The sequence below is a fragment of the Isoptericola sp. NPDC019693 genome, from assembly GCF_044389085.1.
GTDB lineage: Bacteria > Actinomycetota > Actinomycetes > Actinomycetales > Cellulomonadaceae > Isoptericola.
In genome coordinates this window covers 111,126-330,618 of sequence record NZ_JBIRXP010000001.1, presented here as the reverse complement: position 1 = coordinate 330,618, position 219,493 = coordinate 111,126, and the positions used below count along the sequence as shown (strand labels likewise).

The following is a 219,493-nucleotide window of genomic DNA, read 5'->3' as shown; positions in this document are numbered from 1 at the left end:
GTGCTCGCGTGTGTTGTGGGTTTTGGGTGGGGGTGGGGGGGTGGGGGGGTGGCGGTTCCTCCCCCCCCCCCCCCCGCCCCCCCCACGTCAGGGGGTCAGCTCGCGGACGACGGAGTCCGCGAGCAGCCGGCCCTGCCGCGTGAGAACGACCCGCCCGCGCACCGCGGCGACGCCGTCGAGCAGGCCGCGGGCCACGAGCCGCGCGACCGCCGAGCGCCGGGACGGGTCGAGCGCCGAGACCGCCAGCCCCTCGCGGACGCGGACGCCGAGCAGCACGCGTTCCAGCTGCGCCTCGCCCGGGGTGAGCAGCTCGCGCCCGGCGCCCGGGGACGCGCCGGACTCCAGGAGGGCGGCGTAGCGCCGCGGGTGCTTGACGTTCCACCAGCGCACGCCGGCGTGCTCAACGTGCTCGACGCCCTCGACGCCCTGGCTGCCCTGGATGCCCTCGGTGCCGCCGAGGTCGTCGGCACCGCCCGACGGTCCCGCGACGTACGAGTGCGCGCCCGGGCCGACGCCCCACCAGTCGTCGCCGCGCCAGTACGCGAGGTTGTGCCGGCAGGCGTGCTCGGGGCCGCGCGCCCAGTTGCTCACCTCGTACCAGCCGAGACCGGCCGCGGTAAACAGGTCGTCGGCGAGCTCGTACTTGGCGGCCTGGTCGTCCTCGTCGGGCAGCGCGAGCTCGCCGCGGCGCACCTGGGCGTGCATCTTGGTGCCCGGCTCGACGACGAGCGCGTACGCCGACACGTGGTCCACGCCCGTGGCGAGCACCGCCTCGAGGGATGCCCGCCAGTCGTCCAGCGACTCCCCCGGCGTGCCGTAGATGAGGTCGAGCGACACGTCGAGGCCGGCGTCGCGCGCCCAGGTCACGGCGTCGGGCACGCGGCGGGGGTCGTGGGTGCGCTCCAGCGTGGCCAGCACGTGCGGCACCGCCGACTGCATCCCGAACGAGACGCGGGTGAACCCCGCGTCCGCGAGCACCCGCAGCGACTCGGGCGTCACCGAGTCGGGGTTCGCCTCCGTGGTGACCTCGGCCCCGTCGGCCAGCCCCCAGGTGTCGTCGATCCCCCGCAGGACCCGCGCGAGGTCCGCGGCGGGCAGCATCGTGGGCGTGCCGCCGCCGAAGAACACCGTGGACACGGGCCGCGACCCCAGGCCGGCGTCGTCGAGCACCCGGGCGGCCAGGCTCACCTCCCGCAGGGCGGTCGTCGCGTACGCCGCCTGGTTCGCACCCCCGCCCAGCTCGGACGCCGTGTACGTGTTGAAGTCGCAGTAGCCGCACCGCACCGAGCAGAACGGCACGTGCACGTACACGCCGAACGGTCGCCCGCCGTCCGACGCCCCCGTCGGGCGCACCCACCCCGGCAGCGCGCCGTCGGCGGGGACACCCTCGCCGTCAGGCAGCGCGGGCACTACTTCTTCTTGTCCTTGGCGTCCTTGCCGCCGGAGCCGTCGGAGGACAGCGCAGCGATGAAGGCGTCCTTCGGGACCTCGACGGACCCGATGTTCTTCATGCGCTTCTTGCCCTCCTTCTGCTTCTCGAGCAGCTTGCGCTTACGGCTGATGTCGCCGCCGTAGCACTTGGCGAGCACGTCCTTGCGCATGGCGCGCACCGTCTCGCGGGCGATGACGCGGGCGCCGACGGCCGCCTGGATCGGCACCTCGAACTGCTGGCGCGGGATGATCTCCTTGAGCTTCGCCGTCATCATGACGCCGTAGTCGTACGCCTTGTCCTTGTGCACGATGGCGCTGAACGCGTCCACCTGGTCGCCCTGGAGCAGGATGTCGACCTTCACCAGGTCGGCCGACTGGTCGCCCGAGGGCTCGTAGTCCAGGGAGGCGTACCCGCGGGTGCGCGACTTGAGCTGGTCGAAGAAGTCGAACACGATCTCCGCGAGCGGCAGCGTGAAGCGCAGCTCGACCCGGTCCTCCGACAGGTAGTCCATGCCGAGCATCTGGCCGCGGCGGTCGTTGCACAGGCCCATGACCGTGCCGACGAACTCGCTCGGCGCCAGGATGGTCGCGCGCACGACGGGCTCGCGGACCTCCTTGATCTTGCCGCCCGGGAACTCCGACGGGTTGGTCACCTTCACCTCGGTGCCGTCGTCGAGCGTGACGTCGTAGACCACGTTCGGCGCGGTGGAGATGAGGTCGAGGTCGAACTCGCGCTCGAGCCGCTCGCGCACGATCTCCAGGTGCAGCAGGCCGAGGAACCCGACGCGGAAGCCGAACCCGAGGGCCACCGACGTCTCCGGCTCGTAGTTGAGCGCGGCGTCGTTGAGCTTGAGCTTGTCGAGCGCGTCGCGCAGCGCCGGGTAGTCCGTGCCGTCCACCGGGTACAGGCCGGAGAACACCATCGGCTTCGGGTCGCTGTAGCCCCCGAGCGCCTCGTCGGCCGGCTTGGCCATGTTCGTGACCGTGTCGCCCACCTTCGACTGGCGCACGTCCTTCACACCCGTGATGAGATAGCCGACCTCGCCGACGCCGAGGCCCTTGGTGGGGATGGCCTCGGGCGAGATGACGCCGATCTCGAGCAGCTCGTGCGTGGCGCGCGTCGACATCATCGCGATGCGCTCGCGCGGGTTGAGGTTGCCGTCCACGACCCGCACGTAGGTCACGACGCCGCGGTACGTGTCGTAGACGGAGTCGAAGATCATCGCGCGCGCCGGGGCGTCCGCGTCGCCGACGGGCGCCGGGACGCGCTCGACGATGCGGTCCAGCAGCACCTCGACGCCCTCGCCCGTCTTGCCGCTGACCTTGAGGACGTCGGCCGGGTCGCCGCCCACGAGACCCGCGATCTCCTCGGCGTACTTCTCCGGCTGCGCCGCCGGCAGGTCGATCTTGTTGAGGACCGGGATGATCTCGAGGTCGTTCTCCATCGCCAGGTACAGGTTGGCGAGCGTCTGGGCCTCGATGCCCTGCGCGGCGTCGACCAGCAGGACGGCGCCCTCGCACGCGGCGAGGGACCGCGAGACCTCGTAGGTGAAGTCGACGTGCCCCGGGGTGTCGATCATGTTGAGCGCGTGCGCCTGGTCGCCCACCTGCCACGGCATGCGCACGGCCTGCGACTTGATGGTGATGCCGCGCTCGCGCTCGATGTCCATCCGGTCGAGGTACTGCGCCCGCATCGCCCGCGGCTCGACCACGCCGGTGAGCTGCAGCATGCGGTCGGCGAGGGTCGACTTGCCGTGGTCGATGTGCGCGATGATGCAGAAGTTGCGGATGAGCTCGGGCGCCGTGGCGTTCGGCTCGATGCGCGCACGCAGCGCGGTTCCGGGGATGGGCAACGCGATTCGCTCCGTCAGGGTCGCTGGTGGGTGTCGTCGGTGGTGACGAGGCCCCGCCATTGTCCCATGAGGTTGTCCCACCGGGGGGCCGCGGGCAGCCCGCGTGCGGGCACCGCGCACCGCTGCGTACGGTCGAGGTTCCACCGACCCACGACAGGAGGGACCCGAGATGACCGACACCGCCGACCTGACCGGCAAGCGCGTCCTGGCGATCGTGACCAGCTACGGCGTCGAGCAGGACGAGCTGGTGGTGCCGCTGGAGCACCTGCGCGCCGCGGGCGCCGAGGTGGTCGTCGCCTCGAACGAACCCGGCGACGTCCGCACCCTCGTCGGCGACAAGGACCCGGGGCGCACCGTGCCCGCCGACACCACCTACGACGCCGTCGACCCGGCCGGCATGGACCTGCTGCTGGTGCCCGGCGGCACGATCAACGCCGACACGCTGCGCCTGCAGGACGCCGCGATCGGCCTCGTCACCGCGTTCGCGCACTCCGGCAGGCCGGTCGCCGCCATCTGCCACGGCCCGTGGGCGGTGGTCGAGGCCGGCTGCGTCGGCGGGGCCACCCTGACCTCCTACCCGTCGCTGGCCACCGACGTGCGCAACGCCGGCGGGCGCTGGGTGGACCGCTCCGTGGTGCGCGACGAGGGCGCCGGGTTCCCGCTCGTGACGTCCCGGACCCCGGACGACCTGGACGACTTCCTCGGCGAGGTCGACGCCGCGCTGAGCTCCTGAGACACCCCTGCCGCCCGGGCCGCCGCGGGCGCTAGCCTCGCCGTCATGCCGACGTCGAGCGCGACCGCGCAGCCCCGCCCCGTCGTCGACCCGGGCACGGGCCGGCGCACCGACGGCGGCCCGGAGCCGGAGCGTCTCCCCCTGCTCGCCCGCCTCCAGGACGAGTTCGCGGCCACCGTGCCCGACGTCGCCCCGGACACACTCGTCCCGGCCTGCGGCGACTGGCGCGCGTCCGAGCTGGTGCTGCACCTCGCGGGCGTGCACCACTGGGCGGCCGGGATGGCGACCGGCGACCCGTCGCGCGACGAGGAGCTCCCCGCACCCGAGCCGTCCGGGTCCCACGACGACGCGGGCCTGCGCGCCCGCTACGCGGAGGTCTACGCGCGGCACGCGGCCGACCTGCGCACGACGCTCGCCGCCGCAGGGCCTGACGGCGCCGCGCACACCCTGCTCGGGGACGGGCCGTCGTCGTTCTGGTGGCGGCGGCAGGTGCACGAGACCCTCGTGCACCTGCACGACCTGCAGGGCGCCCGGCTCGGGTCGGGCCCCGCGGCCCTGGGCGCGGTCGCCGCCTCCGCCGAGGTGTGGGGCGACGGCGTCGACGAGGTCGTGACGATGTTCCAGCCTCGCCAGGTCCGCCTCGGCCGGATGGCGCCGCTCACCGACCGGCTGCGCGTCGTCGCGTCCGACCTGGGCTGGTCGTGGACGCTCGGCCCGCCCGCGCCCGGCACCGACGACGGGGACGGCGACCGGGGCGTGGACGCGACCCTCACCACCACGGCGCAGCGCCTGGACCTGCTGCTGTGGGGCCGGCTGACCCCCGCCGAGGCCGGCGCCGTCGTCGAGGGTGATCCCGAGGCGGCACGACGCGTCCTCGGCCAGCCGCTGGTGCCCTGAGCGGCCGCGCGCCGATGAGTCGGGGCGCACCCGGCGGTCCACCGGCCATGAGCGACCACACCAGGGACGACACCCGGACCGAGCACGCCGCCGCGCAGGCCACCACGGCGACCGTGACCACCGCGCGCGGCGACCGCGTGACCTACGACCTGCGCGGCACCGGGCCCGCGGTCGTCTTCGTCGCGGGGGCCGGCCCGTACCGTGCCGTCGACCCGGTGACGACCCGCACGGCCGAGCTCCTGGCGGACGCGGGCGTCACGACCGTGGTCTTCGACCGGCTCGGCCGCGGCGACTCCCCCGCGACCGGACGCCTGGACCTCGACCGCGAGCTCGACGCGGTCGCCGCCGCGCTCGACGTCGCGGGTGGGCCGGGGGTGCTCTGCGGGCACTCGTCGGGCTGTGCGATCTCGCTGCGGGCCGCGGACCGCGGGCTGCCCGTCCTCGGGCTCGCGCTGTGGGAGGCGCCGCTCGAGACCGGCGCCGACGAGACGGCGGCCTGGGCGGCGGAGATCGAGCGGCGGATCGACCGCGGCGACCCGGCGGGCGCCACCGAGCACTTCATGAAGGACATGCCGCCGCAGTGGCTCGCCGGCGCCAAGGCGTCCCCGGACTGGTCCGCGATCGCGGCGTCCGTCGTCTCGCAGCGCGCCGACGCGCAGGCGCTGGCCTGGGCGACGCGGTCGCTGCGGGACGGCGGGCTGACCGGTCTCGACGTTCCACTGCTCGCGATGACCGGCACGCAGACCTTCCCCGGCATGGCGGAGGCCGCGCACGCCCTCGCCGCGGCCGTGCCCGACGGGACCGCCGAGACCGTCGCGGGCGCCGACCACTCGTGGGAGCCCGAGGCGATGGCCGACCGCCTGGCCCGGTTCGTGCTCGAGTGACCCGCACGTAGGCTGTCGGCCGTGGCGAACCGATGGCTGAACCTGCTGGTGGACGTGCTGCGCTCGGCGACGAGGCCGTCGTCGCGCGGCTCCGCACGCCCCACCTCGACCACCCGCCCCACGGCGCACCGCCCCTCGACGAGCCGGCGCGGCGCGACGACGCCCACCCGGGCCGGCGGCTATCCCGGTGACTACACGGGTACGGTCCGCCCCGTCTACTCCCCGAGCCTGGACGGCGAGCCCGACCCCGGCGAGGTCGTGTGGACGTGGGTGCCCTACGAGGAGGACCACGCCCAGGGCAAGGACCGGCCGGTGCTGCTCGTGGGTCGCGACGGCCCGTGGCTGCTGGCCCTCCAGCTCACCAGCAAGGACCACGACCGGGACGCCGCGCAGGAGGCGCGCCACGGCCGGCTGTGGATGGACGTCGGCACCGGCGCGTGGGACTCGCGCCGCCGCCCGAGCGAGGTGCGGCTCAACCGCGTGGTCCGCGTCGACCCGCAGGCAGTGCGCCGGGAGGGGGCGGTCATGGACCGCAAGACGTTCGACCGGGTCGCCAGGGCGATGGCGGACGCCCGGCGCTGACACCGGGGTCCTGCCCGGAAATCCGTTGCCCCGGTCGTTAGGTTGGCGACATGCACGTCGACGACCTGCCGCTCGCCGGCCGTACCGCGCTCGTCACCGGCGTCTCGCGCCGCAAGGGCATCGGTTACGCCGTCGCCCGCGAGCTCGCCGGCCTGGGCGCGAGCGTCTTCACCCACCACTTCACGCCGCACGACGCCGAACAGCCCTGGGGGCAGGACGATCTCGAGGCGGTCCATCAGGGCGTCATGAACGCACTGGTGGGCACCGCCGTCGCAGGCTGGTCGAGCGCCGACCTTCGGGACCCGGCGCAGGTCGACGGGCTCGTCGGTTCCGCCCGCGCCCTCACGGGTTCCCTCGACATCCTCGTGTGCAACCACGCCCGCAGCGGTGGAGACGGGTCGATCCTCGACATGACACCGGAGGCGCTCGACGCGTTCTGGCAGACGAACACCCGGTCCACGCTTCTCCTCACGCGCCGCTTCGCCGAGCAGCACCGCACGGGCGGAACCGGTGCGCGGCCCGGCGAACGCCTGACGAGAACGGCACCGGCAGACCCGAGCACCGCCCCGAAGGTCGTCTGGATGACCTCGGGCCAGCAGGCCGGTCCCATGCGCGGGGAGGTGGCCTACGCGACCTCGAAGGCGGCGCTGGCCGGTGTCACCGCCACCGTTGCCGCCGATCTGCTCGACCTCGGCATCGTGCTCAACACCGTCAACCCCGGACCGGTCAACACCGGCTACCTCGACCCCGGGACGACCGACCGGCCCCTCGCCGAGCTCGAGGCACTGCGCGCCGCGACGCCGTTCGGACGCTGGGGGGAGCCGGCGGACCCTGCACGACTCATCGGCTGGCTCGTCAGCCCGGCCGGCTCGTGGGTCGTCGGGCAGGTGCTGACCAGCGACGGCGGCTTCGGGCTGCAGTGATGGACGCTCCGCCCGGGCTCTCCCCAGAGACTGCACACACGCGGTTCTGTACGTGGGGACGCCTCTGCTATCGTTGATGTTTGCGTGTCCGCCCAGGTCGGCGGGCACAGCCGCAGTTCCTCTCCACGGGTTCCCCACCCCAGTCCCGGAGCTGTGGCCGCCCTCTACGACCTATCCGCTCGCCGGCAGGCGAACACACCAGGAAGTCCACACGTGGCAAACATCAAGTCCCAGATCAAGCGCATCAAGACGAACGAGAAGGCGCGCCTGCGCAACAAGGCCGTCAAGTCTGAGCTGAAGACCTACGTGCGCAAGGTGCGCGAGGCCGTCGCCGCGGGCGACAAGGAGGCCGCGAACACCGCGCTGCAGGCCGCGTCCCGCAAGCTCGACAAGGCCGTCTCGAAGGGCGTCATCCACGCCAACCAGGCCGCGAACCGCAAGTCGGCCATCGCGAAGCAGGTCGAGGCTCTCTGAGTCGCCTGTAGTCGTCGCGCTCGGTCCACCTGACGCCTCTCACGTCGGGCCGGACCCGCAAGGCTCCGAAGGGCGCCGCACCCGCCGGGTGCGGCGCCCTTCGCGCGTCCCCGACCTCGCTGTGAGCGGGTCAGCCGCGCCGGGATCGGGCGATGGTCAGGACCGCCTTCTCCACCGCGAACACGGGGTCGCGGCCGCCGCCCTTGACGTCGGCGTCGGCCTGGGCGACGGCGCCGATCGCGGTCGCGAGGCCCTCGGGGGTCCAGCGGGAGAGGTCGCGCTGGGCGTTGCGCACCTGCCAGTCCTGCAACCCGAGCTGCCGGGCGGTGGCGGCGCCCCCGCGGATCGCCGCGACCCGCGCCAGGGTGCGCAGCCGCAGCGCGAGCGCGGCGACGATCGGCACCGGGTCGGCGCCCGTGGCGAGGGCGTGGCGCAGGAGCGCGACCGCTCCACCGACGTCTCCCGCGACAGCGGCGTCCGCGACCTTGAACCCGGTTGCCTCGACCCGGCCGCCGTAATACCGGTCGACGACGGCCTCGCTGATGGTGCCCGTGGTGTCCGCGACGAGCTGGGAGCAGGCAGACGCGAGCTCGCGCAGGTCGGTGCCCAGGGCGTCGACGAGCGCGCGGACGGCCGCGGCGTCCGCCCGGCGCCGCGCGGCACGGAACTCAGCGGTCACGAACTGCACCTTGTCGGCGTCCTTGGAGATCGGCTCGCACTCGAGCACGGGTGCGCCGCTGGCCACGATCGCGTCGAGCATCTTCTTGCCGCGCTGACCGCCGCCGTGCACCACCACGACGACGGTCTCCGGGTCGGGGGCGGCGACGTAGGCGACCACGTCCGCCACGAGATCCTCGGTGGCGCCCTCGGCCCCTCGCACGACGACGACGCTCGGCTCGCCGAACAGCGAGGGGCTGGCCGCGACGGCGAGCTGGCCGGCGGCGTACGTGCCGCCGTCGAGCTCGGCCTTCTCGGTGGTCGCGTCGCGCTCACGCGCCAGGCCGACGATGCCGTCCACCGCGCGCTCGGCGAGCAGCCCCTCCGGCCCGCGCACCAGGAGCACCGGTGCCAGGGTGGGGTCGTCCCACGACCGGCTGTTCGCCGCGGACCTCCCCTTGCGGGCGGGACGGGACTGTCGGGACGTGGAAGCGGCGGGCACGCCCCCAGCCTGCCACGAGCCGCCGACCCTCCGAGCCGCTCGCGCTCCGCCTGCCCCCTCGCTCCCGACCCTCCACCGCGCTCGCTACCTGCAGGCAAGACCGATCCCGTCACCTCGGGTGACGAGGGCCGCGGTGCCGCACTCGTCGGTCCGCACCAGCGCGGACCCCGCCGACGCGTAGAGGGAGAGCGCGTCGTCGGTCGGGTGCCCGTAGGAGTTGTCGGCGCCGACGCTCACCAGCGTGACGCGCGGCGACAGGTGCCGCGCCAGTTCCCCGGACTGCGAGCGCGACCCGTGGTGGGCCATCTTCACGACGTCCACGTCGGACGCGCGACCCGTCGCGGCGAGGCTGGCCGCGAGGGCGTCCTGCCCCGCCTCCTCCAGGTCGCCGAGCGCCACCACGTCGAGCCCGCCGGCGGTGCGCAGCTCGAGCGCGACGCTCGCGTCGTTCGCCCCGTCTCCCTCGCCTCCCCCGCCCGCCGCCGCGTCGGCCGGCCCGCCCGACGCGGAGAGCACCGCCCAGGTCGCCGCGCCCGCCGACCCGCCGTCCCCCGCGACCGCCGCACGGACCGGCACCCCCGCGGCCGCAAGCTGTGACCGCGCGCGCTCCGCCTGGCCCGCGGGCTCGTCGAGCGGCGAGACGAGCGCCTCCGTGACCGTGCGGCCCCGCAGCACCGCCGCCAGCCCGCCCACGTGGTCGGCGTGGAAGTGGCTGAGCACGAGCAGGTCCACGGTCGCGACACCGAGCCGGTCGAGGCACCGGCCGGCCGCCTCGCCGTCGGGGCCGACGTCCACCACCACCGCCGACGACGGGCCGGTGCGCACGGCGAGCGCATCGCCCTGCCCGACGTCGCAGGCGGCCACCGTCCAGTCGTCCGGCGGGCCGTGTCCCGCGCCGACGAGCCGGGGCACGGCGACCGCGAGGACGGCGAGCAGCGCGGCTCCTGCCAGCCCGGCGACCGCGGCCGTCCGCGCGCGACCACGCCGGACGGTCGCGCGGCGCACCCGGCGGCGCACCCGCCGTGCGGCGCGCGGCACGGCGTCGCGCCACTCGCGCCGCCAGCCCTCGCCGGGCGGCCGGCGCAGGACGAGCGCGAGGGCGGCGACGGTGAGCAGCGCCAGCGCGACCACCCCGAGCGGCCCCGCGGGCCAGGGCAGCCGCGCCCCCGGCACGGAGGCGAAGGCCTGGGCCACGGTGGCGATCCAGCCCGTCGCCAGGCCGGACAGCCACGCCGCGTGGAGAGCGAGCGCCGGTGCCCACGGGGCGAGCACCGTGGCGACGAGCCCGAGCACCGTCGCCGGGACCAGGGCGGGGGTGGCGAGCAGGTTCGCCGGCACCGACATCAGCGGGACGTGCGGGTCGAGCAGCAGCAGCACCGGTCCGCACGCGGCCTGCGCGGCCCACGGCACCGCGAGCGCGAAGCCGAGCGGACGGCCGGTCCACGGCGCCAGGCGGCGGGCGAGCGGGCCCGCAAGGAGCACGAGGCCCGCCGTCGCGGCGCACGACAGGACGAATCCGTAGGACCGGGCCAGCCACGGGTCGACGACGAGCAGCACGGTGGCCGCCGCGGCGAGGGCGGGGGGACCGGCCGACGGCCGCCCCAGCGCGAGCGCGAGCAGCGCGACGGCGCACGTCCACGCGGCCCGGAGCACGCTGGGCTCCGGCCGCACGAGCAGGACGAACGCCGCCGCCACGACCGCGACGACACCGACGCGCAGCGCCCGCGGGGCCCGCACCAGCGCGCACAGGCCGGTCAGCGTGGCCACGACGATCGCGAAGTGCCCCCCGGAGACGGCGGTCACGTGCGTGAGGCTCGTGACCCGCATCGACTCGTCGACGGCGTCGGGCACGCGGCTCGTGTCACCGACGGCCACGCCGGGCACGAGCCCGCGGGCCTGCGCGGACAACGGATCGGTGACGTCCAGCAGCGCGGACCGCATCGTGTGGGTCACGCGCAGCGGGCCCGACGGCGGGGCGCGCTCGGCCACGGGCCCCGCCACCTGGGTCCGCGCGAGCGGCCCGTCTCCCCCGTCCACGGGTCGCAGGACGCCGAGGACCCCGACCGTCGCCCCGTACCGCGGCGCCGGGCCGGCGGCCGTGACCTCGACGAGCCCGGCGGCGGACGACGCCACTCCTCGCGCCGTCACGTGGCCCACGGCCAGCTGCCACCGCAGCCCGTCCCCGAAGACGGCGGGCCGCGGCTCCGACACGACGCGCCCGACGAGCTCGGCGTGCGCGCCCTGCCCGGCCAGGGCGCGCAGCGGCGCCTGCCGAGCCGTCTGCGCGTGCACCCCGAGCGCCACGGCCGCCAGGCACGCCAGCGCCACGACGACGTGTCCCGACGCGGGCCGTCCCTCGCCCGGCCGGCCACGGCGTCGCGCCCGCCCCCACGCACCACGTCGCGGCCGGGGAGCGCCCGGACGGCGCGCCAGGACCGTCGCCGCCCCCGCGACGGCACCGCCCAGCACCGCCCCGGCGGCGACCGTGCCGGCCCAGCCCTGGGCGGGCCCGGTGAGCGCCCAGGCCACCGCCCACGCCACCAGGGCAGCGGGCACCAGCCGCAGGTCGACGCGGCGGCCCGGAGGTCCGGGAAGCGGCCGTGGCCCGTCCGCGGGGACCACGCCGCCGGGGCCGGGGTCCCGCGACCGCCTCACAGCGTGACCATGTCCCGGACCTGCCCGAGGACGGACGGGCCGATCCCGGATACCTCGTCGAGCTCGTCGACGCTGGTGAACGGGCCGTTCTCGTCGCGCCAGGCGATGATCCGCTCGGCCAGGGCCGGCCCGATGCCGGGCAGCTCCTCGAGCTCGGCCGCTGGCGCGGCGTTGAGGTTCACGGCACCGCCGGGCGACGCCTCCTCCGTGCCTTCGGCACCGCCCTCGAGGGCGCCGGCCGACCCGCCGCCCGTGGCAGGGACCGGCTCGCCGGGCCTCGGCACACGGATCTGCTCTCCGTCCACGACCGCCCGCGCCAGGTTCAGGGCCGCCGCGTCGGCCCGCCGGGTCGTCCCGCCGGCCGCGGCCACGGCGTCGGCCACCCGCGCGCCCGACGGGACGGTGACCAGGCCCGGCTCACGCACCTCGCCCACCACGTGCACCACCACCGTGCCCGGCGCCGGCACCGCCTCGGGAGCTTCGCCGGTCTCCCCTTCCGCGCCGAGGCCGACCGGGCCCGCGGCGGACGGTGCGGCCGCCGACGGCCCGGCGGACGGCGACGACGGGCCCGACGAGGCGGCGGAGGACGGCGCACCCCCGCCGGCGAGGGTGATGACGTCGTCCGGGCGGGCGGTCGCGACCACCGCGACGACGACGGCCACGAGCAGGACGACGACGGAGGCCACGACGGCCGCCCGCAGCGCCAGCGACCAGCGCCGTGCGCCCGTCCCGTCGTCGTGCCTGTCGGCGAGGTGGCCGTGCGCCGCCGTGTAGGCGGCGGCGACGTGGCGGGCCGACCGGCGGGCGCGCAGGCGGGCGGCGACCTCGTCCTCGTCCCCGTCCTCGTTCTCGCCGGCCGCGTCGGCCCACGGCGCCCCGACCTCGTCCCCCCGCTCGACCGCGAGCCACGACTCCGCGCCGGCCGCGCGCCCGCCGTACGTGGCGCGGTCGGGGTCGCGGACGCCCGCGGGGCCTCCCCCGGAGGACCCACCGGCACCCTCCCGCAGGGCGCGCCAGGCGTGGAGCCGTGCCGCCGCCTCTCCGAGCGCCGGGTCGGGCGTCGCCACGGGCGCGCCGCGCCCGTCGCCCTCGGACGGCGCGACGGCCTCGGCGTGCGAGGTGGGGTCCGGCGGTGCGTCGTCGGCTCCGCCCTGGTCGTGAGGCAGCGTGGTGGTCACGCCGCGACGCTAGGTCTGCCGCCCTCCCCGGGGGCGGCGCGCGCGGCATCCTGTGGACGGCGACCCCCTGGGGGCAGGCTCCTCAGCGCAGGGACTCGCCGGGACGTCCGCCCAGCTCGGCGACGACCACGGCGAGGGCACCCGGCCCGACGTGCGCGCCGAGCACCGCGCTCACGGGCGTCACGACCGGCTCGGCGCCGGTGTCCGCGGCGAGCCGCGCCGCGAGCTCCGCAGCACGCTCGGGCACGCCGAGGTGATGCACGGCCACACCGGGCCGGGCACAGGTCTCGGCCCGCCGCACCGCGAGCTCGACGAGCCGGTCGGTCGCCGCCCGGCGGGTGCGGACACGCTGCGTCATCTCGATCACGCCGTCGCGCATGCCGAGGATCGGACGCACGCCGAGGGCCGTGCCGAACGCCGCCGCCGGCGCGGACAGCCGCCCGCCCCGGCGCAGGTGGTCGAGGGAGTCCACGAGGAACACCGTCGTGCTCGACCCCGCGACCTGCCGCGCGCGGGCGGCGACGGTCGCGGCGTCGTGCCCCTCGGCGGCGCAGCGCGCCGCCTCCAGCGCCGCGAAGCCGAGGGCCATCGCCACCGTCCGGGAGTCGACGGCCTGCACCGGGATCATGGCTCGCTGCCCGGCGCCCGCGGCGACCTCGACCGTGCCGGACAACGCCCCCGACAGGTGCACGCCCACGACGGCCCGCGCGCCGTCGGCGGCCAGGTCTCGGTAGGCGGCGGCGAACTCGGCCGGCGTGGGCTGCGACGTGCTCAGCCGCTCGCCCCCGGCGATCCGCGCGGCCACCTCCGCCGGCGTGATGTCGACGCCCTCGCGCCACGACTCCTCCCCGGCCACGACGCGGAGCGGGACGACGACGGGCGCCACGGCACCGTCTCCGGGGGCAGGCAGGCAGGCGGTCGAGTCGGTGACGACGCGGACCGCACCGGGCTGGACGGGCAGATCGGAGGGCATCGGCGGGAGTCTACCGACGACGCCCGGCCGGACGGGCGTCCCGGCCCGGCCGGGGCGACGCGCAGCGGACCTCGTGCCGCGCACGGGTGCCGCGCCGACCGCCCCGCTCGACGCGCACCGCCCCCGGCGCCGCGCTAGCGTGCGGCCCATGGCCGAGGGGACACCGCCGACCGACGACGCCGAGCTCGCCGCCCTGCGCGCGGCCGCTGCGCAGGCCGCGGCCGAGGCCGCCGAGGCGAGGGCCGCCGCCGCGCAGGCCGCGCTCGACGCGGCGCAGGCCGCCAGGGGCGCCGGCACCGAGTCGCCCACGGCCACCACATCGACCACGGACGCCACGGCCACCCCCGCCACCACCGAGAGTGCCGGCACCGAGAGTGCCGGCACCGCGCCCGCCCCCGACGACGAGCCCGCCGCTCCCCCGTCCTACGCCGACGAGGTCCGCGCCGGCTACGCCTCGGACGCCCCGACCCTGCCGCTCGGGGCGTTGCTGGCGGGCCCGCTCGGTGGCGACCCTGTCCCCGACGCGACGGTCCAGGTCGGCTTCCCCCTGGCGACCCTCAACCGTCACGGCCTCGTCGCGGGGGCCACGGGAACCGGCAAGACCAAGACCCTGCAGGGCATGGCCGAGGGGCTGTCCGCCCAGGGGGTGTCCGTGTTCCTCGCGGACGTCAAGGGTGACCTGTCCGGCCTGGCCGTCGCGGGCCCGGACGACCCGAAGGTCGCGGCGCGGGCGGCAAGCGTCGGGCAGGAGTGGACGCCGACGTCGTACCCCGTCGAGTTCTACTCGCTCGGCGGACTGGGCACGGGCGTGCCGATCCGCACGACCGTCACCGACTTCGGCCCGCTGCTGCTGAGCAAGGTGCTCGGCCTCAACGCCACGCAGTCCTCCAGCCTGGAGCTGATCTTCCACTGGGCGGACACGCAGCAGCTCGCACTGCTCGACCTCAAGGACCTCCAGGCCACCATCACCTACCTCACCTCCGACGACGGCAAGCAGGAGCTCAAGGGCATCGGCGGGGTCTCGGCCGCCACCGCGGGCGTCATCCTGCGCGAGATCGTCGGGCTCCAGGCGCAGGGGGGCGACGTGTTCTTCGGCGAGCCCGCGTTCGAGACCGCCGACCTGCTGCGCACCTCCGCGGACGGCCGTGGCCTCATCTCGGCTCTCGAGCTGCCGGCCGTGCAGGACCGGCCGGCCCTGTTCTCCACGTTCCTCATGTGGTTGCTCGCCGAGCTGTTCCAGGAGCTGCCGGAGGTGGGCGACCCCGACAAGCCCCGGCTCGTCTTCTTCTTCGACGAGGCGCACCTGCTGTTCACCGGCGCGTCGAAAGACTTCCTGCAGCAGGTGGTCCAGACCGTGCGCCTCATCCGCAGCAAGGGGGTGGGCGTCTTCTTCGTCACCCAGTCCCCCAAGGACGTGCCGGCCGACGTGCTCGCCCAGCTCGGCAACCGCGTGCAGCACGCGCTGCGCGCGTTCACGCCCGACGACGCGAAGGCGCTGCGCGCGGCCGCCCGCACGTTCCCCACCTCGCCCTACGACCTCGAGCGGCTGCTGCAGTCCCTCGGCACCGGCGAGGCCGTCGTCACCCTGCTCGACGAGAAGGGCGCGCCGACGCCGGTCGCGTGGACCCGGGTACGCGCCCCGCAGGCCTCGATGGACCCGGCTCCGCAGCAGGCGCTCGACGCCGCCGTCGCAGCCTCGCCCGGACAGGCGCGCTACGGGGCCGCCGTCGACCGCGAGTCGGCGTACGAGCTGCTGCAGGCGCGCGCCGCGCAGGACGCCGCCACCCGGGAGGCCGCCGAGCGCGCCGCCGAGCTGGAGAAGGAGGCGGCGCAGGCGCGCAAGCAGGCCGAGGCCGACGCCCGCAGGGCGCAGAAGTCCCCCCGGGCGCCGGGCTCCGCCTCGCGCGGCAGCGCCCGCAGCCCGATGGACGCGATCCTCACCACCGTCGGCACGACCCTCGCCCGGGAGATCACCCGCACCGTGCTCGGGACGCGCCGACGGCGCTGACCTGCGCGCCGCGGCACCCGGGAGCGGTCAGTCCGTGCTCAGGGGCGCGGCGTGCCAGATGCGGTCGAGGTAGTCGCGCACGGACCGGTCGGACGAGAAGAAGCCCGACCGCGCCACGTTGAGCACGGCGGCTCGGCTCCAGGCGTCGGGGTCCGCGTAGGCGCGCTCGACGCGCTCCTGCGCGTCGAGGTACGCCTGGTAGTCGGCGAGGACCATGAACCGGTCCTCGCTCAGCAGGTTGGACACGATCGGCTCGAACACGGACGCGTCCCCGCCGGAGAACGTGCCCCGCGCCACCAGGTCCAGCGCCCGCCGCAGCGACGGGTTCTCCTCGTAGTACGTCGCCGGACGGTAGCCCGCCTCCGCCACCGCGCTGGCCTCCGGCTCCGTCAGCCCGAACAGGAAGAAGTTCTCGTCGCCCACGAGCCGCCGGATCTCGACGTTCGCGCCGTCGTCGGTGCCGATGGTGAGCGCGCCGTTGAGCGCGAACTTCATGTTGCCCGTGCCCGACGCCTCCTTGCCCGCCAGGGAGATCTGCTCCGACAGGTCGGCCGCCGGGATCAGCGTCTCCGCCACCGTGACGTTGTAGTTCGCCGGGAAGGCGACCCGCAGCACCCGGGACACGTCGGGGTGCGCCGCGACCACCGCACCCACGTGGTTGATCAGCGCGATGATCTCCTTCGCCATCACGTAGCCGGGGGCGGCCTTCGCGCCGAAGACGACGGTGCGGGGTGTGACGTCGCCGAGGTCGAGCTCGCCCGAGGTGATGCGGTCGTAGAGCGTCACGACGTGCAGCAGCTTGAGGAGCTGGCGCTTGTACTCGTGCAGCCGCTTGACCATGACGTCGAGCATGGTGCCCGGGTCGATCGTGATGCCGTCGCGGGCCGCGAGGAAGGAGACGAGCCGGTCCTTGTTCGCGGCCTTGACCTCGCGGAACCGGCGCCGGAACTCGGCGTCGTCCGCGAACGGCTCGAGCTCGCGCAGCCGGTCGAGGTCGGTGACCCAGCCGTCGCCGATCGCCTCCGTGACGAGGCCCGACAACCCCGGGTTCGCGAGCTTCACGAACCGGCGCGGGGTCACGCCGTTGGTGACGTTGGTGAACTTCTCCGGCCAGAAGTCGGCGAAGTCGGCGAGCACCTTGTCGCGCAGCAGCTGCGAGTGCAGCTCCGCGACCCCGTTCACCTTCGAGCCGCCCACCGTCGCGAGGAACGCCATCCGCACCGACCGCTCGGGGTGCTCGGCGATGATCGACATGCGCCGCACCAGCAGCTCGTTGCCGCCCGAGCGCTCGCGCACCTGGGCGAGGAACTCCTCGTTGATGCGGTAGATGATCTCCAGGTGCCGGGGCAGCAGCCGGCCCACCAGCTCGACCGGCCACACCTCCAGGGCCTCCGGCAGCAGCGTGTGGCACGTGTAGGCGAAGCACCGCTGGGTCACCTGCCACGCGTCGTCCCACTCGAAGCCGCGCTCGTCCACCAGGATCCGCATCAGCTCGGGGATCGCGATGACAGGGTGGGTGTCGTTGAGCTGGAAGACGATGCGGTCGGGCAGGTCGTGCAGGTCGAAGCCCGGTGGCAGGAGCTGGTCGATGAAGTCGCGGATCGAGCAGGCGACGAAGAAGTACTGCTGCTGCAGCCGCAGCTCCTTGCCCTGCGGCGTGGAGTCCTCCGGGTAGAGCACCTTCGAGATGTTCTCCGCGAACGTCTGGGACCGCACGGCCTCGGCGTAGTCGCCGTAGTTGAAGATCTTGAGGTCGAACGCGTGGGTGGCCCGCGCGCTCCACAGCCGGAGCGTGTTCACCCGCCCGTTCCGGTAGCCGGGCACCATCGAGTTGTACGGGACGCCCAGCACGTGCCACCCCGGCACCCAGCGCGAGCGCTCGCGGCCGTCGTCGTCCGTGTACTTCTCCGTGTGCCCGCCGAAGCCGACGGTGACCTCGTGCTCGGGGTGGGCGAACTCCCACGGGTCGCCGTTGTCCAGCCAGGTGTCCGGCTCCTCCACCTGGCGCCCGTCGACGAACGTCTGGCGGAAGATGCCGTACTCGTACCGGATGCCGTACCCGATCGCGGGCACGCTCATCGTCGCGAGCGAGTCGACGAAGCAGGCCGCCAGGCGCCCGAGCCCGCCGTTGCCCAGGCCCGGCTCCACCTCCACCTCGCGCAGCTCGTCGAGGTCGAGACCCAGGCTGGCCAGCGCCTCGGCGGCCACCTCCTCCAGCCCGGTCGCGATCAGCGCGTTGTCGAGCTGGCGGCCCAGCAGGTACTCCGCCGACAGGTAGGCCACCGCCTTCCCCTGCGTGCGGTACTGGCTCACGGTGGTCTGCATCCACCGGGACATCAGGTAGTGCCGCACCGTGCGCGCGAGCGCGAGGTACCGGTCGTTGGCCGTCGCCCGCTCCAGGATCGTGCCCTGGGTGAAGTTGAGCTCGTGCAGGTACTCCCGCACGAACCCCTCGACGGTCGGCTCCGGGCTGGCGATCAGAGGCGTGGTCTCGGTCACGTCATGACAGTACACAGCGTCGCCGGGCGCAGCGCGGGCTCCCGGTCTCGGTCACCCGACGGCGACCTCCGCCCGTGCGCCCTACTCCCCCACGAGCGTCACGAGCCGCGACCGGCCGGACGCGTCCTTGATGGCCTGCAGCACGACGTCGGCGTGCGGCTCCAGCGCGCTGACCTTGTCCAGCGGCGCGCCCACGACGAGCTGGAAGCCCAGCCCCCGCCAGGCTCCCACGGCGCGGCCGGCGAACCGGGCGTCGGCCTTGATGAACGCCTCGTCGAGGAAGACCGGCGCGTAGCGCGGGCGCTCCGCCCCGGCGTCGCCGAGCTGGTAGCGCAAGGCCGCGCCGACGATGAACGCGACGAGCTCCTGCGACTCGCCACCGGACTTGCCGGCGATGTGGTCGTAGACGCTCACGTGGTTGCCGTCGAGGTCCACGCACTCGGCGCTGACCCGCACGTGCTCGCGCACGTCCACCAGGCGGCGGCGCTCCGGGCTGTCCGGGCGGATGCGGTCGATCAGCTTGCGCATCCGCTCGTACCGGCGCTCGTGCTCGGCGAGCGGGACGTCGCCCGCGGGGGCCGCGGCCAGCTCGCGCAGCCGCCGCCGGAACGACACGACGTCGGACGCCTCGACCGGGGTGGCGGTGATGCGCAGCCGGTGCGCGTCGTCGCGGAACGGGAGCGTCGCGAGGATCGCGTTGACCGGCTCCATGCGGTCGCGGATCTCCGCGACCGCCTGCGCGATGCCGTTGTTGAGCCGGGTCAGCTGGTCGCCGGACATCTGCCGCAGGTGCGCCGACCACCGGTCGCGCAGCCGGTACAGCTGCTGATACTCCAGCTCCTCGAAGATCCGCAGGAAGTCGGCGTACGCCCCGTCCGGGTCGGCGCTGCGGTTCGGGTCGGGCCACGTGTCGTTGAACCGCTCGAACAGGGCTGCGATGGCCGCGCGCGCGGCGCGCTCGGCCTCCTGCGCCGCCTCCCGCTGGTGGTGCAGCTCGCGCACGACGGCGGCCACGGCGGTGGTGAGGTCGGCCAGCCCGCTGCCCGACGCGCCCGCCACCCCGGACCAGCCGACCTGCGCCATGAGCTCGCCGAGGCGCCGCTCCTGCTCGGGGGTCGGCTCGACGCCCTCGGCGTCCGCGCGCTCGACGGCGTCCGCGACCTGGTCGACCTGGTCGCTGAGCTGCTCCCACGCCGCACCCAGCTCGGTCACCCGCTGCTGCGCCGCCGCCCGCTCCCGGTACAGCTCGTCGACGCGGGCCCGCAGGGCGTCCTCGTCCGCCTTGAGCGCGCGCAGCACGTCCGAGCCCGCGACCAGGGCCTCGAGCCGCTCCTGCCGCTCGGCGAGCCTGGCCTCGGCCCCGCGCACGTCGATGTCGTCCCAGGCGGCCCGCAGCGCGTGGCTGTACGCGACGAAGTGGTCGGCCTCGCCCTTCTGCCGCAGCCGCGCGCCCGCCAGCGCCTCCGAGGCCTGCCGCAGCTCGTGGTGCGCCGCGGCGATCTGCTCGGCGAGCTGTTCGAGCCGCCGGTGGTTGCTGAAGCCCAGCACGGACGACCGGCCCTGGCCGCCGTGCGCGCCCCGGCGCCCCTCCGACGTCTGCCCGAACCGGGTGAGCGCCAGGTCGTGCCTGGCCAGCTCCGCCGGGTCGTCGACGCACACGTACGCGAACCGGTCCGCGAGGCGGCCTGCCAGCCAGCCGCCGAAGGGGCCGGCCTTCACCTCGAGCCGGCCGGGCAGCAGGGAGCGGTCGGCCTCCTCGTGCAGCGCCAGCCCCGTGGGGACGCCCTCGAAGCGCACGCGCACCGGCGAGCGGACCGTGTCGATCGCGGACCGGAACGCGTCCAGCCGGGCCTCGTCGACGAGCAGCGTCACCGCGAAGCCCCCGAGGGCGAGGCCGATCGCGTCGCGCCACGGCTCGTACTCGCCGCGCACCTCGAGCAGCTCGCCGACGAACGGCACGTCGTCGGGGCGCAGGCCGGCGGCCCGTGCCAGCGCCTCGCGCGCCTCGTGCAGCTCGCGCGGGACGTTGCCGCGTCGCGCCCGGAGGGACGCCTCCTCGCGCTCCAGCTCGGCGAGGTCGCGCAGCGCGTCCTTCTCCCGCGCGGCGGCGTCGACCACCGCCTCGGACAGCGCGTCCGTGTGCGTGTCGCGCTCGTCGAGGTAGCGGCGGGCGTCGGCGTGCAGCGCGTCGAGCTCCCGGCGGGAGGACGCCTGCCGCTCGAGCGGAGCGAGGTGGCCCTCCAGCTCGGCGCGGGCCCGCCGCACCTCGGCCAGCCGCTGCTCGGCCGTGCGCACGTCGCGCTCCGCCGCCTCGATCGCGTCACCGCCGTTGCGGCGCTGGTCGGCCCGCACCTGCTCGAGCTCGCCCTGCGCGGCCGTGAGCCGCTCCTCGGCGACGGCGACCCGCTCGGCGGCGGCCTTGTGCTGGGCCCGGTTCTCCGCCTCGCCCGCGCGCAGCAGGTCGAGCTGGGTGCGGTCGCGCCAGGCGGTGAACGGCGTGATCCGGGCAGAATCGGTGCCGGGGTCCGTCCTACCGGTGCCGCCGTCGGGGCCGAGCGCGTCCACCAGCGCCCGCTGCGCGACGGCGTCGTCGATCGCCGCGCGGTGCTCCAGCATCGGGCGCAGCACATCTACCTGCCGCTGCGCCGTGTCCATCTCGGCGCGCACCTCGCTGAGCTCGTCGAAGTGCTCGACGGCGCGCTCGGCCACGCGGATCGTCTCGGGCTCCTCGAGCACCATCGCCTTGTAGAGCGAGTCCACCGTGGTGATCTGCTGCCCCGCCTGGATGCGGCCCAGCAGCTGCACGGCCTTCTCGCCGTCGCCGGCCGCGCCGATGCCGAGCGCCGCGTGCAGGCGGGTCGCGAACGCCTTGTCCGTGTCGAACGCCGTCAGCCCTGCCGCCGTCAGGCCCGCCTTGCCGAAGCGCTGGGCCGCGAGGGGCTCCAGGTCGCGCAGGCTGAAGTCGGCGTCGACGACGGCGCGCACGGCGACCGTCTCGTCCGTGCGCTGCGCGCCGCGCGGCACGTACCAGGCGCGCAGCGCCGTGAACCGCTCGCCCGCCTGGGAGGACCACGTCATCGCGATCGCCGACCACGTGTCCGACGCCTCGCCGCGCAGCACGCGGTCCTTGGAGCGCGCCGCCCCGGCGGTGCGCTCCTCGTCGAGCTTGCCGCGCGCGTAGGAGACGACGTTGCGCTGCTCCTGCCCGCGGGCCCGGCCGCTGGTGGCGGTGTTCGACGCCCCGTTGAACGGGGTCGTGTGGCTCATCATCAGCGCGATGTACGCGTCGAGCAGGGTCGACTTCCCGGAGCCGGACGCGCCCGTGAGCAGCGTCGTGGTGCCCGCGAACCGCACCTCGTGGTAGCCGTGGTACCCGCCCCAGCTGACGAGCTGCATCGAGCGCGCCGTCCACTGGCGTCCGTCCGACGCCGTCGGGATGAGCCCGAACAGCGACTGCTGCATGCGCGGGGCGGCGACCTGCTCCGCCGGGTCGCTCGTGATCGTCACGCGCGGGCCTCCTCGTCCTCGTCGACCGTGTCCGGGTCGTCGTCCTGGTCGGGCCCGTCGGCGGCCTCGGCGGGGTCGGTCGACGACGGCGAGCGCAGCCACGCGGTCAGCTCCCGCAGCCGCTCCACGGGCAGCAGGATCTCGACGACCGGCTGGACGCGGTAGCGCCCCTCCGCGACCTCGTCGAGCACGTGCTCGCGCACGAGCGTCGCGATCGCGTTGTCGACCTCGCGCCGGCGAGCCGCCAGGTTCGTCTCGTCCGCGGCGAGGAAGCCGAGCGCGTAGTCGACCAGCTCCTCGGCGTCCACGTGCGCAGCGCGCTCCCCCGCGCCCTGCTCCTGCCGGAAGCGGTTGCGCGCGAACAGCATGAGGAGGGTCTCGACCCGCTTGTACGGCTCGTCCTTGAGGAGCACCGGGATGCTGAGCCCCGCCTCGCGCACCTGCCGCTTGTACGCGATCTCGTAGTCGCGGTCCACGACGAGCTCGACGAACAGGTCGTGGCAGCGCGACGCGAGGACGTTCTGGTGCGCCAGCAGCGCCCTCCACTCCGCCGGGTGCGCCGCCGCCGACAGGTAGCGGCGCTGCAGCACCAGCGCGAGCGCCCGGCGCGCCTCGTAGGGCAGGACCCCCGTGTCGCCGGCGAACAGCGCCGCGTCGTCGTCCGCCATGGCGGGCACCTCGACGAACGGCGCCCCGTCGGCCCCACCCCGGGCGACGCTCTCGGCGGTCCCGTCGGGCCCGATGTCGGCGCGCAGCTCCACCGCCGGCTCGGTCGTGGTGTCCGTCATGCGTCCTCCTCGTCGTCGGGCACCCGCTCGGGCAAGCGGTCGGGCTCACCGTCGGGCGTCGTCAGGCCCACCCGCGGCACCACCAGGTGGCGCGTGGTGCCGTCGGCACGCACGGCGGTCACGCGCCGCAGGCGCGCCGCCGGCACGTCGCCGATCCCGTCCCCGTCGCCGAGCGCGGCGTCGAGGGCCTCCGGCCCGGCCAGCTCGAGGTAGCCCAGCAGCTCCACGGGCCGGCGCAGCTCGGCGGGCCCGGCGGCGAACACCTCGTCCGCCGTGGCGCTGCCGCGCTCGCGCAGCACGCGCGCGGCGTGCGTGGTCGTCTCGTCGTAGCGCGGGCCGCCCATGCCGAGCAGGCCGCCCAGGACCTCCCCCGGCTCGCCGGCCGGGTCGCGCCACGGGTCGTCGAGGTCGGCGAGCGCGTCCGGCGGCGTGTCGGGGCGCAGGTCGTGCAGCTGGGCGCGGAACCGGCCGAGCCGCGCGCGCTCGAGCCAGCGCAGCGGCTCGACGCGCGCGGCCCGCCCGGACGTCGGGAACCACTCGGCCATCGCCGCGGTCGCCTCCCGCAGCGCGGCGTCCAGCTCCCGGTCGCGCAGCGGGTTGTGCACCGTGAGCTGCTGCGTGATGGTCCGCGAGGCGCGCGCCTGGGCGTCCAGCACCCCGTCGACGGCGGCCAGGAGCTGGGAGTACAGGGCCCGCACGGACTCCCGGCGCTCGGCCGGCAGCTCGGCGGCGAACGGGTGCGCCAGCACGGCGCGCACCCGCTCGTCGACCTTGCCGAGCAGCTGCGGGTCGCGCAGCAGCTCCATCGCGCCGGCGAACGCGCGCCCCTCGGGCGTCCGCTCCATGAGCGAGTCGGAGGCCTCCAGGTAGGCCCCCAGCACCTCGCCCGTGGGGCGCTCGTCCTGGCGCAGGCTGGTGACGATGCTGCGCTGCAGCTCCGCGATCGACTCGGCCACCCGGGCGAAGTCGGCGGGCAGCTCGCGCACCAGCGCGGCCACGTTGTCGAACTGCTCGACGAGCCGGTCCGTGGGCGCCTGCACCACGGGGCCGCCGGCCTCGAGCCGCGCCAGCTCGGCCTCCGCCTCGGCGATCTCGGCCCGGGATCGCGCGATCTGCTCCCGCAGCGCGCGCTGCTGCGACTCCCGGTCGGGCCGGGCGTCGCGCGCGAGCCCGTCCAGCGCGACGAGCAGCGTGCGGATGCGCGACTCGCTCACCAGGGCGCGCGCGCCCTGCGTCCGGTCGACGAACGCGAGCGCCTCCGCCGCGTGCGAGCTCACCTGGTACTGCTCGACGCCGTCGTCGTCGAGCGCGCGCACCAGCCAGCGGCCCGCCACCCAGCGCGAGCACAGCGCACGGGCGGCGTCGTCGGGCACGTCGCGGCCGGCGGCGCGCGCCTCGGCGAGCAGGTCCTCGACCTCCACGTGCATCTGCTCGGTCGGCACCGTGGCGCGGCCCGGCGTGAAGATCAGGGACAGCAGGGCCACGACGAGCGGCCCCTCCTTGCGGTGCAGGAGGGCGAGCGAGGGCGTGCCGAAGGCGCCCTGGCTGCGTGCCAGGGCGCCTTCGAGGCGGACGGTCGCCAACTCAGACGACGATGTTGACGAGCTTGGGCGCGCGCACGATCACCTTGCGCACCGGCGCCCCGTCGATGGCGCGGACCACGTTCGGCTCGGCCAGGGCGGCGGCCTCCAGGTCGGCGTCCGAGATGGACGGCGCCACCTCCAGGCGGCCGCGCACCTTGCCCTTGACCTGCACGACGCACGTCACGGTGTCCTCGACGAGGTACTGCTCGTCGGCGGTCGGGAACGGCTCCCGCGCCAGCGAGCCGTCGTGCCCGAGCCGCTGCCACAGCTCCTCGGCGATGTGCGGGGCGATGGGCGCGACCATGAGCACGAGCGGCTCGACCGCCGCGCGCGGCACCCGGTCCAGCGCGGTGAGGTGGTTGTTGTACGTGATGAGCTTCGCGATCGCCGTGTTGGGCCGCATGTGCTCCATCTCGACGCGCACGTCCGCGATCGCGCGGTGCAGCGCGCGCAGCGTGGCCGTGTCGGGCTCGTCGTCGGTGACCACGAGTGCGCCCGTCTCCTCGTCCACGACGTTGCGCCACAGCCGCTGCAGGAAGCGCTGGGACCCCACGACGGCGCGCGTCTCCCACGGCCGCGACAGGTCCAGCGGGCCCATCGACATCTCGTACACACGGAACGTGTCGGCGCCGTACTGCTCGTACATCTCGTCCGGCGTGACGACGTTCTTCAGGGACTTGCCCATCTTCCCGTACTCGCGGTTCACGGGCTCGCCGCGGTACGTGAAGCCGGTCTGCTCGTCGCCCTCGACCTCGGCGGCGGGCACGTAGGCGCCGCGGGCGTCGGTGAAGGCGTACGCCTGGATGTAGCCCTGGTTGAACAGCTTGCCGAACGGCTCCAGCGAGGTCACGTAGCCCAGGTCCAGCAGCACCTTGTGCCAGAACCGCGCGTACAGCAGGTGCAGCACGGCGTGCTCCACGCCGCCGACGTACAGGTCGACGCCGCCGGCCGGGCCGGACGTCCCATTGTGCTTCGGGCCCATCCAGTACGACTCGAGCTGCGGGTCCACCACGGCGGTGCCCTTCGCGGGTCCGTCCGTCGAGTCGGTCGGGTCCAGGTAGCGCAGGTAGTACCAGCACGACCCGGCCCAGTTGGGCATCGTGTTGGTGTCGCGGCGGTAGGTCTTCGGCCCGTCGCCCAGGTCCAGGGTGACGTGCACCCACTCGTCGTTGCGGCCTAGCGGGGCCTCGGGCGAGGAGTCCGCGTCGTCGGGCTCGAACGTGCGCGGCGCGTAGTCCGGCACGTCGGGCAGGTCGACGGGCAGCATGTCGGCCGGGATCGCGACCGGGCGGTCGTCTTCGTCCCACAGGATCGGGAACGGCTCGCCCCAGTAGCGCTGCCGGCTGAACAGCCAGTCGCGCAGGCGGTACGTGGTCGTCCCCTCGCCGGCGCCACGGGCGCTCAGCCACGCGACGATCTTCTCCTTGGCCTCGGCCACGCCCAGCCCGTCCAGGCTGATCTCGTCGTTGGAGGAGTTCACGGCCACGCCGTCGCCGGTGTACGCGCCGGCGAAGTCCTCCGGGAGGCCGCCCGCGGGCTCGACGGTGCGGATCACGGGCAGCTCGAACGCCTCGGCGAAGTCGAAGTCGCGCTGGTCGCCTCCGGGCACGGCCATGATCGCGCCGGTGCCGTAGCCCATCAGCACGTAGTCGGCCGTGAACACGGGGACCGTCGCGCCGTTGACCGGGTTGATCGCCAGGTGGCCGGTGAAGACGCCGGTCTTCTTGCCGGCGTCGGCCTGCCGCTCGACGGCGGTCTTGGCGGCGGCCTCGCGCCGGTACGCGGCGACGGCCTCGATCGGGGAGGCGTGCCCGCCGGTCCAGACGTCGCGGGTGCCGTCCGGCCAGGCCGCCGGGACCTCGTCCAGCAGCGGGTGCTCGGGCGCCACGACCATGAAGGTGGCGCCGAACAGCGTGTCCGGCCGGGTGGTGAAGACCTCGACCTGCGCGCCCGCCCCGGCCGCGTCGTGGTCGGCGGTGCCGACGACGTCGAAGCGGACGTTCGCGCCGGTGGACCGGCCGATCCAGTTGCGCTGCATCGACTTGACCTTCTCCGGCCAGTCGATCAGGTCCAGGTCGTCGGTCAGGCGGTCCGCGTAGGCGGTGATCCGCATCTTCCACTGCCGCAGCGACTTCTGGAAGACGGGCATGTTGCCGCGCTCGGACCGGCCGTCGGCCGTGACCTCCTCGTTGGCCAGCACCGTGCCCAGCCCGGGCGCCCAGTTCACGGGCGACTCGTCGACGTAGGCCAGCCGCTGCGCGTCCAGCACGTCGCGCCGCTCCTCGGCGGACAGCGCGGACCAGACGGCGCCGCCCGCGTTGTCGCCGTCGTGACCGGGGACGGGGCGCGCCCCGGACTCCAGCTCGCCGCGCAGCTCGCCGATGCGGCGGGCGCGGCCCTTGCCGCCGTCGGCCTCCGTGTCGTACCAGGAGTCGAAGATCTGCAGGAAGATCCACTGCGTCCACCGCACGTACTCGGGGTCGATCGTGGCGAACGTGCGACGCGAGTCGTGCGCCAGTCCCATGCGGCGCAGCTGGCGCTTCATGGTGACGATGTTCTGCTCGGTGGTGGTGCGCGGGTGCTGGCCCGTCTGCACGGCGTACTGCTCGGCGGGCAGGCCGAACGCGTCGTAGCCCAGCGCATGCAGCACGTTGTCGCCGCACATCATGCGGAACCGGCCCACGACGTCGGTGGCGATGTAGCCCAGCGGGTGCCCGACGTGCAGCCCCGCCCCCGAGGGGTACGGGAACATGTCCATGATGAAGAACGGCTGACCCGAGCCGTGCCCGCCGTCGCCGTCCGTGAGCGCCCCGTCCGGGTTGGCCGCCCAGAACGTGCCGCGCTCCTCCCAGAGGTCCTGCCAGCGCTCCTCGATCTGCTGTGCGAGGGCGGGCGTGTAGCGGTGCGCGGGCTCGTGGGAAGAGGCTGCCGGAGCCTCGGGTCGGGCGGGTGCGGTGTCGGGCGTGCTCACCCGGCGAGTCTACCGGCCGGGGCCGCAGGCCCCGGCCCGGTTTTCACACCCCGAACGACTCGACGAGCGGCCCGCCGACGGCCAGGAGCAGCCAGCCCACGGCGACGACGTAGCCGATCAGCAGGACCAGGCCGCGGTTGCGCACGACGGCGCGACGCAGCCCGTCCCCCGCGGGCAGGTGGCCCTCCTGCACGGCGTGCACGACCTGGAACCACAGCAGCGGCCACACGATCGTCCAGACGACCATGCACGCGGGGCACAGGCGCACCAGCGCGTAGAAGCTCGACCACATGAGGAAGAAGATGAGGAGCTGCGCGAGCACGGTCACCGCGAGCAGGCTCCGGTGGTACCAGCGCGGCAGCCGCGCCCCGGCGAGCAGCACCACGCCGGTGGTGATCACCACGGGGAAGGCCGCGACCCCGAGGTAGGGGTTCGGGAAGCCGAGCAGCGTGCCCTGCCACGACGCCATCGCGACGCCGCAGTCGAGGAAGACGTTGAAGCTGCAGCTCGTCACCCGGTTCGGGTCGAGCAGCTTGAGGTACTCCTCGATCGCCAGCCACGACGCCGCGCCGAAGCCGATCCCGCCCAGCACGGTGAGCAGCACCCCGTACGTGCGGGCGGTGAGGCCCCGGGGGCCGGTCATGGGCGGAGCCGTCCCCGTGGCGTCGTCGGGGAGGTCGTCCTGGGTCGCGTCGCGCACGCTCGGGCTCACGGGCGCGACCGTACCGCACGTTCCTGGGGTCGATCCCCAGGGGGCGGGTCAGTCCGCCTGCGGCACCCGCTGGCGGCCGAACGCCAGCACCATCGCCAGGCCGACCAGCGTCAGGACCAGGCCCACCCAGGCCGGCGCGAGGTAGCCGTACCCGCCGGCGATGACGAGCCCGCCGAAGAACGCGCCGCTCGCGTTGCCCATGTTGAGGGCGGAGTGGCACAGGGCGGCGCCGAGCGACTGCGCCCGCGGCGAGAGGTCCATGAGGCGCGTCTGCATGGCGAGGCCGAGGGTCTGCGACGTGACGGCGAGCAGGAACAGCCCGACGACGGCGGGCACGGGCGACGTGGCGACCAGCGCGAACAGCACCAGCGACAGCGCGGTCGCGACGAACCCGCCGACGACCGTGCGCAGCACGTTGCGGTCCACCAGCTTGCCGCCGAGCAGGGTGCCGACGGTCATGCCGACGCCGAAGACGGCGAGCACCCAGGGCACGGCGCTCTCGGACATGCCCGCCACCTTGGTGACCGTCGGCGCGACGTACGTGTAGACGGCGAACAGGCCGCCGAAGCCGATGGCCCCGGCCGCGAACGAGATCCACAGCGGCCCGTTGCGCAGGGTTCCGAGCTCCTGCCGGACGCTGGAGTCCACCGGCCCGCGCTCGGGCACGAAGCGCCAGATGCCGAGCAGGGTGACGGCGCCGAGCACCCCGATGACGACGAACGCGGCACGCCAGCCGAGGCTCTGCCCGACGGCGGTGGACAGCGGCACCCCGACGACGTTGGCGATCGTCAGGCCCGTCATCATCATGGAGACGGCGTGCCCGCGCTTCCCGGGCCCCGCGACGGCAGCACCCACGGCCGCCCCGACGCCGAAGAACGCGCCGTGCGGCAGCCCGGCGAGGAAGCGCCCCACGATCAGGCTCTCGACGCCGGGGGCGGCGGCCGACAGCACGTTGGCCACCGTGTAGAAGCCCATGAGGCACAGCAGCAGCCGCTTGCGGGACATCCGCGCGGCGGCCACCGTCAGCAGCGGGGCGCCGACCACGACGCCGACGGCGTACGCGGTGATGGCGTGGCCCACGACCGGGTCGCTCACGCCGAGGTCCGCGCCGATCTGCGGCAGCAGCCCCATGGTGGCGAACTCGGTGGTGCCGATCGTGAACCCGCCGACGGCGAGCGCGAACAGCGCGGCCCCGACGTGCTCGGGGCGGGGGGCACGGCCGGTGCGTGCCGTGGCGTCGCTCGCGGGCGTGGTCGTCGAGGTCACTCGCCTCTCCTCGGGATCGGTCGGCACCCCGCCGGGCGGCGCGGATGCTCGAATCGTTTCGAGACGAGGCGTCGACGGCGGTGCGCCGTCAGGCGCTCACGTCGTCGGGGAACCGGGACAGCCTACGCGCGGACCACCCAGATGCGCGACGCCGCCAGCAGGCCGAGGTCCACCGTGACCTCGCGCCCGTCCGCCTCCCACGCGACGCCGACCGTCCCGGCGAACTCCCGCCGCGACGTCAGCCGGACCGCGAGGTCCAGGTCGACACCGAGGTCCGCGAGGTAGCGCAGGGCCTCCGGGTCGGCGTCGGAGATGCGGGCCACCACTCCCCCGGCCCCCGCCTCGAGGTCGACCAGCGGCACGGCCTCCGGGCGCACCACCCGGCCGTCGGAAAACGGGATCGGGTCACCGTGCGGGTCGCGCTCCGGGTGCCCGAGCCGCGCCGAGATGCGCTCCACGAGCCGGTCGGACACCGCGTGCTCCAGCACCTCGGCCTCGTCGTGCACCTCGTCCCACGCGTACCCGAGGTCGCGCACCAGCCACGTCTCCAGCAGCCGGTGGCGCCGCACCATCACCAGCGCGTACCGCCGACCCAGCTCGGTGAGCCAGACCCCGCCGTACGGCTCGTGCCCCAGCAGCCCCTGCGCCGTCAGGCGGCGCACCGTCTCGGAGACGGTGGACGGGCCCACGCCCAGCCGGTCCGCGAGCAGCCCCGTCGTGACCTTCTCGTCCGACCACTCCTGCGCCGACCAGACCGCCTTGAGGTAGTCCTGGGCGACGGGGGTGAGCTCGTCCGGGTCGACGGTCTGCTCCGGTGCGGCGGGCACGGGTGAGGTGGGTTCGGGCACGGTCCGAGCCTATCCGGGCGCCCGCCGCTACGACCCGAGCGCCTCGTCCGTCGGCGGGACGACCTCGGGCACCGGCTCGCGGTCGCCCACCGTCGCCGCGCCGTCCGGCGTCACGGTGACGACCTGCACGTCGAGCATGCGGCGCGTCGTGGGGTCGAAGCGCAGCACCGTCATCTCGGCGGTGCCGTGCAGCGGCCCCACGGTGGGCTGGTTGGGCGCGGCGCCCGCGGTGGACCCGTTGACGTACCGGATGCCCTGGCCCACCTGCTCCGGCCCGGACCGGCTGTGCGTGTGCCCGGAGACCTGGAACGGCACGCACCCGCTGTCCAGCGCGTCGAGGCCCACCGCCGGGGTGTGGATCAGCAGCAGGTCCACGCCGTCACGGTCCTCGCAGGCGGTCGCGGCGAGATCCGCCGCCTGCTGCTCCGGGGTGCGTTCGCGCGCGACGTTCGTCCCGACCCCGACCCGCGTCTCGAGCGCGTCGCGGTCACCGAGGATGCGCACGCCGTCGACCTCGATCACCTGGCCGTCGAGGATCTTCTGGCCGTGGGCCGCCTCCTGGTCCGACGTGACCTGCGAGTCGTGGTTGCCGTCCGCCACCACCATCGGGACGCCGCGGGGCACGGCCGACGCGAACGAGTCGACGCACACCTTCTCCACCGACGTGCCGTTCATGGTGGTGTCGCCCGCGTTGAGCACGACGTCGGCACCGGAGCGTTCGATCGTCGTGCGGATGAGCGGCGTCATGCCGGTGTTGCAGTGCAGGTCGGAGATGACGACGAGCGTCACCGGCTCGTCCTCGGCGCTCCCGTCGGGCGCCGCGCGCGGCGGCGCGACGGGTGCGGTCGCCTCGGCCGGGGCCGGCGACGCGAACTGGGTCCCCGCGTCGGCGGCGGCCGTCACGGTCTCGACGGCGAGCCGGGCGCCCCACGCGGACGACAGGTCGTCGTTCGCCGCCGCGTAGAAGTCCTCGTTGTCCTCGTACAGCTTCACGAGCTGTCCGCCGTAGGTGTCGATCACGCCGGCCAGGCGCCCGGTGATCCGTGCGCCCTCGAGCGCCGTGCCCGCGAAGACCGGCGACGCGGGCTGCCCCTGGGCGGTGCTGCCGACGGCTCCCGAGGTCACGGTCGTCACGACGAGGGCCACGACGGCCACCCCGGCGGTGATCTCCCCGGTCCGGGGCGCCATCGCGTCGGCCAGCTCCCGCCGGCGACCCGCCCCCAGCAACCACCGCACGGCGAACCCCACGGCGACCAGCAGCGCGGCGGCGCCCAACGAGCGCCACAGGGCGTTCTCCACCAGCGCGAGGGCCACGCTGCGCGCGGCGACGTCCGGGCTGGAGAAGAACTGCAGGTAGCTCTCGAGGTCCTGGCTCAGCGCCGTGAGGGTGTTGGCCGCCCCCACCGTCGTCAGGTCGGCCGGGATCTCCTTGACCACGACGTCCACGCCCAGCCCGAGCGGGAGCGGGGAGTCGACCTCCAGCGTGCCCAGGGGGCCCAGGTCGACGACGACGAGGCTGTCGTTCGTCACCGAGTAGACGGCCTCGTGCGGGCCGAAGCCGAGCTCGGCGGTGGCGGTGCTCACGCCGAAGACCAGGCACGCCACCGCCGCCGCCACCCCCGCGAGGGTCCAGCGCGCCCAGCGCGGCGGGGTGCGGCGGGCGCGCGGCGTCCGCGCGCCGGCCGGAATCTCGTCCGTGGCCTCCGGGGCACCTGCCGAGGCGTCCGCCGGGGAGGGCTCGTGATGCTCGTCGCTCATCGCGTCCACCCTTGCCGAACAGCGACGGCGGCGCCACCGTCCTCGCCGGTGGCGCCGCCGTCGCGCGGTGTGACCCTGCCCTCAGGAACCTCAGGGACGGTGTCGGCTCAGGAGCGCACGGCGCGCAGCGTCGTCAGGGCGATCCCGGCGGCGACCAGCACGGCGACGAAGCCGATCGCGGAGGTCACGACGACGCCGCTGCCGAACGCCGCGTGCGCGGAGTCGAGCAGGGCCTGCGCCTGCCCGGCGGGCAGGTCGGCCGCGACGCTCGTCGCGCCGCCGAGCGTCTCCGCCGCGGAGGCCGCGTCCGCGGCGGGCACGCCGGACGGCACCACGACGTTCGCGTGGTACGACCCGGTGAGGATCCCGCCGAGGACGGCGGTGCCCAGCACGGCCCCGACCTCGTACGCGGTCTCGGAGATCGCCGAGGCCGCGCCCGCCTTGGCCGCGGGCACCGTGGAGACGATGAGGTCGTTCGACACGGTCTCGGCGGACCCGACGCCGATCGCCAGGACGACGAACGCGAGCCCGAGCCAGCCTGCCTCGCCGCGCCCGGCGACGAGCGCCGTGACGAGGTAGCCGACGGCGGAGAGGGCCAGCCCGGCGGCGACGACGTGCGACGGCCGCACGTGCCGGACGACCTTCACCACGGCCAGGCCCGCGACGACCATCGCCACGGTGCCCGGCAGCAGCACCATGCCCGCCCGGACCGGCGACAGCCCGATGACGAGCTGCAGGTCCTGCGAGACGAAGAACAGGAAGCCGACCAGCGAGAACACGGACAGCAGGTTCACCAGCACCGACCCGGTGAACGCGGGCACGGTGAACAGGCGCACGTCGAGCATCGGGTTGCGACGCCGCAGCTGCCGTCGCACGAACAGCACGCCCATGAGCAGCCCCGCCGCGATCGAGGCCAGGCCGAGGGAGGGCAGCGCGCCCTTGGCGAGCGTCTTGATGCCGAAGACGACAGGCGTCATCGCGGCCATGACCAGCACGATCGAGACGGGGTCGATCGGGCCCGGCGCCGGGTCGCGGGACTCGGGCACGAAGACCGGCGCGAGCAGGAGCAGCACCGCCAGCACCGGCACCGCAAGGAGGAACACCGAGCCCCACCAGAAGTGCTCGAGCAGCAGCCCGCCGACGATCGGCCCCACGGCGGAGCCCGCGGCGAAGCCGGCGGCCCAGATCGCGATGGCGAGACGGCGCTCGTCGCGGTCCGTGAACACGTTGCGCAGCAGCGACAGCGTGGACGGCATGAGCATCGCGCCGAAGAAGCCGAGGCCGGCGCGGGCGGCGATCAGCGCGCCCGCGGTCGGCGCGAAGGCCGCGACCGCGGACACGGCGGCGAAGCCGACGGCCCCGATCAGGAGCAGCCGGCGGCGGCCGACGCGGTCGGCGACCGACCCCATCGGCACGAGGAGCCCCGCGAGGACGAGCGGGTAGACGTCGACGATCCACAGCAGCTGCGTGCCGCCCGGGGCCAGCGCCTCCGAGATCTGCGGCAGGGCGAAGCTGAGGACCGTGTTGTCGATCGAGACGAGCAGCACCGGGAGCATCAGCACGGCGAGGGCCGCCCAGCGACGCCCGGCGCCGGCGGGGCGCGCGGGGGCGAGGCGGCTCGTGGTCCGGGCCGTGGCTGAGGGAGCGGTGTGCGTCGTCACCTGGGTCTGAGCCATGTCTGAACCTGAGGTGCCTTTCACATGCTGCGGACGGCCGGGGCGACATGGTGATGTCGAACTTCCGCACCGTCCAGCCGGTACAGTAACACTCCGCCACTAGGCTGTCGACATGCCCCCCGCCCCCGCCGCCCGCGCCAAGGTCCTGCACGCGTTCGCCGAACTCCTCGTCGAGTCCGGGGAGCGCGCCGCGACGATCGAGGCCGTGGCCGACCGCGCCGGCGTGTCCAAGGGCGGCCTGCTCTACCACTTCCCCTCGAAGGACGCCCTCGTCGACGGGCTGCTCGACCGCCTGGGCGAGCTCACCGCGACCGACGTCGACACGATGCGCGACGCCCCCGAGGGCGCCGCCGACTATCTCCTGCGCACGTCCACGGTCATCGACGGCGACTTCGGCGTGCTCTACCTCGCGGCCTCACGGCTCGCGCAGGGCGCGTACCCCCGCGCCCGCGACGTGCTCGACGCGGCGCAGACCGCCTGGACGGAGACCGTCCGCGAGGAGGTCGGCGACCCGGTGCTCGCCCGGGCGGTCTCCCTCATGGGCGAGGGCCTCTACGCCCTCGCGTCGTTCGGCGCGAGCAGCCTCGGCGACCGCGACATCGACGACCTCCTCGCCCTCGTCCGCGAGGCGGCCGCGGCGCGCTCCTCGGGACGCACGCCCGCCTGACGGCACGGTGGCAGGGCGGCTCAGCCCGTCTTGCGCTCCGCCGCCTTCTTCGCAGGCGCCTTCTTCGCGGGCGCCTTCTTGGCCGAGGCCTTCTTGGCCGGGGCCTTCGTCGCGGGAGCCCTCTTCGCCGGAGCCTTCTTCTTCGCGGGAGCCTTCTCCTCGGACTCGCCCGTCGAGCCGGACCTCGACCCGCCCTTCGACCCCGACACGCTGCGCCGCAGGGCCTCCATCAGGTCGATGACGTCGGCGTCCTCCTTCTCCGGCTGCTCGCCGAAGGTCTCCGACGTGTCGAGCGCGTCACCCTGCTCGATCTTGGCGTCGATGAGCTGGCGCAGCTGCACCTGGTACTCGTCCTCGTACTCCTCGGGCGCGAAGTCGGCCTCGTAGCTCGCGACGAGCTGCCCCGACATGGCCAGCTCCTTGTCCGAGACGGTGACCGACCCGTCGAGCGACGGGAAGGCCGCCTCGCGCACCTCGTCCGCCCACAGCAGGGTCTGCATCACCAGCACCTCGTCACGCACCCGCATCGCCGCCAGCCGGGTCCGCTGGCGCAGCGCGAACTTCACGATCGCGGTGCGGTCCGTCTCCTCCAGGGTGCGGCGCAGCAGCACGTACGCCTTCGGGCTCTTGGAGTCCGGCTCCAGGTAGTAGGTGCGGTCGAGCATGATCGGGTCGATCTGGTCGCTCGGCACGAACTCGACGACCTCGATCTCCCGGTTCGCCTCCGCCGGGAGCGCCGCGAGGTCGTCCTTGGTGAGCACCACGGTGCGCTCGCCGTCGTCGTACGCGCGGTCGATGTGCTGGTACGGCACCTCCTCGCCGTCCAGCTCGCACACGCGCCGGTAGCGGATGCGCCCGCCGTCGGTGTCGTGCACCTGGTGCAGCGGCACGTCGTGGTCCTCGGTCGCGCTGTACAGCTTGACCGGCACGTTGACGAGGCCGAACGTCACGGCGCCCTTCCAGATCGCCCTCATGTGCCCATCGTCACGCGACCTGCGGATACGCGCCAGTGCCCGTGGATCAGCCGACGAGACCGAGCACGCCCACGACGCCGACGAGCAGGGCGAGCAGCAGGGAGACACCCACCAGCACCGCGTGCACGGTGAAGAAGCGGGTGGGGCGCCCCGCGTCGTCCCGGGCGCGCGGGTCCTTGGTCACGCGGCGCCAGAACGACGGCCACACCGCCAGGTTCCACAGGGCGGCGACGAGCAGGACGACGGACCAGACGACAGAGATCTCCACGCCGTCGAGTATCGGCCACGACCCGCCCGGCGACGCAACCTCTCAGGCGAGCAGGCCGCCCTGCAGCGCGAGCAGCACCGCCCGCGTGCGGTCCTTGACGCCGAGCTTGAGCAGCACGTTCGACACGTGGTTCTTGACCGTGCCCTCCGCGAGGTACAGGGCGTCCGCGATCTCCCGGTTCGACCACCCCTGCGCCATGAGGCGCAGCACCTCCCGCTCCCGCCCGGTGAGCTCCGCCGGGGCGGCGTCGTCCGGGACGGGCGCCGAGCGGACCGCTCGCAGCAGGCGCGCCGTCACCGCGGGCTGCACCAGGGTGTCGCCCGCGGCCAGGGTCCGCACCGCCTCCGCGAGCTGCTCCAGCGTCACGTCCTTGAGCAGGTAGCCCCGCGCGCCCGCCTGCAGCGCCCGCAGCACCAGCGCGTCGTCGTCGAAGGTCGTCAGGACGAGGACGGCGACCTCCAGCCCCTCGTCGCGCAGCGTCTCCAGCGCCCAGATCCCGTCGCGGCCGGGCATCCGCAGGTCGAGCAGCAGCACGTCGGGCGCGTGCTCACGCACCGCGTCGACCGCCGCCGCGCCGTCCTCCGCCTCCGCGACCACGTCGATGTCGCCCGCGATCTCCAGGAGGCTGCGGATGCCGTGCCGCACGAGGGTCTGGTCGTCGGCGAGCACGATCCGCACCCGTCCGCCTCCCGCGCTCACGAGGCCACCCTCCCCGGCAGCCACGCCTCGACCGCGAACCCCGACGTCCCGTCGAACGTCGCGGCACCGCCCAGGGCCTCGGCACGCTCGACGATGCCGGACAGGCCGTTCCCGAGCCGCACCGGACCGGAGGAGAGCCCGTCGTCGCGCGCGACGAGCGTGAGCGCGCCGTCGGCGTCCGCGGTGACGGTGAGGCGCAGCTCGGTGGCCATCTCCGCGTGCCGCACCGCGTTGGTCACGACCTCCTGGGTGACGCGCACCAGCGCCGCCGTCTGCTCCTCGTCCGCGACGACGTCCTCGGCCACGTCGACCTCGACCCGCAGGGAGGGGACGGCGGAGGCGACAGCGGCGAGGGCCTCGCGCAGGTCCGGCGCGCGACGGCGCAGCTCGCCCACCGTGGCGCGCACGTCGCCGAGCAGCTCGCGCGCCACGGTGCGCGCACGCTGCACGTGCTCCGCCCCGCGCTCGCCCGGCAGGTGCGCGGCGGACTCCAGCTCCAGGGTGAGCACGGTGAGCTGGTGCCCGATGAGGTCGTGCAGCTCGCGGGAGATGCGCAACCGCTCCGACGCGCGGGTGGCCTCCTCGCCCAGCACCGCCGCGGCGGCGAGCTCGGCGTGGGCGACGGTCAGCTCGGTGCGCATGCGCTGCTCGCGCTGCAGCGTCGCGCTCACCCCCGCGCTGCCCACCTGGAGCAGCAGGTAGAGCCCGAGCGACAGCACGATCTCGAAGGGGTGCACGTCCCCCGGCGCGAGCAGGAACGCCACGCACAGGGCGAGGGTGTTCGCGACGACGACGACGGCCGTGACCCGGGTCGGCCCGACGTACGTGCTCAGCGCGGCGCCGAAGACCAGCAGGATGGGCAGCCACCCGATCCCGGGCACCGTGATCACCAGGGCCGCGGCCAGCAGCGTCTGGGCCGCGAGACCCACGTAGGCGGCGCGGGTGCGCGGCGGTCGCAGGACGGCGACACCCGTCGCCACGAGCCAGGCGAGCGCCAGCAGCACCCAGACGACGAGCGGCACGAGCATCCGGCCAGGCTCCGCCACGAACGGGACGGGCACGACGACCGCCAGGCAGACGACGAGGGTCGTCAGCCCGGACGTCTCCTCGGGTCCCAGCCGGCGCACGGCACCACGCTAACGGGCCGTGCGCCGTGACGAGGAGTGCCGGAAGTCATGGGTGCAGGTCGTGACCCGCGGCACGCGCGTCGGCGACGGCGCCCCTCCTAGCGTCGTCGGCATGACCGCACTCGTGGCGCAGCACCTGCGCAAGACGTACCGCACCAAGCGTCGCGGCCGCCCACCGGTGGTCGCCCTGGACGACGTGAGCCTCTCGGTGGGGCCCGGCGAGGTGGCGGGCGTGCTCGGCCGCAACGGCGCCGGCAAGTCCACCACCGTGGAGCTCCTGGCCGGCGCCCGGGCACCGGACGGCGGAAAGGTGCGGGTGCTCGGGCTCGACCCGCGGGCGGACCGCGGACGGGTGCGCGGCGTCCTCGGCGTCCAGCTCCAGGGCGCCTACCTGCACGGCGCGCTGACCGTGCGGGAGCTCGTGCGCCTGTACCGCTCGTTCTACCCGCACGGCGTGGACCCCGACCGGCTGGTCGAGCGGGTCGGTCTGGGGCCCTCGCGCGACGTCCGCTTCGAGAAGCTGTCGGGCGGGCAGCAGCAGCGGGTCTCGGTCGCGCTGGCCCTCGTGGGCGCTCCGCGGGCCGTCATCCTCGACGAGCTCACCACCGGCCTCGACCCCGAGGCGCGACGCAGCATGTGGTCGCTGGTCGAGGACCTGCGGGCCGACGGCGTCACCGTGCTGCTCGTCAGCCACCTCATGGAGGAGGTGGAGCGGCTGTGCGACCACGTGACGATCCTCGACGCCGGCCGCGTGGTCGCCCGCGGCACCGCGGCCGAGCTCGTCGACCGCGCGGGGTTGCGCCCCACCGTCACCCTGCGCACCGACGACCCGACGGCCGTCGGCCTCCTGTCCGGGCTGCCCGCCGTCGAGCACGTCGACGCGACCGGCCCCCGGCTCGTCGTCACCGGCGCGGCGCCCGGACGCGACGACGACCCGTCGCGCGGCGACCTGCTGCACGCGGTGGGCGCGGCGCTCGCCGCCGCGGGTGTCGTCGCGACCGAGACGCAGCTGCGCCGTCCCACCCTCGACGACGCATTCCTCACCCTCACCGGAAGCCCCCTGGAGGAGGCAGCATGACCACCCACCGCACCGTCCGGGACGACGCGCCCCGCGACGACCCGCCCCGCGTCCTGGAGCTGCCCGAGCCGGGCGTGCCGCCGAGCACGGTGCGGCCGGGCGCGGGCGCGTGGCTCGCGCTGACGCTCGCCGAGGCGCGGATGGTGGCCCGCGACACCGCCGGGCTCGTGATCCCGCTCGGCATGCCGCTGCTCATCCTCGTGATGAACGGGCTGGCGCCGGGCCTGGACCAGGTGGTGCCCGGGACCGGCGGGCGCACCGCCCTGGACGTGTACGTGATCCCTCTGACCCTGACGATGGTCGTCGCGACGGTCGGGGTGATCAACATGCCGAGCTTCCTCGCCTACTACCGCCGCACGGGGATCCTCAAGCGGCTCGGCGTCACCCCGGCGTCACCGGCGATGGTGCTCGGCGCGCAGGCGTTCGTCGGGGTGGCCCAGATCCTGCTGGGCATCGCCCTCGCGCTCGGCGTCGCGGTCGTGTGGCTGGGCGCGTCGACACCGGCCGCCCCGGGGGTGGCCGCGGGCGTGCTGGCGCTGACGATCACCGCGATGTACGCCGTCGGGATGCTCGTGGCAGCCGTCGCGCGGACCCCGGGGTCCGGGGTGGCGATCGGCCTCGTGGCCTTCTTCGGGCTCGCCGCGCTCGGCGGGATGTTCGGGCCCCGCGAGAACCTGCCCGACGTGCTCGCCACCCTGGGCGGCTGGCTCCCGTTCGGCGCCGCCGTCGACGCGCTCGGCGCGGCGTGGGCCGGCGTCGCGGTCCCCGCGTCCGCGCTGGTCGGGCTCGGCGCGACGACGGTCGTCGCGGGCGGCGCGGCCGCCGTCTGGTTCCGCTGGGAGTGAGCAGACCCGTCAGAGCCCGACGGCGTCCAGCTTCGCGGTGAGCTCGGCGTCCGTGGGCTCGACGAAAAACTCGCCGTCGGGGAAGACCACGACGGGGATGTTCTTGCGACCGCTGATCGCCTCGGCGTCGTCGGCCCGCGTCGGGTCGGCGACGAGGTCCACGTTCACGTACTCCACGCCGCGGGAGTCGAGCACGCGCTTCGCGCGGCGGCAGTCGCCGCACCACGTGGCCCCGTACATGGTGAGGGTCCCGGGGCGGCGCAGGTCGTCGGTCGTGACGGTGTCGGTCATGGCCAGCACCATACCCCCAAGGGGTTAGTGCACCGAGAACCCGCCGTCGACGTGCAGCGCCTGCCCGGTGACGTACGCCGACGCCGCGCTCGCGAGGAACACCGCGGCGCCGGCGAAGTCCTCCGCCAGGCCGTTGCGGCCGGTCAGGGTGCGGGCCGCGAGCGCCGCCACGCGCTCCGGGTCGGACGACAAGCGCTGGTTGAGCGGTGTCAGGACGAACCCCGGCACCAGGGTGTTCGCGGTGACACCGTGCGGCGACCACGCCTCCGCCTGGGACCGGGCCAGCGACTCCAGCCCACCCTTGGACACCCCGTAGACGCCGGACTGCACGAACGCGCGGTGCGCCTGCTGGGACGACACGTGGATGAGGCGGCCGTAGCCGCGCTCGGCCATCCCCGGCCCGAAGCGCTGCCCGAGCAGGTACGGCGCCTCGAGGTTGACGGCCATCGTCGCGTCCCAGGTGGCGTCGTCGGTCTCGCCCAGCGGCGGGCGCAGGTTGATGCCCGCGGAGCTCACCACGACGTCGGGCTCGCCGAAGATCGCGGCCGCCTCCTCGGCCGCGGCGCGCACGCCGTCGCGGGTCGACAGGTCGGCGCTCACGCGGTCGGCCGTGCAGCCGTCCGCGCGCAGCTCCGCGACCGTGGCGTCCAGCTCCGCCTCCCGCCGGGCGAGGACGACGACGCTCGCCCCGGACCGGGCGAGCGCGCCGGCGATCGCGCGGCCGATGCCGGAGCTGCCGCCGGTCACCAGGGCGACCCGGCCGTCGAGGGAGAACAGGGAGGAGAGGAAGTCGTGGACCACGCCCGTCACCCTACGGCCGGGCGTCGCCGGGCGACCCCGCGGCCTGCGCCAGCCCCGCCTCGACCCGGGCGAGCACCTCCCGCTGCCGCGGGCCCAGGATGCCCGCCGAGTGCTCTGAGAGCAGCGGCGCGGCGCGGTCGAGTCCGGGCAACGGCTCGCTCGTCGTGAGCTCCGCGACGAGCGGCCCGAACGTCTCGACGAAGCCGTCGACGACCGCGTCCACCTCCGCGTCGTCGGTGTCCGGGCCGAGCCGGCCGAGACGCTCGGAGAGGGAGGCCACGACGGCGACGACGTCGCCCGCGCTGAGCCGGCGGTAGACCTCGGCCAGGAGCCGCGCGCCGTCCTCCCCCGCGAGGTGCGAGACGAGCACGGCCTGGTCCCGGTCCGCCCGGACGACGTCGGCCGGGATCCCCGCCGCGGCGAAGGCCGCCGCGGCCGGCGCGAGCTCGGGAGGCAGGTCGGGGGCGGCCCGGTGGGCACGGAGGTGCGCGACCACCTCCCGCTGCCGGACGAGCCGGTCGATCTGCTCGGACAGCTCGCGGTCGAGCTCGTCGAGCAGCTGCGCCGAGGACCGGCGCCCGTCGCCCTGCCCATCGCCCTGCCCATCATCCTGTCCGCCGGCACCGTCCTGCCCGTCGTCGAGGAGGGCGGCCATCCGGTCGAGGGGGATGCCCAGGGCGGCGAGACGCCGGATGCGCAGCACGCGGACGAGGTCGTGCACGTCGTAGCGCCGGTACCCGTTGCCGGACCGCGGCGGCTCCGCGAGCACTCCGACCTGGTGGTAGTGCCGCAGCGCACGGACCGAGGTCCCCGCCAGGCGGGCGAGGTCGGCGCTACGCACCGCGGACCAGCCGCTCGTGCCCCGCGTCGTCCCGCACGCGCCCTCCCCCGTCGTCGGTGCCGTCGTCGGTGCTGCCCTGGGTGCCGGGCTCGGAGCCCTCCCCCGCGTCGTCGGGCTCGAGCCGTCGCAGCGAGCGGGCCGACACCCCCACGACGAGGGCCACGAGCCACACGGCACCCAGCCCGATCGCGGCGACCTCGACGCCCCAGCCCTCGACCAGCAGTGCCGCCACGACGATACCGAGGGGCGCGGCGGCCGTCAGGACGGCGTTCTGCGTGCCCATGATCCGCCCGCGCATCCGGTCGGGGACCCGCTCGACCATGAGCACCCCGAGCAGCGCCCCGAACAGCCCGTTCGAGACCCCGACCACGAATGCGCCGACGAGCACCGCACCGACCGACGCGAGGGACACGACGACCGCGAACCCCGCCGTGGAGCCCGCGAGGCCGACGAGGAACCACACGCGCCGCCGACCCCGCGTCCCCACGGCCGCGTAGACGCCCCCGCCCAGCAGCATCCCCGCCGCCAGGGCGCTGAGCACGAACCCGAGCATCCCCGGCCGGTCGACGAGCGTGAACCAGACGGGCAGGACGAGTCCCTGCAGCGCGGCGAGCACCAGGCCCGCCACGACACTGAGCGTCGTGACCGCCAGCAGGAACCGGCTGCGCCCGAGCGCGCGCCAGCCCTCGCGGAGCTGTGCCCAGCCGCCCGCGGCGGCCTCCGCCCCGGGGTCGCCCGCCGCGGTGCGGACCGCCCCCACCTCCCGGGGGATCAGCAGGGTGAGCAGCGCCGCGGCGGCCGAGGTCGCGGCCGTGACCCACAGGACGGCCGACCCGTCGAGCAGCACCATGAGCGTGCCCGCGGCCGCCGGACCCAGCAGCAGGGCGAGCGCGCTGAGCGACTCCCGCAGGCCGAGCAGCCGTTCGGCCTCGAGGCGACCGTGGCGCACGACCGCCGGCAGCAGGGCGTCGCGCGCCGTCATGCCCGGGACGTCCCCGAGCGAGCCGACGACGCCGCACAGCACGAACCAGCCGATGTCGAGGCCGGCGACCATGTCGATCACGGGCAGCGCCGCCACCGAGGCCGCGGACACGAGGTCCGTCACCACCGACGCGGTGCGCCGGTTGACGCGGTCGATCACGACTCCCATGAGGAGCCCGGCGGCCACGGCGGGCAGCGCCGTCGCGGCGGCGACCGTGCCGGCGCCCAGGGCGCTGCCGGTGACCTGGAGCACGACGAGCGGGAGCGCGACGCCGGCGATCGAGTTGCCGAGCAGGGACAGGAGCGTGGACGCGAGGTACGCGACGGGCACGACGTTCATGCGACCAGTCAGAACTATGACGCTACGGCGGGGTCAAGCCCTCGTGCGTCCGCGCGGCGCGGAGGCGACGATGACCGCATGGCACGCACGTCGTCGAGCAAGCCGCAGACGGTCACGGTCGACGACCGGCGCCTGCAGCTGACCAACCTGGACAAGGTCTACTACCCCGCGACGGGCACCACGAAGGGCGAGGTGCTGCAGTACCTGGCACAGGTGGCGCCCGCGCTGCTGCGGCACGCGTCGTACCGGCCGGCGACGCGCAAGCGCTGGCCCGACGGCGTCGCGGGGCAGATGTTCTTCCAGAAGAACCTGGACGCGTCGACGCCGTCGTGGGTGCCGCGGCGCTCGATCCGGCACCGCACGTCGACGAACGACTACGTGCTGGTCAACGACCTGGCCACCCTCACGTGGCTGGGGCAGACGGCGACCCTGGAGATCCACGTGCCGCAGTGGCGGTTCGGCCGCACGGGCACACCGCTCCCCCCGGACCGGCTGGTGCTCGACCTCGACCCCGGGCCGGGGGCGGGCCTCGCGGAGTGCGCCGAGGTGGCCCGCCTGGCGCGCGACATCCTGCGCGGCATGGACCTCGACCCGCTGCCCGTGACCAGCGGCTCCAAGGGCATCCACCTGTACGCCGCACTGGTCGGCCACGACGAGTCCCGCACCGCGGACGCCGTCTCCGCGGTGGCGCACGAGCTGGCGCGGCACCTGGAGTCGGAGCACCCCGACCTGGTCGTCAGCGACATGAAGAAGTCGCTGCGCGCGGGCAAGGTGCTCGTGGACTGGTCGCAGAACAACGGGGCCAAGACCACCATCGCGCCGTACTCCCTCCGGGGCCGCGACGAGCCCACCGTCGCCGCACCCCGCACCTGGGACGAGCTCGAGGACCCGGACCTGCGCCACCTCACCTTCACGGAGGTCGTCGAGCGCCTGGAGCGGGACGGCGACCTGCTCGAGCCGCTCGCGGCGGGCCACCTCGCCCAGCTCGAGCCCACGCCGGAGCGCCTGGCGACCTTCGAGCGCACGCCGGCCGAGAAGCTCGAGACGTACCGGGCCAAGCGCGACCCCGACAGGACCCCCGAGCCGTTCGGCCCCGAGGAGCCGGACGCCCCCGACGGCGCGCCGACCTTCGTCATCCAGGAGCACCACGCGCGCCGCCTGCACTGGGACTTCCGGCTGGAGCACGAGGGCGTCCTGGTGAGCTGGGCCCTGCCGAAGGGCGAGCCCACCGACCCGAAGCAGAACCACCTGGCCGTGCAGACGGAGGACCACCCGCTGGAGTACGGCTCGTTCGAGGGCACCATCCCCGCCGGCGAGTACGGGGGCGGGGAGGTGACGATCTGGGACGCCGGCACCTACGACCTGGAGAAGTGGCGCGAGGACGAGGTGATCGCCGTCCTGCACAGCGAGCGACGCGGCTCGCGGCGGCTCGCCCTCATCCGCACCGGCGGGCGCGGCGGCGACGACCAGAACTCCTGGCTCATCCACCGCACCAAGACTCAACCGGGCGACGACGAGGAGCCGGCCGACCCGTCCGCCACGCAGGCGCCGACGCGGCCTGTGAAGCGGCCGTCGGCACCGGCCGAAGCCCCTCGCCCGATGCTCGCCACCACGGCGCCGCCCGGCGAGCTCGCGCGGCTGGCCCCGGACGACTGGGCGTTCGAGGTGAAGTGGGACGGATTCCGCGCGGTGGTGGAGGTGCTGCCGGCCGCTGACGGCGACGAGCGCACGGTGCGCCTCACGTCCCGCTCCGGACAGGACCTCACCGTGACGTTCCCGGAGCTGCAGCAGCTCGCGGAGATGGTGTCCGACGACGACCTGCCGCTGGCGCTGGACGGCGAGATCGTCGCGCTCGACGCGGACGGGCGCCCGTCGTTCCGCCGCCTGCAGCAGCGCGCGGGCCTCACCCGGCCGCGCGACGTCGAGAAGGCGCGCCGCGCGGTCGGGGTCGACCTGGTGCTGTTCGACGTGCTGGTGGTGGGCGGGCGCACCGTGACCGACCGGTCGTACACCGAGCGGCGCGCGGAGCTCGCCCGTGCGGTGGACCCCCGCCGGCCGGTGCACGTGCCGGACGCGCTGGAGGGCACGCTCGACGAGGCGCTCGAGACCAGCCGTCTCATGCGGCTCGAGGGCGTCGTGGCCAAGCGGCGCCGCGCGCCGTACACGCCGGGCCGCCGGTCGCGCGACTGGCTGAAGGTCAAGCACGCCCGCACCCAGGAGGTCGTGGTCGTGGGCTGGCGCCCCTTGCACGCGGGCACGGGTCGCGAGGACCGCCGGGTGGCGGGGTCGCTGCTGCTGGCAGTGCCGGACGACGACGGCGTGCTGCGCTACGTGGGCAAGGTCGGCACCGGGTTCAAGGAGGCGGAGCGGCGCGAGGTGGTCCGGCACCTGCGGTCCGTGGAGCAGGCGCCGCTCGACGGCGTGCCGCGCGCGGAGGCGGTGCACGCCCGCTGGGCCGCGCCCGAGCGCGTCGCCGAGGTGACGTACGGCGACTGGACGAGCGACCCCGCCGACCTGGGCGCGCCGGACGACGGCACCCACCGCGCCGACGACGAGGGCCCACGGCTGCGGCACTCGGTGTGGCGCGGGTGGCGCGACGACAAGCGCCCCGCGGACGTGCGGGTCGAGCAGTGACCCGGCACGCGCGGCCTCAGCGCACCGTCTGACCCCGCAGCGCGTGCGCGACGGCGGCCGCCCGCGAGTCCACGCCGAGCTTGGCGTAGACGTGCGCGAGGTGGGTCTTCACGGTCGCCTCGGAGATGAAGAGCCGGCGCCCGAGCTCACGGTTGCTGAGCCCCTGGGCGAGCAGCGTGAGCAGCTCGGCCTCGCGCGGGGTCAGCGCGCTGCCGGGGTTCTGCGCCTGCTGCATGAGGCGGGACGCGACCGGCGGCGAGAGCACGCTCCGCCCGACGACGGCGCCGCGCACGGCCGCGAAGATCTCCGCGGGCGGGGCGTCCTTGAGCACGTAGCCGATGGCGCCGGCGTCGACGACGCGCACGACGTCCGCGTCCGTGTCGTAGGCGCTGAAGACGAGCACGGGCACGTCGGGGTGGGCCGCCCGGATCCGGCGGGTGGCGGCGACCCCGTCCTCGTCGTCGCCCAGCTCGAGGTCCATGACGACGAGTGCGGGCGCGAGGCGCGCGACCGCGTCGAGGGCCTCGGCCGCCGAGCCGGCCTCGCCCACCACGCTGACGTCCGGCTGCGAGTCGAGGAGGGCGCGCAGCCCGGCGCGCACCACGTGGTGGTCGTCCACGAGCAGCACGGTGATCGGGTCGCTCATGCGTCCTCCAGCTCTGCGGGCACGGTCTGCCCCGGGTCGGCGGTGACGGGCAGCTGCACCCCGACGACGGTCCCCTCGCCGGGCGAGCTCTCCACCGTGATGGTGCCACCGAGCTGCTCCACGCGCTGCCGCATGGCCCGCAGCCCGAAGCCGCCGTCGGGGCCCACGGCACGGGCCGTCACCTCCGCGACGTCGAACCCGCGGCCGTCGTCGAACACGTCGAGGGCGACGGCGTCGGGCAGGTAGGTGAGGGTGAGGCCCAGCCGCGCGGGCCCGGCGTGGCGGTGCACGTTCGCCACGGCGCTCTGCGCGATGCGCGCGAGGGCGTGGGCGGTGTCGGCGCCGACGCGCGCGGGCTCGCCCACCACGGTGAGCCGGGCGTCGGGGACGTGGCGGCGCGCCGCCGTCCGGATGGCAGCCTCGACGTCCGCCGGGGCGACCCCGCCCGCCGCCGGGGACGGGTCCACGAGGTCGTGCACGAGGTCGCGGGTCTGCCCGAGGCTCGCGCGGACGGCGACGGCGGCCTGCCGGGCGTCGTCGCGCGCCGCGTCCGGCTCGGCGTCCCACCGCTGGTCGGCGGCCTCCAGCCGCAGCACCGCGGACGACAGCGACTGGGCCACCGTGTCGTGGATCTCCCGGGCCACCCGCTCGCGCTCGGCGAGCACGGCGACCTCGCGCTGGAGCCGCACGCGCTCGCCCACCTGCCGCACGATCGCGTCGTACGCGATGCTGAGCAGCACCGCCACCACGAGCGGCGCGACGGCGGCCGCCCAGTCGCTGCGCCCGGACAGGCCGAACAGCGCGACCCCCGTCACGACGGCGACGGCGCCCACGAGGACGTGCGCCGCGGGCACGGGTACCAGCGTGCGGCAGACGAAGAACAGCGGGATGGCGGACCAGGCGAAGCTCGGCGCCACCAGCACGAGGGTGCCCCACGCCGCGAGCAGCACGGCGAGCGCGACGACCGCCCCCGGCCGGCGCTTCTCGCCCGCGGGGCGGCGGGTCAGCACGACGATCCCGGCGTACGCCGCGGCCACGGCCAGCAGCAGGGCGACCACCAGCCACCACCGGCCGTCGAGGCCGTGGTTGGTGAGGTAGCGCGCCGCCGACGTCGCGACGAGCGCGGCGAAGGCGAGGTGCACCCCGCGGGTGAGAGATCCGGGCACGGACAGCAACGCTAGCCGCGCCGCGCCCGGTCGCGCCTCATCCGTTCGGACGACCCTCGCCGACCCGGCGGTCCGATGCGCCCGCGGGGCGCGCACCGCGAGCCTGGGCACATGTCCCCGACCTGGCCCGCCACCCGGCCTGCCACGGCGCCGTCCTCAGTCCCGCAGCCCCTGGGCCGCCGACCGGCTGGTGCGCAGGTGCTCGCGCGCCAGGCGCGCGGCGCTCTCGCCGTCCCCCGCCCGGACGGCGTCGAGGAGCTCGCGGTGCTCGTCCGCGATGGCCTGGAGGTCCCGGTGCTGCCCGAGCAGCCAGCGCACGCGGCTGGCGACGACGCGGTGCAGCTCGAGCAGCACCGGGTTCCCGGCGGCCTCGACCACGAGCTCGTGGAAGTCGGCCCCCGCACGTCGGGCCGTCGGCCCGTCGCCCGCCCGGGCGGCGGCGTCCTCCCGCCGCCACGCCTCCGTGAGGCCGTCGAGCTGTGCCTGCGTGCGCCGCGTGGCGGCGAGGCGGAAGTGCAGCGGGTCGGTCGCCTCGCGCACCTCGTGCAGGTGGTCGACGTCCGCGTCGCTGAACTCGCGGACCACCGCCCACGTGCGCGGGCGCGGCGTGACGAGCCCCTCCGCGACGAGCGTGCGCAGCGCGTCCCGCACGGGGATGCGGCTCACGCCCAGCTCCGCGGCCAGGTCGCGCTCGACCAGCCGGCTGCCCGGCTCCCGGGCGCCGTCCACGATCTGCTCGCGGACGGCGCGCGCCACCCGGGCGGACTCGGGCTCGAAGGCGGCCGGGACCTCGGAGGACATGCGCTCATCCTGCCAGCCAACCAGAGGAAGATATGGCATACCATCTGCCCGTGACCCCGACCCACCGCACCCGCCGTCGGGGCGGCGCGGTCGGCGTCGTCGTCGCCCTGCTCGCCCTCGGCGCCTGCGCCGCACCCGAGCCCCCCGCCCCGGCGGGCCGGGCCCCCGCGTCGCCCACCGGGACGACGAGCCCGGCCCCGCCGACCACCCCCGCACCGGCCCCGAGCGCGAGCCCGACCCCGGCGCCGCCGTCGGCGGAGCCCGCCGGCGCGCAGCTGCTGCTCGCCACGCAGGCCGAGCGCGACACCCTGGCCGTCGTCGACCCGTCCGCCCGGCGCGGTTCGGCCGTCGTCGACGAGATCACCGTGGGCACCGCGCCGTGGGACGTCGCCGTGGACGAGGCCTCCCGCCGCGCGTTCGTCTCCACCGCCGAGGGGGTCGCCGTCGTGGACCTCGACGCCCGGGAGCGCACCGACCTCTTCGCGTACGAGCACGGCACGGACCGCATCGCGTTCGGCGAGTACCGCCACGGCGGTCTGGGCCTCGCCGTCTCCCCCGACGGCGAGCGCGTGCACGTGGCGGTGAGCACCGGCGACGCCGCGTTCCTCGAGACGCTCGACGCCGACAGCGGCGAGGTCGTCTCGGCGGTGCCCGTGGGCCTGCGGCCGTTCGACGTGCTCGTCAGCGACGACGGCGAGGAGGTGTACACGGTCGACCACGACGGCTTCACCGTCACGGTGGTCGACCCGCAGCGGGAGCGCGCCCGCGCGATCGAGGTGGCGCCGTTCGGCCGGGAGGGCGGCCTCGCGTCGTTCGAGAAGCCGCACTACGCCGTCCTCGACGACGACGGCGACCTGCTGCTGCCCTATCAGGGCCGCGCCCTCGCCCGCGTCGACCCCGCGACGGGGGACGTCACGACCACCGACCTGAGCGCCGACTCCCACCAGCACGGCGTGGCCCGCGCCGCCGACGGCACGCTCGTGATCGCCGGCAACGGCCCGTTCGGCAACGCCGCGTCCGGCCCGAGCATCGAGGTGGTCGGCCCCGACGGCGCCGGCGCCGTGCTGCCCACCGACCGCCGGCACGAGACCGTCGCGGTCTGGCGCGACGCGGACGGGCGGGAGCACGGCGTGCTCGCCGGCGGGTACACCCAGGCCGAGGCGTGGGACGGCGTCACCGTCGTCCCCCTCGACGCGGCGCTCGAGGGCGCCGACGAGAGCTACGAGATCACCGTCCCCGGACGGCCGCAGGCGGTCGTCCCGTTCGAGGAGGAAGCCCGATGACCGACCCGACGACCGGCACCGCGACCGACGTCTCCGTGATCCGCAACGTGCGCCCGTGGGGCGGCGACGCCGCCGACCTGCACGTCGCGGACGGCGCGATCACCGCCGTCGTGCCGCACGACGCGACTGTCGGGCCGGCCGCCGGCGGCGTCGCGGACGGGGAGGTCGACGGGCGCGGCCTGCTCGCCCTGCCCGGGCTGGTCAACGCGCACGCGCACGTGGACAAGTCGTGGTGGGGCAAGCCGTGGGTGAGCTACGGCGGCGAGCCGGGGGTCCAGGCACGCATCGCGCACGAGCGGGCGCACCGCGACGAGCTCGGCATCCCGGGCGTGGACGTCACCCTCGCGGTGCTGCGCGAGTCCGTCCGCACGGGCACGACGGCGGTGCGCACCCACGTGGACGTCGACCTCGGCGTCGGGCTGCGCGGCATCGAGGTCGTGCGCGAGGCGGTCGCCGAGCTCGGCGGCGCCGTGCACGCCGAGATCGTCGCGTTCCCGCAGGACGGCGTCCTGCGCCGCCCCGGCGTCCTGGAGCTCCTCGACCGGGCGGCCGCCGCGGGCGCCGAGCACGTCGGCGGCCTGGACCCGGCGACGATCGACCGTGACCCGGTGGGCCAGCTCGACGGGCTGTTCGAGATCGCCGAGCGGCGGGGCGTCGGCATCGACGTGCACCTGCACGACGGCGGAGAGCTCGGCGCGTTCCAGATCGAGCTCATGGTCGACCGCACGCTGCGGGCCGGGCTCCAGGGCCGGGTCAACGTGGCGCACGGCTTCGCGGTGGGCCAGCTCGACGGGTCGCGCCAGGCCGACCTGGTCGCCGCGATGGGCGAGGCGGGCATCACGATGACCACGGTGGCGCCGATCGGCGCCGCGTCGCTGCCGCTGCTCGCGCTGCGCGGCGCCGGGGTGGCGGTCGGCCTCGGCACCGACGGCATCCGCGACCTGTGGTCGCCGTACGGGACGGGCGACCTGCTCGCCCTCACCACCCAGCTCGCCCGCCTCTCGGGCCTGCGGTACGACGAGGAGCTCGTCACCGCGGCCCGCGTCGCGTCCGCGGACGCCGCCCGGTTCGTGGGTCGCGAGGTCCACGACCTCGTGCCCGGCGCCCCTGCCGACGTGGTGCTCCTCGACGCCGAGAACGTGCCCGACGCGGTCGTGCGCGCACCGCGCCGCGCGCTCGTCGTGGCGGCCGGGCGCGTGGTCGCCCGCGACGGCGAGGTGCTGGTCTGACGCCTCGCGTCAGCGCCAGCGGTCGAGCAGGCGGGCCACCGTCTGCGCCGCGCGGTCCAGCACGCCGTCGGCCCCGGACGACGCCGCGGTGAGCAGCGCCGCGTCGACCAGGTGCGCCACGAGGTCGACGTCGCGCGGGTCCGCGGACGCGGCCTCGAACCCGGAGGCCCGCAGCACCGTGCGGGCGGCGTCGAGCAGCCGCGGGCGCGAGCGACGCATGATCGGCTGCAGCCGCGGGTCACGCATCGCGGTCGTCATCGGGTCGAGCCGGCGGGTCACGACCGCGTCGTCGACGTGCGGCGCGTACAGGACCTCGATCAGGAGCCGCGCCGTCGTGGCCGCGGACCGCCGACGGCGGGGCAGCGCGTCCGCGGCGGCCTGCGCCGCGGCACCCCGGACGTCCTCGGCGGCCTCCACCGCGGCCGCGACGAGCGCCGCGCTGGACGGGAAGTAGTACGACGCCGAGCCGGGCGGCAGGCGGGCGGCCTCGGCGACGCGGCGGTGCGTGACGGCGTCGAACCCCTCGTCGATGAGCAGCGTCGCCGCGGCCTCGACCATCCGGCGCTGCTTGTCGGCGCCGCGCCCCTGGACCATGCGGCGCCGCCGCGGCCGGTCGTCCTCCGTCACGCCGCCCATCGTAGGCACGGGACGGCGACGGCACCGGAATAACCTATACGCGCGTATGGTTTAGCCGAGCGACAGTCCGCCGTCGGGCGGCGAGAACCAAGGAGATGAACGAGCTGTGAACCTCATGGCCGCGGATGGCCTCGTGATCGACTGGGCGCAGATGCCCACGTACAACACCGTGATGTCGGTCGCCGTCGGCGCCGGCCTCATCCTCCTCGTGTGGCTCGGCCGCGAGCTGCTGCGCGCCCCGGAGAAGGTCGTGACGGAGGGCTGGTCGCTCGCGTTCGGCGTGCTCGGGCTGATCCTCACCGCCACCGGGCTGCACATGACGCTCACCTGGCCCCTGGCGGCCGGCGGCTTCCCGTTCGACAACATCATCTTCGGCGAGACGAGCCTCGCCTTCGGCGTGCTCATGCTCGCCGCCGCGTTCTACCTGTGGACGCGGGGCAAGGCGGCGCTGGCACGCGAGGACGCCACCGACCACCTGCGCGCCGTCGCCCGCCCGGTCTCCGTGTTCGTGCTCGGCATGGGCCTCGGCCTGATCGCCATCGCGATCGCCGGCGTCACCTACCAGCTCTTCGCGGCGCCGCCGCAGGAGCCGATCTCGGGCGCGTTCGCGGCCTACCCGCTCGTCGAGGCGATCTTCATGTCCGGGCTCATCGCGCTCGTCGGCGTCGGGGCGATCCTCTTCCCGCTGGCCCTGCGCGACGGCGCCGGTCGCGGCCTGCGCGTCGTCATCGGCTGGGCCTGGGGCCTCGCCGGCCTCGCGTTCCTGCTGTTCGGCGCCATGAACTTCTTCACCCACATCGGGCTGATCGTCAACACGATGGGCTGACCTCCGCCTCACACCGGTCGGGCCGGGTCGCGGGAATTCCTCGCGGCCCGGCCCCTGTTGTGCCCGGCATGCGAGCCATCACCTACTCCCGCTTCGGCGGATCCGACGTCCTCGAGCTCACGGAGCAGCCCGACCCGCAGGCCGGGCCCGACTCCGTCGTCGTCCGCGTCCGCGCCGCGTCCGTCAACCCCGTCGACTGGAAGGTCCGCGAGGGCTACCTCGCCGGGCTCCTCGACACCCAGTTCCCCGTGGTCCCGGGGTGGGACGTGGCCGGGGTCGTGGAGCAGGTCGGCCTGGACACCCCCGAGTACGAGGTCGGCGACGAGGTCTACGGGTACGTCCGCAAGGACTGGGTGCACGGCGGGACGTTCGCCGAGCTCGTCGCGGCCCCGGTGCGCACGCTGGCGCGCAAGCCGGCGTCGCTGAGCTTCGAGGAGGCGGCGGGCGTGCCGCTCGCGGGGCTCACGGCGTACCAGACGATCCTGCGCTCGGGCGTGCGCGAGGGCCAGACCGTGCTGGTGCACGCGGCGGCAGGCGGCGTCGGCTCCTTCGCCGTGCAGATCGCGCGCAGCCTCGGGGCCCGGGTGATCGGCACCGCGAGCGAGGCGAACCACGACTTCCTGCGCGGCCTCGGCGCCGAGCCCGTCACCTACGGCGACGGCCTCGCCGACCGCGTCCGCGCCCTCGCCCCGGACGGCGTCGACGTCGCGCTCGACTACGTGGGCGGCGACGCCGTCGCGACGAGCGCCGCCGTGCTCGCGCCCGGCGGCGTCGTCACGTCCATCACGGACGCCGCGGCGCGCACCGAGCACGGCGGGCACTACGTGTGGGTGCGCCCGTCCAGCGCCGACCTCGAGGCGCTCGGTGCGCTGATCGACTCCGGGAAGGTGACGGTGGAGGTGGGCCAGGTCTTCGACCTCGCCGACGCCGCCGACGCCCACCGGGCCTCCGAGTCGGGCCACGGCCGCGGCAAGATCGTGGTCCGCGTCTGACCGTGGTGCAGGTCGGGGCCGCGCGCGGCACGCTGGGCACATGACGCCCTTCTCCCCCGCCGTGCACGCCGACCGTCGCCGTCGCGCGGCCGCCCAGGCGGCCGCCGCGGGCCTCGCCGGGGTGCTGGTGACGCCCGGCCCCGACCTGCGCTACTTCCTCGGCTACACCCCCGCCGCCGAGCTCGAACGCCTCACCATGCTCGTGCTGCCGGTCGACGGCGACCCCGTGGCCGTCGTGCCCCAGCTCGAGGCGCACGACCTCGAGGTCGGCGCCGTCGGCGGCATCGAGTCGGTCGCCTGGACGGACGGCGAGGACCAGCACGCCGTCGTCGGGCGCCTGCTGCGTCCCGACGGGCGGTACGCCATCAGCGACACGGCGTGGGCCCTGCACGTGCTGGGCCTGCAGCGCACGCTGCCCGCGTCGTCGTACACCGCCGTCACCGACGCCCTGCCGATGCTGCGGGCCGCCAAGTCGGCCGACGAGGTGGCCCGCCTCGCCGCCGCGTGCGCCGGCGCGGACGCCGTGTTCGCCGAGATCGTCACGCGCCGGTTCGCGGGCCGCGCGGAGCGGGAGGTGTCCGACGACCTGGACGCCCTGCTGCGCGCGCACGGGCACGAGCAGGTCGACTTCACGCTCGTGTGCGCGGGCGAGAACGGCGCGGACCCGCACCACGAGGCCGGCGACCGGATCATCCGCGAGGGCGACATGGTGGTGATGGACTTCGGCGGGCTCGCCGACGGCTACGGCTCCGACACCACGCGCACCGTGCACGTCGGCGCGCTCACCGACCGCGAGCAGGAGGTGCACGACGTCGTGCGGGCAGCGCAGCAGGCCGGCGTCGACGCCGTGCGGCCCGGGGCGTCGTGCCAGGACGTCGACCGCGCGTCGCGCGCCGTCATCACGGACGCCGGGTACGGCGAGCACTTCGTGCACCGCACCGGCCACGGCATCGGCCTGACGACGCACGAGCCGCCCTACATGGTGGAGGGCGAGGAGGCGCCGGTCGAGCCGGGCATGTGCTTCTCCGTCGAGCCGGGGATCTACCTGCCGGGCGAGCTCGGCGTGCGCATCGAGGACATCGTCGTCGCGTTCCCTGCCGGGGTGCCCGGCCTGGCGGACACCCCGGACGCGGCCGTCCGGCTGAACACCTCGCCGCACGAGGTGGTCGTCGTCGAGTAGCCGGCGGGCCGCCTTCCGGCGCGCGGCGGACCGGTCAGCTGGGCGAGGCCTTGCCGTGCCGCCAGTAGCCGACGAAGTCGATCGCCGTCTTCGGCCACCGCCGGTCGTCCACCAGGTGGCGCCGCACGCCCGCCGCGAGCGCCTGCTCGCCCGCGACGAGCGCGTACCCCGCGCCCCCGGGGAGCTCTGCGCCGCGCACGACGGCGAGCGCGGCCCGGCCGGGCACCTCGCCGAGGGCCGGGTCGTCCACGGCGGCGCGGTCGCGCTCGACCCAGCGCAGGTCGACCCCGTCCGGCACGCGGAAGTCCTGACGGTCGTCGGCGGTGGGCACCTCGACGACGGCGACGCCGCGCGCGTCGTCGGGCAGCGACTCGCAGATGCCGGCGACGGCGGGCAGGCCGCTCTCGTCGGCGACCAGCAGCCGCCAGTCGCACGCGGCCTGCCGGTGATGGTACGTGCCCTGGTCGAGGAGGCCGACGTGGTCGCCCGGGCGGGCGCCCATCGCGAACCCGGCGCCGGGGCCGAGGGGCTCGTGGGCGGTGCCGGGCGCCGGGTCGTGGCCGTGCAGCACGAAGTCGACGTCGATCTCCCGCAGCTCGGGGCGCGCGGCGCGGATCGTGTAGTTGCGGACGATCGGGCGCCGGGCGCGCGGGGTCGCCAGGTACTGGGCGTACCAGCCGAGGTTCGACGTGCGGGTCGGGAGCTTGAGCGCGTCCTGGCCGGGGCGCGGCAGGAACAGCCGGAACCACTGGTCGTCCCCCACCAGCGTGAGGCGGTCGATCGCGTCGATGCCGAGCGTCACCCGTTGCAGGTGCGGGCTCAGGCGCTTCGTCGTGACGACCTCGGCGACGAGGACGTGCGGGTCGACCGGCTTCGACAGCGTTCGCGTGCTCACGCAGTAAGGTTAGGCGAACCTCACTCAGATCTCCAGACCCCGACAGCGCCGGACCGCGCGGGACCAGACCCTCGGTGGAGGAGCCACGCCGGAGTCGCCCCCGTGACGGACACTGGGCGCGTGCCTCCCCGCCGCCGCACCCGCGCGCCCCTCGCGAGCGCCGTGGCCGCCGCGCTCCTGACGCTCGCCGCCTGCACGCCGTCCCCGCCCGCGTCGTCCGGCCCACCCACCGCGACGCCGGGCGCGACGACGCCTGGCCCGACGGCTCCTGCCCCCGACAGTCCCGTGCGGGTCGAGGTGGCGTCGCGGGGCGTGACGCTGGAGGTGTCGGTCCCCGGAGCGACGCCCGACGCGCCCCGGGTGCACGTCTCGTCCGACGGCGGCAGCACGGCCACCGTCGCGCTGGAGCCCGCCGACGACGCGGGCCCGCCGACGATCACGCTGACCTCGGACGGCTCGCTCGAGCCGCACCCCGACGGCAGCGTCACGGTGCGCGCCGCCGGGGTGGCGGTCGGCGGGCTGTCCGCCCCGCGAGGCGCGCGCCTCCTGGCCGTCGACGGCACGCACCTGGAGGTCCGGACCTCGTCGGGCGGCACGGCGGACGGCACGGACGGTACGGAGAGCAATGACGAGGTCGTCACGACGACCCTCGGCACCGCTGCGGTCGAGAGCACCGACTGGGGCGAGCGCGAGGGCGGCCGGTCGCTCGCCGTCGTGCCGACCGCATGGACGCGGGCGGCGGGCCAGGCGGGCGTCGACGTCGTCTGGGCCGAGCTCGTGGCGACAGACCCCGAGGTGGACACGCCCACGATGCGCGACCAGCTGGAGTGCCACGCCCTCGGGGCGCGCGACAAGGACTCGTGGAACCTCGAGCCGTGGCGCCCCGACGTCGGGCTGGTCGCGACGATGGCCGCGCGCTGCAACCCGACGTCCTGACCCGGCCTGCACAGGTTCACGGAGACCGACGCGCCAGCGTGTTCCCGCTCCTCGCGCGATCCTGGGCGCTCCCGAGCGCTCAGCGGCGGGCGAGGCGCGCCGTCACGGCACGGCGATGTGCGTCAGGACGGTGGCCTCCTCGGCCGCGGTCAGGCCGGTGACCTCCGCGTCGGGCGTCGCACGCAGCCAGGCCAGCGTGTCGCGCGCGGTGTCCTCGACCGGCCGTGGCGCCAGCCCGGCGGCGAGCGCGGGTCCGGCGTCGTGCGCGGGCATGCCGGAGTACTCGGGCCGCGGCAGCCACAGCGGCAGCGACCGCTCCCCCGACCAGGGCCGGACGTCCGCCGCCGCCAAGGCGTCGTCGTCCGCCCACACCCAGCGCGGCTCGGCGCCGACCCCGCGGGCCGCCGCGGCGAGGTGCTCGCCGATCGGTGCGACCGGGCCGACCCCGTCGAACGTCCCCTCCGTCCGCCGCTCAGCCAGGTCCACGAGCCAGGTCGCGAGGTCCCGCACGTCGATCACCTGCATCGGGTCCGCCGGGTCGCCCGGCGCCAGCACGTCGGTGCCCGCGCCGGTGTCGCGCGCACGGCCCAGCCGCGCCGGCCAGTAGGTGAACCGTCCGCTCGGGTCCCCCGGCCCCACGATGAGGCCCGGGCGCACGACCGCCGACGTCACCGCCCCCGCGCGCACGAGCTCCTCACACGCCACCTTCATCGCGCCGTACGCCTCCGGGTCCTCCGCTCCGTCGACGTCGTCCGCCTGCGGCGCGCGCAGCCGCCCGACGCCGGGTCCGCCCGGGTCGGCGTCGTCCGCGTAGACGTTGATCGTCGACACGAACACCCAGTGCGCGTCGGGCAGCGCCGACACCGCCCGCCGCACGTGCGACGGCGTCCGCGACACGTCGACGACGGCGTCGAAGCCCTCGGCCGCCAGCGCTTCCGGGAACGGGTCGGCGCGGTCCAGCCGCACGTGCCGCACGCCATCCGGCACCGGCCCGGAGCGGCCCCGGTTCGCGGCCACCACCTCGTGCCCGCGCGTCGCGGCGTCGGCCGCGACCGCCCTCGACAGGAACGCCGACCCACCCAGCACCAGCAGCCTCATGCCCCCAGCCTGGCGCAGCCGGACGCCCGCGTCCCCGCCTTCTGCCCGGGGCAGAAGACGGGGACGCGGGACTAGAGTGCGCGCCATGACCTCCCCTGTGCCGGGCGGGCTCCCCCGCACCGCCGCCGTCGCCGCCGCGTTCGAGGTGCTCGAACGCTTCTCGCCCGCGGCGCTCGTGCACCACGCCGTGCGGTCCACCCTGCTCGCAGCCGACCTCAGACGACGGCTGGCCCTCCCTGTCGACGACGAGGTCCTGGCCGTCGCGGGCCTGCTGCACGACACCGGCCTCACGACCGCGTTCGACGTGCACACCGAGCCCTTCGAGGTCGCCGGCGGCCACGTCGCCTGGGTCGTCACCGCGGGTGCCGGCTGGGCGCCCGAGCGCCGGGAGCGGACCGCCAGGGCGGTGGTCGACCACATGCTCGACGACGACGACGTCCCGCGGCAGGAGCGTCCCGAGGGATACCTGCTCGCTCGGTCGACCGGCGCCGACGTCACGGGCCGCGGCCTCGAGCACTGGCCGGCACCCGTCCTCGCCGGCGTCGAAGCCGGATGGCCCCGGCTCGACTTCCGCGACCTGTTCAGCGCCTGCCTCCGCGACCAGGCCGCGCGCAAGCCCGCGTCGGTCGCGGCCGCCTACGTCGCGTCGGGCGGCGCCGACCGGGTCCGCTGAGCGGCGCCGACGGTACCGGCGGCGCGAGGCGCCCTGCGCCATGCCTCGATCGTCCACAGATATTGGCCAGGGACTAGTACAGGTGTTCGAACGTCGCTAGGCTGGGGGCATGACGACGACGCTCCCCGACCCCGTGACCGGCACCGACGCCGGTGCGGCGGGTGGCGTCAGCGACCGGGTGAGCTCGTCGACGGACCTGCGGGCGGCGGCGGCCCGGCTCGCCGCGATGCCCCGGTCGTGGGCCCCGTCGATCAGCGAGCTGCTCGAGGAAGAGTCACGACGCGAGGACCGTCCGCCAGCGACCGACACCGCACCACCCGTACCCGCGTCAGCACCCGTTCCCGCAGCCGCAGCCGCACCCGCACCCGTACCTGTGCCCGCACCCGCACCCGTGCCGGCGGGTCGCCCCTCCTTGGCCGACCTGGACCGGGTGCTGGACCAGCTCACCGCCAACGATGCCCAGATCGCGGCCCTGCACGCCGAACGCGCCGTCCTCCTCTCCCGCACGCTCGGCCTGGCCGAGGCACTCGAGACGGACCTGCTCGACCCCGACGACCCCACCACCCGGCGCGCGCCGTCGGCCCGCCGCCTCGAGCTCGCCCACCGCGCCGTCACCGCCGAGGTCGCCACCACCCTCCGCATCGGGGAACACGCCGCCGGCACCCTGACCGACCACGCCCACACCCTCACCACCAAGGCCCCCGCGACCCTCGCCGCACTGCACGAAGGCCGCCTGTCCTGGGGGCACGCCACCGCGATCACCACCCACCTGGCAGACCTGACGCCCCAGGAAGCCGCCACCGTCGAACGATCCGTCCTGACCACCATCCTCGACACGCAGACCACCACGGTCACCTGCACCCCCGCACAGGTCGCCAGACGAGCACGCCGAGCCCGCGAGACCGCCCACCCCACCCCCGCCGACGTCCGCCACACCGACGCCACCCGGCACCGAGCCGTCTGGCTCGACGACGGACACGACGGCATGGCCTGGCTGTCCGCCCACCTGCCCGCACCCCTCGCCCACGCCGCCTACGACCGCCTCACCCGCACCGCCCACCACCTCACCAGCACCACCGGGAACCTGAGCAACGCCACCAGCCGGAGCGGCACCGGTGAGCACCGCACCCTCGCCCAGGCCCGCGCCGACACCCTCGCCGCCCTCCTCCTGGACGACGGCACCCTCGACCACAGCGAGCCCCCGAGCGCGAGAATCGGCCAGGGCACCGACGCCGTGCACGGTCGACTCACCACCGGCCGCTCCGACGTGGCGCTGCACGACCAGCCCACGATCGCGACCCTGGCCCGCTCCATCCGGCCGCAGGTCACCGTCACCGTCCCGGTCCTGACCCTGCTCGGCATCACCGACGCCCCCGCCACCATGAACGGCCACGTCCCCATCGACCCGGACACCGCCCGACAGCTCACCGCCCTCGCACCCTCACTACGACGGATCCTCACCGACCCCGAGACCGGCACCGTCCTGTCCGTCGGACGCACCACCTACACCGTCCCCGCCGACCTCAAAGCCCTCATCCGCGCACGCGACACCACCTGCCGCTTCCCCGGCTGCACCCACCCCGCCACCCGCGCCGACCTCGACCACACCCAGGCATGGGCCAACGGCGGCACCACCAGCGCCACCAACCTCGCCGCACTCTGCCGCCGCCACCACGTGATCAAGCACCAGTCGACCTGGCACGTCAGACAGGTCGACACCACCGGGGCCAACACCCAGCCCACCGGCTGGGGCGGCACCCTCGAATGGACCTCCCCCACCGGACGCCGACACGTCACCCGAGCCGAACCCGTCGAGACCACCCGACATCGCGTCACGCCCACAGGCCATGGTCCCGGGCACGGCGACGAGGCGGCCGGGATCGACGACGCGCAGCCGCCCTTCTGACCCTGCCGGCGGCGGCGCCGTTCACCAGCGCCGCGCAACTCACCCAGCGCGCGCAACTCACCAGCGCTGCGCGACGTCCTCCGCCCAGCCGTCGAGGCCGTCGACGTCGAGGCGCGTGCCGTCGTGGGTCGTCACCCAGCCCGACCACGCGCCGAAGCACTGGTGGGTGGACGATGCGACGAGACCGAGCTGGGTCCGGCTCACCCGGTCGCGCGCGGGCACGAACGTCAGGTCCAGCCGCGCGCCGCGCACCCGCCACGGCTGGATGTACGCGCCGCGGTCGAACGTCCAGTCGAGCTCGTCGTGGAGCTTGTGCAGACGACCGTCCACGAAGACGCCGTTCTCCGTCGTCGGCCCCTGCCGGGTCCACGTGCCACCGAGCTGCACCGCTACCTCGTGCCGCGCGCCGTCCTGCGCGACGCCCTGCCCGAACCCCACGCCCCACTGCCACGCGGCGCGGTAGGGCCACCGCCCGCGCCCGTGGTCGAGCGCGGCCCATGAGCCGGCGGGCACCGGCACCTCGGCCCCGTCGATGCGGAGCGTGCCGGCCGCCGGGAGCCCGACGTCCTTCACCGTGTACTGGAACCGCCGCGCCGACCAGGGCACCACGACCCCGAGCAGGTCGCGCCCGGCGGGCCGGGGCACGGTCACGTCGAGGTCGACGCGGGCCGTGCGGGCCCGCAGGCGCGTCCCCGCGGGCCCCTCGTCCACCGCGATCGCCACCGCGCGCGTGCGCGACCGGACCGGGCCGGCGCCGAGACGCCCGGGCAGCGTGGCCGTGCCGTTCAGCGGGGCGATCGCGACGGCGTCGACCTCCTCGCCGGACGCCCGGTCCCACGCCCACACCTGGTGCAGCGCGGCGTAGTCCAGCGCGGAGGTGGTGAGCGCGACGACGTGGTCCGGCGTCACGACCGCCCAGTACTCCCACCGCTTGTTCCGCCCGAGCCCCCGCAGCCCCCGCAGCCCCCGCAGCCCCCGCCCGACGCCGGACGTGTCGTGCCGCGGGGCGCGCGACCAGCCGACCGCGTCGGGGTTCAGCCGCCCGCCGGGGAGGCACAGGGGAACGTCGGCGGTGATCTCGCGCTCGGTCACGTCGTCGGTCGCACGCTCTGTCACGGGGCGAGGCTAGCGCCACCTGCTACCGTCCGGGCGTGCCGCACTCCCCCGCCCCCGCCGCCGTGACCTTCCGCCTCGCCACCCGCGACGACCTGCCGAGGATCGTCGAGCTCATCGCGGACGACGCCGTCGCCGCCGCGCGCACCGGGGAGTTCGGCCCGGCGCACGTCGCGGGCTTCGAGGCCGTCGAGGCGAGCCCGGACAACGAGCTCGTCGTCGCGGAGCTCGACGGGGCCGTGGTGGGCTGCATGCAGCTGACGTTCGTGCCCGGCATCTCCCGCAACGGCGCCACGCGCCTGCTCGTCGAGGCCGTGCGCGTCGACGCCGCGCTGCGCGGCCAGGGTCTCGGACGGACCATGATGGAGCACGCGCACGCTCGCGGCCGCGAGCGCCGCTGCATCCTCGCCCAGCTCACGTCGGACAAGCAGCGGCCGGACGCGCACCGCTTCTACCGGTCGCTCGGCTACGCGCAGTCGCACGAGGGGTTCAAGCTGCCCCTGTGACCCCGGCGTCCTCCTCGGCTGCAGGACGCCGCACGTCGCGGATGCCGACCATGCTCACCAGCCCGCCCAGCACGAGCAGCCCCGCCGTGACGAGCAGCGCCCGATGGAACGACGCGACGTCGAGCACCCCGCCGAGGATCACGCCGGCGAACGCGACGGTCAGGAGCCCGGCCACGCGCGAGACGGCGTTGTTGACCGCGGACGCGATGCCGGCGTCCGCGGGCGGCGCGGCACCGAGGATGGCGGACGTCAGGGGCGCGACGGTGATGGACAGCCCCAGGCCGAACACGAGCAGACCCGGCAGCACCTGCGTGAGGTAGGCCGCGCTCTCGTCCATCGAGAGGAGCAGCAGGTACCCGGCGCCCGCGACGACAGGCCCCACCGTCATGAACCACCTCGCCCCGTACCGGGCGGCCAGGGTGCCGAACCGCGTCGACAGCGCCAGCATCGCGAGGGTCGTCGGCAGCTGCGCCACCCCGGCGGCGGTGGCCGACCAGCCCGCCACCTGCTGCAGGAACAGGCCCAGCACGAACCCGCCCAGCGACAGGGCGCCGTACACGGCGAACGTCGCGAGGTTGCCCCAGGCAAAGTTGCGCGCGGCGAACAGGCGCGGCGGCATCATGGGGTCCCGGGCCTGCCGCTCGTACACGACGAACGCGGCGAGGAGCACCGCGCCCACGCCGGCCGCGAGCCACGTCCGCTCGATCAGGCCGTACACGCCCGCCGCGAGGCCGGTCGCCGCGAGCACGGCGCCCGGCACGTCGAGCCGGCGCCCCGTCGTCTCGTGCGCCTCCGGCACGGGCCGCAGCAGCACGAGCGTCACGGCGACGACCGGCAGGTTGATCCAGAACACCCACCGCCACGACAGCAGGTCCACGAGGCCGCCGCCGACGAAGGGGCCGACGATCATCGCGGTGCCCGTCCACGCCGTCCACCGCCCGATGGCGCGCCCCTGCGCCTCGCCGTCGAACGTCGAGATGATGAGCGCCAGGGAGCTCGGCACGAGCAGCGCCCCGGCCACCCCCTGCAGCAGCCGGGCGCCCACCAGCACGGGCCCGGTGGGCGCGAGCGCGCACAGCACGGACGCCACGGCGAACCCCACGAGCCCGGCGACCAGCACGCGGCGGCGTCCGTGCAGGTCCGAGAGCGAGCCCGCGAGCAGGATCAGCGAGCCGAGCGTCACCAGGTAGCCGTCCACCACCCACTGCTGCAGGCTGAGCCGCGCCTCGCCCGTGCCACCGAGCTCGTCGCCGATGGCGGGCAGGGCGACGTTGACGACCGTGCCGTCGAGGAACGACACGAACGACGCCAGGATCGCGACCACCAGGACGCGGTTGCGCATCCGGGCCTGCGTCGCGTCGGGCGTGGGCGGTGTGCTCACCGGATCACGGTACGGCGCAATGCCGGTGACGCGCCGCCCGCAGGGCGCTAGCGTCGCCGTCGTGAGCCTCGCCACCAGCATCGAGTTCCGCCGCGCCGCCTTCGCCGACGTCCCCGCCAGCCGACGCCTCGGCGCCGAGGCCTTCGGTGTCTCGCCCCACCCGGCCCCCGACCCGGACCCCGACAGCTGGCCCTCGCCGAACGTCAGGCCGTGGGTCGCGACGGACGACGGCGAGGTCGTCGCCGGGCTCGGCGTGCGGTCGTTCACGTCGTGGTTCCACGGCGCGCGGGTCCCGACGGCGGGCTTCGCGGGCGTCACCGTCGCCGCCGAGCACCGCGGTTCCGGCCTGCTGCGGCCGCTGATGGAGGCGGCCCTCGCGGAGGCCCGCGACCGGGGCGACGTCGTCTCGACGCTCTACCCGTCGTCCGCGGGCATCTACCGCGGCCTGGGCTACGAGGTGGTCGGCGCGTTCGAGGACGTGCGGGTCCCGATGGCGGCGCTCGCCGCGGTGGCCCGGCCGGCGGCCGGCGTGCGGGCCCGGCGCGCCACCGCGGCGGACGTCCCCGCCGTCCGTCAGGTGTACGAGGCGTGGGCGTCCGCCCAGAACGGGCCGCTGTCGCGCGGCGAGACGCCGTTCACCATGGAGGCGGACGGGATGACCGGTCCGGACTCCGACTACACGGGCGTCAGCCTCGCGGTGCGGGGCGAGGGTGCGGACGAGGAGACGCTCGGCTTCGCGAGCTGGTCGCGCGGCCCGGGCTACGACCGAACCAACACCATCGAGGTCGACGACCTCGTCGCGCTCACGCCGGACGCCGCACGCGTCCTGTTCCGCCTGCTCGGTTCGTTCGGGTCGGTCGCGGGCTGGGTGCAGGTCTGCACGTCCGGCGGCTGGGCGGGGGTCGACGTGTCACGGCTGGTGCTCCCCGACCACGCCGCCACCTCCGTGCCGCGCCCCTACATGCTGCGCCTGCTCGACGTGCCCGGCGCGCTCGGCGCCTCCCGGGTGCCGCCCGTGACGGCCCGCGTGCCGTTCGCCGTCGCCGACCCCCGCACGCCGGACCTCGAGGGCGCGTGGACGCTCGAGGCGGCCGACGGCGCGGTGCGCGTCACCCCCGACGACCGGGCGACGCCGGGCGACCGCCTGACGTTCACGTCGGCCGGGCTGGCCGTCACGTGGGCGGGCGCGCAGTCGACGGCGAACGCCCGGCTCGCGGGCGGCGCCGACGGACCGACCGGGCACGACGCGCTCTGGGACGCCCTGTGGGGCGGTCGCCAGGTGCACGTGCGCGACTACTTCTGAGGCGTCCGGCGTGCCCGGCCGCGTTCCCACCTCCGACGCACTCGCCCGCACCCTGGCCCGCGCGTTCGCGCCCCGGTTCGCGCTGCTCCTGCTCGCGGTCGTCGTCGCTCGCGTGGGGCGGCTGGCGGAGCGCCGGCTCCCCGAGCCGTGGGGCGACGCGGTCGGAGACGTGCTCGCGGCGGCTCTTGTCGCGGTCCTCGTCCTGGTCGTCCGGCCGCGGACGCGGGCGCTCACGGCCGGGCTGGTCGGGTTCGCGCTCTGCGCGGCGTTCGAGGTGTCACGCCTGACGCCGCTGCCGCAGGACCTCGCCGAGCGATGGCCCGCGCTCGACCCGCTGCTCGGCGCCGCCTTCTCCCCGGCGGGCCTGCTCTGGGCCGCGGTCGGTGCCGTGGTCGGCGTCGCGGCGGGCGTCGCCGTCGTGCGCGCCGTCTCCCGCGGGCGGCCTCGGGGTGGTCACCATACCTAGAGGTAGGTATGGTTACGGCATGAGCACGCCGACCGATGCGCGCGACCGCCTCGTCGCCGCCGCGCAGGAGATGTTCGCCGCACAGGGCGTGGGTGCCACGAGCCCCCGCCAGGTCCTCGCGGCCAGCGGGGTCGGGCAGGGCAGCCTGTACCACCACTTCCCCACCAAGCACGACCTCGCGGCGGCCGCCGTCGGGGCCACGGTCGAGAGCGCGCTGGCCGCCGCGCGCCGCGACCTCGAGGGCACGACGCCGGCGCTCGACCGCGTCGTCGCCTACGTCGAGCGCCCGCGCGACGCGCTCGCCGGCTGCAAGGTCGGCCGCCTCACCAGCGACCAGGCCGTGATGGACGACGCGGGCCTGCACGACGTCGTGACCGCCTACTTCGTCCGCCTGCTCGACGCCGTGGCCGCGGCCCTGCGCGAGTCCGGCCTGCCCGACGACGCCGCCCGCGACCGCGCGCACGCCGCGGTCGCGATCGTGCAGGGCGGCTACGTGCTCGCCCGCGCCACCGGCGACCCCGACGCGATGCGGGCCGCCGTGCGCGGCTTCGTGTCCCTCCTGGGCGACCGCCCCGGACCCGACCACCCCGAGGAGACCGCGTGACCTTCCGCGAGCGCCTGCGCGCACTGCCGACCTTCCCGCCCGGGCTGCCGCCGTTCGGCGTCGACCTCGACGACCTCGACACCGCCCCGGCCACCCCGCAGGAGCTCTTCGCGCAGTGGTTCGACGACGCGCTCGCCACCGGGGTCGGCGCCCCGCACGCCGCGACCCTGTCCACGGCGGACGCCGCGGGCCGGGTGCACGCGCGCACCCTGGTGATCAAGGACGTCACCGCCGACGGGTGGTGGTTCGCGGGGCACGCGACGAGCCCGAAGGGCCGGGACCTCGCCGAGAACGCGCACGCCGCGCTCACCGTGTTCTGGCGGGACCTCGGCCGGCAGGTCCGCGTCACCGGGCGGGCCACCACGGCGGGCCCGGGGGCGGGCGCGGCCGACTTCCGCGCCCGCCCCGACGGCTCGCGCGCCGCGGGACTGGTCGGCCACCAGAGCGAACCCCTGGACTCTCCCGGCCAGTACCGGGACGCCTTCGCCGCCCGCCTCGACGAGGTGCGCGAGCACCCCGACGCCGTCGCGCCCGCCTGGACCGCCTGGGTCCTCGCCCCCGCGAGCGTCGAGTTCTGGGCGGCGAGCGACGACCGGGGCCAGTCCCGCCTCCGCTACCGGACCGGCCCGAGCACCCCCGAGAACTCCCCCGCCTGGACCAAGGAGCTGTTGTGGCCGTGACCCCCGTGACCCCCGTGACCGGCGCGAGCACCCCCGACCTCGTCGCGCACGCCCTCGCCGACGCGGACGACGCCCTCGCCGCGCTGATCGAGGTGGTGCGCGCCCTGCCCGACGGCGCGGCGGCCGACCCGTCGCCCCTGGACGGGTGGACCCGGGGCCACGTGCTGTCGCACGTCGCGAACGTGGGCGCGGCGCTCGCGCGCCAGGCGGAGTACGCCGCCCGCGCGGAGACGATCGCGCCGTACGACGGCGGGCGGCCGGGCCGCGACGCCGCCATCGAGGCGGGCGCGGGCCGGACCGCGGCCGAGCACGCGGCGGCCCTCGTGGCCGCACGCACCCGGCTCGCCGCGGTCTGGCCCGCTCCGGGCGACGCCCTCTGGGCGGCGCCCGTCGCCTACCGCGACGGCGTCCTCGCGGACGCCCTGCTCGCCTGGTGGCGCGAGGCGCGCATCCACGCCGTCGACGCGACGGCCGGCCTCGGCGACAGCGCCCTCGGGTACGGCACCTGGGACGTCGCGTTCTGCGCGCACCTGCGCGACTTCCTCGCGGTGCGGCTCCCGGCCGGCGACGACACGGCCGGCGACGCGCCGGAGCTCGTCGGCGACCCGCGCGACGTCGCCGCCTGGCTCGCCGGGCGCGCACCGTCGGGGCCGGTCTCGGCGCTCCGGGAGGGCGTCGAGGTGCCGCTGCCCGACCTCGGCCCGTGGCCGTCCTCGTCGACCCCGAGGCCGTGACCAGCGGCGGCGCCATCGATCGGTGTGACCCACGTCACTGCAGGTCACGGCCCTGTGTGAGGTTGCTCTCATTCTTTGTGACAGTTTTCACGCGCGGCGTATGGTGACCCGGTGACTTCGAGTGCTACGACTGCTGGGGCCCCCACAGGGGCCGACGTCGACGTCGTCCTCATCGGCGGCGGAATCATGAGCGCCACGCTCGGCACGCTGCTCCAGCAGCTCGAGCCGTCGTGGTCCATCCGCATCTACGAGCGGCTGGAGGACGTCGCGCAGGAGTCCTCGAACCCGTGGAACAACGCGGGTACCGGGCACGCCGCGCTCTGCGAGCTCAACTACACGCCCGAGCGCAAGGACGGCTCGATCGACATCACCAAGGCGGTGGCGATCAACGAGCAGTTCGAGATCTCGCGCGAGCTCTGGCAGCACCTGCTCGCCACGGGCCGCCTCAAGGACGACTCGTTCCTCAGCAGCACGCCGCACATGACGTTCGTGCGGGGCGAGAAGAACGTCGACTACCTGCGCCGCCGGTACGAGACGCTGCGGGTGCACCCGCTGTTCCGCGACCTGGAGTACAGCACCGACCGCGCGACGATCGGCCGCTGGGCGCCGCTGCTGACCACCGAGCGTGACGCCGACGAGCCGATCGCCGCCACCCGCGCGACCTCGGGCACCGACGTCGACTTCGGCAACCTCACGCGTCAGCTCATCGACGGTCTCGTCGCGAACGGCGCCGAGCTCCGGCTGCAGCACGAGGTGAAGAGCCTCAAGCGCACCAAGGACGGCCGCTGGCGCCTGCGCGTCAAGGACCGCTCCTGGAACGCACGGAACCGCGCCAGCACCGTCACCGCGAAGTTCGTCTTCGTCGGCGCGGGCGGCGGCGCGCTCCCCCTGCTGCAGTCGGCCGGCATCCCCGAGATCAAGGGCTTCGGCGGCTTCCCGATCTCCGGCGAGTTCCTGCGCACCGACAACCCGGAGCTCGTCGCCCAGCACCAGGCCAAGGTGTACGGCAAGGCCGACGTCGGCGCCCCGCCGATGTCCGTGCCGCACCTCGACACCCGCGTGGTCGACGGCAGGACCTACCTCATGTTCGGCCCGTACGCCGGCTTCAGCCCCAAGTACCTCAAGAAGGGGAAGTACCTGGGCCTGATCACGTCGCTGCGCGCCAACAACGTCACCTCGATGCTCGGCGCGGGCCTCAAGAACCTCGACCTCACGCAGTACCTCGTCGGCCAGCTCATGGCCGCGCCCGAGACGAAGTTCCAGGCGCTGCAGCAGTTCATGCCGACCGCCCACCCCAAGGACTGGGAGAAGCTGACGGCCGGCCAGCGCGTGCAGGTCATCAAGCGCGACGCCGACGGCAAGGGCGTGCTCCAGTTCGGCACCGAGATCGTCACGGGTGCCGAGGGCTCCATCGCCGGCCTGCTGGGCGCCTCCCCGGGCGCCTCGACCGCGGCCTCCGCGATGGTGGACCTGCTCGAGCAGTGCTTCCCGTTCCGGTTCACCAAGTGGCGCCCCGAGCTGGCCTCGGTCATGCCCAGCCTCGACGGCGTGCCCGCCGACGCCAGCACGATCGACGCGACGCCGGTCCCCGACTCGCCGTCGTACCTGCACGCCGACGGCGTCCTGGACGCCGCGGTCTACGAGTCGCAGGCGGACTCCCGCTTCTGAGCTCGGCCTCCTCGGCGGCGTCAGAGAGCCTGGACGATCTTGTCCACCTGCTCCCTGGCGTCGCCGAAGAGCATCCGGGTGTTCTCCCGGAAGAACAACGGGTTCTGCACGCCCGCGTAGCCCGTGGCGAGCGACCGCTTGAACACCACGACGTCGCGCGCCTTCCACGCCTCGATGACGGGCATGCCCGCGATCGGCGACGTCGGGTCGTCCTGCGCCGCCGGGTTGACGGTGTCGTTCGCGCCGATGACGAGCACGACGTCCGTCCCGGGCAGGTCGGGGTTGACCTCGTCCATCTCGAGCACGACGTCGTAGGGCACGCGCGCCTCGGCCAGCAGCACGTTCATGTGGCCGGGCAGGCGCCCCGCCACGGGGTGCACCCCGAACCGGACCGTCACGCCTCGGGCCCGCAGCCGCTCGGCGAGGTCCGCCACCGGGTGCTGCGCCTTCGCCACGGCCATGCCGTACCCGGGCACGACGACGACGGACCGCGCCGCGGTGAGCAGCGCGGCCACCTCGTCCGGGGACGTCTCGTGCACCTCGCCCGCCTCGGCCGTGCCTCCGCCGGACGGCCCGCCCGCCGCGCCCGCGCCGAAGCCGCCGAGGACCACGGACCAGAACGAGCGGTTCATCGCCTTGCACATGAGGTAGCTGAGGATCGCGCCGGAGGCGCCCACGAGGGCGCCGGTGATGATGAGCAGGTCGTTGCCCAGGGTGAAGCCGGCCGCCGCCGCGGCCCAGCCGGAGTACGAGTTGAGCATCGACACCACGACCGGCATGTCCCCGCCGCCGATCGCCGCGACGAGGTGCCAGCCCAGCGCGAGCGCGACGACGGTCATGAGCACCAGCGGCAGGACCGCCGTCCCCGTGTCGTCGGCGGCGACGAACCAGACGAGCAGGCCCGCGGACGCGACCAGCGCCAGCAGGTTGAGCGCGTGCCGGCCGGGCAGCGTCAGGGGTGCCGACGGCAGCCGCCCCGACAGCTTGCCGAACGCCACGACCGAGCCCGTGAACGTCACCGCGCCGATCAGCACGCCGAGGAAGACCTCGACGCGGTGCACGGTGTCCGCGCCCGCGGGCCCGACGGGCTCGGCGAGGAACGAGGCGTAGCCGACCAGCACCGCGGAGAGCCCGACGAAGGAGTGCAGCAGCGCGATGAGCTCCGGCATCTGCGTCATCTCGACGCGCCGCGCCCGCCACGACCCCACGGCGGCGCCCACGACGAGCACCAGCAGGATCAGCCCCGCCGTCACCGGCCAGGGGCGTTCCGACCGGTCGAGGGCCAGCGCGATCGTCGCGACGACCGCCAGCCCCATGCCGAGCATGCCGAGCACCGTGCCGCGACGGGCGGACTCCTGCGCGGACAGCCCCGCCAGGGACAGCACGAACAGCAGCCCCGCGATCACGTAGGCGGCCAGCGCGACCGACGTCACCGTCATGGTGCCTCCGCGTTCGGGCTGTCGCGCCGGAACATGCCCAGCATCCTGCGGGTCACGAGGAACCCGCCGAACACGTTGACGCTCGCGAGCGCCGCGGCGACGACGGCGAGCGTCGTGACCAGGGGCGAGGAGTCGCCGATCTGGAGCAGCGCGCCGACCATGATGATCCCGCTGATGGCGTTGGTCTGGGCCATGAGCGGCGTGTGCAGGGCGTGCGTGACGTTCGAGATCACGTAGAAGCCCACCACGACGGCCAGCGCGAACACCGTGTAGTGCCCGACGGCGTCGGGTGGCGAGAGCGCGATCAGCAGGCCCGCGACGACGGCGCCGAGCGCCCCCAGGACCGTCCGTCGCGTCGCGCGACGGCGACGCTCGGCCCCGGGGTCGGTGACGGTGGCAGTGGTCGGCACAGGTTCCGGGACCGGTGGGGGCGGCGCGGCGGAGACCGCGACCGGGGGCGGCGGCCAGGTCACGGCACCCTCATGGGCCACGGTCATGCCGCGGACCACGGGGTCGTCGAGGTCGAGCACCACCTGCCCGTCCTTGCCCGGCGTGAGCAGGGTGAGCAGGTTGACCACCACCGTGCCGAGCAGCCTCGAGCTGTGCTGCGGCAGCCGCGCCGCCAGGTCCGTGTACCCGAGCACGACGACGCCGCGGTCGGTGACCACCCGCTCGCCCGGCACCGTGGCCTCGCAGTTGCCGCCGCCCGGAGCGGCGAGGTCGACGACCACCGACCCGGGACGCATCGCGTCGAGCATCGCGCGGGTGATCGTCGTGGGCGCCGCGCCGCGCACGAGGGCGGTCGTGACGACGACGTCCGCCTGCGCGGACTGCTCCGCGTACGCGCGCAGGGCGGCCGCCTCCTGGTCGGCGCTCTGCGCGCTCGCGTACCCGTCGGCGCTGACCTGCTGGACGGCGTCGTCCGCCCGCACCACCCGGGCACCGAGCGACTCGATCTGCTCGGCGGCCTCGGGCCGCACGTCGAACGCGTGCACCTCGGCGCCGAGGCTCACCGCCGTGCCGATCGCGGCCAGGCCGGCCACACCGGCGCCGATGACGAAGACGCGCGCGGGCGGGGTGCTGCCCGCGGCGGTCACCTGGCCGGTGAACATGCCGCCGAACTCCTCGGCCGCCTCGACGACGGCGCGGTAGCCGGCGACGTTCGACAGCGCCGACAGCACGTCGAGGGCCTGCGCGCGGGAGATGCGCGGCACGGCGTCGAGGGCCAGCGCCGTCACGCCGCGCGCAGCGAGGTCCGCCAGCAGCGCGGGGCTCGTCGCCGGCGAGAGCTGCGCGACGAGCGTCGCGCCCGGCCGCATCAGGTCGACCTCCTGCGGGGCCGGCGGGTGCAGGGTCACGACGACGTCGGCCGCCCAGACGTCCGCCCGATCGGCGACCCGGGCGCCCGCCGCCACGTAGTCGTGGGCGGGCAGGCGGGCGCCGTCGCCCACCCCGGGCTCGACGACGACGTCGTGGCCGAGGTCGACGAGGCGGCGCGCCGCGTCGGGGGTGACGGCGACGAGCCGGGGGTCCGCGCCCGTCGCGCGGGGGGCACCGATGCGCATCGCGCCTCCCTCAGCGGGCGGTGTCGTCCGAGGCGGCGAGCGAGCCGCGCAGGCTGCCCCACGCCGTCCAGCGGTCGACCTCGACCACCGCGGTGATCCGGGCGCGGTCGCGCACCCCGTACGGGTCGCCGGTGTAGTGCCGCGCGATGCGGTCGGTGTCGGCGAGGTCGACGTCGTCGCGCCACGCCGTGACGCGGCCGAGCAGGGTCGCGTGCGTGTACCAGTCGTCGTCGAGCACCGTCAGGCTCACGTGCGGGTTCGCGTGCAGGTGCTGCACCCGCTTGCGGGTGGCGTCGAGGTTCACGAGCACGTGCCACCCGCCCGTGCCGTCCTCCTCGAGCAGGTACCACGTCGCCGCCGTGACGGGGCTGCCGTCGGGGCGGACGACGCCGATCACGGCGGGCTGGGGACGGCGCAGCAGGTCGAGCACGGGGGCCGGGAACGGCGGGCGGGGCATCGCTGACTCCTCCGGGTGCGGGGGCACGTTCGGTCGCTCGGCGCCGACGCTACGCCCTGGACGTGCGCGGACGCACGCGATCTCGTCGTGTCGCGCCCCCGCTAGGGTGACCGGCAAGCGCTTGCCGACATGATCCTCGCCCAGCTGACCCCGGAGGACCGCATGACCCGCACCGTCCATCTCGCCGGCGACTCCACCGCCGGGCCGAAGAGCCGCGCCGCCGCGCCCGAGACCGGCTGGGGCATGGCGCTGCCGTACTACCTCGCCGAGTCCGTCGCGGTCGCCAACCACGCGCGCAACGGCCGCAGCACGCGCAGCTTCGTCACCCAGGGCCGGCTGGACGCCGTGGCCCGCGACCTGCGCCCCGGCGACGTGCTCGTGATCCAGTTCGGGCACAACGACGCGAAGGTCACCGACCCGGAGCGGCACACCGAGCCGTGGACCTCGTACACCGAGCACCTCGCCCGGTTCGTGAAGGTCGCGCGCGACGCGGGCGCCCGGCCGGTGCTCGCGACGTCGGTGGAGCGACGCCGGTTCGACGACACGGGCCGGGCCGTGCCCGCCCACGGCGAGTACCCCGACGCGATGCGGGCCCTCGCCGCACGGGAGGACGTGCCGCTCGTGGACGTCCAGCGCGACTCGCTCGCGCTGTGGCACGACCTCGGCCCCGAGCGCACGCTGCACTACTTCTTCCACGCCGACGACGGCCGCCGCGACGACACGCACTTCAACCCGCCGGGCGCGGGGGCCGTCGCGCGGCTCGTCGCCACCGGGCTGCTCACCGCGGGGGTGCTGAGCGAGCACGAGGTGCGGCGCCTGGACGAGGACGTACCCGACGCCTGGTTCCGCTGGCTCGACGAGGAGCCGGCCTGATCGGGTAGGCTGAAACACGTTGGAACCGGTTCCAGGCTGGCCGGTCGACCGTCGACACCCGGGGAGGTCCGTGTGGCCACGCTCCGCGACGTCGCGCGTGCGGCCGGAGTCTCGCTCGCCACGGCGTCGCGCGCGCTGAGCGACGCCCCGCACGTCTCGGCGGCCAACCGGGCCCAGGTGGCCCGGGCCGCGGAGTCGCTCGGGTACCGGCCCCACCCCGCGGCCCGCGCGCTGACCACCGGCAGCACCGGCACGGTGGGGCTGGTCGTGCCGGACCTCGCCAACCCGTTCTTCGCCGCGGTCGCCAAGGGCGTGCAGGCGCGGGCCCGCGAGACGGGCCGCGAGGTCCTCGTGGCCGACACCGACGAGGACGTCGGCGTCGAGCCCGACGTCATCGAACGGCTCGGCGACCGGGTGGACGGCCTCGTGCTCTGCTCCCCGCGCCTGCCCGGCGACCGCCTCGCCCCGCTCCTCACGGGCGCCGGACGCCCGGTCGCGCTGGTCAACCGCGAGGCGCCCGACGCGCCGTCGGTCTCCTTCGACATCGCGGACGGCGTCCGGCAGGCCCTCGACCACCTGCGGGCCCTCGGGCACGACGTCGTCGCCTACGCCGGCGGCCCGCGCACCTCGTGGTCGGACGCCGAGCGCCGCGCGGCGCTGTCCGCGCTGTCGGCGGGCGGGGGCGCCGACACCGTGCTCGACCTCGGCAGCTTCCGGCCGACGCACGGCGGCGGCGTCCAGGCCGCCGACCTCGCGCTCGCCGCCGGCGCGACCGCGGTGCTCTGCTTCAACGACCTCGTCGCGCTCGGCGTCCTGGCCCGGCTGCACGCGCGCGGGGTGGCCACGCCGGGCGATGTCTCGGTCGTCGGGTTCGACGACGTCGCGGCCGCGTCGCTCGTCACGCCGGCCCTGACCACCGTCGCCGTGCCGCTGGCCCGGGCCGGGCGCGTCGCCGTCGACCTGCTGACGGACGACTCCCCCGCGCCCGAGCACCGCCGGCTGCCCGTCGAGCTCGTGGTGCGCGCGTCCACCGCACCGGCGACCCAGACCCACGACGCCGCCCCCGCCCCCACTCCCCGTCCCCTCACCACAGATCCCGAGGTCGCGATCCGATGAGCACCGCCCCGCACCACCCGCTGCTGCCGCTCGCGGCGACCCCCGCACCGGGCGCCCCGACCGAGCCGCCGCTGCCGGACGTCGTCGACCTCGCCGACGTCGCGCTGCTGCTGCGGCCGGCCGACGACGTCGCCGTCACGACGCGCCAGGTGCCTGCCGGCACCACCGTGCGTCTGCCCGGCGGCGCCGAGGCGACGACCCGCTCGACGCTGCCCCGCGGCCACAAGCTCGCCGTCCGACCCGTGGCGGCCGGCACGGAGGTGCGCAAGTACGGGCAGTCGATCGGGCGCGCGAAGAAGGACCTCGCGCCCGGCGACCACGTGCACACGCACAACCTCGGCATGGACGACGGCGCCCGCGAGTACGAGTTCGGCACCGCACGCACCACGCTCCCCGAGCCCACGACGCGCCGCACGTTCCAGGGCTACCGCCGCTCGGACGGCCGCTGGGGCACCCGCAACTACGTCGGCATCCTCACGTCGGTGAACTGCTCGGCGTCGACCGCCCGGATGATCGCGGACCAGTTCCGCGGCCCGGTGCTCGACGCCTACCCGCACGTGGACGGCGTCGTCGCGCTGACGCACGACACCGGCTGCGGCCTGGTGCCGACGTCGGAGGGCGCGCAGGTCACGCTCCGCACGCTGCGCGGGTACGCGTCGCACGCGAACATGGCCGGCCTGCTCGTCGTCGGGCTGGGCTGCGAGATGCTGCCCGTCGCCTCCGTGCTCGACGGGCTCCAGCTGCGCGAGGACCTGCCCGTGCGCACGCTCACCATCCAGGACACCGGCGGCATCAGGGCCACCGTCCGTGCCGGCGTCGCCGCCGTCACGGAGATGCTGCCCGCGATCGACGCGCTGCGCCGGGAGGAGGCCCCGGCGTCCGAGCTCGTGCTGGGGCTGAACTGCGGCGGCTCCGACGGGTTCTCGGGCATCACCGCCAACCCCGCGCTCGGGCACGCGTCCGACCTGCTGGTCGCGCAGGGCGGCACGTCGATCCTCGCCGAGACGCCCGAGGTGTTCGGCGCGGAGCACCTGCTGCTGCGCCGCGCCGTGTCCCGCGAGGTGGGCCAGCGGCTGCTCGACCGGCTCGACTGGTGGCAGGGCTACGCGGCAGCCGGCGGCGGCACGCTCGACAACAACCCGTCGCCCGGCAACAAGGCCGGCGGCCTGACGACCATCCTCGAAAAGTCGCTCGGCGCCGTGGCCAAGGCGGGCACCGCGGACCTCGTCGCGGTGCACGAGTACGCGGAGCCCGTCACCGAGCGCGGCATGACCTTCATGGACACCCCCGGCTACGACCCCGTGTCCGTCACGGGGATCGTCGCGGGCGGCGCGAACGTCGTCGTCTTCACCACCGGCCGGGGCTCGGTGCTGGGCTGCAAGCCGTCACCGTCGATCAAGGTCGCGACCAACTCCGACACCTACCGGCGCATGAGCGAGGACATGGACCTCGACGCCGGCCGGATCGTCGAGACCGGGCTGAGCGTCGAGGAGGTCGGCGAGGAGCTCTTCGAGAAGATCCTCGCCGTCGCGTCCGGGGAGCAGACCGTGTCCGAGGAGCTCGACCTGGGCGCCGACGAGTTCGTGCCCTGGCAGCTCGGCGCCGTCACGTGACGCAGCACCGAGGCCGGGCCTGAGCGCCGGGACCCCGGGTTCCTAGACCCGCTCGCGCATCCGGACCACGCCCTCGCCCGACAGGTCGTCGCAGAACGCCGGTCTGCCCGACAGGGCCATGACGAGCGCGAGGGTGCTGCCGCGGACCACGGGCCCGTCGCCGTGGGCGAACGGGCCGTCGGTCGCCTCGAGTCGCAGCCCGCGCGCCACGGACCGGCCCGGCACCGTGAAGTCCCGGGCCACGAAGAACCGCGCCACCGCGGTGGTCGCGGCGACCGGCGGCACTCGAGGGATGGCGAGCGGCGTGCGGACGTCCTGCCCGTGCACGACGACCTCGCCCAGCCACGCGGCGGTGTGGCCGCTGGGGGCGACGGTGCTGGTCGCGACGGCGCGGAAGCGCGCGAGGGTCTCGGACGGCGTCGCGCCGCGGTGCTCGGCGAGCCGCCGCGCGTTGTGCAGGTCGGCGTCGAACCCCGGCGATGCTGCGCAGCCACGCCCAGCGGCCGGTGCTCGCCCCGGCCGTCAGGTCTCGGCGCGCGGGGTGCTCGTCGTCACGTGGGCAGCCAACCACGGGACACTGACGGCGCGGTTAGGCTCGACGGTGCCCACGACGCCGAAGAGCTGGAGGACTGCGCCCGTGTCGGGTTCGAAGAATGACGGGGCGCGCGTGGCGTTCCTGGACGTGGACGGCACCTACGCGGACCACGGCACCGTGCCGCCCGCGCACGAGGAGGCCGTCCGCGCGGCCCGGCGCGCCGGGCACCGGGTGCTGCTGTGCACGGGCCGCCCGGAGTCGATGCTGCCGCCGTCGCTGCTGGCGGCGGGCTTCGACGGCGTGGTGGCGACGGCTGGCGCGTTCGTCCGGCTCGACGGCACCGTGGTCGCCGACCTGCGCTTCCCCGACGACCTCGCGACGAAGGTGCGCCACGTGCTCGACGCCCACGACGTCGCCTACCTGCTGGAGACGCCCGACGCCGTGTACGGGCCGGTCGGCCTGGACGCCCGCCTCGAGCGCCGGGGCGACGCCGCGCCGCACGAGATCCTCGACGTGCTGCGCATGCCCGGCGACCTCGCGGACGTCCGCTACGCGAAGATCAGCTACTTCGACTCCCCCGTCCCCATCGCGGCGCTGCGCACCGAGCTCGGCCCCGAGGTGGGCATCCTCCCGTCGTCCTACGCGGACACCGGGGACAACGCCGGCGAGATCCACCTGGCCGGGATGCACAAGGCCGTCGGGATGGCGGCCGTGATGGAGCACCTGGGGCTCCCCGCCGCGCAGGCGGTCGGCATCGGCGACGGGTACAACGACGTCGAGATGCTCCAGTACGCCGGTACGGCCGTCGCCGTCCAGGGCGCCCCGCCGGCGGTCCTCGCCGAGGCCGACCTCGTCGTCCCCGGCCCCGCGCGCGGCGGCGTGGCGGAGGCGTTCGCCCGGCTGGGGATGATCGACGGCACGGTCTGACGACACACGCCCCGCGCGACGACCGCGGGTAGCGTGAGTGCGGCAGGCCGCGACGACGCGGTCCCGCGCGCCGACGACGGATGGAGCCCCGATGGCCGACCTGGACGCCCTCACCACGACGCACCTCGACAAGGCGCGTGCCGCCGAGAACGGCCGGAGCGCGGAGATCGTCGTGCACGACGGCCCGCTGCGGCAGACGATCCTGGCGCTGGTCGAGGGGATCGAGCTCGGCGAGCACAACTCGCCGCCCGCCGCCTCCGTCCTGGTGCTGCACGGACGCGTCCGCGTGACCGCCCTCGAGGGGGACGAGGAGGTGCGCGCCGGGCAGCTGCGGGTGCTCACCCACGAGCGGCACGCCGTCCTCGCCCTCGAGGACTCGGTCTTCCTGCTCACCACGGTGACGAGCATCCCCAAGCCCTGAGCTCCACGGCACACTTCCGCTCCGTCCCACGTGGTGAGACCTGGGGATGACGCGAGCAACCGGTTTCTGGCAGCCTCGGTCGCGCACGGTGTGAATCGTCTCAACCGGAACGGAGCAATGATGCTGCCGACACTCCGCACGACCGCAGTCACCGCCACGCTCACCACCACCGTGGGCGCGCTCTGCGCGCTCGCGCTCGCCGCCCCCGCCCTCGCGGCCGGCGACCCACCCGCCGAGACCGGCGCGCCGGTCGCCGCCGACGCCTCCCCCGGCGGGCGCGCGGTGATCAGCACGCCCACCGCCGACGGCAACCGCGTGAGCTGGCGCCTCCTCGCCGCCGACGGCGACGACGCGGCCTTCCACGTCTACCGCGACGGCGTCCGGGTCCCCGGACCACCCGTCACGGGCGCGACCTCGTTCCTCGACCGCGGCGCAGCGGCCGACGCCCGCTACGCCGTCGTCGCCGTCGGCGACGGGACCGCGCGTGCCGCGGCCGCACGCTCCGGCGGCGCCGGCGTGGGCACGGGGCAGGTCGCCGGCGAGTCCTTGACGCTGGAGCCCGTGGCGGGCGCCCGGGCGAGCACGCTCGACGTCCCGCTCGACGTCCCGCCCCCCGGCGACGGCTACACCTACTCCGCCAACGACGCGTCCGTGGGCGACCTCGACGGCGACGGCGAGTACGAGATCGTCCTCAAGTGGGACCCGAGCAACGCCAAGGACAACGCCCATTCCGGCGTCACCGGCAACGTCTACCTCGACGCCTACGAGCTGGACGGGGAGCGCCTGTGGCGCGTCGACCTCGGCCGCAACATCCGCGCCGGGGCGCACTACACGCAGTTCCAGGTCTACGACTACGACGGCGACGGCGCCGCGGAGCTCGCCGTGAAGACCGGCGACGGCACCGTCTCCGGGACCGGCCAGGTGATCGGCGACGCCTCCGCCGACCACCGCAACTCCAGCGGCTACGTGCTCACCGGGCCCGAGTACCTGTCCGTGTTCCGGGGCACCGACGGCGCCGAGCTCGACACGGTCGACTTCCGGCCCGCCCGCGGCAACGTCGGCGACTGGGGCGACACGTACGGCAACCGCGTGGACCGCTTCCTCGCGGGCACGGCCTACCTCGACGGGTCACGACCGAGCATCGTCATGGGGCGCGGCTACTACGCCAAGACCGCCGTCTCGGCGTGGGACTTCCGCGACGGCGCGCTCACCCGCCGCTGGACGTTCGACTCGAGCTCGTCGACCAACGGCCCCGACTGGACGGGCCGCGGCAACCACCAGCTGTCGATCGCGGACGTGGACGACGACGGCCGCGACGAGATCCTCTACGGCTCGATGGCGATCGACGACAACGGGCACGGGCTGTGGCAGAACGGCACCCACCACGGCGACGCGTACCATGTGAGCGACCTCGTGCCGTCGAACCCCGGGCTCGAGGTCTTCAAGCCGTCCGAGTCGGGCACCGACCCGGCGCACTGGGTCGCCGACGCGGCCACCGGCCGGATCCTCTCCAGCGCCCCGGCGGCCGGCGCCGACAACGGGCGCGGCGTGGCCGCGGACATCACCGCCGACAACCCGGGCGCCGAGGTGTGGTCGTCGAGGGTCTCCGGCCTGCGCAGCGCCACCGACGGCTCCGAGGTGGGGCGCAAGCCCGGCTCCACCAACTTCGTCATCTGGTGGGACGGCGACGGGCAGCGTGAGCTGCTCGACGGCACGCACATCGACAAGTACGGCGCGAGCGGCGACACCCGCCTCCTCACGGGCGAGGGCGTCGAGTCGAACAACGGCACCAAGGCGACCCCGGCGCTCCAGGCCGACATCCTCGGCGACTGGCGCGAAGAGGTGATCTGGCGCACGACCGACTCCAGCGCCCTGCGGATCTACTCCACGGACATCCCGACCGACATCGCGCACCCGTCGCTCATGGAGGACCGGCAGTACCGCCTGGCCGTCGCGTGGCAGAACACCGCGTACAACCAGCCGCCGCACCCCAGCTTCGCCACGGTGGACTGAGCCCGGGCTCACCACCGCGACGGACCACCGGTCGGCCCGCGCCAGGCGTCAGCCCCGGCGCGGGCCGACCCACACCTGCTGCACGTTGACGAACTCCTTGATGCCGTGCGGACCGAGCTCGCGGCCGTACCCGGAACGCTTCACCCCGCCGCTGGGCAGGCGCGGGTCGGTCTTGACGATGCCGTTCACCGACACCTGCCCGGCGTCGATGCGCCCGGCCATCGCCTCGCCGCGCCCCGGCTCCGTCCAGACGCTCGCGGCGAGGCCGTACTCGGTGTCGTTGGCGGCCGCGAGCGCCGCGTCGGCGTCGGCCGCCCGCATGACCGCCATCACGGGGCCGAACGTCTCCTCGCAGGCGGCGGTCATGTCCGCGGTGACGTCGTCCAGCAGGGTCGGCGGGTAGTAGTACCCCGGACCGTCGGGCAGCTCGCCGCCGAGCAGCACCCGGGCGCCGGCGGCGGCCGTCTCGGTGACCTGCCGGTGCAGGTTCTCCCGCAGGTCGGCACGCGCGATCGGCCCCACCTGGGTGGCCGGGTCGCGAGGGTCGCCGACCTTCAGCGCGGCCAGCCGGTCCCGCAGGCGTCCGACCAGGGCGTCGTGCACCGGCTCCTCCACGATGATCCGTTTCGCGGCGATGCACGACTGGCCCGCGTTGATGATCCGCGACAGGGCGATCGTGTCGGCGGCGGCGTCCAGGTCGGCGTCCGCCAGGACCACGCAGGGGTCGGAGCCGCCCAGCTCCAGCACGGCGGGCTTGATCGCGGCCGCGGCGACGCTCGCCACCGCCGCCCCGCCCCGCGACGACCCCGTGAAGGACACCGCCTGCACGCGCCGGTCGCGGATGACGGCGGCGACGTCCTCGGTCGCGAGCGGCAGGTGGGAGAACACCCCCGGGGGCGCCCCCGACGCCGAGAGCGCCCGGGCGAACACGTCCGCGATCGCCTCCGCACAACCGGGCACGTGCGGGTCGTGCTTGAGCACGCCGGTGTTGCCCGCCATGAGGGCCGGTGCCGCGAAGCGCAGGGCGAGCCAGAAGGGGGCGTTCCACGGCAGGACGCCGAGCACCGTGCCGAGCGGGAGGTGCTGCACGTAGCTGCGCGTCGCGTCGGAGGCGATCTCCTCGGGCGCCAGGTAGGCGGCCGCGTGCTCCGCGTAGTGCTCGGCGCACCAGGCAGCCTTCTCGACCTCGCCGAGCGCCTCGGTGATCGGCTTGCCCATCTCCTGGGTCATCAGCGGCGCCAGCTCCTCGGCGCGGGCGCGCAGGTCGGCGGCGACGGCGTGCAGCACCTGCGCCCGCCCGTCGGTCCCGCGGTCCCGCCACTGTGCCCGCGCATCCTCGGCGGCCGCGAGGACGGTGTCCACGTCGCCCGGCGTCGCCGTCGGCACCTGGCGGACCACCTCGCCGGTGCTCGGGTCGGTCGCGATCAGCATCGTCATGCCGTCTCCTCCTCGGTGACGTCCGTGGTCGTGTCGGGCACGAGCGCGAGCGGCTCGCCGTCCGCCCGCCCGCCGTCCACCCGCTCGGCGCCGTGCTCGGGCTTGCAGGTGAAGTCCTCGTCCAGGGTGAAGAACGACTCGCAGCCGTCGGCCGTCACCCGCACCGTGTCGGAGATGCCGACGGTCTTGTCCCCGTCGACCCCCCACATCCACGGGATGATGTGGAACGTCATGCCCTCGCGCAGCACCCGCGGGTCACCCTGGTTGAGGCTGACGATGTAGCCCTCGTCCCAGCTGGGCGGGAACGCGATCCCGATCGAGTAGCCGGAGCGGGTCACCAGCCGCGCCCCGACGCCGTTGTCGGAGATGATGTTCCGCACGATGTTGTCGGCGTCCGACACCGTGAGCCCGGGGCGGATGGCGGCCTTGACCTCCGCGAGCGCCAGCTTCATCCGGTCCTGCGCCACGAGCATGCTGCGCGACAGGTCGTCGAGCACCACGGTGCGCATCATCGCCGTGTGGTAGCGCCGGAAGCACCCGCCCACCTCGAGGAACACGTGCTCGCCCGGACGCACGGTGCGGCCCTCCCACGTCGCGTGACCGATCATGCTCCGCGGCCCGGAGGTGACGTAGGGCATCACCGCGGGGAACTCCCCGCCGGAGCGGAACATCGCCGACGCGATCTCGGCCGCGACGTCGTTCTCGGTGACGCCCGCCGCGACCGCCTCGATGCCCGCCGCCATCCCGACCTCCGTGGCGTGCGCGGCCCGCCGCATGATCGCGATCTCCGCCTCCGACTTGACCACCCGGCCCTCCTCGACGATGCCGAAGCAGTCCAGCAGGCGGCCGTCGGTGAACGAGTTGTGGATGTAGTCCTGGTGGTAGGCCGGGAAGTAGTAGCTGTTGCGCTCGTACCCGACGTCCTTCGTGTCGAGGCCGAACTCGCGCAGGGACTGCACCAGGCTCTGGATGGCGTCGCCGGTGTCCGGGTACGGCCGGGTGAGCTCCACCCAGGTGCGCGCGTGGACGTTCGACTCCTCCATCGCGCGGGTGATCATGAACGGCTCGTCCTCGAGCGGCACGACCAGCGCCTGGAAGAAGGAGTACCCCGTGGTCTGGTAGTCCGTGAGGTACATGAGGTTCTCGGGGTCGGTGATGACCACCGCGTCCAGCATCCGCTCCGCCATGCGGCGGCGCAGGTCTCCGAGTCGTCTCGCGTACTCGTCGAACGGGAACGTCATGTCGTCGCGCTGCCGCATGCCGGCCTCCTTCTGCTGTCTCGCTCCCCCGGGGCGGGGGCGCTAGTGGGTGTCGCGCACCGCCCCCGCGAGGATCTCGAGCCCCTCGGCCAGGTCGTCGTCGGGGATCGTGAGGGGCGGGATGAGCTTGAGCACGCGGCCGCCGCTGCCGCACGGGCCGATGAGCAGCCCGCGGGCGAAGCACTCCGCGGCGACCGCCTTGGCGAACGCGCCGTCGACCACGTCGAGGCCCTGGATCATGCCGCGGCCGCGCACCGCGAACCCGCGGTCGGGGACCTCGGCGGCCAGGCCGTCCAGCACGGACACCATGCGCTCGGCCTTGGCGCGCACCTCGGTCATGAGTGCGTCGTCCTCGAAGTAGGTCAGCGCCTCCTTGCCGGCGACGAACGACAGGCCCTGCCCGCGGAACGTGCCGGTGTGCTCCCCCGGCAGCCACCGCGCGTCGTGCTCGGGCTTCACGAGGTTCATCGCGAGCGGGGTCCCGTACCCGCCGATGCCCTTGGCGAGGCAGACGATGTCCGGGTCCAGTCCCATGCCGTCGAAGCTGAAGTAGCTGCCCGTCCGCCCGCACCCGACCTGGATCTCGTCGATGACGAACAGCGCGCCGACGTCGTGGGCCAGCTCCTGCACCGCCCGCAGCCACTCGGCGCTCGCGACGTTGACGCCGCCCTCGGCCTGGATGGTCTCGACGACGAACGCGGCCGGCGCGCCGAGCCCGCTGGACACGTCGGCGAGCTGCGCGCGGTAGGCGTCGAGCGCGTCCGTCCCCCCGCCCGGGGCGGTCTCGAACGGCAGCCGGACGACGTTCTCGAGCGGCACGCCGGCGGCCGCGCGGAAGAACTCGTTGCCGGTGAGCGCGAGCGACCCCAGCGTCATCCCGTGGAACCCGTGGGTGAACGCGACCACCTCGCGCCGGCCGGTGACCTTGCGGGCCAGCTTGAGGGCCGCCTCGACGGCGTTGCTGCCGGTGGGCCCCATGAACTGCAGCTTCATCGTCAGGCCGCGCGGCTCGAGCACGGTGCGCACGAACGCCTCGATGAAGTCGCGCTTGGTCGTGGTCGCCATGTCGAGGCTGTGCGCGACGCCGTCGGCCTCGAGGAACTCGATCATGGCGCGTTTCATGCGCGGGTTGTTGTGCCCGAAGTTCAGCACCCCCGCGCCGGCGAAGAAGTCGACGTAGCTACGACCGGCCTCGTCCACCTGCCGCGCGTTCGACGCCGAGGCGAACACCGTGGGGTACGTGCGGCTGTACCCACGGATCTCGGATTCCCACTTCTCGAAGACCTCCATCAACCAGATGTAGGTGCCCGAGGCCCACCCCGTCAAGGAACTCGCTGGACGACCTGCGTAACGTTCTGATGTCGCGGGCCGGGGCCGAAGGTCGCGCGGTAGGCGCCGGGCGAGACCCCCAGCGCCCGCGCGAAGTGCTGCCGCAGCGACGCCCCGGTGCCGAACCCGGCGCGGCGGGCGACGGCGTCCACGGGCAGGTCGCTGCGTTCCAGCAGGTCACGCGCCCGCAGCAGGCGCTGCTGCAGCAGCCAGGCACCGGGCGAGACGCCGACCTCCTGCCGGAACCGCCGGGTGAAGGTCCGGGTGCTCATCGCCGCGTGCCGGGCGAGGTCGTCCAGCGAGAGCGTCTCGTCGAGGTGCTCGAGCGCCCACGCGCGGGCGCCGCCGGTGTGGTCGCCGACCGGCTCGGGGACCGGGGCGTCGACGTACTGCGCCTGGCCGCCGTCGCGGAACGGCGGCACGACGGTCCGCCGCGCGACGTCGTTCGCGACCGCCGCGCCGTGGTCGGAGCGGATCAGGTGCAGGCACAGGTCGATGCCCGCCGCCTCGCCGGCCGACGTGAAGACCCGACCGTCCTCGGTGAACAGCACGTCCGGGTCCAGGTCGACCGCGGGGAACGCGCGTCGGAACCGGTCTGCCGACAGCCAGTGCGTCGTCGCGCGGCGGCCGTCGAGCAGCCCGGCTCCGGCGAGCGCGAACGCGCCGGTGCAGATGGACGCGAGCCGCGCGTCCGGGCGGACGGTCGCGAGCAGGCCCGCGACGTCGTGGTCGGGCGGCGCGACCTCGACGTCGTCCAGCGCGTGCGACGCCGGCACCACGACGGTGTCGGCGCGCGCGAGGACCTCGGGGCCGTGCGGGACGTCGATCGTGAAGTCGGCGTCGGTCCGCACGGGCCCCGGTGCCGCCGCGCAGGTGCGCACGTCGTAGAGCCGCTCGCCGTCGGCCCCGCGCGCGACGCCGAACAGCTGGTGCACCGCGCCGAGCTCGAGCGGCATGACGCCGTCGCGCACGAGCACCGCGACGAGGTGCCGGCCAGGTGTCGAGGCGTCGAGGGGCATGGCTCGATCCTTGCACGACGTGGCCCTCCGGCCACTGGTCCGACGGCGCGCCCCTGGGGCACCGTGAAGGGACCGAGCACGAGGGAAGGACGGTCCGATGCGGGTGCTGTGGGTGCTGGCCCATCCGGAGCCGCGGTCGCTCACGGCGCGGCTGCGGGACGAGGGGGTCCGCGCTTTGCGCGGGGCCGGGCACGAGGTGCTCGAGTCCGACCTGTACGCGATGTGCTGGAACCCCGTGGTCACGGCCGCCGACTTCGGCGGCGCCGTCGGCGACGGCGACCGGCTCGAGGTCGCGGCGGCCTCGGAGCGCGCGCTGCGGGGCGGCACGCTCGCCCCCGACATCCGGGCCGAGCACGAGAAGCTCGCGCGGGCCGACACCGTCGTCGTGCAGTTCCCCCTGTGGTGGCACGGCGTGCCCGCGATCCTCAAGGGCTGGCTCGACCGGGTGCTGGTGCAGGGCTACGCGTACGGCGTGCGCGACGCCACAGGGCGCACGCGCCGGTACGGCGACGGCGGGCTGGCCGGCCGTCGCGCGCTCGCCGTGGTCACGGTCGGCGCGGGCACCGGGCTCGGACCGCGCGGGCTGCACGGCGACCTCTCCGAGGTGCTGTTCCCGCTGCTGCACGGCACGTTCTGGTACACGGGCATGCAGGTGGCCGAGCCGGTCCTCGTGCCCGGCGCGAACCGCCTGGACGACGCCGGCTTCGCCGCCGCAGCAGCGGGCCTGCGGCGCCGGGTGCTCACGCTCCCGGACGGTCCCTTCGTGCCGTACCGCCCTCAGGACGGCGGGGACTACGACTCCCGCGGGGAGCTGTGCGAGGCGCTCGCGCCCGGCCGCGGCGGGCTCGGCGTGCACCGGCGCGCCTGAGGGGCGGTCAGCGTCTTCGGCGCACCAGGTTCGCGAGCGAGGAGTACCGCGGCACCCAGCGGGCGAGCGCGGCCGCCGAGCCCGCGCCGAGGGTCGCGGTGGCCCACACCCCCGCCGCGAGCGACCCGAGGGCCGCGCCCGCCGACAGGATCAGCGGCCCGAGCGCGTCGCCCGTGTCCTGGAAGAGCCGCCACACGCTGAGGAAGGTGGGCCGCACCGCGGCGGGCGCGACATCGGCGCCCAGCGTCATGACGATGCCGGAGCCCATGCCGTTGCCGACGCCGAGCAGCGCGGCGACCACCGCGAGCGCACCCGCGGTGTGCGCGAACGGCAGCACGGCCAGCCCGACCGCCATCGTGAGCATGGACGGCACGGCCACCCACAGCCGGCCGAACCGGTCCATCACCTTGCCGGCCGGGTAGAACAGCAGCATGTCCAGGGCGCCCGAGACGCCGAAGACGAGCGAGGTCACCTCGGCGTCCAGGCCCAGGTGCTCGCCCCACAGCGGGATCACCGTCTGCCTGGCGCCGCGCACGGCGCTCACCAGGAGGATGGCGACGCCGAGGCTCGCGAACAGCCGGCGGTGCTCACGCGCGACCGCCGCGATCGACACGCGCGGTCCGCCGGCCGGACGGGGCAACGGGGCGTCGGCCTGCGCCTCCGGGCGGACCAGGGCGATGACCAGCACCGCGACGAGTGCCGAGCCCGCGCCCAGCCAGAACGCGCCGTGCAACGACGTCGCCGCGATCGTCGCGGCGCCCGCGAACGGCCCCAGGAAGAGCCCGATCCGGTGCACGCCGGCGAGCGTCGACATGACCCGTGCGCGCCGCAGCGGCGGGGTGATCTCGGTGAGGTACGCCTGCCGGGCGAGGTTGAAGACGGCGTTCGCCGCGCCGAGCGCGAACACGCCCGCCGCCAGGCCCCACAGGGCCGAGGACACGGCGATCGTCGTGAAGGCGACGACGGCGACGCTGCCCGCCACCAGCATCGCCACCCGGTCGCCGAGGCGCTGCGAGAGCGCGCCGGCCGGCAGGTCGAACGCGATCTTGCCGAGCGGCAGCAGGGCTGCGACGAGCCCCGCGACCGTGAGGGACGCTCCCCGGCCCGTCGCGGTGACCGCCACGACGGGCAGCATCGCGCCGATGCCGATCTCCAGCACGAGGGTGGGGAGGAACGCCCCCAGGACGACGCTGCGGAGCGGGAAGAGGGGCGGTGCCGGCACCCACCCTTCCTATCGCACGGGGCCGCGCCGGGTCCGCGGTGTTCACGCCCGACGCGTCGTCAGGAGCAGGGCGGCAAGGCGCAGCTCGTCGCCTGCGGTGCGCGCGGCGATCGCGGCGTCCGACACCACCGTGGACGTCCAGGCGGGTCCGTCGAACGCCGCACGCAGCCGGTCCGCGGTCGTGCCCCAGCCGAGCCCCGCGTCCACGGACATCGCGAGCACCGCGACAAGCGCGCCGGACGGGCAGATCGCCTCCAGCCCCGCCACGTAGGCCGTGCGGCCGGCGTCGTCCAGGGTGTGCAGCAGCCCGGAGTCCAGCACGGTCCGCGGGCGAACGTCGATCCGGTCGAGCCGGCGGGCGTCCGCCACCTCGAAGCGCACCTCGCCCGGCGGAGCGAGGATCGCTCCCGCCGCCCGCTCCCGCGCGCGGGAGATCGCGCGCGGCGCGGCGTCGACCCCCACGACCCGGTGGCCGGCGCGGGCGACGGCGAGCGCCAGCACGCCCGTGCCGCACCCGACGTCGAGCACCGGGTCCTCGAGCACGGACCGGCGGACGAGCTCCAGGAGCGCGGGCTGGGGACGCCCGATCTCCCACGGTGGCGGGTCGTCCGCGGCGTAGAGGGCGTCGAAGTCGTGCACCTGGCGTGCCATGCGAGCACCTCCTGCGCCCATTCTGCGCCCGCCGGTCCCGTGCCGGTCGGCGCAGCCAGGGCAGGGAGCTAGCGCAGGACGAGTGCGGCGAACGGCAGGGCCGCGACGAGCGTGCCCGCCGCGAGCACGACGGAGTCGGTGCGGGTCCACGGGGCCGGCTCGGCCCAGGTGCGGCCGTGGGCGCCGGCGAAGCCCCGCGCGTCCATCGCGACGGACATGGCGGTCGCGTCGCGCAGGGTGGCGGCGAGGACGGCGAACGTCACCGACGCCGCGTGCCGCGCCCGGGAGAGCGGGCCACGGCCGGGCCCGACGCCGCGCGAGCGGCGGGCCCGCGACGCCTGCTCCCACACCGTGCCGAGCCGCTCGAACCGCTGCAGCGCCGCCGCCACCCCGACGACGAAGCGTGCGGGCAGGCGCAGCCGCTGGCCGAGCTGGTCGGCCAGCCCGCTCGGGTCGACCAGCGGGGCGAGGGCCACCCCGGGCAGGGCGAGCACCGCGATGCGGACGCCCGCGACCGCGGCGACCACCGGGTCGCGGCCGCCGAGCAGCCAGGTCGACCACGCCACCGACGCGACCGCCACCAGCACGGCGAGATAGCGGGCCGGCGAGCCCGTCCCCCGCGGCAGCAGCACCAGGCCGAACACGAGGCAGCCGGCGGCCCCGACGACCGCGCTCGCGACGTCCCGCACCCCGAGCGAGGCGACCAGCCCGAGCAGGCCGAGCGCGACGAGGACGAGGGCGTTCACCCGCCCCAGGACGCCGGTCACGCGGCCACCGCCTGCCGCGCGCGTGCCGCGCCGCCGAGCCGCACCTGGTGCCCGGCGAGGGCGACGAGGTGCGCGTCGTGGGTGCTGGCCGCGACCGACCCGCCGTGCCGGGCCGCGGCGGTGGCCCAGCCGGCCACCGCCGCCCAGGTGTGCCGGTCCTGGCCGACGGTCGGCTCATCGAGGAGCACGAGCCCGGGGCGGTGCGCGAGCGCGGCGGCCAGCGCCAGGCGCCGCTGCTCGCCGCCGGACAGCCGGAACGGGTGCGCGTCGGCGACGTGGTCGAGGCGCAGCAGCGCGAGCACGTCGTCCACGGCCACGGCCACGCCGAGGCGTCGGCCGGTGAGCTCGATCTCCTCCCGCACCCGCAGCGCGAGCAGGCCGTGCTCCGGGTGCTGCGGCACCCACCCGCACCACCGGGCGAGGTCGCGGGAGCGTGCGGCGTGGCCGGGCGTTCCGCGCACGTCCCCGTCCGACGGCCGCAGATGCCCCGCGAGCGTGGCGACGAGCGTGGACTTCCCCGCCCCGGACGGCCCCGTCACGGCCGTGAGCCGCCCCGCGGGGAACCGTGCGGTCACGTCGTCCAGGGCACGCGTGGTGGTGCGGCCGCGCAGGCCGCGGGTGACGAGGTCGACGCGCACGCCCGCCATGACGACCTCCGGGCCGGGCGTGTCCGGCGCCACGACGGCACCCGGCACCTCCAGCGGCGCCGGTGCGGGCACGCCGGGCAGCCACACGCCGGCACGGCTCAGCTCGTCGCGGACCCCCGTCGCCGCGCCGTCACCGATCCCGAGCGCGGCGGGGGCGACGACGTGCGTGACCCGGCCGCCCGCGCCGAGCACCACGACGCGGTCCAGGTGCTCCAGCCACGGCCCGACGTGGTGGTCGACCACGACGAGCGCCGTGTCCGTGCCCTCCAGCGCGCCCGCCACGGCGGCGCGGACCTCTGCCGCGGAGGCAGGGTCGAGCATCGCCGTCGGCTCGTCGAGCAGCAGCAGGCCGGGCATGCGGGCCAGCGCCCCCGCGAGGGCGAGCCGCTGCAGCTCGCCGCCCGAGAGGGCCGACGTCGGGCGGCCCCACGGGTACCGCAGGCCCACGCGGTCGAGGGCCTCGCCGGTGCGGCGCCAGATCTCCGCCCGCGGCAGGCCGGCGTTCTCGGGCCCGAACGCGACGTCCCGCCCGATCCGGGAGGCGACGACCGCCGCACCCGGGTCCTGCGGCACGTACCCGATCCGGCCGTCCACGCGGACGTCTCCGGTCAGGTCGCCGGGCAGCGGGTCCCCGAGCACCCCGGCGAGGGCGTGCAGCACGGTCGTCTTGCCGGCCCCGCTGGGACCGACCAGCCCCACGCGTTCCCCCACCCCGACGGTGAGGTCGAGGCCGTCCAGCGTGGGGGCGGCCCGCCCGGTGGGCCGCCAGCGCAGCCCGCGCACGCGAGCCCGGACGTCGTCGCGCGCCACGCCGTCAGGCCGGCGTGCGGTCGAGGGCACGGTCGGCGAGGTCGCGCCCCGGCCCGAAGGCGTCGAGCACCCCCGCCCGCGCGAGGGCGCGCACCAGCGCCGCTCCCCCGAGGCCGGCGAGCAGCGCGCCCGACAGCGCGAAGAGTCCCAGGTAGGCCAGCCGGTAGCCCCATGCCCAGTCGGGGTAGTACGCGAACCACTCGTACACGGCACCGCACGCGCCGGCGACGGCGCCCGCCAGGGCAGCGACGACGGTGCCGAACCGCCGGTAGAGGAACAGGGCGAGCACCAGCTCGGCGCCGAACCCCTGCACGACGCCGGAGACGATCGCAGAGAAGCCCCAGCCGGCGCCGAGCAGCGCCTCGACGCTCGCGGCGACGACCTCGGTCAGCAGGGCCGCGCCGGGGCGACGGACGATGAGACCGCCGAGGACGCCGCCGAGCAGCCAGCCCCCTCCGAGCAGGCCGGTGGCCGGCGGGAAGGCGACCGCCAGCCCGGCGGAGAGCAGGTGGTAGAGCTGGGTCCAGCCCCAGAAGACGACGCCGACGGCCACGCCGAGCATGGCCACGGTGACGAGGTCGACGGTGCGGTACCGCAGGGACGCGCTGCGCAGGAAAGTGGGCGCGGACATTCCAGGTAACTCCCTTCGCCGGTGCTAACCGGAGCAGGTTCCAAGGGTCTGCGGCCTGTCCCGCACTCTCAGCGCCCCTTCGACGGCGCTCCCCTGTCATGGGTGTCTTCAGATGTGACGGCCGACGACGCGGCCGCAGGTCCGACCTTAGGCGACGACGGCGTCGGCGCAACGGCGTCCCGCACCGTGAAACCTCTGGTCACGCAAGAAGGCCCGGAACCATGTGGTTCCGGGCCTTCTCGTCGGGGTGGAGCTGAGGGGACTCGAACCCCTGACCCCCTGCATGCCATGCAGGTGCGCTACCAGCTGCGCCACAGCCCCGAGAACCGACTCTCGCGACCGCGAACGGTCAGGCGATTCGTCTGATTCGGTGTGTTCCTCCGGGCTTGCGCCCCTCGGAACGTCGATATCTTAGGCAGACTTCGGGCCAGGTTCCAAATTCCAGTCCGGGCCGGCCTGCCAACGGTCCAGGGGGTACCCCGCGCCGACGTTGTGCGCCACGAGGCGCCAGGCCGGCACCGATCCTTCGCCCGCGCGGTGCAGGTGCGACCAGTGCACGTTGTGCATGCCGGACAGGCCGCGCCAGGTGGCCGGGTCGAGCCCGAGCAGCGCGGTCACCGCCAGCGAGATGGCCGCGCCGTGCGACACCACCACGAGGGTCTCCTGGTCGTCCAGGTCCTCGGCGTGCTCGGCGACCGCCTCGGCCATGCGCTGCGCGACCGCCGGCTTCGTCTCGGCGCCCGCACCGGCCGGCTCGGCACCGAGGCGCCACGCCGCGTACTCCTCCGGCCAGCGCTCCTGCAGCTCGGCCCCCGTGAGGCCCTCCCACGCGCCGAACCCGCGCTCGCGCAGGCGCTCGTCCGTGTGCACGGTCGCCCCGCCGAGCGCGTCCGCGTACGCGGTCGCGGTCTCGACGGCGCGGCCCAGGTCCGAGGACACGACGCGCGTCGCGCGGTGCGACGACGCGAGCGCCGCACCGCCCTCGGTCGCCTGCCACCGGCCCACCTCGTCGAGCGGGATGTCGATCTGCCCCTGGAGCCGCAGCGAGGCGTTGTAGGCGGTACGGGCGTGGCGCAGCAGGACGACGGTGCCGGCGGTCACCGCTCGTCGCCCGCGAGGCGGATCGCGCCGTCACCCTCGCCGTCGCCGTACTCGGCGGCGGCCGTCGCGCCGTCGCCGCCCCGCGCGTCCTCCGGGAGCTCGACCGCCGGGCAGTCCTTCCAGAGCCGCTCGAGCGCGTAGTACACGCGGTCCTCGGCGTGCTGCACGTGGACGACGACCTCGCCGAAGTCGAGCAGCACCCAGCGCGCCTGCGCCTTGCCCTCGCGGCGGATGGGCTTGGACCCCGCGAGGAACATCGCCTCCTCGACCGCGTCCACGATGGCGGAGACCTGACGCTCGTTCGTGCCCGAGGCGATGAGGAACACGTCGGTGAGCACCAGCTGGTCGCTCACGTCCAGCGCGATGATCTCCTGCGCCTTGCGGTCGGACGCGGCGCGGGCGGCGACGACCGCCAGCTCGACGGCGCGGGGGCTGGCGGTCATGCGGCGGCTCCGGGGTGCTCGTACGTGAGGGAGAGGGTGGCCGCGGGCGCGGCACCGTCGACGGGGAACTCGTTCTGGTCCGGGCCGGAGAGCAGCAGCCTCCAGACCAGCAGGCCCAGCACGAACGCCACGACGACGAGAACGATGTAGTGCAGCCAGGTGTACGAGGCCTCGGGCTCGTCCCAGTCCTCGTCGTCGTCCTCGTCGACCGGCTGCGGCGCGGCCGAGCGGGCCCGGACGGGCTGCTCGGACGCGACCAGCGCGTCGAACGGCGACGCGGCGGGTCGCTCCGGCGCCGCCGACGGGTCCGGGGCCCCCGCCGCGGGGCGCGAGGGCGGCAGGGACGCGGGCCGCTCGGTGGTCGGGGTCGCCCAGGGCAGCGGGGGCGCCACCGACGTGGAGGCGGCCGGCGGCGTCGCGGCCGGTGCCGCCTGGGCGGGCGGCGCCGGCGTGGCGCCGAAGGGCGACGTCGTGCCCGTCGTCGCGAACGGCGAACGGCGCGCCGGGCCGTCGGGCCGCGGCGCGACGGTGGCCGGCGGGCTGGCCGCGGGGGGAGCTGCGGGAGGCGTCGCGCTGGCCTGCGGGGCCAGCGGCGCCGCACCGAAGCCGGCGGCGGCGCCCGGCACGGCACCGCCGTGGTCGCGGCGGGTCGAGGGGCGCGCGGGCGGCGCGGCCGGGGCGCTGGGCGGTGCCGCGGCGGGCCGCGCCGACGGCGTCGGGGCGACGGCGCGGGACATCTCACCGGTGGGCCGCTGGATCGGGGCCAGGCGCCCGGTCTCGTCCAGGCCCCGCACACCGGCGGAGGTGGACGGCGGCCGCACCATCGGCGCGGGCGCCGGGGCGGCGGGCGACGGGCTCTGCTCACGGAGCGAGCGCCGGGACGGCGCGCTGGTGGCCGGCGCCGGGAACCGCGGGGCCGGCGCCTGCCCGGCGGGCGGTCCGAACGGCGACCGCGACACGGCGGGAGCGCCGTACTCCGGCCCGGGGGGCGCCGGCTGAGCGGCGCTCGCCTGCGCGGCGGCGGCCGCCTGCTCCCGCTCGCGGATCTCGCGGCGGGTCAGCGGGCGGGACGGGTTGTTGTCACTCATCGAGACCTCGATACAGACCGTGCTTGGCGATGTACTGGACCACGCCGTCCGGCACCAGGTACCACACCGGTTGGCCGGCCTGCGCCCGGCGACGGCAGTCGCTCGACGAGATCGCCAGCGCCGGGACCTCCAGCGTCGTGACCCCGTCGTGGGGCAGGCCGTCCACCATGAGCTGGTGCCCCGGCCGCGTGACAGCCACGAAGTGTGCCATCTCCCACAGCAGCGCGGCATCCTTCCAGGTCAGGATCTGCTCGATCGCGTCGGCGCCGCTGATGAAGAACAGGTCGGCGTCGGGTCGCTGCTCGTGCAGGTCCCGCAGGGTGTCGACGGTGTACGTGAGGCCCGGACGGTCGATGTCGACCCGGCTCACCGTGAACCGCGGGTTCGACGCCGTCGCGATCACCGTCATGAGGTAGCGGTGCTCGGCCGGCGACACCCTCTGGTGCTGCTTGAAGGTCGGCTTGCCCGTGGGGACGAACACGACCTCGTCGAGGTCGAGCAGCGCCGCCGCCTCGCTGGCGGCGACCAGGTGCCCGTGGTGGATGGGGTCGAAGGTGCCGCCCATCACGCCCAGGCGCGGACGGCGCGGCTGCGACGACGGCTCGTTCACGCTGACCGGACGGCAGCCGTCAGTGGTGGCGGTTGGACACGTTGCGGAAGGCGTACGTCACCACGAGCGCGGCGACCAGGCCACCGAACGCGAGGAGACCCATCGCGATCGGGGAGATGGACTCGGCGTGCTCGGTGGCCTCCTGGGCCACCTGGACGGCGGTGTGCAGCACGGGTTCCTCCTGTGCGTGGGGGTGTGCGACGGGTCGCTACGGGCAAGGACGGGGGTCAGTCTCTCACGCGGGCCGGACGTGCCCGTCGCCGTGCACGACCCACTTCGTGGTCGTCAGCTCGGCCAGCCCCATGGGGCCGCGGGCGTGCAGCTTCTGCGTCGAGATGCCGATCTCGGCGCCCAGGCCGAGCTCCCCGCCGTCGGTGAAGCGGGTCGACGCGTTGACCATCACGGCGGCCGAGTCCACCTCGGCCACGAAGCGCTCGGACGCCGCGAGGTCGCGGGTGAGGATCGCCTCGGTGTGCCCCGACGACCAGGTGCGGATGTGCTCGATCGCCTCGTCGAGGGAGTCCACGACCCGCACCGCGAGCTCCAGCGCGAGGTACTCGGTGGCCCAGTCCGCGTCCGTCGCCGGCAGCACCTCGACGGACTCCGGCGCCAGGGCGACCGTGCGCGCGTCGCCGTGCAGCACCACGCCCGCCCCGCCCAGCGCCGCGAGCGCCGCGGGCAGGAACGCCTCGGCGGCGTCGCGGTGCACCAGCAGCGTCTCGGCGGCGTTGCACACGCCCACCCGCTGCGTCTTGGCGTTCATGACGATCTCGACGGCGTTCGCGACGTCGGCGGTGGCGTCCACGTAGACGTGCACGTTGCCGACGCCCGTCTCGATCACCGGCACGGTCGACGACTCGACCACGGTCCGGATGAGGTCGGCGCCGCCGCGCGGGACGAGCACGTCCACCAGACCGCGCGCCTGCATGAGCGCGACGCCGCCGGGGCGGCCGTGGGCGTCGATGGTCTGCACGAGGTCGGCGGGCAGCCCCTGGGCCACCAGGGCGCGGCGCAGCACGTCGACGATCACCGCGTTGGACGACGCCGCCGCGCTGCCGCCGCGCAGGATCACCGCGTTGCCCGACTTCAGCGCCAGGCCCGCGGCGTCCACCGTGACGTTGGGACGGGCCTCGTAGATCATCCCCACCACGCCCATCGGGACGCGCAGCTGGCGCAGGCGCAGACCGTTCGGCAGCGTCTGGCCGCGCACCACCTCCCCCACCGGGTCGGGCAGGCCGGCGAGCTCGCGCAGCGCACCGGCGATGGCGCCGACGCGCGCCGGCGTGAGCGCCAGCCGGTCGAGCAGCCCGTCGCTCAGCCCGTGCTCCCGCCCGCGGGCGAGGTCGTCGGCGTTCGCCGTGACGATCTCGTCGGCGGCGGCCTCGAGCGCGTCGGCCAGCGCGTGCAGCGCCGCGTCCTTGGTGGCCCGGGCCGCGGTGGCGAGCGTCCGCGACGCGATCTGGGCCCGGCGCGCGACGTCGCGCACGGCGGCCGTGACGTCGTCGGCCGCCCCGGCGCCCGCGGCGCCCGCAGCCAGGTCCTCCGTGAGGGTCGTGGTCATCCCCCGAGCGTACGACGACGGCGCTCCCGGCGGCAGACCCCTCTCACCAGGAGGGACGGGGTGAGGAGAGGCGGACGCCCGGAGCTCATCGCCGGTGCTCGAGCACCAGGTCGTCGCGGTGCACGACCTCCCGGTCGTACCCCTCCCCCAGCTCGGCGCGCAGGTCGAACGTCGACCGCCCGAGCAGGCCGGGCAGCTCGCCCGAGTCGAACGCGACGAGCCCGCGTGCCACGACCGCACCGTCCGGCGCCACCAGCTCGACCGGGTCTCCCGCCTCGAACGTGCCCTCGACACGCGTGACGCCGGCGGGCAGCAGCGACGCGCGGCCGCCGAGCACCGCCCGCGCCGCGCCGGCGTCGAGATGCAGCCGACCGTGCGACCGGGCCGCGTGGGCGATCCACAGCCGCCGCGCCGTCGTGCGCCGCCCGGTGACCGCGAAGAACGTGCCGACGTCCTCGCCCGCCAGCGCGGCGGCGACGTTCCGCGCGCTGGTGAGCACGACGGGCACGCCGGCGCCGGTCGCGATCCGTGCCGACTCGAGCTTGGTGACCATACCCCCCGTGCCGACCGCGCTGCCGCGCGCGGTGACCTCGACCCCCGCGAGGTCGGCGAGGTCGGCGACGTGCGCGATGCGCCTGGCGCCGGGGCGCGACGGGGGCGCGTCGTGCAGGCCGTCGACGTCGGTGAGCAGCACCATCGCGTCGGCGCGCACCAGGTGCGAGACGAGCGCGGCCAGCCGGTCGTTGTCGCCGAACGTGAGCTCGTCCGTGGTGACCGCGTCGTTCTCGTTGACGACCGGCACGACACCGAGCGCGAGGAGCCGCTCCAGGGAGCGCTGCGCGTTGCGGTACCGCGACCGCCGCACCGTGTCCTCCGCGGTGAGCAGCACCTGGCCGATCTGCAGCCCGTGCGCGGCGAACGCCTCGGTGTACCGGGCCACCAGCTGGCCCTGGCCGAGCATCGCCGCGGCCTGCATGGTCGCGACGTCGCGGGGCCGGGCGCTGAGCCCGAGCGGCCCGATGCCGGCGGCGATCGCGCCCGAGGACACCAGCACCACCTGGGCGCCGGCCGTCACCCGCGCGGCCAGCACGTCGACGAGCGAGCGCAGCGCCGCGAGGTCGAGGTGCCCGTCCGGGCCCGTGAGCGACGACGAGCCGATCTTGACGACGATCCGGTGCGCCGTGGGCAGGCTGGCACGGGAGGTGGCGGCGTTCACCCCGGCATTCTCGCCGGATCCGCCGTCACGCGTCGTCGGGGTCCGTCCAGTGGCCCGACTGACGCTCCGTCCACAGCTCGCGGCGCGCCTCCGTCTTGGCGTCCATGCGCTCCTGGTGCTCCCGACGCTTCTCCCCGCGGGTCGGCCGTGCGCTCTCGTCGAGGCGCAGGTCGGTGCCGCGCGCGCCCAGCAGCTCCGGGCCGGTGACGAGGGTGGGCTCCCAGTCGAAGACGACGGCGTTGCTCGGGTCGCCGATGCGCACCTCGTCGCCCGCGACGGCCCCGGCCTTGAGGAGCCTCTCCTCCACGCCCAGCTTCGCGAGCCGGTCGGCGAGGAACCCGACGGCCTCGTCGTTGTTGAAGTCGGTCTGCCGCACCCAGCGTTCCGGCTTGGAGCCGCGGACCTCGTAGTAGACGCCCTCGTGGTCCTTCTTCGCGGTGACCGTGAAGCCGGACTCGTCGACCGCCCGCGGGCGCAGGACGACGCGCGTGGGCTCCGGCGCGGGGGCGGCCGCGCGGGCGCGCTCGACCAGCTCGCCGAGCGCGAAGGTGAGCGGGCGCAGGCCCTCGTGGCTGGCGGTCGAGACCTCGAAGACCCGCAGGCCCCGCGCCTCGAGGTCGGGCCGCACGAGCTCGGCGAGCTCGCGCGCCTCGGGCACGTCGATCTTGTTGAGCACGACGAGGCGCGGCCGCTCGGTGAGCGGCACCCGCCCGCCCTCGATGTCGAGGTCGCCGGCGTAGGCGGCGAGCTCGGCCTCGATGACGTCGAGGTCGCTGAGCGGGTCGCGGCCCGGCTCGAGGGTGGCGCAGTCGAGCACGTGCACGAGCACGGCGGTGCGCTCGACGTGCCGCAGGAACTCCAGGCCGAGGCCCTTGCCCTCGCTGGCGCCGGGGATGAGCCCCGGCACGTCGGCCACGGTGTAACGGGTCTCCCCCGCCTGGACCACACCCAGATTGGGCACGAGCGTCGTGAACGGGTAGTCCGCGATCTTGGGACGCGCGGCCGAGATCGCCGCGACCAGCGACGACTTGCCGGCGCTCGGGTACCCCACCAGCGCGACGTCGGCGATCGTCTTCAGCTCGAGGACGACGTCGCGCTCCTCGCCCGGCTCGCCGAGCAGCGCGAAGCCCGGCGCCTTGCGCTTCGGGGAGGCGAGCGCGCGGTTGCCGAGGCCGCCGCGGCCCCCCTGGGCGATCACGTACTCGGCGCCCGCGCCCACGAGGTCTGCCAGCAGGTTCCCGTCGCGGTCCTTGACCACGGTGCCGTCGGGCACGCCCAGCACGAGGTCGCCCCCGTTGGCGCCGTCGCGGTCGTCGCCCATGCCCTGGGTGCCGTTGGCCGCGCGGCGGTGCGGCGAGTGGTGGTACTCGAGCAGCGTCGTCACCTGCGGGTCCACGACGAGCTTCACCGTCCCGCCGTCGCCACCGTTGCCGCCGTCGGGGCCCGCCAGGGGCTTGAACTTCTCGCGGCGGATCGACGCGACGCCGTGGCCGCCGTCACCGCCCACGGCGTGCAGCACCACGCGATCGACGAAGCTGGCCATGGTCAGATCCTCTCAGGCAAAGCGACGAGGGGCGCACCGCGACGGTGCGCCCCTCGTCGTCGACTCGGGTGGGAGTCGGGGAAGTGTGTGCGGCTCAGACCTCGGCCGCGACGATGTCGACGACCTTGCGGCCGCGACGCGTCGCGAAGGCCACCGAACCGGCGGTCAGCGCGAACAGCGTGTCGTCGCCGCCACGGCCGACGTTCTCGCCGGGGTGGAAGTGGGTGCCACGCTGGCGGACGATGATCTCGCCGGCCTTGACGGCCTGGCCGCCGTAGCGCTTGACGCCGAGGGACTTGGCGTTCGAGTCACGACCGTTGCGCGAGGAGCTCGCGCCCTTCTTGTGTGCCATCTGTCAGACCTGCTTTCTGCGAAGAACGAGGGGATCCGTGCCGTGGGCCGTGCTGCGGGTGTCGCGCTCGGCCCGGCGGGGTCACTTGATGCCGGTGACCTTGAGGCGGGTCAGCGACTGGCGGTGACCCTGGCGCTTGCGGTAGCCGGTCTTGTTCTTGTACTTGAGGATCGTGATCTTCGGGCCCTTCTCGTCCCGCACGACCTCAGCCGTGACCTTGACCTTCGCCAGCTTCGCGGCGTCGGTGGTCACCTTCTCCCCGTCCACCAGAAGCAGAGCGGGCAGCTCCACCGTGTCACCGGCCTGGGCCTTGACTCGGTCCATGACGACGATGTCCCCGACGGACACCTTCTCCTGACGGCCACCGGCCTTGACGATCGCGTACACCACGTTGCTGCTCATCTCTCCTGGTCTGGGCATGCCGCACCACGTTCATCACCGACTTGGTCTGCAACTCGGCCCGCCGCGGCGGTCGAGTGCGGTGCGTCGTGGGCACACGGGACTGGCACGCCACAGGCGCGCCGACGTCCAAGACTACGTCACGGCGCCGATCGGTTCAAACGTCTGCTCCCGCGGGCAGCCGTGACGTGGCCCACGACGGGTCCTGCCGCCCCGTGCCCCGTCAGCCGTCGAGGACGAACGTGACCTGCAGGTCGACCTGCCACGCGACGATCGCGCCGTCCGACACCTCGACCTTCTGCTCCTTGACCCACGCCCCGGTGATCTGGCGGACCGTCTGCCCCGCCCGCTCGAGCCCGACGCGGATCGCGTCCTCGAAGCTCGTGTCCGACCGGGCCGTGATCTCCGTGACGCGCGCGACCGTGCCTGCCATGTCGTCCTCCCTCGGGCGGGCCGACGTCCGTCGCCGGCCGTCCCCTCGATCGTCGACCCGACCGAGGCTGCTCGCCCGGCGGCGCCGGCACGGAGAGGCCGCTCGGCCGGTGTCGGGGGCGCAGCGGGGCGACGATGGGGAGATGACCGGACGGACGGGGCGTGCCGACCTGCCGACGGGGTCCGGGGGCGTCGACGACGCGGTGACGGCGGCCCTGCGCGACGTCGACCGCCACGGCTTCCTGCCCCGCGGGGCCGCCCGGTGGGCGGAGGCCGACAGCCCGGTCGAGATCGGGCACGGCCAGACGTGCTCGCAGCCGTCGACCGTCGCGGCGATGCTCCGGCTCCTCGACGTCCCGGTGGGCGCGGACGTGCTCGACGTCGGGTCCGGCTCCGGCTGGACGACGGCGCTGCTGGCGCGGCTCGTCGGGCCCACCGGGTCCGTGCTCGGGCTCGAACGACGCGCGGACCTCGCCGCCTGGGGCGCGGCCAACGTGCGGCGCGCCGGCATGCCCTGGGCCCGGGTGGCGCTCGCCGTCCCCGGCCGCCTCGGTGCCCCGCGCGCCGGTGGGTGGGAGCGGGTGCTGGTGTCGGCCGCGCCCACCCGGCTGCCTGCGGAGCTGGTGGACCAGGTCGCTCCCGGCGGCCGGATGGTCATCCCCGTGCGCCACGTGATGGTGCTCGTGACCCGGGACGAGCGCGGCGTGGTGCGGACCTCGGAGCACGGGACCTACTCGTTCGTGCCGCTCGTGGAGGACTGACCGTCGAGCACCCCCTCGCACTCGGGGGACATCCCCCTTGTCCTGAACCTACGGCTCCGTAGGCTCGAGTCATCCGCATCACCGAGCGTCTGCTCATCCCCCGGCTGGGAAGTCGACCCCGACCCCTGCGAGGCACGCATGCCCACAGTCGTCCCGGCCGCCCCCCAGGCCACCTCCGTCCGCGGCGGTGCCGCGACGCGCTTCACCAGCACCTACGGGGCCCTGTCCAAGGAGGTCCGCGACGCCGGCCTGCTGCGCCGGGCGTACGGCTACTACCTCGTCAACGGCCTGGTCCTCCTCCTGGCGCTGGGCGGCGTGGTGACGGGCTTCGTGCTGCTGCGCGACTCGTGGCTCCAGCTCCTCGTCGCGGCCGCGCTGGGCATCGTGCTCACGCAGCTGGCCTTCGTCACCCACGAGACGGCCCACCGCCAGGTCTTCGCGTCCGGGCCGCTCAACGACCGCGTCGGCCGCATCCTGGCGAACGCCGTGGTCGGCATCAGCTACTCGTGGTGGATGACGAAGCACACCCGCCACCACGCCAACCCCAACCAGGTGGGCAAGGACCCCGACGTCGCGCCCGGCGTCATCTCCTTCACCGAGGAGGCGGCCGCGGACCACCGCGGGTTCCTCGGCGCGATCACCCGCCGGCAGGGGTGGCTCTTCTTCCCCCTCCTCACCCTCGAGGGACTCAACCTGCACGTCACCGCCGTCCGGTCGCTGCTGACCGGCCCCCCGGAGGACCGGGCGTCCCGACGGCGAGAGCTCGTCACCATCGTCGCGCGGCTGACCCTGTACGTCGCCGTGATCTTCTGGTGGCTGCCGCTCGGCCTCGGGTTCGCCTTCCTCGGCGTGCAGCTCGCCGTCTTCGGCGTCTACATGGGTGCGACCTTCGCGCCCAACCACAAGGGCATGACCATGATCCCCGAGGGCAGCCGGATCGACTTCCTGTCGAAGCAGGTGCTCACCTCCCGCAACGTGCGCGGGGGCGCCTGGATGAGCGTGCTCATGGGCGGGCTCAACCTCCAGGTCGAGCACCACCTGTTCCCGAGCATGCCCCGCCCCCACCTCGCGCGTGCCCGGCTGATCGTCCGCGAGCACTGCGCGCGGCTCGGGATGCCGTACACCGAGACCTCGCTGCTGCGCTCGTACGCGATTGTCGTGCGCTACCTCAACGAGGTCGGGCTGGCCGCTCGCGACCCGTTCGACTGCCCGATGCGGCAGCAGCTCGGACGACGCTGACCCACGCCCCGGCCGGCGTCACCCCGCCCGGTGCCGGCGACAGCGCGCCTCGTACGACTCGGACCCACCCACGTGCCCGGGCGTCGGCGCCAGCGCGTCGTCGGCCGGCGTCGCCCCGGACCGGACGTGGAACGCCGCGTCCCGCCCGCAGACCGTGCACACCGCCGTGAGCTTCGTGACCGACTCCGCCACGGCCATCAGGGCGGGCAGCGGGGCGAACGGGCGGCCGTCGAAGGTCACCGACAGGCCCGCGACCACGACCACGACGCCCGCGTCGGCGAGCTCCGTCGCCACGTCCACCAGGTCGGGGCCGAAGAACTGCGCCTCGTCCACGGCGAGCAGCTCCGTGCCCGCCGTCAGGAGCGCCGGGATCTCCGCCGCCGCCCGGACGCTGCGCGAGGGCACCGCCAGCCCGGAGTGGGACGCCACCCGGCCGGGCCCGCTGCGCGTGTCGAGCTCGTGCGCGACGACGAGCACCCCCCGGCGCGCCACCTGCGCCCGGTGCACGCGACGCACCAGCTCCTCCGTCTTGCCGGCGAACATCGGCCCGGCGATCACCTCGAGCCGTCCGCCGCGCTCGTCGCCCGTCATGGCCCGAGCATGACACGCCCCGACGACACGACAGGGCCCGGAGGCGATGTCGTGGACATCGCCCCCGGGCCCTCCCGTCGACCTCGCGGTCAGGTCATTCGGCTCATTCGGTGCCGGTCACTCCCGCGGCCGCAGCCTCCCCAGCACCCGACTGAGCAGGCTTCGGGGCTCCGGCTCCTTTCCGCGCACGGCGCGGAGCCTTCTTCGCGGGCTTCGCGGCCGGCTCGGGGGCCGCCTCGGGCTCGGGCTTCCGCTCGGGCAGCTCGATGAGCGTCTCCGGCGCGACGGGCGTCACGGCCGTGGGCTCCACCGGCTCCGGCAGCTCCAGCGGGGCCGGGACGTCGGCGGCCGGAACCTCCGCGGCGGGCGCCTTCTGCGCCGGGGCGGAGTCCTTCTCGGCGCCCTTCGCCGAGTCCTTCGCCGAGTCCGTCGTCGTGTCCGTCGCCGTGTCCTTGGCGCCGGGCGCGTCGTGCTCGTGCTCGTGGGCGTGCGCCGCCGCGGCCGCGATCGTGGCGAGCGTGGCCTTGACGGCCTCGCGCGCCTCGGAGCGGTCCTCGGGCAGGGTCGGCACCTCGGCCGCGGCGGCCGGGGACGCCGACTCCGCCTGCTTGCCACCGCGCTTGCGGCGCGACCGCTTCGACGCCTCGCCCTGGTCGCCGTCGTGGTGCTGGTGGGCACCGCCCTTCTCGATCGGCTCGCTGTGCACGATGAACCCGCGGCCCTTGCAGTGCTCGCAGGTCTCGGAGAACGCCTCCACCAGGCCCTGGCCGACGCGCTTGCGGGTCATCTGCACGAGGCCGAGCGACGTGACCTCGGCGACCTGGTGCTTGGTGCGGTCACGCCCCAGGCACTCCACGAGCCGGCGCAGCACCAGGTCGCGGTTCGACTCGAGCACCATGTCGATGAAGTCGATGACGACGATGCCGCCGATGTCGCGCAGCCGCAGCTGGCGCACGATCTCCTCGGCAGCCTCGAGGTTGTTCCGCGTGACGGTCTCCTCGAGGGTGCCGCCGGCGCCGGTGAACTTGCCGGTGTTGACGTCGATGACGGTCATCGCCTCGGTGCGGTCGATGACCAGCGAGCCGCCCGACGGCAGCCAGACCTTGCGGTCCATGCCCTTGGCGAGCTGCTCGTCCACGCGGTGCACGGCGAACACGTCGGTGTTCTCGGTCCACTTCGTGACGCGGTCGCGCAGGTCGGGCGCGAGCTCCTCGACGTACTGGGCGATCTCGTCCCACGCACCCTGGCCCTGGATCTGCAGCGACGAGAAGTCGTCGTTGAAGATGTCGCGGACGACGCGGATCGCGAGGTCGGGCTCACCCTGCAGCAGCGCCGGGGCGCTGGCGGACTTCGCCTTCTTCTGGATCGCGGCCCACTGGGACTCGAGCCGCTCGACGTCGGCCCGCAGCTCGGCCTCGCTCGCGCCCTCCGCGGCGGTGCGCACGATGACGCCGGCGCCCTCGGGCACGACGTCGCGCAGGATCTTCTTGAGCCGGCTGCGCTCGGTGTCGGGCAGCTTCCGGCTGATGCCGGTCATGCCGCCGCCCGGCACGAACACGAGGTAGCGGCCGGCGAGCGTGACCTGCGAGGTCAGGCGGGCGCCCTTGTGCCCGATCGGGTCCTTGGTGACCTGGACCAGCACGGAGTCGCCCGACTTGAGGGCCTCCTCGATGCGGCGCGGCTGGCCCTCGAGGCCCGCGGCGTCCCAGTTCACCTCGCCGGCGTACAGGACGGCGTTGCGACCCTTGCCGACGTCGACGAACGCGGCCTCCATGCTGGGCAGCACGTTCTGCACGCGGCCGAGGTAGACGTTGCCCACCATCGACGCCTGCGACTGCTGCGAGACGTAGTGCTCCACGAGGACGCCGTCCTCGAGCACGGCGATCTGGGTGCGGCCGTCGCGCTCGCGCACGACCATCGACCGCGTCACCGACTCGCGGCGCGCGAGGAACTCCGCCTCCGTGATGATCTGGCGGCGGCGGCCGGCGTCACGCCCCTCGCGGCGGCGCTGACGCTTCGCCTCGAGGCGGGTCGAGCCCTTGAGCGCCGTGACCTCGTCCCGGTCGCGCGTGCGCGCGACGGCAGCCTCGGCCCGCTCCTGGCGGGTGCCGCGGCGACGGCGGCGACGGCGACGGCTCGAGGCGGACTCGCCGCCGTCGTCCTCACCCTGCTCGTCGGTGTCCTCGTCGGCGCGGTCGTCCGCGTGCTCGTCCGCCTGGTCCTCGCCCGGCGCGCCGGCGTCACCGTCGGCCACGCCCTCGTCCTCGCGGTCGCTCTCGGAGCCTCCCTCGTCGAGGTCGGCGTCGGAGCCCGCCTCGCCCTCGGGACGGCGTCCGCCCCGGCGGCCGCGACCACCCCGGCGACGCCGACGGCGCGGGCGGATCTCGTCGTCCTCGCCGTCCTCGTCGCTCAGGTCCTCCGGGCCCAGGTCGACGAGCTCGACGCCCTCGGCCACGAGCTCGGACTCGATCGCGCCGACCTCCTCGACCGCGGCGGCCTCGTCCTCGCTGAGCTCGACATCCGTGACCGGCTCGGCGGGCGCCTGCGGCTCGACCGGCGACTCGGCGGGCGACTCGGTCGCCGACCCGACCGGTGCCGCGTCGGCGGTCGGCGCCACCTGCTCGGCGGGCTCGGCGGCCTTGGCGGCGCGGGTACCGCGCGTGGCACGGCGCGACCGGGTGCGCGGGGCCTCGACCGTCGACGACTCGGCAGCCGGGGCCGGCTCGGGCGCGCTGCTCGCGGCCTCGGGCTCGACCGACGCGCTCTCGGCAGGCGCGCTCTCGGCCGGGGCGTCGTGCGGGCGGGGCGGGCCGGCGGGGGCCTGCGCGCGGCGCGAACGGCGCGCGGTCGACAGGTCGGGGGCCTGGAACAGCACGGCGGTCGTCGCGAGACGCGGCGTGACCGACCCGCCACCCGTCGCGGCGGGCGAGCGCGGCGCGGACTTCTCCGCGGCGGCCTCTGCGGGCTGCTCCGCCGGGGCCGCGGCCTGCTCGACCGGCGTCTCCGTGGCCGGCTTCGCGGTCTTCTTCGCGGGCTTCTCCGCCGACTTCTCCGTGGTCTTCTGCGTGGTCCGTGCCGCCGTCTTCTCCGTGGCCTTGCCGGCGCCGGCGCTCTTGCGCGTGGTGGTCTTCTTCGCCGGCGCCTCGGCCGCCGGGGCCGTCTCCGCGACGTCGGCCTGCGCGTCGCCCTCGACCGTGTCCGCCGTCGTGTCCGGCGCGGCGGGTGCCTCGGCCTTCGGCGCCGTGGCGCGGCGGGTGCGGGTGCGACCCTTGGGCGCGGCCTCGGCCGTCGGCTCCGCGGCGGTCGGCTCGGCGGCGGCAGGCTCGGCTGCGCGCTGCGCGCCCGTGCTGCGGGTGGCACGACGCCGGGTCCGGGCGGGCTTATCGGCGGCGTCGTCGGACGCGCGACCGGCGGGCCCCTCCGGCAGGACGATGGCGGAGAGCGCCGAGGCGCCGCTCGCGGTCGACCCGGCGCGGGCGTCGGCACGCTCCGGCAGCACGAGATCGGCGAGGGCGGACGACGCGGTCGACGAGGGCGCTGCCTCGGTCGCGGCCGCCGGGCTCGCGGCCTGCTCGGCCTGCGGGCCCTTCGGGGCGGCGGCGGGCCGGGTGGCGCGCCGGCGGGCGGGCTTGCGGCCCTGCTCGACGGGCTGTGCGTCGGTCGGGGTGTCGGACGTCACGGAAGGCGCTCCAGCTCCGGCGGCCCCGCCCCCACACGTGCGGGCCACCGGTGGTCGTCGTCGGACGTGCGCGCTGCTCAGCGCGCCGGCCGACGGAAGTCTCGGTTCCGGCTGCGGCACCGCGCTCTTCGCGGACGCCCGCCGCCCGGCCTCGTGCCTGGCGGCGGCATCGCGTGCGGATCGCGAGTGCTGCGAGCTCGTGGGCCGCCCCGGGATGTGGGCCAGGACGGCTTCGGACCAGTATCGCATCCTGTGCGGCCCGACGCGTGACCCGACGCCGCGCGGCACGCCGTGACGGCCTCCGGTTTGACTTGTGAAGACCTTCACGACCAAGATCGTGAAAGTCTTCACGAATGCTCGCTTGTGGCGACGATCGCCCTGGTCGTGCGGTCGCGGACAGGTGGTCATACCGTCGAATCACGACTCGCACGAGTAACAGGAGAACCCGTGGACGCCCTCGCACTGGCCCGCTGGCAGTTCGCCATCACCACCGTCTACCACTTCATCTTCGTGCCCCTGACGATCGGCCTCGCGCCGCTGGTCGCCGGGATGCAGACGGCGTGGGTCGTCACCAAGAAGGAGCGCTGGCTCCGGCTGACCAAGTTCTTCGGCAAGCTCCTGCTCATCAACTTCGCCCTGGGCGTGGTCACGGGCATCTGGCAGGAGTTCCAGTTCGGCATGGCGTGGAGCGAGTACTCCCGCTTCGTCGGCGACGTCTTCGGCGCCCCGCTCGCGATGGAGGCCCTGGCGGCCTTCTTCGTCGAGTCCGTCTTCCTCGGCGTGTGGATCTTCGGCTGGGACCGGGTGTCCAAGAAGATCCACCTGGCGTCCATCTGGCTGTTCGCCCTCGCCACCAACCTGTCGGCGTTCTTCATCCTCGCGGCGAACTCGTGGATGCAGCACCCCGTCGGCACGATCTTCAACGAGGAGACCGGCCGCGCCGAGATGGAGTCGATCGGCGCGGTCCTGACGAACAACACGCTCTGGGCCGCGTTCCCGCACACCATCAGCGCCGCGTTCCTCACGGCCGGCACGTTCGTCTGCGGCGTCGCCACCTGGTGGATGGTGCGGCTGGTGCGCAGCAGGAAGACGGAGAACGTCGAGAAGGCCCGCACCGTCTACCGGCCCGCGGTGCTCGTCGGCGTCTGGACCATGATCATCGCCGGCGCCGGCGTGATCTGGTCGGGCGACCTGCAGGGCAAGCTCATGTACGAGCAGCAGCCCGGCAAGATGTCGTCGGCCGAGGCCCTGTGCGAGGGCACCGAGGCCGCCGAGTTCTCCATCCTGGCGGTCGGCCCCCTGTACGCGGGGTGCGAGGACGTGGACCACCTGATCTCCGTGCCGGGTGTCACCAGCTTCCTGGGCACCGGCCACTTCTCCGGCCCCGAGTCCTACCTGCCCGGCGTGTACGACGTGCAGGAGCAGTACACCGAGCGGTACGGCGACGTCACGGCGTCGGGCGAGCCCGTCACCTACACGCCGCCGCTGGCCATCACGTACTGGTCGTTCCGGCTCATGATCGGCCTGGCCGTGTTCTCCCTGGCGCTCGCCCTCACGGCGCTGTGGGCCACGCGCAAGGGCAGGGTGAGCGACAGCATCTGGCTGAGCAGGCTCGGCCTCCTCGCGATCCCGACGCCGTTCCTCGCCTGCTCCTTCGGGTGGATCTTCACGGAGGTGGGGCGTCAGCCCTGGGTGGTGGCGCCGAACCCGACGGGCATCGACCAGGTGCGCCTCCTCACCGAGCGCGGCGTCTCCACGGCGGTACCGGCGGGCGTGATCCTCACGTCGATGATCGTGCTCACGCTGGTCTACGCGGTGCTCGCCGTCGTCTGGTACCGGCTCATGCACCGGTACGCGGTCGAGGGGGTCCCGGACTCCGTCCGCGACGAGTCGCCCGAGGCCCAGGAGCCCGACGACACCGACCGACCGCTGTCCTTCGCCTACTGAGCGCCCGAGAACGAGACTGGGAGACCCCGTGGACCTCGCGATCCTCTGGTTCGTCATCATCGCCGTCCTGTGGACCGGCTACCTCGTGCTCGAGGGCTTCGACTTCGGCGTCGGCATGCTGCTGTCGATCCTGCCGCGCGGACGCCGCGAGCAGCGCGACAAGGAGCGCCGGGTGCTGATCAACACGATCGGCCCGGTGTGGGACGGGAACGAGGTGTGGCTGCTCACCGCGGGCGGCGCCACCTTCGCCGCCTTCCCCGAGTGGTACGCCACGATGTTCTCCGGCTTCTACCTGCCCCTGCTGATCATCCTGCTGGGCCTCATCGCCCGTGGCGTCGCGTTCGAGTACCGGGGCAAGATCTCCGACGCCCGCTGGGCGCGGCGCTGCGACCTCGCCATCCAGTTCGGTTCGTGGGTCCCCGCGATCATGTGGGGCGTCGCGTTCGGCAACCTCGTGCGCGGGCTGCTCCTGAACGAGTCCCACCAGTACGTCGGCGGCTTCTGGGCGCTGCTCAACCCGTTCGCCCTCGCCGGCGGCCTCACGACGCTGGTCCTGTTCCTGCTGCACGGCAGCGTGTTCGTGGCCCTCAAGACGGACGGCGACGTGCGGGAGCGCGCGGGCCGCCTCGCATCGGTGCTCTCCGTGGTCGCGCTGGTCGTGGCGGGCGGCTGGGCGGTCTGGGCGCAGGTCGCGTACTCGGTCACCTGGACGTGGGCGGCGGTCGCGGTCGCGGCCCTCGCGCTGGTCGGCGTCGTCGTGACGGCGCGGGCCCGGCGCGAAGGCTGGGCGTTCACGCTCTCGGCCGTGGCCATCGCGAGCGCCGTCGTGCTGATCTTCGGCTCCATGTACCCCGAGGTCATCCCCGCGGTCGACGGCGGCGAGGCCCTCACGGTCGCGGAGGCGGCCTCCACGCCGTACACGCTCACCGTGATGTCCTGGGTGGCCGTGGTGCTCACGCCGCTCGTCATCGCCTACCAGGCGTGGACGTACTGGGTGTTCCGGCGCCGGCTGTCCAGCAAGGACATCCCCGCGCCGGCGGGCCTGTCGTGGCAGAAGATCAAGGACGCGGCCTTCTGACCCGCACCGTCGACCCCACCACGGCCCGATGAAGCCCCTCGACCCGCGCCTGCTGCGACGCGCCCGCGCCGCCCGCCGGTACGTCGCGCTCACCGCGGTGCTCGGCGTCGCCGCCGCCGGCGCCGTCGTGCTCCAGGCGTTCGCCATCGCGCACTCCCTCGGCCCGGCCGTGACGGCGGGCAGCGCAGGGACGCCGCTCGCCCTCGCCGACGTCGCCCCGTGGCTCGGCGCCCTCCTGGGGGCGCTCGCCGCCCGGGCCGCGATCGCCTGGGCGCAGGAGCGCTACGCGCAGAAGGCGGCGGCCGAGGTCGTGGCCGAGCTGCGCGAGCAGGTCGTCGCGCACGCGGTCGCCCGAGGCCCACGGCCCGCCGGGGACGGCGCCGCCGCCACGGCCACGCTCGCCACCCGCGGGCTGGACGACCTCGGCCCGTACCTCGTGCGCTACCTGCCGCAACTGCTCCTCACGGCGATCCTCACCCCGGCACTCGTGCTGGTCGTGCTCGGGCTGGACTGGGTCTCCGCGCTGATCTGCGTCGTGACGCTCCCGCTCGTCCCGCTGTTCATGTGGCTGGTGGGGGTCATGACCGCGGGCGCCTCGGAGCGGCGGCTGCGCACCATCGAGCGGCTGGGGTCGCAGGTGCTCGACCTGCTCGCCGGGCTCCCGACCCTGCGGGCCTTCGGCCGCGAGATCGGGCCCGGTGCCCGTGTGCGCGCCCTCGGGGACGCGTCGCGGCGCGCCACCATGGGCACGCTGCGGATCGCGTTCCTGTCCGGGATGGTGCTGGAGCTGCTGACCACCCTCTCGGTCGCGATCGTCGCGGTCGGGGTCGGGCTCCGCCTCGTGGAGGGGATGATCGCCCTGGTCCCCGCGATCGCCGTCCTCGTGCTCGCGCCCGAGGTGTACCTGCCGCTGCGCCGCGTGGGGGCGGAGTTCCACGCCTCCACCGACGGCCTCGCGGCCGCGGAGCGCGCCTTCGCGATCCTCGAGCAGCCGGCCCCGGTCGCGGGCACCACGGCCGCGCCGGCTCTCGCCGGCGCGACCCTCGTGCTCGACGGCGTCGGCGTGCGCGCCGGTGACCGCGGGCTGCTCGCCCCGGCCGGGCTCACCGCCCGGGTCCCGCTCGGCACGGGCCGCCCCGGCGGCGGCAGGGTGGTCGCGCTGCGCGGCCCGAGCGGCTCGGGGAAGTCCACGACGGCGCTCGTCCTGCTCGGCCTGCTGCGTCCCGACGAGGGCCGGGTGCTCGTCGAGCCGCCCCGCGCGACGGACGGCGCGGGCCCGGCGCCCCTCGACCTCACCGACGTCGACCCGGCCACCTGGTGGCCGCAGGTCACCTGGGTGCCGCAGCGGCCCACACTGGCCCCCGGCACCGTGCGCGACGCCGTCACCGAGGGGCGCCCGGTGGCGGCGGACGCCCTCGCCGCCGCCGCGCGCACCACGGGCCTCGACGACGTGCTCGCCACGCTGCCGCAGGGGTGGGACACCCCGGTCGGGCTCGGCGGCACGGGCCTGAGCGTCGGACAGCGGCAGCGGGTGGCGCTCACGGCCGCGCTGCTCGACGGCGGGGCGCCGGACGACGGTGCTCCCCCGCCGCTCGTGCTGCTCGACGAGCCGACCGCGCACCTCGACGCGCGCGGCGAGCAGGTGGTGCTGGACACGGTGCGCGCGTGGCGCGACGCCGGGCGCACCGTCGTCGTCGTCGCGCACCGGGCATCGCTCCTGGCGCTGGCCGACCAGGTGGTGGACGTCGTGGCGCGCCCGGTCGGCGCCGCCGTCGGGCCGGCCGGGGCGGTGGCGTCGTGAGCCGCGCCGGGGTCGACCCCCTACGCCGGGTGCTGCCGATGCTGGAGGTGCGCTGGACCCGCGTCGCGCGCGCCGTCGCGCTCGGCACCCTGGCGCTCGGCTTCTCGGTGGGGCTCGCGGCGGCCGCCGCCTGGCTCATCGCCCGCGCCTCCCAGATGCCGCCCGTGCTGCAGCTCTCCGTGGCCACCGTGGGGGTCCGCGCCTTCGGCACCGGCCGCGGGGTGCTGCGCTACCTCGAGCGGCTCGCGTCGCACGACGTCGCGCTGCGGGGGATGGCCGCGCTGCGCGCGAACCTCTACGACGCCCTGGCCCGCGGCCCGGTCACACGCGTCATCTCCCTGCGCCGGGGCGACCTGCTCGCCCGGGTGGGCACCGACGTCGACGCGGTGGGCGACGTCGTCGTGCGGGCCCTGATCCCGGCCGGCGTCGCCGTGTGCGTCGGCCTCGGCTCGGTCGTCCTGGTCGGGATCTTCCTGCCTGCCGCGGGGCTGACGCTGCTCGGCTGCCTGCTCCTGACCGGGGTGCTCGCGCCGTGGCTCGCCTCCCGCTCCGCGGCGTCCGTCGAGCGTCGCGGGGCCGCGGCCCGGGCCGAGGTCACCGGCCGGGCCCTCGAGCTGCTCGAGGACGGCCAGCAGCTGCGCGTCGCGGGCCGGCTCGACGACCGGCTGGCGGGCCTGCGCGCCGCGGACGCACGCCTCACCCGTTCCACCGACGACGGCGCGCGCATCTCCGGCACGTCGGCGGCGATCGACGCCGGTGCGCAGACCCTCGCGGTGCTGTGCTCGCTGCTGCTGGGCCTGCCGGCGGTCGCGGCGGGCACCCTCACGCCCGTCGAGCTGGCGGTCGTCGTGCTCACGCCGCTCGCCGTCTTCGAGGCGACGTCGACGCTGCCCGCCGCGGCCGTCCAGCTGCGGCGGTCGCGGGAGGCGGCGCGGCGGCTGGTCGCCCTCCTCCCCGACGGGTCCCGCGACGTGTCAGACGCACAGCCCACCGGAGTGCGCCACACGTCTGACACGCTGCTGGACCTCGACGCCGTCGACGCCGGCTGGGCGGACCGCACGGTCGTCGAGGGCGTCGACCTGACGCTGCGGCCGGGCAGCGTCGTCGCGCTGGCCGGACCGTCCGGCGTCGGCAAGACGACGCTGCTGCTCACGGCGGCGGGCCTGCTGCCGGCGCGCTCCGGCACCGTCCGTGCCGGCGACGCGCTGTTCGTCGCCGAGGACGGGCACCTGTTCGGCACCACCGTGCTGGAGAACCTCCGGGTGGCGCGGTCCGACGTGACCGCGCAGGACGCGCACGACGCGCTCGCCGCCGTCGGCCTGGACGCCTGGCTCGCCGCGCTGCCCGACGGCCTGGAGACGATGCTCGGCCCGGACGGTGCCGACGTCTCCGGCGGTGAGCGACGGCGGCTGCTCGTCGCGCGGGCGCTGCTCGCGCCCGCCCGCGTGCTCCTCGTGGACGAGCCCGCCGAGCACCTCGACGCCGCGACCGCCGACGCGCTCGTCGCCACGCTCGCGACGCACGCGCGGGAGACGGGCGGCGCGGTGGTGGTCGCCTCCCACCGGCTCACGCCGCTCACCGTCGCCGACGAGGTGCTGCTGCTCGGCGCCGGGGCGGACGGGAGCGGCCCCGCCCGGGTCGTCGCGCGCGGCCCGCACGACGCCCTGCTGCGCGACGCTCCCGACTACGCGTGGTCGGCGGGCCAGGAGCGGGCGGCCGGCCTCGCCGGTTGAGGGCGGGCCCGGCGGCCTACCGCGGTCCGCCGCTGCTCGAGGCACCCCGACCAGAGAGGCTCAGCGCGGCCATCGCCGCGGCGCGGCCCGGGACGCCGCTCACTCCCCCGCCGCGCCGCGCGCCCGCACCCGCGAGCAGCACCCGGGGGTGCACGGTCTCGACGCCCCAGGAGCCGGGCCGGTCGAGCCCGACGTCACCCGCGCCGCCGTCGTCGTCGGCACCGTCCGGTGCCCACGGCCACGACAGGTCACGGTGGAAGATGTGCCCGCCCGGCAGGCCGACGTCACCCTCCAGGTCCACCGGGGTGCGCGCCTCCAGGCAGGGCCGCCCGTCGGCGTCGCGCAGCAGCACGTCCTCCACCGGCTCGGCGAGCACCGAGTCCAGCGACGCGAGCGTCGCCGCGAGCGCCCGCTCCCGCGCGGCGTCGTGGGACGGGCCGTCGCCGCGGAACAGCCGCGCGGGCATGTGGAGACCGAACAGGGTGAGCGTCTGGGCGCCGGAGGCGCGCAGCCCGGGGCCGAGGATGCTCGGGTCGGTCAGGGAGTGGCAGTAGATCTCGCACGGCGGCACGTCGGGGACCTGCCCGGCGGCCGCCTGCGCGTGCGCCGCCCGGAGGGCGCCGAACGACTCGTTGACGTGGAACGTGCCACCGAACGCGGCGACCGGGTCGACACCCGTGCCGTCGTCGCTGCCGCGCAGCCGGGGCAGGCGGCGCAGCACGAGGTTCACCTTGAGCTGGGCGCCCTCGGGCCGCGCAGCCGTGGCCCGGCCCGACGGTGCGGCACCGGACGCCGCCAGCAGGCGGTCGAGCGTGTCCGGTGCCGCGCCGCACAGCACCGTCCCGGCCGCGACCTCGTGCTCGACTCCGTCGTCGTCGGTCCAGGCGACCAGGGCGCCGTCGCGCCCGCCGGGGTCGACGGTCGTGACGTCGGCGCCCGTGACGAGGGTCGCGCCGCCGCGGAGCGCCGCGTCCCGCAGCGCCCCCGAGACGGCGCCCATGCCGCCGACGGGCACGTCCCAGTCCCCCGTCCCGCCGCCGATCACGTGGTAGAGGTAGCAGCGGTTCTGCGCCAGCGAGCCCTCGTCGAGGTCCGCGAACGTGCCGATTAGCGCGTCGGTCGCGACGACGCCGCGCACGACGTCGGAGGCGAACCGCTCGCGCAGCGCCTCCCCCAGCGGACGCTCGACGACGTCGCGCCAGGTCGCGTCGTCGTCGACGAGCGCACGGGCCTCGGCACGCGACGGGAGCGGCTCGGTCAGCGTCGGGAAGAGGCGGCGCGCGAGGCGTCCCGTGGCGGCGTACCAGCGCATCCACGCCGCATGGTCGTCCGCCGCGCCGACCGCCGCGAACGACGCCCGGGTGGCGGCGTCGTCCCCGGTGTCGACGAGCAGGCCGGCGTCCCCCACGGGCGTGTAGGAGGAGTAGCGGCGGCGGCGCAGCGTGACCCGCAGGCGCAGCTCGTCCACGATGCGGCGCGGCAGGAGGGAGACGAGGTAGGAGTACCGCGACAGCCGCGCGTCGACTCCGGGGAACACCCGCGCCGACACGGCCGCCCCGCCCACGTGGTCGAGGCGCTCGAGCACCAGCACGGACCGCCCGGCCTGGGCCAGGTATGCCGCGGCGGTGAGCCCGTTGTGCCCGCCGCCCACCACGACGGCGTCGTAGCGGGCGGCGGCCGGGCGGCTGGTCATGCGCCGAGGCGGGCCAGGAACAGCGCCTCCCCGACCGCGAGGTTCTCGATCTCGCCAGGGTGCACGCTCTCGTTCGGGGCGTGGATGAGGCAGGCAGGCTCCTCCACACCGAGCAGCACGATCGCGGCGTCCGGGTACTGGCTCGCGAGGATGTTGCACAGCGGGATCGACCCGCCCTGCCCGGCCGTGACGGTGTCACGGCCGTAGGCGTCCGCGAGCGCCGCCTGCAGGGTGTCGAAGACGTGGCCGTCGGTGCGGGCGGCGAACGGCTGGCCCGGGGTGTCCCGCTCCACGGTGACGCGCACACCCCACGGCGCGTGCGCCTCGAGGTGCGCGGCCAGCCTGTCCTGCAGGTCGCGGGCGTCCGCGCCGGGCGGCACGCGCAGGTTGAGGCGGGCCGCGGCGCGCGGCTGGATCGCCGCCGCCGACCCGACGACGGACGGCGCGTCGATGCCGAGGATCGTCACGGCGGGTCGCGCCCAGAGCATGTCGGCGACGGCGCCGTCGCCGAGCAGCCGGGTGCCGGGGAGCGCCCCGGCGTCCGCGCGGAACTGGTCCGCGTCGTACCCGACGCCGGGCCAGGTGCCCGACGCGTCCACGCCGTCGATGGTGGTGTTGCCCTCGGCGTCGCGGAGCGAGGCCAGGATCGCGACCAGCGCCGCGAGCGCGTCCGGGGCGGCGCCGCCGAACATGCCGGAGTGGATCTCTCCCTCGAGCGCCTCGACGCGCACGACGAGGTTGGTGGCGCCGCGCAGGGACACCGTGAGCGTGGGCAGCCCGAGCGTGGCGTTGCCGGTGTCCTGGATGAGCATCGCGTCGGCGGCCAGGGCGCCCGGGTTGGCCTCGACCCACCCGTCGAGGCCGCCCGTGCCCTGCTCCTCCGAGCCCTCGATGACGATGCGCACACCGACCGGCAGGTCGTCCCCCACCAGCGACCGCAGCGCGCGCAGGGCCGTGAGGTGCGTGACGACGTTGCCCTTGCAGTCCGCCGCCCCGCGGCCGTAGAGCCGGCCGTCGCGCTCCGTGAGCTCGAACGGGGGCGTGGTCCACGCCGCGTCGTCGAGCGGCGGCTGCACGTCGTAGTGGGCGTACAGCAGCACGGTCGGCGCGCCGGGCGGGCCGGGGCGGTACCCGACGACGACGTCCGAGCCGTCGGGGGTGCGCTCGCGGCGGGCGTCGTCGATGCCCTCGGCGCGGAACGCGTCCACGACCCACTGCGCCGCGCGCTCGCACTCCTCGCGCGGGAAGAGCCGCTCGTCCGCGACGGACGGGATGGCGACGAGCGTGCGCAGGTCGTCCAGCGCGCGGGGCAGCAGCGGGGCGACGGCGGCGCGCACAGCCTCGACGTCGGGGGCGGTCATGGGGTCTCCTCGCTCGCGGGCTCGCGGGCCGGCTGGGTGGTGGTGTCGTCCAGGTGGAGGGAGTCGACGTACGCCTCGAACTCGTCGAGCTGGTCGGGGCAGTAGGTCTCGATCACGAGGCGGTCGCCCTCGAGACGGCGCTCGTCGAGCACGGACGGGCGGATGCCCGGCCCCGCGGCGCCGTTGGTGGACCCGAGGTTCGCGGTGGCGTCGACCAGCGCGGCCGGGTCGGTGCAGAATCCTCCGCCGTCGGACCCGAGCACGCGGGCGATCGTCTCCTCGGAGAAGGCGGTGATCCCGATCTCCGCGAACGCGGCGTGCAGCGTCGCGGCCTTCTGCTCGGCCTCGCGCTGGTCCTGCCGGTCCTGGTAGCCCGCGAACTGGACGACCATGATCGCGCCCAGCACCAGCAGCAGGAGGGCGGCGGCCGTGTAGGTGATCCAGCGGTGGCGGGCCGGCGCGCCAGGCTCCGGCTCGCGCGACGACGTCGTGGTGGTCATGTCACTCCCCCTCGTCCGTGTCCGCGGCGACGCCCGTCGACGGGTCCGCCGGCTGCCGCCACGACGGCTTGCGCAGCTTGAGGAACAGCCACGGGATCAGCAGGCCGATGACGCCGAGGCCGCCGCCGACGATGAGGACGTACACCCCCACCGAGCCGCTGGAGAACTGCGCGGGCGGCACGAAGCCGATGATCAGCGCGGCGACCGAGGCGAGGAAGCCGACCACGCACAGGACGCCGAGGGCGGGGGCGCGGTAGCCGCGCGGGTGGTCGGGCGCGGTGCGCCGCAGCCGCATCGCCGCCACGAACAGCAGCAGGTACATGATCAGGTACACCTGCGTGGTGATCACGGACAGGATCCAGTACGCGCTGGAGACGTCGGGGATGAACGCGTAGAGCAGGGCGATCACCGTGGTGAACACGCCCTGCGCCACGAGGATGTTCTGCTGCACGCCGTGCTTGTTGAGCCGCTGCAGGAAGGGCGGCATGTAGCCCTCCTCGCGCGCCACCGTGAGCAGCCCCTTGGACGGCCCGGCGAGCCAGGTGAGCATGCCGCCGATCGAGGCCGCGATGAGCATGAGCCCGAGGATCGGCGTCAGCCACGACACCCCGAAGTTGGCGAAGAACGCGTCGAAGGCCTGCATGACGCCCGCGGTCAGGGAGAGCTGGTCGGCCGGGATCACCCAGCTGATGGCGACCGCCGGGAGGATGAAGATGACCAGCACCAGCCCGATCGCGAGGAACATCGCGCGGGGGAACTCCTTGCCCGGGTTGCGCAGCGTGTTCACGTGCACGGAGTTCATCTCCATGCCCGCGTACGACAGGAAGTTGTTGACGATGAGCACGAGGGACGCGATGCCCGTCCACTGCGGCAGCAGGTGGCTCGAGTCCATGGGCGCCGCCGACGTGTTGCCCTGCCCGAGGAACACCATGCCCAGCACCACGAGGATCACGGCAGGGATCAGCGTGCCGATGATCAACCCGGCGCTCGACAGCCCCGCCACCGTCTTCGTGCCCTGGGACGACACCCACACCCCGGCCCAGTAGATGACGATGATGACGATCGCCACGTACACGCCGTTCGACGCCAGGGCCGGGTTGATGACGTACGCCAGCGTGCTGGCCACGTACCCGAGCAGGCTCGGGTAGTAGAAGATCGTCATCGCGAACTGGCACCACACGGCGAGGAAGCCGAGCGGCTTGGACAGCCCCTCCGCCACCCACCGGTACACGCCGCCCGACCAGCCGGACGCCAGCTCCGCCGAGACCAGCGACGTCGGCAGCAGGAACACCAGCGCAGGCACCACGTACAGGAAGACCGCCGCGAGCCCGTACACCGCCATCGTCGGCGCGGCCCGCAGGCTCGCCACCGACGACGTGATCATGAACGCGAGCGTGAGCCACGTGATGTAGTTGCGCGGCGTGCGCGCCGTCATCGCCTGCCGCACCTGCTCGCGGCTCGGCGGCGCCGTCCCCGTCCCCGACGTCGTCATGCCGACCTCCTCGACACCCGTGCCTCCCGGCGGACGCCGGCCTCTCGCACGATAAGAGGGCAGGTCACGAGGCGCACGGCGAACGGGACCGAACCACCCCGACACCGCCCGCCGACGGCTGCTACCGTCGCGAGGCGTGAAGCTCCTCGTGCCCGGCAACGTGCCCTTCGACCTGACGATCGACCTCCCCGGCGTGGAGGTGGCGCACTACGTGATGCGCGACCCGGTGCCCGAGGAGCACACGGACGCCGACGTCCTCGTCACCTGGTCCAGCCCGCAGCGGGTCTTGGAGGACGCCGCGCGCCGGATGACGAACCTGCACTGGGTGCAGACCCTCAACGCCGGCCCCGACCAGGCGCTCGCCGCCGGGTTCGCCCCCGAGGTCGTCATCTCCTCGGGGCGTTCCCTGCACGACGCGACGGTCGCCGAGCACACCCTCGCGCTCGTCCTCACCTCCGTGCGGCGCCTCGACCGCACGCTCGCCGCGCAGCACGAGCGGCGATGGGACCGCGAGCTCGGCAAGGAGCAGGCGAACCACGAGTCCTGGTTCACGCTGCACGAGGCGCGCGTCACGATCTGGGGCTTCGGGTCGATCGCCGCCGTCCTCGCGCCGCTCCTGGCGGCGCTCGGGGCGCGCGTGACCGGCGTCGCGTCGTCGGCGGGCGAGCGGTACGGCTTCCCCGTGGTCGACTCGATCGAGGAGGTCGCGCCCACCACCGACGTGCTGATCTCGCTGCTGCCCGCGACCGAGGCCACGCACCACGCCTTCGACGCGCGCGTGCTCGGCCTGCTGCCCGCGCACGCGCGGTTCGTCAACGCAGGCCGCGGGGCCACCGTGGACGAGGAGGCGCTGGTCGCCGCCCTGCGCGACGGCACCCTCGCCGGGGCCGCGCTGGACGTCACCGAGACGGAACCGCTGCCCGAGGACTCGCCGCTGTGGGACGCGCCGCACCTGATCCTCACGCCACACGTCGCCGGCGGGCGGCCGCAGGGCGCGGCCGACTTCGTCACCGAGCAGGTGCGGGCCTGGCTCGCCGACGGCGCGGCCGGCCTGCGCAACATCGTCGCGCGCTGAGGGTCGTCGCCGGAGGCCGGTCCGAGCTGCTACCAACGCCCGTTCCGGGGCCGCGGCTGGCAGACCGGGCACGTGTACGACGAGCGGTTCATGAACGCGTCGCGCCGGATCGGGGCGCCGCAGCGCGGGCACGGCTCTCCCTCGCGCCCGTAGGCGGCCAGGCCGCGGGCGAAGTACCCGGACTCGCCGTTGACGTTCACGTACAGCGCGTCGAAGCTCGTGCCGCCCTGGGACAGCGACTCGGCCATCACCTCGGCGGCGGCGTCGAGGGCGCGGCGCACCTCGGCCGCCCGCAGCCGGTCGGTGGCCCGCGCGAAGTGCAGCTTCGCGCGCCACAGCGCCTCGTCGGCGTAGATGTTCCCGACGCCGGACAGCAGCGTCTGGTCGAGCAGCGCCCGCTTGAGACCGGTGCGCCGGCGCCGGACCGCGGCCACGACCGCGTCGGCGTCGAACGCCGGGTCGAGCGGGTCGCGGCCGATGTGCGCCACCGGCTCCGGCACGGCCGCGAGCTCGCTGCCCAGGCCGCCGGGGGCGCCGTCGCCCGTCGGCTCCAGGTCCACGACGGACAGGTGCCCGAACGTGCGCTGGTCGACGAAGTCGAGGTACTCGGCGCCGCTCGGGGCGCCCGCGAGGTGCAGGCGGGCGCGCAGGTGCGGGTGCGCCCAGTCGCCCGCGACCGCCGGGTCGCGCACGAGGAGCTGGCCGGACATGCCGAGGTGCGCCAGCAGCGCGGCCGCGGGAGCGCCGTCGGCGGGGCCGGACGGGACGGCGTCCCCATCCTCGAGGGGCAGCCAGAGGAACTTGCCGCGGCGCACGGCGGCGGCCAGGCGCCGGCCGCGCAGCTGGTCGGCGAACCCCACGGGGCCGCCGTCGTGCCGCCGCACCGAGTAGTCGCGGAACACCTCGACGTCGCGCACGACGGCGCCCACGACCAGGCGGTCGAGGCCGTCGCGGACGGTCTCGACCTCGGGGAGCTCAGGCACCGGTGGCGTCGCCCGTGACGGCGCCGGGCACCGGCAGCTGCTGCAGGGCGCGGTACGCCTCCTCGGCGGCGGCCTGCTCGGCGTGCTTCTTCGCGGAGCCGGTGCCGAGGCCCAGCACCGGGCCGGCGGTCACCTGCGCGTGGAAGATGCGCGCGTGCTCGGGGCCCTCGCCCGTCACCTCGTACACGGGGGCGCCGAAGCCTCGGACGGCGGCGGCCTCCTGGAGCGACGTCTTCCAGTCGAGCCCCGCGCCGAGCCCGGCGGCGGCGTCGAGCGTGGCGTCCACGAGCCGGTGCACCAGCTCGCGCGCGGGCTCCAGGCCGTGGGACAGGTAGGTCGCGCCGATGAGCGCCTCCACCGTGTCGGACAGGATCGAGTCCTTGTCGAAGCCGCGGGTGCGCAGCTCGCCCTTGCCGAGCAGCACGTAGCTGCCGAGGTCGAGGCGGCGGGCGATCGCGGCCAGGGCGCGCTGGGACACCGTCGCCGCGCGCATCTTCGCCAGCTCGCCCTCGGACTGGTCGGGGTGACGCCGGTACAGCGCCTCCGTCACGACCAGCCCCAGCACGGTGTCGCCCAGGAACTCGAGCCGCTCGTTGGTCGGGATGCCCCCGGCCTCGTGCGCGAACGACCGGTGCGTCAGGGCAAGGACGAGAAGCTCGGGGTCCAGGTGGACCCCGAGCTTCTCGAGAAGAGCGGTCGGCTCCGGACGCTGCCGGTTGCCGGGTGCAGGCATGTCAGCCCGCGTGCTCGGTGCGCAGCGCCTCGGCGTACTGGCGGCCCTTGTAGGCACCGCAGGTGGGGCACGCGGCGTGGGACAGCTTCTGCCCCTTGCAGCTCGGGCACGTCGTGAGAACCGCCGCGGTGGTCTTCCACTGCGAACGGCGCGCACGGGTGTTGCTGCGCGACATCTTGCGCTTCGGAACAGCCACGGCTAGCTCTCTTTCGTCTCGTCGGACACGCTCGAATCGTCGAGCATGGTCTGCAGCGCCGACCACCGGGGGTCGACGAGGTCGTGATGGTGGTCCGGGTCGTCCGCCAGCCGCGCCCCGCAGACGGAGCACAGGCCGGGGCAGTCCGGACGGCACAGCGGTTGAAATGGTAGTGCAGTCACGAGCGAATCCCGAACCGCCGGCTCGATGTCGGCCTGGTCGTCGACCAGCACCGCCTCGTCCTCGGCGTCCTCGTCGCCCGACTCCTGGGCCGCCTGCGCCCTCTCGGGGTAGGCGAAGAGCTCCTGCACGCGCACCGTCACCTGCTGGGAGACCGGGTCGAGGCAGCGCACGCACTCCCCCACCGCCGTGCCGCGCACGACGCCGGACACCAGCACCCCCTCCATGACCGACTCGAGCCGCAGGCCCAGGGTCAGGTCGTCGCCCTCGGGCACGCCGATCACGGCGGTCCCCATGTCCGCGGGGGCGGGCACGACGCGCGCGACCTCCTCCATCGAACCGGGTCGCCGAGACAGCTCGTGCGTGTCGAGCACGAGCGGTGAGGGCTTCGCGGTGGCGATGGCAGGCTCCGATGAACAGGGGTGGACCCGACGGGCGGGAAGGGGTTCGGCCCGGACTCGGGCCAGCGACCTAGTCTAGGCCATCGAGGCGCCGCGGCGCAGCACGCCCCGGAGTGACGCGTCTCTCACGCCCGGTGGCGGCGCCGGTCAGGAACGCCGCCCCTGCGGCCAGCGCGGGTCGGCGACGGCGTCCCACCGCACCCGCGGGGTCCCCTGCTCGAGGCGCTCGGCCAGCTTCTCCCGCCCGGCGCGCACCTGGTTGGCCAGTGCGTCGAGGTCCTGCTGGAAGTCCGCCAGCCGCCCGTCGCAGTACGCGTCCGCGTCGGTGCGCAGCGCGGCCGCGCGGGCCTCCGCCTCGGCGACCACCTCCGCCGCGCGCGACTGCGCCTGCACGACGACCTGCTCGGACTGCACCAGCTCGATCGCGCGGGCGCGGGCAGCGGCCACGATCTCCTCCGCCTGGCGGTGCGCGTCGTCCAGGGTGTCGCGGGCGGAGGCGAGCACCTCGTCGGCGCGGGCCACCTGGGTGGGCAGCGCGTCGCGCAGCTCGTCGACGAGCGCGAGCGCCTGGTCGCGGTCCACCTTCACGTTGGTCGACAGCGGCACCGAGCGCGCGTTCTCGACCAGCGCGGCCAGGTCCTCCAGGATGTCCAGCAGGCCGCCGGCCGGGTTGTCCCCCTGCCCGGTCCCGGTCGTGGTCTCGGTCGTCTCGCTCATCCCCTGCTCCTTGCCCTGCTGCTCGGTCCGGCCCGTCGGCCCCTGCGTCATCTGCCGAGTGCTGCGCGTACCGCGTCCGCGACGCCGTGCGGCACCAGGTCGTCGATCGGCCCTCCGTACCGGGCCACGTCCTTGACCAGCGACGACGCGACGTGCGCGTACCGCTGCTCCCCCGGCACGAAGACCGTCTCGACCCCGGTGAGGTGGCGGTTCATGAGGGCCATCGGCAGCTCCGCGTCGAAGTCCGCGCCGCCGCGCAGGCCCTTGACCACCGCGACCGCCCCGAGCTCGCGGCAGAAGTCGACCAGCAGCCCGGGCACCACCTCGACCCGCACGTCGGCCGTCTCCGGGTCGGCCGCGAGGGCCGTCCGCGCCAGCTCGACGCGTTCCTCGGGGCCGAGGAGGGCGTTCTTGGCGGCGTTGCGGGCCACCCCGACCACCACGACGTCGAACATCCGGCGCGCGCGCCGCACGATGTCGAGGTGGCCGAGCGTGATCGGGTCGAACGACCCGGGGCAGACGGCGATGCTCACGCCGTCACGCTAGTACAGCGGTGCCGCGATCCCCGGGAACGTGGTCGGGGTGCCGCGACCCCGCGACCGGGCCACCCTGGGGGCATGAGCGACGACAGCGCGCCTCACCCCTCGCCCGCGGAACCGGCCGTGGTGCCGCTGACCGGGGCGGCACAGCTCGAGTCGCTGTGGCAGGACGTCCTGGTCCCCTCCTTCCCGCCCGACGAGCTCGCGTCGCCGGACGGCCTGCACGCCGGCATCGGCTCCGGGGAGCTCACGGCCTACGGCGTGGAGCAGGACGGTCGGGTGGTCGCCGGCATCGTGGCCACGTGGTCGCGGGCCACGCGCGTGCTGCTCGTGGACTACCTCGCGCTGGCGCCCGGCCGGCGTGGCGGCGGCGTGGGCGGGCGCCTGCTGGACCGGTCGCTCGCGGGGTGGCGCGAGGAGCTGCATCCCGTGCTCGCCCTGGCGGAGGTCGAGCACCCCGGCCACCACCCCGTCCACCCGACGCACGGGGACCCGGCGGCGCGGCTGCGCTTCTACGCCCGGCACGGCGCGCGAGCCCTCGCCCTGCCGTACTTCCAGCCGGGTATCGGAGGCCCGGGGTCCCCGCGGGTCCCGGCGATGCTGCTGACGGCTCTCGGCACGGACCCCGGTGCGGAGGCGGTGCCGGCCGCCGCCGTGCGCGACTTCCTCCTCGAGCACCTGCGCGAGTGCGAGGGCACCGTCGCCGACGACCCGGCGGTCGGGCGGCTGCTCGCCGCGGCGTCCGGGCCGCGGGTGCCGCTCGTCGACCCGGCGGACCCGGCAGCGCTGGCCGCCGTGCCGGTCGCGGTCCTCGAGGGGGCGGAGCGCTACGCGCCGGCGGTCCCCACCGGTGCGCCGGGCTCCGCCGGCTCGGCGTAGTGCACGGCCGTCTCCCCGTAGTCCTTGCGGGCGAACGCCTCGAGCCCCGCGGGCCAGTCGGGCTCGGGGCTGCGGGTGGACCGCTCCACCACGACGACGGCGCCCGCGGCCAGCACCCCGGGTGCGGCCAGGTGTGCCAGGACCGTCGCGAGCGCCTCCTCGGCCAGGTCGTACGGCGGGTCGAGGAAGACGACGTCGAACCCGGGCGAGCCGGCCGCCCCGGCGGATGGTGAGCTCGCGAACCGCTCCGCGGAGTCGGCGAGGACCCGCACCTCGCGCTGGAGCCCCAGGGTCGCCACGTTGCGACGGGCCACGTCCGCCGCCCGGCGGTTCGCGTCCACCAGGACGACCTCGGCGGCGCCGCGGCTCGCGGCCTCCAGGCCCAGCGCACCGGACCCGGCGTACAGGTCGAGCACCCGCGCGCCGTCCAGCACGTCGAGGTGGTCCAGCCGGGAGAAGATCGCCTCGCGGACCCGGTCGCTGGTGGGACGCGTGCCCTTCGGCGGCACCTGCAGCGAGCGCCCGCCGAACCGGCCGGCCACGATCCTCGTCATGGCGCCGAGCGTATCCGCCCCGCTCACCCCCGCGGCAGCGCGACCTCGGCGGCGACCGGCAGATGGTCGCTCGCCGTCCGCCCGAGGGTCGCCACCCGCTCGACGCTCGCCCCGCGGGCGAGGACGTGGTCGATCCGGACGACCGGTGCGGACGCGGGGAAGGTGAAACCGAAGGTCTGCCGGCGCCCGGCCACCTCGGCGACGACCGGCGCGAGCGCCCGGTCGTCGAGGGCCGTGTTGAGGTCGCCCGCCACCAGCACGACCGGGGAGTCGTCGGCCGCCAGCTCGGCCCCCAGCCGGGCGATGCTCTCGTCGCGTGCCGCGGTGCCCAGACCTGCGGGACCCAGCCGCACGGACGGCAGGTGCACCGCGTACAGCCGCACACCCCCGTGCGCCGGGGCGTCCACCGTGACGCGCAGGCCCCGGTCCCAGGACGGGTCGACCCCCGCGGGTCTCAGGTCGACCGGTGCGGCCCCGCCCAACGGGTGCCGCGACCACACCCCGACCGTCCCCTGCACCGCCTGGTGCGGCAGCTCGTCCCCGAACGCCTCGGTGAACGCCGCGGCGAGCGGCGGGGTCACCTCGACGAGGGTGACGACGTCGGGCTCTGGCGCGAGCAGGACGGCGGCGGTCCCGGCGGGGTCCGCGTTGGTGTCCCCGACGTTGTGCTGCACGACCACGAGCTGCCCGCCGCCCGGCCCGGGCTGGACGCCGAGCGGCAGCGGCACGCACACCACCACCCAGGTCACGGCGAGGGCGGTCGCCGCGGCCGCAGCCGTCACCGAACGGCGCACCGCCGCGCCGACGAGCAGCACCGGCACCGCCAGCCCGAGCCAGGGCAGGAAGGTCGCGACCAGGCTGGCCAGCCCGCCGACGTCAGGCAACCACCGGTGCCCGACCAGGAGGCAGCCCGCCAGGACCGCGAGGGCGGTGAGCACCCGCCCGCGCCGCGACGCCGTGCCGGGGCGGTCCGAGGGGGCCGCGTGCTTCGCGCGGGCGCTCGGCCACCGGACCCTCGCCGATCGGGCGCGAGGATCAGGCACGCTCGAGGAACTCCTCCTGCTCGTCGTCCAGCTGGGCCTCGATCGCCGCGCGCAGCTCGGGGTGGGAGCCCAGCTCGAGGTCGGCGTCGACGAGGGCCGTGGCCTCGCGCCGCGCGTCGGCGATGAGGTCGGCGTCCTGCACGACGCGCAGCAGGCGCAGGGAGCTGGAGCGGCCGGACTGGGCGGCCCCGAGCACGTCGCCCTCGGAGCGCAGCTCGAGGTCCAGGGTGGCGAGCCGGAAGCCGTCGGTGGTCTCCGCGAGCGCCTCGACCCGCGTCGCGGCGGGGGTGCCGGGCTGCGCCGTGGAGACCAGGAGGCACAGGCCCGGCGCGGAGCCTCGCCCGACGCGGCCGCGCAGCTGGTGCAGCTGGGACAGCCCGAACCGGTCCGCGTCGAAGACGACCATCACCGTGGCCTCGGGCACGTCCACGCCCACCTCGATCACGGTGGTGGAGACCAGCACCTGCAGGTCGCCCGCCGCGAACCGTGCCATCGCGGACTCCTTGTCCGCGGGCGTCATCTGGCCGTGCAGCACGCCGACGTCGAGGCCGGCGAGCGCGGGCGTCTCGCGCAGCATGTCCGCCACCTCCAGCACCGCGCGCAGGGGCGGGCGGTCGCTCGCTCCTGCGGCGTCGCCGTCCATGAGCTCGAGCAGGTCGGGGACGTCGTCGAAGTCCTTGGCCGCGGCGCCGCCGCCCGCCGGGAGGTCCTCGTCGGGGTGGATCCGCGGGCACACGACGTACGCGCGGTGGCCCTTGTCGACCTCCTCGCGCACGCGCGACCAGGTGCGCTCCATCCACCGCGGGTTCCCGGCGGGCACCACGTGCGACGTGATCCCCGCGCGGCCGGCGGGCACCTGGGTCAGCGACGACGTCTCGAGGTCGCCGAACACCGTCATCGCGACCGTGCGCGGGATGGGCGTGGCCGTCATGACGAGCACGTGGGGCGCGACCCGTCCCTTGGCGCGCAGCGCGTCCCGTTGCTCGACGCCGAACCGGTGCTGCTCGTCGACGACGACGAGGCCCAGGTCGGCGAACTGCACCTGGTCGCCCAGCAGGGCGTGGGTGCCCACGACGATCCCTGCCTCTCCGCCGGCCGCCTGCAGCAGCGCCTCCTTGCGGGCCGCGGCACCGAGCGAGCCGGTGAGCAGCGCCACCCGCGTGCCGTGCGCGGCCCCGCCGAGCAGCCCGCCCTCGGCGAGCGGCCCGAGCAGGGCCCGCAGGGTGCGGGCGTGCTGCGCCGCGAGCACCTCGGTGGGCGCGAGCAGCGCGGCCTGGCCGCCGGCGTCGACCACCTGGAGCATCGCCCGCAGCGCCACGACGGTCTTGCCCGAGCCGACCTCGCCCTGCAGCAGCCGCTGCATCGGGCGGGCCTGGGCGAGCTCGTGCGCCAGGTCCTCGCCCACGGAGCGCTGCCCGTCGGTGAGGGTGAAGGGCAGAGCCTCGTCGAAGTCGGCGAGCAGGCTCGGTTCCCCCGGCCCGCGCAGAGGACGCGCGGTGGCCTCCTGCTCGGCCGCGTGCGCACGGCGCTGCGCGAGCGCGGCCTGCAGCACGAAGGCTTCCTCGAAGCGGAACCGGTGGCGCGCCCGCTGCCACGCGTCCTGGTCGACCGGGTGGTGGATCGCACGCAGGGCGTCGAGCCGCGACGGCAGCCCGTGCCGGGCCCGGACCTCGGGCGGGACCGGGTCCTCCACGTCGCCCTCGGTGAGCGGGTCGAGCACCGTCCGCACCGCCCGCTGGATGCGCCAGGAGGGCACCGACGATGACGCGGGGTAGATGGGGATGGGGCGGCTCGCCTCGAACATCGCCTCCTCGGCGTCGTCGGCGTCGACGCCCACGAGGACGTAGTCGGGGTGGGTGAGCTGGCGGGTGCCGCGGTACTCGCTGACCACGCCGGTGAACAGGCCCACCCGCCCGGGCCGCAGCTTGTCCTCGTGCGGCCGCAGCGCGCCCGCGCGCTTGGCGAAGAAGGTCAGCGCCAGCTCGTGGCGGCCGTCCGTGACGACCGCCTGGAGCATGGCGCCCGCGCGCGAGCGCATCGTCCGGACCGTCGCGCGCGCCACCCGGGCCATCACGGTGACGTGCTCGCCGAGCGCCAGCCGGTCCATGTCCGTGAGCGTGCCGGGGTCGCCGTACCGGCGCGGGTAGTGACGCAGCAGGTCCCCGACCGTGACCAGGTCGAGCTTGGCCAACGGTCCCGCGCTGCGGGCCCCGAGCACCCGGGTCAGCGCCTCGCCCTCGCGCCCGGTCACGCGGGACCCCCTGCCTCGGCGGCGAGCGGCTCGACCCCGACGGCCACGTGGTCGCCGGGGCGTCCCGTGCGCATCACGACGACGTCCGCACCGTCGGACACCGCGGCGGCCCGCGAGGCCAGCACCTGCACGGTGGCGTCCGGGACGCCGTCGTCGGGCAGCAGCGTGACGATCGCGGTCGGTGTGCCGGCCACGAGCCGCTTGACGATCGCGCCGACCGTGACGGCCGGACCGCCGCCGACCCGCAGCCCGGCGACCACCGCGCCGACCGCGGCGGAGACGTCGGCGTCCTGCTCCCCCGGGTCGTCGAGCGTGGCCGCCAGCGCCGACATCCCCGCCACGAGGTGCAGGTCACCGGGCGCGACGACGCGCACGACCTCCGGGGCGGCGTCCGGGCCGTCCTGGGGCCCCGCGACGACGTCGGCGCCGGCGACGTCCTGCTGCAGCGCCTCGGGCGCGAGGACGAGCACGTGCGGCGCTCCCGCGCCGAAGGCCGCGGCGGCGAGGTCGTCGGCGGTCGGCGGGACGTCCAGGTCCAGCACCACGACGGCTCCCCCGCGCGCCAGCTCGGCCGCCAGCGTCGGCGCCGACGTCGTCACCACCACGGCCCAGCGGTCCGGCGGCACGGCGAGGTGACGGACCGAGACCCGCGACACGGCGCCCCGGGCCGCCCATCGGCGCGCCACGCCGAGGGCCGCGTCGAGGTCCGCGGTGTGCACGTGGGCCTGCCAGAGCGCGCGGGCGTCGTCCGCGCCGCCCTCGGCACCACCGCCCACCACGACGACGGAGCTCCCGACGTCGTCCAGATCGGCCCGCAGCGCGTCCGCCACCGCCCCGGGGCTGAAGTCCTCGGCGACGGCGGAGCGCTCCAGCACGAACATGAGCTCGACGTCGTCGCCCGCGTCCCCGTCGTGCCGGTGGCCGTGGGGGCTCGCCACGGCGGCACGGCTCGGCCCCTGTCCTCCCGAGGCGTGGGCGACCGCGCCGTCCTCCGGGGCGGCGGGCGTGGCGTGGCCGCGCAGGTCGATGTCCAGCAGCACGGGCTCGATGCTGCCGTCCGCCTCCGACACCCCGTCGCGCTCCCCGTCCGGCTCGTCCCCTCCCGGCACCTGCCTCGCGGGCGCCTGCCCCTGCGGCGCGTCCCGCTCCGACCCGCCTCCCTTCGACACACCCCGCTCCGACACGGCCCGCTGCGCCGCGGCCAGCGACCGCAGCACGAGCACCAGGCCGCAGGCACCGGCGTCGAGCACGCCCGCCGCACGGAGCTGCTCCAGCGCGCCCACGCTGCGCAGCGCCGCCTCCCGGGCCCCGCGACAGGCCGCGTCGGTCGTGGACAGCCGCGCCGGGGCGCCGGCCGGCCCGACCATCCCGCCGGCCTCCGCGTGCCGGGCCGCCGCCGCGGCGGACTCCGCCGCCGTGAGGATCGTGCCGGGCGCGGGGTGCGCGACGGCACGGCGCGCGGTCCGGGCGGCGACGTCGAGCGCGATGGCGAGGCTGTCGCCGCGCGTCGCCGCGACCGTGAGGCCGCGCAGCCACTCGCTGAGGATCACCCCGGAGTTGCCGCGCGCGCCGAGCAGCGCGGCCCGTGCCGCCAGCCGGAGCAGCCGCGCCCCGCCGGCGTCGGCGGGCGCGGCGCGGACCGCGGCGGCGGCGTCACGGATCGTGAGGTACATGTTGGTGCCGGTGTCGCCGTCGGCGACGGGGAAGACGTTCACGCGGTCGATCTCGGCGCGGGCCTCGGCGAGGGCCCGGGCGGCGGTGCTCACCCAGGCACGGACGACGGCGGCGTCGAGAAGCTCGGGCTGCTGCACGCCCCCCACGGTAGCGGTGAGACACCCCACGTTGAGGGGCACTCCCTGCATCGGCTATCCTCGTGTGGTTGCCCGGCCAGTTCCGGGCTCCCCCACTTACCAAGCTTCACGTCCTGCTGCCCTGGCGCGCGGGTCGTGTCACGACGATTCAGGAGAGACCGTGGCTGCCAACTGCGACGTCTGCGGCAAGGGCCCGGGCTTCGGGCACAGCATCTCGCACTCCCACATCCGCACGAAGCGCCGCTGGAACCCGAACATCCAGCGCGTCCGTGCCGTGGTCGCGGGCACCCCCAAGCGTGTGAACGTCTGCACCTCCTGCCTCAAGGCGGGCAAGGTCACGCGCCAGGCCTGAGCCTGCGCACCGGGTTCGCCCCGGTGCATCGACGCTTTCACGAGACGCCCGTCGGGATCTTCCCGGCGGGCGTCTCGTCGTCGTCTCGCCCGCCGCCGGCCCCTCGCTGACCCGTCGCTGGACCCGTCGCCGGGCCCTCGTGCTGTCGCGCACCGGTCGCCCGCGGACACCGGCAAAGAATTCGTGAAGGATTCACCAAACTGCCTTGGCCGAGGCGGTCGCGACGTGGCACCCTGAGCAGATGATCGTGCAGACGGACAGCGACGTGGAGATCCGGCCCGCCGCGGTGACGGACGCCGGGCGGATCGCCCAGGTGCACCTCATCTCGTGGAAGGGCGCCTACGCCAGCGTGCTGCCGGCCGAGTACCTCGACTCCCTCGACGCCACCGAGCGCGCCGCCCAGTGGCAGCAGATCCTGGACGAGGGCACCCGCACCACGCTCGTCGCCGAGGGTGACGGACGCCTGCTGGGCTTCGCGAGCTACGGCCCGTCCCGCGACGAGGACGCCGAGGACGGCGACCTCGAGCTCTACGCGATCTACCTCGACCCCGAGGCGTGGGGGCGTGGCGTGGCCCGCGACCTCATGCGCACCGTGCTCGCCGACGTCCCCGACGGCGTGCCCATGTCGCTGTGGGTGCTCGCGCAGAACGAGCGCGCCCAGCACTTCTACCGCCGCCACGGCTTCCAGGCCGACGGCGTCGAGCGCATGGACGACATCGGCGACACGCCCGTCACCGAGGTGCGCTACCGGCGCGGCTGACGGGTCCGCCCCTCAGCCGGCGAAGTGGTCCCAGCCGCCGCTGACGCCCGGCTCCGCGCCGTCGACGCTGACACCGACGGGCCCGGGCAGCACGCGGCCCACGCGTCGGAACCCCGCCGGCAGCTCGACCCCGGGCGGGAACGCGGCGAGCAGGCCGTGGTCCTCTCCCCCGGTGAGCACCCATCCCCGCGCAGCACCGACCGCGCTCCCGATCCCGCCGTCGGTGCCGCCGGCGCCGTCAGTGCCGAGGCCCAGCGCCCGGGCGGCGGGCAGGAGCCGCTCGACGTCGCCCGCCAGGGCCGCCGTCTCGACGTCCACGCCGACCCCGCTCGCGCGAGCCATCCGGCCCGCGTCGCGCAGCAGCCCGTCCGAGACGTCGAGCATCGCGGTGGCGCCCGCCAGGGCCGCGGCCGGGCCGGCGGCGAGCGGCGCCACCGGCCGCAGGTAGCCGGCGACGCACGCCCCCACGCCCGCCACGTCGTCGACGGTCGTCGCGTCCTCGGGGCCGGCCGCACCGGCGTCGAGCAGCGCGAGGCCCGCCGCCGACAGCCCCCGGTGCCCCGCGTAGGCCAGCACGTCCCCGGGCTGCGCGCCGCCACGCGTCACCGGTGCCCGCCCCTCCAGGTCGCCGTGCGCCGTGACGGCCACGACCACGGCCTCGCCGCCCGACAGGTCCCCGCCGACGACCCCGGCCCCGGCCGGCGCCGAGACGTCCGCCAGCCCGCGGGCCAGCCCGGTCACCCAGTCGACCGGCAGGTCCCCCGGCACCACGAGCGAGACGACCAGGGAGGTCGGTCGTGCGCCCATCGCCGCGACGTCCGCGAGGTTCGCCGTCGCCGCCCGGGCGCCCACGTCGTACCCGTCCGACCAGCGGCGGCGGAAGTGCCGGTCCTCGACCAGCACGTCCGTCGTGACGACGAACCGCGCGTCCGGGGCCGCGACCACCGCGGCGTCGTCGCCGGGGCCGAGGAGGGTCGCCGACGCGGCAGGCAGGAGGGGGAAGATGCGGGCGAGCAGGTCCTCCTCGGACAGGTCGTGCACGAGGGGGCGGGTGGCGTCGGTCACGGGGACGACTGTAGGCGGTCGAGGGCCGGGTCCCGGCCGGTAGCGTGGGAGCCGTGCCCCGCCGTGCCCTGATGCCCTCCCCTGCCGCCCGCGCCGTCGCGCTGGGAGCCCTCGTCGTCCCGCTGGCGGCCTGCGCCACGACCATCGGCGCGACGCCCGCCGAGGACGCCGCGAACCCGGACTGCGCACCCGTCATGCTCGCGCTCCCCGACGTGCTCGCCGGCGACCTCGACAAGGCCAGCACCAACGCCCAGGCCACGGCCGCCTGGGGCGAGCCGGGAGCCGCGGTGACCCTGCGCTGCGGCGTCACCCCGCCGGGGCCGTCCCCCGACTGCCAGCGGGTCGAGTCGGCAGCGGGTGCCGTCGACTGGATCGTCGAGGCCGGCGAGGACGGCACCTGGCGGTTCACCACCTACGGCCGCGAGCCGGCCGTCGAGGTCGTGGTGCCGCCGTCGGTCACCGCGAACCACTCGACGTCGTTCGTCGGCGACCTCGCGCAGGCCGTGGGCAACGTGCCGGCCACCGCGGAGTGCACCTGAGAGGACCCCGGCACCGCCGCGACCACCCGAGCGCGTGTCGGCCGGTCGTGGCACGGTGACGGGATGGACCAGCGCCTGAGCCTCGTCACCCTCGTCGTCACCGACCTCGCCGCCACGCGGCGCTTCTACGTCGACGGCCTGGGCTGGGAACCGCTGGTCGAGGCGCCCGGCGAGGTGCTGATGTTCCAGGTGGGGCAGCACGTCGTGCTGTCCATGTGGGACGAGGGGCACGCCACCGAGGAGATCGGGCCGGTGGTGCGCGGCGGCACGGCACCGCTCACGCTCGCGCACAACGTCGCGGGCCCGGCCGAGGTGGACACCGTCCTGGAGCACGCGCGCCGGGCCGGCGCACCGAGCGTCCGCGACGGCGTGCGGCGCGAGTGGGGCGGCTACTCCGGCTACTTCACCGACCCCGACGGGTTCCTGTGGGAGGTCGCGCACGCGCCCGGCGCGCTCGGCGAGCTGGTCGTGCCCTGACGGCGCGACCGCTCAGCGCAGGCCGGTGGGCCGCTCCAGCGCGAGCTGGATGAGCTCGTCCACGAGGTCGGGATAGCTCACGCCCGAGGCCTCCCACATGCGCGGGTACATCGAGAACGGCGTGAACCCGGGCATGGTGTTGATCTCGTTGACGATCACGCGCTCGTCCGGGGTGACGAAGACGTCCACGCGGGACAGCCCCTCGGCCTCCACGGCCTCGAACGTGCGCACCGCGACCTCGCGGATCTCGTCGATCACCGGCTGCGGCAGCTCGGCCGGGCAGCGCAGGTCGACGTGCGCCTCGTCGAGGTACTTCGCCTCGAAGTCGTAGAACGCGTGGCTGTCGTGGTCGACGACGATCTCGCCGGGCAGCGACGCGCGCGCCCGGGCGCCGTCGTGCCCGCCGAGCACGGCGCACTCGATCTCCCGGCCGTCGATGCCGGCCTCGACGACCACCTTGGGATCGTGCTCGCGCGCAGCCTCGACGGCGGCGGGCAGGTCGGCCAGGTCGTCCACGCGGGTGATGCCGAGGGACGACCCCGCACGGGCGGGCTTGACGAACAGCGGCAGGCCGAGCGGCTCGACCGCGGCGACGCACGCGGCGCGGTCCCGCTCCCAGTCCCGGGGCCGGATCACGACGTACGGGCCGACCGCGAGCCCCTGCCCGGCGAGCACGAGCTTCATGAAGTGCTTGTCCATGCCGACCGCCGAGGCGAGCACGCCCGCGCCGACGTAGTGCACGTCCGACAGCTCCAGCAGGCCCTGCACCGTGCCGTCCTCGCCGAACGGGCCGTGCAGCAGCGGGAACACGACGTCGACCTCACCGAGCAGCGCGGGCACCTGGCCCGGCTCCAGCACCCGCAGGGTGCGCTCCCCCTGGGTGAGCGAGAGCACGACCTCGGCGCCGGAGTCGGCCGTCACCTCCGGCAGGCGACCGTCGGTGATCTGCCAGCGCTCCGGGTCGTCCGCGGCGACGACCCAGCGGCCCTCGCGCGTGATGCCCACGGGCACGACGTCGTAGCGGTCACGGTCGATCGCGCGCAGCACGCCGGCCGCGGTCGACGCGGAGATGGCGTGCTCACCCGAACGACCGCCGAACAGCACGGCGACGCGGGTCTTGCGGGGCGCGCCGTCGGCCGCCGGCGGGACGGCAGGGACGGGGCTCGTGGACGGAGCGGAGGTGGCGTCGGACATCGCCGCCCAACCTACCGGACCCCCGTCCGATGCTGTGAGCGGGAGACACGCCCTCGACACGCCGTCGGACAGGGCCGACTTCCCGCTCACAGCATCGCGACGGCTCAGCGGGTGCGCAGCTCCTTGCGCAGGATCTTGCCGGCCGCGGACTTCGGGATCGCGTCGACGAACTCGACGACGCGCACCTTCTTGTACGGGGCGACCTGCTCGGCGACGTAGGCCTGCACGTCGTCGGCGTCGAGGGCGCTGCCCTCGGCCCGCACGACGAACGCCTTCGGCACCTCCCCGGACTCCGGGTCGGGCACGCCGACCACGGCCGCGTCGGCGATCTCGGGGTGGGTGAGCAGCAGCGCCTCCAGCTCGGCGGGCGCCACCTGGTAGCCCTTGTGCTTGATGAGCTCCTTGAGGCGGTCGACGACGGTGAACGCGCCCTCGGCGTCGACCGTCACGATGTCGCCCGTGTGCAGGAAGCCGTCCGGCTCGAGCGTGTCGCGGGTGGCCTGTTCGTCGGCGAGGTAGCCCACCATGACGTTCGGACCGGCGCACAGCAGCTCGCCCGGCGCGCTGACCCCCTCCTGCGGCTGCGCGATCGGCTCCCCCGTCGCCGGGTCGACGATCCGGGCCGTCATGTTCGGCACCAGCAGGCCGACCGTGCCCGGGGAGATGTCGGGCCGGTCGACGGGCACGACGTGCGAGACGGGCGACATCTCCGACATCCCGTAGCCCTGCAGCACCCGGGCGCCCGGCAGCCGGCGCCCCACGGCCTCGGCCAGGTGCTCGTCGAACGGCGCCGCCCCGGACATGAGGAGCCGCACGCTCGACAGGTCGCGGTCCGCGGCCGCGGGGTGCTTGGCGAGCGCCAGCGCGATCGGCGGGGCGACGAAGAGCACGGTGGCCCGGTGCTGCTCGACGACGCGCAGGTACTCCGCGAGGTCGAACCGCGGCAGCGTGACGAGCGTCGACCGCTGGTAGATCGCGCCGTCCATCAGCACCGTCATGCCGTAGATGTGGAAGAACGGCAGCACCGCCGGGACGACGTCATCCGGCCCGAGCGGCAGGAACGCCTCCGTCTGCACCACGTTGGCCACGAGGTTGCGGTGCGTGAGCATGACGCCCTTGGGCAGGCCGGTCGTGCCGGAGGAGTACGGCAGGACGGCGAGATGGGTGCGGGGGTCGAACGCGACGTCCGGCGCGGGGTGCCCGCCCGCGAGCAGCTCACCGAGCGACGGGTGGCCGTCCGCCCCGTCCAGCACGACGACGTCGGCGGCGGCCAGCCCGGCGGCGTCAGCCCCGGCCTCGGCCGCCGGCAGCAGCGCCGAGACGGTCACGAGCGCCTTCGCCCCCGACGACTCGAGCTGCTTGGCGACCTCGCGCCCGGACGCGAGCGCGTTGATCGTGGTCACGGTGATCCCGGCCCGCAGCAGGCCGTGGAAGACGGCGACGAAGGCGGGCACGTTGGGGCTGTGCAGAGCCACCACGTCCCCGACCGCGAGCCCGCGGGCGGCGAACGCCCCGGCGATCGCGTCCACGCGGTCGCGCAGCTCTCCGTACGTCGTCGTGGCGCCGCTCGGGCCGTCGACCAGCGCGACCCGGTCGGCGTCGGCCCCGTCGAGCGACGCGAAGAGGAACTCGTACAGGCTGAGGTCGGGGATCTCGACGTCGGCGTGCGGACTGCGGATCACGGAACGGTCTGCGGCGGTGTCGGCGGTGTCGACGGCTGTGTCGGGCAGCGGGTCGGGCATGGCGGTCCCTTCGTGCGGCACGGTCCTCGTCGACCGTGTGTGCACCGGAGCGTAACGCCGGGAACCGTCGGCGCGGGAGAGACGTTGAGGCGATCGTGGACATCACGAACGACTCGAACGCCATCGCGGCGCCCGCGGCCGAGGAACAGGTCGCGCCCGCCGACGACCCCAGTCATAGTCCGGGCTCACCGCACCCCCCGGCTCCGCTCGACCCTGAGGCGGTGCACCACCGGTGACCGCCGTCCTCTCCCTCCTCCTCGGCATCCTGGTGATCCTCGTGATCACGGCGGCGACGGCGTACTTCGTCGCCCAGGAGTTCGCCTTCATGACCGTGGACCGCTCCCGGCTCGCCGCCCGCGCGGAGGCCGGTGACGCGACCGCGAAGCGGGCCCTCGCCGTCACCCGCCGCACGTCGTTCATGCTCTCCGGCGCCCAGCTCGGCATCACCGTGACCGGCCTGCTGGTCGGGTACGTCGCCGAGCCGCTGGTGGGCGACGCGCTGGGCACCCTGCTCGGCGGCGTCGGGGTCCCGACCGGCGTCGGCGTGGCCGTCGGCACGGTCGCGGCCCTCGTCGTCTCGACGCTGGTGCAGATGCTCTTCGGCGAGCTGTTCCCGAAGAACCTCGCGATCGCGCTCCCGGAGCCCACGGCCGTGCGTCTCGCGTCCTCGACGACGGTGTACCTCACCGTGTTCGGCTGGCTCATCGCCGTGTTCGACAAGGCGTCGAACGCGCTGCTGCGCCTGCTGCGCATCGAGCCCGTGCACGACGTCGAGCACTCGGCGACGGCCCGGGACCTCGAGCACATCGTGGCCGAGTCCCGCGAGAGCGGGGACCTGCCCGACGAGCTGTCCGTGCTGCTGGACCGCATCCTCGACTTCCCGCAGCACGACGTCGAGCACGCGATGATCCCGCGCTCGCGCGTCGGCACCGTCGAGCCGGACGTCACGGTGGGCGAGCTGCGCCGCCTCATGGCCGGCGGTCACTCGCGCTACCCGGTGGTCGACGGCTCGGACCAGGCGCTCGGCGTCGTCCAGATCGCCGACCTGCTGCGCACGGGCCTGCCCGACGACGCCCCCGTCACCGAGCTCATGCGCCCGGTGACGATCCTGCCGACGCTCATGCCCCTGCCCGACGCGCTGGCCGAGCTGACGCGCACCCGCAACCAGCTCGCCGTCGTCGTCGACGAGTACGGCGGCTTCGCGGGCGTCCTCACGCTGGAGGACCTCGCCGAGGAGCTCGTGGGCGAGATCACCGACGAGCACGACCCCGCCCTGCCCGTCACCGTGACGGCCGAGGAGGACGGCGCGTGGGTGATGGGCGGTGACGTCCACCTGGACGAGGCCGAGCGCGCCATCGGCCACGACCTGCCGCGGGGCGACCACGAGACCGTCGCGGGGCTGCTCATCGCGGCCCGCGGCGCGCTCCCGCACGCCGGCGACACGATCACGGTCGAGCTGCCCCCGGACCCGGCGGACCTCGTGCACGACGAGCCCGTCGAGCGACGGCTGGAGGTCGACGTCATCACGGTCGAGCGGCACGTGCCGCACCTGGTGCGCGTCCGGCTCGTCGAGCCCGACGGCGCCGCCGCGGCCACCGTGACCGCCACCGAGGACGCCGCGAGCAAGGAGGAGGACCGATGAGCAACCCCTGGGTCGTGCTCGGCGCGACGGTGGCGATCATCGCCCTCAGCGCCTTCTTCGTGGCGGTCGAGTTCGCCCTGCTGGGCGCGCGCCGCCACCGGCTGGAGGACGCCGCCCCGAACAGCAGGTCGGCGCGGGCCGCGCTGCGCAGCTCCTCGGAGCTGACGCTGCTGCTCGCGGGGTCGCAGCTCGGCATCACCGCGTGCACGCTCGCGCTCGGCGCCGTGACCAAGCCGGCCGTGCACCACTGGCTCACGCCGCTGTTCGCCGACTGGGGCGCCCCGTACTGGGTCGCCGACGTCGCGGGCTTCGTGCTGGCGCTGATCATCGTCACGTTCCTGCACCTCGTGGTGGGCGAGATGGCGCCCAAGTCGTGGGCCATCGCGCACCCCGAGCGTTCCGCCACCCTGCTGGCCCTGCCGATGCGGGCGTTCATGTGGGTGACGCGGCCCGTGCTGCGCTGGCTCAACGCCCTCGCCAACCGCTGCCTGCGGCTGGTGGGCGTCGACCCCGTCGACCACGTCGAGGGCGGTCAGGACCCGGCGACGCTGCGCCAGCTCGTGGAGCACTCGGCGAACGTCGGGGCGCTCGAGGCGGCGTACTCCACGCAGATCTCCGGGGCCCTGGAGCTCGAGACCCTCACGGTCGACGCCCTCGTCCCGCAGGGGTCGACGCCGACGGCCGTGGCCGTGGGCGCCACCGCGGCGGACGTGCGGGCCGCGTCGGTGGCCTCGGGCCACCTGCGCATCCTCCTGGGCTCCGGTGACGGGGTGCAGGGCGTCGTGCACGTGCGCGACACCCTGCTCCTCGACGACGGCGCCCCCGTGGACGAGGTCGCCAGGCGTCCGTTCGTCCTGGAGGCGACCACGACGGTGCACGCCGCGCTCGCGCAGCTGCGCGCCGAGGGCGAGCAGCTCGCCCTGGTGCGTCGCGACGGGCACGTCGTCGGGGTCGTGACCCTCGCGGACGTCCTGCGCCGGCTGCTCCCGCAGCCCGAGCCGGCCGCCGCGACCGCCGCGGTCTGACCTCCGCGGTCCGCCCCGCGGCGACCGCCTCACCCACCGGGCGTCCGGCCGGCCTCGTGCCGGCCGGGCGCCCGTCGTCGTCGGGTCGGCTCCCGGTGCCGGCCGGTCCGCGCGGCGTACGGTAGGGACATGCCCGTGACCTCGCCGTTCACCCCCGCGCGCCAGATCCTCACCGACGAGCTGCTCGAGACGATCCGCGGCCGTGCGGCCACGCACGACCGCGACAACTCGTTCTTCGACGACGACCTCGCGGACCTCAGGGCGGCCGGCTACCTGCAGGCCATGGTCCCCGAGCACCTGGGGGGCGCCGGGCTCACGCTGCGGGAGGCCGCGCGGGAGCAGGCCCGGCTCGCCGGCGCCGCCCCCGCGACGGCCCTGGCGGTGAACATGCACCACGTCTGGGTGGGCGTGGCCCGGTTCCTGCACGAGCGGGGCGACGGCTCCCTGGACTGGCTGCTGGAGGAGACCGCCCACGGCGAGGTCTTCGGCTTCGGCTACTCCGAGGCGGGCAACGACCTCGTGCTGCTCGGGTCGCGCACCGAGGCCCGGCCCGACGGCGAGGGCGGGTACGCGTTCCACGGCACGAAGATCTTCACGTCGAACTCCCCCGGCTGGACCCGGCTGGGGGTCATGGGCCTCGACGACACGGACCCCGACGACCCGCGCATCGTGCACGCCTTCGTCACCCGCGACGGCGGCGGCTTCGAGATCAAGGACGACTGGGACACGCTCGGCATGCGGGCGTCGCAGTCGTGCACGACCGTGCTGGACGGCGCCCACGCCCCCGCGGACCGGGTGCTGCGCCGGCTGTCCCCCGGGCCCAGCCTCGACCCGTACGTGCTGGGGATCTTCACGTCGTTCGAGATCCTGCTGGCGAGCGTGTACCTCGGCATCGCGGACCGCGCGCTGGCGCTCGCCGTCGAGACGGTGGGACGGCGTCGTTCGATGAAGACCGGCAAGGCCTACTCGCAGGACCCGGACATCCGGTGGCGGATCGGCACCGCGGCGCTCGCGCTGGACGGCCTGTGGCCGCAGCTCGACATGGTGGCGGGCGAGGTCGACGCGCAGGTCGACCGGGGTGCCGGGTTCTTCCGCTCGACGGCGGGGCTCAAGGTGCGTGTCACGGAGACGGCCCGGCAGGTCGTCGACGAGGCGATCCGCTGCTCCGGCGGCTCCACGTACTTCAACCGCTCCGAGCTGGGCCGCCTCTACCGCGACGTGCTGGCCGGCATCTTCCACCCCAGCGACGACGAGTCCGCGCACTCCACCGTGGCCCAGTCGGTGCTCGGCCCGCTGGAGGACTGACCCGCCTCCCGAGCTGTCAGGACGAGGCCCCGTCCAGCCGGGCGAGCTCGTCGGGGGTGAGCTCCAGGGTCATCGAGCGCAGCAGCGCCGCGAGCTGGCCCGTGTGGCGGGCGCTGGCGATCGGCGCGACGACGGTCGGCTGGGCGCGCAGCCACGCCAGCGCGACGGACGCGACGGGGACGTCGTGCGCGGCGGCGACGTCGTCGAGGGCGGCCAGCACGCGCCGTCCGCGGTCGTCGAGGTAGCGCGCCGCACCCTGGGCGCGCGGGCTGTCGGGCGCCTCGCCGTCGCGGTAGCCGCCCGCGAGGAAGCCCGCCGCGAGCGCGTAGTACGGCAGCACCCCGAGACCGTGGTGCTCGGCGACGGGACGCAGCCCGTCCTCGAAGCCGCGCTCCACGAGGTTGTAGTGCGGCTGCAGGGCGACGGGGCGGTGCAGCCCCCCGGCGTCGACGGCCGCGAACCACTCGTCGATCCGCTCCGGGGCGTAGTTGGAGACGCCGATCTCGCGCACGAGGCCGTCGTCCACGAGGGCGGAGAACGCCGCGGCGGTCTCCTCGATCGGGACGTCGGCGTCGTCGAAGTGCGCGTAGTACAGGTCGATGCGGTCGGTGCCGAGGCGCTTCAGCGACGCCTCCGCCGCGGCGCGCACGGTCGTCGCCGCCAGCCCGCGGAACTCGGGGTGCGAGGAGACCTTGGTCGCGACCAGCACGTCGTCACGGCGTCCCGTGCGGGCCAGCCAGCGCCCGATCGTCGCCTCGCTCTCGCCGCCCGAGTTGCCCGGCACCCAGGCGGAGTAGCCGTCGGCGGTGTCGATCATGCGGCCGCCGGCATCGGCGAACGCGTCGAGGACGGCGAAGGAGGCCGCGTCGTCCGCCGTCCAGCCGAACACGTTGCCGCCGAGCACGAGCGGTGCCGCGTCGAGGTCGAGGGAGCCGAGCGCGGGGCCGGCCGGGGCAGAGTTCGTCGCCTGGGTCACAGTACGCACAAGGCCGACAGGAGCCGTGGCATTCCCGGACCGCTACGATCCCGCGTCATGACGCTGCGCAGGGGCACGGTCGCCCGGTACGCCGTGGGGTCCGTCGGCACCGGCGGGTTCGCGACGCTGCCCGGGCTGGTGCTGGTCTTCTACCTCACGGACACGCTCGGCGTCGCGGCCGGGCTGGCCGGCCTGCTGGTCACGGCGGCCAAGGTGTGGGACGTCGTCATCGACCCGCTGATCGGCGCCGCCAGCGACCGCGAGCACGCCCGCACCGGCCGGCGCCGGAGGCTCATGCTGGTGGGCGGGCTCGCCCTGCCGGTCTTCTTCACCCTGACTTTCGCGGTGCCGGCCGGGCTCGGGTCCGCGGGCGCGGCGGTGTGGGTGCTCCTCGCGTTCCTCGCGGCGGCGACGGCGTTCAGCCTGTTCCAGGTGCCGTACATCGCGCTGCCCGCCGAGCTCGCGGACACGTACGACGCCCGGACCCGCCTGCTCACCGCGCGGGTCGTGGTCCTCACCGCCGCCATCCTGCTGTTCGGCGGCGGCGGGCCCGCGCTGCGGGGACTCGGCGGCGAGGACGAGCGGCTCGGCTACCTGCTGATGGCGGTGGCCGCGTCCCTGGTGCTCGGGGCGGCGCTGCTCCTGGCGTCCACGGTCGAGCGCTCCGCGGGGCCGCCCGCCCCGCCCCGCCCGGTCCCGCCGCGAGCCCGGCTCGCCGCGCACTACCGCGAGGGGCTCGGCCTGCTGCGCACGAGCCGGCCGTTCCGTACCCTGCTCGGCGCGTTCGTGCTGCAGGCCCTCGCCACGGGCGCCATGCTCGCCGGCGCCCAGTACGTGGCGACGTGGGTGCTGCACGACACCGCCGCCGTGACGTTCCTCTTCGTCGCCCTGGTGGGGCCGGCCCTCGTCGTGACGCCCGCGTGGGGCGTGCTTGCCCGCCGCGTCGGCAAGGAGCGCGCGTTCCGGCTGGCGTCGGCGCTCTTCGCCGTGGCGGCTCTCGCGCTGCTGCCCCTCGCCTGGGCGCCCGGCGCCTGGGTGTACGCGCCCGTCGCCGTCGCGGGTGCCGCGTACGCGGGCATGCAGTCGCTGCCGATGGCGATGCTCCCCGACGTCATCGCGCACGACGCCCGCGCGACGCGCACCGACCGTGCCGGCGCGTTCGGCGGCGTCTGGACCGCCGGCGAGACCACCGGCATGGCGCTCGGCACCACCCTCCTGACCGTGGTGCTGGCCGGCACCGGGTACGTGGAGTCCACGGCCGGGCAGTCCGTCGACCAGCCGGCCGCCGCCGTGCTCGGCATCGTGGCGTCGTTCAGCCTCCTGCCCACCCTGCTGGTGGCGGCGAGCCTCCTGCCGCTGGGGCGCTACCCGCTGCGCCGGGGCGACGTCGACACGCACGACGCCACCGGCCCCGGCACCCCCGACGACGCACCAGGCCCCGGCGCCGCCCGCACCGACGACCCCGCGCCCCGACCCCAGGAGGCCCCGTGACCCACCCCGCCCAGCCCGCCGACGCGCTCGACCTGGCCCAGGACCCGGCCGCCGTCCTCGCCGCGCTGGCCGCCCTGCGCCGCCACGACGCGCCGACCCACGGCGGCCGGGTGCTCAGCTACGTCTACGACCCGGGCGTGCCCGAGCTGGACGCGCTCGCCGGTGACGCGGCGCGCGCCATGCAGCCCGTCAACGGTCTCGACCCCACGACGTTCGGCTCGGTGGCTGCCCTGGAGCGCGACGTCGTGGCCTTCGCCCGCGACCTGCTGGGCGGCGACGCGGACACGGTCGGCACGGTGACGAGCGGCGGCACGGAGAGCTGCCTGCTCGCGGTGCAGTCCGCGCGGGACACGTGGCTCGCCGTCCACGGACTGCGCCCCGGTGAGGCGCGCCCGCGGCTCGTCGCCCCGGTGACGGTGCACGCGGCGTTCCAGAAGGCCGCGCACCTGTACGGGCTGGAGCTCGACCTGGTGCCCGTCGTGGCCGTGGGCTCGACGGCGGGCGCGGTCGACGCCGGGGCCGTCGGCGCGCGCCTGGCCTCGGGCCCGCAGGGGGCCGCCGACGTCGCCCTCGTCGTCGTCTCGGCACCGTCGTACCCGCACGCCGCTGCCGACCCGGTGGCCGACGTCGCGGCCCTCGCGGCGGCCGCGGGCGTGCCGGTGCACGTGGACGCGTGCATCGGCGGGTTCGCGCTGCCGTTCTGGCCCGGGCTGCCCGCCTGGGACCTCGGCGTGCCCGGCGTGACGAGCCTCAGCGCGGACCTGCACAAGTACGCCTTCGCCCCCAAGGGCGCGTCCGTGCTGCTGCACCGGGACCGCGACCGCCAGCGCGCGCAGTACTTCGCCACGACGCGCTGGCCCGGGTACCCCGTGGTGAACCCGACGCTGCTCGGGTCCCGCTCGGGCGGCCCGCTGGCCGCCGCGTGGGCGATCCTGCGTGCCCTCGGCACCGACGGGCTCGCGACGCTCGCGGGCCGCGCGCGGCACGCCACGCTCGCCCTGCGCGACGCCGTCGACGGACCCGCCGGGATCGACGGGCTTCGCGTCGTCGGCTCCCCCGCCGGCCCGCTGCTCGCCGTCGCCGCCGACGACGGCGTCCCCGCAGAGGACCGCGTCGACCCGCACGTCTGGGCCGACGCCGTCGCGGCGCGCGGCTGGGTCCTCCAGGCGCAGCCGGGTCTCGACCAGGCGGACGGCACGCGGCTTCCGCACACCACCCACCTCACCGTCACGCCCGTGACCGCGGGCGTGCTCGACGAGCTCGTGCCGGCGCTGCGGGCGGCGGCGGACGAGGTGCGGGGCCGGCCTCGGCCGGACGCCGACGCCCTGCTCGGCGCCCTCCCGGCCCTCGACCCCTCCGCGCCTCTCGACTCCGCGACGGCCGCAGCGCTGCTGGACGGCATCGGGTTGGGCGCGGTCGGCGGTGACCCCGACGCAGCGCCGGGCGTGGGGCCCATGGCGCCGCTGCTGGCGCTCGTCGAGGCGCTGCCCGCGCCGCTGGTGGAGCGCCTCCTGGTCGAGCTGCTGGCCCGCCTGGTGGAGCCGCGCCGCGCCGCCTGAACGAGTTGTCAGGGCGCGCGCCACGTATACCGAGCGCTGGTCCTGACAGGTCGGTGGGACGGGGCGTCGTCGCCGGGGCGCGCCGTCGTACGCTGCGCAGCATGACGCACGACCCGACCGGACCGCAGGCGCCGTTGTCCCCCGCCACCCTCGCCGTCACGGCGGGCCGCCCGCCCCGCGTCCAGGGCGGCCCGGTGAACCCGCCCGTCGTGCTCAGCTCCACCTACGTCAACCAGGGCGTCACCGCGCCGGGCGAGCTGCTGTACACACGGATGGACACCGAGACGTGGCACCCGTTCGAGGAGGCCCTCGCCGCGTTGGAGGGCGCCGCGCACGGCGTCGCCTTCGCCTCCGGGATGGCCGCCGTCATCGCGGCCGTGGGCGACGTGCCCGACGGCGGCGCGGTCGTCGTGCCGCGGCACGCCTACCAGGTGTCGCTGGGCTACCTCGACGACCTCGCGGCACGGCACCGCGTGGACGTGCGCCGGGTCGACATCGCCGACACCGACCAGGTCGTCGCGGCGCTCGACGGCGCGGACGTGCTCCTCGCCGAGTCGCCGACCAACCCGATGCTCGAGGTCGCGGACCTGCCCGCTATCCTCGCGGCCGCGCGCGAGCGGGGCGTGCGCACCGTCGTCGACAACACGTTCGCGACGCCGCTCGGCCAGCGTCCGCTCGACCTCGGCGCGGACGTCGTCGTGCACTCGGTGACCAAGTACCTCGCCGGCCACTCGGACGTCGTGCTGGGCGCCGCCGTCACCCGGGACGACGAGGTCGCCGCCGGGCTGCGCGCGTACCGCACGCTGCACGGCGCCATCCCCGGCCCGATGGAGGTGTGGCTGGCGCTGCGCGGCCTGCGGACGCTGCACCTGCGGGTGGAGCGGGCGAACGCCTCGGCGGCCGCGCTCGCCCGCCGCCTCGCGGAGCACCCGGGCGTGGCCGAGGTGCGGCACCCGTCGCTGCCCGACGACCCCGGTCACGCGCGCGCGGCCGGCCTCATGAACGGCTTCGGCGCGATCCTCGGCGTCCGCCCGCACGGCGGTCCCGCCGCCGCCGACGCCGTCGTCGCCGCCGTGCGCCTCTGGGTGCCCGCCACGTCCCTCGGCGGCGTCGAGTCCACCCTGGAGCGGCGCCGGCGGTTCGCGACCGAGTCGCCGACCGTGCCCGAGGACCTGCTGCGCCTGTCCGTGGGCGTCGAGGACGTCGAGGACCTGTGGGCCGACCTGGACCAGGCGCTGCGGAGCGGGGCCGTCGCCTGAGCCCGGTCTCGCGGTGCGCTCCCGCCCGCGGCTGTCTACGGTCGTGCCACCGCCGCGCGGCGGCCGACACCAGGGGGAACGCCATGACCAGCACCAGGGCCCGTCCGAGAGCTCGTCGTGGCGCGGCCACGGCCGCGGCGGCACTGCTCACCCTCGCGCTCGGCGCGTGCGCCGGTGACGCACCCGACGTCGACGGCCCCGGCTCGGCGCCGTCGGCGTCCCCGGAGCCGACGGATACCCCGGCGGCGAGCCCCACCGGGGACGACCCGGCCGGCGACGATCCCCCGACCGACGTGCCGTTCGCGGCCGACACGTCCGCCGACACCGCCGACCCGAGCCGCGACGCGGCGCTCGTCGTCACGGACGTCCGGGTCGCCCGGCACGACGGGTTCGACCGCGTGGTGCTCGACCTCGAGGGCGAGGGCACCCCCGGCTGGAGCGTCGAGTACGTGGACGTCGCCGCGGACGACGGCAGCGGCGAGCCGGTGCGCGTCGACGGCGACGGCGTGCTCCAGGTGCGCCTGTCCGGCATGGCGATGCCCGGCGAGGACCCGGACATCACCGAGTACGACGGCGCGACGATCGACCCCGAGGACACCGAGGCCGTCGAGGAGGTCGTCTACCGGTTCTGGTTCGAGGGGTACACGACGGCGTTCGTCGGGGTGGACGAGCCCGGCCTGCCGTTCCGCGTCTTCGCCCTGGAGGACCCGGCGCGCGTCGTGGTGGACGTGCAGGACCCCGGGGAGGACTGACCGCCGCGGCGGCGGGCGTCAGCCGCCGACGCCCTCGGCCTTCTGCGGGCGCGAGAGCAGCCCGCGCGCCATCTCCTCCACCGGGAGGCCCTCGTAGAGCACCGCGACGACCCCGGCCGTGATCGGCATGTCCACGCCGTGCTTGAGGGCGAGGTCGAGCACGGAGCGGCAGGACTTGGCCCCCTCGGCCGTCGTGCCGGTGGCGGTGACCGCCTCCTCCAGCGACATCCCCTCGCCGATGTGGCGCCCCAAGGTGTTGTTGCGCGACAGCGGCGAGGTGCACGTCGCCACGAGGTCTCCCATGCCTGCGAGCCCGGCGAAGGTCGCGGCGTCGGCGCCGAGCTCCAGGCCGAGCCGGGTGATCTCCACGAGCCCGCGGGTGATGACGGTCGCGACCGTGTTGGAGCCGAACCCGCGCCCCTGCGCCATGCCCACGGCGAGGGCGATGACGTTCTTGACGGCGCCGCACAGCTCGACGCCGACCACGTCGTCGTTCGTGTACGGACGGAAGTAGGAGTTCGAGCACGCTTCGGCGACGAACCGTGCCGCCGACGCGTCGGAGCACGCCACCACGGTCGCCGTGGGCTGGCGGCGGGCGATCTCCGCCGCGAGGTTCGGGCCCGACACCACGGCCACCCTCGACAGGGGGACGTCGAGCGCCTCGACGATGACCTGGCTCATGCGCTCGTCCGTGCCGAGCTCCACGCCCTTCATCAGCGAGACGATCACGGCGTCGGGCTCCACGAGGTCGCGCATGCCGGTGAGCGTGGCGCGCGACACCTGCGACGGCACCGCCACGACGACGATCTGCGCCCCGGCCAGCGCCACGGCGGCGTCGGTGGTGCCCGTCATGGGCGGCAGCTCGATGCCGGGCAGGTACTTGGCGTTGGTGCGCCGGGTCGTGACCTCGTCGGCCACGGCCGCGTCCCGACCCCACAGCCGGACGTCGCAGCCCGCGTCGGCGAGGACCATCGCGAAGGTCGTCCCCCAGGACCCGGAGCCCAGGACGGCGACACGGGTCGGCGTCGACGGGTTCCCGGACGAGGGTGCGGTGGTCGGGTTCGTCATGGGCGCTCCACGGGCGGGTAGACGGTCTGCTTGCGTTCGTACTCAGGGTGCTTGCGCAGGTCGAAACGGGCGGCCGGGGCCGCCTCGCCGCGGACCTCGGCGAGCTGCACGGTGATCGCGTCCATGACGCGGTTGGTCGCCTCGCGCAGGGTCTGTGTGTCGATCGGCCGGTCGTACAGGTCGGACAGGTCCACGGGCGGCCCGGCGACGATCGTCACGGGCTTGCGCGGGAACGGGCGCAGCAGGCGACCGTACCGGGGCAGGATCTTGTGGGCGCCCCACTGCGCGACGGGCACGACCGGGAGCCTGCTGGCCAGCGCCATCCGTGCGAGCCCGGTCTTGCCGTCCATGGGCCACAGGTCGGGGTCCCGCGTCAGCGTCCCCTCCGGCAGGATCGCGACGCAGGCGCCGCTGCCGAGCTGTGTGCCCGCGTCCTCGAGCGACCTCGCCGCCGCGGACGTGCCGCGGTCCACCGGGATCATCCGCGTGGCGCGCAGCACCGACCCGACCAGCGGCGCCGTGAACAGCCCGCGCTTCGCGAGGATCCGGGGCTCGAACCCCTTGTCGAAGAGGTAGTGCGCCAGGGTCAGGGCGTCGAACTCGGTGACGTGGTTGGCGGCGGCGATGAACCCGCCCTCGCGGGGCAGGTTCTCCGCGCCGCCGTCCCAGTCGTAGCGGACCATCGAGAACAGCAGCGGCCGCACGATACGCGCGACGAGGCGGTAACCACGGGAGTCAGGACGGGCGATCGGCACGGGGCCAGAGCCTACCTCCCGGCCCCGTGGTCGAGGTGCGTCAGCCGCGCGAGACGTCGGCGCCGAGCGCGACGAGCTTGTCCTGGAAGGACTCGTACCCGCGGTCGATCAGGCTGATCCCGCGCACGGTGGAGGTCCCGTTCGCCGCCAGCGCCGCGATCAGGTGGGAGAACCCGCCCCGCAGGTCCGGCACGACGATGTCCGCCGCGGACAGCGGCGTCGGGCCGGAGATCACCGCCGAGTGGTGGAAGTTGCGCTGCCCGAACCGGCAGTCGCGACCCCCGAGGCACTCCTTGTAGACCTGGATCGTCGCGCCCATCTTGCGCAGCGCGTCGGTGAACCCGAACCGGTTCTCGTACACCGTCTCGTGCACGATCGACAGCCCCTTGGCCTGCGTGAGCGCCACGACCAGCGGCTGCTGCCAGTCCGTCATGAACCCCGGGTGCACGTCGGTCTCCAGCACGATCGGGTCCAGGTCCCCGCCCGGGTGCCAGAAGCGGATCCCGTCCTCCTGCACGTCGAACCGGCCGCCGACCTTCCGGAACGTGTTGAGGAACGTCATCATCTCCGGCTGCGTCGCGCCCTTGATCGTCACGTCGCCACCCGTGGCCAGCGCCGCCGACGCCCAGGACGCCGTCTCGATCCGGTCGCCCAGCGCCGTGTGCGAGTAGCCCTCCAGGCGGTCCACGCCCTCGATGCGGATCACCCGGTCGGTGTCGACGGAGATGATCGCGCCCATCTTCTGCAGCACCGCGATCAGGTCCATGATCTCCGGCTCGATCGCCGCACCCGTGAGCTCCGTGATGCCCTCGGCCCGCACCGCGGTCAGCAGGAGCTGCTCCGTGGCGCCGACCGACGGGTACGGCAGCGAGATCTTGGTGCCCTGCAGGCGGCGCGGCGCACGCAGCTGGATGCCGTTCGGCATCTTGTCCACCACGGCGCCGAACTGGCGCAGGATGTCCAGGTGGTAGTTGATCGGCCGGTCGCCGATCCGGCAGCCGCCCAGGTCCGGGATGAACGCCTCGCCCAGCCGGTGCAGCAGCGGCCCGCAGAACAGGATCGGGATGCGGCTCGAGCCCGCGTGCGCGTCGATGTCCGCCACGTGCGCGGACTCCACGTTCGAGGGGTCGAGGTCCAGGATCCCGGCGTCGGGGTCCGACTTCACCGTCACCCCGTGCAGCTCCAGGAGCCCCGTGACCACTCCCACGTCACGGATCTGCGGCACGTTCCGCAGCACGCTCGCCGACTCGCCCAGCAGCGACGCCACCATCGCCTTGGAGACGAAGTTCTTCGCCCCCCGCACCGTGATGGTGCCCTCGAGAGGAGTCCCGCCGTTGACGTGCAGCAGATCGTTCATGTCGTCGTGTTCGTCCCGTCGTTACGGATGCAGTGGTGCCGGGTCGCGTCGGTCGTGTCGGCCCAGCGGCGCCGTCGATCCTGCCTCGCCCGGCACGGCCGTGCCAACACGCTCCGCGGCGGGCTTATTCACGTTCACCACACCTTCACGCCCCGGGCACCCGCACGCAGCGGGACGCGATCCGCACTCTGAGACGAATGTTCATGATGCGGGACGGCGGTCGTATCGTCGTCGACCATGTCCACCTCCGTCACGTCGGGTGCCACGAGCGCACCGACGCCGGCCGTCAACTCGCGCGGCCGCGTCGTCGTCGCCTCGCTCGTCGGCACGTCCATCGAGTTCTACGACTTCTACGCGTACGCCACCGCCGCCACGCTCGTCTTCCCCGCGCTGTTCTTCCCGAACCAGGACCCCACGACGGCGCTGCTCGCGTCGTTCGCCGCGTTCGGGGCCGCGTTCGTCGCCCGGCCCGTCGGGTCGGTGCTCTTCGGCCACTTCGGCGACCGGATCGGCCGCAAGCGCACGCTGGTCGCCTCGCTCCTGACGATGGGCATCGCGACCGTGGTCATCGGTCTCATCCCCAGCGCCTCGACGCCGGGATGGGCCGTGCTCGCCCCCGCCGTCCTCGTCCTCTGCCGCTTCTGCCAGGGCCTGGGCCTCGGCGGCGAGTGGAGCGGCGCCGCGCTGCTGGCCACGGAGAACGCTCCCGCCGGCAAGCGCGCCATCTGGGGCACGTTCCCCCAGCTCGGCGCCCCGATCGGCTTCATCCTGGCCAACCTCGTGTTCATCGGCCTGTCCACGTCCCTGAGCGAGGCGCAGTTCCAGAGCTGGGGCTGGCGCGTGCCGTTCCTCGCCAGCGCCATCCTCGTGATCGTCGGTCTGTGGGTGCGCCTCAAGCTCATCGAGACGCCGGCGTTCCAGAAGGTCGTCGAGGCCGAGGCCGTCGCCAAGGTCCCGGTCGCCGCCGTGTTCCGCACCTCGTGGCGCAAGATCGTTTCCGGCACCTTCATCATGCTGGCGACGTACGTGCTCTTCTACCTGATGACGACGTTCACCCTGACGTACGGCACCACCCCGGCGTCCGACGTGCCGCCGGGCCTCGGCTACGACAAGGTCGACTTCCTCTGGATGCTGATCATCGGCGTGGTGTTCTTCGGCATCTTCACGCTGGTGTCCGGCCCGCTCGCGGAGCGGTTCGGCCGCCGCGGCCACCTCCTCGTCGTCACGGGCGCGATCGCCGTCTTCGGCCTGCTCTTCGTGCCGCTGTTCGGCGGCGGGACGACGGGCGTCATGGCCCTGCTCATCCTCGGCTTCACGCTCATGGGGCTGACGTTCGGCCCGATGGCCGCCATCCTGCCCGAGCTGTTCCCGGGGAACGTCCGGTACACCGGCTCCGCGATCGCGTACAACGTGTCGTCGATCCTCGGCGCCGCCGTCGCACCGTTCATCGCGGTCTGGCTGTGGGGCATCACGGACTCGCCCGTGCTCGTCGGCGTCTACCTCTCGGTGATGGCCCTCGTCACCCTCGTGGCGCTCTTCCTCGAGAAGGACACCACGCACGTCGACTTCACCGACGACGTCGGCGTCTGATCGGGCGTCCGACCCGAGGCGACACGACGGCGCCGCACCTCCGCCCGGAGGTGCGGCGCCGTCGTCGTGATCCGGGCGCGCGGGCGCCGGTCAGCGCGGTCAGCGCGCCGCCGCGACGGGCTCGCGGTGCTGCACCGGGGACATCGCGGCCGCGCTCACCACGCCGATCACGAGCACCGCACCGACCAGCAGCAGCGTCTGCGCCGCCGCGTCGGCGAAACCGGCGAAGAACGCCTGCTGGGCCGCGGCACCCACCTGCTCGGCGACCGAGGCCGGCACCGAGTCGGGCAGCTGCACCGACCCCACCGCCGTCGTGCCGAGGCTGCCGCTCGCCTGCGAGATCCCGTCCACGAACGCCTGGCGGTACTGCTCGGGCAGCTGCGTGGCCAAGTCCTGCGCCGCCGCGGGGACGGTCACCCCGAGGCGCGCCGAGAGCGTCGCGACGACGACGGCGGACCCGATGACGCCACCCACCTGGCGGTTGGTGTTGAACGCGCCCGCGCCCGCGCCGGCGGTCCGCGCGTCGAGCCCCGACGTCGCGAGGTTGGACAGCGGCGAGAACGTGAGCCCGGTGCCGAGGCCGAACAGCGCCATCGGCCACAGCAGGACGTACGGCGACAGGTCGGGGGCGAGCACCGCCGCGAGCCAGAGGACCGCGCCGGCGATGGCGGCGAACCCCGCCGCGACCACCCACTTGGCGGGCACCCGGTCGGACAGCCGCCCGGCGAACGGTGCCACGACGCCGGACACCAGCGAGCCGGGCATCATCACCAGCGCGGCGCTGATGGGCGTCAGGCCGAGGATCGACTGCAGGTAGATCGTCAGCGGGAAGAAGATCCCGATCATCGCGAACGTGACGACCATCCCGTCGACGTTGGCGAGCGAGAAGTTGCGCGAGCGGAACAGCCGCAGCGGCAGCAGCGCGCGCGGGCCCTGGCGGTGCTGCCACCAGACGAAGACCCCGAGGACGAGCACGCCGAGGCCCACCGTCGTCCACACGGAGAACGGGCCCCAGATGTGGCCCCAGTCGAAGTTCTCGCCCTCCTGCAGGCCGAAGACGACGGCCCCGAGGCCCAGCACCGACAGCACCACGCCGAGGGGGTCCATCGTCGTCCCGTGCGACGGCAGGTGCGGCAGCCGCGCCACCGAGAACCAGAGCGCCGCGACACCGACGGGGATGTTGACGTAGAAGATCCACTCCCAGCCGACGGTCTCCACGAAGACGCCGCCCAGCAGCGGGCCGGCGATCGTCGCGACGCCCGCCGTGGCGCCCCACAGCCCCATCGCCGCGCCGCGCTGCGTGGGCGGGAACACGCGGGTGATCATCGACATCGTCTGCGGCGTCATCATCGCGGCGCCCACCCCCTGCACGACCCGGAAGCCGATGAGCCAGCCGATCTCCGGCTGCTGGCCGAGGTTGCCGGAGAAACCGCACAGGAACGAGAACGTCGTGAACACCACGAGCCCGACGATGAAGACGGCCTTCTGGCCGTACCGGTCGCCGAGCCGCCCCGCGAGCAGCATGAGCACCGCGTACGACAGCAGGTAGGCGCTGTTCACCCAGCCCACCTCGATGAGGGAGGCCGAGAACTGCTCGGTCAGGGTGGGGATGGCGATGTTCACGATCGTCGTGTCGACCATGATCATGAAGAAGCCGAGGATGAGCGGCGGGAGCACGCTCCACGCCGACCTGCCCTGCAGGTCGACCAAGGGGGTCACCGGGGCACGCCCGGGAGAGGTGGACATGCGACGAGAGTGGCACGCGCCACCGACGCACGCGCGGCTTCGCGCGGCGTCCGGGAAGGGCCTCTATCCTGGTCGGCAGGGCGGCGCGTCCCGCCCGACCCCCGGACCGGCGCTCGCGCCGCCGGGACCGCGCGAGCGGTGGGGGCAGAGGGGACCTCGAGTGCTCGACGCGGTCAGGACACCGTGTTCACCGGTGCCTGCCGGCGGGCGCGAGCCGCGGGTGGCGCACCGAGCGAGCACGCAGGAGTCCTCATGACCACGCAGGAGTCGTTCAAGAAGCGCGTCCGCGCGCGCATGGCCGCCACCGGCGAGAAGTACGGCGCCGCGCGCCGCACCCTCCTTGCCGCAGCCACCGCCCCGGCAGGTGCCCCGCGAGCCTGGGTCTCGGAGCCCGACCTCTCCGACGACACGATCCGCGAGAGCACCGGCCGCGGGTGGGACGAGTGGGTCGCGCTCGTCGACGCCGGGCCCGGCCGCGACGCCGGGCACACCGCGATCGCCGCCTGGCTGGTCGACGCGCACGGCGTGTCCGGCTGGTGGGCGCAGTCCGTCACCGTCGGCTACGAGCGCATCACCGGCCTGCGCGTGCCCGGCCAGCGGCCCGACGGCACGTTCTCGGTCAGCCGGTCGCGGCTGCTCGACGTCGACCGCGACGCGCTGCGCGCGCTGCTCGACGACGAGGCCGGCCGCGCCGACCTCGTGCCCGGTCTCACGCTCACGCCACGGTCCCGCCCCGGCGTGAAGAGCCCCCGGTTCGGCGTGTCCGACGACGACGGCGAGCACGGCGTGGCGATGTTCTCACCGGACCCGGTCGGGTCGCGGCTGCGCCTGACCGTGACCCACGAGCGCCTCGGCTCCCCGGCCGAGGCCGAGCTGTGGAAGGCGTACTGGGCCGACTGGTTGGCGGCGCTCGACGACGCCTGACGATCACCCGGCTGCCCACCGGGGGCGTGCTACCCGAGCGCGGGCCGCACGCCCTCGGTGATCAGCCGCCGCCGCTCGACGTACTCCGGCAGGATCGTCACGTCGTCGTCGGCGAACCACTCGAACGGCGCGGTCGACGCGACGAGCGCGAAGTTCGCCCAGGGCTCGAACGAGCCGGAGCGCACCACGACCTTGGCCCGCGGCGCCCAGTGCTCGATGAGGTCCCCGTGGGTGGTGCCGTGGAACGTGGCGCCCGATCCGGTGAAGAGGTCCTGCACGTCGCCGTACAGCCGCGGGTGGTGCGTCCGCACCTCGCCGGCCATGTGCACCTCCTCGACGAAGACCTCCTCCAGCAGCACCCGAAGGATCGTCCGCACGTCGAGGTGCCCGCGCGTCAGCGCGAGGTCGACCCGGTGCGCGTCCTGCGGGATCGGGAACCCCGCGTCGGTCACCAGCACGACGTCGGTGTGCCCCAGCGTCGCGAGCGCCCCGGCCAGCCCGGGGTGCAGGATCCGTCCGCCTCTCATGCTCTCTCCTTCGTCATGGCTTTCGTGGTGGCGAGGAAGTCCTCGACCTCGGCGCGCGTCCGGTAGGACGCCACCGTCTCCCAGCGCTCGCAGCACAGCGCCGCCACGACGCCGGCGAAGGCGGCGGCGTCCCGCAGGTCGCGCCCCTCCCCGAGCGCGACGGCGAGCGCCGCGTTGAAGCTGTCGCCCGCGCCGTTGGAGTCGACGACGTCGACCGCCGCGGTCGGCACCGGCGTCGCGCCCGCGGCGTCGGCCACGAGCGCCCCGTCCTCGCCGCGCGTGACGACGACGGCCCGCGGCCCGAGGGCGAGCAGCCGGCGGGCGAGTTCCTCGACCGGCGTGGGGTCGCCGGGCGGCAGGCCCAGCGCGACCCGCGCCTCGTGCTCGTTCGGCGTCAGGACGTCCACGGCCGAGAGGTCGACGCCCCGCAGGTCCACGGCGGGAGCCGGGTTGAGCACCGTCGGCACGCCGGCGGCCCGCGCGACGCCCAGCGCGTGCAGCGCCGAGCCGAGCGGGATCTCGAGCTGGGCGAGGACGACGTCCGCCCCGCGCAGCACGTCGGCAGAGCGGTCCAGGACCTCGGGCAGGAGCCGGTCGTTGGCGCCCTTGTCCACGACGATGAGGTTGCGCCCGGCGGTGTCCTTGACGATGAACCCGACGCCCGTCGGCGCGGCCGGGTCGACCGTCACGCGCGAGTCGTCGACGCCCTCCGCCGCCATGAGGGCGCGGAACTCCGCACCGTGGGCGTCGTCGCCCACCGCCCCGACGTACGCCACGTCGGCGCCGAGGCGGGCGGCCTGGACAGCCATGTCGGAGCCCTTGCCCCCGTACGTCTCGCGGTACGCCCGCCCGAGCAGGGTCTCCCCCGCCTCGGGCAGCCGGTCGACCGTCATCACGAGAGCCTTGGCGTAGCTCCCCACCACCGTGAGCCTCATCGCTCCCCTTCGTGTCGCGTCGTCGTGAGTCAGTAGGCGTCCGGGTCTCCGACGAGCCCGTCGACGATGGCGGGCCCGGAGCTGGTGCCGACCAGCTCGGCGCCCGCCTCGAACAGGCGCTGCATCTTCTCCAGCGAGTTGACCTTGCCGGAGACCTTGACCCGGCAGGGCGGCTCGACGTTCTCGGCGAGCAGGCGGACGTCGTGCTCGGTCGCCTCCAGTCCGCCCTTGCCCCAGCCCGACGACTGCTTCACCCAGTCGACGCCGGCCTCGTACGCGATCCGCGTGGCGCGGACCTTGAGGTCGTCGGTGGGCAAGAAGCCGAACTCGAGCATGACCTTCACGGCCACGCCCTCAGCGTGCGCGAGCCGGACCACGTCCTCGATGTCCCGGGCGTAGAGGTCCTCGTCGCCGCCGAGCAGCAGGCCCGGGTGCGGCGGGAAGTCGAACTCGTCGACGCCCGTGGCGACGAGCGCACGCAGCGCCGCGAGCCGCATCTCGGCGGTGTCGTTCGCCATCGGGAAGTTCAGCGTCGAGGCGACCTTGACGCCGGTGCCCGCGAGCACGTCCTTCGCCAGCGGCACCCAGTACGGCGCGATCATCGCGGCGTCGAAGCCGTAGGCCGCGCAGGTCTCGAGGTGCTTCGTCATGCCGTCGCGCGTGAGGTCGGGGTTGACGTTGGTGTACTGGATCGCCCGGGCGACCTGCGCCGGGTCGGTGAAGTCGAGGGTCATGCGGTCCTCCTGGACAGGCGAGAGACGGGTGCGAGAGGGATGGGGTGCGCGGGTCAGCCCTTGACCGCGCCGGCGGACAGGCCGCCCATGACGTGCCGCTGCATGAGGACGAAGATGAGCAGGATCGGCACCACCGCCAGCAGCAGGGTGGGGAAGACGATCTCGTAGTTGGTGGTGTACGAGGACACGGCCGCGTACACGCCGGTGGTGATGGTCCGGAACGACGACCCTGGCCCGAGGATGAGCTGCGGGCTCACGAAGTCGTTCCACGCGCTCAGCGCGTTGAGGATGAACGCCGTCGCGACGATCGGCTTCATGAGCGGGAACACGATCCGCCACAGCACCCGCTGCTGGCTCGCGCCGTCGATGGCCGCCGCCTCGTCGAGGGACCTCGGCAGCATGCGGATGTACCCGGTGAAGATGAACAGGGTGAACGGGATCATCGTCGACGACATGAAGAGCACCAGGCCCGGCAGCGTCCCCATGAGGTGCAGCGCCTTCAGCACGAATATCGCGGGCACCAGGATGATCTGCGCCGGGATGAACATCCCCGCGACGAAGAACATCAGCAGGAACCGGAACAGCACCGTGGGCGTGCGGGCGATGACGTAGGCCGTCGGGATGGACGCCCCGATCGCGACGACGTTGCACGCCACCACGAGGAACAGCGTCACCGCGTAGCCCGAGACGACCGGGAAGTTGGGGTTGGTCCACGCGTCCTGCAGGAACTGGGTCGTGGCCGTGGCCGGGTCGAACCCGAGCGGCGACAGCAGGATCTCCTGCTGCGGCTTGAACGCGTTGACGACGACGATGTACAGCGGCACCAGCATCGCGACCGACAGGACGGCGATGGCCACGTTCCGCAGGGTCGTGCGCGACCGCGCCGACCGGCTGGCGGTCAGGCTCATGACAGCGCCTCCGCTCCCTCTTCGGCGCGCCTGCGCAGCGCGATGATCGTGAACGACAGGATCCCGGCGACGACGATGAGCAGCATCGCCTGCGCGCACGCCAGCCCCACCTTGTTGTTGGCGAAGGACACGGCGAGGATCTCGTAGGCCCAGGTCTGCGTGGCGTCCCCGGGGCCGCCGTTCGTCAGCCCGAGCACCACCTCGTAGACCTTGAGCAGCGACAGCACCGACGTCACGATCGTCACCGTCACGGTGGGCGCGAGCGCCGGCCACGTGACGTGCTGGAACACCTGCACGCGGCCGGCGCCGTCGAGCGTCGCCGCCTCCTGAAGGTCCGCCGGCACGGCCTGCAGGCCCGCCAGGTACAGCACGAGCTGGACGCCGAGCTGGGCCCACACGATGACGGCGATCATCGTCGCGAGCGCCCAGCCCGGGTCCGACAGGAACGGCAGGGCCGACCGGCCGGACCCGGTGAGCAGGTTGTTCACGGCGCCCTGCGGGCCGAGGATCGCCTGCCACAGGAAGCCCACGATGAGCGCGGACAGCACGTGCGGGTAGAACATCACGGCCCGCGCGAACGCGGTGAACGGCGTGGTCCGCCGCAGCAGCAGCGCCAGGCCCAGCGCGATCGCGTTGACGGCGAACGCCCCCACCACCGCGATGATCCCGGTGACCCAGAGCGACGAGTGCATGTCGCCCGTCGGGTCGGTGAAGATCCGCGTGTAGTTCTTCAGCCCGACCCGCTCCGGCGTCTGGCTCGGGATGCCGTTGTACTCGGTGAACGAGTAGTAGACGGCGTACCCGACCGGCACCACCATGAGACCGATGTAGACCAGCGCCGCCGGGACCGTCATCAGGCCCCGGCCCAGCGCGCCCCTTCTCCCCAGCACGCGTGCCGTCCTCGCTCGAGCCATGTCAGCCCGCTGCCTCCGCGTCGTACCAGGCCGTGAGCTGGCCTGCGGCGTCCGCGGGCGTCGTGCCCTGCCACAGCCCCTGCGCGACCTCGGTGAACTTCTCGTTGAAGCCGGCGACCGGCAGGGCGAAGTCGCCCACCGTCTGGTTGCCGGGCACGACGAACGACGGCGCCGCGTCGAGCAGCTCCTGGACCTGGCCCGCGTACGGGTTCGCGCTCGTGTCCAGGCCCTCGCGGTTGAAGTTGTCCATCTCCGCCTGGGCGGCGATGGCGTCCTCGTCCGTCACGAGGTACTCCACCAGCTGCGTGGCGGCGTCCTTCGCCTGCGTCCCGTTCCAGACCATGTACGGGAACGCCATCGTGGCGCCCATCGGCGCGGGCTGGTCCGCGGCGTCGTCGACGGGCGGCGCGAAGATCCCGACCTCGAACTCGGGCGGCGAGCCGGCGAGCGTCGTGGTGAACCAGGAGCCCATGGGGTAGATCCCGACGTCGCCGGCGATGAAGTTGGCCTCCTGGGTGCCGCTGTCCGTGGCCACGTCGTCGGCCGTGGTGTAGCCGGCGTCGATCCAGTCGGCCACGTGCTCGAACATCGGCTGGAACTGGTCGCCGAGGGTCGAGGACCCCCCGGCCACGGCCTGCTGCCACCCGGGGGTGGTGAGGTTCTGCTGCGGGTGCCAGATCTCCTGCACCTGGACGCCGGTGGCCCACTCGGAGGCGAACCCGATCGGCTTCTTCACGCCCTCGTCCTGCAGGGCCTTCAGGGCGGCGTCCATCTCCTCCCACGTGGCGGGAGGCTCGGTGATGCCGGCCTTGGAGAAGAGGTCCTTGTTGTAGAAGAGGAGCGACTGGGCCTGCATACCCACGCCCACCACGTTGATCGCCCCGTCCGTGGAGTACAGGTCGGCCATCGGGGTGTCCTGCGCCCAGTCGTACTCCGACAGGTCGAGGATCTCGGGCGCCGTGTCCTCGGTGGGGAAGATCGACTGGATGACGTCGGGCGCCGTGCCGGCCGCGAGCTGCGTCGGGAACGTCTCGGCGACCGACTGGCCGCTCGGCCCCTCGATCTTGACGTCGATCCCCGTCTCCTCCTCGAAGGGGGCGACGAGCTCGTCCCACTTCGCCTGCGTGAGGTTGTCGGTGATGTTCACGAGCATCCGCACCTGGTCGCCGCCGCCCGAGCTGCCGCCGCCGTCGCCGGAGCTGCAGGCCGTGAGGGCGAGGACGGGTACGAGCCCGAGCGCGGAGGCGCCGATCGCCCCGCGCCGAAACCTTGCTGACATCGTTGTCTCCCTGGGTGGGTGCGTCGTCCTCGAGGACGAGGACCACTTGTCATACATGCTACATGTGAGAGGTGGCGCGCCACCAGCCCCTAGTCGAGCCGACCTCGGAACGAGACGGGGCCGACGACGGTCACGTCCGTGGACCGGTCCGAGCCGTCGATCCGGTAGATCCCCTCGTCCGCGACGAAGAACGCCGGCGCGTCGGGGTACTCGAGCTCCGCCGGCAGCGGCTCCTTGTCCGTCCAGGCGAAGAACGACCGCGCGAACGTGTCGCGGTCCTTGCGGCCGAAGATGCTGAGGTCCCCGGCCGTGTACGGGCTGAGGATGCACCAGTGCACGCCGTCCTCGGCCCAGAACGCCCGGTCCGAGAGGATCACCGCCTGCCGGTCGGGGTCCGCGAACACCTCGTCCCAGAACGACGCGTCGACGTCGCCCCGGGCAAGTGCGTGGCGGGCCAGGAAGAGCAGGTCGTGCGCGTGCCAGGCCGTGCTCGGCGCGACGTCGGCCTCGTGGTGCCAGCCCGTGGCCGACACGAACGGGCCGGCGGGCGACTGGTAGTGCGCGTACGTGCGCAAGCACGCGTCGCGGAACTCGCCCAGCTCGGGCACGTCGACGTCGGCGAGCACCTCCTCGATCCCGTACAGGCTCAGCCCCATCCCGGCGACGAGCATCGGCGTGGTCGAGAGCAGGTGCGTGTCGCCCCGCACGTACCAGTAGCGGTGGAACCGCGTGCAGCCCGCGTCGTCGGTCCACGCGGACCGCGCGACGTGGCGACAGACCGCGACCGCCTCGTCGAGGAGGTCCGGCCGGCCGAACCGGCGCGCGCCCAGCACGAGCGGCACCACCATGAGCCCGTAGTACTCGGCGGGCTCGAGGATGCCACCCCCCTCGCGGTCGGTCGGCTGGCGGAAGACGCCCACGGACCCGCCGTCGGGCACCCCGCGCACGTGGCTGAGGCGCACGAGCGCGTCGAGGTCGTCCTCGAGCTCGGCGGCGTACACGTCGTCGCCGCTCAGCTCCTCGTACCGCAGCTTGGCCCAGACCCGCGCGTACTCCTGGTTCACCGTGCCGTCGAGCGTGGGCCGGCTGCCGCCGTAGGCCCGGCACGCGTCGAGGTCGCGCCGGACGGCCGCGAGCACCTCGACGCGTTCCTCGTCGGCGAGCAGGTGCCCGGCGTGCCGCAGCCCCTCCAGCAGGCCGAGGCAGCCCACCATGTTGTGGATGAGGCCCGCCGTGGCCGACTCCCCCACCTGGAATCCGATGTGGCGGAACTGCCCGTCGTCCTGCACCGTCCGCGCCTGGAACAGCATCATCCGGCGCCAGAGGTCGAGCCCGCGGTCGTCGGGGCACCTCGCGAGGACCTCGCCGAACGCCGCGGTGGCCGGGGCGGAGAACGCCTGGTGGCCGCTGGTGAAGTCGACGAACGTCGCCGGGTTGGTGCCCCACACGCTGTGGTTGTGGAAGCCCCTGATCTGCCCCTCGTCGCCCACCCACGTGCGCATCCAGCGCGCGAGCGCCGCGACGTCGGGGCCTACCTGTCCTGCCGCCATGCGTCCTCCTGCCTCGTTGCTGCGGGTGGCATCCTCGCGCACCTCGGTCGTCACGACGCCTCCAGTTCCTCCGGGTGCGCGAACGGCAGCCCCCGGGCGAACCGCTCGACCTCCGCCGCGACGGAGTCGCCGATCCGGCGCAGCTCGGTGCCCGTGGAGCCCGCGAGGTGCGGGGTGAGCACCACGTTCGGCAGGCTCCACAGCTCGCTGTCCGGCGGGGGCGGCTCGGGGTCGGTGACGTCGAGCACCGCGTCGATCCGGCCGGAGCGCAGCTCGGCGAGCAGCGCCTCGCCGTCGACGACGCCGCCGCGGGCGGTGTTGACCAGCGTGGCGCCGTCGGGCATGAGGCCGAGGACCCGGGCGTCGACCTGCCCCGCCGTCTCGGGGGTGAGCGGCTGATGCAGCGACAGGACGTCGCTGCGCGCGGCGACCTCGTCGAGGCCGGCGGCACGGGCTCCGGGAAGGCCCGGCACCGGGCCGGGTGCCAGCTCCGGGCTGAACAGCAGCACGTCGAGGTCGAACGGCCGCAGCAGCTCGACGACGCGACGGCCGACGAGCGACGCGCCGACGATCCCCACGGTGCGGCGGTAGTTGCCCGTGCCGGTGAACAGGCGCTCGGCGTCCGGGGCCGCGCGCCGCTCGCGGTAGGCCCGCTCGGCCGCGTGCGCCTTCTTGTTCGCGAGCAGGATCATCGCCAGCGCGTACTCGGCGACCGGGACGGCGTTGGCGGCCCGGGCGTTCGACGCCGTGACCCCGCGCGCCGCGAGCGCCGCCGGGTCGGCGAGGCACGTGCGCGCGACGCCGCCCGCGTAGGTGACGGCGCGCAGCCGCGGCAGGAGCTCCGCCGGCAGGGACGGGGCGCCCCAGCCGGCGACCAGCAGCTCGGCGCCCGCGAGCCGGCGGCGCGCGGCCTGGGACGCGACCTCGACGACGACCTCCGGGTCGAGGTCGACGACGCTGTTCAGGCGCTCGAGGCCGTCGGCCCCGAAGACGCGCTCCACGAGCCCGGGCGGGTCGAAGGCCAGCACGGCGCGCGGCCGGGCCTGCACGGGTGTTGCGCTCACGCCTGCCCTCCGGCACGTCGCCGCGCGAGGCGCAGGCCGGCGTCGACGGGCCGCACGTGGGGGCCCGACGGCACGGCCCAGGTGCCGGACTCGCGGTTGGTGGCGATGAGGTCCTCGTCGACCTCGATGCCGAGGCCGGGCGCGTCGCCCAGCACGATCCCGCCGTCCTGGATCTCCTGGTCCACGCGCAGCCCCACGGGCCACGACAGGTCCTGCACCTCGGTGACCAGGTGGTTGGGCACGGCGGCGGACGCGTGCGCGACGGGGTTCGCGTTGTAGCCCACCGGGCTCACCGGCAGGTCCCGGCCGAGGGCGAGCACCGAGACCCGCAAGAAGTGCGTGATGCCCCAGACGCTGCCCGCCTGCACCACGCCCACAGCGTCGCGGTCGAGCAGGGGCCCGTACTGCTCCAGGCCCGTGAGGTTCTCCCCCGTGGCGACCGCCGCGCGCAGCTCGGAGGCGACGGCCCGGTGCCCGGCGACGTCCCACCGGCGCACCGGCTCCTCGATCCACATGATGTCGACCTGGTCCTCGACGCGGCGGGCGAACCGGACGGCCTGGTGGCGGCCCCACGCCTCGTTGACGTCGTACATGAGGTCGGGGTGGTCGGTGTTCTCGCGCAGGACGTCGCGGACGATGGCCAGCCGCTTGACGTCGCGGTCGACGTCGAGGCCGCCCTTGACCTTGGCGCCGGTAAAGCCGCGCTCGGCCCACGGCTCGTAGAGCTCGACGAGCGCGTCGTCGGGCAGCGCGTACTCCAGCCCGGACGCGTAGCCGGGCACGAATCGGTCGGCCGCGCCGAGCGTGCGCCACAGGGGTTCGTCGGCGAGCTTGGCCTTGAGGTCCCACAGCGCCATGTCGAAGGCGCCGATCGTGCCGAACGTGCTGCCGGCGTGCCCGGACTTGAAGACGAACGCGAGCATCCGGTCGTAGAGCGCGGTCACCGCCCGTGGGTCCTGCCCCTCGAGGGCGCCGAAGACCAGGTCGAGGTCGCCGCTCGCCCCGAGGCCGACGCCGGTGACGCCGGCGTCCGTCTCGAGGAGCACGACCGGTACCTCGGTCACCCCGTCCGCGACGACGCCGTTGACGTCGCCCACCGGCCGCCCCCATCGGTGGACGGTGGTGAGGGTCCGGTATCCCGTGATGCGCATCCGCTGCTCCTACTCCGCACGCGCCGCCGTCGGCGCGAGTCTCGAGGCCGGGTCGTGGGAGGTGCAGCGGCTGGGTGCCAGCGCCTCGTCGAGCCTGTCGGCTGAGTCATAACTTATGATACGAGTGATGAGTGCGCAAGCCTCCGCTACGCTCGGGGTGGCCGTCAGCGCAGGCCGCGACGCAGAACGGAGCCCGGACGACATGACAACGACGCCCTCGACCGCCGGAGCGGTGCCCCGCCCCCAGCGACACCGCCCGCCGCTCGCCGCCGCGGTGGTGAAGAGCCTCGTCACGGCGATCGTCGTCGGCGAGTACCCCCCGGGCGGCGCCCTCCCCCCGGCGGGCGCGCTCTGCGAGCAGTACGAGGTCAGCCGCACCGTGATCCGCGAGGCCACCACCGCCCTGGTGGAGAAGGGCCTCGTCGCGTCACGCCAGGGTTGGGGCACGATCGTGCTCGACCAGGACCAGTGGAGCCTGCTCGACCCGCTCGTCCTCGACGCGCTCTTCCAGCGCGAGGACCGCCTCGTCTACCTCGACAACCTCATCGAGATCCGCACCACCCTGGAGTGCGCGATGGCCCGGCGCGCGGCCGGCCTGCTCGACGCCGAGCAGCGGGACGCGCTCGCCGCCAAGCTCGACGAGCTCGCGGGCCTCGTCGACGACCCCGTCGCGTACGCGCGCGTCGACCTCGAGTTCCACGAGCTGATCCACCGCGCCTCCCGCGATGCGTTCGGCCGAGCGATCGTCTCGAGCGTCCAGGGCAAGGCGCTGCACTCGCCGCAGTACAGCGGCACACCGAGCGTCGACGACGTCCGCTCCACGCACGAGGGCCACACCCGGATCCTCGAAGCCCTCGCGGCCGGCGACGCGGACGGCGCGGAGGCCGCGATGCGCGATCACATCACGTCGTCCTGGGCGCGCCGCCGCCCCCAGGAGTAGCGCGACCCGAGGCCCGGCCCTCCCGGCGGCACCATCGCCGTCCGGAGCGCCGGGCCTTCTCTCGATCTGTTGACTTGTACTACATGTGATGTACTACATTCGATCCATCGCGGCACCGCATCCCTGAACACCTCGGGAGGCGAGGACGGCGGGGCAGGGCTGCCCGGCCTCCACCGGCCGCGGCAGCACCCCAGCGACACCCTGCAGTTCCGGTACCGAAGGCGACGACGCCCGACCGCACGGGCAGCCGTTCGACCTTTCGTGGCCTCGACGACGAGACGGACGACGAGAGGGATGTGGATGCGATGACCTCGTTCACCCGACGAGACCTGCTCAGATCGACCGGCGCCGCGGCGGCCGGAGCGGTCGTGCTGGCCGGCGGCGCCCGTGCCGGCACGGCCGGGGCCGCCACCGGGGACGCGGCCCCGGGCGACGCCGAGGCCAACCCCCTGGAGCTCTGGTACCCCCGGCCCGCGGCCGCGTGGCTGGAGGCGCTCGCCGTCGGCAACGGTCGGCTGGGCGCCATGGTGTTCGGCGGCGTCGCCACCGAGACGCTCATGCTCAACGAGGACACCGTCTGGGCCGGCGGCCCGCACGACTACGCCGACCCCGGCGGCGCCGAGGCCCTGCCCGAGATCCGGCGCCTCCTGGTGGAGGAGCGCTGGGCCGAGGCTCAGCGGCTCGCCGACGCGCGCTTCATGGGCCGGCCCACGGAGCAGATGCAGTACCAGCCCGTCGGCGACCTGCACCTCGCCTTCCCCGGGCTGACCGACGACGTCGCGGAGTACCGCCGGTCGCTCGACCTCACCACCGCGGTGACCACCACGACGTTCGTCGCCGACGGCGTGCGGCACACCCGCGAGGTGTTCGTCAGCCACGCCGACCAGGCGATCGTCGTGCGGCTGCGCGCGGACGCGCCGGGCGCCGTCTCGGTCGACGCCTCGTTTACGTCGCTGCAGGAGACGACCACCCTGGCGCACGACGGCCGGACCCTCGCCCTCGAAGGGCGCTCCGGCGAGGCCGAGGGCCTCGAGGGCGAAGTGCGGTTCGTCGCCCTGGCCCGGGCCGTCGCCGACGGCGGCTCGGTGGTGTGCGATGAGACGTCGCTGCGGGTGCGCGGCGCCGACGCGGTCACGCTGCTCGTCACGATCGGCACCAGCCACCGCAGTTACCTCGACGTGGCCGGCGACCCGCTCCAGCAGGCGGCGCCGCCGCTCGAGCGGGCGGGCGTCAAGGGCTTCGGCGTCCTGCGCCGGTCGCACGTGCGCGACCACCAAGAGCTGTTCGGGCGCGTGGACCTGGACCTTGGCACGTCGTCGGCCGCCGACCTGCCGACCGACGAGCGGGTAGCGGCGTTCCGGGTCGGCGGCGACCCGCAGCTGGCTGCCCTGTACTACCAGTTCGGCCGGTACCTGCTGATCTCGAGCTCACGCACGCCAGGCCAGCCCGCCAACCTCCAAGGGCTCTGGAACGCGGAGATGCTGCCCGCCTGGCAGTCGAAGTACACGCTCAACATCAACTGCGAGATGAACTACTGGCCCGCCGGCCCGTCGAACCTCGCGGAGTGCTGGCGCCCGCTGTTCGCGATGGTCGAGGAGCTCGCGGAGTCGGGGGCGCGGACGGCGCAGAAGATGTGGGGCGCCCGGGGCTGGGTTGCCCACCACAACACCGACCTGTGGCGCGGTACCGCCCCCGTCGACCACGCCTTCTACGGCGTGTGGCCCACCGGCGGCGCATGGCTCTCGCTGCTCTTCTGGGAGCACTACGAGTACACCGGCGACCTCGACACCCTGCGCGAGTACTTCCCGGTGCTGCGCGGCGCCGTCGAGTTCTTCCTGGACACGCTCGTCGTCGACGACGCGACCGGCTACCTGGTCACGAGCCCGTCGCACTCCCCCGAGCTCAAGCATCACGAGGACGACGACGAGGGCGTGAGCCTGTGCGCCGGGCCGACGATGGACATGCAGATCCTGCGCGACCTGTTCACCGCGTTCGACAAGGCGTCGACCGAGCTCGGCGGGCTCGACCGCGAGACCGCCGTGGCGGCCCTCGCCGCGCGCGACCAGCTGCCCCCGAACCAGGTTGGCTACCTCGGTCAGCTCCAGGAGTGGCTGATCGACTGGGAGGACGCGGCCACCGAGACCAGCCGCCATGTCTCCCACCTGTGGGGCGTGTTCCCGAGCGACCAGATCACGCCGCGCACGACGCCGGAGCTCGCGGCAGCGGCGGACCGCTCGCTCGAGCTGCGCGGCCCGGCGGTGACCGCCGGCTGGTCCCTGGCGTGGAAGATGAACATCCGCGCCCGGCTCCTGCAGCGCGACGGTGCGTACGCGCACCTCACGCAGCTGCTCTCCCCCGGCCGGACGGCGCCCAACCTGTTCGACCTGCACCCGCCGTTCCAGATCGACGGCAACTTCGGCGGCACGTCGGCGATCAACGAGATGCTCCTGCAGTCCCACTCCGGCGAGGTCTGGCTGCTGCCGTGCCTCCCCGAGGCCTGGCCCGAGGGGCGCGTGCGCGGCCTGCGCACCCGCGGGGGCTTCGAGATCACGATGACGTGGTCCGCCGGCCGCCTGGAGCACGCGCGCGTGCGCTCGCTGCTCGGCCGCACCGTCCGCCTGCGCACCGACGGCTCCGTGCGCGTCACCGGGCCGGACGGCCCCGTCCGCGTGGAACGCCCGGAGGACGGGCTCGCCGTGTTCGAGACGCGGCGCGGCGCCACCTACGTCGTCCGGCCGACGGCCTGAAACCACCCACCAGCCACCAACCCGCACCACTCACGAGAAGAGGACACCGATGTCCAGACGATGGATCAGGACCGGCACGGCGGCGGTCGTCGCGGTCAGCGCGGTCGCGGCCGTCGGGGTCGGGGCCACGGCCTTCGACCCGTACGCCGCGAGCTCCCAGGGCGCCGGGAAGTGCCCGCAGTTCTACGTCTCGCCCGACGGCGACGACGACCGCGGCCAGGGCACGGAGCGCAAGCCGTGGGCCACCCTCGACAAGGCCCGCGACCACGTCCAGGACCTCGGGCTCAACCACGAGCGCAAGATGCGCTGCGACATCGTGGTCAACCTCGCCGAGGGCGACTACCCCGTCGACCAGACCATCGAGTTCACCGAGAAAGACTCCGGCAACAACGGCCACCAGGTGATCTACCGGTCGGCCGACGGCCCCGGCAAGGCCAACCTCGTCGGCGCCGAGCCCGTCACCGGCTGGGAGCCCTACCAGGACGGCATCTACCGGACGACGTTCGCCCCGGACGAGCAGTTCTACACGCTGTTCGAGGACGGCGAGCGCACCGAGCTGGCACGCCACCCCAACCGGACGTCCGAGGACACGCAGGCGCCGTACCTGTTCTCCGTCCTCGGCGAGCCCGAGAAGGAGGCCGTCCGCTCGTGGCTCTACTGGAAGGACGGCGACTGGGACCCCGCCTGGGACGACACCGCGGAGAGCAACCCGCTCAAGGACGCCCAAATCACGGTGTGGTCCGGCGGGTCGTGGAGCTGGTTCACGGACACGATCCCGATCGGGGGCGCGGACTATCGCAAGGGATTCGCGACGTTCGACTACTGGTCGCGGTACGCCCTGATGAACAGCCGCAGCGGGTCGCGCTACTACATCCAGAACGCGATGCCGTTCCTGGACAAGCCGGGCGAGTACTACGTGGACCGGGAGGCCGGCGAGCTGTACTACATCCCCCGCGGTGACATCGAGGACGTCACCATCATGAAGCCCACCGTCGACCGCGTGATCGACGTCAAGGGTGCCGACGCCGAGGACAGGGCGCACGACATCACGTTCGACGGTCTCGGTGTGCAGTACTCCGACTTCGTCGACTGGTACCGCGCCGGCTGGATCAGCGCCGGCGACTCCGGGGACGTCCACAAGTACCCCGAGTATGACCGGCAGATCGAGATGCCCCGCAACCGGTTCGGCGCCGTGACGCTGGAGAACACCAGCGACATCACCCTCACCGGGATGCACATCCGGGACACCGGCTTCATGGGCGTGTACGCGCTGTTCGCCAACGATCATCTGACCGTCGAGGACTCGCTGCTGGAGAACCTCGGCGCCGACGGAATCAAGGTCGAGGGCGGCTGGCCCGGCGAGGGCGACCTCAGCCACCAGCACACCTTCCGCAACCTCTACATCGACCACGTCGGCGAGCTCGTGCCCGGTGACGCCGCCGGCATCGAGCTCATGTCGACCGGCGACAACACGGTCGAGCACGTCCACGTCAAGCACTCCGCCCGCTACGGCATCAGCCTCGAGTCCCGTCCCGAGGTCGTCGACGGCGACCAGTACACCGACAACAACACGTTCCGGTACATCCGCATCGACAAGGCGGGGCTCGACTCCGGCGACATGGGCGCGTTCTACACCTACGGCGTCGCGAACCAGGAGCCGCACCCGATCCAGAACACCGTCGACCAGATGGTCATCGGCGACGTCATCCCCGACCCCGCAGGCGCGATGCCGGACTCCGGCACCCGCGGCGTGCACATGGACGCCGGCGGCTGCGGCTTCGCCTTCTCCAACATCGAGGTCGGCAAGACCACCGACCAGTCCTACCAGTCCTACCAGTGCAACGAGGTCACCAACGGCAACTGGGAGGACGGCTTCGATGCCTCGCAGATGCAGTACGACCAGATCGGCGTCACCGACGAGTTCCCGTTCGACGTCGAGTAGGACCCGCGGCCGTGCCCGCGCCCCGCGCGCGGGCACGGCCCGCCCCCGTTCCTCTCCCGCTCCACACCGACCGGAAGGACACCGATGTCCAGACGATGGATCAGGACCAGTACCGCGGCGGTCGTCACCCTCGCCGTGGTCGCCGCCGCCGGGATCGGGGCCACGGCCTTCGACCCGTACGCCGCCACCACGACGAGCACGGCGAGATGCCCGCAGCTCTACGTCTCGCCCGACGGCGACGACGACCGCGGCGACGGCAGCCAGAAGAAGCCCTGGGCCACCCTCGACAAGGCCCGCGACCACATCCAGGACCTCGGGCTCAACCACGAGCGCAAGATGCGCTGCGACATCGTGGTCAACCTCGCCGAGGGCGACTACCCCGTCGACGAGACCATCGAGTTCACCGAGAAAGACTCCGGCAACAACGGCCACCAGGTGATCTACCGCTCCGCCGACGGCCCCGGCAAGGCCAACCTCGTCGGCGCCGAGCCCGTCACCGGCTGGGAGCCCTACCAGGACGGCATCTACAGGGCCCCTGTCGACCTGGACGCCCCCTTCTTCACCCTGTTCGTCGACGGCGACCGCGCCACCACCGCGCGGCACCCGAACCGCACGAGCGAGGACACCCACGCGCCGTACCTCTTCTCGCGCCTGATCGAGCCCGAGAAGGAGGGGGTCCGCGACCAGATCGGCTACAACCCTGGCGAGTGGGACGAGACGGCGGACCTCGGCTCGTACACCGGCTGGCCGGCGCAGGTCACGATCTGGTCGGGGGGCTCGTGGAGCTGGTTCACCGACACCGTGCCGATCAAGAACGCCGACGTCAAGGACACCGACAACAAGATCATCCTCGACCACTGGACCCGCTACGCGATGATCAACAGCCGCAGCGGCTCCCGCTACTTCCTGCAGAACTCGCTCGACTTCCTCGACCAGGCCGGCGAGTACTACCTCGACCACGAGGCGGGCGAGCTCTACTACAAGCCGGCCGCGGGCTCGATGGACGTCGTGACCGTCATGCGACCGACGGTCACGACGCTCGTGGACGTCAAGGGCGACTCCCCCGAGGACCGCGCGCACGACATCACGTTCGACGGTCTCGGCGTGCAGTACTCCGACTTCGTGGGCTGGTACCGGGCGGGCTGGACCAGCGCGGGAGACGCCGGCGTCCCGCACGAGTACCCCGAGTACGACCGCCAGATCGAGATGCCCCGCAACCGCTTCGGCGCCGTCACCCTCGAGAACACCTCGCACATCACTCTCACGGGCATGCATGTGCGCGACACCGGCTTCACTGGCGTCTACGCGCTGTTCGCGAATGACCACCTGACCGTCGAGGACTCCCTGCTGGAGAACCTCGGGGCAGACGGCATCAAGGTCGAGGGCGGCTGGCCGGGAGAGGGCGACCTGACCCACCAGCACACGTTCCGCAACCTCTCCATCGACCACGTCGGCGAGCTGGTCCCGGGCGACGCCTCCGGCATCGAGCTCATGGACACGGGCGACAACCTCGTGGAGCACGTGCACGTCAAGCACTCCGCCCGCTACGGCATCAGCCTCGAGTCCCGGCCGGAGGTCAAGGACGGCGAGCAGTACACCGACAACAACACGTTCCGGTACATCCGCATCGACAAGGCCGGCCTGGACTCGGGCGACATGGGCGCGTTCTACACGTACGGGGTGGACAACCAGGAGCCGCACCCGGTGCAGAACACCGTCGACCAGATGGTCATCGGCGACGTCGTCCCCGACCCTGCCGGCGCGATGCCCGACAGCGGCACCCGCGGCGTACACATGGACGCCGGCGGCTGCGCGTTCGCCTTCTCCAACATCGAGGTCGGCAGGACCACCGACCAGTCCTACCAGTCCTACGACTGCAACGAGGTCACCAACGGCAGCTGGGAGGACGACTTCGACGCCTCGCAGATGCAGTACGACCAGATCGGCGTCACCGCCGACTTCCCCTACCCCGTCGACTGACACCCCGCGGCCGTGCCCGCGCCCCGCGCGCGGGCACGGCCGCCCTTCCGTCCACCCATGTGAGCGCTCACAGACCGGGAGCAACCATGACCGACCGCCAGACCGCCCGAGCCCTGCGCCGCGCGCCCGTCCTCGTCGGCGCCGCGGCATCCCTGCTCGCGGCCGTCGCCGTCCCCGCCGGGGGCGCGACGGGCGCAGGCACGCCGCCCGACCCCGACGTCGGGATCCAGCGCCCCTTCGCCCTGCCCGGCTACGTCGAGCGGGACGACAACGGCGCGCTGCTCGTCGGCGAGGGCGAGAGCCGCTTCGCCCTCCGGGTCGACCTGCTGACGTCCGCCGGGAAGCTCGTCCGCGAGAACCAGGGTCTGCTGAACCACGTCGGCCATGTCGGCCCGGTGACCGTCGACGGCTCGTACTACGAGGTGGAGGTCAGCAGCGACGACCGCACGGTCACCTCCGACCGTCTCGGGGCGCTGCGCGAGATCCTCGACCACCCCGACGAGTGGTCCGCCGAACAGGTGGCGGAGGCACGCGAGCAGCTGCCAAACCTCCAGGCACGCTACGACCAGACCCAGCGCGACAAGCAGACGATCGTCCTGCGGTTCGCCCGGACCGCGCCGAACACGCTGGTCGGGTCGGTCACCGCGCGCGACGCCGACGCGACCGTCTTCCTCGAGGCCGCAGCGCCGTGGGACGAGGAGAACTCCTACGAGGTCACCGACGGCGCCATCCGCGCCACCGGTGCCGGGCTCGACGACCCCGACGAGGTCGGCCATTTCGCCCTCCTGCCCACGCAGGCGCCGGACGACGCCGCGGCCTATGCGTCCGAGGACGACCTGGTCGCCGCGATGGAGGGCGAGGAAGCTGCGGCCGGCGACGCCGCGGCCGCGCTGCGGTACTCGCTGGAGGAGGGCGAGACGATCACCTTCACGACGAGCGTGGACGACCAGCCACCGACAGCGCGCCCCGGCCGGTCCAGCATCCTCGGCACCCTCGCCCGGGCCCGGGCGAAGGCCGACCACGGCACGCTCAGCGGCAGCGGGCCGGCAGGCCGCGCGGCGACCGCGATGCGCAGCGCCATGGCCCTCAACGCGAACTACGACGAGCGGTCGCGGCAGAGCTTCCTCGTGTGGGGCTGGGGCCGCGGCGGGGCGGAGAACGACTCGATCTTCACCGGCTGGGACTCCGCCTGGGACGCGATCACCGCGCTCACCGTGGACCCGGACCTGGCCCGCCAGCACGAGCGCGTGCTGTTCGCCTCGGGCGGGCCACGCTACGACCAGCTGCACGCCGGCCCGATGCACGCCTATGCCGTCATGCGCATCTTCGACGCCACGGGCGACCGCGAGCTCGTCGAGCAGGCCTACCCGGCGCTCGTGGAGTTCTTCGACAAGCTGCCCGAGTGGGACGTGAACGACGACGGCCTCCTCGAGGCGCCGTACGACGGCGACCCGAGCAAGGTCGGCAACCACCTCGGCCTCGACGACCTGCCCGTCTACCTCGCCGCCGATCGCATCGCCAAGGAGGGCGGCAGCGGCGACGAGCGCGACAACACCGACCTCACGGACGTCGCGCTGACCTCCTACTACGCACTGATGGCCGACTCGCTGACGGAGCTCGCCACCGCGCTCGACCGCCCCGACGACGCCCGCCGGTTCGCCGCGGTGCTGGACCGGACCAAGCGCGCCGCGAACGACACCCTCTGGGACGACGAGCGCGGCATGTACCTCGACCGGAACCTCGACGGGACGTGGGGGAACGTCGTCACGCCCACGATCTTCTACCCGCTGTTCGGCGGGCTCGCCACGCCCGAGCGGGCGCAGCGCACGGTCGAGGAGAACCTGCTCGACCCGGACCAGTTCTGGGGCGAGTACGCGATCCCGAGCATCAGCCGCGACGACGCGGAGTACTGCGCCAACGGCGACGTCTCCGCGACCTCGTCCCCCAAGTACACGTACTACCTGGGCTGGGGCGAGGAGAACACCTGCGAGCAGTGGCGCGGCGCCGTCTGGCCCCCGATGAACGCCACCGTCTACGACGGCCTCAAGCGGTACGGGCTCGACGGGGCCGCGGGCGAGCTGGCGACGAAGAGCACGAGCATGTACCTCGACAGCTGGGACGAGAACGGGTTCTTCCCCGAGTACTTCGACCCGGAGCCCGGCCAGGTCATCAACGCCTCGGCGGTGGACAGCGCGTGGCGCTACTACACCTGGTCGAACGTCATGCCCCTCATGGCGGTGCACGAGCTCGTCGCCGAGGACGCGTGGGGGCGGCGCGGGTCGGTCACCTTCGGCTCGCATGCCCTGCCCGGACGCAACTCCGTCGACGACGTGCGTGTGGGCGACCACATCTACGCCGCGACGGTGAGCCCGCGCGTCACCACGCTGGAGCGGGATGGGCGGACCGTGTTCCGGTCGACCGGCGGCCGCGTCGTCGTGCGCGACTTCGCGCTGGGTCCCGACGGCGCGTGCTTCGACGTCAACGCCACGGCCGCCGCGCACCTGCGGGTCAGCACGCACCCCGGCAGCACCGAGCGCACCACGGTCCGGGCCGGCAGCTCGCACGTCTGCCTCTGACAGTGATGATGGAGGTGGGCCTCGCGCCCCGGTCGTGACCCTCGCGGTCACGACCGGGCGTCGGCGTCGGGCCCACCGTGCGCCGCGGCAAGCTCCGCCCCGAGGCGGGCGAGCTCCGTGCGCACCTCGGTCGGTCCGACGACGTCCGCCTGCGCGCCCCAGCCCGCCAGGTGGCGTGCGACGTCGAGCGGCGTGGGCGCGGCGACCCGCACGGTCGCGCGGGCGTCGTCGCCGTCCTGGCCGTCGTCGACGACGACCGTGTGCCGCCCGAACTGGGCGCGCAGGACGCCGACGTGCTCGGTGGCCACGCGCACGGTGGCCCACGTCGCGGACCGCTTAAGCTCGACCTCGCCGACGACGCGGTCCCACTCGGCCTGCAGGTCGACGTCGTCGGGGACGACGGCGGGCTCGTCCGTGACGTCCAGCGCGCCGATGCGGTCGACGCGGAACGTGCGCGGGCCGCGGGGCGTGCCGGCGATCAGGTACCACGCGCCGTCCTTGTCGACGAGGCCCCAGGGGTCGAGGTCGCGCTGCGACGAGTACCCGGTCGCACCCGTGTAGTCGATCCGCACGCGGCGCCGCTCGACGACGGCGCGCTGCAGCGCGTCCACCTCCGGCGGCCGGGCGGGCCGGGCCCCGCTCCACCCCTCCCGGTCCACGACCACGGCCGCGGCGGCCGCCTCCGCCTCGGCACGGAACGTCGCGGGCAGCGCCCGCACGAGCTTGCGCAGCGCCGCCCGCGCGTCGTCGGACGAGGCCGCGCCCGGACCGGCGAGCAGGAACAGCGCGCGCGCCTCGGGCGCCGTGAGCCCGCTGAGGTCCGTGCGCGACCCGCCGAGCAGCGACCACCCGCCCCCGCGACCCGGCTGCGGGTACACGGGCACTCCTGCGGCCGACAGCGCCTCGAGGTCCCGGCGCGCGGTGGCCACCGAGACCTCGAGCGCGCCGGCGAGCTCCGCCGCCGTGACGCGAGGGCGCGACTGCAGGTGGAGCAGCACCTGGATGAGGCGGTCGGCGCGCATGCTCCGAGACTGCCACGAAAAGTGGTCAGAAGATGAGCACTTTGGCCGGAAGAGTGGTGCTCACGAGGTCACCGGACCTCGTGAGCACCGAGCACGAGGAGCCGACATGCTGCGCGGACTGACCACCATCACCTACCTGGCCGACGACGTCGCCGCCGCCCGCGACTGGTACGCCGAGGTGCTGGGCACCGAGGCCTACTTCGCCCGCGAGGCCGGCGGCTCGCTCGCCTATGCGGAGTTCCGCATCGGCGACTACCAGCACGAGCTGGGGATCATGGACCGGCGCTACGCTCCCCCGCAGCCCGACGGCGCCGCCGGAGCGGTCGCCTACTGGGCGGTCGACGACGTCCACGGCGCCTGGGCCCGGCTGCTCGAGCTCGGCGCCACGGCCTACCAGGAGCCGATCGAGCGCGGTCCCGGGTTCGTCACCGGGGCGGTGGTGGACCCGTTCGGCAACGTGCTCGGGGTCATGGAGAACTCGCACTACCGCGAGGTGCTCGCGGACCTGACACGTCGCGCCGACTCCTGAGGGCCGCCCGGCACGGCGGGCCCGGGGCGTGCCAGCATGGTGCGAGCAGCCCCGGCAGGGAGGCACCGATGACACCCCCGCACCACGAGCAGCGCGACGACGCCGCACTCGCGCGGCAGGTCCTGGACGACGGCAGATACCTGGTCCTCGCGTCCGCGGACGCCGACGGGAACCCGTGGCCCACCCCGGTCTGGTTCGCGCGCGAGGGGCGGGAGCTCGTCTGGGTCTCCCGCCTCGGCACGCGTCACTCGGCCAACGTCGCGGCGCGCTCCGCGGTGGGGATCGTGGTCTTCGAGACCCCGGTGCCCGTCGACGGACGGCCTCGCGCCGTCTACGCGGAGGCGTCCGCCGGCGAGGTGCCGACGACGGACCGCGAGCGCTGCCTCGCGATCTTCGACCGCCGCTCCCGCGCCGAGGGCTTGGGACCGTGGACCCTCGACCGCGTCGTCGCGCCCGCCGACCTGCGCCTCTTCCATGCCGTCGTGTCGCGGTTCTCCGTGCTCGAACCCGACCGCGACGTCCGCCGCGAGGTCGATCTCGGCCTCTGACCTCGCCGCGAGCCCGCGGTCACGCCGTCAGCACGAGCACCGTGAGCGCGACGGCGAGGACCACGTCGAGGACGCCGCAGAACTCCGCGAGCGACCGGGCGACGACGCGGCCGGTGCGGTGGTGGTAGGCGTCCCACGCGGCGTGACCAAGCAGGCCGACGGCGACGACGAGCCCGCCCGCGGTGGCGTCCAGCCGGACGGCCGCCAGCGCGGCGGCGCCGAGCACGAGCATGGCCGCGGCCTGGAGCGGCAGGGACCACGGAGGGCGCCCGCGCCCGGCCGCGAGGCCGACGACGGCCAGCACCACGGCGAGGCCGATCATCCAGGGCGTCGGGTCGAGGTCGGTCACCTTGGCGACGCCGATCAGCACGAACGTCACGCCGAACGCGGCCCAGGCAGCACCCGGGCGGCCGAGCGCCGCGGCCGCCAGGTAGACGAACCCGGAGGCGGCGAGCACCGGCGCGACGTCGCGGGCGTCGGCGAGCCCGAACACGGTCGCGGCGGCGACGAGCACCCCCAGCGCCGCAGGCCACACCCTGCCGAACGGCGAGCGCCGGACGCCGCCGCCCGTCGACGTGCCCGACACCTGGTCCTGGGTCATGGTCTTCTCGCTCTCGTGCGTGGCGAAACGCGGCGGTGGGTCGCTGACGATCGAGCACCTTAAACTGTACATGCCTGTTCGAGATAGCGGAAGGGTGTCCACGATGACGCAGGACCCACGGCCGACCGCAGAGCCCGCCACGCCACCCTCCGGCCCGCGACGCCGGACGACACGGACGCCGTCGCCCGCATCTGGCGCGAGGGCTGGACGGACGCACACCTCGGCCACGTGCCCGACGCGCTCGTGGCGGCACGCACCCCGGCGTCGTTCACGGAACGCGCGCACGAGCGCGTCGCGGACACGACCGTCGTGGTCCGCGACGGCGCCGTCGTCGGCTTCGTCATGATCGCCGGGGACGAGGTGGACCAGCTGTACCTCGACCGCGCGTCCCGCGGCGGCGGCGTCGGCGGCGCCCTGCTGCGCCACGCGGAGCGGAGCATCCGGGCCGCGGGCCACCCGCGCGTCTGGCTCGCCGTCGCGACGGGGAACACGCCCGGCCGCCGTTTCTACGCGCGGCAGGGCTGGGTCGACGAGGGCCGGTTCGCGCACCGGGCTCCCGTGCCGGGCGGGGCCGTCGAGGTCGACTGCCACCGCTTCACCAGCCCGGACCGTTAACCTGGACACCCCTGTACAGGCTTGGAGGAGCGCGTGGTCACGACACCGGCACAGGCGACGGCGAAGAGTTCCGGCCCCTCGGCGGACGGCGGCCGGGACCGCGCCAAGCGCGCCGACGCCGTCCGCAACGTCGAGGCGATCCTGGCCGCGGCCACCCGGGTGCTGGCGACCGACCCCGACGCGAGCATCAACGACATCGCCAAGGCCGCGGGCGTCGGCCGCGTCACCCTCTACGGGCACTTCGACTCCCGCGCGACGCTGGTGCGCGAGGTCGTGGACCGCGCGATCGCCCAGACCGACGAGGCCATGGGTCAGATGGACCTGGGCGGCAACCCCCGGGACGCCCTCGGCCGCATGCTGGAGGCGACCTGGCACCTGACCCACCGGTTCGGGGCGCTCGTGGTGGCCGGGTCCCAGGTGCTGCCGCCCGACGAGATGCGACGGGCCCACGAAGGCCCGATGACACGCGCGCGCGGCGTGCTCGAGCGAGGGCGAGACATCGGCGAGTTCCGCGACGACATGCCGATCGACTGGCAGCTCAGCGTGATCCAGGCGATCCTCCACGGCGCCTCCGCCGCAGTGCACCGCGGCGAGATCACGGCCGACGAGGCCCCCGCCCTCGTCCGCAGCACCACGCTGGGCGCCCTGAGCGCCTGACGACCACCTGGCGCCGGCGCCGGAAAGTCACCCGCGCAACCCTCTTGTCGAACATGCCTGTTCGAGTTAATTTACTCGAACAGGCATGTTCGACTTATCCGTGCTCGACTCATCGAGGGACCGTGCCATGACGTCACCAGAGAAGCCCGCCCCGGAGACGACTGCCGAGGACCAGCCCGCCGAGGAACAGCCCGCCGCTCCCGACCCGCGGCGCTGGCGCGTCCTCGCGCTGCTCGGCGTCGCGCAGCTGATGCTCATCGTCGACGTCACCGTCGTCGCGATCGCGCTGCCCGAGCTGGGCGCCGACCTCGGGCTCGACCGCTCCGGCCTGACGTGGGTGGCCAGCGTGTACGCCCTGGTCTTCGGCGGGCTGATGCTGCTCGGCGGCAAGGCCGCCGACGTGCTCGGCCCGCGCCGCGTCGTCCTGGCCGGCCTCGCGCTGTTCACCGTCGCCTCGCTGCTCGCCGGCTTCGCACGCTCCCCCGAGCTGCTGCTCGTGGCCCGCGGCCTGCAGGGCGTCGGCGCGGCGGCCATGTCACCAGCCGCGCTCTCCGTCATCGTCCGCACGTTCGGCGGGCCGGAGCTGTCGCGCGCCCTCGGCGTCTGGTCGGCGCTCGGCGGCGCGGGCGCCGCGATCGGCGTCCTGCTGGGCGGCGTCCTGACCTCGGGGCCGGGCTGGCCGTGGGTGTTCTGGGTCAACGTCCCCGTCGGCGTGATCCTGCTCCTGGCCCTGTTCCGGTGGGTCCGGCCGTGGCCTGGCTCGGGCGGCCGGCTCGACGTGCTCGGGGCCGCCCTCGCCACCGCGGCGACCGCCGCCGTCGTGTACGGGCTCGTCACGGCCGGCGACGACGGCTGGCTCAGCGTCCCCACCCTGGTCGCCCTGGCCGTCGGCCTCGTCGGGTACGCGCTGCTCGCGAACCACCTGCGGGCGTCCGCCGCGCCGCTCGTGGACCCGGCCCTGCTCTCCCGGCGGCCGGTGCTGCGCGGGCTCGGCCTGATCCTGGTCGCGACGGCGCTGATGATCTCGGTGTTCTTCCTCGGCTCGTTCACGCTGCAGCAGCTGCACGGCTTCAGCCCGCTGGAGACCGGCCTGACCTTCCTGCCGGTCGCCGTGGGCACGATCCTCGGCTCGACGGTGGCCGGCCGTGTGCTCCCGCGCCTCGGGGTGCGCGCGGTCTCCGCCGTCGGGCTGCTCGTCGCCGCCGTCGGCCTGGCCGCGGCGGCGGGGATCTTCTCGATGACGGTGCTCGTGGTCGGCATCACCGTCGCCGGGTTCGGCGTCGGCGCCGTGTTCGTCGCCGCCGCGGCGAGCCTGTTCTCGGCCGCCGCGCCGCACGAGGCGGGCGTGGCCTCCGGCGCTCTGAGCACGTTCCACGAGTTCGGTGCCGCGACCGGCGTCTCGGCCGTGTCCAGCGTCGTCGCCGCCGCCCTGGTCGACCCGGGCTTCGACACGTTCGCCGCCGGCTACTGGTTCGCCGCCGCCGTCGCCCTCGTCGCCGCGCTGGCGTCGCTCGCGCCGGCCCGCGCCGCCCGCTGACGGCGTCGGCGCCGCGAGGCATCCGCCCTCCTCGCTCTCGTCGGAGAGACGTGATCGCGCAGGAGGCGAGGCCCGGCCGGCTGCAGGACGGCGGCGCCCTCACCGGCGCCGCGCCGGCCGGGCCGCTCGAGCCGCGCGACCTCGCCGCCGGCCCTGGCCTTCCCCGTTTTCAGGACGACTCGCCCGCCCAAGGGGCGTTGACTGGGACACGTGCCGGTGCCGCACGGGCGCCGGTCGTCACCTGGGAGGAACGACATGACGACGCTCGCCATCATCGGTGCCGGCCCCGGGCTGGGCCTGGCCGTCGCGCGGCGCTTCGGCCGCGAGGGGTTCTCCGTCGCCCTCGTCGCGCGAGACGCCGCGAAGCTGGATCGCCTCGCGGCGACGCTGCACGACGACGGAGTGACCGCAGCCGGGTACGTCGCCGACGTCCGTGACCGCGCGGCGCTCACGGACGTCCTCGGCCGGGCGGCCACCGAGCTCGGGCCCGTCGAGGTGCTGCAGTACAGCCCGGTGCCCGCGCGCGAGTTCATGAAGCCGGTGCTGGACACCACCGCCGACGACCTGGTCGGGCCGCTCGAGATGTCGGTGCTCGGCCCCGCCACGGCGATCCAGCAGGTGCTGCCCGGGATGCGCGAGCTGGGCCGCGGCACCGTCCTGCTCCCCAACGGCGGGAGCGCCGTCCGGCCGCGCGACGCCGTCACCGGCACGTCGGTGGCCTTCGCCGCCGAGAGCGCCTACGCCCTCCTGCTCCACGAGGCGCTGGCGCCGGAGGGCATCCACGTCGCGCAGCTCATCATCCCGCTCGGCATCGGCGGCGGGGAGCCCGACCACGAGCCCGACGCGCTCGCCCAGCGCCTCTGGGAGCTGCACGTCGGGCGCGGCGAGTTCCGGACGTTCGTCCGGCCGCTGGACTGATCTGGCCCGTCGGGCGTCGTCGTCCCGGGCGGCACCGTCGGCGACCTCCGGCCCGAGCAGTGCCAGAGCGGCCGCGAAGCCCGCACTCAGGGACGTCCCGCCGGCCCTGGCGACCTGCATCGACGACGTTGTCCACAGACACCCGGGCAACAGTTGCGTCGTGTGCTCTACAGTGACGCCCACGTCACCGCCGACAGGGAGCCTCGTCATGACCCGCAACCGGGCCATCCTCGCCGCCGCCTCCATCGCCGCTGCCGCCGTGTTCCTCGCCGCCTGCAGCGAGGACCCGCCCGCCACGGGGTCCCCGGAGCCCACCGCGACCGGCTCCGGCGCCGAGGCATCACCGTCACCGTCACCCAGCTCCACGGCGGTGGTCGTCGCGCCCGAGCGCCCCAAGGAGATGGACGACGACGGCCCCGCCGGCGCCGAAGCCGCGGCCGTGTACTTCCTCGAGCTCGACGACTACATCATGAAGACCGGTGATACGGCGGAGTGGGAAGCGATGTCGCAGAAGAGTTGCGAGTACTGCGCCAACCGCCTCGACCAAGCGAAACTCATCGCTGAGCGCGGTGACACGTTCGAAGGAGGCGAGGCTCAGATTCAGATCTTGCACACTTACGAGCAAGACGAAGCAACGGGGATCTGGCCGATCGATGTCGAGATCAAAGAGTCTCGGTCGACTATCACCGATGCCAATGACGAAGTGGTTTTTGAACAGAATCCTCAGACCACCACAGCACGCGTAGAGATCGCTCGGAGCAAGGATCAGTGGGTTATCGTCGGCGTTCCCGACATTCCGGAGTCGTGATGCGCATAACCTCGACGATGCTCATCCTGGTCTCGATCCTCGCCACCACCGTTCCGGATGCCGACTACGCAAGTCGCGCCAATGACAACGACAACGAGTACACGGTGGAGGGCCACGGCCAAGGATGGACAGAAACCTCTGACGGTCGCGCGCCAGCCGATGACGCCGTGCAGGACCGCTACGCCCGCACCGACGCGGTGACGTGCGGGACGCTGGGCGAGGACCTGGACGCGCTCAGCGGCATCGTGACTGCACCGGGCGCGTGCCCCGACGGCACGGACATCGCCGAGATCACGATGCCGTGCGAGGACGGCGAGTACGCGCTCGACGCGCTCTGGGTGCAGCGCGCCCGTGAGGACGGCTCGTACGACGAGGCCGAACAGCTCACGGAGGACGAGTGCGTCTCCCCCGCCGAGATCGCTGCCGCGGCCCGCCGCGAGTTCAGGACCATGAAGATCCAGGCGCCGGAAGCCACGGTGCAGGGCAACCCGCCGATGGTGGTCAACGTCCACTACCCGGCCTACACGTCAGCCGCGCCGCAGGACCGCACGGTCACCCTCCTGGGGGTGCCGGTCGTGATCCGCGCCGAGCCGACGGAGTTCACGTGGAACTTCGACGACCCGCACTCCTCCGGCAGCAGCACGCTCACCACCACCGACCCGGGCCGCCCCTGGCACCAGGGCGACCCGACGCCGGACGGCTCGTGGGTGGGCCACACCTACAGCCGGCTGGGCACCCCCGGCGAGGACGCGGGCACCGGCGTCGACGACAAGGGCAACGTGTTCCGCACCGGGGTCGCGGTCACGCTGGACACCACCTGGCAGGGCCGCTTCCGCGTCCAGGGCACCAGTGACTGGACCGACATCCCCGGCACCGTCTCGACCACCAGCACCACCGAGCCCACCACGGTCACCGAGGCGCGCACCCGTCTGGTCTGCGACGACCTCGCCGGCAACACCGTCTGCTGACGGGGCGCGCCCGGGCGGCGCCCTGGCGGCCCGGCGGGCTCACTTCACCGCGCCGCCGAGCGCCCCGGCGGCGATGTACCGCTGGGCGAGGACGAGCAGCACGATGGCCGGGATCGACGAGATGACGGCGCTCGCCATCACCGGTCCCCAGCTCTGCACGTTGCCCTGCAGGTAGTCGTAGATGCCGAGCGTGATGGGCTTGATGTCGGCGCCCGTGGTGAGGGTGAGGCCGAACATGAAGTCGCTCCACGCGAAGAGGAAGCTGAACAGCCCCGCGGTGATGAGCGAGTTCTTGCTCACCGGCACGATGATCGACCAGAACGCACGGAAGTGACCGGCGCCGTCGACGCGCGCCGCCTCGGTGAGCGCCGGCGGGATGGACCGCATGAAGGCGCTCATGATGAGGATGGCGAACGGGATCCCGTGGGTGGCGTTGGCGAGGATCAGCCCCACGTACGAGTTGAGCAGGCCCAGGTCGTTGAACAGCGTGTAGAGCGAGTTCGCGATGACGATGCCGGGGATCATCTGCGCCAGGAGCAGCACGAACAGGAAGATCCCCATGCCCCGCAGGCGGAACCGGGACAGCGCGTAGGCGGCAGGCGTGGCGATCACCAGCGACACCAGCACCGCGCCGAGGGCCACGATCATGCTGGTGACGAGGTTGCCCGTCTGGTCCTCCCACGCCCGCTGGTAGCCCTCGAACGTGATGTCGGTCGGGAAGAACGAGCTGTTCGCGGCAGTGCCGCCGCCCTGGAGGGACACGTTGACCATCCAGTAGACGGGGAACAGCATGAGCGCGAGGAGCACGATCCCGACGATCGTGTACCGCAGCTTTCGGGGGTCGGTCGTCCGCAACACGTCAGAACCTCACTCATCCACGGCGCGCTTGTTGACGCGCAGGTACACGACGGCGAAGAGCAGCGACACCACGATGAGGATGTTGCTGACGGCCGCGCCGGTGCCGAAGGAGAACTCCTGGAACGACCGCCGGTAGGAGTCGGTGGCCAGGGTCTGGGTCGCGTTGGCGGGTCCGCCGCCGGTGAGACCCAGGATGATGTCGAGCACCTTGAGGGTGTAGATCACGCCGAGCACGAGGACGACGCTGACCACGGGGCGCAGGTTGGGCCACGTGATGTGCCAGAACGCCTTGGCGCCCGTGGCGCCGTCGAGGGCGCCCGCCTCGTAGAGCTCGTCGGGGATGTTCTGCAGCCCCGAGTACAGCAGCGTCATGTTGAACGGGATGCCCACCCAGACGTTCACCAGCACGACGGCGACCAGCGCGATGTCGGGGCTGGTGAGCCAGTGGATCGGTGCGTCGATGATGCCGATCGCCCGCAGCGTCTCGTTGAGGACGCCGCCGTCCTGGTCGAGGATCCACTTCCACACGGCGGTGCCCGCGATCATCGGCAGCAGCCACGGCAGCAGGAGCAGCGAGCGCAGCACGTTCCCCAGCGGGAAGCGGCGCTTGAAGAACAGGGCGAACAGCAGCCCGATGACGAACTGGCCGACGATCGAGCCGACGGTGAACAGGGCGGTGTTCAGCACCGTGGTGCGGAACAGGCTGCTCGTGACGACCTCGGCGTAGTTGTCGAGCCCGACCCACGGCGCCTCGCCCGAGACGAAGGTCCGCACCGTGTAGTCCTGCGACCCCATGACGAGGTTCTTCACGATCGGGTACCCGAAGAACACGAGCACGTACGCGATCGCGGGGACGAGGAAGAGCCACTGGGCGGTGCGCTCCCGCACCCGGGCGCGGCTCCGCCGGCGTTCGGCACCGGGCCCGGGCGCGACGACGGGCGCCGGGCCGGCGAGGGTGGTGGTCATCGTCGATCCTTCCTCGGTGACGACGCGCGCGTCGGCGTGCGCATCAGTGCTCCGTCGCGCGCTCGAGCGCGGCCGCGGGGGTCTCGCTCCCGGTCAGCGCGAGCTGCTGGGCGGTGTAGATCTGGGTGGCGGCGCCGGGCCAGTCCGGCCCGAGCAGTGCGGTGCGCGACCGGGCCGTCTGCACGGTGTCGACGAAGGTCGCGACGACCGGGTTCTCGGCGGCCGCCTCGGCGGCGACCTCGGTGTCCGAGGGAACGGCGCCGCGGCCGGTGGCCATGGCGAGCTGGTGCTCGCCGCGCGTCACGCACGCGACGAAGTCGCCGGCCTTCGCCATCTTGTCGGGGTTGCCGGTGCGCGGGACGGTGAACGCCTCGCCGCCGAGCGGCGCCTCGAGCGTGCTGCCCGCCTCCGGCACGGGCAGCGGGACGGCGGCGTAGTCGAGCCCCTCGGCGGCCTCGAGCGCGGGCATGTTCCACGGGCCGTTGACCATCATGGCGGCCTTGCCCGCGATGAACTGGTCGTTGACGTCGTTCTGCGACCAGTTGACGACGCTGGACGACGCGAAACCGTCCTGCACGAGCCCGTTCACGAACGACAGCGCCTCGACCGCCTCGGGCGACGTGAGGTCGTCCTCGTTCGCACCGTTGCTCCACAGGTACGGCAGGAACTGCCAGGTGCCCTCGAACGTGTTGGCCGCGCTGAACGCGAGGCCGTACCGGCCGTCGGTGGTCAGCGCCTCGGCGGCGGCGCGCAGCTCGTCCCAGGTGGTGGGCGGCTCGATCCCCGCCTCGGCCAGCGCGTCGACGTCGTAGAAGAGCCCGACCGTGTTGACCACGGGGGCGATGCCGTACAGGTCACCGTCGTAGGTGCCCGCGTCGACGACGCCCTGCGGGAAGCCCTCGCCCGTGATGCCGTAGTCGGTCAGCGGGCTGAGCGCACCGGACGACGCGATCTGCTGGACGTCGGGGTTGTCGAGCATGAGGACGTCGGGGAGCGTGTCCGACGACGCCTGCTGCAGGACGGTCGCGATCAGCCCGGAGCCGGCCACGTGGTTGGCCTGCACCTTCATGCCGACCTCGGCCGCGCACACGTCGTAGACCTCCTGGTACACCGGCGCGCTGGTGTCCGACAGGGTGTCGGTCACGACCAGCGTGCCCTCGTCCGCTCGGGCGCCGCCGCCGCAGGCGGACAGGCCCAGGACGACGGCGGCGGCCGACGCCGCACCGACAGCGGTGTGGGTTCGTCGCACAGTCGTAGCTCCTTCGCTCGTTCACGTGACGGCGAGGTTAGGCACGACCCGACAAGGCTGTCAAAGCGCTTTACCGATCCGTCCGGCTGTGTGATCATCGATCCGCAGCGCCCTCCCCGAGCGCTGTTGCCGAGCGTCGTCCCCCAGGTGAGGAGTGCCCCGTGGTGACCATGCAGGACGTGGCGGACCGGGCCGGCGTCTCCCTGACGACGGTCTCGTTCGTCGTCAACGGGACCAAGCGCGTGGCCCCCGCGACGCGCACCCGCGTCGAGGACGCGATGGCCGAGCTGGGGTACCGCCGCAACGTGCTCGCCCGGGCGCTGGCGAGCCGACGCAGCCACATCGTGGCGCTCGTGCTCCCGGCCCTGCAGCACCGGCTCGGCAGCACCGCCCTGAGCATCGTCACCGCGGCCGCGAGCGCCGCGACCGAGCGTGGCTTCAACGTCGTGCTGTGGCCGGTCGACGACGTCGCCCAGCTCGACGACTACCTGTCGGGCGGCCTCGTCGACGGTGTCCTGCTCATGGAGGTCACCGCCGACGACCCGCGGGTCGCGCTGCTCTCCGAGCGGGAGGTGCCCTTCGGGCTGATCGGCCGCACCGGGGACACCACCGGGCTGTCGTACGTCGACATGGACTTCGCGGGCATGGTCGCGACCGGGCTCGACCACCTCACGGGCCTGGGCCACCGCAGGGTCGCGCTGTTCCTCGGCGACCCCGGCGGCCCGGCCGGTGCCGCGTGGTCGGGGTACGGGCCGGTCGTCCGCACCGAGCAGGCCTACCTGGCCGAGGCCGCCCGCCGCGGCCTCGACCCGCTCGTCGTCCGCGGCGGCCAGGACCCGCGCTCGGGCCGGCGGACCGCCACCGCGCTGGCCGCCGACCACCCCGACGTCACGGCCGTCCTCGTCCTCAACGAGGCAGCGCTGTCCGGGTTCGTGAACGGGCTCTCCGCCGCGGGCCGCTCCGTGCCCGACGACGTCTCGGTCCTCGCGCTCGCGACGTCCGCCGCGGACCTCGCGACGGCGGACCCGGCGGTGAGCGCCGTCGTCGCGCCCGGCGTCGAGCTCGGCACCCGCAGCGTGCACGGTCTCGTCGACCGCCTGACCGACCCGTCCACCTCCCCCACCCACGACCTCCTGCCCGGCACGCTCGAGCTCGTCGGCTCCACCGCCGACGCCCGCTGACCCCGGCGCACCGCACCACCCGCACCACGGAAGGCCCTCCCCCATGAAGTTCACCGACGGTTTCTGGCACGCCCGCCCCGGCGTCGCGATCCACTACGCCCGCGAGGTGGACCGCGTCGCCGCCGACGGTACGAGCCTGCGCTCGGTCGCGCCGACCAAGGCCGTGAAGCACCGCGGCGACACGCTGAACAACCCCGTCATCACGACGACGGTCTCGTCGCCGATGGAGAACGTCGTGCGGGTGCAGCACGTCCACCACAAGGGCCGCCCGGAGCCCCGCCGCTTCGACCTGGACCTGCTCGACGGGATCGGCGAGGCGAAGGTCGTCGACGACGAGGGCACGCTCACCACCGGCGACCTCAGCGTGCGGCTGTCCGTGGGCAAGTCCTGGGAGCTGTCGTTCCACGCCGGCGGCCGACGGCTGACGGGGTCGAGCGGGAAGTCGGTCGCGTGGGCGGACGTCGCCCCCGACGCCTCGGTGGACCACGGCCCGATCGAGCTGCTCCGCGGCGGGCGCACCAGCTACGTGTTCGACCAGCTCGACCTCGGCGTGGGGGAGCTCGTGTACGGGCTGGGCGAGCGGTTCGGCCCGGTGGTGAAGAACGGCCAGACGGTCGACATCTGGAACTACGACGGCGGCACGTCCAGCGAGCAGGCGTACAAGAACGTGCCGTTCTACCTCACCACCGGCGGGTACGGCGTCTTCGTCAACGACCCCGGTCACGTGTCGTTCGAGGTGGGCTCCGAGGCCGTCGAGCGGGTGCAGTTCTCCGTGCTCGGCGAGGCGCTGGACTACTTCGTCGTCTACGGCCCCGACCCGAAGACGATCCTCGAGCGCTACACCGCGCTCACCGGCCGCCCCGCCGAGATCCCGGCCTGGAGCTACGGGCTGTGGCTGTCCACGAGCTTCACGACGGACTACGACGAGGCCACGGTCAACTCGTTCATCGACGGGATGGCGGAGCGGGACATCCCGCTGAGCCTGTTCCACTTCGACTGCTTCTGGATGCGCGAGTTCAACTGGTGCGACTTCGAGTGGGACGAGCGGACCTTCCCCGACCCCGAGGGCATGCTGGCCCGCCTGCACGACCGTGACCTGCGGGTGTGCGTGTGGATCAACCCGTACATCGCGCAGCAGTCGCCCCTCTTCGACGAGGGCATGGCGGCCGGCTACCTCGTGAAGCGCCGCGACGGGTCGGTCTGGCAGTGGGATCGCTGGCAGGGCGGCATGGGCCTGGTGGACTTCACGAACCCGGACGCCGCCTCCTGGTACAAGGACAAGCTGCGCGTGCTGGTGCGCCAGGGGGTCGACGCGTTCAAGACGGACTTCGGCGAGCGGATCCCCGTGGACGTCGAGTACTTCGACGGCTCCGACCCGGAGCGGATGCACAACTACTACACCCACCTCTACAACGAGGCGGTGCACGAGGTGCTCGCCGAGGAGCGCGGCGCGGGCGAGGCCGTGCTGTTCGCGCGGTCGGCCACGGCCGGCGGGCAGCAGTTCCCGGTGCACTGGGGCGGCGACTCCACCGCGTCGTACGTGTCCATGGCCGAGTCGCTGCGCGGCGGCCTGTCCCTCGCGTACAGCGGGTTCGGCTACTGGAGCCACGACATCGGCGGCTTCGAGATGACCCCGGACGCCGGCGTGTTCAAGCGCTGGACCGCGTTCGGCCTGTTCTCCAGCCACAGTCGCATGCACGGCAGCGGGTCCTACCGGGTGCCGTGGATGTTCGGCGAGGACGAGTCCGACCCGACCAGCGCCGTCGCCGTGACCCGCACCTTCGCGCGGTTCAAGAACCGGCTCGCGCCGTACCTCGTGACCACGGGCCACGAGGCGCACCGGTCGGGCACGCCGATGATGCGGCCCATGCTGCTGGAGTTCCCGCACGACCCGGCGGTGGTGCACCTGGACCGCCAGTACATGCTCGGGCCGGACCTGCTCGTGGCCCCGGTGTTCAACGCCGAGGGCGACGTCGACCTCTACCTCCCCGAGGGCGAGTGGGCCGGGCTCCTCACCGGCGAGCGCGTCGCCGGAGGCCGCTGGGTGCGGGAGAACCACGGCTTCGACTCGCTGCCCGTCTACGTGCGACCGGGCGGGGTGATCCCCCTGAGCGCTCACGAGGAGCGCCCCGACGCCGACCACCTCGACGGCCTGACGCTGCTCGTGCACCCGGGTGCCGACGGCTGGTCGCGGACCGTCGAGGTCGACGGCCCGGACGGCGCCGCCGTGGTGTTCACCGTCCGGCGCGACGGCGGCGACGTCGTCGTCGAGTCGGCGCTCGGTGCGGGCTGGGCCGTCGAGGTCGTGGGCGGCGCCCGCGCGCAGGCCGTGGACGGCACCGCCCGGGTCGCGGCGTGAGCGGCCCGACGCCGGCCCCCGGCGTGAGCGTCGTCCGCCCGGGCCCGGGGTGGCTGCCGGACGCCGTCGCGGCGGCCGGCGGACGCCTGGTCGAGCCGGGCCCGGCCACGCAGGCGCTGCTTTGGTTCGGCGGCGACCTCGCCGACCTGCGGACGGCGCTGGCGTCCGCACCCGGCACCCGCTGGGTGCAGCTCCCGTCGGCCGGCGTCGACGCCTACGCCGACGGCGGGTTCTTCGCGGCCGACGGCATCACGTGGACCTCCGCCAAGGGGGCGTTCTCGCGGCCCGTGGCGGAGCACGCGCTCGCGCTGACGCTGGCGACGCTGCGGCACCTGCCGCGCCGCGCCCGCGCCCGGACCTGGGGCGAGCCCGCGGGCACGTCGCTGTTCGGGGCCGACGTGCTCGTGCTCGGCGCCGGCGGCATCGCCCGCACGTTCCTCGACCTGATCGCGCCGTTCGGCACGCGCACCGTCGTAGTCCGCCGTCAGGCGGAGCCGGTGCCCGGTGCCGACCGGACCGTCACCACGGAACACCTCGGGACCGAGCTCGCCCGAGCGGACGTCGTCGTGGTGGCCGCTGCGCTCACCACGCAGACCCGCGCGCTGCTGGGCGCGGACGAGCTGGCCGCCATGAAGCCCGGCGCCGTGCTCGTCAACATCGCGCGGGGCGGGCTCGTCGACACCGACGCGCTCGTCACGGCGCTCGCCTCCGGCCGGCTCGGCGGCGCCGCGCTCGACGTCACCGACCCGGAGCCCCTGCCCGACGGCCACCCCCTGTGGGACCTGCCGACGGCGCTGGTCACCCCGCACACCGCCGACACCAGGGAGATGATCGAGCCGCTGCTGCGCGCGCGGGTCGAGGAGAACCTCCGCCGGTTCGTCGCGGGGCGGCCGTTCGAGGGCGTCGTCGATGCCGTCGCCGGGTACTGACATGACGGGCACCGCCCCGGGGGTGCGGGGCGTCGTCGTCATGGGCGTGGCGGGCAGCGGCAAGTCGACGGTGGGCACCCTCCTCGCCGCCCGCCTCGGGCTGCGGTTCGTCGACGCCGACGACCTGCACCCGCCTGCGAACGTCGCGAAGATGTCGGCCGGCACCCCGCTGACCGACGACGACCGGCGCCCCTGGCTCGCCCGCGTCGGGGACGTCCTGCGCACCGGCGCCGAGACCGGTGCGCCCGTCGTCGTGGCCTGCTCGGCCCTGCGGCGCGCCTATCGCGACGCCCTGCGCCGCGGCGCGGGCGGCGACGTGGCGTTCGCCCACCTCCACGGCGACCGCGACCTGCTCGCCCGGCGGATCGCCGCGCGGGCGGACCACTTCATGCCGCCCGCGCTCCTGGACTCCCAGCTCGCGACGCTCGAGGCCCTGGGCGCCGACGAGACCGGCGTGGTGGTCGACGTCGACCGCTCCCCCGACCGCGCCGTCGACGTCGTCGTCGGCCGGTTCCCGGGCCTCAGTCCCGCGCCGTCCGACGCCGTGTCGCCGCGCGGCTGACGACGAGGACAGGTCGCGCGGCCCGCGAGACCGTTCGCCCCACCCGCAGTCACGACCGCGTCCTGCCGGAGTCGGGCTCGTGCAGCCGGTCGCTCAGGAACCGCAGCCAGCGGACGAACATCGCGGTGCCCACGACGTCGGGGAGCATCCGCGCCCGGCGCGGCCGGTACCGGTTCGCGCTCTCGCGGACGGCCACGCGCGAGGCGAGCCGTGCGCGGCGGGCTCGGCGGCGCTCGTAGGCGCGCAGCGCGCCGGGGACGTCGTCGGCGTCGTCGAGCGTGCGGGCCAGCACCCAGGCGTCCTCGAGCGCCTGGTTCGCCCCCTGCCCCGCGGTGGGTGGCATGAGGTGGGCGGCGTCGCCGAGCAGCGTGACCCGGCCACGCCCCCACGAGCGGGTCACGGGGTGGCCGTGGTGCGGGTAGAGGCTGACGTCGTCGTCGCCGATGCGGTCGAGCAGGGCAGGGACGGGGTCGGCCCAGCGGCCGAAGCGGGACCGCAGGTCCGCGACGACGGATTCCGGCGCCGGCTCCTCGGGCGTCCAGCGCCGGTCGAACCACCACTGGACCGTGCCGCCGCCCGCGTCGAACATGCCGGCCAGGCCCTCGCGCCCGACCATGAAGAAGCCGGCACGGACCAGCTCGGCGCCGGGCGGCGCGGGCATCATCCCCTGCCAGGTGGCCCAACCGGTCGGCCGCGGTTCGCCGGCGTCGAGGATCCCGCGCCGCACGACCGACCGACCGCCGTCCGCCCCGACGACGACGTCGCCCCGTGCGGTGGTCCCGTCCGCGAGCCGCACGACGGCGGACCTCTCGCGCGGCGTCACGCCGACGCAGGCGCTCCGGAACGTGACCGTGCCGTCCGGGAGCCGGGCGGCGAGGCGACGGGCGAGGTCGAGCCGGCGCACGCACAGCTGCGGGGTGCCGAACCGGCGCGTGGCGGCGGCGAGATCGATGCGTCCCAGGAGCCGGCCGTCCCAGCTCCGGTTCTCGATCGTGTCGAGCGTGGTCCCGAGGCCGTCGAGCGGGATCCCGAGGTCGGCCAGGATCGCGGTGCCGCCGCTCCAGAGGTTGAACGCCGCACCGGTCTCGCGCGGCGCGTCGGCCCGCTCGTGCACCTCGACGTCGTGGCCGCGGTCCACGAGCAGCCCGGCCGCCGCCAGCCCGCCGACCCCTGCCCCGACCACCACGACCCGCACGCCGATCCTCCTGCCCGTCCCTCCCGATCGTCCGCCGGGTGCGGTCGGCACGCACCGCCCCGGGCCCGGCCGGAGGCGTTTCACCCGGTGGGGCGTGGGGAGCCCTGACAGGGCCTCCCCGCAGCGGGTGGCCGCCGCGTACGGTGGACGCCGCACCACGACGAAGGAGAACTCTTTGCGCACCGTCAAGGCCTACGCCGCCCCGTCCGCGACCGAGCCGCTGGTCCCCACGACCATCGAGCGTCGCGACGTCGGCCCGAAGGACGTCCTGATCGCCATCCGCTACGCGGGGATCTGCCACTCCGACATCCACACCGTGCGCGGCGACTGGGGCCCGATCACCTACCCGCAGGTCGTGGGCCACGAGATCGTCGGCGAGGTCGTCGAGGTCGGCCCCGCCGTCACGAAGCACGCCGTGGGCGACCGCGTCGGCGTCGGCTGCATGGTGAACTCGTGCCGCGAGTGCGAGAACTGCCGCGCCGGCATGGAGAACTACTGCCTGGCCGGCAACACCGGCACGTACGCCGCCGTCGACCGGGACGGCACCATCACGCAGGGCGGCTACTCGACGCACGTCGTCGTCGACGAGGACTTCGTGCTCCGCGTCCCCGAGTCCCTCGACTACGCGGCCGCCGCCCCGCTGCTGTGCGCGGGCATCACCACCTACTCCCCCCTCGCGCACTGGGGCGCCGGCCCCGGCAAGAAGGTCGCGGTCGTCGGCATGGGCGGCCTCGGCCACATGGCCGTGAAGATCGCCGCCGCGATGGGCGCCGAGGTCACCGTGCTCTCCCGCACCCTGGCGAAGAAGGACGACGGCCTCGCGTTCGGCGCCACCGACTACCACGCCACCGACGACGCCGCCACGTTCGAGGCGCTCGCCAACCGGTTCGACCTCATCGTCAACACCGTCAGCGCGCCGCTCGACCTGAACCTGTACCTGCGGCTGCTGCGCCTCGACGGCACCATGGTCAACGTCGGCGCCCCGCCGGAGCCGCTGCCCATCCAGGTGTTCTCGCTGTTCAACAACCGCCGGTCGTTCGCCGGCTCCAGCATCGGCTCCATCGCCGAGACGCAGGAGATGCTCGACTTCTGCGCCGAGCACGGCATCGTCCCCGAGACCGAGCTCATCGGCGCCGAGCAGATCAACGACGCCTACGAGCGCGTGCTGTCCAGCGACGTGCGCTACCGGTTCGTCATCGACACGGCCACCCTGTAGCACGGCCACCCCGCAGCGAGGAACGGGGGCGACGTCCGGGCGTCGCCCCCGTTCCTGCGCTCAGAAGAGCGGCCAGGGCACGGCCGGCATGTCGCCCTCGGGCGACGGGAAGACGGCGGTGCGCAGCAGCCGCTCGCACCGCTCGGCCAGCGCGGCGACCTCGGCGACGTCGAGGAGCGCGGCGAGGCGGTCACCGAGACCACCCTCGCCGTGCTGCTCGAGGCTCGCGCGGACCCGTCGGACGCCGTCGAGCTCGTCGGGCTCCAGGGGCTGGCCGACCCAGCCCCACAGCACGGTGCGCAGCTTCGGCTCGACGTGGAACGTGACCCCGTGGTCGACCCCGAGGCGACGGCCGTCGCTCAGCGGCAGCACGTGGCCGCCCTTACGGTCGGCGTTGTTCACCACGGCGTCGAACACCGCCATCCGCCGCAGCGCGGGCGAGTCCTCGTGGACCAGGCAGACCGGCTCGTCGTCGGCGCCGCTGCCCTCCAGCACCACGCGCCACCCGTCGCGCCGCGCGGCGCCGGACGGGACGACGTCGACGGGGTCCTGGTCGGGGTCCGGCTCCTGCCAGAGCTGGACCATGCCCGGGCCGAGCGGTCCGTCGCGCAGCCAGGTCCGCGGCACGACGCCCCAGCCGAGGGCCTCGGACACGAGGTAGGCCGCGACCTCACGGCCGGCCAGCGTTCCGTCCGGGAAGTCCCACAGCGGCTTCTCGCCGGCCACCGGCTTGTAGACGACGGTGGTGGAGCCGATCCGGCCGACGTAGGTCGCGTTCGAGGCCGTCCGGATGCGGCCGACGACCTCGAGGCCGCCCGCCTCCAGGTCGACCTCCTGGTCGGTCACAGGGCGCCCGTGCCCGGTGCCGTCACGCGCCGGAGCCCGGGGCGCACTCGTGGCCGTCCTCGTCCATCGGCATGCCGCAGTCCGAGCAGGTCGGCCGGCCCGACGCGACGACGCGGCGGGCGCGTTCGGCGAAGGCCCGGGCGGTCCCGACGGGGATCCGCACCACCAGCATCTCGCCGGGCTCGGCGTCGACGTCGTCCGGGTCGTCCACCGCGTCGGCGTCGGCGTCGGCGTCGGCGTCAAGGAGACCCCCGTCGACCGGGTAGGCCTCGATCACCAGCTGCGCGGTGCGCGGGTCCCAGCCCAGGCGCATGGACCCCGCCCGGAAGTCCTCCTCGACCGGCTGCTCCAGCGGGGCGTCGTCGACGAGCTCGGCGGGCGCCTGGGCGGGGATGGAGAGCTTGTCGTCCGCCGCCACCAGCTCGTCGAGCATCCGGTCGATCATCTCCGCGAGCACGGCCGACTGCTGCTTCTCCATGGCGATGCTCGCGGTCCGCCTCCCGGCGCGGGCCTGGAGGTAGAACGTGCGCTCCCCCGGACGCCCGACCGTCCCGATCACGACGCGGTCGGGCCAGTCGAACTCGTGCACCACAGTCATGCCACCACTCTAGGAGGCCCCCGCGCCGGCCCCGCCGCCGACGGGCGCGTCACCGGCCGGCCCGGCGTCGCGGAGCCAGGAGAGGTCGCCGGCATCGGTGTTGACGGCCACCACCTCGGGCCGGTGCGGCCCGTACCGGACGATCGAGACGGACGCCGGGCCCACCGCGATGCGCTGGAACAGGTCGAGGTGCATGCCCAGGGCGTCGGCCAGCACGGCCTTGATGATGTCGCCGTGCGCGACGGCCGCCCAGACCGCGCCCGGGCCGTGCCGCTTCCCGAGGACGGCGTCGTGGTGGCGCACCGCCGCCACGGACCGCGACTGCATCGCCGCGAGGGCCTCCCCGCCGGGGAACGTCACCGCCGACGGCTGCGCCTGGACCTGCGACCACAACGGGTCCTGCGCCAGCCGGCGCAGCTCGCGGCCCTGCCACTGCCCGTAGTCGCACTCGGTGATGCCACGCTCGACCACGGTCGGCGGTGCCGCGCTGTCAGCGCCCCGCTGGTGCTCGACGACGGCGCGCGCCGTCTGCCGGCACCGCTCCAGCGGGCTCGTCACCACCGCGGCGAGGGGCACGCCCGCCAGCCGTGCCGCGGTGCGGGCCGCCTGCTCGCGGCCGACCGCGTCGAGCCGCACGCCCGCCGCCCGGCCGGCGAGCACGCCCTGCGCGTTCGCGGTCGTGCGGCCGTGGCGGACGAGGAGGACGGTGGGCATGCCCCGGAGCCTAGACCGCGGCGCGCGCCGGCCCCGTCATCGCACGCTGACTCGCCGAGCGGGCCGGGCGGGCGGGACGAGGACGACCGTGCCGCGCGCCCGGGCGAGGACCCGGCGCGCGAGGGCGCTTCCGCGCACGTCGCGCGGGGACGGCGCGTCCACGACGGTGAGCACGGCACCGACCGACTCCTGCACCACCGCCCGGGCGAGCGCGGGGGCCTGCCGGGCCCGCACGTCGACGTCGGGGAAGACCTGGTCGTAGGGGTCCAGGACCTCGGCGAGGATCTCCGCGTCGACGGTCGCCGGGAGGTCCCTCCCCGGCACGTGCAGCACGGTGACGCCGACGCGGCGACGTGCCGCGGCGCGGAAGGCCACGTCCAGCACCGCGGTCGGGTCCGCCCCGGGGCGCAGCGCCACCACGACGCGGTGCGCGGAGGGCCCGGGCTGCGAGGAACCCGCGAGCGCGACGACCGCCACGGGGCGCCCGGTCCGCCGCGCCGTCCGCCGGGCCGCGGCGGGCGCCGCCCCGCCCAGGGCGCGCGGGCGGCGGCGCCGCCCCACGACCTGGAGAGTGTCGGCGGCGTCCCCGTGCGCGCCCGCCGCCCCGGCCGGCGTAAGGGCGGTCGCGATGTCGAGCCGCGGGTCGACCGCGTGCGCCTGCCGCACGACCTCCTCCAGGTCCGCCCGCGCGGCGTCCCAAGCCGCGGCGACGGGGCTGCGGTCGTCGTCCGACGTCCACGGGTACCACGTGCCCCAGGGGGTCGTGGGGGCGACGACCGGGGGCGGCGTCGCCACGCTCCGCACGACCCGCAGCACCGTGGCCCGCGCCGCGGCCTCGGCCGCCGCCCACTGGACCGGCAGGTGGCTGGACGGGCTGTCGTCGAGCGCGAGGAGCACGGGCCCGGCGGGCTCGTCGCGCGAGGGGAGCCGCGACCGCAGCCGGGCGATCGCGCGGGGATCCGGAGCAGACATGGTCGGCCCTTCTCGTGACGGAACGGATGGCTACGACGACCGTGCCGCGGCCGCCCGCGGCGTCGCGCCCGGGTGGGGTACCGGCGCCACGACGGGTCACCCGGGCCAGGGCACCGGGCCCGGGTGGCCCCGGTGGTGGACCCGGGCAGGGCACGGGTGCCGCGGGGCGGGCGCCCGCCGGACGGTGGGGAGGTACCGCCTACCGAACGGAGAGCACGATGAGCGACACGCAGACCGCCCCACGCACCGGCACCTCGCCGACGCCACCCCCGGGTCCCGGCGAGCTGAGGATCGAGTCGGTGATCGTCCCGGTGGCCGACGTCGGCCGGGCCAAGGACTTCTACGTCGGCCGGCTCGGCTGGCGGCTGGACGCCGACTTCGTCATGCCGGACGGCCTCGCCGTCGTCCAGGTGACCCCGCCCGGGTCGCCGACGTCGGTCACCTTCGGCACGCGCATCAGCGCCGCGGCCCCGGGCACGCTCGACAGCCTGCTGCTCGGGGTGCACGACGTCGAGGCCGCCCGCGCCGACCTGCGGGCGCGCGGCGTCGACGTCAGCGAGGTGTTCCACGACGCCGGCGGCGCGTTCCACCACTCCGGCGACCGCGAGCGCGTCCCCGGTCGGGACCCGCAGGACCGCAGCTACGCCTCGTTCGTCGCCTTCCAGGACCCCGACGGCAACGCCTGGTACCTGCAGGAGATCCGCGAGCGCCGCCCCGGCCGCTGAGCCGCGGCCCGCCCGCACCCACACCGATCCCCGGCACGATCCCCACCACGAAAGGACCACCCTCATGTCCGACCTCAGCACCGCCCGCCGCCCCGCACGACCCACCGTCGTCCTCGTCCACGGCGCCTTCGCCGACTCGTCCAGCTGGAACGGTGTCGTCGCGCGGCTGCGCTCCCGGCACGTGCCCGTGACCGCCGTGGCGAACCCGCTGCGCTCGTTGTCCGGCGACGGCCGGTACGTCGCCGACGTCCTCGCGTCGATCCCCGGCCCGGTGGTCCTCGTGGGCCACTCCTACGGCGGCAGCGTGATCACCCAGGCCGCCGCCGACGCCACGAACGTCGCCGCCCTGGTGTACGTCGCGGCGTTCGCCCCGGCCGACGGGGAGAGCGCGCTCGAGCTGTCGGGCAAGTTCCCCGGCAGCACCCTCGGCGACGCCCTGACGAGCTACCCGCTCACCGGGGGCGGCACCGAGCTCGCCATCCGCCAGGAGGCGTTCGCGCAGCAGTTCGCCGCCGACGTCGACCCAGGGACGGCGGCCCTCATGGCCGCGGGCCAGCGGCCCGCGACGTCGGAGGCGCTCGGCGAGGGCCTCTCGGTGGGCGTCCCCGCCTGGGAGCGGCTGCCGTCCACGTTCGTGCTCGCGGGGGCCGACCGGAACATCCCCGCGGAGGCGGTCCGATTCATGGCCGAGCGGGCCGGGGGCCGCCTGGTCGAGATCGCCGGGGCCTCCCACGCCGTCGCGGTCTCGCACCCCGTCGAGGTCGCCGACGCCGTCCTCCACGCGGCCGCCCAGGTCTCCTGACCGCTCGCCGGTACGGGCGGCCGGTGCGCGCACCGGCCGCCCGTTGCGCTGCGCGCAGACGTGCGCCCCGGGCCCGACGTGATCCGTCGGGCCCGGGGCGCACCGGCACCACCTACAGCCGGGTCGCGTCGACGACCGCGCGGGCGAACTCGCGCGGCGCCTCCTGCGGCACGTCGTGCCCGACGGCGAAGGTCCGGTGGTCGTACGGGCCGACGAACTTGGCGCGGTAGTTCGCCCCGTCCCCGTCCGGGGTGAACGGGTCGTCGGCGCCGTCGATCGTGATCGTCGGGACGCCGATCGTCGGGCCGGCCGCCAGCCGCTTCTCGAGGCGGTCGTACCGGGGGTCCCCCGTGGCCAGGCCGAGACGCCAGCGATAGTTGTGGACCACGATCGCCGCGTAGTCCGGGTTGGTGAACGCCGCCGCCGTCCGCTCGAACGTCGCCGTGTCGAACGACCAGGTGGGCGAGTTGAACGTCCACACGAGCCGCGCCAGCTCGTCGCGGTACTCCGGGTTCTGCAGGCCGCGCAGGCCGCGCTCGGTGGCGAAGTAGTACTGGTACCACCACGCCCACTCGAGGCTGGGCGGGATCGGGTTCTCGTTGGCCTCGCGGTTGGTGATGAGGTAGCCCGTCACCGACACCAGCGCCCGGACCCTGTCGGGCCACAGCGCGGCGATGATGTCGCCGGTGCGCGAGCCCCAGTCGTAGCCGGCGATCACCGCGCTGCGGATCCGCAGGGCGTCCATCAGCGCCACGATGTCCAGCGCGATGACGGACTGCTGGGCGTTGCGGAAGGTGCGGGAGGACAGGAAGGTCGTCGTCCCGTGCCCGCGGAAGTAGGGCACGATCACGCGGTACCCCTGCTCGGCGAGCAGCGGCGCCACCTTCACGTAGCTGTGGATGTCGTACGGCCAGCCGTGCAGCAGGATCACCGGGGTGCCCCGCGCGGGGCCGAGTTCCGCGTACCCGACGTCCAGCTCCCCGGCGCGGATCTGCTTGATCTCGGGGAAGGCCGGGCGGACCGGCAGCACGGGCGGCGGTGCCGACGGGCCGGGGGCGGGCGGGCCGGCGATCGCGGGCCCGGCCTGGGAGCCGACGGCTCCTGCCGCGGCGAGCACACCGGTGGTGCGGAGGAACGCTCTTCTGTCGATCATGACGTGGCCTCTCTGAGCGGGTGGTGAGATGCGGATGGTGGATGCGGACGGTGGGGACGCGGTCAGTGCGTGCCGAACAGGGCGACCGCGGCCCAGACGCCGCACCGGTGGTCGGCCGCGAACCCGCGCTCGACGGACGGTGCCGGGTCGTCGAGCGAGAGGATCTGCTGCCCCCGCAGGTCGAACCTCGGCCAGGGGGTGGCGGCGGTGGCCGGTGACCCCGTGCGGGCGAACTGCACCCACGCGGCCTGCATGGTGTCGGCGAGCTGCTGCTGGGACGGGGAGAGCTCTCCGGGCAGCGGGGCGTTGGGCTGGTCGAACAGGTACGCCAGCTCGGACTGGTGCGTGGCCGCGTACGGCTCTCCGAGCGTGTCGGGTGCGAACAGCCGCGGCGCCTGGGCGTCGTTGAACTCGTACGCGTAGGTCTTCACCCACGCCGACGCCGCGCCGTCGAGCGCGAGCGCCGGGCACGAGAAGTTGGCGTCGGAGTTCAGCACGCTGAACGCCTGCGCCGGCGAGACGTACCTCGACAGCGGGTAGGCCTTGGCGATGAACGCCGCCGTCCGCGCGTCGACCCCGAAGTTCGTGGCGATGGTGGACTCGTAGTTCGACGCGTCGATCGGCCCGGGCAGCACGGCCGTGGCCCCCCGCGTCACGCTCAGGCCGAGCGTGGTGAAGATGCGGTTCTCCTGGGTGTTGACGCCGTTGAGGATCGGCACCCGGTGGAAGCGCCCGGTCGCGACGGCGTTGCCGACCGACCGCGGCAGCACGGCGCCGTCGACGACGCCGGGCGTGATCGACAGCGGCTGGTGCGCGACCAGGGTGTCGACGGGCACGTCGCGCAGGCACGCGGCGACCTGCCGGGCGCTCCCGTCGCCGCAGCCGACCTCCGTCGCGGACGCGACGCCCTCGCGCTCGGCCCGCGCGAGCGGCTTCTGCACCGGGGCGAACGCCCCGCTCTGGATCACCGCGCGCTGGAACAGCCCCTTGGCCCCGGGTGAGGCGAGGTGCATTGCGACCGACAGCCCGCCGGCCGACTGGCCCGCGATCGTCACGTTCCCGGCGTCGCCGCCGAAGCCGGCGACGTTGCGGTGCACCCAGCGCAGCGCGGCCTGCTGGTCCATGAGGCCGTAGTTGCCGCTGGCCCCGTCACGGTCCGCCAGCGCGGGGTGCGAGAGGAACCCGAGCAGCCCGAGGCGGTAGTTGATCGTCACGACCACGGCGCCGTGCGACGCGAGGTCGGACGCCTCGTAGTCGGCGCCCTCCCCGAGCTCGAAGCCGCCGCCGTGGATCCACACGATCACCGGGAGCTTCGCGTCGGCCCGGGTGCCGGCGGGGACGGTGACGTTGAGGTAGAGGCAGTCCTCGCTCTGGCCGTTGGGGCTCGGGGGCGCCTGCGGGCAGACCGGCGAGTACGTGGTCGCCTCGCGGACGCCGGACCAGGGGGCGACCGGCTGCGGCGGCTCCCAGCGCAGCTCGCCCGTGGGCGGTGCCGCGTACGGGACGCCGCGGAACTCCAGGCCGGCCGGCGTCTCGGCCCCCTGGAGGGCGCCGGAGTCGACGTGCACGACCGGCGTGACCGGCGGTGCGGGCCGGGCGGCCGCGTGCGCCGGCGGCAGGAGCGAGCCCCAGCAGGCGAGCAGCACGGCGAGCGCGCCGAGGACGGCGAGGGCGCGCACGGTGAGGAGGCGGACCCTGCGGGGGCCGGCGTGCGCGGCGTGCGCGGTCGGTCGCGGGTCGGTCGGTCCAGGGACGGGCGCTCCCGGGACGGGAGGTCGGGGGACGGTCGGCCAGGGGCCGTCGGGCGGTGTGGTGTGCGTGTTCATGCAGGCCACGGTCGCGTGCGGGCCACCGGCAAGGCGCCGGTCGCTCCCCCTGGGCGGACCACCGGGGCCGTCCCCGACGACCACCGGGCGGGCCACTGGTGCCCGACGGGCGGACGCGCCCCCCGGACGACGTCGTGCGGCGTCGTGCGGCGTCGTGCGGCGTCGTGCGGCATCCGGCGCGCCGGCGATCCCAGGGGGTCGACCAGGGGGTTGCCCTGGTGGTCCCGGGGTCACCAGGCGCCAGGCTCGGAGCAGGCGCCGGACCCGACGGCGCCGCACGTCGAAAGGACCCCGATGACCCACCGCACCACGACCGCACGACGGGGACGCGCATGACCGACCCCCTGGCGCCCCTCGACCGGCTGCTCGTCCTCGAGGAGCTGCGCCGCGTGCAGTCCCGGCTCTGCCGCGCCGCCTCCGTGCGCGACTGGGCCGAGCTCGAGTCGTTGTTCACCCCCGACGGCCGGTTCCGCGCGTACGGCGCGGACGGCGAGCTCGGCTGCTTCGCCGCCACCACGGGGATCGGGGCCGCGATCGACCGCGCGGTCGGCCCGGGTCGGCTCGTCGTGCAGTCCTCGGACGAGGAGCTCGACATCCTCGCCGACGACCGCGCCGACGGGACCTGGGCCGTCGAGGACACGCTCTACCCCGAGGACGGGACGCGTGCGCGGCACGGCGCCGGGTCGCTCGCCCTGGCCTACCGGTTCGCCGGCGGACGGTGGCGTGTCGCGACCGCCGAGTTCACCCGGACGGCCCGTGAGCACGGCTGACCCGAGCGCTGTCGGGGCGCTAGGGCTGCGGATAGGCTCTGCGACCATGACGCCTGGTGCGCATGGACCGACCCTCATCGGGCGTCGCCGCGAACGGGAGCGGCTCAGCCGGCTCGTCGCGAGCGTGCGCGGCGGCGAGAGCCGGGCGCTGGTGCTGCGGGCCGAGACCGGGCTCGGCAAGACGATGCTCCTCGACCACGTCGCCGAGCAGGCGACGGGCTGCCGGGTGGTGCGCGCGCTCGGCGTCGAGTCGGAGATGGAGCTGGCCCTCGCCGGGCTCCAGCAGCTGTGCGCCCCCGTCCTCGACGGCCTGGAAGCGCTCCCGGAGCCCCAGGCGATGGCGCTCGGCGTCGCGCTCGGCCTGCGCTCGGGGCCCGCGCCGGACCGGTTCGTGCTCGGCCTCGCGGTGCTGAGCCTCCTCAGCCATGCGGCCGAGAGCCGCCCCTTGATCTGCCTCGTCGACGACGCCCAGTGGCTCGACCAGGCCTCCGCCCAGGTGCTCGCGTTCGTGGCGCGACGCCTCGTCGCGGAGTCCGTCGGGATCGTGTTCGCGGTCCGCGAGCCGGTCGACGAACGGTTCGCCGCCATCGAGGACCTCGTGGTGCGGCCGCTCGACGACGCCGACGCGCGCACGCTGCTCGGCACCGTCGTCGGCGGCCCGGTCGACACGGCCGTGCGCGAGCGCATCGTCGCCGAGGCGCGCGGCAACCCGCTCGCGCTCGTCGAGCTCCGGCGCGGGGCGATGGAGTTCTCCCCCGCCCCCGTCGCGCAGGGGCGCACCGGCGTGAGCGCCAAGCTCGAGGACGGCTTCCGGCGCCGCGTCGAACGGCTGCCCGCCGACACCCGGCGCCTGCTGCTGCTCACCGCCATCGAGCCCGTGGGCGACCCGACGCTCGTGCTCGCCGCGGCGTCCGCGCTCGCCCTGGACACCTCCGCGTTCACGCCCGCGGTCGAGGAGAACCTCCTGGAGCTGGGGGCGCGGCTCCGGTTCCGGCACCCCCTGGTGCGCTCCGCCGTCATCGCCTCGGAGCCCGCCTCCGACCGCCGGGCCGCGCACCGGGCGATCGCGGAGGCCACCGACCCGCAGCAGGACCCCGACCGCCGGGCGTGGCACCTCGCCGAGAGCACGATCGGGTTCGACGAGGACGTCGCCGCCGAGCTGGTGCGTTCCGCCGACCGCGCACGCCTGCGCGGCGGCATCGTCGCCGCCGCGAACTTCCACGTGCGCGGGGCCGAGCTGACGCCCGACCGCCAGATGCGGTCCCGCCGGATGCTCATGGCCGCCGAGGACACTCTCCGCGCCGGCGCGATGCAGAACGCGCAACGGCTGCTCGACCGCGTGGAGCCGGAGCTGCTCAACGCGCACCAGCAGGCACGCGTCGACCTCGCCCGCGGCCACGTCCGGTTCTACATCTCCCCCGGGCGCGACGGCGCCGCGATGCTCCTCGACGCCGCCCGGCAGCTCGAGCCCTTCGACGGCGACGCCGCGATGGTCACGTACGCCAACGCCTTCATCGCCGCCGTGCTCGCCGGGGAGTCCGCGAACCGCGTCGGCATCCCCGAGGTCGCGCACGGCATCCTCGCCGCGGCCCCCGCCACCCCGCTCACCCCCGGGTCGCGGGCCGCGCTGGAGGCCCTGCGCGGGCTCGCCGTCCTCGCGCTGGACGGGTACGGGCCCGCAGCCCCGACGCTCCGCACGGCGCTCGCGGCGCTGCGCTCGCTCGACGGCGACCCCGAGGCCGAGCGGGGCGACTCCGACCCCATGCGCGGGTACGGGGCCGACGTCAGCCACGAGGTCGGCGCGATGCGCTGGCTCCCCCTGACCTGCCTCGTCGCCCGGGTCCTGCTCGACGACGCCGCCTACGCCGACGCGTCGGCGGAGTTCGTCGCCGCCTGCCGGCGCGACGGCGCGTTCTCGACCCTCGCCATGGCGATGTCGGAGCACTACCCGATCCTGCTCATGAGCGGCCGCATCGCCGACGCCGAGGAGCTCTACGAGGGCACGCGGGAGATCATGGCCGCGAGCGACGTCCCCGAGGGGCCCGACCGGGCGGGCTGGTTCGCCGCCTACCGCGGCGACGACGCGGCCAAGCACGAGTCCGCGGCCGCCGTCGCGCGCCGGGTCGCCGAGCGCGGCGAGTCCCAGTGGCGGCTGTCGGACGTGCTGCACGGCGGCGTCCTGCACAACTCCCGCGGACGGTACGCCGACGCGCTCGCGGCGACGGCCACCGCCGAGGGGCACCCGTTCGACATCGGCCTGGCCGCCTGGGTGCTCCCCGAGCACGTCGAGGCGGCGGTGCGTGCCGGCGCGCCCGAGCAGGCCGCGGCCGCGGCCGCCCGCCTCCAGGAGATCGCCGACGCGACCGGCACCGACTGGGCCGTCGGGCTCGCCACCCGCTCGGCCGCGCTGCTCGCCGACGACCGCGACGCCGAGGCGCTGTACCGCACCGCGGTCGACGTCCTCGGCCGCACCCGGGTCGGCACCGCCGAGGCCCGCGCGCGGCTGCTCCTCGGCGAGTGGCTGCGTCGGCAGAACCGCCGGGTCGAGGCGCGCGAGGTGCTGCGGGTGGCGCACGAGCAGTTCGTCGGCTTCGGCGCCCACGCCTTCGCCGAGCGCGCCGCGCGGGAGCTCTCGGCCACCGGCGAGGTGGTGCACCGGTCCGTGGTCGGCCCGGTCGACGAGCTGACCGCCCAGGAGCGGCAGATCGCCCGGCTGGCGGCGACGGGCAGCACGAACCCGGAGATCGGCGCGCAGCTCTTCCTCAGCCCGCGGACCGTCGAGTGGCACCTGCGCAAGGTGTTCGGGAAGCTCGGCGTCACGTCACGTCGGCAGCTGGCCGCGGCGCTCAAGGAGTCGATGGTCCCGGCCGGCTGACCAGGGCGGCGGTGACCGCGACCGCCCCGGTGACCGCGGCCGCGAACGCCCACGCGGGCACCCACCCGGAGGCAAGGGCGGCGGCCACCACCGCGACGGCCCCGACGGACGACGCCGGCCGCCACGTGCGCAGCAGCACCCACCGGAACGTCTCGAGGCCGGCCAGGAAGCTCACGGCCCCGCCGGCGAGGGCGACCACGGCGATGCCGTGGGCGGGGGCGTCCGGCGCGTGCGCGACGTCGTCGAGCAGCAGGGCGACGCCGAGGGCGACGAGCACGACCCCGCCCACGATCGGGAGGTGGCCGAAGGTGTACCCGTCGCGCGCGAGCACCGAGCGCCGCGACCGGTCGGTGCCCGCGAGGGCGTGCGCCGCGTCGCCCGAGAGGTGCCCGAAGAACGCCCACCACAGGCTCGCCGTCAGGAGGAAGCCGAGGAGCGCGACGGCGAGCACGGCCGGCCGCGACGTCCAGGTGTCGACCCGGGCGCCGGTGGCGAGGACCGTCTCGCCGAGCGCGATGATGAGCACCAGGTCGTGCCGCTCGGCGAAGTGGCGGGCGCTGCCGACCCGCCAGCCGCGGTAGCGAGAGGCGGACCGGCCGCCCACGAAGTCGACGACGAACGCGCTCGCCCACAGCGCCGTCTGCCACCCGCCGCCGAGCAGCGCCCCGGCCAGCAGCAGGCCGATCGACAGCGACTGCGGGACGAGGTCGAGCAGCACCTGCGTGCGCAGCCGTGCGTGCCCCCACGCGACGATCGCGAGCAGCACGACGTAGCACGCGCGCACCACGGTGAACGCGACCGCGAGCACGACCGCCGGGGCGATCCCGCCCGTGCGCTCGCTCCAGGCCTCGGGGATCACGAGCCCGACGACGAACAGGGCCGCCATCGCGACGAGCATCCCGACGCGCACGAACCCGCGGTCGAGACGCACCTGGTTGCCGAGCCAGATGAACGCGCACCACGACCACCAGAGCATGAGCAGCAGCACGACCGCCCGCCCGAGGGACTCCGCGCCGGGCGCCGACTCGACGAGGGTGACGTCCCGGGTGAGCGCGAAGACGAAGACGAGGTCGAAGAAGATCTCGAAGGGCGTCGAGGCGTCCTCGGCCCGGGTGAGCACGACGGCCCCGGGGGCGGACGCCCGCCCCCGGGGGACCCGCGCCGTCGCCGACACGTCAGAGCACCGCCGGGCCGCTGCCGGGGAAGTCCGTCGCCCCCGCGGTCACGCGCTGGGCGTCGAGCTCCGCGCGGTAGGCGTCGACCCGGGCGCTGACGCGGCGCAGCGCGTCGCTGCCGAGCACGAGCCAGCGCCGCGGCTCGTCGGCCCGGACGTTCGCCGCGATGGCCGCGGCGGCACGCTCCGGGTCGCCGGGGAACGCCTCGGGCGGCACCCCGGACACGAGCCGGAGGAACTGGCCCGTGGTCGTGTCGTAGTCGGCGATCCGCTCGCCCGAGACGTGCGTCCGGTGCTCGATGCCCGTGCGGAACGACCCGGGCTGGACGACGAACGCGCGGACGCCCGTGGGCGCGAGCTCCTGCCACAGGGCCTCGGTGAGGCCCTCGAGGGCGAACTTGCTCGCGGAGTAGAGGGCGTTGCCGGGCAGGCTCGCGACGCCGTCCATCGACGACACGTTGACGATCGTGCCGGTGCGGCGGGCCCGCATACCGGGCAGGACGAGGCGCGTGAGCTCGAGCGGGGCGAAGAAGTTCACCTCGAGCTGGGCGCGGGAGTCGGCCTCGGTCTGCTCCTCGATCGCGCCGAGGAAGTCGATGCCCGCGTTGTTCACGAGGACGTCGATGCCGCCCGCCCAGGCGGTCGCCCGGCCCACGGCGTCCCGGCGCTGGGCCGGGTCGGTGACGTCGAGGACGACCGGCAGCGCCGTCTCCGGGTAACGGGCCAGCAGGTCCTCGAGGCCGTGCTCGCCGCGGGCGGCGAGCACCACCCGGTCCCCGGACGCGAGCACGTGCTCCGCGAGCGCCAGCCCGAGCCCGCTCCCGGCGCCGGTGACGAACCAGGTCGGGGCGCTCATCGGTCGCCGCCCGCGGTGGCGCCGGCCGCGGCCGGAGCGAAGTCGGTGGTGCGGCTCGTGGCGGCCCACGCCTCGGTCTCCTCGATCCGGCGGCGGTCGCCCGCGAGGGCGCGCTCGACGGCGTCGGAGCCGAGGGGCAGACGCGCGGGGAGGGCGGGCAGGTCCGGGAGGCTCACGAGCAGGCGGGCGCCCCGCGCCGGGTCGCCGGCCTGGGTGCCGTCGATCTCGGTCCGCAGGTCGTTGATCGCGCCGACGGTCGTCGCGTAGTCGTCGCCGGCCGGGTACCGGCGCATCGAGCCGCCCTGCCAGTCGGTGCGGAACGCGCCCGGCTCGACGATGACGACGCGCACGCCGAACGGCGCCACCTCGGTGGCGAGCACCTCGGAGAACCCCTCGACGCCGAACTTCGCCGCCTGGTACGCCCCGAGCCCCGGCGTGCCGCCCACGCGGCCGCCGATGGAGGAGAACTGGAGGAACAGCCCGGAGCGCTGTCGGCGCAGCACGGGCAGGGCCGCCCGCGTGACGTTGATGACGCCGTACAGGTTGGTGTCGATCTGGTGCCGGAAGACGTCCTCGGGCATCTCCTCGATCGAGGCGCTGTCGGCGTAGCCGGCGTTGTTCACGACGACGTCGAGCCGGCCGAAGCGCTCGACCGCGGCGGCGACGGTGGCGCGCGCCGCCTCGGGGTCGGTGACGTCGAGCGGGGCGAGGAGCACGCGGTCGGTGCCGAAGCGCTCGACCAGCGGCGCGAGGTCGTCCACGCGGCGGGCCGTCGCGACGACGGCGTCGCCGTGCTCGAGCACCGCCTCGACGATGGCGCGGCCGAAGCCGCGGGAGCTGCCGGTGACGAGCCAGACGCGCTGCGGGGCGGTGTTCTCGACGGCGGGGGCGTTCTCGGACATGGTCTGCTTCCTTTCGGAGCCGGCGGCCTCGCCGCCGGTGGTGCGGGGTGAGGGGGTGGTGTGCGCGGCGGTCAGGCGGCCGCGTGCAGGGGCCCGCTGAAGGAGGTGCGGAGCGACTTCGGCGCCACGAGCGGCAGCAGCGCGGCGAGGAGCTTGCCCTTGAGGGACGCCGGGTGGCGGGTGAGCTCGACGTCGACCCGGGAGCCGGAGCCGTTCGGCGTGACCTGGAAGACCCAGCCCCCGCCGGGGCCGAAGACCTTCGAGTCGAGCGTGGTGATGTCGACGCGGCCGGCGTCAGCGTCCCACTCGTAGCGCGCGTGCTCCCACGCGGCCGCGGTGCCCTCCGTGACGTCGGCCCAGTCCGCACCGAGGCCGTGGACCTCGAAGTGCTCGGCGTCGATCGTCGGCCAGGCCTCCGGGCGTGCGGCCGAGAAGTCGGTCAGCACGGCGAGGACCTCCGGGGCGCTGAGCGTGGAGTCGAGGTGAAAGCGGATGACGGGCATGGCCGTTCCCTTCGGGAAGCTGCGTGGAGGTGCGGGAGCTGCGGGGGTCGTCCCCCGCTCTCCGAGACTCCCGCCCGGGCCGGGGCGAAGGCGCCAGGGGCGGTCACTGGCCGCGACCCCAGGGCCGCTCCCCCGGGGCGTGCCCGGGCCCCTGGCCCGGGCACGGCGAGGACCCGGGTGTGCGGGTGGTCACTCCGGCGGCTGCTGCCCCGCCGCGACCCGCACGAGGTACTCGGCGTACCAGTCGGGCCAGTTCGCGTCCTCCTGGCCGGTGCGCGCCTCGTGCTCGCCGTGGGCCGCCGCGGCCGCGCGCAGCGCGTCGGCCAGCTCGGCCGCGGAGTCGTAACGCGCCTGGGTGACGCGGCCGGGGATGCGCTCGGTGATCTCCTGGACCGTCCACGTGTTGCCGTCGGGGTCGGCGAGCTCGACGAACGAGCCGTACGACGCGCGCCCGGGCGCCAGGCCCGTCGCCCGCGTCGCCGGGTCGGCGCGGTGGAACACCCCGCCGACGTCGTGGAAGACGTCGCTGACCTCGACGCCGCGCGCGAGCAGGTCGGCGCGCGTCGCCTCGATGTCCCGGGTGACCAGGTGCAGGCCGCGCGCCGAGCCCGGCGCCGCGTCCGTGACCCCCGTCCCGACGATGATCGACGCCGGCGACCCGGGCGGGGTGAACTCGACGACGCGGTACGTGTCGTCGACCACCAGGTCGACGTCGAGGGTCCAGCCCAGGCGCTCGTAGAACGCCTTCGCCCGGTCGACGTCCGCGACGGGGACGACGACGAGCTCCAGCTTCAGCGCGGGCGCGGTCGGCAACGAGGTGGCGGCGCTCGTGGTGCTCGTGGTGCTGGTGTCTGTCGTCGTGGTCGTGCTCTCGCTCAGAGGGGTGGTCATCGGACGCTCCTTCGAACCTGTGCCGGTCCGGTACCGGCGTGCAGGTCGATCGTTCGTCCGATCCCCCGCCGCCCGCGCCCGTGGGAGTCACTGGTCGGCGGACGTGGGGTGTCCCCGGCGTCCTGCCGCCATCGACCGGCCCGGGAGCGTCTCCGCGCGAGTCGGGGCGGCCACTAGGGTTCTCGCATGCGAAGCGACACCCCCGCGACCGTGGACTCCGACGAGCTGCGGATCCAGATCCCGGCGGGTGGCTGGGTCGTCGGCACGGTGCGCAAGCCCGTCGAGGGGACGCCGCGCGGTGTCGTGGTGATCCACTCGGCGACGGCCGTTCCCGAGCGCCTGTACACGGGGTTCGCGGAGTTCCTGGCCGAGCACGGGTACGTGGCGATCACGTACGACTACCGCGGCACCGGCCGGTCCGGCAGCCCGCGGGAGCACCGCGGTGTGCGCATGCGGGACTGGATGGCCGACGACGTGCCCGCCGTCGCCGCGTGGGCGCGCCCGCGGTTCGGCGACGTGCCGCAGCTGGCGATCGGGCACAGCGTCGGCGGGCACGCGCTCGCGCTGGGGTACGGCTCGCGGGGCCTGGCCGGGTTCGTCACGGTCGCGTCGCACGTCGCGGCGATCTCCACGATCCCCGACCGCGCCGAGCGGGCGCGCGTCCGGCTGATCCTGCGGGTGCTCGGCCCCGTGGCGGCCCGGGTGCTGGGTTACGTGCCCGGCCGCCGGATGGGCCTCGGTGAGGACGTGCCCGCCGCCGCCATGCTCGAGTGGAGCCGCTGGACGAGGCTGCCCGGCTACTTCTTCGACGACCCGACGATGCACGCCGCCGCGGACGCCGCGCGCGTCACCGGCGACGTCCTCGCCGTCGGGTTCACCGACGACCCGTGGTCCACCCCCGCGCAGATCGACGCGATCATCGACCGCCTCACCGCCGCCCGGGTCGAGCGCCGCACCTGGAGCCCCACCGACGGCGGCGTGGACGCGATCGGGCACCTGGGCTTCTTCCGCCGCGGCCTGCGCGACACGCTGTGGCCCGAGCTCCTCGCCTGGCTCGACGCCCGCGCCGGGGCCGCCCCGACGCAGGAGGACGGGAACGTCAGGTTCCGCGCCCGGAAGCCGCGGCGATGACGCGCCCGCCGCTCGCGTAACCGCACATCGGGGTCACAGCACCCAGGTGGTCTCGGCCTCCCCGGGGCCGCCGCACTCGGCCGTCCCGCCCACGCGCACCCAGCCGACGTCGATCTGCGTCCGCGCGAGCACCTCGCCGTCGTCGTCCAGCGCACGGAGCATGACCGAGCGCGGCGCGGAGACGAGGGTGAAGGTCCAGGTGTCGCCGTCGTGCGACGTCGGGATGGCGGGCACCTCCGCGTCCGGCGGGTAGGGCGGCTGCCACTGCTCGCCGTCGCGCACCTGCAGGACCGCCACCGCCGACGTGTCCCCCTCGAGCGTCACCGTGAGCATGCTGGAGTAGCCGATCGCCGGGCACTCCTGCGGCGGGGCGGACATGCGCGGGCCCACGACGGCGGCGGCGACGGTGAGCGCGACGATGCCGAGCGCCGCCACCGCCGCCCAGAGCGGCGGGCGCAGTCCGCGGCGACGTCCCGGCGGCTGCGGCGTGTCCTGCGTCGTCGGCTCCACTGCCCCTCCTGTCCCGGTCCCTCGTCGGCCATCTGTCGGCCCCTCGACGACGCCGCGTCGCCCGCGAATTCACCCGTGCTCATCGGAACGTCGGGCGCCCCCGTCGACGATGCTGTGGCCATGTCGAATTCTGCCGCAGGGGACGGCCGGGCGACGGCGCCCACTCCCCCCATCGAAGGACGCCCTGCGGCTCGCGGCCGGGGACGAGCGCCTGGGCCCGTCCGTCGTCGTGCGGCCGGCCTGACGGCGTCCGGCGCGTCGGCCGCGCTGCTGCTGACCGGCCTCGTGGCGGTCGGCCCGGCGGCGACGGCGGCCCCCACGCCCGACTGTGCGGCGCCGTTCCCCGTCGCCGACCTGGTGAGCGGGGCGCCGGTCACCGGCCTGACCGTGAGCAAGGGCACCACCCCGCAGGGGTTCACCGGCGAGGTGCTCGGCGTGCTGTCGGACGGCATCGCGCCCGACCTGGACATGATCGTCGCCGAGCTCCACTCCCCCGCGATCGACGCGGCCGGCGGCATCTGGCAGGGCATGTCCGGGTCCCCGGTGTACGCGGAGGACGGGCGGCTGATCGGCGCCGTCGCGTACGGTCTCGCGTTCGGCAGCTCCCCCGTGGCCGGCATCACGCCGTACGAGGACATGCAGGGCTACCTCGGCGCGGCGAAGGCCGCCCCCGAGGTGCCCGTGGGGACCACCCTGGCGACCCGCATCGCGGCCGAGACCGACGTGACGCGGAGCGAGGCCGCCCAGGGCCTGCAGCAGCTGCCGATGCCCGTGGGCGTCGGCGGGGTCGACCTGTCCCGGGCCCGCACCGCGGTCAAGGCCGCCGGCGGGAGCGACCTCGTCACGGCGGACTCCTACCGCATCGGCCGGTCCAGCGGCACCGCCGCCGCCGCCGGCATCGACACCGTGACCGCCGGCGGCAACGTCGCCGCGGTGCTGTCGCACGGCGACATCACCCTCGCCGGGATCGGCACCGCGACGTCGGTGTGCGGCGACCGGGTGGTCGGGTTCGGCCACCCGCTCGCCTTCACCGGCAAGGCGCGCCTCGGCCTCGCGGCCGCCGACGCCGTCTACGTGCAGAAGGACCCACTGGGCGTGCCGTTCAAGGTGGCCAACCTCGGCGACCTCGGCGGAACCGTCACCGACGACCGCCTCGCCGGGATCGCGGGCACCTTCGGCGCCTCGCCGACGCCCACGCCGGTCAGGTCGACCGTGTCGTACCACTCCAGGTCACGCACCGGCACGACGCAGGTGCTGGACCCGTCCGCGCTCACCGACGTCACCCTCCTCGCCGGCATGGCGAACCACGACCGCGTGGTGGACGGCGTCATCGGCGGGTCGGAGACCCAGGCGTGGCGCATCACCGGCACCCGCAGCGGGAGCCCGTTCACGCTGCGGTACGCCGACCGGTACCAGGCGCCCGCCGACGTCGGCTCCACGGGCGCCTTCGACCTCGCGGCCGTCGTCTCGACCCTTTCGTCCCTCTCCACCGTCAAGATCACCGGCGTGACCAACGACGTCAAGGTCAGCGACAACGGCATGCGCCACCGCATCGTGAAGATCCAGCAGCGCACCGGCGGCAAGTGGGTCGACGTCACCGGAAAGACCGCCAAGGTCCGCGCCGGCAAGACCCTGGTGCTGCGCACCCAGCTGCTCGGTTCCGACGGCATCACCCGCTCCGTGTTCCGCGAGGAGTTCACCATCCCGAAGTCGCTCAAGGGCAAGAGCGGCATGGTCACCGTCGTGGGCGGCAACTCGTTCCAGGACGAGTTCTACGGCCCGACGTCGTTCGACGGTGTCCAGAAGCTGCTCAGCGGCAACCTGCGCAACGACGAAGCCCGACTCAGCCTCAAGATCGGCAGCGGCAAGAGCACCTACTCGCGGACCCGCACCTCCGACATCTTCACCCGAGTCGTCTCCGGGCAGAAGCAGCTGCAGGTGCGCGTGACGTCCTAGCACCGCGACCGGCTTGCTCTGCTTCTTGAGGAAGCTCCGCCCACGAGGACGAGGCCCGGTACCGCGGCGGTTCGCGGTACCGGGCCCTGTCCATCTGTCCTGGGTGGGCCAGAAGTTGATCATGCAGGTCGCGGCCACAGGATCGTTGAGATTTCGCGGTTTCTGAACGCGTCCCGAACCACCGTGCAACTCGCGTGCCACTCGATATCGGGGTGCGGACACTTTCGTGACATGTGTCCCGCCAAGCGTACGGCACGGCTCGTCATTGGAGTCTTGCCCTTCACAATGGCGCTGCGTGCAAAGATCCAAGCCAGCTCCATAGTCGCCGATAACCGTCAAGTACGCGTGTCAATGAACCTGGAATACGGAGGCGAGCATCTGAGCCCGCGACCTCTTCGTCCCGAACGGCTGGCAGGGCTTGGAGACGCCGCGGCGCGGGGCGAGATCCTGCGGTGGTCCGTCGGCGGAGGTCGGTGGCGTGGTGAGCGGGTTGGCACTCACTTCTGCATTCAGTGCACGAACGTAGGGCGGAGGAGGGGGACATGCGGAGGCACTGAGCCGATAGCGAAGCACGCGAGGCTGACAGAGGTCCGGGTCCACTCCTGCGGCGTCGCACCCTCCACCCAGATCTCGAGGTACTCCTCCGGGGGCAAGCCCATCGGCGAGGGGTTCAGCGGGCCGTGGTCGTAGCCGTCGAATGGGGAGGTGCGCTTCACGGCGAACAGGATGTCCCGTGCCTGCGACGTACGCCCGTCGGCGGACCCGCCGAGCTGAAACGTGCGGAAGCCCTTGGTGTCCTTCGCGGGCGGCCAGTTCCGCCACGCACGGTAGAAGGCGCCCTCCCACTCGTGGTGGGCCCAGCGCCAAGGGCCCTCGAATCCGATGGCGGCGAGCCCTGCAAGCAGACCTTCCGCGGTGTTCTTGAGTTTCTGTTGCTTGTTCACGTTGAGCCCTTCAGGGTCAGGAGTCGGTGGGTGGCGAGACAAGGACGAGCGTCTCGGGGTCGACGTCGTCGCGTGCTCTCAGGGTCGGGAGGTGGGAGTGGTCGACCTGATCGGGGTCGAACATCGAGGCGGCGACCATCTGCACCTTGGCCTGTTCGACTGCTGTCGCGACGGACTGGGCGGAGGCAAGTCCGGCATAGAACGATCGTGCGAAGACCACGGCTGCCGTGTCGTCGATGGTGTCGGACATTCCGATCACGACCGGGACCGTCTGCAGCAGGTCGTCGGCACCTTCGAGACTCTCGCACGCGTTGAGCACAACCAGGCGGGGCGGTTCGTCGGTGGCTCCGAGCAGTCGTGCGAGGAGGGAGAGGTTGACGTCCTGTCCGACAGGTTCGCCGGCGTCGTTCTCCATCCAAAGACCGAACGCATCAGCGTGACCGGAGAAGTGCACGACGTGGGGACGGTGGTCGTTGAGGCCATCAGAAAGATCGCTGAAGGTCGCGGCTGGTGCGTGCTCGACGACGACCAGGTCGCGGTACTTTGAGCCGCGCAGGCCCTGCTTGACGTGCCGCACTTCCTGGTCTACTCGAAGCCACGCGCCTTGCTCGACGACTGTCCCGTCGGGGCTTGTAACGGTGCTCGTGGTGGCGTCTGGGTTGGAGGTCAGGTAGAGCACGCGGAGTGGCTCGGGGACCGGTGGAGGGACCTCAACGTAGCGGATCATCGCGGCCGGCGTGCTCGCCTTCGCGACAGCACGGGCATGGCTGAGCTCTTCACGCCTTCGCTTCGCGTCCTTGCTGCGCTGCAGGTTCTCGGCCGCCTTCTGCTCGGATGCCTCGGCAGAGCGCAGCGAGGTCTTCTTCGTCGCAATCGTCTTGTCGATGGCCGCCATATCCTTGCGTGCCTTGGCGACCTTGGCCTCGGCGGCGTCCGCCTTCTTCTCCTCACGCTCCGCTGCTGCCAGCGACGATCGGACCGTGGCGGGGCTCTTGGAGCGCGCTGCCGCGTCCCGCTTCTTGCGGGACGCTTCGCGCGCCGCGGTCGCGATCCCGCCCTGGGCGGCGACGATCTTCGCGTGGGCTGCCTTCTTGTCGCCCAGCGCGGCGATCTCCCGTCGGAAAGTGTCGCTGCGAGCCATCCACCTCACCCTTCCCGTTCGACATGAGGCTGCACGTCGTCTTCGAACGGTGCTGCTGCAGGGTCGTCGAGCGTGCACGGTTCGGTCTCGGGGAAGACCTTGGACCCGTTGTTCTTCTCCCAGAGCATGGAGAGCTCGGCGTGGTGCTTCTCGACGAGCTTGCCCATCCGCTTGGTGTCCTTCTTGCGGACGCCCCGGGGCAGCCGGTCCTCGTCGACCTCGCCGTTTCGGAGGTCGATGATAACGCCGTGGGAGCCGAGGTCCTCGCGGCGCTTGACGTGCACGTGGGGTGGCCAGTGGTCGCGCGTGTGAACTTGAAGAACCAGCGCCCCCTCCTTGATTCCCTCCGCGACCAGTGCGGTCACAAAGCCGTCTTGGTCGTACCCCATCGGGCCCATCTCACCGAGTTCGTACACCGCTATGCGGCGCACACGCTCCAGCACGTCGTCAGCGGTAAGCGAGCCGACGGCTACAGCGGCGGCCCAGGCTTCGGGGCTGTCGACTGAGTCGCCCGGCTTCCACTCGAAGGGGGGGAAGGTCCTTCGGGTCGGGCCAGTTACGCTCGGGCCTGTCGCTCATCGTGGTCTCTTTTCATGCCACAGGCTCGACGAGCGCGGGCAGTCGTTGCGGACTTAAAGACGGCAGGAAGACCCGACCGGGCGCAGATGCGGGTCGGGACGCATTGTCAGAGACCAACAACATTGTCTGTGTTGGTGTAGGGACCGTTGCACGAATAGGTGACAGCCGACGGCCGTTGGAGTGAGGCACTGCTGAAAATATGTTCACCGCGCCCGCACTCCATCTCAAGAAGTTCCGCGCGGACTGCCCGCCCACCACGTGCCAGCGACTTGTAACAAAGGTGGACTCTTCTGCATTTTGGGCCGCACGTCGACACATTGCATGTCGCCGGCAGCGCAGATTGCACGCACGCCGCCGTACCTTGCAAGATCCCGGACGTGCCACGCGAACCATGGAAAGTAGGTCACACGCTCAGTCCCATCGACGTCGACAGCCCGCGAGTTCATCCTGACAACTTTGCAACAGCCCCCTTGGCCACGCGACACTATGACGGCGCCCACGGGTCGTCATCCCATGGCGACCGCGGCAGCGGAGGCGGCTTCAGCCACTCGGCAGTGACTGAGATCGTCTGGCTGTTAGGCTCTGCCTCGGCCGGGAGACGACCGATTTTCAGCACGATCGGCACCTGCGCCGACACACCAGCTAGGACGCAAGTTCCGGTAGGCAAGATCGGAAGCGACTCATGCGACACCTTGTCGAGATAAGCAACAGACTTCTCGACGGCCAAGATGTCGAGGTTATTCACAAGACGGTGGAGAAAGTAGTTATGCAACTGTGAGATGATCGTCGGCGAGATGTCGTGAGGGCGCTGGCTGGCGATCGTAAGGAACACGCCGAACTTTCGCCCCTCCTTGATGATCTCCTCGAAAGTCTCCAATCGGTAGTCCCTCCACGCCTCACTCTCACGCGACGATGTGGTCGACAAAATGTTGTGGGCCTCGTCAATGATCAGGTTCAGGTACCGCTCACCCGCAGGATCGCGTTCCTTCTTCTGGTCGTACAGGTGCTTGCACAAGATCATTGGGATGACCTTTCGCATGTCGAGATTGACTCGCCGAAGCGAGACCACCGTAAGCGGCTTGACAGCGAGAGCATCGTCAGAAACAATCACGAGACGCTTGATGCTCGGTACACGCTCATCCATTCGCTTCAACAACGGCGCCAAATGCTCACGATTCGAGTATCCGCTAATTACGTCGCGATAGAACTGCATGACAAGCTTGAAGCGAACCAAGTCAATGTCAGTCACAGACTCAAAAGTCTGCGGCACTGACTTAATCTTGTTCTGAATAAATCGGTCCCATGATTCCTCGTTGGCCCACCTCTGTTGTCCTTGGTCGTCATGCCGCCAGTAGAACGAGGCACCGCGCCCGTGGTACTCCAGATTGTAACGAAAGTCTTCAATTAGAAGCGTGAACTCCCGCGTAGTGGATCCGCCGAGGCAGTTGGAGATCTCTTCGAGGAAATTGACCGCGAGGCGGCGATCAAGGGTCACGTCCGTGCTCTTTGTCGCTCGGGCAACCAGATCCGCAACGACATCAAGTAGTGCAGCAGCATCGGGCAGCAGATCGTCCCAGTATCGCGCCTTCAGAACGCGAGCGATAAACGGAGCCTGAGTCTTCTCTGTCGCATCGAGCAGTACCGACCAGAATGTTTGGTCATAAATCGCTGTTCTGGGAAGCGGGAGCTTGTCGCCACCGTCATCCGTAGTGCAAAGTTCGTACACCTCCTTCAGATCATCACCTGCAATTACTTCGGTCGATCGTTCACCGACCGCTCCGGTCCGGTTCGCGTACTCACCGTTAAAATCAATGAGCATGAACTGGGACTTACTGCGGAAGCCAGGCTTACCGCCAAACTCGCGAAAGAGCTCGTAATAGAGCTTGGCGAGGGTATACGACTTGCCGCTACCCGTGTTTCCAAATATCCCGACATGACTAGCAAAGACGGAATTCACCCCCACGGAGACAGCCTGACTCGGCTCCATCGCAAGTGACCCAAGAATCAGCGAAGTGTCGGACGCATCGACAAAATCGTGGAGGAGGTTGAACTCGTGCTCGGTCAGGATGAAGCACTCGTTCTCGAGCAGCGGCATCTCTCGGACGCCGCGTTCGAAATGCCCGTTCTCCAGATATCCGATCAGGCTCACGTCGAGCACCCTGATCAGACGGTCTGCCGTTCGTTGGTACTGCTGTGGGGCTCCTCGATCCTCCTCAACGTGCTCGCTGTCGACCTTGGCAATCAGCTCCACGAAGCCCTTCGTGATCTTGACATAGCTCGCCACTGCGACATTGCGAACGATCCCGCCCTTGTAGAGCAGGTGAGAACTGTTCTTTAGCTTGTCGACCGAGACTCGGACCCGCCGACCGTCCACGGCAATCACTTGGCCAACCCTGAACACCGCGTCATGTACGAGGTCGGCTTCCTCGTCAAACATCGGTGGTGCCATCCGAGCCGTCGTTGACTTGGACTTCAAGGATGTGATCCGGCTTGCGGGACTCCTCCGGAACGAGCGGAGAGAAGTAGAGCGCGTCGACTCTGTCGAGGTTCAGCACGTCCTCGCTTGGCACTCCGTTCCCATCCTCTCCGGTTGGCTCTGGCGGCGTGACGAATATCACGTTCCCATTCTTGATCTCACGGTCTGGCAGCAAATCCTTGTAGTCGGACTTGGCGCCGCGGGAGTAGGAGAAGACGATGACTTGAAGGGTAGGATTCGCGCGCGCGGCGCGAATAACCATGTCACAAATGTGCTCGTCTCGGAATGAGAACCCGTGAACAAACAGAACGCTGTTCTCCTTTTCGAGCTCGTTGGCAAACCTTCGAATCAGCTCATAATAGGTCTCGTTGAGAACCGTGGCAGCGAACTTTGTCTTTTCCGGGTTGACGATCGGTAGCCGCGCATAGGCATCGGCGAAAGCCGTGGCCTCGGCCGACAACTCTTTCCCGAAAGCGGCTGCGAGGAGGTCGTCGACGATAACTTCTCTTTCAATCGGGAGCAGATCCGGTGTGGCAACACTCAACTTGCCTGCGGTGTCGACGACGCCGGAGAGCCCATGGTCGAAGTAGATGGATGACTTGTCAGGCCCATCGGAATAGAGCGTCCAACCGGCTGACCCGTGTATTTTATAGAGATTTAGGACCGGAATCTCAGACCGACGTTCATAGCGGCTAGCCTGGCGCAGACGAACGGTTCCGTATTCTCCCAGGTCAAACTTGGGCCGCATCTTTCCGTTGAATCCATCGATCATGTCAACCCCGAGGTTCTCCAGCGCAACCTCGAACACCATATCGATGTTGGTTGTGAAGATGTTCGCTTGCTTGCCTAGGAGGGAACTGCGTCGCTTAAGCAAGATCCTGTTAAGCGTCCGCAGGAATCGTTCATAGGACGTCAGCACTCCTTCTGCGGAGCGGTCGCCTCTGGTGAGCGCCAGGTTGGGCTCGAGCACCTTTTCGAAGAAATGAGCTTGGATCGATGCTCGCACGAGATCCTTCTCCGCTGTCGGGGCATCAGCCTCGGACAACTTGGTCAAGGCCTCTTCGATGTTCCCGAGCTGGCCAAAGAATGCGCTGGGGGTGCCGGCGCCGATCAGGAAGTTCAAATGTGAGTCTTGAACTATTGTGCGTAGTCGGCTGATCGTGATGCCCGTGTCTGGCTGAGTGCTCTGCTGGGCCGCAACAACACGCACCTGGTTCATCGCCGGACCTCTTCGCGGGGCATGATGCTGAGAGTGCTGAGCGATTCCTTCGACCTTGCCGTTGCCATCTACCGGGACTCCTCTTGATTAACGTCGCCAACCGCACCCTCAAGTGCGGCCGCAACTGCGGCAAACTCCTCAAGTGCGGCAGTAAGGTCCTCAACGATCTCGCGGGCGATGATCTCGGGTGCGGGCAGGGTGTCGAGGTCTTCAAGGGACTCGTCGCGCAGCCAGGTGATGTCGAGGTTGACCTTGTCGCGGAGGACGAGGTCGTCGTAGGTGAAGGACTTGAATAGGCGGGTCTCTACGCGCTCATCGCGCGGCTTGCCCGCGGCGTAGGAGTCGACGAAGTCGTCCAGGTGCGCCCGTGTCAAGGGGTTCTGCTTGAGGGTGAAGTGCTGGTTGGTGCGTAGGTCGTACACCCAGAGCTTCGACGTCCACGGCGTCTCCGACGCCGGCTTCTTGTCGAAGAACAGCACGTTTGCCTTGACGCCCTGCGCATAGAACAGGCCTGTCGGCAGGCGCAGCAGCGTGTGCAGGTCGAAGTCGTTGAGCAGGCGGCGGCGCAGCGTCTCGCCAGCGCCGCCCTCGAACAGCACGTTGTCCGGCAGGACGACGGCGGCGCGGCCGTTGATGTCCAGGATCGTCATGATGTGCTGCAAGAAGTTGAGCTGCTTGTTCGACGTCGTCACGACGAAGTCCTGCCGCTCGACCGAACGGTCGTCCGTGGCCTCGCGACCATCCGCACCGACCATCGTCAGAGACGACTTCGTGCCAAAGGGTGGGTTCGCCAGGACCACCGACCAACGCTTACCGGGGTCTGATGCCAGAGAGTCCTTGACCTCGATGAGGGAGTCGCCGTTGGCCTCCCCGATGCCGTGGAGCAGCAGGTTCATCGCGGCAAGACGTGCGGTGCCGTCGACGAGTTCGGTGCCGTGAACGAAGCCGTTGCGCAGGTGCTCGCGCTCCGGTGGCGTCATCGACTCCGCGCCACGCGACGCGTACTCGTGCGCGGCGAGGAGGAAGCCACCGGTACCGCAGGCTGGGTCGACGACGCTGTCCGCAACAGTTGGCTGGACGCAGTCGACCATCGCGGAGATCACCGAGCGCGGTGTGAAGTACTGGCCCGCGCCCGAGCCCTTGTCCGAGGCACCCTTGGCGAGCAGCGCCTCGTAGGCGTCACCGTTGATGTCGGTGCCGGCGCGAGACCACTGCTCCTTGTCGATCAGGTCATGGATCAGGCGCTTGAGCTTCGCCGGGTCCTGGATCCGGTTCTGCGCCTTACGGAAGATCGTGCCCAGCGTGCCCGACTGCCGGCCAAGGCCCTGCAGCGTGAGGGTGTACTCGGTCTCCAACGCGGCGCCCTCCGCGTCGAGGAGCCGCTGCCACGAGTACTCCTCGGGAACGATCTGCTCGGGCTTGAGCTTCCGGGTCGCGCGCTCGTGCGCCATCTTCAGGAAGAGCAGGTACGTCAACTGTTCCGTGTACTCGATGACCCCGACGCCGTCGTCGCGAAGGACGTGCGCGTAGGACCAGATCTTGTCGACCAAACGTCGTGTGTCCGACATCAACTTGCCTCGTAGCTCTTCTGGATCAGGGGCAGGGCCTTCTGGAGTTGGTCTCTGTTCGCGATGCGCAGCTCCAGGTCCCCGGTACCGAAATGGCCGATCTTGCGCACGTCGCGGCTGAAGCCGTCCTCGAGATCGACCGAATCGGGGTCGACCTTCAGGTAGACGAGCAGGTTCTGGCTCATGGGGTGGACCTCGACGCACGCGAAGTTCTTGAGGCGCCGGAACGCAAAGTAGAACTTGAGTGTCTTCTTCGTAATGTCGTCACCCAGGCCCTCGCAGTAGGCCTCTAGCTCCCCGTAGAGGTCTCGCAGCGGGGGCGATGCCTGCTCCAGGAACTCGGTGACCGTCTTTGATGGTGTCGAGGTCGCGGCGACCTTCGGGGTCGGAGCATCGTCGGCCTTGCTGGGTTCGACCTTCGTCGAGGTCACCAGTTCAAGCGCGAGCAGCTCGCCGCCGAAGTCGCGGTAGCGGACGAGCTCGATGCTGCGGTTGATCTGCTCGACCGCATGCTCGTCGTACCGGGTGAACCCGTTTGCGACGCACACCAGCCGGGGGTTCCGCCAGTCGATCGCCTCAGCCTCAGCGGGGCCGAACTTCTTCTGCACCAGCAGCTGGAACTCGGCGCGGTGGTCGAGCAACCAGTCGAGGTAGAACAGGCCCTGGTTGATGACGTTCTCGTTCATCGCCCGCTTGTACTCGAAGATCACCGGCGACGAGTTCTCGTCGAGCCCGAGAGAGTCGATCCTCCCGCGATGCTTCACGCCCGTCGAGTACTCCGAGGCCAGGAACCGGACGCCGAACAGGGTCTCCATGTTCTTCTCGACCACCGTCTGAAGCGACTTCTCCAGATGCACCGAGGTCCCGATCAGTTCGGTCGCTTGGCCACCGTCGAGCCGGAACAACTTCAGATCAGACACCGGCCATCTCCTCAACCTGCTCCATGTCGGTCGTCGTTCCGGTCAGAGTCCCCGTGAACGCCGCTGTCAGCAAAGCTCGGCGCAGGGCTACGGAACGGCGCTGGGCGTGCACTGCGGCGCTCACGAGACGACGCGGTCCATCGAGACTCGCCTCGTACTGCTCGATCAACTTGTGCTGGACGGAGAGCTCAGGAAGCGGAACGGGCAGGCCGCCAATCTTTCCGAGACTGAGGTTGTACTGACCTGCCGAGGACGAGGCGAGCCGCTCGATCTCGGCGCGTGCGCTCGCCCGGTTCATCATCAGGTGGCACCAGGTTGGATCCACTACGGCCCGGTCCAGTTGGTAGCGGATTAGGTAAGATGCGAAGGATGCTCGCACACCCCGCTGGACTACGGCTGTCCGGCCGATGAGGTCACGGGAACCGTTTGTCCGCACGAAGACGACATCGCCCTCTTCGAGCATCAGACCGGACAGGTCAACTGAAGGGTCCGCCGCCCGTTTTTCGTCCGTCATATCGATAGCTCCACCGATGATGTTCGGAATGCGAGCGACCGGAAGCCCCGGCCCTTCGGCCAAGCACTTCGTCGATGTTCCGTATCGGGCGTCACGGGCCAGATCCTTCATCATGACCGAGGGCGATCCGGCGGGCACGAGTGCATCGAGCGCAGCGAATTCGAGCGCCCTTCCGCGCCGAGCGACATTCGTAAGCATGTCAGCGCCAGCGTCCAACCGGGAGAGGTGGTCTTCGAGGATTTCGACGATCCGCCGCTGCTCGCAGACAGGCGGGAAGCCAATCTGGACCCTTCGGAGCTCACTCTGCCGAATCCCAGTGACGGTCGACCCTGAGGACCGGCTTCGCAGCTGATCCTGGATCTGCGGAGACTGCATCGCCCAGAAGAGGAACCCGTTGTCGAGCACCTGCGCACGGCCCCGGAGAGCAAACAGTCGCTGGCTCAGAACGAGCAAATTATCATTCGGAACGCGGGCAACGGAACCCAGCGGGGCCTCGGAGGTCATCAGCACATCGCCCCGCCGTAGGCGCTCGGGCATCCAACGAAGCGCCATCTCGGTCGACACGAAGCGGCGACGTTGATCAAGATCCAGACGCCCGGCCTTCACGTGGATCGCGGAGACGACCGGGACGCCGCTGTCGGTGAACTCACCGCCGAGCTTTCCTGGGGTCTTGCCTCGGTGATCAAGGAGCATGTCGAGCACATCGGCGAACGCAGAAAGTTTCCAGCCTGCCGGAGCAGTCACTCCGGTCACGCCGTGAGCTCCTCATTCAACTGCTCAAGCAGGTCACCGGCATGATCTCCCAAGTCGCGGAGGGCGCCGTCGATGCCGCCCTTCTCGTCGAAGGGTGCCTGCTCGATGTCGTCGGCGGTGATGCCGGCGGAGTTGGAGATCACGTCGACCATGCGGTCGAGCCACCACCTTTGCGTGTCGGTGAACGTCGTGCCGGCCTGTTCCTGGGCGAGTAGCCAGCCTGCGTAGCGTTCGGCGACGACGTCGGCGAACGGGATTAGTTCGGGGTCTGCGCCGAGGGTATAGCGCACCAGGGACACGACGTCCGTAAGGCGAGACCTATCGCGGTGACGTACGTGACCTGCGCCGAGCTGCTCGTACGCGGCCCAGATGAGGTCCGGGGTCCAGTTGTGCGGCGGGCGGGCGATGCGGTCCGCGAGCTCTTTGATGGCCTCGAACGGGACACGGCGGGTCTTGGCCTCGTCCATGATCTGGATCGCGGTGATTTCGGAGCGGTGTGTGGTGAGGTACTCGAACCAGTCCTTGACGAGCGACCTGGCACGTTCGGGGTCGACGACGCCGTAGGCATCAATGAGTTCGTCGGCGTTGTACTCGTCGATGATCTGGTCGTGCGTGCGGCGTAGCTCCATGATCCGGGTCCTCAGATCCGGGTTCGCCGCCAAAGGCTCGATCGCCGCCTCGATGAGCTGTCCGATGACCTGGACGGGCTCGGCGCCCTCGCCGGAATCGTGGAGGGCAGCCGCCTGCTTGTCGGCGTCGACGGCATCGACCAGGCCGCGCACGATCGCCTTGAGGGACCCGCCGGCGACCGTGTCGATCTCGGTCCGCTCGTCCGGGGTCAACTGCAGTTCGAGGGCGGACAGGCGTGAGGCGAGGGTGGCGACCTCGTCCTCGGTGATGGTCAGGTTCGCCGTCTTCTTCAGCAGCTGCTCGAGGGACACGGACTTCTGCCGGTTCAGAGGCGGCTCGACGAAGTCGTGCTCGGTCACCCCGACAGCGTCGACGATTACGAACCGCGTCTTCTGCTTCGCCGCCAAGTCCGGGGTCACGGCCTGGAAGTCCGCCGGGGCGATAGTGCGGGCACCGCGGCCCTTCATCTGCTCGAAGTACTGCGCTGTCTTGACGTCCCGCAGGAAGAACACGCACTCCAACGGCTTCACGTCCGTGCCGGTGGCGATCATGTCGACCGTGACCGCGATGCGCAGCTTCGCCGAGGTGCGGAACGCCTGGAGCTGCCCCTTGGGGTCGTTCGCGGCGTAGGTGATCTTGGCGGCGAACTCGTTGCCTTTGCCGAACACCTGCCGCACCAGGGTCACGATCTGCTCAGCGTGCGCGTCGTCCTTGGCGAAAATCAGGGTCTTGGGCACCGCGGAGCGGCCCGGGAAGATCTCGGTGAAGAGGCGGTCGCGGAACGTCTCGAGGACC

193 protein-coding genes, 1 tRNA gene, 1 pseudogene and 1 riboswitch (1 of these 196 running past the window's edge) are annotated in these 219,493 nt (G+C 74.1%); of the genes and pseudogenes, 78 read left to right on the top strand and 117 right to left on the bottom strand.

Annotated elements, in window-relative coordinates; all coding sequences use genetic code 11:
• Positions 1-87 precede the first annotated feature (87 nt).
• Complete coding sequence (gene hemW, locus ACH436_RS01520; RefSeq protein WP_430558415.1) at positions 88-1,410, bottom strand: radical SAM family heme chaperone HemW; 1,323 nt, start codon at positions 1,408-1,410, stop codon at positions 88-90.
• Positions 1,410-3,284, bottom strand: a complete 1,875-nt coding sequence (gene lepA / locus ACH436_RS01515; protein ID WP_430558414.1) for a translation elongation factor 4 — start codon at positions 3,282-3,284, stop codon at positions 1,410-1,412. Before lepA ends, hemW begins: the two co-directional genes overlap by 1 nt.
• A 169-nt stretch (positions 3,285-3,453) precedes the next feature.
• Between lepA and ACH436_RS01510 the strand changes: the two genes are divergently transcribed.
• The 6 genes from ACH436_RS01510 to rpsT all read left to right on the top strand — a co-directional run bounded on the left by ACH436_RS01510 (position 3,454) and on the right by rpsT (position 7,777).
• Positions 3,454-4,017 (top strand): DJ-1/PfpI family protein, encoded by a 564-nt coding sequence (locus ACH436_RS01510; RefSeq protein WP_430558413.1) that lies wholly within the window; start codon positions 3,454-3,456, stop codon positions 4,015-4,017.
• A 45-nt stretch (positions 4,018-4,062) separates the two neighbouring features.
• The gene (locus ACH436_RS01505) at positions 4,063-4,914 is read left to right on the top strand and encodes a maleylpyruvate isomerase N-terminal domain-containing protein (RefSeq protein ID WP_430558412.1); all 852 of its coding nucleotides are present in this window, start codon (positions 4,063-4,065) and stop codon (positions 4,912-4,914) included.
• 47 nt (positions 4,915-4,961) lie between these two features.
• Positions 4,962-5,798, top strand: a complete 837-nt coding sequence (locus ACH436_RS01500) for an alpha/beta fold hydrolase (RefSeq protein WP_430558411.1) — start codon at positions 4,962-4,964, stop codon at positions 5,796-5,798.
• A gap of 21 nt (positions 5,799-5,819) precedes the next feature.
• Positions 5,820-6,380: a type II toxin-antitoxin system PemK/MazF family toxin gene (locus ACH436_RS01495; protein ID WP_430558410.1), complete on the top strand. Its 561-nt coding sequence runs from the start codon at positions 5,820-5,822 to the stop codon at positions 6,378-6,380.
• 50 nt (positions 6,381-6,430) lie between these two features.
• Positions 6,431-7,303 (top strand): SDR family oxidoreductase, encoded by an 873-nt coding sequence (locus tag ACH436_RS01490; RefSeq protein WP_430558409.1) that lies wholly within the window; start codon positions 6,431-6,433, stop codon positions 7,301-7,303.
• A gap of 213 nt (positions 7,304-7,516) precedes the next feature.
• Positions 7,517-7,777: a 30S ribosomal protein S20 gene (gene rpsT / locus ACH436_RS01485; protein WP_430558408.1), complete on the top strand. Its 261-nt coding sequence runs from the start codon at positions 7,517-7,519 to the stop codon at positions 7,775-7,777.
• A gap of 130 nt (positions 7,778-7,907) precedes the next feature.
• Here rpsT and holA read toward each other — a convergent pair whose 3' ends face one another.
• From holA to ACH436_RS01465, 4 genes are all read right to left on the bottom strand, one after another.
• On the bottom strand, positions 7,908-8,849 hold the full coding sequence (gene holA, locus ACH436_RS01480; RefSeq protein WP_430559129.1) for a DNA polymerase III subunit delta: 942 nt from the start codon (positions 8,847-8,849) through the stop codon (positions 7,908-7,910).
• A gap of 171 nt (positions 8,850-9,020) precedes the next feature.
• Complete coding sequence (locus ACH436_RS01475; protein ID WP_430558407.1) at positions 9,021-11,492, bottom strand: ComEC/Rec2 family competence protein; 2,472 nt, start codon at positions 11,490-11,492, stop codon at positions 9,021-9,023.
• 95 nt (positions 11,493-11,587) lie between these two features.
• Positions 11,588-12,769, bottom strand: coding sequence for a ComEA family DNA-binding protein (locus ACH436_RS01470; protein WP_430558406.1), 1,182 nt, complete (start codon positions 12,767-12,769; stop codon positions 11,588-11,590).
• An 82-nt stretch (positions 12,770-12,851) separates the two neighbouring features.
• Positions 12,852-13,742, bottom strand: coding sequence for a DegV family protein (locus ACH436_RS01465; protein ID WP_430558405.1), 891 nt, complete (start codon positions 13,740-13,742; stop codon positions 12,852-12,854).
• A 148-nt stretch (positions 13,743-13,890) separates the two neighbouring features.
• Between ACH436_RS01465 and ACH436_RS01460 the strand changes: the two genes are divergently transcribed.
• Positions 13,891-15,750 carry a helicase HerA-like domain-containing protein gene (locus ACH436_RS01460; RefSeq protein WP_430558404.1) on the top strand — a complete coding sequence of 620 codons (1,860 nt, stop codon included), beginning with the start codon at positions 13,891-13,893 and terminating at the stop codon, positions 15,748-15,750.
• Positions 15,751-15,777: 27 nt separating this feature from the next.
• Here ACH436_RS01460 and ACH436_RS01455 read toward each other — a convergent pair whose 3' ends face one another.
• The 10 genes from ACH436_RS01455 to ACH436_RS01410 form a co-directional block, all read right to left on the bottom strand.
• Entirely contained in the window at positions 15,778-18,249 is a 2,472-nt protein-coding gene (locus ACH436_RS01455) for a glycogen/starch/alpha-glucan phosphorylase (protein ID WP_430558403.1), read from the bottom strand.
• An 81-nt stretch (positions 18,250-18,330) separates the two neighbouring features.
• Positions 18,331-21,756, bottom strand: coding sequence for an ATP-binding protein (locus tag ACH436_RS01450; RefSeq protein WP_430558402.1), 3,426 nt, complete (start codon positions 21,754-21,756; stop codon positions 18,331-18,333).
• The gene (locus ACH436_RS01445; protein ID WP_430558401.1) at positions 21,753-22,544 is read right to left on the bottom strand and encodes a DUF4194 domain-containing protein; all 792 of its coding nucleotides are present in this window, start codon (positions 22,542-22,544) and stop codon (positions 21,753-21,755) included. Before ACH436_RS01445 ends, ACH436_RS01450 begins: the two co-directional genes overlap by 4 nt.
• The gene (locus ACH436_RS01440; RefSeq protein ID WP_430558400.1) at positions 22,541-24,127 is read right to left on the bottom strand and encodes a DUF3375 family protein; all 1,587 of its coding nucleotides are present in this window, start codon (positions 24,125-24,127) and stop codon (positions 22,541-22,543) included. Before ACH436_RS01440 ends, ACH436_RS01445 begins: the two co-directional genes overlap by 4 nt.
• Before the next feature lies 1 nt (position 24,128).
• Positions 24,129-27,098 carry a leucine--tRNA ligase gene (gene leuS / locus ACH436_RS01435; protein WP_430558399.1) on the bottom strand — a complete coding sequence of 990 codons (2,970 nt, stop codon included), beginning with the start codon at positions 27,096-27,098 and terminating at the stop codon, positions 24,129-24,131.
• Between the two features lie 43 nt (positions 27,099-27,141).
• Positions 27,142-27,810 carry a vitamin K epoxide reductase family protein gene (locus ACH436_RS01430; RefSeq protein ID WP_430558398.1) on the bottom strand — a complete coding sequence of 223 codons (669 nt, stop codon included), beginning with the start codon at positions 27,808-27,810 and terminating at the stop codon, positions 27,142-27,144.
• Positions 27,811-27,858: 48 nt separating this feature from the next.
• Positions 27,859-29,076 carry an MFS transporter gene (locus ACH436_RS01425; RefSeq protein ID WP_430558397.1) on the bottom strand — a complete coding sequence of 406 codons (1,218 nt, stop codon included), beginning with the start codon at positions 29,074-29,076 and terminating at the stop codon, positions 27,859-27,861.
• A gap of 122 nt (positions 29,077-29,198) precedes the next feature.
• Positions 29,199-29,924, bottom strand: coding sequence for a metal-dependent transcriptional regulator (locus tag ACH436_RS01420; RefSeq protein WP_430558396.1), 726 nt, complete (start codon positions 29,922-29,924; stop codon positions 29,199-29,201).
• 27 nt (positions 29,925-29,951) lie between these two features.
• Positions 29,952-31,682: a metallophosphoesterase family protein gene (locus tag ACH436_RS01415; RefSeq protein ID WP_430558395.1), complete on the bottom strand. Its 1,731-nt coding sequence runs from the start codon at positions 31,680-31,682 to the stop codon at positions 29,952-29,954.
• Between the two features lie 107 nt (positions 31,683-31,789).
• Positions 31,790-33,358, bottom strand: a complete 1,569-nt coding sequence (locus tag ACH436_RS01410; protein ID WP_430558394.1) for an MFS transporter — start codon at positions 33,356-33,358, stop codon at positions 31,790-31,792.
• A gap of 112 nt (positions 33,359-33,470) precedes the next feature.
• Here ACH436_RS01410 and ACH436_RS01405 point away from each other — a divergent pair, with 112 nt between their 5' ends.
• Positions 33,471-34,025: a TetR/AcrR family transcriptional regulator gene (locus tag ACH436_RS01405; protein WP_430558393.1), complete on the top strand. Its 555-nt coding sequence runs from the start codon at positions 33,471-33,473 to the stop codon at positions 34,023-34,025.
• Positions 34,026-34,045: 20 nt separating this feature from the next.
• Here ACH436_RS01405 and ACH436_RS01400 read toward each other — a convergent pair whose 3' ends face one another.
• The 4 genes from ACH436_RS01400 to ACH436_RS01385 are packed head-to-tail and all read right to left on the bottom strand — an operon-like array spanning position 34,046 to position 37,093.
• Positions 34,046-34,999 carry a Ku protein gene (locus ACH436_RS01400; RefSeq protein WP_430558392.1) on the bottom strand — a complete coding sequence of 318 codons (954 nt, stop codon included), beginning with the start codon at positions 34,997-34,999 and terminating at the stop codon, positions 34,046-34,048.
• Positions 35,000-35,045: 46 nt separating this feature from the next.
• The gene (locus tag ACH436_RS01395; protein WP_430558391.1) at positions 35,046-35,267 is read right to left on the bottom strand and encodes an SCO4848 family membrane protein; all 222 of its coding nucleotides are present in this window, start codon (positions 35,265-35,267) and stop codon (positions 35,046-35,048) included.
• 42 nt (positions 35,268-35,309) lie between these two features.
• A complete protein-coding gene (locus tag ACH436_RS01390; protein WP_430558390.1) occupies positions 35,310-35,966 on the bottom strand; it encodes a response regulator in 657 nt (218 codons plus the stop codon).
• Positions 35,963-37,093, bottom strand: coding sequence for a sensor histidine kinase (locus tag ACH436_RS01385; RefSeq protein ID WP_430558389.1), 1,131 nt, complete (start codon positions 37,091-37,093; stop codon positions 35,963-35,965). Before ACH436_RS01385 ends, ACH436_RS01390 begins: the two co-directional genes overlap by 4 nt.
• A gap of 112 nt (positions 37,094-37,205) precedes the next feature.
• On the opposite strand from ACH436_RS01385, the gene ACH436_RS01380 reads away from it, so the two are divergent.
• Together ACH436_RS01380 and ACH436_RS01375 are read left to right on the top strand one after the other, a co-directional pair.
• Complete coding sequence (locus ACH436_RS01380; protein ID WP_430558388.1) at positions 37,206-38,171, top strand: ABC transporter ATP-binding protein; 966 nt, start codon at positions 37,206-37,208, stop codon at positions 38,169-38,171.
• Positions 38,168-39,016, top strand: a complete 849-nt coding sequence (locus ACH436_RS01375) for an ABC transporter permease (protein WP_430558387.1) — start codon at positions 38,168-38,170, stop codon at positions 39,014-39,016. The genes ACH436_RS01380 and ACH436_RS01375 overlap by 4 nt, the downstream gene beginning before the upstream one ends.
• Positions 39,017-39,025: 9 nt before the next feature.
• Here ACH436_RS01375 and ACH436_RS01370 read toward each other — a convergent pair whose 3' ends face one another.
• From ACH436_RS01370 to ACH436_RS01355, 4 genes are read right to left on the bottom strand one after another with little or no spacing between them, the layout of a single operon-like run.
• The gene (locus ACH436_RS01370; protein WP_430558386.1) at positions 39,026-39,307 is read right to left on the bottom strand and encodes a glutaredoxin family protein; all 282 of its coding nucleotides are present in this window, start codon (positions 39,305-39,307) and stop codon (positions 39,026-39,028) included.
• A gap of 24 nt (positions 39,308-39,331) precedes the next feature.
• The gene (locus ACH436_RS01365; RefSeq protein WP_430558385.1) at positions 39,332-40,108 is read right to left on the bottom strand and encodes an SDR family NAD(P)-dependent oxidoreductase; all 777 of its coding nucleotides are present in this window, start codon (positions 40,106-40,108) and stop codon (positions 39,332-39,334) included.
• A 10-nt stretch (positions 40,109-40,118) separates the two neighbouring features.
• The gene (locus tag ACH436_RS01360) at positions 40,119-40,949 is read right to left on the bottom strand and encodes a MerR family transcriptional regulator (protein WP_430558384.1); all 831 of its coding nucleotides are present in this window, start codon (positions 40,947-40,949) and stop codon (positions 40,119-40,121) included.
• Entirely contained in the window at positions 40,942-42,270 is a 1,329-nt protein-coding gene (locus ACH436_RS01355) for an MFS transporter (RefSeq protein ID WP_430558383.1), read from the bottom strand. The genes ACH436_RS01360 and ACH436_RS01355 overlap by 8 nt, the downstream gene beginning before the upstream one ends.
• A 78-nt stretch (positions 42,271-42,348) precedes the next feature.
• On the opposite strand from ACH436_RS01355, the gene ACH436_RS01350 reads away from it, so the two are divergent.
• On the top strand, positions 42,349-44,904 hold the full coding sequence (locus ACH436_RS01350) for an ATP-dependent DNA ligase (RefSeq protein WP_430558382.1): 2,556 nt from the start codon (positions 42,349-42,351) through the stop codon (positions 44,902-44,904).
• Positions 44,905-44,920: 16 nt separating this feature from the next.
• Here ACH436_RS01350 and ACH436_RS01345 read toward each other — a convergent pair whose 3' ends face one another.
• The 3 genes from ACH436_RS01345 to ACH436_RS01335 all read right to left on the bottom strand — a co-directional run bounded on the left by ACH436_RS01345 (position 44,921) and on the right by ACH436_RS01335 (position 47,517).
• Entirely contained in the window at positions 44,921-45,550 is a 630-nt protein-coding gene (locus tag ACH436_RS01345) for a response regulator (protein ID WP_430558381.1), read from the bottom strand.
• Positions 45,547-46,716 carry a sensor histidine kinase gene (locus tag ACH436_RS01340; protein WP_430558380.1) on the bottom strand — a complete coding sequence of 390 codons (1,170 nt, stop codon included), beginning with the start codon at positions 46,714-46,716 and terminating at the stop codon, positions 45,547-45,549. Before ACH436_RS01340 ends, ACH436_RS01345 begins: the two co-directional genes overlap by 4 nt.
• Before the next feature lie 156 nt (positions 46,717-46,872).
• Positions 46,873-47,517, bottom strand: a complete 645-nt coding sequence (locus tag ACH436_RS01335) for a GntR family transcriptional regulator (RefSeq protein ID WP_430558379.1) — start codon at positions 47,515-47,517, stop codon at positions 46,873-46,875.
• A gap of 50 nt (positions 47,518-47,567) precedes the next feature.
• Here ACH436_RS01335 and ACH436_RS01330 point away from each other — a divergent pair, with 50 nt between their 5' ends.
• Positions 47,568-48,800, top strand: coding sequence for a hypothetical protein (locus tag ACH436_RS01330; protein ID WP_430558378.1), 1,233 nt, complete (start codon positions 47,568-47,570; stop codon positions 48,798-48,800).
• The gene (locus tag ACH436_RS01325) at positions 48,797-50,029 is read left to right on the top strand and encodes an amidohydrolase (RefSeq protein ID WP_430558377.1); all 1,233 of its coding nucleotides are present in this window, start codon (positions 48,797-48,799) and stop codon (positions 50,027-50,029) included. Before ACH436_RS01330 ends, ACH436_RS01325 begins: the two co-directional genes overlap by 4 nt.
• 9 nt (positions 50,030-50,038) lie before the next feature.
• Here the strand turns inward: ACH436_RS01325 and ACH436_RS01320 are convergent, their stop codons facing one another.
• Positions 50,039-50,656, bottom strand: a complete 618-nt coding sequence (locus tag ACH436_RS01320) for a TetR/AcrR family transcriptional regulator (RefSeq protein WP_430558376.1) — start codon at positions 50,654-50,656, stop codon at positions 50,039-50,041.
• A 124-nt stretch (positions 50,657-50,780) separates the two neighbouring features.
• Here ACH436_RS01320 and ACH436_RS01315 point away from each other — a divergent pair, with 124 nt between their 5' ends.
• The 3 genes from ACH436_RS01315 to ACH436_RS01305 all read left to right on the top strand — a co-directional run bounded on the left by ACH436_RS01315 (position 50,781) and on the right by ACH436_RS01305 (position 53,663).
• The gene (locus tag ACH436_RS01315) at positions 50,781-51,491 is read left to right on the top strand and encodes a DUF981 domain-containing protein (RefSeq protein ID WP_430558375.1); all 711 of its coding nucleotides are present in this window, start codon (positions 50,781-50,783) and stop codon (positions 51,489-51,491) included.
• Between the two features lie 68 nt (positions 51,492-51,559).
• Positions 51,560-52,483 (top strand): NADP-dependent oxidoreductase, encoded by a 924-nt coding sequence (locus ACH436_RS01310; RefSeq protein ID WP_430558374.1) that lies wholly within the window; start codon positions 51,560-51,562, stop codon positions 52,481-52,483.
• A gap of 40 nt (positions 52,484-52,523) precedes the next feature.
• Entirely contained in the window at positions 52,524-53,663 is a 1,140-nt protein-coding gene (locus tag ACH436_RS01305; protein ID WP_430558373.1) for a M24 family metallopeptidase, read from the top strand.
• Between the two features lie 34 nt (positions 53,664-53,697).
• On the opposite strand, the gene ACH436_RS01300 is transcribed toward ACH436_RS01305, so the two are convergent.
• The gene (locus ACH436_RS01300) at positions 53,698-54,558 is read right to left on the bottom strand and encodes a siderophore-interacting protein (protein WP_430558372.1); all 861 of its coding nucleotides are present in this window, start codon (positions 54,556-54,558) and stop codon (positions 53,698-53,700) included.
• A 120-nt stretch (positions 54,559-54,678) separates the two neighbouring features.
• Between ACH436_RS01300 and ACH436_RS01295 the strand changes: the two genes are divergently transcribed.
• Complete coding sequence (locus ACH436_RS01295; RefSeq protein ID WP_430558371.1) at positions 54,679-55,494, top strand: DUF2599 domain-containing protein; 816 nt, start codon at positions 54,679-54,681, stop codon at positions 55,492-55,494.
• A 102-nt stretch (positions 55,495-55,596) separates the two neighbouring features.
• On the opposite strand, the gene ACH436_RS01290 is transcribed toward ACH436_RS01295, so the two are convergent.
• Entirely contained in the window at positions 55,597-56,592 is a 996-nt protein-coding gene (locus ACH436_RS01290; protein ID WP_430558370.1) for an NAD-dependent epimerase/dehydratase family protein, read from the bottom strand.
• 85 nt (positions 56,593-56,677) lie between these two features.
• Here ACH436_RS01290 and ACH436_RS01285 point away from each other — a divergent pair, with 85 nt between their 5' ends.
• Complete coding sequence (locus ACH436_RS01285) at positions 56,678-57,265, top strand: HD domain-containing protein (RefSeq protein ID WP_430558369.1); 588 nt, start codon at positions 56,678-56,680, stop codon at positions 57,263-57,265.
• A 109-nt stretch (positions 57,266-57,374) separates the two neighbouring features.
• Positions 57,375-59,171: a DUF222 domain-containing protein gene (locus tag ACH436_RS01280; protein ID WP_430558368.1), complete on the top strand. Its 1,797-nt coding sequence runs from the start codon at positions 57,375-57,377 to the stop codon at positions 59,169-59,171.
• A 57-nt stretch (positions 59,172-59,228) separates the two neighbouring features.
• Here ACH436_RS01280 and ACH436_RS01275 read toward each other — a convergent pair whose 3' ends face one another.
• Positions 59,229-60,287: a DUF2804 domain-containing protein gene (locus ACH436_RS01275; RefSeq protein ID WP_430558367.1), complete on the bottom strand. Its 1,059-nt coding sequence runs from the start codon at positions 60,285-60,287 to the stop codon at positions 59,229-59,231.
• 35 nt (positions 60,288-60,322) lie between these two features.
• Here ACH436_RS01275 and ACH436_RS01270 point away from each other — a divergent pair, with 35 nt between their 5' ends.
• On the top strand, positions 60,323-60,790 hold the full coding sequence (locus tag ACH436_RS01270; RefSeq protein WP_430558366.1) for a GNAT family N-acetyltransferase: 468 nt from the start codon (positions 60,323-60,325) through the stop codon (positions 60,788-60,790).
• Here ACH436_RS01270 and ACH436_RS01265 read toward each other — a convergent pair.
• Positions 60,774-62,132, bottom strand: a complete 1,359-nt coding sequence (locus ACH436_RS01265) for an MFS transporter (RefSeq protein WP_430559128.1) — start codon at positions 62,130-62,132, stop codon at positions 60,774-60,776. The two genes, ACH436_RS01270 and ACH436_RS01265, sit on opposite strands and share 17 nt — an antisense overlap.
• A gap of 100 nt (positions 62,133-62,232) precedes the next feature.
• Here ACH436_RS01265 and eis point away from each other — a divergent pair, with 100 nt between their 5' ends.
• The 6 genes and pseudogenes from eis to mqo form a co-directional block, all read left to right on the top strand.
• On the top strand, positions 62,233-63,474 hold the full coding sequence (eis, locus tag ACH436_RS01260) for an enhanced intracellular survival protein Eis (RefSeq protein WP_430558365.1): 1,242 nt from the start codon (positions 62,233-62,235) through the stop codon (positions 63,472-63,474).
• 10 nt (positions 63,475-63,484) lie between these two features.
• Positions 63,485-63,940, top strand: coding sequence for a DUF2809 domain-containing protein (locus ACH436_RS01255; protein WP_430558364.1), 456 nt, complete (start codon positions 63,485-63,487; stop codon positions 63,938-63,940).
• 19 nt (positions 63,941-63,959) lie between these two features.
• Complete coding sequence (locus ACH436_RS01250) at positions 63,960-64,544, top strand: TetR/AcrR family transcriptional regulator (RefSeq protein WP_430558363.1); 585 nt, start codon at positions 63,960-63,962, stop codon at positions 64,542-64,544.
• Positions 64,541-65,224: a pyridoxal 5'-phosphate synthase gene (locus tag ACH436_RS01245; protein WP_430558362.1), complete on the top strand. Its 684-nt coding sequence runs from the start codon at positions 64,541-64,543 to the stop codon at positions 65,222-65,224. Before ACH436_RS01250 ends, ACH436_RS01245 begins: the two co-directional genes overlap by 4 nt.
• Positions 65,221-65,958, top strand: a complete 738-nt coding sequence (locus ACH436_RS01240; RefSeq protein WP_430558361.1) for a maleylpyruvate isomerase family mycothiol-dependent enzyme — start codon at positions 65,221-65,223, stop codon at positions 65,956-65,958. The genes ACH436_RS01245 and ACH436_RS01240 overlap by 4 nt, the downstream gene beginning before the upstream one ends.
• 108 nt (positions 65,959-66,066) lie before the next feature.
• Positions 66,067-67,626: pseudogene (mqo, locus tag ACH436_RS01235) on the top strand (malate dehydrogenase (quinone)); the annotation flags it as partial.
• A gap of 20 nt (positions 67,627-67,646) precedes the next feature.
• On the opposite strand, the gene pntB reads toward mqo, so the two are convergent.
• From pntB to ACH436_RS01220, 3 genes are read right to left on the bottom strand one after another with little or no spacing between them, the layout of a single operon-like run.
• Positions 67,647-69,065, bottom strand: coding sequence for a Re/Si-specific NAD(P)(+) transhydrogenase subunit beta (gene pntB, locus ACH436_RS01230; protein ID WP_430558360.1), 1,419 nt, complete (start codon positions 69,063-69,065; stop codon positions 67,647-67,649).
• Positions 69,062-70,630 carry a Re/Si-specific NAD(P)(+) transhydrogenase subunit alpha gene (locus ACH436_RS01225; protein ID WP_430558359.1) on the bottom strand — a complete coding sequence of 523 codons (1,569 nt, stop codon included), beginning with the start codon at positions 70,628-70,630 and terminating at the stop codon, positions 69,062-69,064. The genes pntB and ACH436_RS01225 overlap by 4 nt, the downstream gene beginning before the upstream one ends.
• Before the next feature lie 10 nt (positions 70,631-70,640).
• On the bottom strand, positions 70,641-71,087 hold the full coding sequence (locus ACH436_RS01220; protein WP_430558358.1) for a pyridoxamine 5'-phosphate oxidase family protein: 447 nt from the start codon (positions 71,085-71,087) through the stop codon (positions 70,641-70,643).
• Between the two features lie 162 nt (positions 71,088-71,249).
• Between ACH436_RS01220 and ACH436_RS01215 the strand changes: the two genes are divergently transcribed.
• From ACH436_RS01215 to ACH436_RS01205, 3 genes are all read left to right on the top strand, one after another.
• A complete protein-coding gene (locus ACH436_RS01215) occupies positions 71,250-71,960 on the top strand; it encodes a rhamnogalacturonan acetylesterase (protein ID WP_430558357.1) in 711 nt (236 codons plus the stop codon).
• A gap of 72 nt (positions 71,961-72,032) precedes the next feature.
• Positions 72,033-73,076, top strand: coding sequence for a LacI family DNA-binding transcriptional regulator (locus tag ACH436_RS01210; protein WP_430558356.1), 1,044 nt, complete (start codon positions 72,033-72,035; stop codon positions 73,074-73,076).
• Positions 73,073-74,689: a UxaA family hydrolase gene (locus tag ACH436_RS01205; protein WP_430558355.1), complete on the top strand. Its 1,617-nt coding sequence runs from the start codon at positions 73,073-73,075 to the stop codon at positions 74,687-74,689. The genes ACH436_RS01210 and ACH436_RS01205 overlap by 4 nt, the downstream gene beginning before the upstream one ends.
• A 42-nt stretch (positions 74,690-74,731) precedes the next feature.
• Here the strand turns inward: ACH436_RS01205 and ACH436_RS01200 are convergent, their stop codons facing one another.
• Positions 74,732-75,016, bottom strand: a complete 285-nt coding sequence (locus ACH436_RS01200; protein WP_430558354.1) for a hypothetical protein — start codon at positions 75,014-75,016, stop codon at positions 74,732-74,734.
• A 310-nt stretch (positions 75,017-75,326) separates the two neighbouring features.
• Here ACH436_RS01200 and ACH436_RS01195 point away from each other — a divergent pair, with 310 nt between their 5' ends.
• From ACH436_RS01195 to ACH436_RS01185, 3 genes are all read left to right on the top strand, one after another.
• Positions 75,327-76,151 carry an HAD hydrolase family protein gene (locus ACH436_RS01195; protein ID WP_430558353.1) on the top strand — a complete coding sequence of 275 codons (825 nt, stop codon included), beginning with the start codon at positions 75,327-75,329 and terminating at the stop codon, positions 76,149-76,151.
• 91 nt (positions 76,152-76,242) lie between these two features.
• Complete coding sequence (locus ACH436_RS01190; protein ID WP_430558352.1) at positions 76,243-76,572, top strand: cupin; 330 nt, start codon at positions 76,243-76,245, stop codon at positions 76,570-76,572.
• A 120-nt stretch (positions 76,573-76,692) separates the two neighbouring features.
• Entirely contained in the window at positions 76,693-78,585 is a 1,893-nt protein-coding gene (locus ACH436_RS01185) for a rhamnogalacturonan lyase (RefSeq protein ID WP_430558351.1), read from the top strand.
• A gap of 48 nt (positions 78,586-78,633) precedes the next feature.
• Here ACH436_RS01185 and ACH436_RS01180 read toward each other — a convergent pair whose 3' ends face one another.
• The 4 genes from ACH436_RS01180 to ACH436_RS01165 are packed head-to-tail and all read right to left on the bottom strand — an operon-like array spanning position 78,634 to position 83,629.
• Entirely contained in the window at positions 78,634-80,022 is a 1,389-nt protein-coding gene (locus tag ACH436_RS01180) for an aldehyde dehydrogenase family protein (RefSeq protein ID WP_430558350.1), read from the bottom strand.
• Positions 80,019-81,281, bottom strand: a complete 1,263-nt coding sequence (gene doeA / locus ACH436_RS01175; protein ID WP_430558349.1) for an ectoine hydrolase — start codon at positions 81,279-81,281, stop codon at positions 80,019-80,021. Before doeA ends, ACH436_RS01180 begins: the two co-directional genes overlap by 4 nt.
• A 42-nt stretch (positions 81,282-81,323) precedes the next feature.
• Positions 81,324-82,571, bottom strand: coding sequence for an aspartate aminotransferase family protein (locus ACH436_RS01170; RefSeq protein ID WP_430558348.1), 1,248 nt, complete (start codon positions 82,569-82,571; stop codon positions 81,324-81,326).
• 32 nt (positions 82,572-82,603) lie between these two features.
• The gene (locus ACH436_RS01165) at positions 82,604-83,629 is read right to left on the bottom strand and encodes a GlxA family transcriptional regulator (protein ID WP_430558347.1); all 1,026 of its coding nucleotides are present in this window, start codon (positions 83,627-83,629) and stop codon (positions 82,604-82,606) included.
• Between the two features lie 97 nt (positions 83,630-83,726).
• Here ACH436_RS01165 and ACH436_RS01160 point away from each other — a divergent pair, with 97 nt between their 5' ends.
• Positions 83,727-84,497 (top strand): NAD(P)H-dependent oxidoreductase, encoded by a 771-nt coding sequence (locus ACH436_RS01160; RefSeq protein WP_430558346.1) that lies wholly within the window; start codon positions 83,727-83,729, stop codon positions 84,495-84,497.
• Positions 84,498-84,504: 7 nt separating this feature from the next.
• Here the strand turns inward: ACH436_RS01160 and ACH436_RS01155 are convergent, their stop codons facing one another.
• The 17 genes from ACH436_RS01155 to ACH436_RS01075 all read right to left on the bottom strand — a co-directional run bounded on the left by ACH436_RS01155 (position 84,505) and on the right by ACH436_RS01075 (position 97,971).
• Complete coding sequence (locus tag ACH436_RS01155; protein WP_430558345.1) at positions 84,505-85,719, bottom strand: MFS transporter; 1,215 nt, start codon at positions 85,717-85,719, stop codon at positions 84,505-84,507.
• Between the two features lie 42 nt (positions 85,720-85,761).
• Entirely contained in the window at positions 85,762-86,370 is a 609-nt protein-coding gene (locus ACH436_RS01150) for a class I SAM-dependent methyltransferase (protein WP_430558344.1), read from the bottom strand.
• Between the two features lie 68 nt (positions 86,371-86,438).
• Entirely contained in the window at positions 86,439-87,137 is a 699-nt protein-coding gene (locus ACH436_RS01145) for an energy-coupling factor transporter transmembrane component T (protein ID WP_430558343.1), read from the bottom strand.
• The gene (locus ACH436_RS01140; RefSeq protein ID WP_430558342.1) at positions 87,134-88,624 is read right to left on the bottom strand and encodes an ABC transporter ATP-binding protein; all 1,491 of its coding nucleotides are present in this window, start codon (positions 88,622-88,624) and stop codon (positions 87,134-87,136) included. Before ACH436_RS01140 ends, ACH436_RS01145 begins: the two co-directional genes overlap by 4 nt.
• Complete coding sequence (locus tag ACH436_RS01135; protein ID WP_430558341.1) at positions 88,599-89,225, bottom strand: ECF transporter S component; 627 nt, start codon at positions 89,223-89,225, stop codon at positions 88,599-88,601. The genes ACH436_RS01140 and ACH436_RS01135 overlap by 26 nt, the downstream gene beginning before the upstream one ends.
• Positions 89,219-89,330: riboswitch (TPP riboswitch) on the bottom strand. It overlaps the preceding gene by 7 nt.
• Positions 89,331-89,473: 143 nt before the next feature.
• Positions 89,474-89,546, bottom strand: a tRNA-Ala gene (locus ACH436_RS01130).
• A 90-nt stretch (positions 89,547-89,636) separates the two neighbouring features.
• Entirely contained in the window at positions 89,637-90,326 is a 690-nt protein-coding gene (locus tag ACH436_RS01125) for a histidine phosphatase family protein (RefSeq protein ID WP_430558340.1), read from the bottom strand.
• Positions 90,323-90,769 (bottom strand): ribosome silencing factor, encoded by a 447-nt coding sequence (gene rsfS, locus ACH436_RS01120; RefSeq protein WP_430558339.1) that lies wholly within the window; start codon positions 90,767-90,769, stop codon positions 90,323-90,325. Before rsfS ends, ACH436_RS01125 begins: the two co-directional genes overlap by 4 nt.
• On the bottom strand, positions 90,766-91,857 hold the full coding sequence (locus ACH436_RS01115) for a hypothetical protein (protein ID WP_430558338.1): 1,092 nt from the start codon (positions 91,855-91,857) through the stop codon (positions 90,766-90,768). The genes rsfS and ACH436_RS01115 overlap by 4 nt, the downstream gene beginning before the upstream one ends.
• On the bottom strand, positions 91,850-92,422 hold the full coding sequence (gene nadD, locus ACH436_RS01110; protein WP_430545895.1) for a nicotinate-nucleotide adenylyltransferase: 573 nt from the start codon (positions 92,420-92,422) through the stop codon (positions 91,850-91,852). The genes ACH436_RS01115 and nadD overlap by 8 nt, the downstream gene beginning before the upstream one ends.
• 64 nt (positions 92,423-92,486) lie before the next feature.
• Positions 92,487-92,639 (bottom strand): hypothetical protein, encoded by a 153-nt coding sequence (locus ACH436_RS01105; RefSeq protein WP_430558337.1) that lies wholly within the window; start codon positions 92,637-92,639, stop codon positions 92,487-92,489.
• 63 nt (positions 92,640-92,702) lie between these two features.
• Positions 92,703-94,028 carry a glutamate-5-semialdehyde dehydrogenase gene (locus tag ACH436_RS01100; protein WP_430558336.1) on the bottom strand — a complete coding sequence of 442 codons (1,326 nt, stop codon included), beginning with the start codon at positions 94,026-94,028 and terminating at the stop codon, positions 92,703-92,705.
• 85 nt (positions 94,029-94,113) lie between these two features.
• Positions 94,114-95,244 (bottom strand): glutamate 5-kinase, encoded by a 1,131-nt coding sequence (proB, locus tag ACH436_RS01095; RefSeq protein WP_430558335.1) that lies wholly within the window; start codon positions 95,242-95,244, stop codon positions 94,114-94,116.
• A gap of 25 nt (positions 95,245-95,269) precedes the next feature.
• On the bottom strand, positions 95,270-96,787 hold the full coding sequence (gene obgE, locus ACH436_RS01090; protein ID WP_430558334.1) for a GTPase ObgE: 1,518 nt from the start codon (positions 96,785-96,787) through the stop codon (positions 95,270-95,272).
• A gap of 94 nt (positions 96,788-96,881) precedes the next feature.
• A complete protein-coding gene (gene rpmA, locus ACH436_RS01085) occupies positions 96,882-97,139 on the bottom strand; it encodes a 50S ribosomal protein L27 (RefSeq protein WP_429732004.1) in 258 nt (85 codons plus the stop codon).
• A gap of 81 nt (positions 97,140-97,220) precedes the next feature.
• On the bottom strand, positions 97,221-97,529 hold the full coding sequence (gene rplU / locus ACH436_RS01080; RefSeq protein WP_176168869.1) for a 50S ribosomal protein L21: 309 nt from the start codon (positions 97,527-97,529) through the stop codon (positions 97,221-97,223).
• 232 nt (positions 97,530-97,761) lie between these two features.
• On the bottom strand, positions 97,762-97,971 hold the full coding sequence (locus tag ACH436_RS01075) for a dodecin family protein (RefSeq protein ID WP_430558333.1): 210 nt from the start codon (positions 97,969-97,971) through the stop codon (positions 97,762-97,764).
• A gap of 142 nt (positions 97,972-98,113) precedes the next feature.
• Here ACH436_RS01075 and ACH436_RS01070 point away from each other — a divergent pair, with 142 nt between their 5' ends.
• On the top strand, positions 98,114-98,731 hold the full coding sequence (locus ACH436_RS01070) for a protein-L-isoaspartate O-methyltransferase (protein WP_430558332.1): 618 nt from the start codon (positions 98,114-98,116) through the stop codon (positions 98,729-98,731).
• Between the two features lie 138 nt (positions 98,732-98,869).
• Positions 98,870-99,970 carry a fatty acid desaturase family protein gene (locus ACH436_RS01065; RefSeq protein WP_430558331.1) on the top strand — a complete coding sequence of 367 codons (1,101 nt, stop codon included), beginning with the start codon at positions 98,870-98,872 and terminating at the stop codon, positions 99,968-99,970.
• 18 nt (positions 99,971-99,988) lie between these two features.
• On the opposite strand, the gene ACH436_RS01060 is transcribed toward ACH436_RS01065, so the two are convergent.
• Positions 99,989-100,561, bottom strand: a complete 573-nt coding sequence (locus tag ACH436_RS01060; RefSeq protein ID WP_430558330.1) for a thymidine kinase — start codon at positions 100,559-100,561, stop codon at positions 99,989-99,991.
• Between the two features lie 103 nt (positions 100,562-100,664).
• A complete protein-coding gene (locus ACH436_RS01055) occupies positions 100,665-104,240 on the bottom strand; it encodes an Rne/Rng family ribonuclease (RefSeq protein ID WP_430558329.1) in 3,576 nt (1,191 codons plus the stop codon).
• A 447-nt stretch (positions 104,241-104,687) separates the two neighbouring features.
• Here ACH436_RS01055 and ACH436_RS01050 point away from each other — a divergent pair, with 447 nt between their 5' ends.
• From ACH436_RS01050 to cydC, 4 genes are read left to right on the top strand one after another with little or no spacing between them, the layout of a single operon-like run.
• Positions 104,688-106,187, top strand: a complete 1,500-nt coding sequence (locus tag ACH436_RS01050) for a cytochrome ubiquinol oxidase subunit I (protein ID WP_430558328.1) — start codon at positions 104,688-104,690, stop codon at positions 106,185-106,187.
• 28 nt (positions 106,188-106,215) lie between these two features.
• Positions 106,216-107,265: a cytochrome d ubiquinol oxidase subunit II gene (gene cydB / locus ACH436_RS01045; protein ID WP_430558327.1), complete on the top strand. Its 1,050-nt coding sequence runs from the start codon at positions 106,216-106,218 to the stop codon at positions 107,263-107,265.
• 28 nt (positions 107,266-107,293) lie between these two features.
• Complete coding sequence (gene cydD / locus ACH436_RS01040) at positions 107,294-109,066, top strand: thiol reductant ABC exporter subunit CydD (protein WP_430558326.1); 1,773 nt, start codon at positions 107,294-107,296, stop codon at positions 109,064-109,066.
• Positions 109,063-110,799 (top strand): thiol reductant ABC exporter subunit CydC, encoded by a 1,737-nt coding sequence (gene cydC / locus ACH436_RS01035; RefSeq protein ID WP_430558325.1) that lies wholly within the window; start codon positions 109,063-109,065, stop codon positions 110,797-110,799. The genes cydD and cydC overlap by 4 nt, the downstream gene beginning before the upstream one ends.
• Positions 110,800-110,815: 16 nt before the next feature.
• Here the strand turns inward: cydC and ACH436_RS01030 are convergent, their stop codons facing one another.
• From ACH436_RS01030 to ACH436_RS01015, 4 genes are read right to left on the bottom strand one after another with little or no spacing between them, the layout of a single operon-like run.
• Positions 110,816-112,492 carry a phytoene desaturase family protein gene (locus ACH436_RS01030; RefSeq protein WP_430558324.1) on the bottom strand — a complete coding sequence of 559 codons (1,677 nt, stop codon included), beginning with the start codon at positions 112,490-112,492 and terminating at the stop codon, positions 110,816-110,818.
• Positions 112,489-113,853: a dipeptidase gene (locus tag ACH436_RS01025; RefSeq protein WP_430558323.1), complete on the bottom strand. Its 1,365-nt coding sequence runs from the start codon at positions 113,851-113,853 to the stop codon at positions 112,489-112,491. Before ACH436_RS01025 ends, ACH436_RS01030 begins: the two co-directional genes overlap by 4 nt.
• The gene (locus ACH436_RS01020; protein WP_430558322.1) at positions 113,850-114,353 is read right to left on the bottom strand and encodes a hypothetical protein; all 504 of its coding nucleotides are present in this window, start codon (positions 114,351-114,353) and stop codon (positions 113,850-113,852) included. The genes ACH436_RS01025 and ACH436_RS01020 overlap by 4 nt, the downstream gene beginning before the upstream one ends.
• 1 nt (position 114,354) lies before the next feature.
• On the bottom strand, positions 114,355-115,845 hold the full coding sequence (locus ACH436_RS01015; protein WP_430558321.1) for an APC family permease: 1,491 nt from the start codon (positions 115,843-115,845) through the stop codon (positions 114,355-114,357).
• 136 nt (positions 115,846-115,981) lie between these two features.
• Between ACH436_RS01015 and ACH436_RS01010 the strand changes: the two genes are divergently transcribed.
• A complete protein-coding gene (locus tag ACH436_RS01010) occupies positions 115,982-116,920 on the top strand; it encodes an NAD(P)-dependent oxidoreductase (RefSeq protein WP_430558320.1) in 939 nt (312 codons plus the stop codon).
• A 29-nt stretch (positions 116,921-116,949) separates the two neighbouring features.
• On the opposite strand, the gene mutM is transcribed toward ACH436_RS01010, so the two are convergent.
• The 6 genes from mutM to coaD all read right to left on the bottom strand — a co-directional run bounded on the left by mutM (position 116,950) and on the right by coaD (position 120,663).
• Positions 116,950-117,903: a bifunctional DNA-formamidopyrimidine glycosylase/DNA-(apurinic or apyrimidinic site) lyase gene (mutM, locus tag ACH436_RS01005; RefSeq protein ID WP_430558319.1), complete on the bottom strand. Its 954-nt coding sequence runs from the start codon at positions 117,901-117,903 to the stop codon at positions 116,950-116,952.
• Positions 117,896-118,636 carry a ribonuclease III gene (gene rnc, locus ACH436_RS01000; protein ID WP_430558318.1) on the bottom strand — a complete coding sequence of 247 codons (741 nt, stop codon included), beginning with the start codon at positions 118,634-118,636 and terminating at the stop codon, positions 117,896-117,898. The genes mutM and rnc overlap by 8 nt, the downstream gene beginning before the upstream one ends.
• Before the next feature lies 1 nt (position 118,637).
• Complete coding sequence (rpmF, locus tag ACH436_RS00995) at positions 118,638-118,832, bottom strand: 50S ribosomal protein L32 (protein WP_079574722.1); 195 nt, start codon at positions 118,830-118,832, stop codon at positions 118,638-118,640.
• A 2-nt stretch (positions 118,833-118,834) separates the two neighbouring features.
• Positions 118,835-119,386: a YceD family protein gene (locus ACH436_RS00990; RefSeq protein ID WP_430558317.1), complete on the bottom strand. Its 552-nt coding sequence runs from the start codon at positions 119,384-119,386 to the stop codon at positions 118,835-118,837.
• Positions 119,387-119,560: 174 nt separating this feature from the next.
• Positions 119,561-120,130 carry a hypothetical protein gene (locus ACH436_RS00985; protein WP_430558316.1) on the bottom strand — a complete coding sequence of 190 codons (570 nt, stop codon included), beginning with the start codon at positions 120,128-120,130 and terminating at the stop codon, positions 119,561-119,563.
• A 47-nt stretch (positions 120,131-120,177) separates the two neighbouring features.
• Positions 120,178-120,663 carry a pantetheine-phosphate adenylyltransferase gene (gene coaD, locus ACH436_RS00980; RefSeq protein WP_430558315.1) on the bottom strand — a complete coding sequence of 162 codons (486 nt, stop codon included), beginning with the start codon at positions 120,661-120,663 and terminating at the stop codon, positions 120,178-120,180.
• Between the two features lie 84 nt (positions 120,664-120,747).
• Here coaD and ACH436_RS00975 point away from each other — a divergent pair, with 84 nt between their 5' ends.
• A complete protein-coding gene (locus tag ACH436_RS00975) occupies positions 120,748-121,548 on the top strand; it encodes a hypothetical protein (RefSeq protein WP_430558314.1) in 801 nt (266 codons plus the stop codon).
• Here the strand turns inward: ACH436_RS00975 and rsmD are convergent.
• From rsmD to ACH436_RS00955, 4 genes are read right to left on the bottom strand one after another with little or no spacing between them, the layout of a single operon-like run.
• A complete protein-coding gene (gene rsmD, locus ACH436_RS00970) occupies positions 121,497-122,102 on the bottom strand; it encodes a 16S rRNA (guanine(966)-N(2))-methyltransferase RsmD (protein WP_430558313.1) in 606 nt (201 codons plus the stop codon). The two genes, ACH436_RS00975 and rsmD, sit on opposite strands and share 52 nt — an antisense overlap.
• Before the next feature lie 23 nt (positions 122,103-122,125).
• On the bottom strand, positions 122,126-123,145 hold the full coding sequence (locus ACH436_RS00965; protein WP_430558312.1) for an endonuclease/exonuclease/phosphatase family protein: 1,020 nt from the start codon (positions 123,143-123,145) through the stop codon (positions 122,126-122,128).
• Positions 123,138-125,396 (bottom strand): ATP-dependent DNA helicase RecG, encoded by a 2,259-nt coding sequence (locus ACH436_RS00960; protein WP_430558311.1) that lies wholly within the window; start codon positions 125,394-125,396, stop codon positions 123,138-123,140. Before ACH436_RS00960 ends, ACH436_RS00965 begins: the two co-directional genes overlap by 8 nt.
• Positions 125,393-127,207, bottom strand: a complete 1,815-nt coding sequence (locus tag ACH436_RS00955; protein WP_430558310.1) for a DAK2 domain-containing protein — start codon at positions 127,205-127,207, stop codon at positions 125,393-125,395. The genes ACH436_RS00960 and ACH436_RS00955 overlap by 4 nt, the downstream gene beginning before the upstream one ends.
• A gap of 160 nt (positions 127,208-127,367) precedes the next feature.
• On the opposite strand from ACH436_RS00955, the gene rpmB reads away from it, so the two are divergent.
• Both rpmB and ACH436_RS00945 read left to right on the top strand, forming a co-directional pair.
• Positions 127,368-127,559 carry a 50S ribosomal protein L28 gene (rpmB, locus tag ACH436_RS00950; protein ID WP_069984843.1) on the top strand — a complete coding sequence of 64 codons (192 nt, stop codon included), beginning with the start codon at positions 127,368-127,370 and terminating at the stop codon, positions 127,557-127,559.
• A 241-nt stretch (positions 127,560-127,800) separates the two neighbouring features.
• Positions 127,801-128,319, top strand: coding sequence for a GNAT family N-acetyltransferase (locus tag ACH436_RS00945; protein WP_430558309.1), 519 nt, complete (start codon positions 127,801-127,803; stop codon positions 128,317-128,319).
• A 12-nt stretch (positions 128,320-128,331) separates the two neighbouring features.
• Here ACH436_RS00945 and ACH436_RS00940 read toward each other — a convergent pair whose 3' ends face one another.
• On the bottom strand, positions 128,332-129,384 hold the full coding sequence (locus ACH436_RS00940) for a thiamine-phosphate kinase (RefSeq protein ID WP_430558308.1): 1,053 nt from the start codon (positions 129,382-129,384) through the stop codon (positions 128,332-128,334).
• A gap of 53 nt (positions 129,385-129,437) precedes the next feature.
• On the opposite strand from ACH436_RS00940, the gene ACH436_RS00935 reads away from it, so the two are divergent.
• Both ACH436_RS00935 and ACH436_RS00930 read left to right on the top strand, forming a co-directional pair.
• A complete protein-coding gene (locus ACH436_RS00935) occupies positions 129,438-129,923 on the top strand; it encodes a DUF3515 family protein (RefSeq protein WP_430558307.1) in 486 nt (161 codons plus the stop codon).
• A 63-nt stretch (positions 129,924-129,986) separates the two neighbouring features.
• Positions 129,987-130,400 (top strand): VOC family protein, encoded by a 414-nt coding sequence (locus ACH436_RS00930; protein ID WP_430558306.1) that lies wholly within the window; start codon positions 129,987-129,989, stop codon positions 130,398-130,400.
• A 12-nt stretch (positions 130,401-130,412) separates the two neighbouring features.
• Here ACH436_RS00930 and ACH436_RS00925 read toward each other — a convergent pair whose 3' ends face one another.
• Together ACH436_RS00925 and ACH436_RS00920 are read right to left on the bottom strand one after the other, a co-directional pair.
• Complete coding sequence (locus ACH436_RS00925; RefSeq protein WP_430558305.1) at positions 130,413-131,594, bottom strand: D-alanine--D-alanine ligase family protein; 1,182 nt, start codon at positions 131,592-131,594, stop codon at positions 130,413-130,415.
• Positions 131,595-131,698: 104 nt separating this feature from the next.
• Positions 131,699-133,336 (bottom strand): AMP-binding protein, encoded by a 1,638-nt coding sequence (locus ACH436_RS00920; RefSeq protein WP_430558304.1) that lies wholly within the window; start codon positions 133,334-133,336, stop codon positions 131,699-131,701.
• Between the two features lie 232 nt (positions 133,337-133,568).
• Here ACH436_RS00920 and ACH436_RS00915 point away from each other — a divergent pair, with 232 nt between their 5' ends.
• From ACH436_RS00915 to ACH436_RS00905, 3 genes are all read left to right on the top strand, one after another.
• Complete coding sequence (locus ACH436_RS00915) at positions 133,569-134,978, top strand: hemolysin family protein (protein WP_430558303.1); 1,410 nt, start codon at positions 133,569-133,571, stop codon at positions 134,976-134,978.
• Positions 134,975-136,003: a hemolysin family protein gene (locus ACH436_RS00910; protein WP_430558302.1), complete on the top strand. Its 1,029-nt coding sequence runs from the start codon at positions 134,975-134,977 to the stop codon at positions 136,001-136,003. Before ACH436_RS00915 ends, ACH436_RS00910 begins: the two co-directional genes overlap by 4 nt.
• A gap of 129 nt (positions 136,004-136,132) precedes the next feature.
• Complete coding sequence (locus ACH436_RS00905; protein WP_430558301.1) at positions 136,133-137,308, top strand: acyl-CoA dehydrogenase family protein; 1,176 nt, start codon at positions 136,133-136,135, stop codon at positions 137,306-137,308.
• Positions 137,309-137,324: 16 nt separating this feature from the next.
• On the opposite strand, the gene ACH436_RS00900 is transcribed toward ACH436_RS00905, so the two are convergent.
• Complete coding sequence (locus tag ACH436_RS00900) at positions 137,325-138,284, bottom strand: aldo/keto reductase (RefSeq protein ID WP_430559127.1); 960 nt, start codon at positions 138,282-138,284, stop codon at positions 137,325-137,327.
• Positions 138,285-138,341: 57 nt separating this feature from the next.
• Here ACH436_RS00900 and ACH436_RS00895 point away from each other — a divergent pair, with 57 nt between their 5' ends.
• The 4 genes from ACH436_RS00895 (at position 138,342) to ACH436_RS00880 (ending at position 143,345) form a co-directional block, all read left to right on the top strand.
• A complete protein-coding gene (locus ACH436_RS00895; RefSeq protein ID WP_430558300.1) occupies positions 138,342-139,775 on the top strand; it encodes an MFS transporter in 1,434 nt (477 codons plus the stop codon).
• Positions 139,772-141,334 (top strand): pyridoxal phosphate-dependent decarboxylase family protein, encoded by a 1,563-nt coding sequence (locus ACH436_RS00890; RefSeq protein ID WP_430558299.1) that lies wholly within the window; start codon positions 139,772-139,774, stop codon positions 141,332-141,334. Before ACH436_RS00895 ends, ACH436_RS00890 begins: the two co-directional genes overlap by 4 nt.
• Before the next feature lie 101 nt (positions 141,335-141,435).
• Positions 141,436-142,593, top strand: coding sequence for a trans-sulfuration enzyme family protein (locus tag ACH436_RS00885; RefSeq protein ID WP_430558298.1), 1,158 nt, complete (start codon positions 141,436-141,438; stop codon positions 142,591-142,593).
• 83 nt (positions 142,594-142,676) lie between these two features.
• Positions 142,677-143,345 carry a hypothetical protein gene (locus tag ACH436_RS00880; RefSeq protein ID WP_430558297.1) on the top strand — a complete coding sequence of 223 codons (669 nt, stop codon included), beginning with the start codon at positions 142,677-142,679 and terminating at the stop codon, positions 143,343-143,345.
• Between the two features lie 18 nt (positions 143,346-143,363).
• On the opposite strand, the gene ACH436_RS00875 is transcribed toward ACH436_RS00880, so the two are convergent.
• The 3 genes from ACH436_RS00875 to murA are packed head-to-tail and all read right to left on the bottom strand — an operon-like array spanning position 143,364 to position 146,525.
• Positions 143,364-144,413 (bottom strand): NAD(P)H-dependent glycerol-3-phosphate dehydrogenase, encoded by a 1,050-nt coding sequence (locus tag ACH436_RS00875; protein ID WP_430558296.1) that lies wholly within the window; start codon positions 144,411-144,413, stop codon positions 143,364-143,366.
• On the bottom strand, positions 144,410-145,168 hold the full coding sequence (locus ACH436_RS00870; protein ID WP_430558295.1) for a lysophospholipid acyltransferase family protein: 759 nt from the start codon (positions 145,166-145,168) through the stop codon (positions 144,410-144,412). Before ACH436_RS00870 ends, ACH436_RS00875 begins: the two co-directional genes overlap by 4 nt.
• A 40-nt stretch (positions 145,169-145,208) precedes the next feature.
• On the bottom strand, positions 145,209-146,525 hold the full coding sequence (gene murA, locus ACH436_RS00865; protein ID WP_430558294.1) for a UDP-N-acetylglucosamine 1-carboxyvinyltransferase: 1,317 nt from the start codon (positions 146,523-146,525) through the stop codon (positions 145,209-145,211).
• A gap of 237 nt (positions 146,526-146,762) precedes the next feature.
• Between murA and ACH436_RS00860 the strand changes: the two genes are divergently transcribed.
• Entirely contained in the window at positions 146,763-148,115 is a 1,353-nt protein-coding gene (locus ACH436_RS00860) for an MFS transporter (RefSeq protein ID WP_430558293.1), read from the top strand.
• Positions 148,116-148,214: 99 nt separating this feature from the next.
• Here the strand turns inward: ACH436_RS00860 and ACH436_RS00855 are convergent, their stop codons facing one another.
• Positions 148,215-149,861, bottom strand: coding sequence for a DHA2 family efflux MFS transporter permease subunit (locus ACH436_RS00855; RefSeq protein WP_430558292.1), 1,647 nt, complete (start codon positions 149,859-149,861; stop codon positions 148,215-148,217).
• Positions 149,862-150,113: 252 nt separating this feature from the next.
• Between ACH436_RS00855 and ACH436_RS00850 the strand changes: the two genes are divergently transcribed.
• Positions 150,114-150,785, top strand: coding sequence for a DUF4287 domain-containing protein (locus ACH436_RS00850; RefSeq protein WP_430558291.1), 672 nt, complete (start codon positions 150,114-150,116; stop codon positions 150,783-150,785).
• A 29-nt stretch (positions 150,786-150,814) separates the two neighbouring features.
• Here ACH436_RS00850 and ACH436_RS00845 read toward each other — a convergent pair whose 3' ends face one another.
• From ACH436_RS00845 to ACH436_RS00805, 9 genes are all read right to left on the bottom strand, one after another.
• Positions 150,815-151,312 (bottom strand): RbsD/FucU domain-containing protein, encoded by a 498-nt coding sequence (locus ACH436_RS00845; protein ID WP_430558290.1) that lies wholly within the window; start codon positions 151,310-151,312, stop codon positions 150,815-150,817.
• Positions 151,309-152,247, bottom strand: coding sequence for a ribokinase (locus tag ACH436_RS00840; RefSeq protein ID WP_430558289.1), 939 nt, complete (start codon positions 152,245-152,247; stop codon positions 151,309-151,311). Before ACH436_RS00840 ends, ACH436_RS00845 begins: the two co-directional genes overlap by 4 nt.
• 29 nt (positions 152,248-152,276) lie before the next feature.
• On the bottom strand, positions 152,277-152,981 hold the full coding sequence (gene deoC / locus ACH436_RS00835; RefSeq protein ID WP_430558288.1) for a deoxyribose-phosphate aldolase: 705 nt from the start codon (positions 152,979-152,981) through the stop codon (positions 152,277-152,279).
• Between the two features lie 53 nt (positions 152,982-153,034).
• Complete coding sequence (locus tag ACH436_RS00830; protein WP_430558287.1) at positions 153,035-153,889, bottom strand: carbohydrate ABC transporter permease; 855 nt, start codon at positions 153,887-153,889, stop codon at positions 153,035-153,037.
• A complete protein-coding gene (locus ACH436_RS00825) occupies positions 153,886-154,779 on the bottom strand; it encodes a carbohydrate ABC transporter permease (protein ID WP_430558286.1) in 894 nt (297 codons plus the stop codon). The genes ACH436_RS00830 and ACH436_RS00825 overlap by 4 nt, the downstream gene beginning before the upstream one ends.
• A gap of 25 nt (positions 154,780-154,804) precedes the next feature.
• The gene (locus tag ACH436_RS00820) at positions 154,805-156,082 is read right to left on the bottom strand and encodes an ABC transporter substrate-binding protein (RefSeq protein ID WP_430558285.1); all 1,278 of its coding nucleotides are present in this window, start codon (positions 156,080-156,082) and stop codon (positions 154,805-154,807) included.
• 89 nt (positions 156,083-156,171) lie between these two features.
• A complete protein-coding gene (locus tag ACH436_RS00815) occupies positions 156,172-157,632 on the bottom strand; it encodes a hypothetical protein (protein ID WP_430558284.1) in 1,461 nt (486 codons plus the stop codon).
• A 50-nt stretch (positions 157,633-157,682) separates the two neighbouring features.
• Positions 157,683-158,696 carry a hydroxyacid dehydrogenase gene (locus ACH436_RS00810; RefSeq protein WP_430558283.1) on the bottom strand — a complete coding sequence of 338 codons (1,014 nt, stop codon included), beginning with the start codon at positions 158,694-158,696 and terminating at the stop codon, positions 157,683-157,685.
• Complete coding sequence (locus tag ACH436_RS00805; protein ID WP_430558282.1) at positions 158,693-159,847, bottom strand: mandelate racemase/muconate lactonizing enzyme family protein; 1,155 nt, start codon at positions 159,845-159,847, stop codon at positions 158,693-158,695. The genes ACH436_RS00810 and ACH436_RS00805 overlap by 4 nt, the downstream gene beginning before the upstream one ends.
• 202 nt (positions 159,848-160,049) lie before the next feature.
• On the opposite strand from ACH436_RS00805, the gene ACH436_RS00800 reads away from it, so the two are divergent.
• The 5 genes from ACH436_RS00800 (at position 160,050) to ACH436_RS00780 (ending at position 170,032) form a co-directional block, all read left to right on the top strand.
• Positions 160,050-160,787 carry a FadR/GntR family transcriptional regulator gene (locus ACH436_RS00800; protein ID WP_430558281.1) on the top strand — a complete coding sequence of 246 codons (738 nt, stop codon included), beginning with the start codon at positions 160,050-160,052 and terminating at the stop codon, positions 160,785-160,787.
• Between the two features lie 305 nt (positions 160,788-161,092).
• Positions 161,093-163,534, top strand: coding sequence for a glycosyl hydrolase family 95 catalytic domain-containing protein (locus ACH436_RS00795; RefSeq protein ID WP_430558280.1), 2,442 nt, complete (start codon positions 161,093-161,095; stop codon positions 163,532-163,534).
• A 49-nt stretch (positions 163,535-163,583) separates the two neighbouring features.
• Positions 163,584-165,476: a right-handed parallel beta-helix repeat-containing protein gene (locus ACH436_RS00790; RefSeq protein ID WP_430558279.1), complete on the top strand. Its 1,893-nt coding sequence runs from the start codon at positions 163,584-163,586 to the stop codon at positions 165,474-165,476.
• Between the two features lie 84 nt (positions 165,477-165,560).
• On the top strand, positions 165,561-167,456 hold the full coding sequence (locus ACH436_RS00785; RefSeq protein ID WP_430558278.1) for a right-handed parallel beta-helix repeat-containing protein: 1,896 nt from the start codon (positions 165,561-165,563) through the stop codon (positions 167,454-167,456).
• A gap of 86 nt (positions 167,457-167,542) precedes the next feature.
• Positions 167,543-170,032, top strand: a complete 2,490-nt coding sequence (locus ACH436_RS00780; protein ID WP_430558277.1) for an amylo-alpha-1,6-glucosidase — start codon at positions 167,543-167,545, stop codon at positions 170,030-170,032.
• Positions 170,033-170,079: 47 nt separating this feature from the next.
• Here ACH436_RS00780 and ACH436_RS00775 read toward each other — a convergent pair whose 3' ends face one another.
• A complete protein-coding gene (locus ACH436_RS00775; protein ID WP_430558276.1) occupies positions 170,080-171,054 on the bottom strand; it encodes a helix-turn-helix transcriptional regulator in 975 nt (324 codons plus the stop codon).
• Between the two features lie 106 nt (positions 171,055-171,160).
• On the opposite strand from ACH436_RS00775, the gene ACH436_RS00770 reads away from it, so the two are divergent.
• The gene (locus ACH436_RS00770; protein WP_430558275.1) at positions 171,161-171,583 is read left to right on the top strand and encodes a VOC family protein; all 423 of its coding nucleotides are present in this window, start codon (positions 171,161-171,163) and stop codon (positions 171,581-171,583) included.
• A 68-nt stretch (positions 171,584-171,651) separates the two neighbouring features.
• A complete protein-coding gene (locus ACH436_RS00765; protein WP_430558274.1) occupies positions 171,652-172,131 on the top strand; it encodes a pyridoxamine 5'-phosphate oxidase family protein in 480 nt (159 codons plus the stop codon).
• A 19-nt stretch (positions 172,132-172,150) separates the two neighbouring features.
• Here the strand turns inward: ACH436_RS00765 and ACH436_RS00760 are convergent, their stop codons facing one another.
• Entirely contained in the window at positions 172,151-172,732 is a 582-nt protein-coding gene (locus tag ACH436_RS00760) for a hypothetical protein (protein WP_430558273.1), read from the bottom strand.
• 228 nt (positions 172,733-172,960) lie between these two features.
• Here ACH436_RS00760 and ACH436_RS00755 point away from each other — a divergent pair, with 228 nt between their 5' ends.
• The 6 genes from ACH436_RS00755 to ACH436_RS00730 all read left to right on the top strand — a co-directional run bounded on the left by ACH436_RS00755 (position 172,961) and on the right by ACH436_RS00730 (position 178,235).
• Positions 172,961-173,347, top strand: coding sequence for a GNAT family N-acetyltransferase (locus ACH436_RS00755; RefSeq protein WP_430558272.1), 387 nt, complete (start codon positions 172,961-172,963; stop codon positions 173,345-173,347).
• A gap of 33 nt (positions 173,348-173,380) precedes the next feature.
• Entirely contained in the window at positions 173,381-174,004 is a 624-nt protein-coding gene (locus tag ACH436_RS00750; RefSeq protein WP_430558271.1) for a TetR/AcrR family transcriptional regulator, read from the top strand.
• Between the two features lie 127 nt (positions 174,005-174,131).
• Positions 174,132-175,541, top strand: coding sequence for an MFS transporter (locus tag ACH436_RS00745; protein ID WP_430558270.1), 1,410 nt, complete (start codon positions 174,132-174,134; stop codon positions 175,539-175,541).
• Between the two features lie 255 nt (positions 175,542-175,796).
• Complete coding sequence (locus tag ACH436_RS00740; protein WP_430558269.1) at positions 175,797-176,459, top strand: SDR family NAD(P)-dependent oxidoreductase; 663 nt, start codon at positions 175,797-175,799, stop codon at positions 176,457-176,459.
• A 208-nt stretch (positions 176,460-176,667) separates the two neighbouring features.
• Positions 176,668-177,267 (top strand): DUF6318 family protein, encoded by a 600-nt coding sequence (locus ACH436_RS00735; RefSeq protein ID WP_430558268.1) that lies wholly within the window; start codon positions 176,668-176,670, stop codon positions 177,265-177,267.
• Between the two features lie 167 nt (positions 177,268-177,434).
• Positions 177,435-178,235, top strand: coding sequence for a hypothetical protein (locus ACH436_RS00730; protein WP_430558267.1), 801 nt, complete (start codon positions 177,435-177,437; stop codon positions 178,233-178,235).
• Positions 178,236-178,274: 39 nt separating this feature from the next.
• Here ACH436_RS00730 and ACH436_RS00725 read toward each other — a convergent pair whose 3' ends face one another.
• The 3 genes from ACH436_RS00725 to ACH436_RS00715 form a co-directional block, all read right to left on the bottom strand.
• Positions 178,275-179,027: a carbohydrate ABC transporter permease gene (locus tag ACH436_RS00725; RefSeq protein WP_430559126.1), complete on the bottom strand. Its 753-nt coding sequence runs from the start codon at positions 179,025-179,027 to the stop codon at positions 178,275-178,277.
• Between the two features lie 75 nt (positions 179,028-179,102).
• The gene (locus ACH436_RS00720) at positions 179,103-180,059 is read right to left on the bottom strand and encodes a carbohydrate ABC transporter permease (RefSeq protein ID WP_430558266.1); all 957 of its coding nucleotides are present in this window, start codon (positions 180,057-180,059) and stop codon (positions 179,103-179,105) included.
• A 43-nt stretch (positions 180,060-180,102) separates the two neighbouring features.
• A complete protein-coding gene (locus tag ACH436_RS00715; RefSeq protein WP_430558265.1) occupies positions 180,103-181,308 on the bottom strand; it encodes an extracellular solute-binding protein in 1,206 nt (401 codons plus the stop codon).
• A gap of 170 nt (positions 181,309-181,478) precedes the next feature.
• Here ACH436_RS00715 and ACH436_RS00710 point away from each other — a divergent pair, with 170 nt between their 5' ends.
• From ACH436_RS00710 to ACH436_RS00695, 4 genes are read left to right on the top strand one after another with little or no spacing between them, the layout of a single operon-like run.
• A complete protein-coding gene (locus ACH436_RS00710; protein ID WP_430559125.1) occupies positions 181,479-182,489 on the top strand; it encodes a LacI family DNA-binding transcriptional regulator in 1,011 nt (336 codons plus the stop codon).
• 43 nt (positions 182,490-182,532) lie between these two features.
• Positions 182,533-184,848 (top strand): alpha-xylosidase, encoded by a 2,316-nt coding sequence (gene yicI, locus ACH436_RS00705; RefSeq protein ID WP_430558264.1) that lies wholly within the window; start codon positions 182,533-182,535, stop codon positions 184,846-184,848.
• Complete coding sequence (locus ACH436_RS00700; protein WP_430558263.1) at positions 184,845-185,777, top strand: D-isomer specific 2-hydroxyacid dehydrogenase family protein; 933 nt, start codon at positions 184,845-184,847, stop codon at positions 185,775-185,777. Before yicI ends, ACH436_RS00700 begins: the two co-directional genes overlap by 4 nt.
• Before the next feature lies 1 nt (position 185,778).
• Positions 185,779-186,339 (top strand): gluconokinase, encoded by a 561-nt coding sequence (locus ACH436_RS00695; protein WP_430558262.1) that lies wholly within the window; start codon positions 185,779-185,781, stop codon positions 186,337-186,339.
• A gap of 49 nt (positions 186,340-186,388) precedes the next feature.
• Here ACH436_RS00695 and ACH436_RS00690 read toward each other — a convergent pair whose 3' ends face one another.
• The gene (locus ACH436_RS00690) at positions 186,389-187,534 is read right to left on the bottom strand and encodes an FAD-dependent oxidoreductase (protein WP_430558261.1); all 1,146 of its coding nucleotides are present in this window, start codon (positions 187,532-187,534) and stop codon (positions 186,389-186,391) included.
• Positions 187,535-187,709: 175 nt separating this feature from the next.
• Here ACH436_RS00690 and ACH436_RS00685 point away from each other — a divergent pair, with 175 nt between their 5' ends.
• Positions 187,710-188,750, top strand: coding sequence for an NAD(P)-dependent alcohol dehydrogenase (locus tag ACH436_RS00685; RefSeq protein WP_430558260.1), 1,041 nt, complete (start codon positions 187,710-187,712; stop codon positions 188,748-188,750).
• Between the two features lie 60 nt (positions 188,751-188,810).
• Here ACH436_RS00685 and ACH436_RS00680 read toward each other — a convergent pair whose 3' ends face one another.
• Genes ACH436_RS00680 through ACH436_RS00665 form a run of 4 tightly spaced genes read right to left on the bottom strand, consistent with a single transcriptional unit; the run spans position 188,811 to position 191,880 of the window.
• Positions 188,811-189,596, bottom strand: a complete 786-nt coding sequence (locus tag ACH436_RS00680; RefSeq protein ID WP_430558259.1) for an SCO1664 family protein — start codon at positions 189,594-189,596, stop codon at positions 188,811-188,813.
• 22 nt (positions 189,597-189,618) lie between these two features.
• The gene (locus ACH436_RS00675; protein ID WP_430558258.1) at positions 189,619-190,194 is read right to left on the bottom strand and encodes a DUF3090 domain-containing protein; all 576 of its coding nucleotides are present in this window, start codon (positions 190,192-190,194) and stop codon (positions 189,619-189,621) included.
• Between the two features lie 9 nt (positions 190,195-190,203).
• The gene (locus ACH436_RS00670; RefSeq protein WP_430558257.1) at positions 190,204-190,908 is read right to left on the bottom strand and encodes an MSMEG_4193 family putative phosphomutase; all 705 of its coding nucleotides are present in this window, start codon (positions 190,906-190,908) and stop codon (positions 190,204-190,206) included.
• Between the two features lie 36 nt (positions 190,909-190,944).
• On the bottom strand, positions 190,945-191,880 hold the full coding sequence (locus ACH436_RS00665) for a universal stress protein (RefSeq protein WP_430558256.1): 936 nt from the start codon (positions 191,878-191,880) through the stop codon (positions 190,945-190,947).
• A gap of 218 nt (positions 191,881-192,098) precedes the next feature.
• Here ACH436_RS00665 and ACH436_RS00660 point away from each other — a divergent pair, with 218 nt between their 5' ends.
• Positions 192,099-192,605, top strand: coding sequence for a VOC family protein (locus tag ACH436_RS00660; RefSeq protein ID WP_430558255.1), 507 nt, complete (start codon positions 192,099-192,101; stop codon positions 192,603-192,605).
• Between the two features lie 64 nt (positions 192,606-192,669).
• Positions 192,670-193,407: an alpha/beta fold hydrolase gene (locus ACH436_RS00655; protein WP_430558254.1), complete on the top strand. Its 738-nt coding sequence runs from the start codon at positions 192,670-192,672 to the stop codon at positions 193,405-193,407.
• 112 nt (positions 193,408-193,519) lie between these two features.
• On the opposite strand, the gene ACH436_RS00650 is transcribed toward ACH436_RS00655, so the two are convergent.
• Positions 193,520-194,560 carry an alpha/beta fold hydrolase gene (locus ACH436_RS00650; RefSeq protein ID WP_430558253.1) on the bottom strand — a complete coding sequence of 347 codons (1,041 nt, stop codon included), beginning with the start codon at positions 194,558-194,560 and terminating at the stop codon, positions 193,520-193,522.
• A 62-nt stretch (positions 194,561-194,622) separates the two neighbouring features.
• Entirely contained in the window at positions 194,623-196,386 is a 1,764-nt protein-coding gene (locus ACH436_RS00645; RefSeq protein ID WP_430558252.1) for a carboxylesterase/lipase family protein, read from the bottom strand.
• 332 nt (positions 196,387-196,718) lie between these two features.
• On the opposite strand from ACH436_RS00645, the gene ACH436_RS00640 reads away from it, so the two are divergent.
• Together ACH436_RS00640 and ACH436_RS00635 are read left to right on the top strand one after the other, a co-directional pair.
• The gene (locus tag ACH436_RS00640; protein ID WP_430558251.1) at positions 196,719-197,156 is read left to right on the top strand and encodes a nuclear transport factor 2 family protein; all 438 of its coding nucleotides are present in this window, start codon (positions 196,719-196,721) and stop codon (positions 197,154-197,156) included.
• A 46-nt stretch (positions 197,157-197,202) separates the two neighbouring features.
• Positions 197,203-200,031 carry a LuxR C-terminal-related transcriptional regulator gene (locus ACH436_RS00635; RefSeq protein ID WP_430558250.1) on the top strand — a complete coding sequence of 943 codons (2,829 nt, stop codon included), beginning with the start codon at positions 197,203-197,205 and terminating at the stop codon, positions 200,029-200,031.
• Here the strand turns inward: ACH436_RS00635 and ACH436_RS00630 are convergent.
• The 5 genes from ACH436_RS00630 to ACH436_RS00610 all read right to left on the bottom strand — a co-directional run bounded on the left by ACH436_RS00630 (position 200,003) and on the right by ACH436_RS00610 (position 204,357).
• Positions 200,003-201,205: a low temperature requirement protein A gene (locus ACH436_RS00630; protein ID WP_430558249.1), complete on the bottom strand. Its 1,203-nt coding sequence runs from the start codon at positions 201,203-201,205 to the stop codon at positions 200,003-200,005. The genes ACH436_RS00635 and ACH436_RS00630 overlap by 29 nt on opposite strands.
• A 1-nt stretch (position 201,206) precedes the next feature.
• The gene (locus tag ACH436_RS00625) at positions 201,207-202,061 is read right to left on the bottom strand and encodes an SDR family NAD(P)-dependent oxidoreductase (protein WP_430558248.1); all 855 of its coding nucleotides are present in this window, start codon (positions 202,059-202,061) and stop codon (positions 201,207-201,209) included.
• A complete protein-coding gene (locus tag ACH436_RS00620) occupies positions 202,058-202,963 on the bottom strand; it encodes an SDR family NAD(P)-dependent oxidoreductase (protein WP_430558247.1) in 906 nt (301 codons plus the stop codon). The genes ACH436_RS00625 and ACH436_RS00620 overlap by 4 nt, the downstream gene beginning before the upstream one ends.
• Positions 202,964-203,034: 71 nt before the next feature.
• Positions 203,035-203,466, bottom strand: coding sequence for a hypothetical protein (locus ACH436_RS00615; RefSeq protein WP_430558246.1), 432 nt, complete (start codon positions 203,464-203,466; stop codon positions 203,035-203,037).
• Between the two features lie 189 nt (positions 203,467-203,655).
• Positions 203,656-204,357 (bottom strand): VOC family protein, encoded by a 702-nt coding sequence (locus ACH436_RS00610; protein WP_430558245.1) that lies wholly within the window; start codon positions 204,355-204,357, stop codon positions 203,656-203,658.
• 186 nt (positions 204,358-204,543) lie between these two features.
• On the opposite strand from ACH436_RS00610, the gene ACH436_RS00605 reads away from it, so the two are divergent.
• Entirely contained in the window at positions 204,544-205,488 is a 945-nt protein-coding gene (locus tag ACH436_RS00605) for an alpha/beta fold hydrolase (RefSeq protein ID WP_430558244.1), read from the top strand.
• Between the two features lie 33 nt (positions 205,489-205,521).
• Here the strand turns inward: ACH436_RS00605 and ACH436_RS00600 are convergent, their stop codons facing one another.
• Positions 205,522-205,998 (bottom strand): hypothetical protein, encoded by a 477-nt coding sequence (locus ACH436_RS00600; RefSeq protein ID WP_430558243.1) that lies wholly within the window; start codon positions 205,996-205,998, stop codon positions 205,522-205,524.
• A gap of 120 nt (positions 205,999-206,118) precedes the next feature.
• On the opposite strand from ACH436_RS00600, the gene ACH436_RS00595 reads away from it, so the two are divergent.
• Positions 206,119-207,954 (top strand): SpoIVB peptidase S55 domain-containing protein, encoded by a 1,836-nt coding sequence (locus ACH436_RS00595; RefSeq protein ID WP_430558242.1) that lies wholly within the window; start codon positions 206,119-206,121, stop codon positions 207,952-207,954.
• A gap of 509 nt (positions 207,955-208,463) precedes the next feature.
• On the opposite strand, the gene ACH436_RS00590 is transcribed toward ACH436_RS00595, so the two are convergent.
• From ACH436_RS00590 to ACH436_RS00550, 9 genes are all read right to left on the bottom strand, one after another.
• Positions 208,464-208,898 carry a hypothetical protein gene (locus ACH436_RS00590; RefSeq protein WP_430558241.1) on the bottom strand — a complete coding sequence of 145 codons (435 nt, stop codon included), beginning with the start codon at positions 208,896-208,898 and terminating at the stop codon, positions 208,464-208,466.
• Between the two features lie 16 nt (positions 208,899-208,914).
• Positions 208,915-210,039: a CHAT domain-containing protein gene (locus tag ACH436_RS00585; RefSeq protein ID WP_430558240.1), complete on the bottom strand. Its 1,125-nt coding sequence runs from the start codon at positions 210,037-210,039 to the stop codon at positions 208,915-208,917.
• Between the two features lie 5 nt (positions 210,040-210,044).
• The gene (locus tag ACH436_RS00580; RefSeq protein WP_430558239.1) at positions 210,045-210,482 is read right to left on the bottom strand and encodes a DUF4160 domain-containing protein; all 438 of its coding nucleotides are present in this window, start codon (positions 210,480-210,482) and stop codon (positions 210,045-210,047) included.
• A 620-nt stretch (positions 210,483-211,102) separates the two neighbouring features.
• Positions 211,103-213,067: an ATP-binding protein gene (locus tag ACH436_RS00575; protein WP_430558238.1), complete on the bottom strand. Its 1,965-nt coding sequence runs from the start codon at positions 213,065-213,067 to the stop codon at positions 211,103-211,105.
• Positions 213,048-214,313 carry a hypothetical protein gene (locus tag ACH436_RS00570; protein WP_430558237.1) on the bottom strand — a complete coding sequence of 422 codons (1,266 nt, stop codon included), beginning with the start codon at positions 214,311-214,313 and terminating at the stop codon, positions 213,048-213,050. Before ACH436_RS00570 ends, ACH436_RS00575 begins: the two co-directional genes overlap by 20 nt.
• Positions 214,314-214,381: 68 nt before the next feature.
• Positions 214,382-215,881 carry an N-6 DNA methylase gene (locus ACH436_RS00565; protein ID WP_430558236.1) on the bottom strand — a complete coding sequence of 500 codons (1,500 nt, stop codon included), beginning with the start codon at positions 215,879-215,881 and terminating at the stop codon, positions 214,382-214,384.
• Positions 215,881-216,801 carry a DUF5655 domain-containing protein gene (locus tag ACH436_RS00560; RefSeq protein WP_430558235.1) on the bottom strand — a complete coding sequence of 307 codons (921 nt, stop codon included), beginning with the start codon at positions 216,799-216,801 and terminating at the stop codon, positions 215,881-215,883. The genes ACH436_RS00565 and ACH436_RS00560 overlap by 1 nt, the downstream gene beginning before the upstream one ends.
• Positions 216,794-218,068, bottom strand: a complete 1,275-nt coding sequence (locus ACH436_RS00555; protein ID WP_430558234.1) for a restriction endonuclease subunit S — start codon at positions 218,066-218,068, stop codon at positions 216,794-216,796. The genes ACH436_RS00560 and ACH436_RS00555 overlap by 8 nt, the downstream gene beginning before the upstream one ends.
• Positions 218,065-219,493, bottom strand: the 3' portion of a protein-coding gene (locus ACH436_RS00550; protein ID WP_430558233.1) for a DEAD/DEAH box helicase family protein. Its footprint extends 1,340 nt past the window's final position; the window shows 1,429 of its 2,769 coding nt (coding positions 1,341-2,769); the start codon falls outside the window, past its right edge; its stop codon occupies positions 218,065-218,067. The genes ACH436_RS00555 and ACH436_RS00550 overlap by 4 nt, the downstream gene beginning before the upstream one ends.

Bases quoted from the DNA above. Each gene is read 5' to 3' on its own strand.
- ACH436_RS01510 (WP_430558413.1), top strand. From the start codon at position 3,454: ATGACCGACACCGCCGACCTGACCGGCAAGCGCGTCCTGGCGATCGTG.
- ACH436_RS01505 (WP_430558412.1), top strand. From the start codon at position 4,063: ATGCCGACGTCGAGCGCGACCGCGCAGCCCCGCCCCGTCGTCGACCCG.
- ACH436_RS01500 (WP_430558411.1), top strand. From the start codon at position 4,962: ATGAGCGACCACACCAGGGACGACACCCGGACCGAGCACGCCGCCGCG.
- ACH436_RS01490 (WP_430558409.1), top strand. From the start codon at position 6,431: ATGCACGTCGACGACCTGCCGCTCGCCGGCCGTACCGCGCTCGTCACC.
- ACH436_RS01465 (WP_430558405.1), bottom strand. From the start codon at position 13,742: ATGCCCTCCGATCTGCCCGTCCAGCCCGGTGCGGTCCGCGTCGTCACC.
- ACH436_RS01460 (WP_430558404.1), top strand. From the start codon at position 13,891: ATGGCCGAGGGGACACCGCCGACCGACGACGCCGAGCTCGCCGCCCTG.
- ACH436_RS01445 (WP_430558401.1), bottom strand. From the start codon at position 22,544: ATGACGGACACCACGACCGAGCCGGCGGTGGAGCTGCGCGCCGACATC.
- ACH436_RS01415 (WP_430558395.1), bottom strand. From the start codon at position 31,682: ATGAGCGACGAGCATCACGAGCCCTCCCCGGCGGACGCCTCGGCAGGT.
- ACH436_RS01410 (WP_430558394.1), bottom strand. From the start codon at position 33,358: ATGGCTCAGACCCAGGTGACGACGCACACCGCTCCCTCAGCCACGGCC.
- ACH436_RS01405 (WP_430558393.1), top strand. From the start codon at position 33,471: ATGCCCCCCGCCCCCGCCGCCCGCGCCAAGGTCCTGCACGCGTTCGCC.
- ACH436_RS01400 (WP_430558392.1), bottom strand. From the start codon at position 34,999: ATGAGGGCGATCTGGAAGGGCGCCGTGACGTTCGGCCTCGTCAACGTG.
- ACH436_RS01380 (WP_430558388.1), top strand. From the start codon at position 37,206: ATGACCGCACTCGTGGCGCAGCACCTGCGCAAGACGTACCGCACCAAG.
- ACH436_RS01375 (WP_430558387.1), top strand. From the start codon at position 38,168: ATGACCACCCACCGCACCGTCCGGGACGACGCGCCCCGCGACGACCCG.
- ACH436_RS01370 (WP_430558386.1), bottom strand. From the start codon at position 39,307: ATGACCGACACCGTCACGACCGACGACCTGCGCCGCCCCGGGACCCTC.
- ACH436_RS01355 (WP_430558383.1), bottom strand. From the start codon at position 42,270: ATGAACGTCGTGCCCGTCGCGTACCTCGCGTCCACGCTCCTGTCCCTG.
- ACH436_RS01350 (WP_430558382.1), top strand. From the start codon at position 42,349: ATGGCACGCACGTCGTCGAGCAAGCCGCAGACGGTCACGGTCGACGAC.
- ACH436_RS01345 (WP_430558381.1), bottom strand. From the start codon at position 45,550: ATGAGCGACCCGATCACCGTGCTGCTCGTGGACGACCACCACGTGGTG.
- ACH436_RS01335 (WP_430558379.1), bottom strand. From the start codon at position 47,517: ATGTCCTCCGAGGTCCCGGCCGCCTTCGAGCCCGAGTCCGCCCGGGTG.
- ACH436_RS01325 (WP_430558377.1), top strand. From the start codon at position 48,797: ATGACCGACCCGACGACCGGCACCGCGACCGACGTCTCCGTGATCCGC.
- ACH436_RS01315 (WP_430558375.1), top strand. From the start codon at position 50,781: ATGGCCGCGGATGGCCTCGTGATCGACTGGGCGCAGATGCCCACGTAC.
- ACH436_RS01310 (WP_430558374.1), top strand. From the start codon at position 51,560: ATGCGAGCCATCACCTACTCCCGCTTCGGCGGATCCGACGTCCTCGAG.
- ACH436_RS01305 (WP_430558373.1), top strand. From the start codon at position 52,524: ATGACGCCCTTCTCCCCCGCCGTGCACGCCGACCGTCGCCGTCGCGCG.
- ACH436_RS01290 (WP_430558370.1), bottom strand. From the start codon at position 56,592: ATGAGGCTGCTGGTGCTGGGTGGGTCGGCGTTCCTGTCGAGGGCGGTC.
- ACH436_RS01285 (WP_430558369.1), top strand. From the start codon at position 56,678: ATGACCTCCCCTGTGCCGGGCGGGCTCCCCCGCACCGCCGCCGTCGCC.
- ACH436_RS01280 (WP_430558368.1), top strand. From the start codon at position 57,375: ATGACGACGACGCTCCCCGACCCCGTGACCGGCACCGACGCCGGTGCG.
- ACH436_RS01265 (WP_430559128.1), bottom strand. From the start codon at position 62,132: ATGCGCAACCGCGTCCTGGTGGTCGCGATCCTGGCGTCGTTCGTGTCG.
- ACH436_RS01250 (WP_430558363.1), top strand. From the start codon at position 63,960: ATGAGCACGCCGACCGATGCGCGCGACCGCCTCGTCGCCGCCGCGCAG.
- pntB (WP_430558360.1), bottom strand. From the start codon at position 69,065: ATGACGGTGACGTCGGTCGCGCTGGCCGCCTACGTGATCGCGGGGCTG.
- ACH436_RS01225 (WP_430558359.1), bottom strand. From the start codon at position 70,630: ATGCGCATCGGTGCCCCCCGCGCGACGGGCGCGGACCCCCGGCTCGTC.
- ACH436_RS01220 (WP_430558358.1), bottom strand. From the start codon at position 71,087: ATGCCCCGCCCGCCGTTCCCGGCCCCCGTGCTCGACCTGCTGCGCCGT.
- ACH436_RS01215 (WP_430558357.1), top strand. From the start codon at position 71,250: ATGACCCGCACCGTCCATCTCGCCGGCGACTCCACCGCCGGGCCGAAG.
- ACH436_RS01205 (WP_430558355.1), top strand. From the start codon at position 73,073: ATGAGCACCGCCCCGCACCACCCGCTGCTGCCGCTCGCGGCGACCCCC.
- ACH436_RS01190 (WP_430558352.1), top strand. From the start codon at position 76,243: ATGGCCGACCTGGACGCCCTCACCACGACGCACCTCGACAAGGCGCGT.
- ACH436_RS01185 (WP_430558351.1), top strand. From the start codon at position 76,693: ATGCTGCCGACACTCCGCACGACCGCAGTCACCGCCACGCTCACCACC.
- ACH436_RS01180 (WP_430558350.1), bottom strand. From the start codon at position 80,022: ATGACGATGCTGATCGCGACCGACCCGAGCACCGGCGAGGTGGTCCGC.
- doeA (WP_430558349.1), bottom strand. From the start codon at position 81,281: ATGCGGCAGCGCGACGACATGACGTTCCCGTTCGACGAGTACGCGAGA.
- ACH436_RS01170 (WP_430558348.1), bottom strand. From the start codon at position 82,571: ATGGAGGTCTTCGAGAAGTGGGAATCCGAGATCCGTGGGTACAGCCGC.
- ACH436_RS01165 (WP_430558347.1), bottom strand. From the start codon at position 83,629: ATGCCCCTCGACGCCTCGACACCTGGCCGGCACCTCGTCGCGGTGCTC.
- ACH436_RS01160 (WP_430558346.1), top strand. From the start codon at position 83,727: ATGCGGGTGCTGTGGGTGCTGGCCCATCCGGAGCCGCGGTCGCTCACG.
- ACH436_RS01150 (WP_430558344.1), bottom strand. From the start codon at position 86,370: ATGGCACGCCAGGTGCACGACTTCGACGCCCTCTACGCCGCGGACGAC.
- ACH436_RS01135 (WP_430558341.1), bottom strand. From the start codon at position 89,225: ATGTCCGCGCCCACTTTCCTGCGCAGCGCGTCCCTGCGGTACCGCACC.
- rsfS (WP_430558339.1), bottom strand. From the start codon at position 90,769: ATGACCGCCAGCCCCCGCGCCGTCGAGCTGGCGGTCGTCGCCGCCCGC.
- ACH436_RS01115 (WP_430558338.1), bottom strand. From the start codon at position 91,857: ATGAGTGACAACAACCCGTCCCGCCCGCTGACCCGCCGCGAGATCCGC.
- nadD (WP_430545895.1), bottom strand. From the start codon at position 92,422: ATGGGCGGCACCTTCGACCCCATCCACCACGGGCACCTGGTCGCCGCC.
- ACH436_RS01100 (WP_430558336.1), bottom strand. From the start codon at position 94,028: ATGACCACGACCCTCACGGAGGACCTGGCTGCGGGCGCCGCGGGCGCC.
- obgE (WP_430558334.1), bottom strand. From the start codon at position 96,787: ATGGCCAGCTTCGTCGATCGCGTGGTGCTGCACGCCGTGGGCGGTGAC.
- rpmA (WP_429732004.1), bottom strand. From the start codon at position 97,139: ATGGCACACAAGAAGGGCGCGAGCTCCTCGCGCAACGGTCGTGACTCG.
- ACH436_RS01075 (WP_430558333.1), bottom strand. From the start codon at position 97,971: ATGGCAGGCACGGTCGCGCGCGTCACGGAGATCACGGCCCGGTCGGAC.
- ACH436_RS01070 (WP_430558332.1), top strand. From the start codon at position 98,114: ATGACCGGACGGACGGGGCGTGCCGACCTGCCGACGGGGTCCGGGGGC.
- ACH436_RS01065 (WP_430558331.1), top strand. From the start codon at position 98,870: ATGCCCACAGTCGTCCCGGCCGCCCCCCAGGCCACCTCCGTCCGCGGC.
- ACH436_RS01060 (WP_430558330.1), bottom strand. From the start codon at position 100,561: ATGACGGGCGACGAGCGCGGCGGACGGCTCGAGGTGATCGCCGGGCCG.
- cydD (WP_430558326.1), top strand. From the start codon at position 107,294: ATGAAGCCCCTCGACCCGCGCCTGCTGCGACGCGCCCGCGCCGCCCGC.
- ACH436_RS01030 (WP_430558324.1), bottom strand. From the start codon at position 112,492: ATGACCAGCCGCCCGGCCGCCGCCCGCTACGACGCCGTCGTGGTGGGC.
- ACH436_RS01025 (WP_430558323.1), bottom strand. From the start codon at position 113,853: ATGACCGCCCCCGACGTCGAGGCTGTGCGCGCCGCCGTCGCCCCGCTG.
- ACH436_RS01020 (WP_430558322.1), bottom strand. From the start codon at position 114,353: ATGACCACCACGACGTCGTCGCGCGAGCCGGAGCCTGGCGCGCCGGCC.
- ACH436_RS01015 (WP_430558321.1), bottom strand. From the start codon at position 115,845: ATGACGACGTCGGGGACGGGGACGGCGCCGCCGAGCCGCGAGCAGGTG.
- rnc (WP_430558318.1), bottom strand. From the start codon at position 118,636: ATGCCTGCACCCGGCAACCGGCAGCGTCCGGAGCCGACCGCTCTTCTC.
- ACH436_RS00985 (WP_430558316.1), bottom strand. From the start codon at position 120,130: ATGAGCGAGACGACCGAGACCACGACCGGGACCGGGCAGGGGGACAAC.
- ACH436_RS00975 (WP_430558314.1), top strand. From the start codon at position 120,748: ATGAGCGACGACAGCGCGCCTCACCCCTCGCCCGCGGAACCGGCCGTG.
- rsmD (WP_430558313.1), bottom strand. From the start codon at position 122,102: ATGACGAGGATCGTGGCCGGCCGGTTCGGCGGGCGCTCGCTGCAGGTG.
- ACH436_RS00945 (WP_430558309.1), top strand. From the start codon at position 127,801: ATGATCGTGCAGACGGACAGCGACGTGGAGATCCGGCCCGCCGCGGTG.
- ACH436_RS00930 (WP_430558306.1), top strand. From the start codon at position 129,987: ATGGACCAGCGCCTGAGCCTCGTCACCCTCGTCGTCACCGACCTCGCC.
- ACH436_RS00925 (WP_430558305.1), bottom strand. From the start codon at position 131,594: ATGTCCGACGCCACCTCCGCTCCGTCCACGAGCCCCGTCCCTGCCGTC.
- ACH436_RS00920 (WP_430558304.1), bottom strand. From the start codon at position 133,336: ATGCCCGACCCGCTGCCCGACACAGCCGTCGACACCGCCGACACCGCC.
- ACH436_RS00910 (WP_430558302.1), top strand. From the start codon at position 134,975: ATGAGCAACCCCTGGGTCGTGCTCGGCGCGACGGTGGCGATCATCGCC.
- ACH436_RS00905 (WP_430558301.1), top strand. From the start codon at position 136,133: ATGCCCGTGACCTCGCCGTTCACCCCCGCGCGCCAGATCCTCACCGAC.
- ACH436_RS00895 (WP_430558300.1), top strand. From the start codon at position 138,342: ATGACGCTGCGCAGGGGCACGGTCGCCCGGTACGCCGTGGGGTCCGTC.
- ACH436_RS00885 (WP_430558298.1), top strand. From the start codon at position 141,436: ATGACGCACGACCCGACCGGACCGCAGGCGCCGTTGTCCCCCGCCACC.
- ACH436_RS00880 (WP_430558297.1), top strand. From the start codon at position 142,677: ATGACCAGCACCAGGGCCCGTCCGAGAGCTCGTCGTGGCGCGGCCACG.
- ACH436_RS00875 (WP_430558296.1), bottom strand. From the start codon at position 144,413: ATGACGAACCCGACCACCGCACCCTCGTCCGGGAACCCGTCGACGCCG.
- murA (WP_430558294.1), bottom strand. From the start codon at position 146,525: ATGAACGATCTGCTGCACGTCAACGGCGGGACTCCTCTCGAGGGCACC.
- ACH436_RS00860 (WP_430558293.1), top strand. From the start codon at position 146,763: ATGTCCACCTCCGTCACGTCGGGTGCCACGAGCGCACCGACGCCGGCC.
- ACH436_RS00855 (WP_430558292.1), bottom strand. From the start codon at position 149,861: ATGTCCACCTCTCCCGGGCGTGCCCCGGTGACCCCCTTGGTCGACCTG.
- ACH436_RS00850 (WP_430558291.1), top strand. From the start codon at position 150,114: ATGACCACGCAGGAGTCGTTCAAGAAGCGCGTCCGCGCGCGCATGGCC.
- ACH436_RS00845 (WP_430558290.1), bottom strand. From the start codon at position 151,312: ATGAGAGGCGGACGGATCCTGCACCCCGGGCTGGCCGGGGCGCTCGCG.
- ACH436_RS00840 (WP_430558289.1), bottom strand. From the start codon at position 152,247: ATGAGGCTCACGGTGGTGGGGAGCTACGCCAAGGCTCTCGTGATGACG.
- deoC (WP_430558288.1), bottom strand. From the start codon at position 152,981: ATGACCCTCGACTTCACCGACCCGGCGCAGGTCGCCCGGGCGATCCAG.
- ACH436_RS00830 (WP_430558287.1), bottom strand. From the start codon at position 153,889: ATGAGCCTGACCGCCAGCCGGTCGGCGCGGTCGCGCACGACCCTGCGG.
- ACH436_RS00820 (WP_430558285.1), bottom strand. From the start codon at position 156,082: ATGTCAGCAAGGTTTCGGCGCGGGGCGATCGGCGCCTCCGCGCTCGGG.
- ACH436_RS00815 (WP_430558284.1), bottom strand. From the start codon at position 157,632: ATGGCGGCAGGACAGGTAGGCCCCGACGTCGCGGCGCTCGCGCGCTGG.
- ACH436_RS00805 (WP_430558282.1), bottom strand. From the start codon at position 159,847: ATGCGCATCACGGGATACCGGACCCTCACCACCGTCCACCGATGGGGG.
- ACH436_RS00800 (WP_430558281.1), top strand. From the start codon at position 160,050: ATGACAACGACGCCCTCGACCGCCGGAGCGGTGCCCCGCCCCCAGCGA.
- ACH436_RS00795 (WP_430558280.1), top strand. From the start codon at position 161,093: ATGACCTCGTTCACCCGACGAGACCTGCTCAGATCGACCGGCGCCGCG.
- ACH436_RS00790 (WP_430558279.1), top strand. From the start codon at position 163,584: ATGTCCAGACGATGGATCAGGACCGGCACGGCGGCGGTCGTCGCGGTC.
- ACH436_RS00785 (WP_430558278.1), top strand. From the start codon at position 165,561: ATGTCCAGACGATGGATCAGGACCAGTACCGCGGCGGTCGTCACCCTC.
- ACH436_RS00780 (WP_430558277.1), top strand. From the start codon at position 167,543: ATGACCGACCGCCAGACCGCCCGAGCCCTGCGCCGCGCGCCCGTCCTC.
- ACH436_RS00775 (WP_430558276.1), bottom strand. From the start codon at position 171,054: ATGCGCGCCGACCGCCTCATCCAGGTGCTGCTCCACCTGCAGTCGCGC.
- ACH436_RS00770 (WP_430558275.1), top strand. From the start codon at position 171,161: ATGCTGCGCGGACTGACCACCATCACCTACCTGGCCGACGACGTCGCC.
- ACH436_RS00765 (WP_430558274.1), top strand. From the start codon at position 171,652: ATGACACCCCCGCACCACGAGCAGCGCGACGACGCCGCACTCGCGCGG.
- ACH436_RS00760 (WP_430558273.1), bottom strand. From the start codon at position 172,732: ATGACCCAGGACCAGGTGTCGGGCACGTCGACGGGCGGCGGCGTCCGG.
- ACH436_RS00745 (WP_430558270.1), top strand. From the start codon at position 174,132: ATGACGTCACCAGAGAAGCCCGCCCCGGAGACGACTGCCGAGGACCAG.
- ACH436_RS00740 (WP_430558269.1), top strand. From the start codon at position 175,797: ATGACGACGCTCGCCATCATCGGTGCCGGCCCCGGGCTGGGCCTGGCC.
- ACH436_RS00735 (WP_430558268.1), top strand. From the start codon at position 176,668: ATGACCCGCAACCGGGCCATCCTCGCCGCCGCCTCCATCGCCGCTGCC.
- ACH436_RS00725 (WP_430559126.1), bottom strand. From the start codon at position 179,027: ATGCTGTTCCCCGTCTACTGGATGGTCAACGTGTCCCTCCAGGGCGGC.
- ACH436_RS00720 (WP_430558266.1), bottom strand. From the start codon at position 180,059: ATGACCACCACCCTCGCCGGCCCGGCGCCCGTCGTCGCGCCCGGGCCC.
- ACH436_RS00710 (WP_430559125.1), top strand. From the start codon at position 181,479: ATGCAGGACGTGGCGGACCGGGCCGGCGTCTCCCTGACGACGGTCTCG.
- yicI (WP_430558264.1), top strand. From the start codon at position 182,533: ATGAAGTTCACCGACGGTTTCTGGCACGCCCGCCCCGGCGTCGCGATC.
- ACH436_RS00695 (WP_430558262.1), top strand. From the start codon at position 185,779: ATGACGGGCACCGCCCCGGGGGTGCGGGGCGTCGTCGTCATGGGCGTG.
- ACH436_RS00675 (WP_430558258.1), bottom strand. From the start codon at position 190,194: ATGACTGTGGTGCACGAGTTCGACTGGCCCGACCGCGTCGTGATCGGG.
- ACH436_RS00670 (WP_430558257.1), bottom strand. From the start codon at position 190,908: ATGCCCACCGTCCTCCTCGTCCGCCACGGCCGCACGACCGCGAACGCG.
- ACH436_RS00665 (WP_430558256.1), bottom strand. From the start codon at position 191,880: ATGTCTGCTCCGGATCCCCGCGCGATCGCCCGGCTGCGGTCGCGGCTC.
- ACH436_RS00660 (WP_430558255.1), top strand. From the start codon at position 192,099: ATGAGCGACACGCAGACCGCCCCACGCACCGGCACCTCGCCGACGCCA.
- ACH436_RS00655 (WP_430558254.1), top strand. From the start codon at position 192,670: ATGTCCGACCTCAGCACCGCCCGCCGCCCCGCACGACCCACCGTCGTC.
- ACH436_RS00650 (WP_430558253.1), bottom strand. From the start codon at position 194,560: ATGATCGACAGAAGAGCGTTCCTCCGCACCACCGGTGTGCTCGCCGCG.
- ACH436_RS00645 (WP_430558252.1), bottom strand. From the start codon at position 196,386: ATGAACACGCACACCACACCGCCCGACGGCCCCTGGCCGACCGTCCCC.
- ACH436_RS00640 (WP_430558251.1), top strand. From the start codon at position 196,719: ATGACCGACCCCCTGGCGCCCCTCGACCGGCTGCTCGTCCTCGAGGAG.
- ACH436_RS00635 (WP_430558250.1), top strand. From the start codon at position 197,203: ATGACGCCTGGTGCGCATGGACCGACCCTCATCGGGCGTCGCCGCGAA.
- ACH436_RS00625 (WP_430558248.1), bottom strand. From the start codon at position 202,061: ATGAGCGCCCCGACCTGGTTCGTCACCGGCGCCGGGAGCGGGCTCGGG.
- ACH436_RS00620 (WP_430558247.1), bottom strand. From the start codon at position 202,963: ATGTCCGAGAACGCCCCCGCCGTCGAGAACACCGCCCCGCAGCGCGTC.
- ACH436_RS00615 (WP_430558246.1), bottom strand. From the start codon at position 203,466: ATGCCCGTCATCCGCTTTCACCTCGACTCCACGCTCAGCGCCCCGGAG.
- ACH436_RS00610 (WP_430558245.1), bottom strand. From the start codon at position 204,357: ATGACCACCCCTCTGAGCGAGAGCACGACCACGACGACAGACACCAGC.
- ACH436_RS00605 (WP_430558244.1), top strand. From the start codon at position 204,544: ATGCGAAGCGACACCCCCGCGACCGTGGACTCCGACGAGCTGCGGATC.
- ACH436_RS00595 (WP_430558242.1), top strand. From the start codon at position 206,119: ATGTCGAATTCTGCCGCAGGGGACGGCCGGGCGACGGCGCCCACTCCC.
- ACH436_RS00585 (WP_430558240.1), bottom strand. From the start codon at position 210,039: ATGGCTCGCAGCGACACTTTCCGACGGGAGATCGCCGCGCTGGGCGAC.
- ACH436_RS00575 (WP_430558238.1), bottom strand. From the start codon at position 213,067: ATGGCACCACCGATGTTTGACGAGGAAGCCGACCTCGTACATGACGCG.
- ACH436_RS00570 (WP_430558237.1), bottom strand. From the start codon at position 214,313: ATGAACCAGGTGCGTGTTGTTGCGGCCCAGCAGAGCACTCAGCCAGAC.
- ACH436_RS00565 (WP_430558236.1), bottom strand. From the start codon at position 215,881: ATGTCGGACACACGACGTTTGGTCGACAAGATCTGGTCCTACGCGCAC.